This window comes from Amycolatopsis sp. WAC 01376 (assembly GCF_003947415.1).
In the GTDB taxonomy this organism is placed as follows: Bacteria; Actinomycetota; Actinomycetes; order Mycobacteriales; family Pseudonocardiaceae; genus Amycolatopsis.
The window spans coordinates 1-230686 of the sequence record NZ_QHKL01000006.1 but is presented as its reverse complement, the minus strand read 5'-3'; the positions used below and the strand labels follow the sequence as shown (position 1 = coordinate 230686).

Sequence of the window (230686 nt, the reverse complement as noted above, 5' to 3'; positions counted from 1 at the left end):
CGCCGAACTCGAGGAAGAGACCGCGAACGGCGAGACCGCGGCCGCGCAGACCGTCTTGGACGATCTGCGCGGCGAAGCCGAGCGGGTCGATGAAGCGCTTGAGGAGTTCTAGGCCGTGTCTTGTAAGTCTGTTCGATGGGCTTCGTGATCCAGGTGGTCTCTGGCGGTGCGGGCGGATCGGCCTCGTACCGGGTCGTACTCGGCCGCGTCCGCCCGTGCCGTCAGGGACCACCTGGGCGCGGAGACCGCGGACAGACTTACAAGACACGGCCTAAGCCGGCTGACGTTCGCGAACCCGCGCGGCGGCCACCCGGCGTCCGTAGGGTGTCTTGCCTCCGGGCTTGTAGACCGACAGCACGGTCATGGTCACGTACATCGTCGTGGACACGATGATCGGGTAGAACCCGTCCACCCGGCGGCCCGCTTCCACGAACGCACCGTCCATAGTGGACTCGGCTGCCGCCGCCAGTTCCCGGATCCCCGGCAGCAGGGAGAACAGCGTCAGCCCGGCGGCGACCAGGGTCAGCACCAGTTTGATCGCGACCCACTTGTACCGGATCAGTCCCCATTTCGTGCCGACACTGAGCACGATCCCGCTGATCAGGGCGGTCAGGCTGACCGGCAGCAGCAGGTAGCCGCCGATCTGGTCCATCATCAGGATGGCCCCGTGCTGACGGCGGGCGTCTTCGGTGAACACGGAGGTGAAGGTCAGGACCGCGTTCACCATGGTGATCCCGAGCCAGCCGAGTGACGAAACGACATGGACGACGAGGACGAGTTTCCGCCACCGCGGGGTGAGCGTCATCGGCGGTCGCCGCACTGTGGAAGTACTCATGTGCCCAGTGTTTCCGCAGGCTGAGCTCACGTCGTCCGTCGTGGAGCGGCACCTCGACTACGTATCGCGGAGTACGAGCCCTCGGACGTACGCGGCCTGCCCGGCGTGCTGGAGATCGTCGGAAAGCACGCTGACCAGGCGAACCCCGAGGGTCACGGGCGGATCCCACGCGTCGTCGACGATACGGTCGAGGTCGGCTTCGGCCAGTCCGGCTGCCCACGCCGTCGTCGCTTCGTGGACCGCGTCGTAGTACCCGGTCAGCAGCTCGGCGGAGTCGACACGGACCGCCTCGACGTCCTCAGGGCGATGTCCGTATCCGGTGTCCGACGCCGGGAAGGGCAGCGAGAAGCGGCCTACCCAGTCCTGCGCGGTCCAGATCTGTTCGGTGCCCATCAGGTCGGCGAGGTGATCGTCCTGCACCCTGGTCAGATGCCAGACCAGCCAGGCGATCGTGTTCGCGCCCGGAGCCGGGCTCTCGGTCAGCTGGTCGGCGTCCAACCCCTCGACGGCGGCGTGCACGACCTCTTGGACGCGGCCGAACCCGTCGGCCACCACTTCGGCCAGTTTCATCGAATCCCCTTCCTGCGTCTCCCTCCACCATGACACCGCGAGGTGACCCCTGCCTTACAACCTTGACTTATATAAGCCCAGGCCGTGATAGTTGCGGGATGCACGCGTTCGACGTCCTGGGGGATCCGGTGCGCCGCCGGATCCTGGAACTGCTCGCGGGCGGGGAACAGAGCTCCGGTGACGTGACCACGGTGGTGCGCGCCGAGTTCGGGATCTCGCAGCCCGCGGTCTCCCAGCATCTGCGCGTCCTGCGCGAGAACGGCTTCACCACCGTCCGCGCCGAGGGCGCGCGGCGGCTGTACTCGGTGGATCCCGGCCCGCTCAAGGAGATCGACGGCTGGCTGGAGCAGTACCGGCGTTTCTGGACCGGGCCGCTCGACGCGCTCGCCACCGAGATCGCCCGTGGCCGCCGCGAGCGCCGGAAGGCCGCCGAAGACTAGGGTCGGCCCATGCGCAAGGGGTGGGGGCGTGCCGTCGTGATCGCCGTCGCGAGCGTCGTCATCGTGCTGGGGCTCGTCTTCGCGGTCACGGAACGCGGTGGGCGGGACAAGGGAGTGCAGTCGTACCCGGCCCCGCCGGCGACACCTCGCTTGCCGTCCTATTCGACGGCCGCACCCGCGCCCACGACCCGGCCGACGCTCACCGTCGACAGTGGCTGCCGCCTGGGACAGGGCCCTGCCGAACTCGCCCCGGTCCCCGAGGCGACCACCCGGCGGGTGAACGCCGCCTGGGACCGTGTCGAACGGTGGCTCAAGGCCAACGCGCCGACGACGGCGAAGACCCTCCGCCCGCCCGCGACGATCGCGCGGATCGCCGAGGCGCAACGGAAGACCGGCGTCGCCTTCCCTGCCGAACTCGTCGCCTTCCTGCTGCGGCACGACGGTGTCTCGGGCATCGGCGAAAGCTTCGCTTTACCCCCGTTCCACCACCTCGCGTCCACGGAAACCGTCGCGAGCCAAGCGAAGGTCATGTGCGATGTGCTGATCTCGAGCGGGCTGGACGGCAACGTCGGTTCCTGGTGGCACGGACGGTTCGTGCCGGTCGCCGTCGACGGCGGTGGTGACGGGCTGTTGCTCGACCAGCGCACCGGCACCGGGCGGCTCGGCGACTGGAACCACGAGGGGTCGGTGGGCTTCGACCGCTTGCCCGCGACCCTGACCGAACTGCTGGAGCAGACCGCGGCGGCGCTGGAGACCGGCGGGCCGGTCGTCGGCGGCTACCGGCCGGTCGTCACCGCGAACCGGGCGCTGGACTGGGAGTTCCCGCGCTGAGGTGCGCGGGCGCGTGGACTGTCGGACCCCGCCCCTAGAATCGTCCGGGTGGCAGCCCCCGACATCGGTACCTCGGAAGTCTCGGAAGCCCTGGAAACGCTGAACCGCGTCTTCGGCTACGACGACTTCCGCGGCGACCAGCACGCCATCGTCGAACACGTCATCGCAGGCGGTGACGCGCTCGTCCTCATGCCCACCGGCGGCGGGAAGTCACTGTGCTACCAGATCCCCGCGCTGGTCCGGCCGGGCGTCGGGGTGGTGATCTCGCCGCTGATCGCGTTGATGCAGGACCAGGTCGACGCGCTGCGCAACCTCGGCGTGCGCGCGGGTTTCCTGAACTCGACGCAGGACTACGCCGAGCGGAACAGGGTCGAGGCCGCCTTCGTCGCCGGCGAGCTGGACCTGCTGTACCTGGCACCGGAGCGGCTTTCGGTCGAATCCACCGTGCGGCTGCTCGATCGCGGCAAGATCTCGCTGTTCGCGATCGACGAGGCGCACTGTGTCTCCCAGTGGGGGCACGATTTCCGGCCCGACTACCTGATGCTGTCCGCGGTGCACGAGCGCTGGCCGGACGTGCCGAGGATCGCGCTCACCGCCACCGCCACCAAGACGACGCACGCCGAGATCGCGTCCCGGCTCAAGCTGGAGGACGCGCGGCATTTCGTCGCGAGTTTCGACCGGCCGAACATCCAGTACCGGATCGTCGGCAAGAACTCGCCGCAGCGGCAGCTGTTGGAGCTGCTGCGCACCGAGCACCAGGGCGACGCGGGCATCGTCTACTGCCTGTCGCGGAACTCGGTGGAGAAGACCGCGGACTTCCTGGTCGAGAACGGGATTCCGGCGGTGCCCTATCACGCCGGGCTGGACGCGCGGACACGCGCGAAGCACCAGTCGCGGTTCCTGCGCGAGGACGGGCTGATCGTCGTCGCGACGATCGCGTTCGGCATGGGCATCGACAAGCCCGACGTACGATTCGTCGCGCACCTGGACCTGCCGAAGTCCGTCGAGGGTTACTACCAGGAGACCGGTCGCGCCGGTCGTGACGGGCTGCCGTCGACGGCGTGGCTGGCGTACGGCCTCCAGGACGTCGTCCAGCAGCGCAAGATGATCGACATGTCGGAGGGGTCCGAGGCGCACAAGCGGCAGCTGAGCGCCCACCTCAACGCGATGCTGGCGCTGTGCGAGACGGTCGAATGCCGTCGCGTGCAGGTGCTGAACTACTTCGGGCAGCAGAGCGAGCCGTGCGGCAACTGCGACACCTGCCTGGCGCCGCCGGAGACCTGGGACGGCACGATCCCGGCGCAGAAACTCCTCTCCACCATCGTCCGGCTGCAGAACGAGCGGCGGCAGAAGTTCGGCGCGGGGCAGCTCATCGACATCCTGCTCGGCAAGTCGACGCCGAAGGTGACGCAGCATCGGCACGACTCGCTGAAGGTGTTCGGGATCGGCACGGAGCTGAAGGAGCCCGAGTGGCGGGCCGTGGTGCGGCAACTGCTGGCGCAGGGGCTCGCGGCGGTCGAGGGCGACTACGGCTCGCTCGTGCTGACCGAGGGCAGTGCCGAGGTGCTGAGCGGGCAGCGGAAGGTCCAGCTGCGGCGTGAGCCGGAGCGGGCGGCCAAGGCCGCGGCGCGGTCCAGTACGAAGAAGGCCGCGGCCGCCGACATGCCCGCCGAGGCGGCGCCGGTGTTCGAACTGCTGCGGTCGTGGCGAGCCGCGGCGGCGAAGGAGCAGGGAGTGCCCGCGTACGTGATCTTCCACGACGCGACCCTGCGCCAGATCGCCACCAAACGGCCCGCCACGCTGCAGGAGCTGGGTTCGGTCAGCGGCGTCGGCGAGAACAAGCTCGCCAAGTACGGCGAGCAGATCCTCGAAACGCTCGCCGAGGCCTAGCTCAGTGCTCGTGCGGCCGGCGCGGCGGCCGTCCGGTCATCCCGTCGACCTTGCGTACCGCGCCGTCGATCTGGCTGTGGTACTTGCCCTTCGTCTTGTGGTCGACGAAGGTCGCGGCCTTGTTCACGACCTTCGAGACCTTCTCGGGGTTCTTCCGCACGTAGGCACGCACGGCCCCGGCGGTGCCGGCCAGGGCGGTCAACTTCCGCAGTAGAGGCACTGTGGTCCCTTTCCTCGGGGTCGTCTGGTGTCCTGCTCAACGACCGGTAGTGGTCACTGGGTTCCCCGAAGCGCTCCGAATCACTCATTTCGGATACCCGCGCCGGTCGGAGCGGGGAAAACGGGGCGCGCGACGCGGGCCGAGGCCAGTAAGTTCGGGCCCATGCGGGATCTTTCGCTGCTGCCCAAGGCCCATCTGCACGTCCACCTCGAAAGCACGATCCGGCCGGACACGCTCCGTGACCTCGGTGAGGCGAACGGTGTCGCCGTACCCGCGGAACAACCCGTGTTCGACGGGTTCCGCGCGTTCGGTGACTACAACGGGCTGCTGCGGTCCTGCCTGCGGAGACCGGAGGACTTCGAACGGGTGGCGCGCGAGTTCTGCGAGGACCAGGTCGCGGACGGGGTCCGCTACGCCGAAGTCACCTTCACGGCGGCTTCGCACGGCGAACGACTGGGCGAGCCGGACATGCCGCTGGCGTCCGTCCTCAAAGGACTCTCGGCAGGGGCGGCCGAATACGGTCTCCACTGGCGGATGCTCCTGGACCACTCACGCCGCCGGCCGGTCGAACGCGCCCGGCTCACCCTCGACCTGGCGCGCCGGTACGCCCCGGACGGGGTGTTCGCGATCGGCCTCGCCGGGGAGGAGAAGTATCCGCTGGCGCCGTTCGCCGGGATCTGCGACGAGGCAGGCGAGGCCGGGCTGCGCCTGATCCACCACGCGGGCGAGGACGCCGGACCGGCCAGCATCCGCGAGGCCCTCGAGGTCGGCCACAGCGAGCGGATCGGCCACGGCATCCGGATCCTGGAGGACGTCGCACTGGTCGCCGAGGTGCGGGAACGCGGTATCGCGCTGGAGGTCTGCCCGTCGTCGAACGTGACGCTTGGGCTCGTGCCGTCGTTCGAGGAGCACCCGCTCCCCCGGCTGGTCGACGCCGGGCTCGTGGTCACGCTCAGCACCGACGTCCCGTCGATCACGGGGACGACGCTGACCGACGAGTTCCTGCGCACTCGCGAGGCGTTCGCCTACGACGACCTCGCGCTCGCCGGACTCTCCAGGGCGTCCGTCGACGCGTCCTTCGCGCCCGCCGAGCTCAAGCGTTCGATCCACCAAGAGATCGACGCCTGGCTGGCCTGACGCCGCGCACCTGTGCCCCCGCGGCGTCGATGAAGGAATCGAGCGCCCGCTGGCACCGCTCTTCGTGACCGGCCAGTTCGGCATGGTCGGCCGCTTCCCTGATCGCGGCACAGTGTTCGAAGGCGACATCGGCGAGCGCCACCAGCTCCGGATCGCCGGTGAGCAGTGCCACCCGGAAGCGGGCGTGGTCGGCCGCGGCACCGAGAACGTCCGATTCGGTGAAGGCAGCACGCAGATCGTCGTCGTCAGGGGCGGCACGCCGACGCAGAAGCCAGAGACTGACGGCACCACGGCGGAGCCCGGTGATCGCGCCCGCGAAGTCGGCACAGGCTTCCGTCCGGTCCTGGCGGAGTCGTTCTTCCCGGGTGAATCGCTCGGTGCGAGCGGTGTTGAGCCGCTGGAACAAGAAGGTCGACGTCGAGCCGAGCAGGGTCCCGGCCACGGCGATGAGGCTGGTGAGCCACGCGTTCATCCGGCGGAGTCTGCCATGCCGGGGAACGCCTCGTGCCCGGTGAGGACAGCGGGCACGAGGCGTCCTGGCTCAGCCGGTCGGGAAGTCGTCCGGCGTGCGGATGCGGTCCCGCACCCAGACACCGGCGGGCTTCAGCATCGAAGTGCCGGTGAAGGAGTTCCCGGCGCAGGTTCCGGTCTTGAACACGGCACCGGAGCGGAAGTCGTCGGAGAAGTTCCAGTTCGTCCAGCCGATCTTCTTGGCGGCCAGCAGATCAAGGTACTTCTGCGAGTACGTGAAGTCGTTCCCGCCGTCACCCGTGTAGGTCTGGGTGCCGAATTCCGTGACGAACACCGGGATCCGGTCCGCGGTCCGCGCCAGCGCGTCGTAGTGCTCGTCCTGGTGCGATGCCGCGTAGAAGTGGAACGTGTACATGATGTTAGTGGCGTTGACCGGGTTGTTCAGGATGTCGTTCTCGTCGCGGCCGTCGGAGATGCCGAAGGTCGACCATCCGTGCGTCCCGAGGAAGACGACGCTGTCCGGGTCCTGGGCCCGGATCACCGGGATGACCTCTTCGGCGTACCGCTTCACGTCCGCCCAGCTGACCCCGTTGGGCTCGTTCGCGACGTCGTAGATGATGTTGACCTTGTCCTTGTGCCGCTGGGCGATCTCGGTGAAGAACGTCTTCGCGAGGTGGGTGTTCGCGTTCGGGTCACCGGGGTCGAGCTGGTGCCAGTCGACGAGGACGTACATCCCGCGTTTCGTCGCTTCTTCGATGTAGTTGTGCATCATGTCGGTGAACTTGCGCGGGTTGCTCTCGTAGCCGTCGTCCTGGATGTACATGGCGACACGCAGGATGTCGGCCTTCCAGTCGTTGGCCAGCGCGTCCAGCGAAGCGGTCTTCACGCATTGGCTGTACCACTGGATCCCGTGCGTGCTCATCCCTCGCAGCTGGATGGGCTTGCCGTACTGGTTGCACAGTTTGACGCCGCAGACGTGGAGCTTTCCGTTGATCGACACCGGTGTCCCGGTACCGCACGCGGGCGTGGTGACGGAGACGGCGTTGCTCGGCGCGGACGTATTCCCCGCCGCGTCGTAGGCGACCACCGTGAACGAGTACGACGTCGACGCGGCGAGACCGGTCACCGTCGCGGGCGAATTCGCCGTCGTGGCAACGGTTTGACCGCTCCGGAGGACGCGGTACCCGGCGACCCCGACGTTGTCCGCCGACGCCTGCCAGCTGAGGGTCGCGCTGCCGCAGGTCACGTTCGACGTCGTGGGCGAGCCCGGCGCCGTCGGCGCTTCGGTGTCGTTGGAACCACCGCTGCCCTCGACCGAAAGCGAGTCCGCGTTGGGCCCGCCGTTCGACGTGACGGCGGTCGTGCGGATCCTGTTGGTGCCGGCCGCGAGATTCACCGAGGTGGTGACGGTGCGCCAGGTCGTCCACGCGCCGGTGCCGGCGAACCCGAGGTCGTCGACGGCGAGGGCGCCGTTGACGGTGATGTCGAGCGGGCGGTCGGCGGTGGTGCCGTTGGCGTAGCGGAAGGTCAGCGTGTGCTGTCCCGCCTGCGCCGCGTTGACGGTGTACTCGACGTAGCTGCCGGTGACGTTGTCGTAGTTGACGAAGCCGGATCCGGTGAAGCCCTGGTGATTGGATTCGACCACGCCACGGGAGACCGCCGCGTTCTCGGACTCGTAGCGGACGGGAGCCGCGGAAGCGGCCTGGGCGGAGATCGGGACCGAGGCGGCCGCGAGCACCGTGACCAGCGCCGCCCGCCATCTTGGGCGTACCACTTTGTGCCTCCTTCAGAAGCATCGTTGCGTTCCGTGGAGCAGGGGCGCGGCGAGCCCTTGTTAGGAAACCTTCCTAACTCGGCTTCGGGCCCGATGTCAACCGATTCGCGTGTTTCGTCCTCTGAATGCGGTCCGTGCGCGTTCAACTACCGCATCCAGAGGACGAAATGCGCGGGTGGGGGCGGGCCACACAAGTTCTCCACAACAGTCACGTACCGTGGAACCGGTGACCGCTTCGTCCCCTTCGGCACTGGATCTCATGGACCAGTGGCAACCACCGCCCAAGAGGCGCGGCCCGCGCGGCTGCGTGATGCTCGCGCTGCTGGTCGTGGGCGCCTTGGTGGCAGGCGCCGTCTGGGTCGTGGTCAGCCTCACCGACCGCGAGCCGGTGCCGGTCAAACCGGAATTCGTCGTCCCCGCCCTCAAACCCGCCCCTCGTTCGGCGATCCCCGGCGACGCCGGACCGCTGCCCGCGGAGCCCGCGAAGGACGCCTGGATCGCGAAGGTGTCGGAGAACACGGACCTTCCTTCGCGTGCGCTGCGGGCCTACGTGAACGCCGCCGAAAAGACCGCGACGACCACGCCACGCTGCGGAATCACTTGGGCGACCATCGCCGGGATCGGCCGGACCGAGTCCCAGCACGCCCGGCACGACGGCTCCCGCGCCGGCGAGGACGGCGTCGTGACGCCGCCGATCATCGGCATCCCGCTCGACGGCTCCCCCGGCGTGCTGGCGGTCGTCGACACCGACAAGGGCGCCCTCGACGGCGACCCGAAATGGGATCGCGCGGTCGGGCCGATGCAGTTCCTGCCCGCCACCTGGAAGCGGTACGGCGTCCGTGCGAGCGGTGACGGCGTCGCGCCGGATCCGCAGAACATCGACGACGCCGCGATGACGACCGCCCGGTACCTGTGCGCGCGGGGCGGCGACCTCGGCAAACCCGCCGGTTGGTGGACCTCGGTGCTGATCTACAACAACTCCACGGCGTACGGGCAAGAAGTGTTCAGCAACGCCGACGCCTACGGGAAGGCCGCGCTCAAGCCCTAAGCGGGCAGCAGCCTGGTCACCAGCCGCGTCAACTGGTGCACGTTCCGGCATTCGTGCATCTCGACGACCTCCGCGTACGCGTGCGCCTCGGAGTCCCCGGTGGACCACAACGCCGTCCGCTCCGGATTGAGCCAGTACGTATGCCTCGCGGCGGCGGCGATCCCGCGAACCGCCGCCAGGTTCGGGTCACCGCCGTTGGTCCTGGCGTCCCCGAGGATGAGCATGGATGTCTTGGGCCCCACGGCATCCGAGTACCGTTCGACGAACTCGCCGAGCGCGTGCCCGTAGTCGCTGTGCCCGTCCCAGCGGGTCAGTTCCGCGTCGGCGAGGATGCGCGCGCCGAGGTCCTCCGGATCGGCGGCGCCGGTGTCGACGAGGTGGGTGATCTCGTCGCACGCGTCGATGAACGCGAACACCCGCACCTTGCTGAACTGGTCGCGCAAGGCCTGCACCAGCAGCATGGTGAAGTTCGCGAAACCGGCCACCGAGCCCGACATGTCGCACAGCAGCACGATTTCCGGCCTCCCTGGCCGGTGCCGCCGGTACGACGGCCGCATCGGGACGCCGCCGGTGGACAGCGAACGCCGCAGCGTCCGGCGCAGGTCGATCTGCCCGCGCGCGCGCCGCCGTCGCCGGGCGGCCAGCCGGGTGGCGAGCTTGCGGGACAGGGGCTGGACGACACGGCGGAGCTCGGCGAGTTGCGCGCGGCTGGCGAGCAGGAAGTCGACGCGGTCGGCCGCGGGCGGGACGGCGTGCCGCGAAACCCGTTCCCTGCCACGGACTTCCGCCACCCTGCGGCGTGCTTCGGTCCGCACCATTCCACGGAAGCCCTCGACCCGCCGACGGACGTCGTCCCGGTCCAGTCGGTCAGTGAAGTCGTTTAGGGCTCCCGCACGGATCGCTTCGAGCACGCGGACCACGAGGGTCTGCGGCTGGAGCCGTTCCAGGGTCTGGTGCGCCGACCAGCCGCCGGTGCCCGCCGTGCCGCCGTACTCCCCCAGCATGTCGACGGCGAGCCCGGCGAGTTGCGTCAGTTCCGTCTGGTCGTCGGCGGCGAGCGCGGCGGCGAGCCGGTCCCGCAGCGCGGCCAGGTCTTCGACCGGGTCCTGCGAGGGCGCGCCGACGCCGAGCGGGAAGTAGATGTCGAACGTCGCGTCGAACACCGCGCGCTGGCCGCCGCGCCGGACGAGCGCCGCCGCGAGCCCTTCCCGCATCTGCTCGCGGGAAGCCAGGCCCAGCACTTCGAGTGCCGCGGCGGCGTCGACCGTCTCACTGGGACCGGCGGGAATTCCGTGCTCCCGCAACGCTTCCACGAACTCGACGAGCCTTCCCGGCACGCCGCTCACGAGTCGAGGACCTTGCCGAGTTCCAGCCGCGCGTCCGCCTTCACGACGTCTTCCTGGTGTTTGAGGATCACGCCGAGACTCGCGCGGACGACGTCCTCGCCGAGGCTGTCCGCGCCGAGCGCCAGCAGGGTGCGGGCCCAGTCGATGGTCTCCGCGACCGACGGCGCCTTCCGCAGTTCCATCGCCCGCAGCGCGGTGATCACCTTGACCAAGGACGCGGCGAGCGCGTCGTCGACGCCAGGCACCTTGAGCCGCACGATGCGCTGTTCCAGTGCCGCGTCGGGGAAATCGATGTGCAGGAACAGACAGCGCCGCCGAAGCGCCTCGGAAAGTTCGCGCGTCGCGTTGGACGTCAGCACTACGAACGGCCGGCGCCCGGCGACGATCGTGCCGAGTTCCGGGACGGTGATCTGGAAGTCGCCGAGCACCTCCAGCAGCAGCCCCTCGATCTCGACGTCGGCCTTGTCGGTCTCGTCGATGAGCAGGACGGTCGGCTCGTCGCCCTTGATCGCCGTCAGCAGCGGCCTGGCCAGCAGGAACTCTTCACCGAAGATGTCGTTGCGGGCTTCGTCCCACGTCTCGTCCTTGCCGGCGGTGATCCGGAGAAGCTGCTTCGCGTGGTTCCACTCGTAGAGCGCACGCGACTCGTCGACGCCTTCGTAGCACTGCAACCGCACGAGCCGGGAGCCGCTCGCCTGCGCGACCGCCTTCGCCAGTTCGGTCTTGCCGACGCCCGCGGGGCCCTCGATCAGCAACGGCTTGCCGAGGGCGTCCGCGAGGAACACCGTGGTGGCGACGGCCGCGGAGGCCAGGTAGCCGGTGTCGGCGAGCTTCGCCGTCACGTCTTCGACGGATGTGAAGTACCCGGTCCCAGCCACGCGGCCTCCCAGCTCGATCGCCTACCCGGCCGACTCTACGTCGCGGATCCGCTTGGGCAGCAGGAACCCGACCGCGAACGTGAGCATCACCATCACCGCGACCACCCAGAACGTCCGCTGGGCGGCGTCGGTCGGGTCTGCGGTCCCGGCGTCGAAGAACACCGTGCCCAGCAGCGCCATCCCCAGCGCGCCGCCGACCTGCTGGAGCGAGGTCAGCGCGCCCGACGCCGATCCGGCCTCCGACGGTTCCACTCCGGACAGCGCGATCTCGAAGTACGGCCCCATGATCAGCCCGGAGCCGATCCCGACCACCAGCAACGCGGGGGCGATCAGCCACGGACCGGTTTCCGGGCCGAGGAGCAGCAGCAGCGCGACCACGCCCGCGGTCATGATCAACGCACCGGTGTGCAGCACCTTGCGGCCGTGCTTGCGCACCACCTGCACCAGGCCCATCCCGACGATCATCCCCAGCGACATCGGCACCCCGGTCAGCCCGGCCTTGAGCGGCGAGAAACCGAGCCCGAGCTGCAGGTACAGCGTGAAGACGAGACCGAAGCCGGAGAACGCCGCGAAGTAGATCGTCCCGGTCGCCATCCCGGCGAGGAAGCTGCGCTTGCGGAACAGGCTGGGTTCGACCAGCGGGTCACCACCGCGACCGCTCTTGCGCTTCTCGAACCAGGCGAAGACGCCGAACACCACGACCGCGGCGGCCATCATCGCGAACGTCCACAGCGGCCATCCGTACTCGCGGCCCTGCACCAGCGGGAAAACGATCAGCAGCGCACCGGTCGTGGCGAGCAGCGCGCCGGGGATGTCGAGGGTGAGCGAACCGCCGGGCCGGTTGGCAGGCAGGAACTTCACCGCGGCCAGCACGGCGAGCGCGCCGATCGGGAGGTTGATCAGGAAGATCATCCGCCAGCCGGTGCCGAAGAGATCGGCGTCGACCAGCCAGCCGGCGAGGATCGGGCCGCCGACCGCGGCGAGCCCCATCACCGGGCCGAACATGCCGAACGCGGACTGAAGCTCCTTTCCGGTGAACATCTCCTTCATCATGCCGAGGCCCTGCGGGATCATCGCGGCGCCGAACAGGCCCTGCACCACCCTGGCGGTGATGATCATCTCGGGGCTCACCGCGATCGCGCAGAACAGCGAGCCGACGACGAAGCCGGCCGCGCCGATCAGGAACATGCGCTTGCGGCCGAAGATGTCGCCGAGCCGTCCGCCGGTGAGCAGCCCGGACACCATCGCGAGGGTGTACGCGACGCCGAGCCACTGGATCATCGCCGTGCCGCCGCCGAGCGAGGCCCGCATGACCGGACCGGCGATGCTCGTGACCGTCATGTCGAGCAGTTCCATCACCGAACCGGTCAGGATCACGAACAGCGCGGGCCAGCGCCAGCGGTAGGACTTCTCCACGTTTTCCGTGGTCACACCGCTCGCGGTGTCCAGTGTCATCGTCATGGGAACAACGCTAAAGTCAATTCCGGCCACTTTCTGACCGGAATCGGAGCGAACCTGGATTCATGGCGAATACGAGTGCGCGGATGCTGAGGCTGCTGTCGCTGCTGCAGACACACCGCTTCTGGTCGGGGATCGAATTGAGCGACAAGCTCGAGGTGAGCGAGCGGACGCTGCGGCGTGACGTCGAACGGCTGCGCGAGCTGGGCTATCCGGTGAACGCGAGCCGCGGCGTCGCGGGCGGCTACCAGCTGCGGTCGGGCACGGTCATGCCGCCGCTGCTGCTGGACGACGAAGAGGCCGTGGCGATCGCGGTCGGCCTGCGGACGGCGGCGGGCGGTTCGGTGGAGGGCATCGAGGAGACCTCGGTCCGGGCGCTGACGAAGGTCGTCCAGGTGATGCCGCCCCGGCTGCGCAGACGTGTCGACGCACTCCAGGCGTACACGACGCCGGCGGCCGTCACGGGTCCCCGGGTCAACGCGGCCAGCCTGACGGTGATCGCGCAGGCCTGCCGGGACGACGAGCGGCTGAAGTTCGACTACGCGGCGCGCGGCGGCGAGGAGTCCGCGCGGCTGGTCGAGCCGCACCGGCTCGTCTCACTCGGACGGCGCTGGTACCTGGTGGCGTGGGACCTCGACCGGGTGGATTGGCGCACTTTCCGTGTCGACCGGCTCAGTGAGCCGCGCACCACCGGCGCCCGCTACCGGCCACGAGAGATCCCCGGCGGGGACGCGGTCAAGTTCGTCGAGGCCCAGATCAAGGCCAGGCCGACCACGTACGAACTGGTGGTCCGGGTCGAGGCGCCGAAGGCACAGGTCGAGGCGGCCGTGCGCTACATCGGTGGCACGCTCGAAGCGATCGACGAGACGTCTTGCCGTCTGACGATGAACGTCGACACCTTCGACTGGCCCGTTCTGATCCTCGCCGCCATCGGGGCGCCCTTCGAGGTCGAGAGCCCTTCGGCGTTCAAAGATCACCTGGGCGCCGTCGCCACCCTCTTCACACAGGCCTCGGCGGGCTAGCATCGGGCCGGTGAGCACCTATGCCGCGGCCGAGGGCCGATACGAGAGCATCCCCTACCGCCGCACCGGGCGCAGCGGCCTGAAGTTGCCCGCGATCTCGCTGGGCCTGTGGCACAACTTCGGCGACGACAAGCCGCTGGGCGCGCAACGGGACATCGCGCGGCGCGCGTTCGACCTGGGCATCACCCATTTCGATCTCGCCAACAACTACGGCCCGCCCTACGGTTCGGCCGAGGAGAACTTCGGCAGGCTGCTGGCGTCGGACTTCAAGCCGTACCGCGACGAACTGGTCATCTCGACCAAAGCGGGCTACGACATGTGGCCGGGCCCGTACGGCGAATGGGGCTCGCGCAAGTACCTGCTGTCCTCTTTGGACCAGTCGCTCGGCCGGATGGGGCTGGACTACGTCGACATCTTCTACTCGCACCGCTTCGACCCCGAGACCCCGCTCGAAGAGACCGTCGGAGCGCTCGACACCGCCGTCCGCTCCGGGCGCGCGCTGTACGTCGGTATCTCGTCGTACTCGTCGGAGAAGACCGCCGAAGCCGCGCGGCTCCTGCGAGAGCTGGGCACTCCACTGCTGATCCACCAGCCGTCGTACTCGATGTTCAACCGGTGGCTCGAAGGTGACAAACTGCTCGACACGCTCGAAGCCGAAGGCGCGGGCTGCATCGCCTTCTCGCCGCTGGCGCAGGGACTGCTTACCAGCCGCTACCTCGACGGCGTTCCCGAGAATTCCCGTGCGGCGCAAGGGAAGTCGCTCAACCCGGAGACGATCACCGAGAACACCGTCGGCAAGATCCGGGCGCTGAACGAGATCGCCGAGCGGCGCGGGCAGACGCTGGCGCAGCTCGCGCTCGCGTGGGGCCTGCGTGACCCGCGGATGACGTCGGTGCTGATCGGCGCGAGCAGCGTCGCCCAGCTGGAGGACAACGTCGGCGCGCTGAAGAACCTGCACTTCACCAACGAAGAGCTGGCCGAGATCGACCGCTACGCCACCGAAGCCGACATCAACCTCTGGAAGCGCTCGACCGACGCCGGATGACACCCGAAATCGCGTTGCCCCATCCGGCCGGGGAGCCGAAACTGCGGACATGACTTTCGAAGAGCTGCTCGCCGAGGCAGAGGCCGTCCCGGTCGAAGGCTGGGACTTCTCGTGGTTCGAAGGCCGGGCCACGGAGGAACGGCCGCCGTGGGGATACTCGCGGCTGCTCGGTGAGCGGATGGCGGCGGCATCCGCCGGACTCGACCTGCAGACCGGCGGCGGCGAGGTGCTCGCGGGCATCCCGAAACCGCCGCCGGTCCTGGCCGCGACCGAAGGCTGGCCGCCGAACGTCGAGGTCGCCAGGAAGACCCTCGCGCCCTTGGGCGGCGAAGTGGTCGAGGCCGAGTACGACGCGCCGTTGCCCTTCCCCGACGACTCCTTCGACGTGGTGAGCAGCCGCCATCCGATCGCGAACCCGTGGCGGGAGATCGCGCGCGTCCTGCGTCCGGACGGGATCTTCCTGTCGCAACAGATCGGCGCCGGGACCGTCCGCGAACTGAAGGAGTTCTTCCTCGGCCCGCAGGACTACGGCGGCTGGACACCCGACGTGCTGCGCATCGAGGCGGAGGCCGTCGGGCTGCGGGTGGAGCGGCTCGAACCGGCGAAACTGCGGATGGAGTTCTTCGACCTCGCCGCGGTGGTGCACTTCCTGCGGAAGGTGATCTGGATCGTGCCGGGCTTCGAGGTGGCGAAGTACCGCGACAAGCTCGCGGAACTCCATCGGATGATCGAGACCGACGGGAAGTTCGTCGCGCACTCGCGGCGGGTGCTCGTGGAGGCCGTCAAGGCCAGCCACACGTTCGGGTGATCATCGGCTCGATATGGCGATCTTCGATATTGCGGAACACATTTCGCAAGTCGTTAAGTCGTTGTCACGCTATCGCGCGATCTGCACCGGAATACCTTCGCCAGGCTCCATCCACCCAGTAACGTCGGACTACGTGATCAATCGAACGCACTCGATGATTCTCGCGGTTTTCGCTCTCGCCCCGCTCCTTCTCACACCGGGAGCTGCCGCTACCACTACAGAAGCCACTCACGGCATCACCTTCACGAGTCTCATCGGCAACGCGATCCCCGCGCCGCACTGCGAGCTCAAAACCGGAAACACCTACCTACGCACTTCAGGAGCCAAGAAAGTCGTCGGCTTCAAGCCGAAGATAACCTGCGACGAGATCATGGACACCATCTCCCTGACCGGCCAGATGTACGCCGTGATCGGCGGGACGACAACCGCGCACGGTGAGGCTCCGACCTCGACCAACGCCGGCCAGGTCTCCGTCGAAAACAAGCAGATCGGATACAACTGCGACGGCATCGGGAACACGGTCTGGTTCGGCAGGGCCTCAGTGAACGCGGTCTGGCGCGGCATCCCCCAAGCCGCGGTCGTGGACAGCCCGACGGCAACTCTTCCGTGCGGGGTATGACATCCTCACGCAATGAAGGTGGCCGACGGATACACGGGCTCCGGGAATGTCGTCAGCACCGACGCACCCAGCTACCTGGTCGAATTCTGGCGCGTCATCGCCGACGACACCGGGCATGACACGTGGAACGCCGTCGAATACGAACTCACCGAATGCGACGTCCACGACGCACTGCGCTGGGCGCGCGAGAACGCGCCCTCCGGCGCGACGGTCCACACCGTGATCTACGCCTGCTATCGACAACCGGCGGGCTCCGCCGAATCGGACGTCCACATCCTGCTGGCCGGCTCCGATCCGAGCAAGATACCCACGTCGACCACCACGCTCACCTGGCCGACCGCCTGAAGTGCTTCGCGTCGAGGCGACGCCGTCGGCTGGCGGGCCACCGCCCCTGTACTGGCCGTCGGCCGACCGCTGGGCGTGGTCACCATGGCGCGGCTCAGGTCCCCAGCCGCATCAGGTGCTCGTCGGTCAGCTTCACGTCCCCCGCGGCGAAGTTCTCCTCCAGGTGCGCGATGTTCGCCGTCCCCGGGATCGGCACCATCACCGGCGACCGCGCGAGCAGCCACGCGAGCCCGACCTGCGCCGTGGTCACGCCCAGTTCCGAAGCGACGGCCTCGATCGCGGCGGTGGCGGAAGTCGCGGCGCCGAGCACCGGACGCCAAGGCAGGAAAGCGATCCCGGCCGCCTCGCACGCGTCCAGCACCGCTTCGTACTCGCGGTCCAAGAGGCTGTAGCGGTTCTGCACGCTCGCGATGTCCACGATCTCCCGTGCCCGCGCGAGTTCGTCCACGGTGACCTCGGAGAGCCCGATCCGGCCGATCTTGCCCTCGTCACGCAGGTCCCGCAGCGCGCCGAGCTGATCGGCCAGCGGCGTCTCAGGATCGAGACGGTGCAGTTGCAGCAGCTCGATCCGTTCGACGCGCAGCCGTCGCAGCCCTTCGTCGACCTGCACCCGCAGCGATTCAGGCCGTGCGTCGTACTTCCAGTCGTCCCCGCTCCGCAAAACGCCGGCCTTCGTGGTGACCACCAGGCCGTCCGGGTATGGATACAGCGCTTCCGCGAGCAGTTCCTCGTTGGCTCCCCAGCCGTACAGATGCGCGGTGTCGATCAGCGTGATGCCCAGTTCGACCGCCCGCCGGGCGACCGCGATCGCGTCCTCGCGTGCGGGGCCCGCTTCGGTCGGCAGGCGCATGGCGCCGAAACCGAGGCGGTGCACGGGCAGATCTCCGCCGATGGCGAATTCGTTCATGCGGGAAACCTAGCGCAGCGGATCCCTCGGCGAGGGCAGATGAGAGGTGTCCGGGAACATGTGGAGCGCGCGCAGGGCGGCGCCGAGCTCGGCGATGTCGGCCGGGTCGGTCAGCGAACGGCCCAGTTCCTCGGAAATCCGCTTCAGCCGGTGCCGGATCGTGTTGGGGTGACAGAACATCCGCTCCGACGTCAGTTTCGTGGAGCCCTGGCATTCGAACCACGCCCGCAACGTCAGCAGCAGCACGTTCCGGTCGTCACCGGGCAGGTCGAGGATCGGCCGCAGTACGTGATGCGCGAGCTGGACCGACGCCTCCGGCGCGCTGGCGACGAGACCGGCGAGCGGGGATTCGTTGAACTGCACCATTCCCGTCGTGCCCGGCAGCATGCTGGAGAGCGCGACCCTGGCGAGGTGCAGCGCGCGGGAGGTGTTCCCGAGGCCGGTGAACACCGGGCTGACCCCGATCCGGCCGATCTGGTTCTCCCGCAGCAACTCGACGATCAGCTGCGAAGCCGACGGATCCCGCATCGACACGACCCCGACCTGCAGGTCCGGCGTGAGCCGCCAGGCGGACGCGTGATGCCGGTCGCGGAGCCGGTTTTCGATCTGGGGCAACGGTTCGTGCCCGACGCGCGGGGTCTCCGCCGCGACGACCACATAGGTCCCGTCGAGCGAGAGTTCCAGCACCCGCGCGATGTCCCACAGCGTGCCCTCGGTGGCCGCGCCGCCGGCGAACAACGCCTCGACCAACGCGGAGCGTCTGCTTTGGTGCGCCAGCATGACTTCGGCGGTGGTGTCGCGGTACGTCGTCGTCAGCGCCTCGGCGTAGTCGTCGATGAGTGCCCAGATCGCCGACGTCGCGGCGACGAGTCCGCGGAGGTCCTGATGCTCGCCCGAAGCGGTCAGTTCGACGAACCGGTTCCACACCTCGGTGAGCCCGATCCGATAGGCCCGAAGCAGTTCCGGCAGCGGCGCGCCCTGCAACGCCCGTGCGCGCCCGGTCGCCCGCGCCTGCGTGAGGTCGGGTTCCTCGGTGCCGCGCAGGGTCCGCATGACGAACTCGAGGTTGTTCCGCACCGACGTCCGCAGTTCGGCGAGGGTGACGAACTGCGCGTCGCGGTACACCGGCATCTCGGCGCGGATCTGCGCGACGGTGCTCTCGATCAGCTCGGGCAGCTGTTTTTCGACCTCGAAGGCCAATTCGGCGACGACGGCGGCCGAGCCTTCGCGGAGCACAGTTCGGTAGTGCATGGACGTCCTCCGGGGGCAGGGACTCCTCGTCGAATCCCTGGGGACGTCATCTAACACGACTTACCCGGAGGGGGCCTGTCGAAGCCGGAAGGCTCCGCCGGTGCGGCGGAAAATCGGGATTTCCGCCGCACCGGCGGGATTTCACATCTTCGCGGCCGCGCTCTTGATGGCTTCGCGGATCCGGAAGTAGGTGCCGCACCGGCAGACGTTCTGGATCGCGTCGATCTCGGCGTCGGTCGGGTTCTTCGTCTTCTTCAGCAGCGCCACCGCGGCCATGATCTGCCCCGGCTGACAGTAGCCGCACTGCGCGACGTCCTGTTCCAGCCAGGCCTCCTGCACCGGATGCAGGTCATCACCGTCGGCGAGACCTTCGATGGTGGTGACGTCCTTGCCAGAGCAGTCGGACACCGGCGTCACGCACGGATTGAACGCCTCGCCGTCGAGGTGACTCGTACATGCCTTGCAGACGTTGATCCCGCAGCCGTACTTCGGGCCGCGGACGCCGAGTTTGTCCCGCAGCGCCCACAGCATGGGCAGATCCGCGGGCGCGTCGACGGTGACGGTCTTCCCGTTCACCGTGAAGGTGTAGTTGGGCATCGGAACTCCTTGGCGGGGAAGGAAAGTCAGCGGGGGAAGGGTTCGAAGTCGACCGGGAAGTTGATCGGGAAGCTTCGCGGCTTGATGCCGGTCGCCCGCGCGTAGGCGCATCCGATCGCGCCGACCGGTGCCGGCACGCCGAGCTCCCCTGCGCCGCCGATCTCGCCCGTCTCCGGCATGACGAACACCTTGACGTCCATCGGCGAGTTCTTCTGCCGCGCGTAGTGGAACTGCGAGTAGCTGCCCTCGAGCGGCAGGCCCTTGTCGATGTGCAGCCCCGCGGTCAGCGTGGTCGAGATACCGTCGGTCAGGCCGCCGAGCATCTGCGCCTCGAGGCCACGCGGGTTGATCGGCTTGCCGACGTCGACCGCGATGGTCGCCTTGGTGACGCGCGGCTTCTTCGGGTCGCGTCCGTCGAGTTCGACCAGGCAGGCGGTGTACGACTTGTACTCGCCGTGCACGGCGACCCCCTGCGCGAAACCCTTGGGCATCTTCTTGCCCCACTCGCCGAGTTCGGCGACCTTGTCCAGGACGGCACGCTGCCGGTCGTTCTTGATGAACTCCCGCCGGAACGCCACCGGATCCTTGCCGAGCTTCGCGGCGATCTCGTCGACCATGATCTCTTCCGCGCCACGGGTGCTCGACGAGTACACCGACCGCCACGCGCCGGTGTGGAAGTCCACCGGGACCTCGTTGAGCAGCTGGGTGGTGACACCGAAGTTGTACGGCGACTTCACCGTCAACAGGAACACCGTCTGCGCGAAGCTCAGGTTCCCACCGACCGGCAGTTTCGCGGCGAAGGCGGTCAAGACCTCGCCGAGCCCGTGACCCCAGTCGGTCTCCACGCTGGCGACGCGGTGCTCGAAGGTGAGCACCTGTCCGAGCGCGAAGGTGGCGCGGATCTTGTGGTGGCTGGCGGCGCGGGCGCGACCGTGGCGCATGTCGTCGATACGGCTCCACATCAGCCGCACCGGCCGCTTCATCGCCTTCGAGATCCGCGCGGCTTCGATCGCGCCGTCGGAGAACAGGCGGCGGCCGAACGATCCGCCCGCCTGCTGGACGTGCACGGTGACCTTGTTCTCCGGCAGGCCGAGTTCCTGCGCGATGTTCTGCTTCGCGAGGATCGGGACCTTCATCCCGGACCAGATGGTCGCGCTGTCCTCGCGGACGTCGGCGACCGCGGAGTTGGTCTCCAGCGGCGCGTGGCTGGCGAAGGCGAAATCGAATTCGCCGTCGACGTACTGGGTCAGCAGCGGCGGCACGACGAACGGCAGCGCCGCGGCTTGCAGCTTCTTCTTGATCGTCGCGTTGTTCTCACCGTCGACGGTGCCGGCGTTCCAGGTGACGTCGAGGGCGTTCTTACCGTCGAGTGCCTGGCCGAAGGTCTCCGCCAGCACCGCGACCCCGGTCTTGATCACGGCGATGTCGATGATGCCGGGCATCGCGCGCACGGCGGCCTCGTTGTTGACCTTCTCGACCGTGCCGTTGATCGTCGGCGGGCGGCGGACCATCGCCGGTTTCGCGCCGGGGATGTCCAGGTCGAGCGTGTACTTCAGCTGCCCGGTGACCATCGCGCGCGCGTCCTTGCGCGATTGCGGCGTGCCGACGAGCCGGTGCGCGGACTCCGCCTTCGGGGTCGCCGTGAGCTTCCCCAGATCGGCACGGGCGGCGGGCTTGGACAGCGCGCCGTAGTCCGCGCGGCGGCCGTCGGGCGCGATCACCGCACCGTCCCTTGTGGACAGACGATCGGCCTTGGCGCCCCATTGCCGAGCCGCCGTCGCCACCAGCCGGGCGCGCGCGGCGGCCGCCGCGATCCGCACCGGGGTGTAGAGCGAACGCATCGTGTTGGAACCGCCGGTCAGCTGGTTGAACAGCAGTTCGGAGCGGGCGTCGGAGAGCACGACGTCGACGCGGTCGAGCGGCAGGTCCATCTCCTCGGCGACCAGCATCGCGTTCGCCGTGGTGATGCCCTGGCCGACCTCGGTCCGGGGCAGTTCCAGGCGGACGCTGCCGTCTTCGCGGACTTCGAGGACGAGCAGGTTGGCGGTGGGGGCGTTCGAAAGGATGAGGACGTCGCCGAGGTCGAGGATCTCGGCAGGACCGGGCGGAGTCGGGATGACGGCTTCGGCCTCTTCGGGCGCGAAGCCGTCGATGCCGATCTTCGTGGCGATCGTGAGCGTGGGCGCCGCGACGAGGAAGCTCAGGAACCGGCGGCGGCCGAGACCGCCGGGGTCCTGAGTCTCGCCTGGGGTTCCAGTGGTGGGACTGGCCATCGGGAAGATCCCTTCGAGAGCGCGCGGAGAAGGCGGGGACCCTCGCGCGGCCTGGGGTCGGATGGCGACACGCTAGGCATCGGCATTCGGCCTAGTCAACGCGGAGTAGTCGGGTCAGCCCATCTGTGTGACGCGGTGACAGCGAAGCGCCCCGAATGTGTGGCGCGCCACAGCGCACACCGCAATTCGTCAGATGGAGTCGCGCTCCCGGCCAGCTTCGAGCAGGTCCTCGCGGGCACGCGCGATACGCGAGCGCACGGTGCCGACCGGGCAGCCACAGATCTCCGCGGCCTCGGCGTACGAAAGGCCCAGCACCTGGGTGAGGACGAGGACCTCGCGCCGCTCCGGGTCGAGCCCGTCGAGCAGCATCCGCAGCTCCACGAGGTCTTCGAACCCCGCGACACCCTCCGCCTGACGAGCGCCGCGACGCTCGGCGGTGGCTTCCCAGTCGACGTCGGCGAGCTTCGGACGCGCCGAAGCCGCCCGGATGCGGTCGACGACCACCCGGCGCGCGATCGACAGGAGCCAGGTCCGCGAGGACGACCGGCCGGCGAACCGGCGCAAGCTGCCGAACGCGCGCAGATACGTCTCCTGGGTGAGATCGTCGGCGGCGCTGACGTCGGCGAGGTGCGCCACGAAGCGCCAGACGTCCGCCTGGGTGGCACGCACCCAGTCCTCGAGAGCCCGCCGGTCTCCGCGGGCGGCGGCGAGGGCGAGCTCGGTCACCCGCTCGTCGTCGTGGTTGCGCGGCCCGGCCATACGAGAAACGTAGCAGCGTCCCGGGAACCCGGGCAGGCCCGCGCCCGACAAGTGAGACGTGAAGTGCGAGACCTGCCGCGAGGCCCTGTCGGCCCGGCTCGACGGCGAAACCGAACCCGCCCCGCCCGAGGTGGTCGACCGGCACGTGACGGGCTGCGCCGCCTGCCGGTCGTGGCTCTCGCGCGCCGAGCGGCTGCACCGCACGATGCTGCTGCGGCCAGCTCCACCGGTCCCGGACCTCACCGCCGTCATCCTCGAGCGCACCCCCGCCCCGCCGAGGGAGGGCTGGCCCGCCAGGATCGCGCTCGCCATGGTCGCGATCGCGCAGCTCGGTCTCGCCTTCGCCCAGCTGCTGGGCGTCGACGACCACGGCGCGGGACACGGCACGGAATCCCTGGTCGGGCACCTTTCCCACGAAAGCAGCGCGTGGAACCTGGCCGTCGGCGTCGGACTCGGCTGGGCGGCCGTCCGCACGAAGGCGGCGGCCGGGCAACTACCGGCGCTGACCGGTTTCGTCGCGCTCCTCCTGGCGTTGTCGGCGGGCGACCTCGTCACCGGACAGGTCACCGCCGGACGCGTGCTCACCCACGGCCTGGTCGTCGCCGGACTGCTTTTGCTCTTCGTGGTGAACCGCCAGCACCGTCTGCGCAACCGCCCCAGCCCCGCGACGACGGCCGACAGCCCGGGTTCCCACCTCGCGGAAACGGACTACGAAACCGGCGAAGTCCCCGAGCGGCCCCGTCAGCACAGGGGATTCCGGCGGCCCGCGAGCCGCCACGTGGCTTGAGCCTTCTGGTCTAGACCATTACCGGTCACTGGGAGCGCATGCCCGGATACCGGGTGAATCACCGGGTTTTCGCGCGCGGCGTGCGCGATTCGCGGCGCCGGCACGTTTATCGTCACCGGGAACCACCGAATGTAAACCTTCTTGCCCATTTCGGGCCGGACCCGGATAACTTTGGTGGAACACCTTGGTTCGACAGGAGGCGAAGCTCGTGGTTGGCGCAGAAAATCCGCCCGTCGGCACCCCCGCCGGGATGCGGAAGATCAATCAGCGCGCCGTACTGGACCTCCTGCGCCGCAGCGGCCCGGCGACGCGACCCCAAGTCGCCAAGGACACCGGTCTTTCGAAACCCACGGTGAGCCAAGCGTTACTGGCGCTCGAAGCGGCCGGTCTCGCCAGGGCGACCGGGCACACCTCGACCGGCACCGGCCGGTCCGCCGTCCTCTACGAAGCGGATCCCACGGCCGGGTACGTGCTCGGTGTCGACATCGGACGCGAACATCTCCGGGTCGCCGTCTCGGATCTCGGCCACACCGTGGTCGCCCGCCGTGACGAGCGGAACACTTCGCGTTCGGGCACCGCGCTCGTCAGCGCGGTGGGCGCCCTCGCGGCGGCGACAGTGCGCGAGGCAGGGCTGAGCCAGACCGACATCGTCGTGCGGGTCCTCGGCTCACCCGGCGTCGCGGATCCGGCGAAACGCTGCTTCCGGCACGCGCCGAACCTGCCAGGCTGGGGCAAGGCCGGCCTGCTCGACGAACTCGAAGCCGTCCTCGGCCCGGACCTCATGGTCGAGAACGACGCGAACCTCACCGCCGTCGGCGAATGGGAACGCGGTGCCGCGCGCGGGGCGTCGGTGTTCGGCTGCATCACCATCGGCACCGGTGTCGGCATGGGCGTGATGGTCGACGGCCAGGTCTTCCGCGGCGCGACGGGCGCGGCAGGCGAAATCGGCTACCTGCCGTACGGGCAGTCGGACGCGCCGGGCGAAGGCGAGGACGCCCCGCCGGTCCGTGGCCACCTCGAAGAGGCGACGGCGGCACAGTCCGTCGTCCGCGGCGCACGCGAACTCGGCCTCGGCACGGCGAAATCGGCCCGCGAGGTCTTCCGGCTCGCCCGCGACGGCGACGAACTCGCCCTGCGCGCCGTCGAGGCGGAGGCGGACAGGCTCGCGTACACCGTGGCGTCGGTGGCGGCGGTGATCGATCCCGAACTGATCGTGCTCGGCGGTGGGATCGGCACCGCGGCCGATCTGCTGCTCGACCCGATCGACCGCGCGCTGCGCGCGTTCACTCCCCTGGTGCCCGCGGTGGTCCAGGGTGAACTGGGCGACGACGGGGTGCTGACCGGCGCGATCAGCGTCGGGTTGCGCGCCGCCGAGGGCCTGGTCTTCGAACGCAAGGTCGGCGCGGCCTAGGCGGGGCGTTACCTCCGCGGTAATCGACGGCGGCACACCCGCGCGGAACGATGTCCGCATGACCACAGCCAAGAAGATCGTCGTCGACTGTTTCGAGAACCTGTTCGTACGCAAGGACTTCGCCGCCGCGGGCGCGAACGTGCACCTGGATTTCGTCACGCACAGCCCGGGTTTCCCTTCCGGCCGCGACGCTTTCGTCGAAGCGATGCGGAATTCACCGATGGCCGGCGCCGACGTCTCCGTGAAACGCGTGATCGCCGACGAGGATCACGTTGTCGTGCACCTGCACGTGGTCCCGCCGGGCGAAGAGCTCGGCACGGCCGTCGTCGACATCGTGCGCGTGGAGGACGGGCTCATCATGGAGCATTGGGACGTCAAGCAGCCGGTTCCGCCCGCCGCCGCAATGTTCTAGGGCTTGATGATCAGGCAGGTGCTCGACGCGGTCGCGAGCACCTTGCCCTGCCCGTCGCGGATGTCGCCCTCGGCGAACGCGACGCGCGAACCGGCCTTCACGACCCAGCCGTGCGCGCGGATCTCCCCCACCGAACCGGAAATGGCGCGCAGGTAGTTCACCTTCAGCTCGACAGACGTGTACCCGACGCCGGCGGCCAGGGTCGAGTGCACCGCGCACGCCACCGCCGAATCCAGCAGGGTCGCCGCGACGCCGCCGTGCACGGTCCCGATCGGGTTGTACAGCGACTCGTCCGGTGTGGCGGCGAGGACGACGTCGCCTTCGGCCACGCTCACCCAGCGCATGCCGAAATGCGCCGAGATCGGCGGTGGCGGGATCCGGCCCTCGGCGATACCGGTCAGGTAGTCGAGTCCGGACAGCTCCAGGCCGAGCCGGGCGGTGGGCAGCGGATCCTGCCAGGTCACGGTCTTTTGCCTGGTCTGCCCGGTGACGTCGATGGTCATCCTGCCTCCTAAGACGATCGTCCTAGGCTTTCCTAAGACGGTCGTCCTAGTCAAGGGCTATGCTGAGCGACGTGTCCGACACCACCACTCGCGAGCGGATGATCTCGACCGCGATGACGCTCTTCCGCCGCGAGGGCTACCAGGCGACCTCGTGGCGGCGGCTGGTCGAGCAGGCCGGGACGCCGTGGGGGTCGGCGTACCACCATTTCCCCGGCGGCAAGGAACAGCTCGCGGTCGCCGCGATCGAACTCGGCACCACCGTCGTGGCGAAGACGGTCCGCCGCGCCTTCGAGCGCAACGAGACCGTCGAGGACGCCGTGAGCTGGTGGTACCGCAAGGCGGGCGAGGCATTGGCCGCCGACGACTACCGCGGCGGCTGCCCGCTCGCCACGATCACGCTGGAGATGGCGCACGCCTCACCCGCGATCACCAAGGCGTGCCAGGACGCGTTCGCCGCCTGGCACGTGCTGCTGGTCGAATTGCTCGGCGGACGCGGCGTGAAGGACCCCGAAGACGTCGCCGCGGCCGTCATGAACAACCTCGAAGGAGCCCTGCTGGTCAGCCGGGTCCGCCGGTCCCCCGAACCGCTGGACCGGGCCGCGCGGCACGTCGCGCTCGTGGTCCGCGCGGCCTGAGAGAGCCGAGCGGGCGCCGGCGAGCGCGGGTAGCGTTCGGAGGCATGATCGGTCTGCCCGGCTCCATCACGGCCTGCCTCTTCGACCTCGACGGCGTGCTGACCGGCACCGCGGCCCAGCATCGCGCAGCGTGGAAACGCACGTTCGACGAATTCCTGCGCGCCCGCGACGGTGACGCGTTCTCCCCGTTCACCGACGCCGACTACGCGTCCTACGTCGACGGAATGCCGAGGGCCGACGGCGTCCGCACCTTCCTCACTTCGCGCGGTATCGAGCTGCCCGAGGGAAGCCCGGACGACGGAATCGGTGCCGCCACCGTCAACGGCATCGGGAACCGCAAGAACCAGCTGGTCCTGAAGATCATCGACGAAGAGGGGGTCACGCCGTATCCGGGTTCCGTCCGCTACCTGGAGGCGGCGAAGGCGGCCGGCTTGCGCATCGGTGTCGTCACCTCGTCGGCCAATGGCGCGAAGGTGCTCGACGCCGCCGACCTGACCAGGTTCGTCGAAGCGCGGATCGACGGAATCGTGATCACCGAAAGGAATCTGCGCGGCAAGCCCGCCCCCGATTCGTTCCTCGCCGGTGCCGAGGCGTTCGATGTCGCCCCGGAGTACGCGGCCGTCTTCGAGGACGCCCTCGCGGGGGTGCAGGCCGGCAAGGAAGGCGGTTTCGGTTACGTGGTCGGGGTGAATCGCGGGCATCAGGCGGGCGAACTGCTCGCGCACGGTGCCGACGTCGTGGTCGACGACCTCGCCGAACTCCTGGAGGACCGCAAGTGACCGAATCGCTTTTCCGCGGCTACGAGGTCTCGCCATGGGAGCTGCGCTGGCACGGGATGGACGTCGACGCGTTGCAGCGCACCGAATCGGCGTTCGCGTTGTCCAACGGGCACATCGGCCTGCGCGCGACGCTGGAGGAGGCGGAGCCGCGTGGCCTGCCGGGCACCTACCTGAACGGTTTCTACGAACAGCACGGTCTTCCCTACGCGGAGACCGGCTACGGCTACCCCGAAGAAGGACAGACCGTCGTCAACGTGACCGACGGCAAGATCATCCGCCTGCTGGTCGAGGACGAACCGCTCGACATGCGGTACGGACAGGCGACGGAGCACGACCGCGTGCTCGACTTCCGGAAGGGCACCCTCGCGCGCCACACCGTCTGGTCGTCACCGACCGGCCGCCGGGTGCGGGTGAAGACCGAACGCCTGGTCTCCTTCACCCAGCGTGCCGTCGCCGCGATCCGCTACGAGGTCGAACCGCTCGACGACGAGCTCCAGCTGGTGGTGCAGTCGGATCTGCTGGCGAACGAACCGATCGAGTCCGACACGCGTGATCCGCGGGTCGCGGCCGCGCTGGAGTCGCCGCTGATCGGCGAATACCACCACGCCGAGGCGTATCACGCGGTGCTGGTGCACCAGACCCGGAAATCCGGGTTGCGGATGGCCGCCGCGATGGACCACAAGATCGACGTCTCCGACGGCGTGCGCACGCATATCGAGGCCGAAGACGACCTGGCGCGGCTCACCATCGCCGTCGACGTGCCCAAAGGCGGACGGCTGCGGATCACCAAGTACCTCGCCTACGGCTGGTCCGCGCAGCGTTCGGTGCCTGCCGTGCGTGCCCAGGTCGAAGCCGCGCTGGCCGGAGCCCGGCAGACCGGCTGGAAGGGACTACTCGCCGAGCAGAAGGAGTTCCTCGACGACTTCTGGGAAACCTCGGACATCGAAATCGAGGGCGACCCGGAACTGCAGCAAGCCGTGCGGTTCGCGCTCTTCCACCTCCTGCAGGCCGGAGCCCGCGGCGAGACGAGGGCCTTGGCCGGCAAGGGTTTGACCGGCCCGGGCTACGACGGCCACGCGTTCTGGGACACCGAGACCTTCGTGCTGCCCGTGCTCACCTACAGCATCCCGGACGCCGCCCGCGACGCCCTGCGCTGGCGTCACTCCACTTTGGACAAAGCACGGGAAAGGGCCACACAGCTGGGTTTGCGCGGCGCGGCGTTCCCTTGGCGATCCATCAACGGCGCGGAATGTTCGGCGTACTGGCCGGCGGGCACCGCGGCGTTCCACGTCAGCGCGGACATCTCGGACGCCGTCGTGCGCTATCTCAACGCCACCGGCGACGACGAATTCATGCGGACCTGCGGCGCGGAACTGCTCCTCGAAACCGCGCGGATGTGGTCGTCACTGGGGCATTTCGATCGGCGGGGCCGGTTCCGGATCGACGGTGTCACCGGGCCGGACGAATACTCCGCGGTGGCGGACAACAACGTCTACACGAACCTGATGGCCCGCCGGAACCTGTTCTACGCCGCCGAAATCGTCGGCCAGCACGACGACGTCGCGCGGCAGTTCGACGTCAGCGAGGAGGAGGTCGCGTCGTGGCGCAAGGCGGCCGAGGCGATGCTGGTGCCCTACGACGAGGACCTCGGCGTCCATCCGCAGTCCGAAGGGTTCCTCGAACACGACGAGTGGGACTTCGAGGGCACGGACCTGGACTTCTACCCGCTGCTACTGAACTTCCCGTATTTCGACCTGTACCGCAAGCAAGTCGTCAAACAGGCTGATCTGGTACTCGCGCTGCACCTGTGCGGGGATTCCTTCACCCCGGAGCAAAAGGCGCGCGACTTCGCCTACTACGAGGCGCGGACGGTGCGGGACTCCTCGCTGTCGGCGGGAACGCAGGCCGTGGTGGCCGCCGAAGTCGGGCATCTGGAACTGGCGTACGACTACCTCGCCGAAGCGGCGCTCACCGATCTGCACGACGTGCACAACAACGTCCGCAACGGTCTGCACCTGGCCTCGCTGGCGGGCGCGTGGCAGGGCACCGTCGCCGGGTTCGGCGGGCTGCGCGATCACGGCGGACGGCTGACCTTCGCGCCGCGGCTACCGCCGCAACTCCGGCGGATCGCGTTCCGGCTGACCTTCCGCGGCACCCGGTTCCAGGTCGAGATCGACGGCGAGGGCGCAACGTATCACGTGATCACCGGGGAGCCGCTGGAACTGGCGCACCACGGCGAGACGTTCACGGTGACCGCCGAGCCGGTGCGGCTGCCGATCCCGGTGGCCGATCCCGGTCCGGCGCCGGTGCAGCCCGCGGGCCGCGCTCCGGTGCGGAGGCAGCCGAAGGACGGGTGACCGGTCACTCGCGTGCCATGAACGGTCCTTTACTTGCAAAATTTGCCAGGAACGGACCGTTCATAGCACGCGCGACAGCTCAGTCCGGGGGTTCGATCGGCACTTCGCCGCTGCCCGGCACGTCGTCGACCTCCTTCGTACCGTGCGGGCCGACGTCACGGTTGGGTGCGCTCGGCACGTCGGTCTTCGGCTGGATCCCGCGGAGGTCGTCGAGGTCTTCTTCGTCGTCCTGCCCGAAGTTCTTCTTGCTTTCCCTCATGTGTCCGGGGTACCCGCTCGCGGCCGGAAACGCCAGTTTTCAGGCGGCTTTCGCCGGCTTGCCCTCCAGCGTGACGAGCCCGTCGAGCATACCGAGCAGCAGTCCGTCCCTGGTGGACCACGGGCAGATGGCGACCTGACCGCCCGAAAGCGTCAGCAGTGCCTCGGCGACGATCGCGCCCGCGAGCGCCTGATGCGAGCGTTGCCGCGAGATGCCCGGCAGTTCGGCGCGGCGTTTCGCGGGCAGCTTCGCCAGCCTCGGGATCCACGCGCGAAGGTCTTCGAGGTGCAGTTCCCTGGCACGGGACGGCCGGTCACCGGCGAGCCGGGCGAGTTGGCGCAGCACCTTGGAGCAGCCGACGGCGCGATGGTCGCGGATCTGCGGCAGGACGTCCTGCATCGCGTCGCGGACCTCGTCGAGCACGTGCTCCCGCATCGCCCGCACGACCTTGGGCGACGGGCATTCGGTGGCGAACCAGTCCCGCGTCAGCGAACGCGCGCCGAGGGGCAGCGAGTGCGCGAACTCGGCTTCTTCGGCGCTTCCCGCGGCGAGTTCGACGGTCCCGCCGCCGATGTCGAGCACCAGCAGCCCGCCGGCCGAAGCCCCATACCACCGGCGAGCGCCGACGTACGCCAGCTCGGCCTCGCGGCGGCCGGTGAGGAATCGCAGCTCGACTCCGGTGGCCTTCGCGACGTCGCGGACGACCTGCTTCACGTTGGCCGCGTCGCGGATCGAAGAAGTGGCCAGCGGGAACACGTCCCCGACGCCGTGTTTGGCGGCCATGGTCATCCCCGCCTCGACCGCGGACGAGACCGCGTCGATACCGCGCCGGGTCAGGTTCCCGCCGTCGTCGAGTTCCCTGTCGAGCCGCAGTCGCGTCTGGTGGCTCAGCGCGGGATCGAGCGGCGAACCACCCTTGGCCAGGACCACCAGCCGTGCACTGAACGACCCGACGTCCAGGACCGCGGCGGACGGTTCCCCGATCTGCTTGCGCACGCGAGGCACCTCACCTTCGTCGCGAACGTATTCCCCCGAGGTCTCGCTTTCACTCCTGATAATGGCGGATTTTCTCGCCGTTCAGGCGTGGTTTACGTTCTCTTTCCACCGGGAGGCCGCTTTTTGACCACGAAGAAGATATACCGGCGCAGGTCAAGTATACCGTATCGATACAGGTGAGAGGTTCACCTCTCCCCCGCGTGCCTAGTCGATGAGTTCGCGCAGCTTCGAAACCTGCGCCACACGGGCTTCGCGGCCGGGCAACAGCGGGTTGACGACCAGGGTGGTCGCGCCGGCCTCGCGGAAGGCGGCCAGCCGCTCCTTGACGTAACCCTCCGGCCCGATCAGCGAGATCGCCTTGATCAGTTCCTTCGGCACCGCCGCGGCGGCTTCGTCCTTCTTGCCGTCCAGGTACAGGTCCTGGATGAGCTTCGCTTCGGCCTCATAGCCGTACCGCTGAGCGAGACTGTTGTAGAAGTTCTTGCCGCGCGCGCCCATCCCGCCGATGTAGAGCGCCAGCATGCCGCGCAGGTGGTCCAGCATCCCGTCGACGTCGTCGCCGATCGCCAGCGCGGTGCCGACGAAGGTGTCCAGCTCGCCCAGCGACGGGTCGCGCTTCGCCTTGCCCTCGGCCAGAGACGCTCCCCAGACGTCGGCCGCCTTCTCCGGGTGGAAGAAGATCGGCTCCCAGCCCTCGGCGAGTTCGGCCGTGAGCGCGACGTTCTTCGGGCCGATCGAGGCCAGCAGGATCGGGATCCGCTCGCGCACCGGGTGGTTGATCAGCTTCAGTGGTTTGCCGAGGCCCGTGCCCTGCTCGGGTGGCAGCGGGATCGAGTAGTGCGTACCGGAGTGCACCACCTTCTCCCGCCGCCACACCTGACGGCAGATGTCGATGATCTCGCGCGTGCGACCGAGCGGCGCGTCGTACTTCACGCCGTGGAAACCCTCGATGACCTGCGGACCGGACGCGCCGATGCCGAGGGTGAACCGGCCGTCGGAGACGAAGTCCAGTCCGGCGGCGGTCATCGCGGTCAGCGTCGGCGTCCGCGTGTAGATCTGGAAGATGCCGGACGCGATCTGGACCCGCTCGGTCTTCGCCGCGACGTAGCCGAGCTGGCTGACCGCGTCGAACGAATAGGCCTCGGGGACGAAGACGATGTCCAGTCCGGCCTTCTCCAGCTCGACGATGTCCGCCACGCTGTCGGCGAAACCACCGGCGTAGCTGATCGCGGTCCCGATCCTCATCGGCATCTCCTCACAAGTTACTGAGCGTTCGCTTAGCGACAGTATGCGCCGGGACGCCGCCGTCCGCCTGTGTGCCGGCTCACTGCGCGGCCACCCACGCCTTGACGACGTCGTCCAGCACCCGCAGCGGCAGGATGCCGTTGCTCAGCACGACCTCGTGGAAGCCCTTGATGTCGAACCGGTCGCCGAGCGCGGCCTCGACCTCGGCACGGATCCGCTCGATCTCCAGCCGTCCCACCATGTACGACAGCGCCTGCCCGGGAACGGCGGCGTAGCGGTCGATCTCGGCCTCGATCTCCACCCTGGCCATGGGCGTGTTCTCGGCGAGGTAGTCGACGGCCTGCTGACGGCTCCAGCCGAGCGCGTGCATCCCGGTGTCGACGACCAGCCGCCCGGCGCGCATCGAATCCTGGGTGAGCATGCCGAACCTGGTCAGATCGCTGGAGTACAGGCCCATCTCGTCGGCGAGGCGCTCCGAGTAGAGACCCCAGCCTTCGACGTAGGCGTTGACGTCGGCGTGACCGCGCAACATCGGCAGGCCTTCGAGTTCGTGCGCGATGCAGATCTGGAAGTGGTGCCCCGGAACGGCTTCGTGGAAGGCGATCGCCTCGCTCGTGTGCTTCGGGCGCTGCTCGGCCTCGTGGGTGTTCGCGTAGTAGGTGCCCGGCCGCGATCCGTCGAGCGCCGCCTCGATGTAGTAGGCCAGCGTGCCGCCGGGCGCCTCCGCCGGCGGGACCGGCTCGACCTGGCACCGGTGCTCGGGGACGGTCGAGAACCACTGCGGGGCAACGGCTTCGGCGCGGGTGATGGCGTCACGCGCGGCGTCGAGCAGTTCGTCGCCGTCCCGCCAGCGCAGGGCGGGGTCGGTGCGCAGCCGCTCGAAGATCTCGTCGAGATCCTTGGTGCCGAAGATCTTGTCGCCCAGTTCGCGGTACTGGTCGGACAGTTTCGCGATCATGTCGAGCCCGGTGTCGTGCAGGTCCCGCGCGGTGCGCTCGGTGGAGGTGTGCGCCCGGATCAGCGCGGCGTACTTCTCCTGCCCGCCGGGAAGCGCGCACAGCCCCGGCTCCTTCTCGGACTTCGCCACGGGACGCAGCTCGTCGGCGAGGAAGTCGCGATACCGGGCGTAGGCGGGCCGGACGACCTCGGCCAGCAGCCGATCCCGTTCGGTTTCGTAGCCCTCCACGGAAACGGAGGCGGTGAGCGCCAGCGGGTCACCCGCCTCGTCACCGAGATAGCGCTCCACGTAAGCGATCCCGCCTTCGACGAGGAAATCGGGCGGGACCAGACCATCGGCCGCCGCAGCCCGCTGGCGCACGATCAACGCGTCCAGGTAGGCGCCCATGCCGTCCAGCCGCTTCAGGTAACCGCGGACCTTTTCCTCGTCGTTCAGCGACAGCACCGCGAGTTCGTTGAGCATGAACAGCGCGGGCGAGGCCAGCCCATCGCTGACCGAGAACTCGGCGGCACGGGCGTCGATCACGTCGACCATCGCCTTCGCCTGCTGGATCACGACCTCGCGGGTGACCGCCTCGGCCGGGGAAAGTCCTTCGGTGGCAAGGGCTTCGGCGCGCTCGGCGATGGCGACCGCCGACGCGCGCTGTGCGGCGGCGGCCTCCGCGCTCGGATCGGGCAGCGCGCCGTGGTCGCCGGGCAGCCCGAGCAGGGACCGCCACAGCGGGAGCTCTTCGAACTTGAGCTCCATCAGCTCGTCGGCGAGACCGTTCGGGGTGTCGCCGTGCCCGGCGATCCAGTCGCGGACCACCCCGTCCAGCACCGAAAGCGGCAGCGCCCCGCCGCCGAGCACGACGTCGTGGAAGGCCTTGATGTCGAACCGGCTGCCCAGCGTCAGCTCGGCCCGCGCGCGGATGCGCTGGATCTCCAGCCGTCCCACCATGTACGACAGCGCCTGGCCTGGGAACGCGATGTAACGGTCCACTTCGGACTCGATCTCCACCAGCGCCATCGGCGTGTTCTCGGTGAGGAAGTCGATGGCCTGGCGGCGGCTCCAGCCCAGCGCGTGCAGCCCGGTGTCGACGACCAGGCGCCCGGCGCGCATCGAATCCATGGTCAGCATGCCGAGTTTCGCGACGTCGTCGGAGTACAGGCCCATCTCGTCGGCGAGGCGCTCGGTGTACAGGCCCCAGCCCTCGGCGTACGCGGTGAAGTCGCCGATGCGGCGCAGCAGCGGGAGCTCGGTGAGCCCCTGCGCGAGGCTCAGCTGGAAGTGGTGACCCGGGATGGCCTCGTGGAACGCCGTCGCCTCGGCCGCGTGCCGGAACCGCTCCTCCGCCTTGTGGGTGTTGGCGAAGTAGATGCCCGGCCGCGAGCCGTCGACCGCGGGCCACATGTAGTACGCGGCGGGCGCGCCGGGCGCGGATTCGGCGGGGACCGCCTCGACCGTCCACGGCTGCGGCGGGATCCGGCCGAACCACTTCGGCGCCTCGGCCTCGGCCCTGGTGATGGCCGCGCGGGCGGAGTCCAGCATCTCGTCGGCGCTGGACCACCGCAGTGCCGGGTCGCTGCGAAGCTTGGTGAAGATCTCGGCGAGGTCGCTGGTGCCGAAGACCCGGGAGCCGTACTCGCGGTACTCGGCGGCCAGGTTCGCGATCACGTCGAGCCCGGTCTGGTGCAGCTCACGCGGGGTGCGGACGGTCGTCGTGTGCATCTCGGCGAGTAGGGCGTAGATCCGCTCGCCGTCGGGCAGCCAGCAGACGCCGGGCTTGTCCTCGGGACGGCCGTGCGGCGCGATCTCCTTCGCGAGCACCTCGCGGTAGTCGGCGATCGCGGGCCGGACGACGTCGCGCAGCAGGTCGGCGCGGCGGGTCTCGAAGTCTTCGTCGGGCGCGGGCTGGCGCAGCAGCGGATCGGCCGACGGATCGGCGAGGTGCCGGTCGAGGTACGCGACGGCGGCGTCGACGAGGTACGCGACCGGGACCAGGCCGCGGGCGACGCCGTCACGATGCCGCTGCGCGGCCTGCCGCAGGTACTCGGGGATCGCGGCGATCCGCCCGAGATGTGCCTCCGCCTGCGCGCCCGTCCCGACCGACATCATCGGCAGCACGGTGAGCACCTCGGCGGCGGGCGAGATGAACAGGTCGCTGACGGTGAACTCGACGAACCGCGAGTCCAGCAGCGCGATCCTCGCCCGCGCCATCGCGATCAGGACGTCGCGAGTGGTCTTCTCCTCCGCGCTCAGCCCCTCGGTGGCGAGCGCCTCGGCCCGCTCGGCGAGCCCGGCCAGCCGCGCGCGGAAGGCGTCTCCAGCGGCCTCGCTGAGATCGGTGAGCCCGGTCGATTCCGGACGGAACCCCTGCAAAGCGGGCATGACCGGCTCGGCGTCGAAGAGGGCTTCGACGAACTCGTCGGCGAGGGCGGAGACTTCGCTCATGTTTCTTCCCCAGTGATCGGTGGAGGCGGTATCCCCGACCCTAATGGAGACCGCGACCTACCGAAGCCGGGTTTTGCGGCACTCGGACGGCCTCTTCCCGCGGCGCCGGAGGCGAGGCGGTAGCGTTCCCGGACGTGGCCGTGACCGATCCCGTGGACATCCGCCTGCTCGCCGCCCTCGCGGACCTGGGCAAGGCGGCCGTACACGAACTCGCGGCCAAGGTCGGGATGGACCCGCGCGAGGTCGCGTACCGGCTGGTCGCCCTCTCCGGCAGCGGACTACCGCTGCTCGTCGGCGTCGAGAGCGACCCGAACGGGCTACGGGCCGCCATCGCCGGGGCGCCGCCTTCATGGGCCCAGCAGCCTCAACAACCACAGCCGCCCCAACGCCCGCCGGGCCACTCCGGGCCGCACAACATCCAGGGCACGCCCTCAGGGCCGTACAACGTCCAGGGGACGCCGTCAGGCGCGTACAACGTCCACGGCACTCCGTCGGGCGCCTACAACGTCCACGGCACCCCGTCGGGGCGCTATCCCGGCCCGCCGTCGGCCCCGGTACGCCAGCCGATGGCGCCGCCACCGCGGCCACCCGCCCCGCCGCAACAGCAGTTCGCCCCGCCCCCGATGGCGCCCGCCGACCCGGTGATGAGCACGTGGGGTGTGCCGCAGACCGCGTCCTGGGCCCGTGGCGACGAACAGCAGGTCACCCCGCAGGCGGCCCCGGAGGGCAAGAAGGGCCGGACCGGTGACGTGATGGAGACCCACGGCCTGGAGGGCGAACAGCTCACCGTCCAGCTGCTCGAGGTCCAGGACCCGGCGGACTACCTGTTCAGCGCGGCGGGCTACTCGCTGGAAGCCGGCGAACGATCGGTCGTGGTGCACACCGAGATCACCAACCGCGGGAACATCCCGTTCGTGTCGCTTCCGGACAACTACCTCGAACTGCTCACCGCGGACGGCAAGCCGATCGCGAAGGCGCCGGTCTCGCTGACCTCGCGGCCGCCGCACAAGATCGGTGTCCGGCCCGGCGAGACCCTCGGCGGGCACACCGTCTACGTGCTGCCGGACGCCACCCGCGTGGTCGCCGTGCGCTGGTCACCCCGGCCTGAGCCGGACGAGCGCACGCTGACCTGGTCCATCGACGACTGACGCCCGCACTGCGGATGTCCGTGAGGGCCTCCTTCCCTACCCTCAAGGTAGTGAAGGAGGCCCTCACGGACTTCCGACCGCCTCCAACAGTCACAGAAACCCCACACGTCACAACGGCTGCGCGTGAAGGCCCCCTTCACGCGGCTCAGCCGAGGGAACTCGCCCTTCGCGCCGCCCGGATGTCATGAAAGGGTCGTTCAGGACGAAATATGTCCTGAACGACCCTTTCATGACATCCGGTACCGACTCACCGGCCACATCGCGTCTAGTTCTCGTCCTGCAGGATCCGCAGCGCGGTGGCGAGGTCGTCCGGGTACTCCGATTCGAACTCGACCCAGCGCCCGTCGGACGGGTGGGCGAAGCCGAGCGTCTTCGCGTGCAGCCATTGCCGGGAGAGCCCGAGCTTGCGCGCCAGCACCGGGTCGGCGCCGTAGGTCAGGTCTCCGACGCACGGGTGCTTGAGCGCCGAGAAGTGCACGCGGATCTGGTGCGTGCGGCCGGTCTCCAGTTTGATCTGCGCCAGCGAAGCGGCGCGGAAGGCCTCGACGACCTCGTAGTGCGTGACGCTGGGCCGTCCGCCCTGGACGACCGCGAACTTGTAGTCGTGCCGGGGGTGCCGGTCGATCGGCGCGTCGATGGTGCCGCGCGTCGGATCCGGGTGGCCTTGGACGATGGCGTGGTAACCCTTGTCGACGGTGCGTTCCTTGAACGCCCGCTTCAGCACGGTGTACGCGTGCTCGCTCTTCGCCACCACCATCACGCCGGTGGTGCCGGCGTCGAGCCGGTGCACGACGCCCTGGCGTTCGGCCGCACCCGAGGTCGCGATCCGCAGCCCGGCGGCGGCGAGCCCGCCGACGACGGTCGGGCCGGTCCAGCCGGGGCTCGGGTGCACGGCGACGCCGACCGGCTTCGAGATCACCACGATGTCGTCGTCGTCGTGCAGGATCTTCATGCCTTCGACGGGTTCCACGACGACCTCGATGGGCGAGGCCGGATCGGGCAGCGTCACTTCGAGCAGTCCGCCCGCGGTCAGCCGGTCCGACTTCCCGGCCTGCCTGCCGTCGAGCAGGATCTCGCCGGATTCGGCCAGTTCCGCCACGATCGTGCGGGAAAGTCCCAGCAGTTTCGCCAGCCCCGCGTCGACGCGCATGCCGTCGAGCCCGTCGGGAACGGGCAACATCCGCGCGCTCATTCGCTCGCCGCTTTCTTCTTGTCCTTGGTGGATGTTCCGTCGTAGTCCTTGCCCAGCAAGGAAAGGATCACGATGAGCACGCCGCCGACACAGATCGCGGAGTCGGCGGCGTTGAAGATCGCCCAGCCCTGCCCGTTCGGCGCGAACGCGGAGATCATGTCGACCACGTGGCCCTGCAGCGGGCCCGGCGCGCGGAAGATCCGGTCGGTGAGGTTGCCGAGCGCACCGGCCAGCACCAGGCCGAGGCCGATCGCCCAGCCGACCGAGCGCAGCCGCCGGGACAGCCAGACGATGGCGATCACGACGGCGATCGCGACCAGCGCGAGCACCCAGGTCAGCCCGGTCGCCATCGAGAAGGCGGCGCCGGGGTTGCGCACCAGCTGGAAGTACACCAGCCCGCCGAGGAACTCGACCGGCTGCTTGCCCTCGAGCGTGGACACGGCGATCTGCTTGGTGACGAGGTCGATCCCCCACACCACCGCGGCGACGGCGAACACCACGGCGACGCGCTTCTTGGGCAGCGGCGGCGACGGTGGTGCGGTTTCGGGCTCTGTACTCACTCCCCCATTGTCCACTGAGCGTGCTCAGGCCTCCTCGGCGGCTGTCTTCGGCCTGCTCAGCAGGGCCGCGAACGCGCCGGCGAGCGCGACCAGCGACGACAGCACCAACGCGAGCTGTCCTTGCGCGAGCACGACCGCGCAGAGCACGAACGCCGCGGCCACGACGAGCACCAGCACGCTGCGCTCCAGCCAGGCGAGCCCGGCCAGGCCGAGCGTCAGCAGAACCGCGCTCCGCGCGTCGCCGTCCATGTCGAGTTCCCAGTAGCCGACCAGATCCGCCAGCACGATGGCGACCAGCCCGCCGAGCGCGATCCCGGCGACCTTCCACCACCGCACGGTCTTCGCCCGGAAGGCGTAGAACAGCACCGTGCCGAGGTAGACCGCGAGGACGGCGAACAGCCAGTTGTCCATCCTGCCCATGCCGACGACCGAAACCGCGGTCAGGGCCTCACGGCTCATCTCCCCGGCGTGGACGGATCCGAACACGCCGCCGTTCGCGTACGGCGCATACGCGAACCATCCCTCGGACCGGCGCGTGCCGACGGACAGGGCCACCACCGTCAGCTGCGCGAATCCCAGCAACGCCAGCGGAAACCAGTAACGCGGTCGCTCGTTCCCCATGCGGGGAGAGGCTAGTGGGTCAGGCGCAGAACGGGGGCAGTTCCCGCGGATCGTTCTCCGGCACCCAGCGGCCCTCGGGCTTCTCGTACTGCCAGCGGGCGCCGCGGGCGACGATCTGGCGCAGCGCCAGCACGAGCCGGTCCACGTGTTCGGTGGTGCTGCCGAGGCCGAGGCTGACCCGGACGGCCTGCTGCCCGGTCGAACCGGCGGCGGAGATCAGCCGTTTGGTGGCGATGTGCGCGCAGAACGCGCCGTCTCGCACGCCGATGCCGTACTCCGCCGAAAGGACCGCGGCGAGCCAGCCCGGGTCGAAACCGTCGACGACGAAGCTGAGCGTGCCGACCCTGTCGACCGGCGCGTCGAACAGCCGCAGTTCGGCGAATCCGGGAACCGCGGCGAGACCGCGACGCAGCCGCGCCAGCAGTTCGTCCTCGTGGGCGACGATCGCGTCCCAGTTCGCGGCCAGCGTCTGGCAGGCGACACCGAGCGCGTGGACGCCGACGGTGTTGGGGGAACCGGCTTCGTGCCGCTCGGGGCCGGAATTCCAGACCACGCCGAGGTTTTCGGAGTCACGGTTGACGAGCTTCGTCGCGCCGCCACCGGCGAGGTACGGCTGGGCGGCGCGCAGCCAGTCGGCGCGGCCGATCAGCGCGCCCGCACCGAAAGGCGCGTACAGCTTGTGGCCCGACAGCGCGACGTAGTCGACGTCCAGTTCACGCACCGAGATCTTCCGGTGCGGGGCGAGCTGCGCCGCGTCGAGCGCGATCCGGGCGCCGTGCCGCCGCGCGACGGCGGCGATCTCCTTGACCGGCAACAGTTCCCCGGTCACGTTGGACGCGCCGGTGATGACGACCAGCCGCGGGCCCTGCGGGCAGTCCGCGAGCGCTTCGTCCACAGCGGACACCGCGGCGAGGCGAGTGCGCGGCGTCTGCACCCTGCGGACGTTCGGTCCCTTCCACGGCAGCAGCGCGGCGTGGTGCTCGGTGTCGAACACGACGACCGACGTGTGCTTCGGCAGGCTGCGCGCGAGAAGGTTGAAGGAATCGGTGGTGTTGCGGGTGAACACGACGGCGTCGGTCGACCGCGCGTCGACGAAGTCCCGCAGGATTCCGCGCGTGCGCTCGTAAAGCTTGGTGGAGATCTGCGAAGCGAACCCGGCGCCGCGGTGCACGCTGGCGTACCAGGGCAGGAATTCGTCGACCGCGGCCCGCACCTTGTCCAGACAGGGGGCGCTCGCCGCGTGATCGAGGTTCGCGTATCCGATATCGCCGCCGGTCACCAGCGGGACCCTCAGATCGGCGCACGCGACCGTCGGGATTTCGTGCGTGGCAACGGTTTCCGCGACAACAGCGGGGGTGTTCGTGCGTTCGAGAGCGAGAGTCATCGTCATCCTCCGGGCCAGGGGACCCGACGAGGATCCCGCGCTTGCCCGTCGCACCACGCGACGAGCCAGGTCCTCACCCGGGGCACCCCACCGCGGAAGGAGGGTTGCCGGTCAGCTAGCCGGGGCTTGACGCTGACACTCGTGACCTACGGACGAAGTTAGCGGATGGGCGGGCGATCGAGCCACCCCTCGTCCGCATCTTGAGACGCCGCTCACGTGCTCCGCGAGCGGGAAGGACCGCTGCCCGGCGCCGCGCCGCGCCGGGCAACGGCAGGTCAGACGCGAAATCGGCCGGGCAGCGGGACGATCGCGCGGGAGGACACCTCGGTCGCGGTCCCCGAATACTGATCGGTGCCCGCGGTGAACTGCCAGCCGCCGAAGGTCTTGCCGTCGACGGCCTCGCCGTAGGCCGCCGCGACCTTGGTCGAGACCTCGTCGTAGGACATGCCGTTCCAGTTGCCCGCGCCGACGCCGAAGTCGCGCGAATCGCCGCCCTGCGCGGCGGCCATCGGCAGCGTCCACAGGGTGAAGTGCACGTGGGCGCCGGTGCTGCTGCCACCGCAGGGCAGCGCGTTACCGGTCCGGCCGAGGGCGTCGCCAGGGGCGACCTTCTGGCCGTCGGTGACCGCGATTCCTTCCAGGTGGTAGTACCCGGTCCGCCGGCCGCCGTCGTGGTCGACGGTCACCCAGTCGCCGCCGTCGCAGTGCTGGATCCGGACCGTGCCCGCCAGCGGCGCGCGAACGGTCCGGTCGCCGGGGCTGAAGTCGATGGCGTTCTTCACGCCGGAGGTCCCGTTGTCCGAGTGGATCCCCGCCGAGTAGACCGACTGGCCGGTCTCGAAGGGCAGCCCGAACACGGGAAAGGCGCCGGCCGCTGTCGCCGCCGGGGCGGTGAGAACCGCCCCGGCGAGTGCCGCAGCGACCCCCAGACCGGCGAACCGCACAGGAAGTTTCGTCACCTTGCGTACTCCTTACCCCGCGACACTCACCCATTCGATGGAGTCGATTGCCGGGAAAGTAATCCAAAAGGAGTACAAAAGGGAAGACGTTTCTGAGATCAACCGACGAACAGCTGGTGCCGACCGTGACCTACTGGCCGGATTCGCCCTTCCACCTGGCGAGGCGTCCGGCGCGGTCGACGGCCCGCAGGCGCCGCTCGGCCGCGTCACGGACTTCGGCGGTGGTCACGACGAGTAACTGATCCCGTTCCTGGAGCCGGGTGTTCTTGTTGGGCGTGAAGCCGGTGCCGTCGCGGACGAGGAGGCTGATCGTCGCCCCGATGGGCAGCCGCAGTTCGGCCAGGTAGACGCCGTGCATCTTGGAGCCGGCGTTGATCCGGACCTGCAGGAGTTCCGCGCCCATCTCGTCGAGTGGGGCGGAGTCGACGTCGATCTCGTGCGCTTCGGCGTGCTGGGCAAGCCCGAGCACGCGCGCGAGCGGGGTCAGCGTCGCGCCCTGGAGCAGCGTCAGAACGATGACCAGCACGAACACCGCGTCGACCAGTTCCTGCGCGCCGGGCACCCCCGACGACAGGGGGATCAGCGCGAGCACGATCGGGACCGCCCCGCGCAGGCCCGCCCAGGACAGGAACACCTGTTCTCGCCAAGGGATCTTGAACGGCAGCGCCGAGAGCACCACCGACAACGGACGGGCGAGCAACAGCACGACCGCGCCCTCGACCAGGCCCTGGACCAGGCTTTCGAGGATCCTGCTCGGCGAGGCGAACAGGCCGAGCAGCACGAACAGCCCGATCTGCGCGAGCCAGCCGAGCCCCTCGGCGAAGGACAGCGTGTCCGACCGGTGCGGCAGCTTCGAGTTCCCCAGCACCAGTGCCGCGACGTAGGTGGCGAGCAGGCCCGACGCGTGGGCGAGCTGCCCGCTCGAGTACGCCACGACACAGACCGCGACCGTGGCCAGCGGGTACAGACCGGTGGCGGGAAGCGCCGCCCGACGCAGCGCGAACGCCCCGCCCCAGCCGAAAGCGAGGCCGATCACCAGGCCGGCGGCCAGTTCGTAGACCACCAGCAGCGGCAGCGACCAGTCGACGGTCGCGCCCTCGGCCAGCACGACGACGGCGATGTAGGCCGGGGCGTCGTTGATCCCCGACTCGATCTCCAGCGCGCCGACGAGCCGTTTGCCGATCCCCGCCGATCTCAGCACGGAGAAGACCGCGGCGGCGTCGGTCGAGGCCAGCACCGCGCCCCACAGCAACGCCATCCGCCAGTCCAGGCCCAGCAACCAGTGCAGGGCCGCGCCGGTGACCGCGATGCTCACCACGACGGCCACTGTGGACAGTGCGATTCCGATGCCCAGCGACGGTTTCACGGCCGTCCAGCGGGTGGTGAGGCCACCCTCGGAAAGGATCATCACCAGCGCGGCGAGGCCGAGCGACTGGGTGAGCTCGGGGTTGTCGTACTGGATGCCGAACCCGGCTTCGCCGAGCAGGACCCCCATCCCCAGGTACAGCAGCAGCGAGGGAAGGCCGACCCGGATCGACACCCGAACGGCGATCACGGCGACGAGGAGCACCGCGCCACCGGTACCGAGAACGAGCGGGAGCTGCTCCATGTCGCCTCCCGTCCGGCCGCCGTGAGGGCTCCAGAATAGTGAGGCGGTGGTCGTCACTCGTTCGTGTACCGGTCGAAAAGCGTCCGGATAGCCTGTGTTACAGACTGTCCACTAGGGACTGCGCAGGGCCACCAGGTCGACACCGAGGTCCGCGAACGGTTTCTCCGCCGCGGGCAGGACTTTCACCGCGCGGTTACCCTCACGGGACAACCAGCCGGCACTCACTGCGTGAGACAGTAACGCCGCGGGGACCCGGCCCGCCAAATGATCACGCCGGACCGTCCAATCCAGACAGTCGCGCAGCATCGGGCGGCAGCCGTCGGCGATCTCCACCCCGAGCCCGCCGAGCACCTCGCGTCCGCGACCGGTCAGCGTCAGGCCGTCGGCCTCGTCGATCAGCCCGGTGGCGAGCATCCCGTCCCGCAGCGCGACGCCGACCGTCCCGGCGAGGTGGTCGTAGCAGGTCCGGGCGAACTCGAGCCGTTTCACCCGCACCGACGAACGCAATCCCTTCACCGGGCGGTGCTCGGCGTGCTGCGCCAGATGCTCGATCAGCTCCGCCACCCGGGGGTCGGCTATCCGGACGTAACTGTGCCGTCCCTGTTTCACCCGCACGACGAATCCGGCCTCGGCCAGCTTCGTCACGTGCTCGCTCGCCGTCGACGCGGCCACCTCGGCCGCGCCCGCCAGCTCCGTCACCGTCCAGGCGCGCCCGTCGAGCAGCGCGAGGCACATCGACGCGCGGCTCGGATCGGCGAGCACGGCCGCGACCTCGGCCAGTGCGATCGTTTCCATGCGTTCACCGTAGAAGACCCACGCTTCGGCGAGCGCCGAACCGTCAGCCTGCCAGGAACTTCGCCGCCAGCTGCACCGCGGGCTTGGAGTCGTTGGCACCCTCGAGCATGACGGCGAAGGCGACGTCCCCGCGGTAACCGACGAACCAGCCGTTGGCGTCGGCACCCGAACCGAACTGCGCCGTCCCCGTCTTGCCGAAGACCGCGCCGCTGCCCTTCAACGCCTTCGCCGTCCCCGTCGTGCAGACCTCGCGCATCATCGCGCGGACCTGGTTCAGCACCCCGGCGGACGGAGCCTGGTAACCGGCGTTGACCTTGGTCTCCAGCCCCTGCCACAGCTTCGGCACCACCGGTTTCCCCGTGGCGACGGTCGCGGCCATGAGCGCCGCGCCCAGCGGGCTGACCTGCACCCTCCCCTGGCCGATCCCCGCCTCGACCTGCTCGTCGCCGCTGCCCGACGACTCCACCTTCCCGGTCTCGGTGGCCAGCCCCGGGATCTCGAAGTCGGCGTTGAGGCCGAACTGGCTCGCGGCCTTCGCGAGGCCGTCCGCGGGCAGTTGCCCGGCGAGCCGCCCGAAGGTCGTGTTGCACGACGCGGCGAACGCCGTCTTCAGCGACACCGTCCCCAGATCGAACCCGTTGTCGTTCTTGAGCGTGCGGGTGCCGATCTGCTCACTGCCCGGGCAGGCCACCGGCGAGTCGGCGGAAACCCCGCCCTGCTGCAACGCCGCGGTCGCCGTGGCGATCTTGAAGGCCGAACCCGGCGCGTAGAGACCGCTGAGCGCCTTCGGCTGGTTCCCGGCGGCGCCGTTCTGCGCGACCGCCAGGAGTTCCCCCGAAGTCTTCATCGCGACGATGATCGCCGATCCGCCGAAGCCGTCGACGGCTTTCTGCGCGGCGGCCTGTGACGCCACACTCAACGTCGAGACCAGCGGTTTATCGGTCTCGGCCGCCTGCCCGAAGAGCGTTTCGACCGGTTTGCCGGAGGCGTCGACGCGCGACACCGTGACGGTGGCCGGGGTCCCGGTGCCGCCGTTCTGCTCGGCGGCGACCTTGGACAGCGCCCCCTGCAGGATCGGCGAGACACCGGCCGCGTCACCGCCGACGAGGGCCTTGCCGTCCCGGTCGGCCACGACCGGTTTGGCCGAAACGGGCGCGACGGAAAGCCGCTGCCCGGCTTCGAGCTTCGGGTGGATCGCCGACATCGCCCAGCGGACCACCCATTTCCCGCCGTTGCGCACCAGGTCCAGCTTGCCTTCGTACTTCCAGACGCTGGTGCCCGCGAAGGTCCACGCGGCGTGGAAGGTGGCCGACGTCGTGGTCGCATCGCCTTGCGTCGTCGGGACCTCTCCGAGCGTCGTCTTGACCGACGCCCCGTTGAGTGTGTTGCGCGTCCCCGTCAGCGCGGCCGTGGCCACCGCCGGGTCGTCGACCGGGGCCGTGGTCAGGTCACCGAGGTCGAACAGCCGCAGGAACCGGGCGGCGACCTGCGCCGGGCTGTCCTGCACGTTCGCGGCGGACTCCCCTGGCCCGCCGTCGGCCGCGGGCGCCTGGTCCTCCTTGGCCAGCAACACCACCGCGGCCACCACGATGGCGACCACCGCCAGCACGGCGCCGATCAGGATCCCTCTTTTCCGGGCAGGACTCATGGATTCGCTCTCCCCCAGTGCGGCGCACCCCTCGCGCGCCTCGGGCCAGCCTGCCGATTTCCCCGGGGCAAGGCCGCCTTCGGACGGGAAAGCGGCTATTCCGAATCCGATTCGTGATCCCGGCGATCGGGACCTCCCGGATGCAATGAACGGTCCGTTCCTTGCAAAATTTGCAAGGAACGGACCGTCCATGGCGCTCGCGAGGGTCAGGCTTTGGTGACCGCCACGGTCACCTTGGTGCCCTCGCCGACCGTCCCGGCCGAGCCGTCGGCGACGGCGCCGTAGGCCACCGAAGTCGCCAGCGTCTCCGAAGCGATGAACTCCTCGTGCGTCTTCGCGGCCGTGACCACGTCTTCCGGCGCGTCGACCGTCAGCGAGATCCGGTCGGCGACGTCGAGCCCGGCGTCACGGCGGGCCTGCTGCACGACCCGGACCAGGTCACGGGCGAGCCCCTCGGCCGCCAGTTCGCCGGTCACCTCGGTGTCGAGCAGCACCAGCCCGGCGCCACCCGGCAGTTCCGCGGCCGCGCCGCCGCCCTTGGCGACCAGACGCCGGTCGTACTCGCCTTCGACGAGTTCGATCCCGGCGGCCACGACGGCACCGCTCTCCGACGTCGTCCACTCGCCTGCTTTGACGGCCTTGATCACCGTCTGGACGTCCTTGCCCAGCCGCGGTCCGGCGGCACGCGCGTTCACCGCGACCTCGAAACCGCCGTGCGCGGCGACGTCCGTGGTCAGCTCGACGGACTTGACGTTGACCTCGTCGCGCAGGATGTCGGTGAACTCGCGCAGCGAGTCGGCCTCGTGCGCGGCGACGACCAGCTTGGCCAGCGGCAGCCGCACTCGCAGCTTGTTCGACTTCCGCAGCGAAAGAGCCGAGGACGCCACCTGGCGGACCCGGTCCATCGCCGTCACCAGCGCCGCGTCGGCGGGCAGGTCGAGCGCGTTCGGCCAGTCGGTCAGGTGCACCGAACGGCCGCCGGTCAGCCCGCGCCAGACGACCTCGCTGGTCAGCGGCAGCAGCGGCGCCACCACCCGCGACGTCACCTCCAGCACGGTGTGCAGGGTGTCGATCGCGTCCTGCTCGCCTGCCCAGAACCGGTCGCGCGACCGGCGCACGTACCAGTTCGTCAGCACTTCGAGGAAGTCACGGACGGTCGAGCACGCACCGGCGACGTCGTAGGTGTCGAGCGCGTGCTCGACGTCGGTCACCAGTTCGTGCGTCTTCGCCAGCACATACCGGTCGAGGACGTGCTTCGAATCCGTGCGCCACTGGCCTTCCACGCCCTCGGCGTTCGCGTAGAGCGCGAGGAAGTAGTACGAGTTCCACAGCGGCAGCACGGCCTGGCGGACGGCGTCGCGGATGCCCTTGTCGGTGACGACCAGGTTCCCGCCGCGCAGGATCGGGCTCGCCATCAGGTACCAGCGCATCGCGTCGGAGCCGTCGCGGTCGAAGACCTCGTTGACGTCCGGGTAGTTGCGCAGCGACTTGGACATCTTCTGGCCGTCCGAGCCGAGCACGATCCCGTGCGAGACGCAGGTGCGGAACGCCGGCCGGTCGAACAGCGCGGTCGCCAGCACGTGCAGCAGGTAGAACCAGCCGCGGGTCTGGCCGATGTACTCGACGATGAAGTCGCCCGGGTAGTGGTGCTCGAACCACTCGGTGTTCTCGAACGGGTAATGCACCTGCGCGTACGGCATCGAACCCGAGTCGAACCAGACGTCGAACACGTCCTCGATCCGGCGCATGGTGGACTTCCCGCTCGGGTCGTCCGGGTTGGGCCGGGTCAGCTCGTCGATGAACGGCCGGTGCAGGTTCTCCAGCCGCACGCCGAAGTCGCGTTCGAGTTCGTCGAGCGAGCCGTAGACGTCCGTACGCGGGTACGCCGGGTCGTCCGACTGCCACACCGGGATCGGCGTGCCGAAGTACCGGTTGCGGGAGACCGACCAGTCGCGGGCGTTCTCCAGCCACTTGCCGAACTGGCCGTCCTTGACGTTCTCCGGGTACCAGGTGATCTGCTGGTTCAGCTCGATCATCCGGTCCTTGAACTCGGTCACCGCGACGAACCACGACGAGACGGCGCGGTAGATCAACGGGTTGCGGCAGCGCCAGCAGTGCGGGTACGGGTGCTCGTAGGTCTCGTGGCGCAGCAGCACCGCGCCCTGACGGCCGGCGGATCCGGTGCCGTTCTTGAGATCCTTGATGATGTTCGGGTTGGCGTCGAACACCTGCTGGCCCGCGTAGTCCGAAACGGTGGCGTCGAACTTGCCCTGCGCGTCGACCGGGGTGACCGGCACGATGCCTACCGCGTCGGTGACGACCTTGTCCTCTTCACCGTAGGCGGGCGCGATGTGGACGACACCGGTGCCGTCCTCGGTGGTGACGTAGTCCGCGGACAGCACGCGGTGCGCGTTCTCGTGTCCGGTGAAGTACGGGAACGGTGGGGCGTAACGGGTTCCGAGCAGCTCGGTGCCGGTGTAGTGCCCGACGACGGCCGGCTCTTCACCGAGCTCGCGAGCATACGAAGCGACACGCGCCTCGGCGAGCAGGAACCGCTTGCCGTCGGACTCCACCACGACGTAGCGCACGTCGGGGTGCACCGCGGTCGCGAGGTTGGACGGCAGCGTCCACGGGGTCGTCGTCCAGATCAGGAGATACGTGCCGTCGAGCTCGTTGTCGTTGCCCTCCAGGCGGAAACCGACCGTGACGGCCGGGTCCTGGCGGCTGGCGTAGACGTCGTCGTCCATGCGCAGCTCGTGGTTGGACAGCGGCGTCTCGTCGCGCCAGCAGTAGGGCAGGACCCGGTAGCCCTCGTAGACCAGGCCCTTGTCCCACAGCTGCTTGAACGCCCAGATGACCGACTCCATGTAGGACAGGTCGAGCGTCTTGTAGTCGTTCTCGAAGTCGACCCAGCGGGCCTGGCGGGTGACGTAGTCCTGCCATTCGCCGGTGTAGCGCAGCACGGACTCGCGGCAGGCCTCGTTGAAGACGTCGATGCCCATCGCGTCGATCTCGGACTTCTCGGTGATCCCGAGCTGGCGCATGGCCTCGAGTTCGGCTGGCAGGCCGTGGGTGTCCCAGCCGAAGCGGCGCTCGACGCGCTTGCCCTTCATGGTCTGGTAACGCGGCACCAGGTCCTTCACGTACCCGGTGAGCAGGTGACCGTAGTGCGGGAGACCGTTGGCGAACGGCGGGCCGTCGTAGAAGACGTACTCGTTCGAACCGTTGACGCCGGGGTCGCGGGCGTCGATCGAAGCCTGGAAGGTCCGATCGGATTCCCAGTACGCGAGGACGCGCTTTTCCGACTCGGGGAACGAAGGCTGGGACGGGACGCCGGTCTCGCCGTCCATCTGTGCCTTGGGATACATCTTCGGTGCTCCTCGCGGTTCGTCTCTCTCGTACGGGCTCACGCCCACACGGGGACGAGACGGCCGTTTCCGGCGCGTTCCGCGGTACCACCCCGCTTGCCCGGCCGGTGGTGTTCCGGCTGGGCCGCTCATTCGACGGCTGTGACGGGCCGTACCCGTCCGGTTCTACTGAGGGCTCGTTCTGCTGAGACGCGGGCCCTGTTCTTCCGGAGGCTCCCCGGTGATGGCCGGATCGGTGCCAGTTGATTCAAGGGTAGCGCGCGGGGGCAACCGGGTTGTCCGGGGTGGGCTTATCGATACTGCGGACATGACGCGAGACGACTGGCTGGCCGGACAGACACGGACCTTCACCGCACTGCACGGCAAGCGGGTCGACAAGTGGACCGGCGTGGAGATGGCACTGCGGGAGGATGTGGCGGGAACCGGCCCGCAATTCGCCGACCCCGACGTTCCCTGCCTTCAGCTGTACTGGCTTCAAGCTTGGCTGGACGACGGCAGCGCGCTGGAGATCGGCACCTATCAGGACGACGATGGCTTCGGCCTCCACGGCCACGCGTCGGACAAAGCGTCCGACGACGGCCATTGGAACGGGATCTATCGCTGGAGGTCCCTTCCCGAGTTGCCGATCGGCCCGGTCGAACACATCTCCGTCTTCCACGAGCGGCATTTCCTGGCCGAAGTTCACTTCCGGATCGGAGCACGGCCACTGGCGCTGGTCGCGGGTGAACTGGAGGAGACGCACGAGGGCGGGCTGATCTTCCAACGACTCGACGAATCGGTCCTCGCCTTCACCGATCTTGTCGCGGTCGACCGCGTCCCTTGGAACACGGCGCGACAAGTCCATCCCGCTGCGTTCTGAGAGCGCGGACGTGTAGGTCGTTATACGGTCAGGTCGGCCTAGATCCTGAGGTGCATGGTGTTTCTCCTTGGTGTTCCGGTGGGGTCGAGGTAGGTGGGGGCGGTGAATTCGGGGAGTCCGTCTTGGGCGATCCGGACTTTCCATTCGCTGCGATGGATCAGCCGATGGTGCCGGGTGCAGAGCAGTACGAGGTTGTCGATCTTGGTTTCGCCGTGGTGTCGCCAGAAGACGATGTGGTGTGCGGTGCAGCGGGGTACGGGCATGTCGCAGCCGGGGAACGCGCAGCCACCGTCGCGGATGGTTAACGCATACTTCTGCGCCAGGGAGACGGTGCGTTTCGACCGGCCGATGTCCAAGGGTTCGCCTGCGGTGCCGAGAACTCCTGGTCGCACACGGGCGTCGCAGGCGAGGATGCGGGCGTCGGTGGCGCTGATCGGCCCGACGAGGTCGAGGTGGGCTTCGCCGATGTCGCGGATGAGGTCGTCGTAGGACATGGTGACGAGGATGTGGGTGGCTTCGCCGGCTTGGCCGGGGAGGTTACGACTGGTGGTCTTCAACCGCACGTAGTCGGTGAAGGCATCCCCGTAGCGTTCGTCCTGAGTCCGGGAGTCACGAACACCACCGATGGCTTTATGGGGTTTGGCCATCGGATCCAGGTCGGATTTCAGGCGGGCATACGTTTCCAGGTCAAGCCTGGCCTTGAGGCCGAGGGTGCCGTCGCGGTGTTTGACGAACCGCAGCTCCGGCCGCGTGTCTTTGGGGTCTTCGTTGCGGGGTTCTTTGCCGTCGGGGTCGAGTTCGTCCAGCAGGCGGCGTCCGGCGCGGACGATCTGTCGCGGCCCGGCGTGCCGGGCCAGGTCGACGAGGATCTTCTCCCCGGCTCGCACGTCCTCTTCGGGCACAGTCGACGGGATGCGGGCGAGGGTGCGGATGATGGCGTCAATCTGCGAGCCCCCGATCGCGCCCTCCGCCGCGGCCCGAGCGGTTAAGGGCGCGAGTGGCGACACGGTGCCGCCGCCGACTTCGACGCCGGGGTGCAGGGCGAGGACGCGGTCGGCGCGGGCGCTGGCTTCCTTGTCCGTCACGTGGAAGTCCTCGAAAATCAGCGCCGCCAACGTCGAATGACCGCTGCATCCGCGCACGCCACGGGAATTGATTTCCGCGAGGATCGCGTTCTGTTCCGCATCCGCCTGTCGCTTGATGACTTCCAGTTCCTGTTTGCGGGCATGCAGCGTCGCGGTGTCGACGCGCCACCACTCGGCGGACGTTCCCGGAGCTGCATCGTTGCTGGCCACAACCCCAAGCTACTCCGAATCGAACACCTGCGCTAGCTCAAATGGCCCAACATGGAAGATTCGCAAAGAATGGTAGCCGCGAAGGAAGTTTTAAAGCGGCGAAGCGCTTTAAGGACGCGAAGGCGCCATAAACACTAGATAGCCGCATAACACGAATTGCACTCACGACCACCCACCCCGACACCCAGGGCCCGAGTTGTCATCCCCGCCGTCGCCTCTAGGTTGACGGGTATGTCGATCTGCGAGGCCCCGTGAAAGGGCCCGGACTCCTCGTCGTCCTGTTGGTGGTCCTCGGCGGCGTCAGCGGGCTGGGGTTCCTGCTGGGGCTGGGTAACGCGGCCGTTCTGGCGGCCCTCACCGCGCTCTTCTGTCTCATGGCGGCGGTCGGCGGGCCGCTTTGGGCGGATCTGCGGCTGCTGGCGTGGTTCGCGCCCGCGTTGATCCTCGCGGTCGGCGTGCCGCGGTTGCTGGGGGCGGTGTCGCAGTGGGCGGCGATCGGGCTGCTGGTGGTGATCGTGGTCGTCGCCGGGCTGTTGCCGGTGCTCGGGGCGCGGTTCGTGACGGTCGGCTTGGGGCTCGGGATGGCGTCGCTGTTCGGGTACGGCTTCCAGTTGACGGGGACGGCGTCGGCGGGGCAGATCCTGGGCGCGCCGGCGCTCGCGGTGGGGGTCGTGATCTTGTTGCGGGTCTTGATGGGCGCGACGGATCCGGCCAAACCGACCCGTGACGCGCTGGCCGACGCGCTCGCGACAGGTTCGTCCGAAACGCAGGAGCGCGCGGCGAGGCTCTGGCTCGCGGATCGGCCCCGTCGCTGGACCGGCCGGGTTCTCGGCGGTATGTTCCGGTATCGCGCGGCGACCGGGTTGCTGGAGATCCGGCGGAAACGACTGAACAGCGAAGAAATCGGCGAAACACTCGACGCCGCAAAGGAAGAAGCTGCCAGACTCGCCGAGGCCGTCCGGAGCACGACGGCACCGGACGAGGTCGAACCGGTGCGGCGCAAGGAACCCGTCGGACTTCCCGGCGCCACGGCGAGGCTCGTCGACGGGCTCTGGGACGCACTCGAAACCATCCGGGCCGCGGCGATCGAACGCGACGAGTCGCGTGTGGACGTTCCGAAAGGACTTCGGAAAGAATTGCGCCGCATCGAGCTGAGCGGCGCGTTTTCCTGGCAGTCGGCGCAGTTCCGGCACGCGCTCCGCTGCGGGCTCGGTGTCGGGCTGGCACTGGTGGTCGCGAGTTTCCGGCCCGGCGACCCGCTCACCGTGTCGTTCCTGCTCGGCACTTTCGCCATCATGCAGCCGGAATGGCGGGACAGTCTCGGCAAGGCCTGGCAGCGGATCGGCGGCTCTCTCGGCGGCGCCGTCGTGCTCACACTCGTTCTTTGGCTTCTGCCGCAAGGGTTTCTGCTACCGATCGGGCTGGTCGCACTGCTCGGCGGGTTCTCGTTCATGCAGACGCGGCCGGCGGTGTTCAACGGCTGCATGGTCCTGATGTCGGTCGGCATGAACGCGACCACCAGACATCTCGACCCGCGTTACGTCCTCGTCGAGTACTTGCTTCTGATGGTCCTCGCCGGCGCCATCGCCCTGCTGTTCGGTTTCGCCGCGATCCCCGGCGTGCCGAAACCCGGGCCGGTGGAACGATTCGAGAGCGCGGTCGGCGCCACTCGTGCGCTGCTCGGCTCGGTGGGGCGGAAACTGCGCGGCGAGGACGTCGACCCGCGGACGCTCGGCCGCGAGTTCCGTGCCGCCGCCGTCGCGCACCACGGCCTGCGCGCGGCGGAGCCGGGCACGAAGGAACCCGCGCCCGGCCAGCGGGACGCGCTGGAGAACGCCGCCGAAGCCTTGCGCGGCCTGTCCGTCACCGCGTCGTCGCTCTTGCTGCGGCCGGAATCAGCCAGCGCGGCGGACGCTGTCGACGAAGCGGCCCGCACGCTCGGGACGGAAGAGGCTGCGGAGATCCCGGTGCCACGGGACGCGGACGAGGAACTGCGGCTGGTGCTCGACACGATCGCCGCCGACGTGGTGACGGTCGGCGAAGCGGCTCAGAAGCTCTAAGCCTTCTCGCGGTGCTGCCCGGCGATCTCTGCGTCGGGCGTGCACAGCGCGCACGGGGTGAACCCGAGCTGCCGCGCCTCGCCGATACCGAGCGGGATCGTGTCCCGGGTTTCGAGCCACGTGCACGACGTCACGTGATAGCGCGGGTACTCGTCGACGACGACGACCTCGGTCTCGAGTTCGGAGACGACCGCCACATCCTCGGGGTCGCTGTCCTCCTCGCCGGGGTCGCCGGTGCGCTGCGGCTCTTCCGCTTCTTCAGCGTCGCCCAGCTCACCGGCGGCCGGCATCAAGACGGTCTGCTCGACGTCCTCGGGTTTCTTTTCCTCACCCTCGGCGGACTCGTCGTCGGAGGCGTCTTCGGCCGAGTCTTCCGCCGCTTCTTCGACGGGGACCTCCGCCGCGCGCTTCTTCCGGCGGCGCAGGAGGTCGAAGAGAAGCAGCAACCCCGCGACGACGGAGAGACCGATGGAGATCCAAGCCCACAGGGAGTTCGCGGTGATGAGCGCCGCGACGAGCAGCCCCAGAGCCGCCAGTACCAGTACCAGGACGATGTAGAGCACGGTGAATTACAACACGAGAGCCAAGCGAAACGGCCCCGACCCTCCGGAGAGTGCCGAGGCCGTTCCACTGTGTAGAAACAAACCGTGTAGAAACAAACCGCTTAGAACAACCGGGCAGAGATCAGCCCGCTTCGGCCCGAGGACCGAACGAGTAACCCTGTCCGCCACCGGAGGACGACGACTGCCCCGAGTTCGACGAGGACGCCGAGGCGGGAGCGGCCGAACCGCGGTCGTCGAGCTCACGCAGCTGGGACTCGAGGAATCCGCGCAGCCTCGTGCGGTACTCCCGCTCGATCGTGCGCAGCTCTTCGATCTTCTTGCCCAGCGAGCCCTTCTCCGCGTTCATGTTGTTCATGGTCTCGGTGTACTTGCGCTGAGCTTCGCGCTCCATGGTCGTCGCCTTGTCGCGCGCCTGGCGCTCCAAGGTCTCGGCACGGGTTCGCGCGTCGTTCAGCATGGTCTCGGCACGCGTGCGTGCCTCGTTCACCATCGAGTCCGACTTGGATCGCGCGTCCGACAGCAGCTGCTCGGACTTGGTCCGGGCTTCGGCGAGCATGCCGTCCGACTCGGTCTTGGCCTCGGCGGTGAGCCGGTCGGCCATTTCCTGAGCCAGCCCGAGCACCTTCGCGGCCTGGACGTTGGGCTCCCCGTTGTCCGGCACCATCGAATGGGCCTGGGTCTGCTCCATCGCCGACTGCGGCGGCGGCACCGGCGCCAGGCGGCGCGACGGCTCGTCGCGTACCTGTGGCGGCGGGCCGACGGCACCGGCCTTGGCGTTCTCGAGCTCACCACGGGTGGTCTCGAGCTCGTTGTCGAGCTGCTCGACCTGCTGCCGCAGTTCGTTGTTGTCCTCGATCAACCGGGCAAGCTCGGTCTCCACCAGGTCGAGGAACGCGTCCACCTCGTCCTCGTTGTAGCCCCTTTTGCCAATGGGCGGCTTGCTGAACGCGACGTTGTGCACGTCAGCGGGGGTCAACGACATCAGATCACCTCACGCACTCCATGGCCTGCAGGTCCACCGGGGCTTCCCCGAAAATCACCCTGGCGTTGCCAGCTGCATCGCGAAGAACACAACCAACAGCAGCACCATAATCGATAAGTCCAGTCCGACGCCGCCGATTCGTACGGTCGGGATGATTCGTCTGAACAGACGAACCGGTGGGTCGGTCACTGTGTAGATGGTCTCGAGCGTTACCGCAACCCCTCCGGCAGGACGCCACTCGCGAGCGAAAGCACGCACGAGCTCGACGACGATCCGTGCCGTCAGCAGGAGCCAGAAAGCGAACAGCACGTACCAGACGACCAGCAACACAGCATTCACGTAACCACTCTGCCATGCCTCGCGTCAAAACACGCAGTTGACGGGCTCCGGATGCCGATGAGTCGACAAAATCACATCCGGCTGCGTTCAGCGGTCACCGGGTGATCAGCCGCGCAGGAATAATCCGCCTTCGGCAATCCGCCGACGGTCCTCCGCGGTGACGTCCACATCGGGCGGTGAGAGAAGGAACACCTTGTTGGTGACCTTGTCCATCGATCCGCGCAACGCGAAAGCGAGCCCCGCGGCGAAGTCGACGAGACGCTTCGCGTCCGCGTTCTCCATCTCCGTGAGGTTCATGATCACCGGGATGCCCTCCCGGTAGTGCTCCCCGATCGCCCGCGCTTCGGCGTAGCTCGTCGGGTGCAGCGTCGTGATCCGGCTCAACGGGTCACGCACCGCGGCCCGGACCGGCTCGGTGACCGGCCGCAGCCGCGCGACCGGCTCCGGCTGGCGGTCGATCGCCAATGCCCCGTGGACCGCAGGCTCCGGGCTGGGCACGGAGCGTGACCGAGGCCGCGGCGCGGGCTCGTCATAAGTGTCATCGGCGTCCCGGTAACGTCCACCCCGTGACCGGGCCGGCGGCTCATCGTCGTAGTCGTACTCGTCGTCGACGTATTCCTTTGAGGCGTAGCCTCGCCGGTAGTCATCCTCGACGTCGTAGCCATCTTCGTCCGCGGGCACCATCCCGAAGTAGGCCTTCAGCTTCTGCAGCGCGCTCATGCCTCTCCCTAGCCTTAGCCGCGTCCCGCACCGTACTCCCCCGCCCTCGCCGCCACTCCCCGTAACGACGAGACGGTATTCCCTAGGGCGAGGCTAAACCGCGTCCACCGAGCAACGCGGTTCCGACACGCACACAGGTCGAGCCGTGCGCGATAGCCTGCTCGAGATCATTGCTCATTCCGGCGGAGATCTCACGGGCTTTTGGGTGTTCTTCCCGAAGACTCTCCGACGCGCGAGCGAGTTCCTCGAACGCCTCAGCGGGGTCAGTACCCAGCGGGGCCACGGCCATAAGCCCTCGGAGGCGAAGATCACCCACATGGGCTATCCGCTCCGCCAACCGGCGTAATTCGCTCAACCGAATGCCCCCGCGGTTCGGATCGTCATCGAGACTTACTTGAATGAGGACGTCCAACGGGTGCTCGCGTTGCCCGGAATCGAGGGCCGACCTGGTCGCCTTCGCGAGCGCGTCGGCGAGGCGCTCGGAGTCGACGGACTGGATCTCGTCCGCCCAGCGCACGACCGATTTGGCCTTGTTCCGCTGCAGGCTGCCGACCATATGCCAGCGGATCCGGGCGTCGGGACGGAGACCGGCGACCTCTTCGGCCTTCGCGCCCGCCTCCTGATCGCGGTTCTCGGCGAGGTCGAGCGCGCCAAGGTCGGCGAGCAACGCGGCGTCGAGGGCCGGGAAGGTCTTGGTGACCGCGAGCAGCTTGACCTCGTCGCGCGTCCGGCCGGCGGCCTTGCACGCGGCGCCGATCCGCTCTTCCACTTCGGCGAGGGACGCGGCGAGTTCCGCCTTTCGTGCGTCACTCACGACGCGTCCAGCCAGGTGATCCCCGCGATCCGGCCGGTGGTGCCGTCGCGGCGGAAGCTGAAGAGTGTCCTGTCTTCGTTGGTGCAGCGCGGATCCACGCCGATCTTGCCGACGCCGAGGTTGGCCAGCTGCCGCCAGAGACCGGCGCGCAGGTCGAGCCCCGGCGTGCCCTTGCGGGTTTTGCAGGCACTGCCCGGCACGTGTTCTTCGACGTCGGCGGCCATGGCGGCGGGGACTTCGTAGCAGTCGCCGCAAATAGCGGGGCCGAGCAGCCCTTCGATCCTGGCCGGTTCGGCGCCGAGCGAACGCATCGCCTCGATCGCGGCGGGGACGACGCCGACCCTGGCGCCGACGCGGCCCGCGTGGACGGCGGCGACGACACCGGCTTCGACGTCGGCGAGCATCACGGGAACACAATCGGCGACGAGCACCACGAGCGCGAGACCGGGCTCGGCCGTCACGAGCGCGTCGGTCGCTTCGGCGGCGGAGGTTTCGGAACCGTCGACGACGGTGGCGGTGCGGCCGTGGACCTGTTCCATCCACGCCAGCCTGTCCTCGGCGAGGCCGAGTTCGGTGGCGAGACGTTTGCGGTTGGCGTAGACGTCGCCCGCGTCGTCACCGACGTGATCACCGAGGTTGAAGGTGTCGAAAGGCGGCCGGGAGGCCCCGCCCGCCCTTGTCGTGACAATCCGCCGTACCCGCACGCGTTTCCTCCTAGACCTGAGTGAAGGCCCCCTCGACTGTAGTCAAGGAGGCCTTCACGGAACGTACTGGCGAACTACCGCCGCATGAACGGCGGCACGTCGACCTCGTCGTCCGAAGGGTCGTCGTGCACCGGGGTGGCACGGCCGGGCAGGCTGCCGTGGGTCGAGTTCGACCCGATCGGCGAGTAGCCGCGCGAGCCGCCGCCGGGCTGCGGAAGTCCGCCGCTCAGCGAGCCGTTGCCTTCGTTGCGGGAAGACGGCATCGGCGTGTGCGTGCGCGGCGGCGCGACCGGGTAGCCGTTCGAACCGGTCGACGGCACCGGCGTGGCACCCGAAGGCGGGCTCTGCACCGGAGTCGCCCCGCCGCCGTTGACCTGGCCCGCCTGCGCGGACGCGGTCGACGAGTTGGAGCGGGAGCCGAAGGTCGACGGGTCGAGCTTCTTGTGGGTCGGGGTGCCGGCGTCGAAACCGGCCGCGATCACGGTGACCCGGACCTCGTCGCCGAGCGAGTCGTCGATGATCGTCCCGAAGATGATGTTGGCGTCGGGGTGCGCGGATTCCTGCACCAGCGACGCGGCTTCGTTGATCTCGAACAGGCCGAGGTCCGACCCGCCCGCGATCGACAGCAGCGCGCCGTGCGCCCCGTCCATCGACGCTTCCAGCAGCGGCGAGTTGATCGCCTTCTCCGCGGCCTGGATCGCCCGGCCTTCACCGCGTGCCGAGCCGATGCCCATCAGCGCGGAACCCGCACCGGACATGACGCTCTTGACGTCGGCGAAGTCCAGGTTGATCAGACCCGGCGTGGTGATCAGGTCGGTGATGCCCTGGACACCCGAAAGCAGCACCTCGTCCGCCGAGCGGAAGGCGTCCATCAGCGAGACGCCGATGTCGCCCAGCTGGAGGAGCCGGTCGTTCGGGATGACGATGAGGGTGTCGCATTCGTTGCGCAGCTGCTGGATGCCGTCTTCGGCCTGCTTGCTGCGGCGCTTGCCCTCGAAGGTGAACGGGCGGGTGACGACGCCGATGGTCAGCGCGCCGAGTTTGCGGGCGATCTGGGCGACGACGGGCGCGCCACCGGTGCCGGTGCCACCGCCTTCACCCGCGGTCACGAACACCATGTCGGCGCCCTTGATGACCTCTTCGATCTCTTCGCGGTGGTCCTCGGCGGCCTTCTGCCCCACTTCGGGGGCGGCGCCGGCACCGAGGCCGCGGGTCAGTTCCCGGCCGATGTCGAGCTTGACGTCGGCGTCGGACATGAGCAGTGCCTGAGCGTCGGTGTTCACCGCGATGAACTCGACGCCCTTGAGGCCGACCTCGATCATGCGGTTCACGGCGTTCACTCCGCCGCCGCCGATACCGACGACCTTGATCACCGCAAGGTAGTTGTGCGGGGGCGTCATCGGAGCCGCCTTCCTGATCGTGTGTGCTCGTGCTGCCCGCCGGTCGCTGAGCCTGGGCCGAACCCTCGAGCTGAAGTTCAGATTGAGAGTTATGTCAACTGCCGACGTTGAAGCAGGACGGTATGCACCAGGCTGGCTCGAATCCAGTAGCCACGCCGTGTGTCGCAAAGGTGTTTTGCCACAACATGTTCGCGGGCGCAAGAGCGAGACCCGGTCGCGGCGGCGAACGGCGGCCTGGTAAGAGCGGAGATCAGGTGGGCATGGACATGACCATGACGACGTCCTTCGACGGCGTTCCGGTCGGTGATCCGCCTGCCTGTTCGACGCTGAGCGCGAACTTCTCGGCCCCGCCGAGTCCGTCGGCGACCAGCAGCGCACCGTCCTGACCACCGGGAATGAGCCCGGCGGGCTTGGGCGCGGCGCCCGGGAACATCAGCCACGCCTGATACGTCCGGCCCGGTTCGTTCTTCGGCAGCTGTGCCGCCATGAAGACGAGCTTGTCCTTCGAGCGCGACATCATCACGGTCCCGCCGCCCCCGCCGGAAGCTTCGGCGTGCCCGGTCCGGAGATCGGCCGCCGAAAGCACCTCGGCGACGGGCGCGTACCGCGCCGCGTATTGCGCGGCTTGTTCGCGCGCGGCGGTCAGCTGGGTGTGGTTGTCGTAGGCGATGCCGCCGAACACGGCGGTGCCCGCCAGCCCGACGATCGCCGCCGCGGCGGCCGCGATCGCCCAGCGCGGGACGCGGCGGCGGTCCTTGACGCGCTCCCCGGTCTCGAAGCGCGTCTTCGGCGGCTGCTGCCTGGTCGCCATCGCCTCCGCGAGCACCCGGCGCTTGAGTTCGGGCGGCGGGTCTTCGGCCAGCGCGGCACCGAGACGGGTCGCGGTCATCTGCAGTTCGAGAACCTCTTGAGCGCACGAAGCGCACTCCCCGAGGTGCCGCTGGAACTGGGCACGCTCCACTTCGGACAGCGCGTCGACGGCGTAGGCCCCGGTGAGCGTGTGCATTTCGGGCATGGTCATGCCGTCACCCCCATACAGTCCCGGAGCCTGATCAGGCCGTCCCGGAGCCGGGTCTTGATGGTCCCGTGCGGAGTCTGGAGCACTTCCGAGACCTCGCGATAGGTGTAGCCCTGGTAGTAGGCGAGCAGCACGGATTCCCGTTGCAGCTCGGTCAAGGTGGTGAGACAGCGGCGCACCTGCGACCGTTCCCAGCGGGCCGCGACGGCCTCGGCCACCTCGTCGAAGGGCCGGGCGCGGGCGGCCTCGAAGGTCGCCTTGACCTCGCGATCCGAACTGGCGCGTGCCGAGCGGACGCGGTCGACGGCACGGCGGTGCGCGAGCGTCATGGCCCAGTTCAGCGCGCTCCCCCGCTCCGGGGAGTAGCGCGTGGCCGTGCGCCACAGCTCCACCATGACCTCCTGGGTGACCTCTTCCGACTGCGCGGAGTCACGCAGGATCCGCCGCACCAGTCCGAGGACCGGTCCGGCGAGCTTGTCGTACAAGGCGTCGAAGGCCCGCTCGTCGCCCTTCGCGACCCGGACGAGCAGATCCTCGGCCGTCGGACCGGCCGGTTCGCCGTCCCCGGGGACGGGCGCCATCCGGCGCGGGCGTGCCGATTCATCCATCAAGCGTGCCTCCGGCCGTCTGCGGCGTCCGCCGGGCGATCGGCGCCTTCTTCCACCACAGTGTGATCCCGTGCCGCCGGATCAGCGCGGAGACCCGGTGCGGCATGAGCGGACGGGTGAGCAGCATATGCGCCAGCCACTTGGCGGTGGCCGGTCGCCGCACCCCGCGCAGCGACGCCGTCAACGGCGTCTTCCCGCCCTGCCGGAGGGCGATCTTGACCGAGAGCAGCGATTCCGGCCTTGGCACCTCCATCCGGTACTCGCCGTCCATCGACTGGAACGGCGAGACGTAGAACTCCTTGTCCGCGAAGGCGTTCCCGGACTCGTCGGGGCGTAGGAGGTACGCGTGCCGACCGCCGTAGGTGTTGTGGACCTCGGCGACAACGCATTCGAGTTCCCCGTCCGGCCGGTGGCACCAGTACAAGGTGACGGGGTTGAAGTTGTGGCCGAACATCCGCGCGCCGGCGAGCATCAGCACCCGGCCGCCGTGGAGGTCGACGTCGCGAGCCGCGAGCCAACGGTCCAATTTGGACCGGATGCTGGAGGCGTCCTCGGGCGCGAAGTGGTCTCGTGAGTCGAAGCGGGCGAAGGGGCGCAACCACCACGGTAGCTTCGGCGGCACGTCGAGATCGACGAACCACAGATAGACGCGATGGGCGAACGAGAGCGGCGGATCGAGGCGCCGGACATGCGCCACCGTGGAGTCGTAGAGCACGGCCATGACGGTCACCAGCGCACCCCGAAATTCTCGGCCGCGCGGACACCGGAAGCGCAGCCGTCCTCGTGGAATCCCCAGCCGTGATACGCCCCGGCGAAGGCGACCACGTCGTCGCCGAGTTCGGGAAGCCGACGCTGGGCGGCCACGGATTCCGGCGTGTAGACGGGGTGTTCGTAGGTCATCTTGGCCAGCACCGAACCGGTGTCGGGGGCGGTGCTGGGGTTGAGGGTGACGACGTACCCGGTGGGCTCGTCGAGCCGCATCAGGCGGTTCATGTCGTAGGACACCTGGACCGCGCCGTGGCCGGCGCCGCAGAACGGGGTGGCGTAGTTCCAGCCCGCCCGCGCCGATTCCGCCGTCGGGAGCACGCCGGTGTCGGTGTGCAGCCACGCCTCGTTGCTGGAGTACCGGAACGAGCCGAGGACGGCACGTTCGGCCTCGGTCGGCGACGTGAGCAGCTTCAGCGCCTGGTCCGCGTGCGTGGCCAGGACGACCTTGTCGAGCTTGTGCCGCGTGTCGGCGTCGTCGCGGACCTCGATCCCTCGCGCGGTGCGCTTGACCGAGCGGACCGGCGTCGACAAGTGGACCGCGGTCAGCTGCTTGGCGGCCCGCTCGACGTACTCGCGGGAGCCGCCGTCGACGGTGCGCCAGCGCGGGGACCCGCCGACCGACAGCATCCCGTGGTTGCGCAGGAACTCGAACAGATAGCGCGCCGGGTAGCGGAGCGTGTCGGTCCGGTCGGCCGACCAGACGGTCGAGACGACCGGGAGCATGAAGTGGTCGACGAAGTACTTCGAGTACCCGCCGATCGCGAGGAACGCGCCGAGCGTGACGTCTCCGGCCTCGGGCGCTTCGAGGACGCGCTTCGCGTGCCGATGGAAGCGTTTGACGTCGGCGAGCATCCGCAGATAACGCCCTCGGGTGACGTTGCGCGGCTGGGCGAAGAGGCCCTTCATGCCCTTCGCCCCGGCGTATTGGAGGCCGCAGCCGTCGCAGCGGATGCTCATCGACATCTCCGCGTCGCGGGTGGCGACGCCCAGTTCGGCGAACAGGCGCAGCAGGTTCGGATACGTGCGCTCGTTGTGCACGATGAATCCGGAGTCGACGCCGACGGTGCCGCCGTGCGCGCTCGGGACGTCGTGGGTGTGCGCGTGCCCGCCCAGCCTGTCGTCGGCTTCGAACAGCAGCACTTCGTAGCGGCGTTGGAGCAGATAGGCCGCAGTGAGACCGGCGACGCCGCTGCCGATGACTCCGATGCGTTGACCCTTGGTGTGCACATGAGGCATTCGGAGCCGGCTCGGGCGAGGATTGGATCGCGTGAACCGGTGCCACATCCGACCCATCCCTTTCCGGTCCGGGAGCGAATGACGACTATGCCGAACAGTCCCGCGTCCCGCCTAGCCCCGTTCGTCGAGCGGCTCCTCGGTTGCTCCCTGCCGGTCGGTCTCCGTACCTGGGATGGCGTACGCGCCGGTCCGCCGGATGCCCCGACAGTGGTACTCCGGAACCGGCGCGCGCTGCGCCGTCTCCTCTACGCCCCCGGCGAATTGGGGCTGGCGAGGGCCTACGTCTCCGGTGATCTCGATGTCGAAGGCGACCTCGCCGACGGATTCCGCCGGATCTGGGCACTGACCCGATCGGGTGCCCTGCGCGGCGCCAGGCTGGGCCCGCGCGAATGGGCCGAAGCGCTGCGGATCGCGGTGCGCCTCGGCGTCGTCGGGCCGCCGCCCAAGCCGCCCGCCGAGGAGGCCCGGCTGTCCGGCAAACTGCACACGCTGCTCCGCGACAAGTCCGCGATCGCGCATCACTACGACCTGGGCAACGCCTTCTACCAGCTGCTGCTCGACGAATCGATGGCCTACTCGTCCGGCTACTGGACCTCCGACGAGGACGGCTACGACGTCGAGCAGGCCCAATGGGACAAACTCGAGCTGGTCTGCCGGAAGCTCGGCCTGCGGCCCGGCATGCGGCTGCTCGACGTCGGCTGCGGCTGGGGCTCGCTCCTGGTGCACGCCGCGAAACACCACGGCGTGCACGCCGTCGGGATCACGCTTTCGGCGGAGCAGCGGCAACACGTCCGCGGCCGGCTCGCCCAGCACGACCTGGAGGAACGGGTCGAGGTCCGGCGGCAGGACTATCGCGAGCTGTGCACACGGACCCTCGGCGGGAAAACGTACCTCGGGTCGGCCGACCAGCCGTTCGACGCCGTCGCGTCCATCGAGATGGGTGAACACGTCGGCGAGGAGAACTACCCCGAGTACACGCGGACGCTGTTCCGGATGCTCAAGCCCACCGGACGGCTGGTCCTGCAGCAGATGTCCCGCGGCACGGTGGCCCCCGGCGGCGGCGCGTTCATCGAGCGCTACATCGCCCCCGACATGACGATGCGGCCGTTGAGCCGCACGCTCGGGCAGCTGGAGACCGCCGGGTTCGAGATCCGCGACGTCCACGCCCTGCGCGAGCACTACGTGCGTACGGTCCGGGCATGGGAGAAGACCCTGGAAGGCAACTGGGACGACGTCGTCGCGCTGATCGGTGAGTCCGGTGCGCGGGTCTGGCGGCTGTACCTGGTCGGCGGGGCGCTCGCGTTCGAGGAGAACCGGATGGGCGTCGACCAGATCCTCGCGGTCCGCCCGTCCGGCGAAGGCCTGAGCGGCCTGCCCGCCACCCGGGAGTGGTCCTGATGCCCCTCGGCGGGACCCTCGCGGTGACGGCGGGAGCGACTCTCGTGGCCTTCGTCGTCACCTTCGCCGTCGCGCGGTGGCGCAAGCGGTACGACACTGTCGACACGTTCTGGGGGCCGGGCTTCGCGCTCGTGGCGCTGGTGGCGGCCCCGCTCGGGGACGGCTCGGTGGCGCTGCGCGTGGTCGCCGCGCTGCTGACCACGATCTGGGGTGTGCGCCTCGGCGTCCACCTCCACCTGCGCAACCACGAACTGCCCGAAGACCCGCGTTACGTGCGAATGGCGGAAAACGCCGGCCCGAATCCGGCGCTCAAGCTCTTCGTCCGCGTGTACCTGCTCCAGGCCGTGGTGCTCTGGTTCGTCTCGCTACCGGTCCAGTTCGCGATGTACGGCGACTCGTTCGGGCCGGCGGCGTGGCTCGGTGTCGCGGTGTGGCTGGTCGGCTTCGGATTCGAGGCGATCGGCGACGAGCAGTTGCGCCGCTTCAAGGCCGACCCGGACAACAAGGGGAAGGTGCTCGACAGCGGGCTGTGGCGCTACACGCGGCATCCCAACTACTTCGGTGACGCTTGCGTGTGGTGGGGCCTGTACCTGTTGGCGTGTTCGAGCTGGGTGGGGGCGGCGACGATCCTGTCGCCGATCGCGATGACGTACACCCTGGCCAAGGGCACCGGAAAACCTTTGCTGGAGAAGGGTTTGCGGCGTTCCCGGCCGGGATACGCGACGTACGTCGAGCGGACCAGCGGGTTCTTCCCGCTGCCCCCTCGCCGCGTCACTCCCCGGTGAGACCGTCGGTCAGCTCGCGCAACAGGTCGAGGTGGCCGGCGTGCCTGCCGGTCTCCTCGATCATGTGCGCGACCACGAACCGGACGTTGACCTGGCGATCGTCGCGGAAGGGGACCACGTCGTCCAGCCCCATCCCGGCGACGACCTTGCGGCTGCGTTCGCACTCGGCCTCGTAGGCGGCGATCAGCTGGTCGATCGGGGTCTGCATGGCGACCCGGAATTCGGCGTCCGGATCGACCTCCAGTGCCTCCTTCCAGACGTCTTCCTGCCCGTTGAGCACGACGGTGAACCAGTACTGCTCGACGAGGGTCAGGTGGCCGAGCAGACCGGCGACGGTGGTCAGTTCGCTGGGGACGAGCGGCCGCCGGGCCTGCTCGTCGGTGAGGCCCGAGCACTTCCACACGACCGTCGCGCGGAGGAAGTCGAGGAAGCCGTTCAGCTGGGTGCGCTCGTCGCCGGTGAGCGGCGGTTCGGGGCGCTTGGGTTCGTCGGTCATGGTGGTGCAGTCTGCCGGTTTCCTCCGATGATCCGCTAACGAGTTACCCCGGGACGCACTGTCCACCATCTGCCGCAGAGCCGTGGTCCATGTCCGAACGCGATCCCATCGTTCGAGTGAAACCGACGGTAATTAGCGCCGAGGAAACATGACGACCACCCGCCCGTCATGTCAGGCTGATGCAGTTGTGCCCATCGCCGGAGAACCGAGAAAGGTCACTGATGTCAGGCCCTCAGCTGAGCGCACTCGATGTCGCTTTCCTTTGCCTGGAAAGCGAAACGACACCTATGCACATGGGCGCGGTGGCCACGTTCCGCCCGCACGGGCAGGTGCACGCGCGTAAGCTGACCACGCTGCTCGCCGAGCGGGCGGAACGGCTCCCGAAGCTGCGTCAGCGCCCTCGCGCCGCGCTGTTCCCGCCCGGCGCCGCGACCTGGGCCGAGGACCCGGATTTCGTTGCCAGTGAACATATTTCACATCACCACCTGAGTTCCCTGTACGAACCGGACCCGCTCTCCGCCTACGCGTCGCGCTGGATGGGACGGCCGCTCGACACCGGAAAACCCTTGTGGGACTTGCATCTCGTCACCGGCCTGCCGGACGGCGAGTTCGCGTTGCTGCTGAAACTGCACCACGCGCTCACCGACGGGGCCGGCGCGTACGGCGTCGCCGCGGGCCTGCTCGACGAGGTCCCACGCGCGACGAGGCGTCCGCACAGCGGCTCCGCACCGCCCACGCGTCGCTCCCCTGTGGACGCTGTCAAGGAAGCCGTCGGCTCGACACTGGCCCAGGCCGGGATCGCCTCTTCGGTCGTCCGCGCGACTCGTTCGCCGCTGTCGCCGATCAGCGCTCCGCCGTCGACCGAACGACGGCTCGGCCTCGTCCGGCTGGACACCACCGAGATCCGGCGGATCCGCCGGGCCCACGGCGGGACGGCCAACGACGTCGTGCTGGCGATCCTCAGCGGCGCGCTGCGCGAATGGATGATCAACCTCGGCCAGCGCGCCGACGACCGGACGCTGCGGGCGCTCATCCCGGTCAGCGTGCGCGGGCGGTCCGCCGAGCAACTCGGCGGGAACAAGCTGTCCGGCTACCTCTGCGACCTGCCGGTCGGCCTGGACGACCCGCTGGAGCGGCTGCTGGCCGTCCAGCGCGAGATGAGCCGGAACAAGGCCGCGGGCCCGGCCCGCGGCCCCGGCGCGTTCCCGCTGCTCGCCGACCGGATGCCGCCGATGCTGCACCGGCTCGGCAGCAAGGCCGCCGGACTGGCCGCGCCGCTGCTGTTCGACCTCGTGATCACCACGGTGCCGGTGCCGCCCAACCGGCTCACCCTCGACGGCACGAAACTCCACGGCGTGTACCCGTTCGTGCCGCTGGCGCCGCGGCAGGCGATCGGGATCGCGGTGGCGACCTACCGCGACTCCGTCCACATCGGACTTCAGGCGAACGGGGCGGCGGTTTCGGACGTGGGTTCGCTGCGGGACGGGGTGCTCAAGTCGGCTGCGAGGCTGCTGGACACTGCCTAGCGCCAAGTGTCATGAAAGGGTCGTTCAGGACATCTTTTGTCCTGAACGACCCTTTCATGACATCCGGTGGATCGGTCAGCCGCGCAGCATCTCCGCGACCAGGAACGCCAGCTCCAGCGACTGCTGCGTGTTCAGGCGCGGGTCGCACGCGGTCTCGTACCGGCCCGAGAGGTCCAGATCCGAGATCTCCTGCGCGCCGCCGAGGCATTCGGTGACGTCCTCGCCGGTGAGCTCGACGTGGATGCCGCCCGGGTAGGTGCCGAGCTTGCGGTGCACCTCGAAGAAGCCCTGCACCTCGTCCACGATCCGGTCGAAGTGCCGGGTCTTGTAGCCCGTCGAAGCCTCGTGCGTGTTGCCGTGCATCGGGTCGCACTGCCAGATGACCTTGTGCCCGGACGCCTCGACCTTCTCGACGATCGCGGGCAGCACCTCGCGGACCTTGCCGTTGCCCATCCGGGCGATCAGCGTCAGGCGGCCGGGCTCGTTGCGCGGGTCGAGGCGGCGGACGTATTCGACGGCCTGTTCGGGCGTGGTCGTCGGGCCGATCTTGAGGCCGATCGGGTTGGCCAGCAGTTCGGCGAAGGCGATGTGCGCGCCGTCGAGCTGCCTGGTCCGCTCGCCGACCCACAGGAAGTGCGAGGACAGGTTGTACAGCTTGGGGTTCGCCGCGTCCGCGCGGTCCATCCGCAGCATGGAGCGCTCGTAGTCCAGCAGGAGCGCCTCGTGGCTGGCGAAGATCTCGGTGGACTGGAGCGAGGAGTCGGTCACGCCGCAGGCCGACATGAACCGCAGGCCGCGGTCGATCTCCGCGGCCAGGGCCTCGTAGCGTTCGCTGGCGGGCGAGGACTTCACGAAGTCCTTGTTCCAGTCGTGCACCTGGTGCAGATCCGCCATGCCGGCGCCGGTGAGGGCGCGGACGAGGTTCATCGCGGCGCCCGCGTTGGCGTAGGCGCGGATCATCCGGCCCGGGTCGGGCACGCGGAGTTCGGGCTTGGCGACGAGCGAGTTGATGATGTCGCCGCGGTACACCGGCAGGCCGAGCGCGTCGGTGGACGCCGAACGCGGCTTCGCGTACTGGCCCGCGATCCGGCCGACCTTCACCACCGGCAGGCTCGCGCCGTAGGTGAGGACGACGGCCATCTGCAGCAGGGTGCGCAGGTTGGCGCGGATGTGCGGCTCGGTGTTCGACTCGAAGGTCTCCGCGCAGTCACCGCCCTGCAGCAGGAACGCCTCGCCGCGGGCGACCATGGCGAGCCGGTCGGAGAGCCGGTCGATCTCGGCGGGGACGGTGATCGGCGGCACACTCTCCAGCACGCCGCGGACGCGTTTCGTCAGCTCGGCGTCCGGCCATTCGGGCTGCTGCGCGGCGGGCCGGGAAAGCGCGTCGTCGAGCCGGTCACGCAGCTCGGGAGGCAGAGGAGGCAGTTCGGGGAGCGTGTCGACGGGAACGTCCACTGTCCAGTTCACCGGACCAGGATATGCCGCGCCGAAAGCCGCCCGCCCACCGGGACGAAAGTCCCAAAAGGTGGACGGGCGGCGGGTTGATCAGGCGGCCTGCGCCTTGTTGTAGAGGTTCTGCGCGTCCGTGCCGAAGTACGGGCCGAACATGTAGCCGGGCAGGAAGTTGTAGCCGAAGCTGTTCACCGAGGCCTGGACGCCCGCGCCGGTCGCCTCGCTGAAGTTGAGGAACCACGGGCCGCCGCTCGAACCACCGGTCATGTTGCAGTTCATCCCGTGGTCCTTGGTGAGCAGGAAGTCGGTGAACGTGCTCCCGCTGCAGTAGATCAGCTTCGAGCCGTCGTACGGCGCCGCCGCCGGGTAGCCGAAGGTGTACATCGACTGGTTGCGCGCCTGGTTGAACGCGATCCCCTGCGCGCCGACGACGTCGGTCAGCTTCTGCCCGTTGAGCGGGTTGACCACGGCCGCGCCGATGTCGTAGTTCATGTCCTCGCTCGCTTCCCACTGGGGAGTGGTCAGCGTGCTCTTCGCCGCCCAGGTGCCGTAGGGCGTGTTGCCGTTGTTGTAGCCGGGCGCGAAGGTCCAGTTGGTGTGCCAGGCGCCCTGGTACTTCACGCAGTGCCCGGCGGTGATCACGACGCTGCCGTTCGCGCTGGTGACCGCGTCACCGGAGCACGACGCGTTCCGCCCGCCCATGGTGAAGAACACCCGGCCGGCGGTCTGCACGACCTTGCCCGCCCCCGCCCACGCGCCACCGCCGTTGGGGATGCTCTGGATGATCGTGCTCTCCCCCTTCGCCACGTCCTTGAGCGAAAGGGGCGGGGCCTGGACCAGTTGCTCGATCGGCACCGCCGACCGCATCCGCTCGGGCGTCCAGTAGGCCGCCACCGCCTGCGCGCCGGCCGCTGCCTGATGATGGACCGGTCCGGCGTGAGCGGGACTCGCGACCGCGGTCAGCGCCGTCACCGCGAGCCCCATGAGCGCCGCCAGGATCCCCGTCCGGGAAGCCGTCCTCTGCATGGCGTACCACCTTTCGCCACCGGTGAATTGCCGTATGACTTGCACGACATTTCGAAAGTATTTGTCCTGCTACCGGGCGTACAAGCGGCCGTTCGGCCGCATCCGTGGCGACATATCGGCCGATCGGCCTAGCGGCAGTGCGCATCGGTGGCCGGGAGGACGCCGTCCCGCAGATAGCGGACGACGGTGTCGTTGCCGCAGGCGTTCTCCTTGGTGAAGACGCCGTGCCCGCCGGCGTCGACCGTGACGAACTTCGCCCGCGCGCCCAGCGCCGACCGCATTTCGCGGGCGCCGACGAGCGGCGTCGCCGTGTCGCGGAGGTTCTGCACCAGCAGGATGTTCGACGGTCCGCGGTCGTGGATCCGCACCGGAGGCTCGCGGCGCTCCACCGGCCAGAACGCGCAGGGCGTGATGTTCGCGGCGGCCGGGCCGAACATCGGATGCGTCACGCGGGCCCGTTCGACCGCCTTTTGGTAATAGCGCACGCTTTCCGGCCAGTCCGAGTCGTTGCACAGCACCTGGAGCTGGAGCGCGGCGTGGTTGTCTCCGTCGAGCGGACCACCCTGGGCCTTCACTGTGGGTGTGGACCATTGCTCGGCGAGACCGGGGAAGTTCGCGTCGTCGTACAGGGCTCCCCAAGTGTCGCTCCGGATTCCCGGGCGCTTTTCCACCAGCTCGAAGAACTTCGCCGTCACCTCGGCCTGTGTCCGCCCGAGGTGGTAGACGTCGTCCCGCGCCGCCGCCCAAGCCGTGAAGTCGCCGAAGCGGTCGTCGAAACCTTCCGCGAAGCGTTGGTGCGCCCGGACGTCCAGGCCGTTCGGCCCGGTAAGGCTGTCCAGCACGATCCGGTCCGTGCGCGCCGGGAACATCGAGGCGTAGGCGGCACCGAGGTAGCTCCCGTACGAGACGCCGTAATAGGAGATCTTCCGCTCACCCAGCGCCTCGCGGATCCGGTCCATATCGCGCGCGGTGTTGGCGGTGGTCATCTGCGGCAGGAGATCCGCCGTCTTCGACTCGGCGCATTGCTTCGCCACCACACGGGACTTCGCCGCCTTCTCGGCGACGTCACGCGGGCCGTCCGCGTACGGGCCGGTGAGGATGAACCGCTGTTCCTCGGTCAGATCGCACGTCACCGGCGTGCTGTAGGTGGTGCCGCGCGGATCGAAACCGATGACGTCGTAACTGTCGAGCAGACCGGACTGGCCCTGTCGCTGCGCGAGTTGCGCGGGCATCGCCAGGCCGGGGCTCCCCGGGCCGCCGGGATTCATCAGCAGCACGCCCCGGCGTTTCGGCGAGGTGCTCGCCTTACGGGAGACGGTGAGCTCGATGGTGCGCCCGCCGGGGTCGGCGTGGTCCAGCGGCACCTTGAGTTTCGCGCATTCGAGGCCCGCGGTCGGTGAGGGCGTCATACCGTAGTCCGGGCACGGTGACGTCCACTTCAGTGCCGGAGCCGCTTCGGCGGTCACCGGGATGGCCATAGTCAGTGGCAGGAAAGCCAGTATCGCCAACGTTTTTCTCATGCGGCAGAGCTTGGCGGGCGAAACGGCTCTACCGCGTCGGACCGCGGCCTGATCCCGGACCTCCACCTTGGGTGGGGTCTCCCCCCTGCCGTTCGTCGACCCAGAGTGTCAGGAAAGGGTCGTTCAGGACGAAAAACGTCCTGAACGACCCTTTCCTGACATCTCTACGGGGCTCAGACCACTGCGAGCGGCAGCGCCGTCGGGTGCACCGGAGCGGGCAGGTCCGAAGCGCCGGTGAGGTAGGCGTCCACCGCGCTCGCCACCGAACGTCCCTCGGCGATCGCCCACACCACCAGCGAGGCACCGCGGTGCGCGTCGCCGCAGACGAACACGCCGGGCGAGGAGGTCTGCCAGTCCGCGCCGCACGAGAGCGTGCCGCGTTTGGTCAGCGACAGGCCGAGCCCGTCGAGCAGCGGCATGTGCTCGACACCCTCGAACCCGATCGCGAGCAGCACGAGGTCGGCGGGCAGTTCCTCGACCTCGTCGTTGACCGGGGTCACCATGCGCTTGCCGGTCTCGGGGTCCTTGACCACGCGGACCTGCCGGATCTCGACCGCGCGTACGGTGCCGTCGTCGTCTCCGATGAACCGGGTGACCGCGACGGCGAACTTGCGCTCGCCCGCCTCTTCGTGCGCCGGGTAGGTGCGCAGGATGTACGGCCAGGTCGGCCACGGCGATCGCTCGTCGTCCCTTGTGGACGGTGGCGTCGGGTACTGGTCCAGCTGTGTCACCGAAAGCGCGCCCTGACGGGTCGCGGTGCCGTACGAGTCGGCCCCGGTGTCACCGCCGCCGATGATGACCACGTGCTTGCCGGCCGCGTCCACCGCCGACGGGCCGTCGCCCTCGACGTACTTGTTGGCCGGGACCAGATGTTCCATCGCCAGGTGGATCCCGGACAGCTCGCGACCGGGCGTGGTCGTGTCGTCACGGCCGCGCAGCGCGCCAACGGCGAGCACCACCGCGTCGTAGCCCGCGCGGAGTTCCTCGACGGTCAGATCGACGCCGACCTCACAGCCGGTGACGAACTTCGTGCCCTCCTTGCGGAGTTGCGCGAGCCGCCGGTCGAGGACCTTCTTCTCCATTTTGAACTCGGGGATGCCGTAGCGCAGCAGGCCGCCGAGCCGGTCGTCCCGTTCGTAGACGGTCACTTCGTGGCCGGCGCGGGTCAGCTGCTGCGCGGCGGCGAGCCCGGCCGGGCCGGAGCCGACGACCGCGACCCGCTGCCCCGACGAGACCTCGGAGATCTGCGGCTGCACGTAGCCCGCTTCCCAGGACTGGTCGGCGATCGTCTGCTCGACGCGTTTGATCGCCACCGGGCCGCCGGACAGCGGCGAGACCGACAGGACACAGCCCGCCTCGCACGGCGCGGGGCACAGCTTCCCGGTGAACTCGGGGAAGTTGTTGGTCGCGTGGAGCCGGTCGCTCGCCGCGGCCCAGTCGCCGCGGCGCACCAGATCGTTCCACTCCGGGATCAGGTTGCCCAGCGGGCAGCCGGAACCACTGGAATGACAGAACGGGATGCCGCAGTCCATGCACCGTGTCGCCTGTTCGCGCACCTGTTCGTTGCGCTCGGCGGGTTCCACGTCGGCGTACACCTCGCCCCAGGTGGCGAGACGGTCCTCTTTGGACTTCTTCTTCGGCTCTTCGCGTTCGTACTTCAGGAAACCCGTCGGATCAGCCACGAGCGGCCTCCATGATCGCTTCGTCGACGTCGCGGCCCGCGGCACGCGCCGCCTTCGCCGCGTCAAGGACACGCTGGTAGTCGCGGGGCATCACCTTGGTGAACGCCGCCGAGCGACGCGGCCAGTCGCCGAGCAGCGACGCGGCCACGGCCGAGCGTGTGAGGTCGTAGTGCTTCTGCACGGTCTTCTTGAGCCAGACGAGGTCTTCCGACGACGGGGGCAGCAGGTTGACCATTTCCTCGTTGACCTTGCCCCGGTCGAGGTCGAGCACGTAGGCCTCGCCGCCGGACATCCCCGCCGCGAGGTTGCGCCCGGTCGGGCCGAGCACCACGGCCTGCCCGCCGGTCATGTACTCGAAGGCGTGGTCGCCGACGCCCTCGGCGACGACCACGGCACCGGAGTTGCGCACGCAGAACCGTTCGCCGACCTGGCCGCGCAGGAACATCTCGCCGCCGGTGGCGCCGTAAGCGAGGGTGTTCCCGGCGATGGTCTGGCCTTCGGCGGCGAACTTCGCGTCCGGATGCGGGCGCACGATGATCCGCCCGCCGGAAAGACCCTTGCCGACGTAGTCGTTCGCGTCGCCGACCATGTCGAGCGTGATGCCGCGCGGCAGGAACGCCCCGAGCGACTGTCCGGCGGAACCGGTCAGCATCACGTGGATCGTGTCCTCCGGCAGGCCCTCACCGCCGTAGCGGCGGGTGATCTCGGAGCCGAGCAGCGTGCCGACGGTCCGGTTCACGTTCCGCACCGGCAGTTCGAGCCGCACCGGATGCGCGTCCTCCAGCGCCGCCTCGGCGAGCTGGATCAGCGTCCGGTCGAGCGCGTGCTCCAGGCCGTGGTCCTGCGTCCGCGTGCGCCGCTTCGCCCCGCCGTAAGGAGTCTCGGTCGGCATCTCGAAGATCGGCGAGAGGTCGAGACCGGAGGCCTTCCAGTGCTCGATCGCGTTGTCGGTGTTCAGCATCTCGGCGTGCCCGATCGCCTCGTCGAGAGTGCGGAAACCCAGTGCCGCCAACGTTTCCCGGACCTCTTCGGCGACGAAGCGGAAGTAGTTGACGACGTGGTCTGCCTGGCCGGTGTACCGCTTGCGCAACTCCGGGCTCTGGGTCGCGACGCCGACCGGGCAGGTGTCGAGGTGGCAGACGCGCATCATGACGCAGCCTTCGACGATCAGCGGCGCCGTCGCGAAGCCGTACTCCTCCGCGCCGAGCAGCGCGGCGATGACGACGTCCTTGCCGGTCTTCATCGCGCCGTCGACCTGCACGGTGATCCGGTCGCGCAAACCGTTGAGCAGCAACGTCTGCTGTGTCTCGGCGAGCCCGATCTCCCACGGCGTCCCCGCGTGTTTGAGCGAGTTCATCGGGGAGGCGCCGGTGCCCCCGTCGTGGCCGGAGATCAGCACGACGTCGGCGTGCGCCTTCGACACGCCCGCCGCGACCGTGCCGACGCCGAGCGAGGACACCAGCTTCACGTGGATGCGGGCGTTTTCGTTGGCGTTCTTGAGATCGTGGATCAGCTGGGCGAGATCCTCGATCGAGTAGATGTCGTGGTGCGGCGGCGGCGAGATCAGCCCGACGCCGGGCGTCGAGTGCCGCGTGCGCGCGATCCACGGGTAGACCTTGTTCGGCGGCAACTGCCCGCCCTCGCCCGGCTTCGCGCCCTGCGCCATCTTGATCTGGATGTCGTCGGCGTTGACAAGGTACTCGCTCGTGACGCCGAACCGGCCGCTCGCGACCTGCTTGATCGCACTGCGCCGTGCCGGATCGTAGAGCCGCTCGGGGTCTTCCCCGCCCTCACCGGTGTTGGAGCGGCCGCCGATGCGGTTCATCGCGATGGCGAGCGTTTCGTGTGCCTCGGCCGAAATCGAGCCGTAGGACATCGCGCCGGTGTTGAAGCGTTTGAAGATCGTCTCGACGGGCTCGACCTCGTCCAGCGGGACGGGTTCGCGGGTGCCTTCGCGGAAGGAGAACAGCCCGCGCAGCGCGCCACCCTCGCGGTAGAGGCGGTGCACCTCGTCGGAGTACTTCTTGTACACCTCTTCCCGGCCGGTCTTCGTCGCGTGCTGCAACAGGAAGACGGTCTCCGGGGTGAACAGGTGCAGTTCGCCCTCGCGGCGGTACGCGTACTCGCCGCCGGTCTCGAGGCCGCGGTGGACCCGGTCGGTCGGGTTGTCCGGGTACGCGCGGCGATGACGGACGGCGACCTCTTCGGCGAGCACGCTCAGGCCGACACCGCCGAGCTTCGACGACGTCCCGGTGAAGTACTCGTCGAGGAGATCCTGGGCGAGGCCGAAGGATTCGAAGACCTGCGCCGCGGTGTACGCGCCGACGGTCGAGATGCCCATCTTGGACATGATCTTCAGGACGCCCTTCACGAGCGCCTTGACGTAGTTGCGGATCGCGGTGACCGGCTCGATCCCGGTGATGCCGCCGGTCGAGATCATGTCCTCGATGGTCTCGAAGGCCAGATACGGGTTCACCGCGGCGGCGCCGTATCCGAGCAGCAGCGCGATGTGGTGGACCTCGCGGGCGTCGCCGGTCTCGACGACCAGCGCGACGCGAAGCCTTTCCTTGGTGCGCACCAGATGATGGTGGACCGCGGAGACCAGCAGCAGCGACGGGATCGGCGCCATGCGGTGGTCGGAGTCGCGGTCGGACAGCACGAGCGTGCGCGCGCCCGCCGCGATCGCTTCGGAGGCCTCGCGCCGGACCCGCTCGATCGCGGACGCCAGCGCGTCGGCGCCACCGTCCACTTCGTACAGTCCGGAAAGGACACTACACGCGAAACCGGGAAGGTCGCCGTCGTCGTTGATGTGGATCAGCTTGGCGAGTTCGTCGTTGTCGATCACCGGATACGGCAGCTGCACGTGACGGCAGGAGGCCGGACCGGGGGCGAGCAGGTTCCGCTCGGGGCCCATGATCCGGCTCATCGAGGTGACGAGCTCTTCGCGGATCGCGTCCAGCGGCGGGTTGGTGACCTGCGCGAAGTTCTGCTTGAAGTAGTCGTAGAGCAGCCGCGAACGCTGCGACAGCACGGCGGGCGGGGTGTCGGACCCCATCGAACCGATCGGCTCGGCCGCCTTGACCACCATCGGCGCGAGCAGGATCTTCAGCTCTTCTTCGGTGTAGCCGAAGGAAAGCTGGCGCCGCAGCACGGAATCGTGGCTCTGCACGATGTGGTCACGGTCGGGCAGGTCGGCGATCTGCAGCAGACCGGCGTGCAGCCAGCCCTCGTACGGGAGTTGCTTCGCCAGCTCCGACTTGACCTCTTCGTCGTCGACGATCCGGCCCGCCTCGGTGTCCACCAGGAACATGCGGCCGGGCTTGAGGCGCCCCTTGGCCACGACGTCCTCGGGGGCCACGTCGAGCACCCCGGCCTCACTGGCCAGGACGACACGGTCGTCGGCGGTGCGCCACCAGCGGGCGGGACGCAGGCCGTTGCGGTCCAGCACCGCGCCGACGAGCGTGCCGTCGGTGAAGGTGACGCAGGCCGGGCCGTCCCACGGTTCCATGAGGCTGGCGTGGAACCGGTAGAACGCACGACGCTGTGCGTCCATCCCGGTGTGGTTCTCCCACGCCTCGGGGATCATCATCAGCACCGCGTGCGGCAGCGACCGCCCGCCGAGGTGCAGCAGCTCCAGCACCTCGTCGAACGAGGCGGAGTCCGACGCGTCGGCCGAGCAGATCGGGTACAGCCTGGTCAGGTCGCCGGGGATGAGGTCCGATTCGAGCAGCGCCTCACGGGCGCGCATGCGGTTGCGGTTGCCCCGGATGGTGTTGATCTCGCCGTTGTGCGCGACGAACCGGAACGGATGCGCCAGCGGCCACGACGGGAAGGTGTTGGTGGAGAACCGGGAGTGCACGAGCGCGATCGCGCTGGTGAGCCGGGTGTCGGTCAGGTCGGCGAAGAAGAGCGGGAGCTGCTCGGGGGTCAGCATTCCCTTGTAGACGATGGTCCGCGAGGACAGCGACGGGAAGTAGGTGCCGCAGTCCGCGGTCACGCTCTCGTTCTCGACACGCTTGCGGAGACAGAAGGCGAGGCGGTCCAGTTCGAGCCCGCCGGGACGCCGGCCGCCGGTCTCGTGGGCGGCGACGAACAGCATCGTGAAATGCGGCATCACCGAACGCGCCGTCGGGCCGATGTCGGCGCGATCGGCGTCCACCGGGACCTCGCGCCAGCCGAGGACGTCGAGGCCCTCTTCGGTGGCGATCCGCTCGATCAGGGCGACGGCCTTGTTCCGCTCCTCGCCGTCCGAGGGCAGGAAACCGATCCCGGTCGCGTAGGTCTGGTGACCGTCGGCGTCCGCCTCGGGCAGCGTGAAGTCCACTTCCGCGCGCAGCAGCTCGTCGGGGAGCTGCACCAGGATGCCCGCGCCGTCGCCACTGGTCGGCTCCGCGCCGGCGGCACCACGGTGGTCGAGGTTCGTCAGCGCGGACAGGCCGTCGGTGACGATGCCGTGCGAGCGCCGCCCGCGGACGTCGGCCACCATGGCCACACCGCAGGAGTCCTGTTCGGATTCAGGATCGTAAAGGCCCTGTTTGCCTGGAATGGCGGAGAAGATCATGAAGGGACCTCCTTCGTCGTCTGTGCTCAGCGGCGCGGACGGGGCCGGCCGGGGGAATGCGCACGGGACGACGATGGCCCGTTCGTTAGCGCGACTTTAACACCTGTGAAACACGTCGGCATCAGTTCGGCGGGCGTGAAAGCCCGCCGATGGGTAACGATATGGACGCCCGGAACGACACAGTTCCTGATGAGGTCACAGTAGTTCGTTCCGCTAAGTATATGTCTTGTTCCGGGAAGTCACGAGACGCGGTGACGCGACCCTAGTCACTCCGGGCGGCTTCCGCATCCTGGAGCCGTTCTAACTAGAACGTGTTACAGTTCCGCGCATGATCCTGGACCGTTTCCGGCTCACCGACCAGGTCGCCGTGGTCACCGGCGCCGGCCGCGGGATCGGCGCGGCGACGGCCGTGGCGCTCGCCGACGCCGGCGCCGACGTGGTGATCTCGTCCCGCACCGAAACCCAGCTCGACGACGTGGCGGCCATGGTCGCCGCCACCGGCAGACGCGCCCACGTGGTGCCCGCCGATCTGAGCGACCCGGCCGCGGCGGGCGAACTGGCGCGGATCGCGACGGCGGAGTTCGGACGGCTCGACCTGGTGGTCAACAACGTCGGCGGCACCTATCCCCGGCCACTGCTGGAAACCACCGCCGACTTCCTCGAAGAAGCCTTTCGCTTCAACGTCTCCACCGCGCACGCGCTGACCGTCGCGGCGGCACCGTCCTTACTGGAGTCGGGCGGATCGGTCGTCAACATCTCGTCGGTCATGGGCCGCGTGACCGGCCGGGGCTTCGCCGCGTACGGGACGGCGAAGGCCGCCCTGGCGCACTACACCCGGCTCGCGGCGGCCGACCTCGCGCCGAAGGTGCGGGTGAACGCGATCTCGGTCGGCTCGGTGGCGACCTCCGCACTCGAAGTCGTGGTGGGCAACGACGAACTCCGCGGCCGGATGGAGGCCGCCACTCCCCTGCGCCGGATCGGCGAGGCCGAGGACATCGCGGCCACCGTCGTGTTCCTGGCGTCGCGAGCAGGCCGGTACGTCACCGGCAAGATCATCGAAGTCGACGGTGGATTGCAGGCCCCGAACCTCGAACTGGGCTTGCCCGATCTGTAGGAGGCGACGCCGTGCGCGTGGTCCAGTGGAGTACCGGGAACGTCGGCCGCCACGCGCTGGCCGGGATCGACGCCCGCCCCGACCTCGAACTCGCCGGGGTCTGGGTCTCGAGTGAGGCCAAGGCGGGCGTGGACGCCGGGGAGTTGGCCGGACTCGGCCGCCCGCTCGGCGTCTCCGCGACGACCGACGCGGACGCGCTCATCGCGCTGAAGCCGGACTGCGTCGTCTACACGGCGATGGCGGACGATCGGCTCGTGGAGGCCGTCGAGGACCTGAAGCGGTTCCTGCGCGCGGGGATCAACGTGGTGTCCAGCAGCCCGGTGTTCCTCCAATACCCCGAAGGCGTCGTCCCGCCGGAGATGATCGAGCCGATCCGGGAGGCTGCCCGCGAAGGCGGCGCTTCGCTGTGGGTCAACGGTGTCGACCCGGGTTTCGCCAACGACTGGCTACCGCTCGTGCTCACCGGCGTGTGCGAACGGATCGACGAGGTGCGCTGCCTGGAGATCCTCGACTACTCGACGTACGACAACGGCAAGGTTTTGTTCGACATCATGGGCTTCGGCCGTGAGATGGACGACCTGCCACTGTTGTTGCAGCCCGGCGTGCTGTCGCTGGCCTGGGGCAGCGTCGTGCGGCAGCTCGCGGCGGGACTCGACGTCGAACTCGACTCCGTCGAGGAGGTCTACGAACGGCTTCCGGCCCCGGAGACGTTCGAGATCGCTTCGGGGACGATCAAAGAGGGGACGGCGGCAGCGCTGCGGTTCGAAGTGCGCGGCATGCGCGGCGGGCGGGCGGTGTGCGTGCTGGAACACGTCACGCGCCTGCGGGGCGACCTCGGGCCGGACTGGCCGCAGCCGACCGGGCAGGGCTGCTACCGCGTCCAGGTGACCGGGGAGCCGCGGTATGAACTGGACCTGCGGCTGGTCGGCACCGACGGCGACCACAACACGGCCGGGCTGAAGGCGACCGCGATGCGGCTGGTCAACGCGATCCCGGCGGTGGTGGCGGCTCCGCCGGGGCTGCTGACGGCGCTGGACCTGCCCTTGGTGACGGGACGGGGCCTGGTCTCCCCCTGACTTGCTGGGCCGTTCCGTGAGGGCCTCCTTGCCTACCTTGAGGGTAGGGAAGGAGGCCCTCACGGACGGGCCGCTGTGAAAGCTGGGGCTGCTGGGGCACTTGGGGTGACCGTGAGGTCCGTGAAGGCCTCCTTGAGGGACTCAGGGTCCCTCAAGGATGCCTTCACGGACTTGAGAGGGTTCCGGATGCCATGAAAGAGCCTTTCCTTGCAAATTTTGCAAGGAAAGGCTCTTTCATGGCGCTTGAGACAGGTCTGAGAAGCGAGGGCGGAGCGCTACTTCTCCGCCTCGGGCTTCGGTTCCTCGGTCGCCTTGTCGGCGGCCGAGTCCCGGACGGTGTCCGGAGCCGCGGCCACCTCGGCGTGCTCCGAAGAAGGCTCCGCAGAAGCCGAAGCGTCGTCCTCCCGCGGCACGTCCTTGCTCCACAGCGTTTCCGGCGCCTCCCTCGGCCCCCGCTTGGCGGCCAGGACGAAGTACGCGACCGCCGCGACGAACAGCAGGATCGAGGTCCACACGTTCACCCGCAGGCCGAGGATGTGGTTCGCGGTGTCGGTCCGCATCATCTCGATCCAGAACCGGCCCGCGGTGTACCCGGCGACGTACAGCGCGAACACGCGGCCGTGGCCGAGGCGGAACTTCTTGTCCGCCCAGATGATCAGCAGCGCGACGCCGAGGTTCCAGATCAGTTCGTAGAGGAACGTCGGGTGCACCGGGCTGTCCGGCAGCGGGACGTGCCCGATCGCGATGCCGTTCAGGAAGTCGTCCGGGTTGGTCGGGTTGTAGCGCTGGTAGATCTCCAGTCCCCACGGCAGAGTCGTGTGCGCGCCGTAGAGTTCCTGGTTGAAGTAGTTGCCGAGCCGCCCGATCGCCTGTGCGATCACGATCCCGGGTGCGAGCGCGTCGGCCATCGCGGGCAGCGGGATGCCCCGGCGGCGGCAGGCGATCAGCGCGCCGACGGCGCCGAGCGCGATGGCGCCCCAGATGCCGAGGCCGCCGTCCCAGATCTTCAGCGCGTTGATCGGGTTCTTGCCCTCGCCGAAGTAGAGCTGGTTGTCGGTGATGACGTGGTACAACCGCCCGCCGACCAGGCCGAACGGCACCGCGAAGACGGCGACGTCGATGACGGTGCCCTTCGTGCCGCCGCGGTTCACCCAGCGCCGTTCGCCCAGCCAGATCGCCACGATGATGCCGGCGATGATGCAGAGCGCGTAGGCACGGATCGGGACCGGCCCGATATGCCAGACGCCCTGGTCGGGACTGGGGATGGTCGCGAGGAACGCTGCCGAGGCGGTATTCACGTCGGCCACCGTAGCGCTTCGCCGGCTTCTTGGGGGCGTCAGCCCTCGACGGCGGCCAAATAGCCCGCGATCAGCGCGGACGCGACGTGTCCGACGGCGGTGTCCGGCGGCAGGAACAGTTCGTCGTGCAGGCTCGGCGCGCCCGCGGTGTCGCCGAGGCCGACGAACATCATCAGCCCGCGCGTCGTCCCGCAGTAGTGCGCGAAGTCGTCGGCGCCGAACGACCGGAATTCGGTGTCGACGCCCGCCCCTGCCCGGACGAGCCGCCGGTGCGCGCGCTGGGTGAGCCCGGCGTCGTTGTGCAGCACGGGTTCGCACGGGCTGATCTCGAGGTCCGCCCGGCAGCCGTGTGCCTTCGCGGTGCCGTGGACGACTTCGGCGAGCCCCTCCAGCGCGAGATCGCGGTCGTCGGCGCGCATCAGCCGCAGCGAACCGGACAGGCGGGCCTCGTTCGGCACGACGTTCGCGGTCGCCCCCGCCGCGATCCGGCCGACCGAGCAGACCGCGCCGAACACCGGGTCGACCCGGCGGCTCGCGAGCTGCTGCAGGCTCACCACGATCTGGCTGAGCGCGAGGATCGGGTCCCGCAGGAGGTGCGGGTATCCGGCGTGCCCGCCCTGGCCGCGGACGACGACCTCGAACTCGTCGGTGGAGGCGTTGACCGGTCCCGGCACCGCCGACACCACCCCCGCCGCGAGCCGGGGCTGGACGTGGGCGCCGATGACGGCCTCGACGCCGTACTCGGTGAGCACGCCGGATTCGACGATGTCCAGCGCGCCGGACGGCGACGTCTCCTCACGCGGCTGCAGGAGCGCGAGCAGCGGCCGCGGTACCCCGACGACGGCCGCCGCGCGGCAGGTGGCGACAAGCGCGGCCATGTGCACGTCGTGCCCGCACGCGTGCATCAACGGCGTCTCCGAAGCCCATGGGATCCCAGTGCGCTCGGTGACCGGCAGCGCGTCCAGTTCCGAACGCAGCGCCACGGCCGGTCCCGGCCCGGTGCCCGGGAACAGCACCGCGCGTCCGGTCTTGGCGACCCGGACTCCTTCGTCGGCGCCGAGCGCCTCGACGAGCATCCGCGCGGTGTCCTCTTCGTCCCCCGACGCGCGGGGATCGGCGTGCACCCGGTGCCGCAGCTCGATCGCGGAGGGCAGCTCCGCCTCGACGGCGGCCTCCCAGCGGTCCTGTAGTTCGTCCAGTTCCGTCATGTCCCCTCCAGCCCGTAAACCCGTTCGGCGTTGCGGTGCCCCACCAGCGCCGCTATCCGGTGCGCGTCCACTTCGGACAGTACGTCCGCGGTGAGCCCCGCGTACAGGAAGTCCGACAATCCTTGCCGGAACAGCGCGGTGCCGAGGTGGTACAGCTCGGCCAGCCCGAACGCGTCCGTGGAGAACAGCAGCTTCCCGAACGGCACGATCTCCATTGTCTCCGCGATGATCGCGGGCGCACGATGACCGGCGTTGTGCGTCGCGAGTCCCACGTCGATGAACACGTGCTCGAACACCTGCGCCAGATACGCGGCGTTCCGGTGGAAGGGATAGTTGTGCAGCAGCATGATCGGCACACCGCGTGACCGGGTGGCCCGCAACAGCCCGGTGAGCAGCAGCGGATCGCAGCGGTGCAGGTCGATGTCGGAGTCGCCGAAGCCCACGTGGAACTGGATCGGCAGGGCCAGGTCGACGCCGGTCCAGATCAGGAACCGGTGCAGCACCTCGTCCGCGAGCCGGACCGGTTCGCCCGCCTCGATCCGCGCGAGCCAGCGGCCCGCCGCTTCGGTGACTTCGGTGTCCGTCGGCCGCTCCCCTGCCAGGTCGAGGCCGACCCGGTAGGCGGCGATGGACTTGAACCCGACGGCCGTCGTGGCGCGTTTCGCCAGTTCCCCGGCGAAGGCCGAGGCGAATCCGGCCGCGGTGGTGGATCCGATCACCGCTTCGGCGACCTGTTCGAGCCGGACGATGTCCCGCGCGCGGGCGCCGGACAGGGCCGCGAACTGCTCGGTCGTGGTCAGCGTGTCCGGCAGGAAGCCGCCGTCGAGCAGGAATTCGGTCGTGCCGGTGGCGCGCAGGAACCGCGCGTTGACGTCGGCGGCACCCAGTTCGGCGCGGCGGGCCAGGTAGACCTCGGCCGGGACGTGCGGCGGCAGGTCGAGCACGGGCGCGCAGCGGGCCCGGACCGCGAGCCCGATCAGCGAGTCGAACAACGTCGTGCCCAGCGACGAGACGGTGTCGGCCTCGGTGAGCAGTTGTTCGAACTCGATCCGGCCGAGATCGCCGGTGGCGACGCCGTGGCAGTGGTGGTCCACCAGCCTGGTCCGGGCGACGAACGGCAGGATCGGGGTTCCCGGCATGAGCGCGTCCCTTCTCGTGGTCGACGAGTGCGGCCCCACCCTATGACCGGATCCGGGCGTGGCAAGGGGCCCGGAATGGGGCCAGGATGAGGAACCATGGTGAACCGGGAAGCACTGACCGCCCGCGCGACCGCCCTCACCGCGGAGCTGCGGTCGCGGGGTGTCGAGCTCGTGGCGCTGACCTTCGTGGACAACGCCGGGATCGCGCGGGTCAAGGCGATCCCGCTGCGGAAGCTGCCGTCGGCGGCCGCGTGGGGTGTCGGTGCTTCGAAGTCCTTCGACTTCTTCGGCTCGGACGACGTCATCACCGGCGGTGAGCATTCCCTCGGCCCGGTCGGTGACCTGCGGCTGCATCCGGACCTCGACGCGCTGACCGTGCTCGCCGGGCAGCCCGGCTGGGCATGGGCGCCGGTGACGAAACTCGACCAGGAGGGCGAGCCGCATCCGCAGGATCCGCGTGCCCTGCTGGCGACGGCGGTGGACCGGCTCGCCGCGCGCGGATATCGGGCACGGATGAGTTTCGAGATCGAATGGGTGATCACCGGCGCCGACGCCCCGGCCGATCCGACGTCGGCCACCGCGGGCCCGGCGTACGGCTACGCGAGGCTTTCCGAGCACGCGGACTATCTCCGCGCCCTGGTGTCCACTTTGGACCAACAGGGCGCCGGGGTGGAACAGATCCACCCCGAATACGCCGACGGCCAGTTCGAACTGTCCGTCGCCGCGGCCGATCCGGTGCGCGCGGCCGACATCGCCGTCCTGACGAAGGAAACGATCCGCGCGCTCAGCCACCGGCACGGGCTGAAGGCGTCCTTCACCCCGAAGTTCGCGCCCGCCGGCGTCGGCAACGGCGGCCACGTGCATCTGAGCGTCTTGGACGGCGCACGGAACCTTTTCTCCGGCGGGGAAAGGGTTTTCGGGCTGACGCCGGTCGCGGAGTCGTTCAGCGCGGGCATCCTGCGGCGGCTGCCCGCGCTGCTCGCGATCGGGGCGCCGTCGGTCGTCAGCTATCTGCGGCTGGAGCCGCACCACTGGGCGGGCGTGTACACCGCGTGGGGACTGGAGAACCGGGAGACGCCGCTGCGGCTGGTGCGCGGGGTCGCCGGGAACCGGGACACGGCGGCGAACCTCGAGATCAAATGCTTCGATCTGACCGCGAATCCGTATCTGCTGGCGGCCGCCCTGCTGTTCGCCGGGCTGGCGGGCGTCGACGAGGAGGCGGCACTGCCGGAGCCGGTGGACGTCGATCCGGGAACGCTGACCGAGGCCGAACGCGCCGCGCGCGGGATCGAGCGGCTGCCTCAGCGGTTGGAGGAGGCCGTCATGGCCTTCGAGGCGGACAAGGAGCTGGCGGCCGCGTTCGGCGCGCCGCTCGCGACGACGATCGTGGACGTGCGGCGGGCGGAGATCGAGCGGTTCGCGCTCGCGACCCCGGAGGAGATCACCTCAGCCCAGCGGTGGCGGCACTGAGCCTGTAGCGCGTGAAGGCCCCCTTCCCTCGGCTGAGCCGAGGGAAGGGGGCCTTCACGCGCAAAGAGACTTAAGCGGGGGCGACGGTCTTCCGTACACCCGCGGCCAGTTCGGCCGAAAGGTCGCGAACCGCGTCCAGTCCGCTCGCGGCGGCGGTCACCAGCGCCGAGCCGACGATGACACCGTCGGCGAAACCGGCGACCTGCGCGGCCTGCTCGCCGGAACGGACGCCGAGCCCGACACCGATCGGCAGGTCGGTGTGCGCGCGGGTCCGCGCGACCAGGTCCTCGGCGTGCACGCCGACCTGGTCACGGGCGCCTGTCACGCCCATCACCGCGGTGGCGTACACGAAGCCCGAAGAGGCCTCGACGGTCTTCGCGATCCGCTCCTCCGAGGAGGACGGCGCGACCAGGAAGATGCGGTCCAGACCATGCTGCTCGGAGGCGGCCATCCACTCGTCGGCCTCGTCCGGGATCAGGTCCGGGGTGATCATGCCGAGCCCGCCCGCGGCGGCGAGGTCCCGCGCGAAGCGGTCGACGCCGTAGCGGTGCACCGGGTTCCAGTACGTCATCACGACGGCCTTGCCGCCACGCGACGACACCGACTCGACGACCTCGAACAGGTGCTTGAGCTTGAAGCCGCCGGAGAGCGCGCTCACCGAAGCGGCCTGGATGGTCGGGCCGTCCATGACCGGATCCGAGTAGGGCACGCCCACCTCGACCAGGTCGGCGCCGCCGTCGACCACCGCGGCCAGCAGGTCCTTGGACCCGTCGACCGTCGGGAAGCCTGCCGGAAGGTACCCGATCAGCGCTCCACGGCCCTCCGCGCGCGTCGCCGCGAAGAGCTCCTGCAACCCGCTCATGCGTTCTCCACCAGGCCGAAGTACTTCGCGGCCGTGTCCATGTCTTTGTCGCCACGACCGGACAGGTTCACGATGATCAAGCCCTCGGGGCCGAGTTCGCGGCCGAGCACCAGCGCGCCAGCCAGCGCGTGCGCCGACTCGATCGCCGGGATGATGCCTTCGGTGCGCGAGAGCAGCTTGAACGCGTCCATCGCCTCGGCGTCGGTCACCGGCCGGTACTCGGCGCGGCCGCTGTCCTTGAGCCACGAGTGCTCCGGGCCGACGCCCGGGTAGTCGAGGCCCGCGGAGATCGAGTGCGACTCGACGGTCTGGCCGTCTTCGTCCTGCAGCAGGTACGTCATCGCGCCGTGCAGGTTGCCAGGGGTGCCCTTGGTCAGCGTGGCTCCGTGGCGGTTGCCCTCGATGCCCTCGCCGCCCGGCTCGAGACCGACGAGCCGGACTTCCGGGTCGTCGATGAAGCCGTGGAAGATGCCGATCGCGTTGGATCCGCCGCCGACGCAGGCCGCGACGGCGTCCGGCAGGCGTCCGGCCTGCTCCAGGATCTGGACGCGGGCCTCCTCGCCGATGATCTTGTGGAAGTTCCGCACCATCATCGGGAACGGGTACGGGCCCGCCGCCGTGCCGAACAGGTAATGCGTGGTGTCGGCGTTGGTGACCCAGTCGCGCAGGGCCTCGTTGATCGCGTCCTTGAGCGTGCGCGAACCGGTCTTCACCGGGATGACCTCGGCGCCGAGCAGCTTCATGCGGGCGACGTTCAGCGCCTGCCGCTCGGTGTCGACCTCGCCCATGTAGACGATGCATTCCAGGTCCAGCAGCGCGCAGGCGGTGGCGGTGGCCACGCCGTGCTGACCGGCCCCGGTCTCGGCGATGACCCGCTTCTTGCCCATCCGCTTGGTGAGCAACGCCTGGCCCAGCACGTTGTTGATCTTGTGCGAACCGGTGTGGTTCAGATCCTCGCGCTTGAGGAAGATCCGGGCGCCGCCGGCGTGCTCACCGAAGCGCTTGGCCTCGGTGAGCAGCGACGGACGACCGGCGTAGTCACGCAGAAGCCGCCGGAACTCGTTGACGAAGTCCGGGTCGTTCCGCGCCTTGTCGTACTCGGCCGCGACCTCGTCGACGACGCCGATGAGAGCCTCGGGCATGAACCGGCCGCCGTACGGGCCGTAGTAGCCCCGGTCGTCCGGATCGTGCTTGCCGTGGGGTTCTTCGTGGTACTCAGTGGTCATCGAGAAGGCCTCGGACAGGCAGGGTGCGATCCGGCGGTGACGAGCTTGACCAGCGCGCCCTTCGGGTCGCCCGAAGCGACGAGCCCTTCGCCCACGAGGACGGCGTCGGCGCCGTGACCCGCGTAGGACATCAGGTCACCGGGACCGCGGACACCCGACTCGGCGATCTTGAAGACGTCCATCGGCAGGCCGGGGGCCAGCCGCGAGAAGACGTCACGATCGACCTCGAGGGTGTGCAGGTTGCGGGCGTTGACGCCGATCACCTTCGCACCGGCTTCGAGGGCCTTGTCGGCCTCTTCGGCGTTGTGGATCTCGACCAGCGCGGTCATCCCGAGGGATTCGACCCGGTCCAGCAACGCGATCAGGGCGTTCTGCTCCAGCGCCGCCACGATCAGCAGGACCATGTCCGCGCCGTGCAGCCGCGCCTCGTGGACCTGGTACGGGCTGACGATGAAGTCCTTGCGCAGCACCGGGATGTCCACCGCCGCGCGGACCGCGTCGAGGTCGGCGAGCGAACCGCCGAACCGCCGCTGCTCGGTCAGCACGCTGATCACCCTGGCGCCGCCGTCGGCGTAGTCCTTCGCCAGCGCGGCCGGATCCGGGATCTCGGCCAGATCGCCCTTGGACGGGCTGCGCCGCTTCACCTCGGCGATGACGCCGATACCGGACTCGCGCAGGGCCGCGAGCACGTCTCGAGGGGGCGCGACCTGGGTCGCGCGCTTCTTCAGTTCGTCGAACGGCAGAACCGCCTCGCGCTCGGCGAGATCGGCACGGACGCCGGCGACGATGTCTTCGAGCACGCTCACCGGAGTCCCTCACCGGCTGTCGTACTCACGGATTCCTTCGCAAGGTCGCTCACAAAAACCTTCCCCTTCCCGCCGAAACGATGCTAACCCCCGCACGGATACGGCCTGGTTCCGGGTATGTCCGTTGCTCCGAATGCCAACCGTGTCATCTTTCGCGGTGTAGATCTCGAAAACGCGCGTTTTCCGCGGCCATCACCGGCTCGCGGTGGGATCTTCGCCTTCGGACAGCGCCTCCCACAGTTCGGTCTCCGGATCCTTCGCGGCCCGCTTCTTCGCTCCCGGCGCCGAGTACTTCGCGCCGAGACGCGGCATCCGGCCCGCGCCCTTGATGGCTGCCAACCCCCCGGCTGTCACGAGAATTCCCCCGAGGATCGCGAGGCCGCGGGCTCCCAGCATCTGGGCGACCGGGAGGCCGTCGGCGAACCCGCTCAACGAGCCGCCCGCCACGCCGATCCACACCGCGGCGACCCCGGCCACGGCGAGTACCACGCCGAGTACCCGGCGTGGCCAGCCGCCGGTGGCGATCAGCCCCGCCGTGCCGGCGAGCGCCAGCAACGCGAGCGGAATCAGCGCGACCGCACGCTGTGAACCGATTTCCGTGTACAGCACCGTGCCGCGCACGCCTCCGTCGCGGAACTCCGCGAACCACACGAGCCGCGAAGACCCCCACAGCGCGACCGCGCCGAGGAGCAGGCCCACCACGGCGATCCACAGTGGACGCTTGGCCTTCTTCGACGGCGGGGCGGCGTCTTCCGGGGCCTCAGACACGAGTGCTGTCACCCGCCGGGTCGAGTTCGTCCGCCGCGATCATCGTCTGGGCCGCCGCCACGGCGGACAGCACGGTGCGGGCCTTGTTGAGCGACTCGTTGTCCTCGTAGTCGGCCACCGAATCGGCGACGACTCCCCCGCCCGCCTGGACGTACGCGGTGCCGTCCTTCATCAGCGCGGTGCGGATCGCGATCGCGGTGTCGGCGTCCCCGGCGAAGTCGAGATATCCGACGACGCCGCCGTAGAGCGCCCTCCGGGTCGGCTCCAGCTCCTCGATCAGCTGCATCGCGCGGACCTTCGGCGCGCCCGAGAGCGTCCCGGCCGGGAAACACGCGGTGACGGCGTCGAAAGCCGTCTTGTCGTCGAGGAGCTCGCCGGTGACCGTGGAGACGATGTGCATGACGTGGCTGTAGCGCTCGACGTCGAAGAAGTCGACGACGCGCACGGTGCCGGGCTTGCAGACCTTGCCGAGGTCGTTGCGGCCGAGGTCGACGAGCATCAGGTGCTCGGCGCGTTCCTTCTCGTCCGCAAGCAGGTCCTTGGCCAGCTGCGCGTCCTCTTCCGGATCGGCGCCGCGCCAGCGGGTGCCGGCGATCGGATGCGTGGTCGCCCGGCCGTCCCGGACGGTGACCAGCGACTCCGGGCTGGACCCGACGATGTCGAAACCGTCCAGGCGCAGCAGGTACATGTACGGGCTCGGATTGGACGTGCGCAGGACGCGGTAGACGTCGAGCGCGTCGGCCTGGGTCTCGATCTCGAATCGTTGCGACGGCACGATTTGGAACGCTTCGCCAGCCTTGATCGCCTCGACGGCCTTCTCGACGGCAGCGTGGAAGTCCGGCTTGGAGCGGCGGCGCGTGAATTCGGGTGCGGGGCGGTCGAAGACGGCCGCCGTGGCCGGGGCCGCGACGTGCAGCTGCTTGGTCATCGCGTTCAGGCGCGCGACGGCGTCGTCGTACGCCGCGTCGACCCGCTCGGGCGAGTCGTCCCAGTTGACCGCGTTGGCGATCAGCGTGACGGTGCCCTCGTGATGGTCGAAGGCGGCCAGGTCGGTCGCCAGGAGCATGGTGAGCTCGGGGATGTCGAGGTCGCGTTCGGCGAGTTCGGGGAGCCGTTCGAGCCAGCGGACGGCGTCGTAGCCGATGTAGCCGACCATGCCGCCGGTGAGCGGCGGCATCCCGGGCAACTGCTCGGTGTGGAGCGCGGCGACGGTCTCCCGCAGCACGGTGAGCGGGTCGCCCTCGGTCGGCAGGCCGACCGGCGGGGTGCCGGTCCACACGGCCTTGCCGTCACGCACGGTCAACGCGGCGGGGCTGTCGACGCCGATGAACGACCATCGGCTCCAGGAGGCGCCGTTCTCCGCCGATTCGAAGAGGAACGTCCCCGGCCGGTCGGCGGCGAGCTTCCGGTAGACCCCGATGGGGGTCTCACCGTCGGCGAGCACGCGGCGGACAACGGGGATGACGCGACGGCCCTCGGCGAGTGCGCGGAACTCGTCGCGCGAAGGGCTGACCGAGCCGAGCCCCGACGGGCTGGCGTTTGCGGCGCTGACCATGCCGCTCATTGTGCTGCAACGGCCGGCGGGTCCGGGACCGGGGGCAAAATTCAAGTATTGTTGAATTTTGCGCCGGGCCCGTTCATGATGACGCCATGGCTGGAGAAGACACTACCGCTCGACGCCGGGGACGGCGGCCCGGCGGACAGGACACCCGCACCGCGCTGATCGAGGCGGCGCGCGTGGTGTTCGGGGAGAGCGGCTTCGACGGCGCGACCGTGCGTGCGATCGCGACGCGGGCCGGAGTGGACGCGGCGATGGTCAACCACTGGTTCGGCAGCAAGGAAGGCCTCTTCGGACAAGCCATCCTGGAGCTTCCCTTCGACCCGCGCGAACTCCTCGCCGAACTGACCGACGGCCCCGACGACGAGTTCGGGCAGCGGATCGTGCGGACCTTCCTCACCCGATGGGACGGCGCGGGCGGCGACGTGTTCCAGGCCCTCGTCCGCAGCGTCGCCGGCCACGAACAGGCGGCACAGGTCTTGCGTGGGTTCTTCCAGAACTTCTTCACCAAGGTGATCGGCGACATCGGCTCGGACGCCATCGAACTGCGGACGACCCTGTGCGCGTCCCAGCTGGTCGGCATGGGCATGGTCCGGTACGTCGCGAAGTTCGAGCCGATGGCTTCGAGCGAGATCGAGCCGCTGGTGACCGCGATCGCGCCGACGATGCAGCGCTACCTGACCGGGAAGATCGACTGACTCAGTCGTGTTCGCCCTTTGATCACGTGAGTTCCGCCCTCAATCACGCGAGTTCCGTCTCAGAGCACGTGAGTTCCGCCTTCGATCACGCGAGCGAAGGGATGCCTTCGCTACCCGCCGTCGAATGGCGACGACTTCCGTGATCGGACGCGCGACACGCGTGATTGGAGGCGTAACTCGCGTGATCGGAGGCGTAACTCGCGGGCCGGGTGTCGTCCGATCAGTCGGTGTCCGGCTCGATCTCCTTGGCTGGGACGGTGTGGAGCCGGTCCTTGAGGAACCGTCCGCGCGGGAAGATCACGATCATGTCCGTTTCCTCGCCGCCGATGAAGACGGGCACCTTCTCGAGCCCCTTGAATCGAGGCGCGATCCGCAACGACCGTCGTGTCTGGAGCAGCTTGTAGTCGTGCTCGAGGTAGACGTCGATCTTGGGGAACAGCCAGCCGGGCCGCACGGTCGCCGTGGCCTCGCGCAAGCCGGTCTTCAGGGCCGAGCGATACCGGCTCCGCCAGAGCCAGGCGGCGTACACGCAAGTCGGAATGCCCAAAAAGGCGGAGAAAGACAGCGGCGTCAGCAATTCGAACTGATTGTTGAAGACGACCCGCCCTTCGAACACGACGAGCTTCTTGGGCTCCCCTGACGCGTAGGCCAGAGAGATCTTGTCCCCGATCTTGTACCCGTGCTTCGCCGAAACAGGCATCGCGATCGTGCGCGGCTCCGAACCGGCGGGATAGGTGAGCGTGATCTTGACGCTGTCCGGTTCGGTGTACCCCTCTACCTTTTGTACCGTGCCCTTCACGTGGATGCCGGTGTTCGCCAGCTTCACGGACTCCTGCCTCAGCTGGTCGGTACCCATCTGACAGGCGACGAAGAAAGCCAGCCACAGCACGGTGAACGCCAGCGCGCGCACCTTGAAGTGCGACAGTTTCCCGATCAGGGGGACGGCCACGTCGTCGTGGATCGTCGGCGCCACGAAGTCTTCGACGACACCATCGTCCGAAGTGGACCGTGGTCGCCCGGCGACGCGTGGACGTCTTCTCGGGCGGTCGCCCTTGACCGATCTTCTCTTCCCTGCCCCCGGTTTCATCCGGTGAGAATAGCCGGGAACAGCGGCTCTCCCGGATAACGAGTTCACCGTCGCACCGAGGCAACCGCGAACCCCGGCCGGGCGTGCAAGTGAGCAGGCGTCAGCCCGCCAGCAGTACCGCGATCAGCGCCAGCGTGCCGGGAACCACCTGCACGAAGAAGATCTTCTTGCTCGCCGTCGCCGTCCCGTAGAGCCCGGCCACGATCACGCAGGCGAGGCCGAAGATCTTGAACTGCCAGGCGGTGCTGCCGGTCGCGATCAGCCCCCAGATCAGCGCGGCGGCGAGGAAACCGTTGTACAGCCCCTGATTCGCCGCGAGCGCGGAGCTTTCCTTCGCGAACTCCTCGGTGGTGCCGAAGGACGCGCGGGCGCGCGGCGTGGTCCACAGGAACATCTCGAGTACGACGATGTACAGGTGGATCAGGGCGACGATGCCGACCAGCACAGTGGCGACGACATTCACGGGCTACTCGCTCTCGTCGGCCAGCAGCAGCCGTTCGTCGGTGTCGAAGCAGGTGTGCGTGCCGGTGTGACAGGCCGGGCCGGTCTGGTCGACGCGCAGGAGGACCGTATCGCCGTCGCAGTCGATCCGCACCTCGCGCACGTGCTGGACGTGGCCGGAGGTCTCGCCCTTGACCCACAGTTCCTTGCGGCTGCGGGAGTAGTACGTCCCGCGCCGCGTCGTGAGGGTGCGTTCCAGTGCCTCGTCGTTCATCCACGCCATCATCAGCACGTCCGATGTGGAGTGTTCGACGACGACCAGGGCGATCAGCCCGTCGGCGTTGCGCTTCAAGCGGTCGGAGAGGGCGGGGTCAAGCGTCATTCGTGGCTCCGAGAAGGTGCCGTTTCACCGGCATCGAGTTGAGCAGGACCGCCGCGTAGACGTACCCGGCGAAGAGGAGCCCGGACACGATCTTCACCCAGAAGAGTTCCGCCGCCAGCAGGGAAAGCGCGTGCAGCAAGGCGAACAGGAAGCTGACGCCGAAACCGGCGAACCGCGCCGAAGACATCCTCAGCACGAGCCCCGCCACGACGAGCCCGCCGAGGACCAGCGACGTCCCCGGCAGGAGGAACGTCCGCGCGGACGAGTACGGCGCGAACATGAGGATCCCGGCCATCGCGAGATACGCGAGGGCGAGCCCGATCAGCAGCGCGCAGACGACCTTGACCTCGGTGGCGGCCTTCCACTTGGACGGCATCACCGGACCACGACTCCCCCGGCGCGCAGCGCGCCCTTGACCTCGCCGATCTTCAACTGCCCGAAGTGGAACACGCTGGCCGCGAGCACCGCGTCCGCACCGGCCTCGACGGCGGGCAGGAAGTGCTCGAGCGCGCCGGCGCCGCCGCTGGCGATCACCGGGACGCGGACCGCGCGGCGCACCTGGCGCAGGAGTTCGAGGTCGAAACCGTTCTTGGTGCCGTCGGCGTCCATCGAGTTGAGCAGGATCTCGCCGACGCCCAGTTCTTCCCCGCGCGCGGCCCACTCGACGGCGTCGATCCCGGTGCCGCGGCGCCCGCCGTGCGTGGTCACCTCGAATCCGGACGGTGTCGGCTCGGTGCCCTCTGGCACCCGGCGCGCGTCCACCGACAGCACGACGCACTGCGCGCCGAACCGGCGGGACGCCTCGCGCAGGAACTCCGGCCGCGCGATGGCGGCGGTGTTGATGCTCACCTTGTCCGCGCCGGTGCGCAGCAGCCGGTTGACGTCGTCGTTCGTGCGCACGCCGCCACCGACGGTGAGCGGGATGAACACCTGCTCCGCGGTCCGGCGGACGACGTCGAAGGTGGTCTCGCGGTCCCCGGAGGACGCCGTGACGTCGAGGAACGTGAGCTCGTCCGCGCCCTCGGCGTCGTACAGACGGGCGAGTTCGACGGGGTCGCCGGCGTCGCGCAGGTCGGCGAAGTTGACGCCCTTCACCACACGGCCCGCGTCGACGTCGAGACACGGGATGACCCTGACTGCGACTGACATGGGGACAAGCGTAGTCAAGCGCCGTTCTAAGCTCGCGGGATGGCACAAGCGGGGCGGCGGCCGGGGCAGACCGAGACGCGGGAGGAGATCCTCGACGCGGCACGGCGCAGGTTCGCCGAACTGGGCTACGACGGGGCGACCGTCCGCGGCATCGCGGCCGACGCCGGGGTGAACGCGGCGCTGCTGCACCACTTCTTCGGCACCAAGCAACGGCTCTTCGCCGCGTCGATGAACCTGCCGGTCGACCCCGGCGAACTGGTCCCCCGGATCCTCGAAGGCCCCGAAGACGAGATCGGTGAACGTCTCGTCCGCGCGTTCCTCGGCCTCTGGCAAGCGCCGGAGGGCCGCGCGCCGTTCCTGGCGATGATCCGGTCCGCGACCACCAACGAACAGGTCGCGACCATGATGCGGCAGTTCCTGGAACGCGCGGTGCTGGCGCGGGTCGCCGAGGCGCGCGGGGTGCCGAAGGCCCGGGTGGCCGGGATCGCCGCGCAGATGATCGGGTTCGCGCTGCTGCGCTACGTCATCGGGCTCCCGCCGCTGGCCGCCGCCTCGGAGGACGAGGTCGTCGCGATGCTGGCGCCGGTCGCGCAGTACTACCTGACCCCCGGCGCCGAGAAAGTCCGGCTCCCGATGCATCAGCCGGGTGGTCTCGCGCGTCACTAGAGGGAGACCACCGGCTGAGGGGGACACGTGCCTGCGACCTTCGACGAGTTCGTCGCGGATCGCCTGGACGGGCTCCTGCGCTACGCGACCGTCCTGACCGACGATCCGTACCTGGCGCAGGACATCGTCCAGGAGGTACTGCTGCGCGCTCAGCAACGCTGGCCGAGGATCGACTCGCCGCCGACGTACGTCCGCCGGATGGTGACCAACGAGTACCTCTCGTGGCGGAGGCGGCTGGCGGTCCGCCGGGTCGTGCCGTCGTCACCCGAGGTCCTCGACCTCGTCAGCCCGCCGGTCTCCGATCACGCCGTCGAGTACGACGAACGCGACGCGATGCTGGACAGGCTCGCGAAGCTCCCGCGCAAACAACGCGCCGCGATCGTGCTCCGCTACTACGAGAACTACTCCGACGAGGAGATCGGCGCGGTACTCCGCTGCGCGACGTCGACCGTGCGCAGCCAGATTTCGCGCGCGCTCGCGACGCTGCGGGAAACCGGTCCGTCCTCGTCCGTTCAGCCCACGGGAGCCCGCAAATGACCCGACTGAGTGAAGAACGCACCGAGGATCTGCTCCGGGAGAGCCTCGAACAGCTGGCGACGCGGGCGCCCGACGGGGCCGAGATCCGCGAGGTGCTGGCCCAACGGTCGCGAAGCAGGCCGAAGATGGCTTTGGCACTGGTCGCGGCGGCGGTCGCGATCATCGCGCTCGGCGTGCCGCTCGGCCTGCGGGCCTTCACCGCGGTCACGCCCGCCTCACCGCGCGACGCGGACTGGTCGGTGCTGCCGTACAAACCGGGCTGGCTGCCCGACGGTTTCACGGAGATGAGCCGCTCCGCAAAGCCCTACCCCGCGCCTCAGACCAGGATGTGGAACGGCGGCGAGGCAGGCCGGATCAAGCTGACCACCACTCCGCTGGACGAGCGGCGCGGGCCGTGGACGATCGCCCCCGCCCCGAACCAGATCATCGTGCACGGCCGGGTCGGCATGGTCTCGGAGGTCGACCGCGACGCGACGATGCTGACCTGGTCACCCGACGACACGTACGTGCTGAACCTGACCCTGCACGATGTGCGGGACCCGCGCGGCGTGGGTCAGCGGATCGCGGACGAGATGGTCAGGGACGGCCGTGCCCGGGTTTCGGGCGAACTGCGGTTCGGCAGGTTGCCCGCCGATCTGGAGCTGTCCGGGGTGCGCCTGCCCATGGCGGTCGGTGGGGGCACGACCGAGCTCGAAGCCACCCGTGCCGGGCAGCCCACCGCTCCGGCGGTCGTCACGGCGACGCTCGGCGGCCAACGGCCGGACGCGGGCGACGCCGCGGCCGTGCCGCTCAAGATCCGGGGCCTCGACGGGTTCGCCCTCCCCGCGCGGAACGGACGGCTCGGGCAGCTGGACGAAACGGTCGCCGTCCAGGTCGAAGGCGGGCGCTGGCTCACCGTGTCGGGTGAACGGGACCGCGCCACGCTGACCGACATCGCCGAGGGCCTGCAGATCATCCCCGGCGACTACAGCTGGTTCGGGAAACCGCCGGAATAGTGACGGGCGGGCGGAGGTTGTCGACGACATGACGGACACCTACCGCTCCATCGCGTTCACCGAATACGGCGACTCCGGGGTCCTGCGTGTCCTCGAGCGGGAGCTTCCCGAACCCGGCCCCGGCCAGGTCAGGGTCGCCGTCCGGGCCGCGGGGGTGAACCCGATCGACTGGAAGATCCGCGCCGGGCTGCTGGCCGAGGTGTACCCGGCGATGTTCCCCGCCGTTCCCGGTGGGGACATCGCCGGCGTGATCGACGCCGTCGGTGAAGGCGTGTCCGGCTTCGCGGCCGGTGACGAGGTCCTCGGCAGGGGTATCGGCGGATACGCGGAGTACGTCCTCGCGGATCCGGCGGGCCTGACCCGCAAGCCGGAGGCGCTGTCCTGGGAACTCGCCGCGGCGTTGCCCGTGGTCGTCAGTACCGCTTATCGTGCCCTCAACCTGCTGGATCTCCACGAGGGCGAGACGCTGCTCATCGACGGCGCGGCGGGCGGTGTCGGCACCATCGCCGTCCAGCTCGCGGTCGCGCGCGGGCTCACTGTCGTCGGCACCGCGAGCGAAGCGAACCACGACTACCTGCGTTCACTGGGCGCCGTCCCGGTGCAGTACGGCGAAGGACTGGCCGAACGCGTACGCGACGTCGCGCCGCAGGGCATCGACGCGTCCTTCGACACCTCCGGACGCGGTTCGCTCGCCACCCTCGTCGAACTGACCGGCGGCCCGAAGCGCGTCGTCACCATCGCCGCGCCGGACGCGGCCGACCACGGCGTCCGCTTCACCTCCGGTTCCCCGGCCGAGCAGGTCCCCGGCGCGCTGGACGAAGGCGTCGCGCTGGCCGCCGAAGGCAAGCTCGACCTGCCGATCGCCAGGGTCTACCCGCTCACCGAAGCGGCCGCGGCCCAGGACGAGAGCGAAGCGGGGCACGTCCGGGGCAAGCTCGTCCTGGTGCCGTGAGCCTTCCCGCGGCGGCGAGCTGGCTGCACCGGGATTCGAGGACCGGCTTCGAGGTCTCGTTCTTCCAGGGACACGAAGGCGGCTGGAAGATCAGCGGGGCGACGACGGCGGTCGAGGACGGGGAATCCTGGTTCGTCGAGTACTCGATAGCCGTCGACGCCGCTTGGCACACCCGGCGGGCCGAGATCTCGGGACGGTCGGCGACCGGCATCCGGCGCACGGTGCTCGAATCCGGCGGCGACGGGCGATGGCGGGTGGACGGCGTCCCGGACCCCCGCCTCGACGGCTGTTTCGACGTGGACCTCGAGTCCTCGTCGATGACGAACACGCTGCCGGTGCACCGGCTCGGCCTCGCTCCGCACGCCGCCGCCGAGGCGCCCGCCGTGTACGTCCGGGCGGGCGACCTCGCCGTGGAACGGCTCGAACAGCGCTACGAGCGGGTCGCCGACCGCGAATTCGCCTATACGGCACCGGTTTTCGATTTCTCCTGCGTGCTGCGCTACGACGAACACCTGCTCGTCGTCGACTACCCGGGCATCGCCGTCCGGCAGTCCTGAAATACGCACCCTTGACGCACGCTTCTCAACGGGCGCAGAATTAAACGCATGGCTAATTCAGCGATCTCCGTGACGGGGCTGAGGGTCGTCCGCGGCGGCCGCGAGGTCGTCAAGGACATCGCGTTCCAGACGCCGCGTGGCCGCATCACCGGCTTGCTCGGGCCGAGCGGCTGCGGCAAGACGACGCTGATGCGCTCGATCGTCGGCGTGCAGATCGTCGGCGGCGGCGAGGTCACCGTCCTCGGCCATCCCGCGGGCAGCCCGCCGCTGCGGCGGCTCATCGGCTACGCCACCCAGAACCCGGCCATCTACGCCGACCTCACCATCGCGGAAGCGTTGCGCTACTTCGCATCCGTCCTTCGCGCGCCGGTGTCCGATGTGGACAGGGTGATCGCCGAAGTCGGACTGGCCGACCACGCGGGCAAGCTGGTCGGCTCACTGTCGGGCGGCCAGCACAACCGCGCCAACCTCGCCGTCGCGCTGCTCGGGAAACCCGAACTGCTCGTCCTCGACGAACCCACCGTCGGCCTCGATCCCGTGCTCCGCGACGAACTCTGGGCGCTCTTCCGCCGTCTCGCCGACGGCGGGGCGACGCTGCTCGTGTCCAGCCACGTCATGGACGAGGCGGCGCGATGTGACCGCCTGCTGCTCATGCGCGAAGGCCGGATCCTCGCCGACGACACCCCGGCCGGGCTGCGCGACCGCACCGGGACGACCGATCTGGAGCAGGCGTTCCTGCGGCTCGTCCGGGAGACGGAGATGACCTCGTGAACCCCACGCTGACGCTCGCCACGGCCCGCCGCATCCTCCTGCAGTTACGGCACGATCCGCGCACCGTCGCGATGTTGATCGTCGTCCCGTCGCTGCTGATGGTGCTGCTTCGGTTCGTCTTCAACTCCGAAGCGGTGTTCAGCCGCGTCGCCCCGGCGCTGCTCGGCGTCTTCCCGTTCTTGATCATGTTCCTGATCACCTCGATCACCACGCTGCGCGAACGCACCACGGCCACCCTGGAACGGCTGATGACCCTGCCGATCGGCAGGCTCGACCTGCTTTTCGGCTACGCGATCGCGTTCGGTTCGATCGCGATCGTGCAGGTCGGCCTCGCCGCCGGGATCTCGCTCGCCTGGCTGGGCCTCGACATCGCGGGGTCGATCGGGATGCTGCTGCTCATCGCCGTCCTCGACGCGCTTCTCGGGATGGCACTCGGCCTGTTCGTGAGCGCGTTCGCGCGGACGGAATTCCAGGCGGTGCAGTTCATGCCGCTGTTCGTCCTGCCGCAGATCCTGCTGTGCGGACTGTTCGTGCCGCGCGGCCAGATGGGCTGGCTGCTGAACTGGCTCTCGGACGTCATGCCGCTTTCGTACGCCGTCGAGGCGCTGACGAGGGTCACCACCTCGGGAACCGTGGACGCGACACTGATCCGGAACCTGATCATCGTCGGGGCGTGCGCCCTGGCCGCGCTGGTCCTCGGCGCGGCGACGTTGCGACGCCGGACGCCCTAGACTCTCCACATGGGATCGGAGTTCGAGCGGATCGCCGCCGAGAAGTACGTCGTCCTGACCACCTTCCGCAAGAACGGCACCCCGGTGCCGACCCCGGTCTGGGCGGCGGGCGACGGCGGCGAACTGGTGCTCTGGTCCGAGCGCAAGGCGGGCAAGGTCAAGCGCATCCGCAACAGTGGCCGGGTCGAGGTCCAGGCCTGCGACTTCCGCGGCAACAACACCCATGGCGACGTCGTTCCGGGCGAGGCGCGGCTGCTGGACCTCGACGGAACCGAACGCGTGCGCAAGGTGATCGCGCGCAAGTACGGGATCACCGGGCGGGTGACGATGTTCTTCAGCAGGCTGCGGGGGCCGAAGGACCGGACCGTGGGAATCGCGATCAAGCTGGCGGGCTAGCTCGCGAGTGGCTGCGTACGCGTTCTCCTGGTAGTGAGGGCCTCTTTGCCTACTCTGACGGTAGTGAAGGAGGCTTTCGCTACCGTCGGATGTGATCCCTGGTGACCGTGGGACGGCGTGACTCGTGTGCTTGGATGCCGCACTCGGGAGTGCGGAGAAGGACTTCAGTCAGGCGCTCACGTGAGATTCGCGGTCGTGGTGATGTCGTGAAAGGGCCCTTTGAGACGATGATCGTCTCAAAGGGGCCCTTCACGACATAAGAGCTAGACGCCGGGGTCACGAGGCCTGCAACGCCCGCAGCCCCGCCGCCATCGCCGCCGAGTCGTGGTCCGGCCCGCAGCCTTCCACCAGGATCAGGTCGCCGGGGATGTGGTCCGCCCGCAGGTGCAGGATCTCCCGGTACGCGGGCGAGTCGTACCACTCGCGAGCGGCGTCGAGGCTCGGGAACTCGATCATCACCAGCGAACCGGGCCACTCCCCCTCGACGACCTGCACCTCGGCTCCGTGCACGAGGAACCGGCCGCCGAAAGGATCGAGCGTCGCCTGGATCCGTTCCAGGTACTCGAAGACCTCTTCGGCGAGCACGGCGGCGGGGCGCAGGTGGGCGAGTCCGTAGGCGGTCATGATTCCCTCCAGGTTTCGGTGTCCTGGAAGGAATCCTGACCGAACGAGCGGGTGGCGTCGATTACCCGGGAGGTAAAGCTCAGAACTCCGCGACGGCGGCGAGCGCCTCGGGCAGCGTGAACGCGCCGGCGTAGAGCGCCTTGCCGACGATGGAGCCCTCGACACCGTCGCGGGCCACCTCGGCCAGCGCGCGGAGATCGTCCACACTGGACACGCCGCCGGAGGCGATGACCGGCGCGTCGGTGCGGGCGGCGACTTCGCGGAGCAGGTCGATGTTCGGGCCCTGGAGGGTGCCGTCCTTGCTCACGTCGGTGACGACGTAGCGCTGCGCGCCGTCGCGGTCGAGCCGGTCGAGGACCTCCCAGAGGTCGCCGCCGTCCTGCGTCCAGCCGCGGGCGGACAGCCGGTGCCCGGCCTCGGTGATCCGCACGTCCAGCCCGATGGCGACGCGGTCGCCGTAGGAGGAGACGACCTTCGCGGTCCACTCCGGGTCCTCGAGCGCCGCGGTGCCGAGGTTGACCCGGCGGGCGCCGGTGGCCAGCGCGGCCTCCAGCGAGGCGTCGTCGCGGATGCCCCCGGACAGCTCCACCTGGACGTCCAGCTTCGCCACGACGTCGGCGAGCAGTTCACGGTTGGAGCCCTTGCCGAAGGCGGCGTCGAGGTCCACTAGATGGATCCACTCCGCACCGTCACGCTGCCAGGCGAGCGCCGCCTCCAGCGGGCTGCCATAGGAGGTTTCGGTGCCGGCCTCGCCCTGGACGAGTCGCACGGCCTGGCCATCGGCCACATCAACGGCGGGAAGGAGCGTGAAAGTCACGCGCCCACTCTAAGCGAGGGTGTTCAGCCAGTTGCGCAGCAGGTGCGCCCCGGCGTCCCCGGACTTCTCCGGGTGGAACTGCGTCGCCCACAGCGGCCCGTTCTCGACGGCGGCGACGAAGTCCTGACCGTGGTTCGCCCAGGTCACCTTGGGTTGCTGGCCGGCGAGGCCGGAGTCCAGTTCCCAGGTCCGCGCGGCATAGGAGTGCACGAAGTAGAAGCGCGTGTCCGCGTCGAGGCCGGCGAACAGTTGCGAGTCCTCCGGGGCGCGGACGGTGTTCCAGCCCATGTGCGGCAGGACGTCGGCCTCCAGTTTGTCCACCGTGCCCGGCCACTCAGCGGCACCCTCGGCCTCCACGCCGTGCTCGACCCCGCGTTCGAACAGGATCTGCATGCCGACGCAGATGCCCAGCACCGGACGGCCGCCGGCGAGGCGCTTGCCGATGAGCTTCTCGCCCGACACCGAGCGAAGCCCCTCCATGCAGGCGGAGAAGGCGCCGACACCGGGAACGACCAGGCCGTCGGCCTCGAGCGCGACATGGGGGTCGGCGGTGACCTCGACGTCGGCGCCGGCGCGCTGGACGGCGCGTTCGGCGGACCGGAGGTTGCCGGACCCGTAGTCCAGGATCACCACGCGAGGATTAGCCACCCGTCCAGGTTAGCGGACCGGGTTTTCCGCGGATTCCCCGTTTCGACCTTCACTCTTCTGGGTAATAGCGACTCCGAGTGAAGGGTCGGCGCTGGACCGCCCTGCACGGATGGAGGAACGATGCAGGACGCCGACGACCTGACCTGCCTGCTACGCGCTTGGCGCGAAGACATCGAGAGTGTGCCTTTCCCTACCTTCGCGGAGCTGCTGATTCCGGCGCAGAAGCGACGCTCCGCCCCCGATCGGACGGCCACCGCATCGGTTCAGGTGACGAAGACCACCGGATGGCGGGATCGCTGACACTCGACTCCGGTCAGGTGTGTGGTTTTCTTCTTGGGAAGATGCCCCACCGAGCCGACCAGGAGTGACCGCATGAGCAGCAGCCCGGATCCGCGCGACTTCCTCGATCTCGACGCCGAGCTCTCCGCCGAGGACCGGGCCATGCGTGACGCCGTGCGCGCCTACGCGCAGGACCAGCTTCTGCCGAACGTCGCCGAGTGGTACGAGACGGGCGCCCTGCCCGCCGCCGACCTCGCCAAGGGATTCGGGCAGCTCGGGCTGCTCGGCATGCACCTGGAGGGTTACGGCTGCGCCGGCACCAGCGCCGTCGCCTACGGCATCGCCTGCCGCGAACTGGAGGCCGTCGACTCCGGGCTGCGCAGCTTCGTCTCGGTGCAGGGTTCGCTGGCGATGTACGCGATCCACAAATGGGGCACCGAGGAGCACAAGCAGGAGTGGCTGCCGCGGATGGCCGCGGGCGAGGCGCTCGGCTGCTTCGGCCTGACCGAGCCGGACGCCGGCAGCGACCCCGGCAGCATGCGGACGCGCGCGGTGCGCGACGGCTCGGACTGGGTGCTGAGCGGTACGAAGATGTGGATCACCAACGGGACCGTGGCCGACGTCGCGGTCGTCTGGGCGCAGACCGACGAAGGCGTGCGCGGTTTCGTCGTCCCCACGGACACGCCGGGCTTCACCGCGAACGAGGTCAAGCACAAGCTGTCGTTGCGGGCCTCGCTGACCGCGGAGCTCGTGCTCGACGGCGTCCGCCTGCCGGAGTCGGCGGCGTTCCCCGAGGTCCGGGGGCTGCGCGGGCCGCTGTCCTGCCTGAACGAAGCGCGCTACGGGATCCTGTTCGGTGTCGTCGGCGCCGCTCGTTCCTGCTACGAATCCGCGCTGGAGTACACGCTGAGCCGGGAACAGTTCGGCAAGCCGCTGGCCGGGTTCCAGCTCACCCAGCGCAAGCTCGCCGACCTCGTCGTCGAGGTCAACCGCGCCGGGCTGGTCGCGCTGCGGATCGGGCGGCTCAAGGACGCCGGCACGCTGCACCACAACCACGTCAGCTTCGGCAAGCTCGCCAACGTCCGCTCCGCGCTGGAGGTCGCGAGGACCGCGCGCGGCATGCTCGGCGCCAACGGGATCTCGCTGGAGTACCCGGTGATGCGGCATATGTCGAACCTCGAAACCGTGCTGACCTACGAGGGCACCGAAGAGATGCACGCGCTCTCGCTCGGCCAGTCGGTCACCGGGCTCGCCGCCTTCCGCTGACCTCCGCGCCTGTTCAGAGGAGTTCCGCGAGTCCGGCCGGGTACAGGATCGCCTTGCCGCTCGCCACGTCGGCCATCGGCAGCCAGTGCACGCGCGCTCCGTCGTCGAGCACCACGCCGACTTCGTCGCGCTCGTAGAACGCCTTGTCCGTCAGGTCGGCGGTGAACAGGAACACGATCTCGTGTCCTGGCCTGCCTTCGTAGACGTGCACGTTCTCCAGCACGGCGATCTGCTCGACCGAGGTCAGCTCCGCCGCGAGTTCCTCCTGGAATTCGCGGTGCAGCGCCTCGGCGGCGGTCTCCCCGAACTCGATGCCGCCGCCGAGCGGGCGGTGGTAGGTCTCACCTTTGGCGTGGTCGCGGCCTTCGAACACGAGAAGGTCTTCGCCGCGGCGGATCACCCCGAGCGCCAGCGCGCGGATCTTCGTCATCCTGCTGACGCTAGCGGAGGAATTCCTTGACGGACAAGGTGATCGAGCCGGCGTCGAGGCCATGCGCGAGGTCGTGATCGGCCATTTCGCCGTAGATCCGCACTTCCGCGTCGCGCCGGACGCCGAGTGAGAGCAGCCGATGCGGCGTTTCGGGCAAGGCGTCCGACACCGCGTGCGCCGATGTGCCCGCGAGGTACGGCTCGATCAGCACGATGTCGGTGCTCCCCGTGGCCTCGACGGCCGAGCGCAGCGCGGCGGCGTCGAACGGCCGGACGGTCGAGGTGTAGAGCACGGTCAGGTCGAGATCGGCGGTCGCTTCCAGTGCCCTGTCGAGCATCGGCCCGACGGCCACCACCACCCCCCGGCCGCCTTCCCGCAGCGTCTGCATTCCCGCGCCCAGATGCGGTTTCTCGTTCTCCTGCGCGGAAAGCCGGAGGTACACCCGTCCGTTGCCGGGGATGGACTCGAGCAGCAGCCGCCGGGCTTCCTCGGGATGCCCCGGCACGTGCACGGTCCAGCCGGGCAGCGTGTCGATGAGGGCGACGTCGCCGGGCGCCTGATGCGTCCGCCCGGCGGTCGGCATGTCGTACGACGCGCCCGAGGACACCAGCACGGCACCGACGTCCTGATGCCCGAGGTCGAGTTTGACCTGTTCGAACGCCCGCTCGACGAGGAAGGACGAGAAGGTGTGGACGATCGGCCGCATCCCGGCCAGCGCCAGCCCGCCCGCGGTGCTCATCATCAGCTGTTCGCGGATGCCGACGTTGAGCACCCGGTCGGGATGTTTCCGGGCGGCGAAGGCGAGTTGTGCCGCGGAGATGTCGGCGAGCACGACGGCGACGTTCGGATCGGCGTCGAGGACCTCGGCGGTGGCGTGGAGGAACGTTTCGCGCATGTTCACGGGTTCAGGCCTTTCGCTCGACGGTCGCGACCACGGCGAGCGGCCGGTCCGGATGGGGTGTGGTGAAGGCTTCGTAGAGCGCTTCGTGATCACGGCCGTCGACGGTGCGGGTGGTCCAGCCCTCGACCTCGAACCGGCGCGCGAGCCCGCCGGGCCAGCCGTGCGTGGCCGAGGAGTTGTCGATGACGACGGCGGTCAGCTGCGGCATGCCGATGCGGCCCGCGATCGCGATGGCCTCGGCGTTGGAGCCCTCGTCGAGTTCCGCGTCGCCGACGAGGGTGACGACCTTGGCGTCGCGGAACCCCTTGGCGCGCAGGCCGAACACGGTGCCGATGGCCAGCGGGAGCCCGTGCCCGAGCGAACCGCTGGAGATCTCGGCGCCGGGAAGCCGCGCCCGATCGGGATGGTGCCCGAGCCGGGACTCGGCCGAAGTCCAGTCGGCGAGTTCTTCCTCCCGGATGAAGCCCTTCTTCGTCAGCACGGCGTAGTAGGCCATCGGACCGTGCCCTTTCGACAGCAGGAAGCGATCCCGGCCCGGATCACGGAGGTTCTCCGGGGTGATGTCGAGCACACGGTCGTAGAGCACCCACAAGACGTCCACAGTGGACTCCGCGGCGGCCTGGTGCTTCTCGTCCCCGGTCATCAACGAGATCAGCCTCGGCAGATCCTCGTAGCCGGTCTTGGTGTCAGTGGTCATGAACCGAGGTTGCAACCTCGACTTAGGTCGAAGTCAAGGCTAACCTGGCGACGTGACGAGACTGGCTGAACACTTGAGCATCGGGCAGGTCGCCGACCGCAGCGGCGTGCCCCATACGGCTTTGCGTTTCTACGAGGACAAAGGGCTGATCAGCTCGGAGCGTTCGGCGGGCAACCAACGGCGGTATTCGCGTTCGGTGCTGCGCCGGATCGCCTTCATCCGTGCCGCGCAGCGGGTCGGCCTCAGCCTGGACGACATCAGCTCGGCACTGGAGACCCTGCCCAGGGACCACGCCCCCACCAAAGCCGACTGGGCCCGCCTCTCGCGGGGATGGCAGGACGAACTCGACGCGCGGATCGACGCGTTGCAGCGCTTGCGCGACAGGCTGACCGGTTGCGTCGGCTGCGGGTGCCTTTCCCTGCGCAGCTGCGGGCTGTACAACGCCGACGACCAGATGTCCCGATTCGGCCCCGGCGCGGGGAAACTGCGCCCGGCCTCCGAGGGCGGCATCTGAATTCCGTTGCCACGCGAGTGCCGGATGTGCGTCACTGGGACGCGAAATGGACAAGAAACACCTCATCCGAGCCTCGAAACGGCTCTCACGGCATCTTCGGCACGCTCCCGGCGACATCGGGATCACCCTGACCCCCGACGGCTGGGTCGAAGTCGACACGCTCTTGGCCGCCTTGCGGCGCAACGGCTTGACCCTCACCCGCGCCGAGCTCGACGAAGTGGTCGAGGGCAACGACAAAAGACGCTTCGCCTTCGATGACGACGGCCTGCGGATCCGCGCCAGCCAGGGACACAGCGTCGCCGTCGACCTCGCGCTGCCCGCCGCCATCCCGCCGGACGTGCTCTATCACGGCACGGTTTCCCGGTTCCTCGACGCGATCATGTACGAGGGACTCCGGCCGATGAAGCGGCATGCCGTGCACCTCTCGGCGACCGTGGACACGGCGCGGACCGTCGGGGCGCGCCGCGGCGCCCCGGTCCTGCTCGCCGTGGACGCACGGCGGATGTCCGCCGCCGGACACGAATTCCAGGTGAGCGCGAACGGCGTCTGGCTCACCGCCACCGTTCCGCCGGAGTTCCTGCGCCGTCTGCCCTGATCAGACGAGACCGTTGCGCCGCAGCAGCGACAACATGCTCACGGTGAACAGCCCGTTCCACTCCAGCGCGGCGGCGGGCGAATAGCTCGTGTAGTCGACCCGCCAGCCGCCGTCGTCGTGCTGTCCGTCGGCCACCCGCCGCAGATCCGCCTCGACGACCTCCGGCCGGAAGAGCTTCCGCGCCGGGCCGCCGGGTTCCGGCGCGAAGTCGAGCGGGCGCATGGCCTCGCCCTCGATCCCGCCGCCGACGGCGACCACCCCGTCGTCCGGGACGAACCGGCCGAGTTTCTCGACCAGTCGCGTGTCGCCGAGCGCGTCCACCAGCTTCATCGCGAAGGCGAGCACGAGCGCGTGCGGCGCCTCGTCGAGCTTCTCGATCTCGTCGAGGCAGTAGCGCGTGGCCTTCGCGAGCCAGGGATGCGCGGCGACCGCGGGATCGTGCGCGGCCACGCGGTGCGCGGTGACCGCGACGATCGCGGTGATCTGCAGCGAGGAGACGGAAGAGTCCGCACTGGCCCAGAAAGGCGCGCTGCCCGCCGGGTCCGGCATCGGCAGAGCGAACGGGATACCGCCGTCCGGCAAGGAGATCGAGGTGAGCCAGTCGCACAGTTCGGCCGCCCGCGGGCTGGTCGCCGGGCCGGCGTCGGCGAAGACCTCGAAAGCGTGCAGCGCGCCGCCGGGCTGGCTGGTCGCCGAGCGGCAGTCGGGTTCGAGCCCGTGGCCGTAACCGCCGTCAGGGTTGCGGTATCCCTCCAGCGCGGCGAGCACCGCCGCCGGGTCGCCGTCGCGGTAAAGGACCTCGAAGCGCCGCTTGTCGAGCAGCCGGGCCTGGGTGGCCATGAAGGTGGCCACGCCGTTCAGATCGATGTTCATGCCTACAGGGTCGCGCGGATCGCGACGCCTGTCTTGAACACATCGGTCACGAGCGGCGGCGCGGACGGTTGTAGAGCTTGCGGCCGACGCTGAGGAGCGTTTCGCGCAGCGTCTCGTCGTCGAGCGAGGCGACCTCGGGCGAGCCGCCGGCGAGGGCGATACCGGCGAGGAGCACCTGCGCCGTGACCATCCCCAGCACGTCCGGCTCCGGGCCGACCAGGATCTCCAGCAGCCGGTTCTTGAAGCTTTCCGAGCGGTGGACGGATTTTTCGACCGCCCGCGCGATGCCGGGGTCGCTGGAGAACAGGGCGACCAGCGCCCGGTGGCGCACCACGAGGTCGACGAAGCCGTCCAGGAGATGGTCGATCTGCGCGCCGCGGGTGCGCTGGGCGCGGGCGTCGTCGACGATGCCCTCCAGCTCGCGCAGGACGGGTTCGGCGACGGACTCGGTGATCTCCGCCTTCGTCTTGAAGTGGTAGTAGACGGCCGCCTTGGTGACCCCCAGGGCGTCCGCGATCATCTGCAGCGAGGTGCCTTCCACGCCGTGTTCGGTGAACAACCCCAACGCCGTGCGCAGTAGCCGCGTGCGGGTGTCCTCCGCCTGGACGACGTCCATGTTCCCTCCTCGTTCAGCCGTCGGAGGTTACGTCAAGCGAGCCCGCCGAGCCAAACGAGTACTAGCCGTGCGGCTAGTCACACACTTGCCGATCGGCTTGTAGCACCCTAGCCGATCGGCTAGCTTGGAATGAACCTGAACGAGTGAACGGGAGACTTTCGTGGCCAGCTTCCTGTACCGACTGGGCCGGTTCTCGTTCCGGCGCCGGGCACTGGTGACGGCGGTGTGGGCCGTCCTCCTGGTGGCCCTCGGCGCGGGTGCGCTGACTCTGTCCGGCCAGCTTTCGAACTCGGTGACCATCCCCGGCACCGAGTCGCAGAAGGCGATCGACCAGCTCGCCGACCGATTCCCCGAAGCCGCCGCCGGCGGCGCGACCGCGCGTGTCGTCATCTCGACGCCCGGTGACATCACCGACGCCGGCGGACAGGCGGCGATCGCGCGCCTCGTCACGGGGCTCAAGGACGCGCCGAAGGTCGCCGGCGTGGTCGACCCGCTGCAGGCGCAGGCGATCTCGCCCGACAAGCACGTGGCGCTGGCCCAGGTCAGCTACCGCGTGCAGGGCTTCGAGCTCACCGACGCCGACCGTGACGGCCTGATGGCCGCGGCGGATTCCGCCAAGGCCGCCGGGTACACGGTGGAGTTCGGCGGTGACGCCGTCCAGGCGATGCCCGCCACGAACGCCACCGAAGGCCTCGGTGTCGCCGTCGCCGCCGTCGTCCTGATCATCACCTTCGGCTCGCTGCTCGCGGCCGGGATCCCGCTGCTGACCGCGCTCATCGGCGTCGGCATCGGCATGGCGGGCATCACGACGGCGTCCGGTTTCCTCGAACTGAACACGAACACGCCGGTGCTCGCGCTGATGATCGGCCTCGCCGTCGGCATCGACTACGCGCTCTTCATCGTCTCCCGCTATCGGCACGAACTGACGATCGGCCGAGATCCGGAGGAAGCCGCCGGACGCGCCACCGGCACGGCGGGCTCCGCCGTGGTGTTCGCCGGGCTGACCGTGATCATCGCGCTGGCCGGCCTGACCGTCGTCGGCATCCCGTTCCTCGGCGAGATGGGCGTCGCCGCGGCGATCACCGTCGCCATCGCGGTCGTCATCGCGCTGACCCTGCTGCCCGCCATCCTCGGGTTCGCGGGCGGCAAACTGGCGGGTGGCAAGATCCGCCTGCGCCGCAAGGAAAACGCGACGACGCACGGCGAGCGCTGGGCACGTTTCGTGGCCCGGCACCGGATCCCGGTGCTGATCGCCGCGATCGCCGGGCTCGCGATCGTCGCCGTGCCCGCCGCGAGCATGCAGCTCGGCCTGCCGAACGACAGCACCGCCGCGCCGGACACCACCCAGCGCAAGGCCTACGACACCGTCGCCCGCAGCTTCGGCGAAGGCGCGAACGGACCGCTCGTGATCGTCGTCGACCTCGCGGGCAGCACCGACCGCCAGGCCGCGCTCCAGCAGGCGGCCACGGATATCGGCGGCCTCCCCGAACGCCCGATCGTCACGCCGCCGAAGGTCAACCGGGCCGGTGACCTGGCGCTGCTGACCGTCATCCCGAAGAGCGGCCCGAGCAGCACCGCGACCGAAGACCTCGTCAGCGACATCCGCGGCCTGAACGCGAAACTGGGCACGGCCACCGGCGCCTCGCTGGCGGTGACCGGCCAGACCGCGGCCAACATCGACGTCTCGGAGAAACTCGCCGACGCGATGCTGCCCTATCTCGCGCTGATCGTCGGGCTCGCGTTCCTGTTGCTGATGCTGGTGTTCCGGTCGATCGTGGTCCCGCTGAAGGCGACGCTGGGCTTCCTCGGCTCCGTGGTCGCGACGTTCGGCGCCGTGGTGGCGGTGTTCCAGTGGGGCTGGCTCACCGACCTGCTCGGGGTGAAGACGACCGGGCCGATCATGAGCATGCTGCCGATCCTGCTGATCGGTGTACTGTTCGGGCTCGCGATGGACTACCAGGTGTTCCTGGTGACGCGGATGCGGGAGGAATACGTCCACGGCGCCGACCCGCAGCAGGCGATGGTCACCGGCTTCCGGCACGGCTCCCGCGTCGTGGTCGCCGCCGCGTTGATCATGATCAGCGTGTTCGCCGGATTCGTCCTCGCGGAGTCCTCACTGATCCAGTCGATCGGGTTCGCGCTGGCCTTCGGCGTGCTCGTCGACGCGTTCGTGATCCGGATGACCATCGTGCCGGCACTGATGTCCCTGCTCGGACGCGGTGCCTGGTGGCTGCCGAAGTGGCTGGACCGGGTACTGCCGGACGTCGACGTCGAAGGCGAGAAGCTCGCGAAGCAGCTGGACGCTCCTGACGAGCGGGAGCTGGTCGACGCCTCGAAGTAGCGCCGTTGAAGGTTGCGAAAGCCACTTTCGCAACATGCCACGTTTGCCTTACCCCTCAATGAGTACGGGCCCCCTTCACTGCGCTGGACGCCAGGGTGGACGCCGGCGGGGCTTCAGTGTCCACAAGGGACACCGCCGGGCGATTGAGTGTCCGATTGCTTCCGCTATGTACGTTTCTGCGGGGGGTCGTGAGTGATAATGAGGGTTAGAACAACCCAAATCACCCACGACCCCCTCGCGAAACCGTGCAAGTCACCCAAATCGGGCGCAGTCAAGAGTCAGGTGAGGCTCCTTGCCCGGGTCCACCACGTACTCAGGCGAGCGCCGCGCGGGCCTCTCCCAGTGCGAAGCCGAGCAGGTTCAGGCCGCGCCAGCGTTCCGCGTTCTCGACCTGCGGGTGGTCGGCGGCGATCCCGATCCCCCAGATGGCGTCGAGCGGGCTGGCCTCGACCAGCACACGGTTCTTGGTTCCGAGCAGGAAGTCGCGCAGTTCCGGGTGCTGCCCGAACTTCGCGATCGTTCCGTCGACGACGATGCCGTAGCGCTCGTCTTCCCAGCGGCCCTGCTCGAATCCCCGCACTTCGCGGCCCAGCGCCTTGGCCTCACGCGGATGCCGGGAGCCGAGGATTCGCGCCGCGCTCTCGGCGTCGTCGAACAGAACGGCTTTGCGCCACATCATGTAGTGCTCGGCCGTCGAGAAGGTTTCGCCGTCGGCGGCGAACCGGGCGGGCCACCACTGGCTGAAGCATTCCGGCCCGATCGTGCCGTCACGCCGGGGCTGATGGCCCCAGAAGAACAGGAACTTGACGCGGCTCCCCGATCGCTGGAGCCGGACGACCTCGGCGACCGAGCGCGGGTTTCCGGACATGCCGGACAGCATGCTCGCCGTCGTCGCGGCGCGCAGCCGAATTACCGGACAGCGCTCAGGCGAGCCAGGCGATGGCGCCGCCGATGGCCAGCACCGCGCCGATCCCCAGCACGACGGCCATGAACTTGACGCTCTTCCAGGTCGCGTAGACGCCGCCGATCAGGAAGCCGCCGAGCGCGAACAGCAGCACAGCGATGGTCGTGTTACTCACGACCGCCACCCTGCCACACGTCCGCCACCGCAACCGCGCCGGGCCGGGCCTTGCCCTCGCGACCGGGCACGGCTAACGTACAACCACATGGTTGTACTTCTGGAGGAGAGCGAGGAGTCGCTCAACCAGCTGTTCCGCGCCTTGGCCGACGGCACGCGCCGCGACATCCTGGCGCGGGCGATCGCGGAAGCGCCGTCGGTGTCCGACCTCGCCGCGCGGTACGAGATGAGTTTCGCCGCCGTGCAAAAGCACGTCGCAGTGCTGGAGCGCGCGGGTCTCGTGCGCAAACGTGCCAACGGCCGTGAGCAGCTGGTCTCGACCGACCGCGCGCGGCTCCAGCGCGCCGGCGAACTTCTCGACTCCTACGAAGTCCTTTGGCGCCAACGTGTGGCGCAGCTCGACGATGTCCTGCGGGAAGGAAACTGACGATGCCGATCACCTCGGTCACCAAAGACCCCGAACAGCTCAGCCTCACCCTCGTGGCGGACTTCCCCGTTCCCCGAAAACGCCTTTGGGAGGCTTGGGCCGATCCACGGCAACTCGAGCGCTTTTGGGGGCCACCTTTCGCGCCCGCCACCTTCACCCATCACGATTTCCGGGTCGGCGGCCGCGCCGAGTACTTCCTGTCCGGGCCGAACGGGGAGAAATGGGCCAACTCGTGGAAGTTCACCGCGGTGAACCCCATCGACTCGTTCGAGGCGGAAGACGGTGAAGACAACGCCGCGGACGAGGACATGCCTTCCTCGATGACGTTCTCCTTCGAGACGACACCGACGGGGTCGCGCCTGATCCACGTCACGCGGTTTTCCAGTGTCGAAGCCATGGAGAAGACGATTCCGGGGATGGAAGAGGGATTCCGCGCGGCGTTGCCCCAACTCGACGCACTGCTGGAGGCGTAATGAGAAAACTCAAGATCATCGAACACGTCTCGCTCGACGGCGTGATCCAGCACTCCACCGATGAGAATGGCTTCCCTTACAGCGGCTGGAACATGCCCTATCGGACACCCGAAGGCCGGGACGCCGTCACGGCCGCGCACGGTGAAGCCTTCGACCTGCTGCTCGGCCGCCGCACCTACGACATCTGGTCGGACTACTGGCCGGACGCACCGAGCGATCCGCTCGCCGACCGGCTCAAGGCGGCGACGAAGTATGTCGTCACCCACCGGCCGGAAAGCCTGAAATGGGGCCCGTTCGAAGGGCTCGGCCCGAACGTCGCCGAGGACGTCCGCCGGATCAAGGCTCAAGACGGCCCCGACCTCGTTCTCTCGGGCAGCTCCACCCTGACCTCGACGCTGCTCGAAAACGGCCTCGCGGACGAGGTCCTGCTGGCCGTCTACCCGCTCCTTTTGGGCACAGGCAAGCGTTTCTTCGCGGACGGAACCCCGGCACAGTCCTTGGAGTTCACCGGCACCACCGCGACCCCCTCCGGCGTGCTCCTCAACACCTACAAGCCCGCCGGACGCATTTAGTCCTCTGGATGCGGTAGTTGCACACGCAAGGAACGCATCCAGAGGACTAAATGCGGGGGTTAGAGGACGCCCTTCGTGGACGGGATGCCGCCCGCCCGCGGGTCCGGCTCGGTCGCGGCACGCAGCGCACGCGCGACGGCCTTGTACTCGGCCTCCGCGATGTGGTGCGGGTCGCGGCCGTGCAGCACCCGCACGTGCAGCGCGATCTGCGCGTGGAACGACAGCGAGTCGAACACGTGCCGCGTCAGCACGAACGGGTAGTTCCCGCCGATGGTGAAGCTGTTGAACTGCTCTGGCTCGCCTAGGTGCACGCAATACGGGCGCCCGGAGACGTCGATCGCGGCGTGCGCGAGGGTTTCGTCCATCGGGATCCACGCGTCGCCGAACCGGCGGATCCCGCTCTTGTCGCCGAGCGCCTGCCGCAGCGCCTGGCCGAGCACGATCGCGGTGTCCTCGACGGTGTGGTGCGCGTCGATGTGCACGTCACCGGTCGCCTGCACCTTGAGGTCGAGCGAGCCGTGCACGCCGAACGCGGTGAGCATGTGGTCGTAGAACGGGACACCGGTGTCGATCTCCACCTGTCCCGTGCCGTCCAGGTCGAGCTGGACCGAAATGGACGATTCCTTGGTGGTGCGATCCACCTTGCCGACGCGACTCATCGCGGCACCTCCTTGCTGGCCTCGAGAAAGGCGTCGTTCTCTTCCGGCGTCCCGATGGTCACCCGCAGGTGCCCTTCGATGCCGACGTCCCTGATCAGCACGCCGTTGTCCAAATAGGACTTCCAGGTCGCGGGCGCGTCCGCGAACCGTCCGAAGAGGACGAAGTTCGCGTCGCTCGGGACCGGCGTGAATCCCAAGCCCAGCAACGCTTCCACCACCCGGTCGCGTTCGGCCGCGAGTTTGGCGACCGAGGCGAGGGTGGCGTCCGCGTGCCGCAGCGCGGCCCGTGCGGCGGCCTGTGTGAGCTTCGAGAGGTGGTACGGCAGCCGCACCAGTTGCAGCGCGTCGACGATCGCGGGCGCGGCCGCGAGATACCCGAGCCGTCCGCCCGCGAAGGCGAACGCCTTGCTCATCGTGCGCGACACGATCAGCTTCGCGGGGTACTCCTCGAGAAGCTCGATGGCGCTCGGCTGCGGCGAGAACTCCGCGTACGCCTCGTCGACGACCACGATGCCCGGCGCCGCTTCGAGCAGGCCGCGCAGCTCGCCGAACGGGATCGACCCGCCGGTCGGGTTGTTCGGGCTGGTCACGAAGACGATGTCCGGACGGCGTTCGCGCACCAGCGCGGCCGCCTTCTCGGTGTCGAGCGTGAAATCGTCGCGGCGCGGCACCGGCAGCCAGTCGGTGCGGGTGCCCGCCGAGATGATCGGGTGCATCGAGTACGACGGTTCGAAGCCCAGCGCCGAGCGGCCGGGGCCGCCGAAGGCCTGCAAGATCTGCTGCAGGACCTCGTTGGACCCGTTGGCGGCCCACACGTTCGACTCCGACACCAGCACGCCGGTGGACACCGCGAGGTAGTCCGCGAGGTCCTGGCGCAGCGCCACGGCGTCGCGATCCGGGTAGCGGTGCAGCGAAGCGGCTTCGGCGCGGACGGCCTCGGCGACGTCGGCCACCAGCGCGTCCGGCGGCGGGTACGGGTTTTCGTTGGTGTTGAGCCGGATCGGCACGTCGAGCTGCGGCGCGCCGTACGGGGTCTTGCCCCGCAGGTCCTCCCGCAGCGGGAGCGCGTCGAGCGTGATCTCCTCGCCGATGCTCATGCTCGCTCCCCTTCGAACCGCGCCGTGATGGCCTCGCCGTGCGCGGGCAGATCTTCGGCGTTGGCCAGCGCGACGACGCGGCCGGCGATCTCACGCAGCGCGTCCTGGCTGTAGTCGACGACGTGCACGCCCTTGAGGAAGCTCTGCACCGAAAGGCCGGACGAGTGCCGCGCGAACCCGCCGGTGGGCAGGACGTGGTTCGACCCGGCGCAGTAGTCGCCGAGCGAGACGGGCGCGTACGCACCGACGAAGATCGCGCCCGCGTTGCGCACGCGGGCCGCCACCGAACGCGCGTCCGCGGTCTGGATCTCCAGGTGTTCCGCGGCATACGCGTCGACGACGCGTATGCCGTCGTCCATGGTGGACACGAGGATGATGCCGGACTGCTTGCCGCTCAAGGCCTCCGTCACCCGCTCGGAGTGCTTGGTCGCGGCCACGCGGCCGGTCAGTTCCTTGTCGACGGCGTCCGCGAGCGCCTCGGACGTGGTGACCAGCACGCTCGCGGCGAGCGGGTCGTGCTCGGCCTGGCTGATCAGGTCGGCGGCGACGTGCACCGGGTCGGCGGTCTCGTCGGCGAGGATCGCGATCTCGGTCGGGCCCGCCTCGGAGTCGATGCCGATGATGCCGCGCAGCATGCGCTTCGCCGCGGTGAGGTAGATGTTGCCCGGCCCGGTCACGATGTCGACCGGCTCCAGTGTCGTGCCGTCGGTGTCGGTTCCGCCGTAAGCGAGCAGCGCGACGGCCTGCGCGCCGCCGACGGCCCACACCTCGTCGACGCCGAGCAGTTCGGCCGCGGCCAGGATCGTCGGGTGCGGGAGGCCGCCGAACGCGGCTTGCGGCGGCGAGCACAGCACGAGCGTGCCGACGCCGGCGATCTGCGCCGGGACGACGTTCATCACCACGGTCGAGGGGTACACCGCGAGCCCGCCCGGCGCGTACAGCCCGACGCGCTCCACCGGGATCCAGCGCTCGGTGACGGTGCCGCCGTCGACGACCTCGGTCGTGACGTCCTGACGGCGCTGATCACCGTGGACCTTCCGTGCGCGGACGATCGACTCCTCCAGCGCCTCGCGGACCGCCGGATCCAGGTTCTCGAGCGCGCTGGTGAGCTCGGCGGCGGCGACACGCACACCGCCGGGGCGGACCTTGTCGAACTTCTCGGTGTACTCGAGAACCGCGTCGACGCCGCGATCGCGGACCGCCTCGACCACCGGCCGTACGTGATGCAGCGCCGCGTCCACGTCGTACTCGGCACGCGGGAGCGTGCTCCTGAGTTCGGCAACGGACGGGACCTGTCCACGCAGGTCGGTACGGTTCAGCATGGGTCAAGGGTACGAGGTGGCCCGATCGCCCCGAGCAGGCACACTGGGGTGGTGACCAGCGATCCCACGATGAGGGAGGCGGCCGTGCCGCGAATCGGGTTGTGCCAGCTCACGGCCGCCGAGGATCCCGAAACGAACCTGAAGCCGATTCGCGAAGGCGTGGCGGCCGCGGCGGCCGACGGCGCGCGGATCGTGGTGTTCCCCGAAGCGGCGATGGCGCGCTTCGGCATCCCGCTCGGACCCGTGGCGCAACCTTTGGACGGACCGTGGGCGTCCGCTGTGGCGTCCATCGCGGAAGAACACGGTGTGGTGGTCGTCGCGGGCATGTTCACGCCGTCGCCGGACGGCCGCGTGAGCAACACCCTGCTCGTCACCGGCGCCGGACACCACTTCGGTTACGACAAGATCCATCTGTACGACGCCTTCGGGTTCGCCGAATCCGACACGGTCGCCCCCGGCACCACGTCCGCGACCTTCGAGGTCGACGGGGTCACGTTCGGCCTCGCGACCTGTTACGACATCCGCTTCCCGGAGCTGTTCCGGAAGCTGGCCGACGACGGCGCCGACATCGTCCTCGTGCCGACGTCCTGGGGCGCGGGCGAGGGCAAACGCGAGCAGTGGGAGGTACTCGTGCGCGCCCGCGCGCTCGACTCCGGCTGCTGGGTCCTCGGCTGCGGGCAGGCCGATCCGGCCACGACCTCGACCCCGGTGAACCCGAAGGCGCCGACCGGGATCGGCTACTCCACGGTGTCCGACGGTTTCGGCCGCGTCCACACGCAGCTGGGCCCCGGGCCGGAACTGGTGGTCGTCGACCTGGATCCCGCGGTCAGCGGGAAGGCGCGGGCGGCGACGGGCGTTCTGGTGAACCGTCGCCTGTAGCGTTCACGGAGCGTTCGAAGAAGGATTCGAGCACGACGATCGTCTGCGTCCCGGTGACGCCCTCGATGGCGTACAGCCTGCGCAGTGACGCCTGGAGTTCCTCGGTGGTCGGCGTGCGCACCTTCACCAGCAGCGAGGCCGGGCCCGCGATGATGTGTGCCTCCACGACCTCCGGCAGCGCCTCCAGCGCGGCCTTGGTCGGCGAGTCGCCCATCCACGAGCCCGCCTCGATCAGCACGAACGCCATCACCCCGCGACCGACCGCCGCCGGATCGACGTCGACGGTCGTGCGCCGGATGACGCCCTGTTCGCGTAGTTTGCGGACCCGCTCGTGCGCGGCGCCCGCCGACAGCCCGACCGCCTTGCCGAGCGCGGCGTACGCCTGAGTCGCGTCCTGCTGCAACTCCGTGAGCAATATGCGATCCACGTCATCCACGGGTTGACCATATCATGTTCAGCGGTTCATGATGATCGCAATATCTCATTCGGAACACTGGGGTTTCCATGGACATGGTCAAGGCACACTTCGAAGTCCTCGACGAGCGGTTCGCCCGCGTCAACGGGGACGAGTGGATGCGGCGCCTGCACACGGGCTGCCGGTGGACCGAGGGGCCCGCCTACTTCCCGGCAGGCCGGTACCTCGTGTTCAGCGACATCCCGAACGACCGCGTCCTGCGGTGGGACGAGACCACGGGCGCGGTCGGCGTGTTCCGGGAGCCCGCCGGATTCCACAACGGGCACACCGTCGACCGTCAGGGCAGGCTCGTCAGCTGCGAGCAGGGCAACCGCCGGGTGACGCGTACCGAACACGACGGTACGACCACCGTCCTCGCGGAGACCTATCAGGGCAAGAGGTTCAACAGCCCCAACGACGTCGTCGAATCCTCGGACGGCGCGATCTGGTTCACCGACCCCAGTTACGGGATCGACAGCGACTACGAAGGCCATCAGGCGGAAAGCGAGATCGGCGCCTGCCACGTCTACCGCGCAGACCCGGTGGACGGTTCCGTGCGGATCGTCGCGGACGATTTCTCGCGTCCGAACGGGCTCGCGTTCTCGGTGGACGAAGCACGGCTCTACATCGTGGACACGCGCCAGAACCCCAGCCACATCAGGGTTTTCTCGGTGGCAGACGGGCTGCTTTCCGGGGGCGAGGTCTTCGCGACCTCCGACGCCGGCGGTTTCGACGGCGTGCGCCTGGACGCCGCGGGCCGGGTCTGGGCCGCCGCGCACGACGGTCTGCACTGCTTCGCGCCCGACGGCACGCGGATCGGGAAGCTGCGGGTGCCGAAGGTCTGTTCGAACCTGACCTTCGGCGGGCCGCGGCGGAACGATCTGTTCATCACCGCGTCCAGTTCGGTGTACACGCTGCGGGTGAACTTCTCGGGACCCCGCGTTTAGCGCGGTGACGGCGACGCGAAAGGGACCTTCGCCGCTTCCCATGCGGTGAAGGCGTCCTTCACGTACTCCCCGGCCGGGGCCCCGCACCAGGCTTGGGAAGCGTGCAATGAAGGGGCCTTTCATAGCAAATTTTGCTATGAAAGGCCCCTTCATTGCAGTCTTTCAGCCCCGACTGACGGGTTATTGAGGGGAAGGGCAAACGTGTCGTGGTGCGGGGCCGGTGTCGCTGCTGCGTACGCGTTCTCCTGGTAGTGAGGGCCTCCTTGCCTACTCTGAGGGTAGTGAAGGAGGCTTTCGCTACCGTCAGATGTGATCCCTGGTGACGGTGGGGCGGCTGTGGCCTCGGCGGTTGGTCGTGAAGTACATGAAGGCCCCCTTCCTTGCGTCTAGCGCAAGGAAGGGGGCCTTCATGTACTTTGGCAAGGCGTAGCTCGCGTGACTGGATGCCACACTCAGGCCCGAGCCACGACACGTTTGCCCTACCCTTCAATAAGCGCACAACCGAGCCGAGCCGAGCCCGAAGCGGCTACCGCAGCAGCCCTTCCCGGATCGCCACCCGCACGAATCCGGCCCGCCGCCGTTCCCCGGTCTTGTCCCGGATCCGGTCGAGGTAGGACCGCACCGTCCGCACGCTGATGTTCAGGATCTCCGCCACGTCGACGTCGCGTTCGCCTGCCGCGACCAGCCGCAGGACCTGCTTTTCCCGTTCGGACAGGACGATCTTGGGCCCGGCGTGGCGGTCCTCGCTGTCCTGGATGATCATTCCGGCCAGCGTCGGGGACACGTACGCGTTGTCGTCGGCGATGGTGCGGATGGCGCGCAGGAGTTCGTCGCCGTCGACGTCCTTGGACAGGAAGCCCTTCGCCCCGGCCTGCATCGCGCCCAGTACCTCGGGCTGCTCGGCGTGCGCGGACACCACGAGCACCTTGTGCCCCATCTGTCCCACTTCGAGGACCGCGGCGGCGTCCTGGACCCCGCGCAGCTTGAGGTCGAGGACGACGACGCTGCCGGGAGGCTGCTCCTGGACGGCGAACCGCGCGACGGAGTCGGCGACGGCGCCCAGCTCGATGTCGGGCGCTTCGGTGAGGACACGCGCGACGGCGTCCCGGTACAGCGGATGATCTTCGATCACCCCGACATTGATCGGCATGATGCGTTTCGGCTGCTGCTCGTCTGCGTTCACCGGCGTCCTTCGAATCCGCCCGCGTCGGCGCGGGGTACGACCGGCCGAGATGGGCCGGGCACCTCCGGCGGAGACGCGAGCCCGAGCTGGATGGCCTTGCGGACCAGACCGGCCCGCCTTCTCTCTCCGAGTTTGTCACGGATCCGGTCCAGATAACCGCGAACGGTCCGGACTCCGATACCGAGGATGCGGGCGATGTCGACGTCGCGTTCGCCTGCCGCGACGAGCCGCAGGACCTGCTTCTCGCGCGCGGAAAGCGCGACGTCCGGAGCAGGCACGGGACGGTCGGCGTTGTCCTTGATGATCATTCCGGCCACCACCGCGGAAACATAGGCCCGGCCCTGCGCGACCGTCCTGATCGCGATCAGCAGCTCGTCGACGTCGACGTCCTTGGACAGGAATCCCTTGGCACCGGCGGCGATCGCGCCGAGCACCTGCTCGGGTTCCGCCTGCGCGGACACCACGAGCACGTGATGCCCCAGTTCGCACACCTGGAGCACGGCCGCCGCTCCGGCGATCCCCGGCAGACCGAGGTCGAGCAGCACCACGCTGCCGGGCGGCTGCGGATGGACGTGGAACCTGGCGACCGAATCGACCACCGCGCCCAGTTCGATCCCTTCGGCCTCGGTGAGGACCCGGACCACGGCGTGCCGGTACAACGGATGATCTTCGATCACCGCGACGTCGACCCGGTCGGTCTCCGGCCTGTCTTCAGTCATCTGCACGTTTCCGCTCACCCCGTCCCACCCGCGGACACCGCACGGCCCGCCTGCGCCGGATCCAGCGCGGGTCCGCGTGGCACCAGCGCCAGTAATCCATTCGGAACCGGTTGCCGTTCGGCTTGGCCGTATCCGAGGGAAGCGAGTGCCTCACTGCTCGCCACCGGGTACTTCAAGCCCGTGTCGGTCACGACGTAAACCGTGCCGGAACCGGATTCCGCCACCACCGCGCCTCCCGACGGAGGCACGAAAACCGCGTCGGCGACCAACGCGTCCGTCCGCGCCGTCACCGGGATCGCCTTCGCACCTTGCGGCAACGGGACCTGTGCGGAGATAACGATTCGAGAACCCTGCGCGCATAACGTCACGGACTGTCCGGTAACGGGTGCTTTTCGCGGGATCCGGTCCGGATACTCCGCGGGATCGGCCCCGCCCGCCCTCGCGGTGCCGACCTTCGGCACCGCGGCGACGTCGGCCGCGCGCACCGCGACGGGCGCCGGGACACCGGTGTAGGCGTCCGCGTTCTGCGGCGTGTTGATCAGCAGGCTCGCCTCGGTCTGGCCGATCGGTTCGAGCCCTTCGGCGTGGACGAGGTAGTACGACGTCGCGTTGCCCGGTGTCGCCATCGCGTCGACGACGCCGAGCACCGAACCGACCTTCGTCGCGGTGCCGCCGACCTTCGGGCCGGGCCGTCCGGCGTCTTCGACCGCGCGGTAGGCCAGATCGCGTCCGGCGGCGACGGTGCCGATCCACCGGGACGACACCGCGATCGCCGGATAGGTGTCGAACTGCAACGCCGTGGCGGCTTCCGGGGTGAGCTTGTAGCGGCGCCCCGCCGTCACGAGATAGCGCTCTCCCTCGGGGACGCGGACCACGACGGCCTGGTCCCTCGGCAGGTCGACCCCGGCGGCGGGTGCGCCGAGGAGCACCGTCGTCTCCGGTTCGGCCGACGCGGGCGCGTCCTGGGTGGTCCGCGTGCAGCTCGTCCACGGGGTGTTCACCAGCGCGGCCGCCGCGGGCAGCGAATCGGGCGCGCCGGGAATGCCGATCTGCGAACCGCGCGGCGCCTTCGCGAGCTTGTCGGAAGGGACGGTCACGGTGGCCTCGCCGTTGCCGCCCGCCATCAACCGCGCGGAGGCGTAATTGAGCACCGGGTGCAGCGCGCCGTCCTGGCCGAGGATGTAGCGCGCGCCGGTGCCCTCCTCGACGATCACCTTGCCGCCCGCCAGCCAATCCTTGCCGCCGGAAGGGTTCAGCAGGCCGATCACGCCGAACACCGCGGTGACCAGCAGTGCGACGCCGAGGCCGCACAAGGTTCCGATGACCAGCCTGCGGCTCGGGGCGACCGGATGGTTGGCGTCAGCCGAGACCAGTGCCGAAACCAGTCTCCTGCGGAGGAATTGGTAGGCCTGGATCTGGTCCCGCTGCGTCCACACGCTCCCGTCCCCCGCCGTTCGTGCCCACCCGTTCGAGGGTGCTCACGTTAGGTCTGGGCCCGGTTCGCGGTGAGGGTATTTTTTACGCCCCTCCCCCGCGCGGGGCGCGGCTACCGTCGGGCGCGTGCACGGAGGAGGGGAATTCCTTGTCGGTTGAAGCCCCGGCCCGCCCGGTCCAGGACCGGGCTCCAGCGCGCGGTGTCGCGGGCGCGGCGCCGCTGCCCTGGCTGCTGCCGATCCGCCCGCTGCAGGCGGCGCTCTGGGAGATCGCCGGGATCGCGATCCTCCTGGCCTTCACCGTGGACGGGATCCCCCTCGCCGCGCAGATCAGCATCACCGCCGTCGCCGGCGTCCTCGTGCTGACGACGTCGGTCCGCTTCGCCGGCCGTCACCTCGCGGGCTGGCTGCTCACCTGGGCCGGTTACCGGCTGAAACGCCGCGACAAGAACAAGGTCCCCGATCCGCTGCACCGGCTCGCCGGTCCCGCCCGGGTACGCCAGCACGTCGACCGCGCGGGCAACCGCTTCGGTGTCGCCGAGGTCAGCGACGGCTGGAGCGCCATCGTGCGGCTCACCCCCGGCGCCATGGCACCCGGGCCGGACACCCTCGTCGCCATTCTGCGCGAGGCCTTCGCGGGCACCGGGATCCCTTTGTCCAGCGCGCAACTGCTGACCTGGACCGTCCCCAATGGACAGTCCGTGCTCCGCGTCCGCTGGCTCACCGTCCGGTACCGGCCCGAGAACGCGCCGATCGCGGCGCTCGCCCGCGGCGGCGGGGAACTCGGCGCACTGCGGAGCACCGCCTGCGCGGCGCTGAGACTGATGGGCACGCTGGCCGAGGCCGGATTCGAGAGCACCGTGCTCGAAGCCGGTGAAGTGGCGGAAGAACTGCGCGTCGCGCTCGGGCACGGCCAGGGCGCGCCGGTGAACGGCTGGCGCTCCTGGGACTGGGGCGGCGCGTCGCAGGTCTGCTACCGGCCACGGTCCGAACGGGATCTCGCGCGGACGCTGGATCTTCACGTCCCCGGATCTGCGTTCACCGCGACTTCGTACACGCTGCACCGGACGCCTGGCGGACGGGAGAAGTCCGAAGTGACCATCCGGGTCGGCGGGCGGCCTGGGGCGGAGACCGTGCGGCCGAGCGGGGTCGCGGTGATCCCGCTGCACGGACGGCACGCGGCGGCGGTCCGGCGGACCCTGCCGCTGGCGCTGGAGAACTGAGGGGACGGTCCGTGGAGGACTCCTTTCTTCTCTGAGGGTAGGGAAGGAGTCCTCCACGGACGTAACGCGTGATGAGCGTCAGCCGCGTACGGCTTCGTAGACGCCCGCGATCATGCCGACGAACGGGATCAGCGAGAGCAGCACCAGGAACTCCACGATGTCGAGAGTCCTTGCCCAGTACGGAGAACGACGTCCCTTCGCGACACGCGTCGCGTAGGTGAGACAGACGCCCGCCGCGACGACGACGGCACAGCCCGCGGCGAAGACGAACGAACGCGGCCCGCTCGCGGCGAGCCAGAAACCGGCCGCCGCCAAGGCCGCCGCGCCGAAACCGATGAGCACGACCCGCTGCGAGCGGCCCGCGAAGGCGCGCGAGCGCAGCATCAGCGCCAGACCCAGCAGCGCGCACAAGCCCGCTTCCCAAGCCCCGCCGGAAGACGACAGGACCACCGAAGCCGAGACCACGACGAGTCCGAGCGCGACGAGCAGCCCGGTCAGCAACGCCTGCGCGTAAGTCGTCCCGCCGACCATGTCCTCGCCGAGCGAGGGGTCCTCGTCGGCACGGAACGCGTCCATGTCGTCGGGCACCCTGGGCAACGGGAGCCTGCCGAGCCGCAGCGCCATCATCGGCGCGACCGCGGCCAGCGCCGTCGCCACGACGGCGACCACGGCGGCCGCCGAAACCGGGCGGACGTCGGCCAGCAGGACGATGGCGGTGGTGATCGCGCCGAGCCCGGCCGACACCGTCACCGCGACGAACCACGGCAGCCGGTCCGCCACCGAAACGGCCGCGATCACGCCGTAGACGGTCACCACCGCGAGCCCGGCGGCCAGCGGTCCTGCCGACAGCGAGAACAGCGGATGCGGCGGCAGGATCGACATCCCGGCCAGCAGTGCCGCGCCGACCCCGGCGAGCGCGCCGGCCGCGCCTGCCTCCGCGTCGCCGTACGCGCGGCTCAGCGCGCCGCCGCCCAGCACCAGTACCAGCGCGAGAAGTCCGGTGCCGATCGGCGCCAGCACACTCCCGGACGCCGCCGCCTGCACCAGCAGTCCACCGGCGAGCAGCAGGACCACGGACGCGACGATGCCCGCCTTGCGCGCCACCGACGGTCCCCACCGCCCGGTGCCCGACTCGGCGACGCTCGCGATCGAATCGACGACGTCGTCGAACAGCAGCGGACCCCGCGGGCGTTCCCGCGGGGTCAGATGGAGGACTTCGCCGTCGCGCACCTGCGCCGCGGCGACCGTGAGCCCGAGCGCGAGCGGAGCGCCGCCGAGCCGGGACAGCACCCAGCCGGGATGCTCGGCCGACGCCTGCCCCGAAGCACCCGCGAGCCGCACGAGCTGCGGGACGAGTTCGGCGAACGTGCTCTGCTGCGGCAGCGCCACGTCGACACGCGCCCGCGGTGTCACCACCGTGACGCGCCGGGTGGAGCCCGCGATCGCGGCCGTCATGCTTCGATCGACTTGGCGGACTCGATGACGGGCGCGAATTTGGCGTTGCTGGCCTCGGCCAGCTTCTGGAGCCCGTTGTTGACCGCCTCCAGCACGATCTCCGAGATGTTGCGCGCGTCGTACTGACGCAGTGCGCGCGGGTCGATGTCGATCGAGGTGAAGCGGCCGTCTCCGCGCAGCACGACAGTGACTTCGTTCTGCCGCGAGTGCGCCTTGACCTCCATCGCCTCGACCGAACGCTGGATGCGCTGCACCTCTTCGGTCTGCTTACGGACCTGGTCCAGCAGCTCGTCCATGTCCGGCATGGCGTAGGGGTCGGTGGTCACGAGTCTTCTCCTTCATCTGCGGTGGCATCCCGCCGGACGTGGACGCTGCCCACGAACCGCCGGAAGTCGTCGCCGAGGCCACGGGCCGCCTCGGGTGTCGCGGTGCAGGCGATCTGGAGGATCAGCCGGTCGGCCGGGCTCGCCCCCGGCACGGTCAGCTGCACCTGCGTCTGTACGAGATCCTGTCCTTCGCCGGTGCGGATGCGCAGCACCTGCGTCACCCCCGGCGCGACCGGAGTGCCGATCTCCTTGCGCCGCACCAGTTCGAGGGCAGCCATCGACCGGCCGAGGCGTTCGACGGCCTCGTCGGCGATGTCGGTGATCCGCGCCCGGTCCGGCCGTTGCCCGACGCTCAGGGTGATGTTGGGGGTGAACTCGCCGTCCGGCGCGGAGTGCACCGCCACGAAGACCGCGCCGTCGGCGCCGACGGACGACGGCTCGACGGGCACCCAGCCCTCGGGGATGTCGAAGCCCAGCGGGAGGGAGACCCGGTCCTCCGTGCTCATCCCGCTCACCACGTGCCCACGTAGGTGATCGCGTCGTCCCATGCCTCGCCGACGGCGTCCGCCGCCTCGCCCGCCGCGCCGCTCACCGCGTCGACGGCCGCGCCGCCGTACTCGCCGACGGTGTCCGCGATCTTCGGCAGGTCGATGTCGATCTTCGCGCCGATCCCGGCGCCGAGGCCGAGCGCGACACCGGCCTTGAAGTCGACCTTGATGTGTCCCGCGTCGTAAACGGCCTGGCCGTCGAGCTGCGCGCCGAGTCCATATTGGAGGGTTCCGCTCGCGCCGACGCCCACCCCGGCCACGTCGGCCGCGAGTTCGCCTTCGATCTTGCCGCCGACGAAGGCGTTGGCGTGCACGCCGACACCGTGCGCGCCCGCCTGGAGCGAGCCGTTCACCTCACCGCCGACGAACGCGGTCCCCTTGGCGCTGCCCGAAGCGACGCCCCATTCGCCCTTGCGTTCGAGTTCTTCCTTGAACGCGGCCAATTCGGCGTGCCCGGACGCCTTGAGGTCCCAGCCCTGCGAGGAGACCTTGGCGTCCCAGCCCGGGGTGAAGCCGTCTTGTTCCTGCTTCCATTTCGCGTAGGTGATCTCGGTGCTGTTCCAGGCCTTGTCACGCAGGCCTTCCGGCTTCGGCCTGCCGAACGGCGTGTCACCCGCACGCGGGGCGCGCGTGCCTTCGAGACCGTCCCAGGTGAGCTTCTTCCAGCCGGAATTGCCGAACCACGACGGATGCGAGCGCGGCCGCCTGCGGCCGTCGAGCGCTTCTCCGTTGAGCCAGTACAACGGTCCGCGGCCCCATTTGCCCAGTTCGTGCTCGATCCGGCCGGTGCCCTCCGGCGGGAACAGCCGCGCGAGTTCCTCGCTCAGTTCGTCCGCGATCTCCTGTGCCGCCTGCGCGGCGCGTTCGCCGAGCTGCCGGGCGGCGGAGATGAAAGCGTTGACCGCGTTCGCGTTCGCCGTCCGCGCCTGACTGGTGAGCTGCGCGGCGTACTGGTCGAACTGGGCGAGGATCGAGTCCACACAGGACTTCGCGCCCTGCAGGGCCTGCGCGCCTCCCCGTAGCCGGTTCGACTGGTCGCCCAGTTTCGTGCCGAGCTCGCCGAGTTCTTGGCTCAGTTTCGCGGCGGAGGTGGAGAATGCGACGTACGCGTCGCCTTCCCAGGACGCGTTGAGCGCCTTGGCCGCCTTGCCGATCTCCTCCGCGCGACCTGAAACCGTCGACGCCCGCTCGCCGCACCGCTGGCTCGCCGCGTTCAGCGCGGCGGGATCACCGGTGACCCGCCGCTGGTACTCGACCACGAGCCGCCGGTAATTCGACAGAATCGAACTGACGACGCCCGACGCGTCGACCACACCGCTCCCCCACACGGCTACCTGCCCTTCGCCGGTGAATCCGCACCCGCGTCAATGTCGATGTGCTGCTCGAAGTGCTTGCCGCCGTAGTTCATGTCGATGTCGATATCGATGTCCTGCCCGCCCGGCGCCTGCACGGTGGACTTGCCGGTGCTCAGGTCGGTGGTGATGGTGACCGTGTTCCCGTTGCCCGCGCTCGGCAGCGCACCGCCGCCGGAGCCGGAACCCGCGCCACCGCCCGAAGGTCTGTCCACCGGGATCCAGGCGTCCGCGCCACCCGGCCAGTTGCCCTGGGAACCGTTGCCGCCCAGCGCGGGCGGCCGGTACTGGGTGAACGGCGGCGTCTCGCCCGGCGTCGTGCCACCGCCGGAAGCGCCTCCGCCGGAGCCACCGACGGCGGCCTGTCCCGAACCGCTGGCGACCGAGCCCGGCGCCTGCGGATTGGTGATCGGGGTGCCCGAGACCGCCGAGTTGCCCGCGGCGCCGTTGTCACCGGCGTCGTTGTGCCCGAACAGTTTCTGGACTTCGCCGATGATGGTGGCGATCTGGGTGATCTGGTTGGCGAGGTCGACCACGCCGAGCGCCTTCAGCAACGCGCCGATCGCGGTGATGAACGCGCGCAGCGAAGCACTGGTGGCGGTGGAAAGCGCGACAGCGGCGCCGTAGGTCCACGGATTCGACATCAGGCCGGCGACCGTCGGGTTCACCGCCGACACCACCGCTTTGTAGGCGGCCTGGGCGGTCTTGATCAGCGTCCCGGCGACGCCGAGCAGTTCGGCACCCTTCTGCACGACCTGGATGATCTTGTTCAGCGAGTTCAGGGAGTCGGTGATCTTCTTCAGCGCGGAGTCCGACGCGGCGCCGGACCAGATCTTGCCCAGCTGCTCGGCGGCCTTCGTCACCTCGTTGTACATGGTGAGGAACTCGTTGGCCTTCTTGAGCACCTCGAGCACGTGCTTGGCGATCTGCTCCGGCTGCCCGGTGAGGATCTGCGGCAGGATGGTGATCGGCCCGCCCGAGGACGCCGTGGCGTCCATCGCGCTGGAATTCGGATAAGTCAGCATGGTCGCTCCTCAGGCCGGAAGTCAGACGGAAGCCGGGCGGTAGACACTGACCTTCGCCAGGCCGTTGATGTCCGCGTCGACGATTCCGTGGTTGTAGAGCAGCCCGCCCTCTCCGGCGATGGCGATGACCGGCTTGCGGTCGGAGAACAGGAGCGGTTCGACCACGACGACGTCACCGCTGTGCACCCCGCCGGGTACGTCGCCGAAGTTGCGCGCCGTGCCGGCGTAGACCTCGATGACCCCGACCCGCGCCTGGTTGTCGGCGTCACCGGCCAGCCAGTCGTTGAAGTCCGAGACGCCGTGGAACCGCGTGTCGGTGATCGGGTGGTCGCCGAGCTGTCCCAGCCGCGCGTCCCCCAGGTAGCGCAGCACATTGCCGACCGAAGACGGCTCGCCCTCGCCGCCGGCGCTGTCGTTGATGGCCAGCGTCGCCAGTTCGGAGGCGTGCGAATTCCCCCAGATCGACGACGACGTCGATCCGGCGCCGCCGCCGGGACGGCCGCCGTAGCCACCCGCGACCGCCTCGTCCGCGGCCTGGTAGGCGTCGGCGCTGCTCTTGATGAAGCCGTTGATCTGCTGCAGAAGTTGCAGGAGGGTGCGGACCGCGACCACCTGCTGGCTCTGCATGGCCGTGTTGGCCGCGGCCACCGCGCTGCCGAAGGTGGCGAACGACATCGGCTGCAGGACGGTGCGTTCGAGGTCGCCGACGACATTGATGCCCTGCATGATGATGCCGCCGAGGTTTCCGACCGCCGAGCGCATGGCCTCGGGCTCCGCCCGGTACTCGCCCGTGCCGACCATGGCTCTCCTTCTCTCGTTTCCCCCACGCCTGCGACTGTTCGAGCAGCGTAAGTTCGCCACCAGACGCGAGCGGACGGCAAAAGTACCCACCGCAGGGGCGGCACGAGTGGCCAGAATGATCGGCAGGATTACCCACAAGCGGCCAGAAAGACCCTGATGAGCGCCACTCGCGACCGCCTGCCGGCCCTGGGCGAGCAGCCCGGTGAAATCGTCCTGCAGTCCCCGCCGATGCTGCCGAAGGGCTCGTCCGGCGGAGCCATGCAGCTGCTGATGTTCATGCCGATGATGCTGGGCATGGGCGCCATGTCGTTCGTCTACATCGGACGCGACGGCGGGGTGATGACCTACATCTTCGGCGCGTTGTTCCTCACCGCGATGGTGGGCATGGTCGTGATGTCGCTCGGGCGCGGTGGCGCGGCGAAGAAGGCGCAGATCAACGAGGAACGCCGGGACTACCAGCGGTATCTGACCGGTCTTCGCGGCCAGGTGCGGGAGATCGCGGACAACCAGCGCGCGGCGATGGCGGCGTTGCAGCCCGACCCCGCCGATCTGTGGGCGTACATCGAGACGGGGAAGCTGTGGGATCGCCGCCGGTCCGACCCGCAGTTCGGGCAGGTGCGCGTCGGGACGGGCCCGCAGCGGCTCGCGACGCCGTTGAAGGCGCCGCAGACCGTGCCGCTGGAAGACCTCGACCCGGTGTGCTCGACGAACCTCAAGCACTTCATCCGGACCTATTCGACGGTCGACGGACTTCCGGTCGCGGTCTCGCTGCGGTCGTTCGCGCAGGTCAGCCTGTCCGGCCGCCGCCCGGACACGCTCGGGACCGCGCGGGCGCTGCTGACCCAGCTCGCGACCTTCCACTCACCCGGCGACCTGCGGATCGCGCTCTGCGTCAACGACGACCGGCTGCACGACTGGGAATGGGCGAAGTGGCTGCCGCATGTGGCCTCCACCGCCGCCGACGCCGCCGGTCCGCGACGGCTCGTCGACGCCGACTCCGGGAAACTCGCCGACCTCCTCGGCCCCGACCTCGGCGACCGGCCCGCGTTCACCCGGCGGCCGGATGCCCGGCTGGACCTGCCCCAGATCGTCGTCATCGTGGACGGCGGGCACACCCTCGGCGACTCGCGGCTCGTCGCCGAAGAGGGCAGGCTCGGCGTCACCGTGGTGGAGATCGGCACGGAGCAGCCGCGATCCGTGTCGTCGGAACGGCTGCTGAGCCTGCACATGAGCCCGGAGCAGCTCGGGATGGTCGTCGGCGACGCGACGGAGCAGCGGCTCGGTTTCCTCGGCATGCCGGACACCTTGGACCGCGGGGCCGCCGAGGCGCTCTCGCGGATGCTGACGCCCCTGTTCCAAGGGTCGGCGGTGGTCAGCGAGGCGCCGATGTCGGCGACCTTCGGGCTGGCCGGGCTGCTCGGCATCGGCGACCCGCGCGACACCGACACGGCCGTCACCTGGGCGCCGCGGTCCGCGCGCGACCGGCTGCGGATCCCGCTGGGCGTCAACCCCGATGGCAGGCCGGTCGACCTCGACCTGAAGGAATCGGCCGAAGGCGGGATGGGGCCGCACGGGCTGGTCATCGGCGCGACCGGATCCGGCAAGAGCGAGCTGCTGCGGACGCTGGTCACCGCGCTCGCCGTCACGCATTCGTCGGAGAAGCTGAACCTCGCGCTGATCGACTTCAAGGGTGGGGCGACCTTCGCCGGGATGACCGGGCTGCCGCACACCTGCGCCGTCATCACCAACCTGTCCGACGATCTCGCGCTGGTCGACCGCATGGCGGACGCGCTGAACGGCGAACTGTTGCGGCGTCAGGAACTCCTGCACGCCGCCGGGAACTACGCGTCGGTGCGGGACTACGAAAAGGCCAGGGAATCCGGTGCCAACCTGCGGCCGCTGCCGTCGCTGCTGGTGATCATCGACGAATTCAGCGAGCTGCTGTCGTCGCGGCCGGAGTTCATCGACCTGTTCGTCGCGATCGGGCGGCTGGGGCGGAGTCTCGGGATCCACCTTCTGCTGGCTTCGCAGCGGCTGGAGGAGGGACGGCTGCGCGGGCTGGATTCGCATCTGTCGTACCGGATCGGCCTGCGGACCTTCTCCGCGTCGGAAAGCCGCGCCGTGCTGGGCGTCGCGGACGCCTATCAGCTGCCGCCCGTGCCGGGTTCGGCGTATCTGAAGTCCGACAACGACACCCTCATCCGGCTCAAGGCCGCGTACGTCTCGGGGGAACTGCCGCCGCGCAGCAAGATCGTGCGCAAGGACGGCCAGAGCCTCGGCCTGATGCCGTTCACGCTGGCGCCGGTGGAGATCCCGGTGACCGTCGAGGCCGAAGAGCCGGTCGAAAAGGGCACCGGCGAGACGATCATCGGCGCGATGATCTCGCGGCTCGAAGGCCAAGGCCCGGAGGCGCACCAGATCTGGCTTCCGCCGCTGGCCGAACCGCCGACCCTTGACCAGCTGCTGCCGCCGCTCGGCGAAGATCCCGAACGCGGTCTGTGCCCGCTGGGCTGGGGCGGCAACGGCAAGCTGATGATCCCCGTCGCCTTGGTGGACAAGCCCTTCGAGCAGCGGCGCGACATGCTGTGGGCCGATTTCTCCGGTGCCGCCGGGCACGCGCTGATCGTCGGGGCGCCGCAGAGCGGCAAGAGCACACTGATGCGTGACATCGCCGCGATGCTCGCGCTCACCCACACTCCGGAAGAGGTCCAGCTGTTCGTGCTGGACATGGGCGGTGGCGCGCTGGCGCCGATCGCCGGGCTGCCCCACGTGTCCGGCTACGCGACCAGGCGCGACGCCCAGCGCTGCCGCCGCGTGGTGGCGGAACTGACGACCCTGCTCGAACAGCGTGAGGAATTCTTCTCCGCCAACGGGATCGAGTCGATCACGACGTTCCGCCAGCGGCGTTCGGAGTTCCGGGAGAGCACGGAGGGCCGCGAATTCGGCGACGTCTTCCTGTTCGTGGACAACTGGACCACGATCCGCCAGGAATACGAACAGCTGGAGGAACAGATCACCAGTCTGGCGTCGCGCGGGCTCGGTTTCGGCATCCACGTCGTCGTCTCGATCAACCAGTGGATGGGCATGCGGGCGCCGCTGCGCGACGCGATCGGCACCAAATTCGAACTGCGGCTCGGTGAACCGGCGGACTCGCTGATCGACCGCAAGATCGCGCAGAACGTCCCCGCCGACCGGCCGGGACGCGGGCTGACCGCGGACAAACTGCATTTCCTCGCGGCACTGCCGCGGATCGACTCGGATCAGCGGCCGGATACCGTCGGCGCCGGTGGCCTGGATCTGAACCGCCGGATTTCGGCGGCCTGGAATCGTGCGGCGGCTCCGCAGGTTCGGCTGCTTCCTCCCGAGGTCCCGCTGGACTCGCTGGAAGCCGGGCCGCGCAAACAGGTCACGCTCGGCATCGCGGAATCGAACCTGCGGCCGGTGTACCTCGACTTCGCCACCGAACCGCACTTCCTGGCCTTCGGTGACGTGGAATCCGGCAAGAGCTCGCTCCTGCGCGCGATCGCGCAAGGCATCGTGTCGAAGTACTCGGCGGAAGAGGCCGCGATCGTCGTCGCCGACTATCGGCGAGGGATGCTGGGTGCGGTGCCGGATTCGCACCTGCTCGGTTACGCGGGTTCCGAAACCGTGCTGACCGGGCTGATCGACCAATGCCAGCAGGCCATGCGGAACCGGCTCCCCGGCGCGGACGTCAAGCCGGAACAGCTGCGGAACCGGTCTTGGTGGCGGGGCCCGGAACTGTTCGTGCTCGTCGACGACTACGAAATGGTCGCGACCGTTGGCCGGAACCCGTTGCTGCCGCTGCTGGAATTCCTGCCGCAGGCGAGGGACATCGGGCTCCACCTCGTCATCGCGCGCGGGAGCGGCGGGGCCGGGCGCTCGCTGTTCGAGCCTGTGCTGCAACGGATCCGCGAGCTGGGTTCTCCGGGCTTGGTGATGTCCGGGTCGCGCGACGAAGGGGCGCTGCTCGGGGAGGTCAAGCCGGGGCCGCAGCCTGCGGGGCGGGGTGTGCTGGTCTCGCGGCGGCACGGGACGGGGCTGGTGCAGGTGGCCTGGACGAAGCCTGTGGAGGACTAATACCGTGGGGTCCGCCTGTCGGGAGGGTTGGGCCCATGGCACTGGATCTGTCCGCTGTTCACGCCACGAATGCGCCAGATCTCTTTGATAGCCCCAGGCCCGACCCCAATGCCACGTAGCTTAAGTTGATCTTGAGCGGCGGCCGCCTGCTCGATCAAGCCGGACAAGTAACCGGCAGTGGACCCGAGGCGCGACTGTCCACACGGGACGACAGTCCGGATCCGAGTGCCCGATTTGGATGCTTTGCGCAGCTGCGAGAGGGGGTCGTGAGCGGCAATGAGGGTTAGAACGACCTTTGCCACTCACGACCCCTTGGCAAAACCGACCATTTCATCATCAATAGGACATTCAGTCATCGAAATTTGTCCACAGTGGACACTACGGGCGCGCCAGGTCCCGCTGGCCAGGGCAACCGAGCGCTTGACCTGCGGCGACCGTCGCCACTTGCGATAAAAGCGCCGTCCAAGATCAACTTAAGCTACATGGCATAGGATCCGGCCCTTCCCCGCCACATTTCCCTTATCCCTCAAGGGAATCTCGCTGCGCACTAGGCGACCGAACGAAAGGCGTCGATTCAGTGGCGGTCGAACATCAGTTCGAGTATGATCTTGGTCATGACCACATCTTTTGCTTTCAATTCGAAATCCGCTCGTCTTCTGGATACCGCTTGTGGCGAGGAGCTGGTGCTTCGTCGGGCGCAGGGGCGTCAGGTGCGTGCGATAGCCGGTTTCGCCGCGGTGGGTGGTTCCCGAAGATCGGTGACCGAGGAGGTCGCTTTGGCCTTCTCGGTCTCCCGTAATCAGGCGTATCTGCTGGTCGAAACCTCATGTGCCTTAGTGGGGCGGTTGCCGAACACGTTGGCGGCACTGGAAAGAGGCGACATCGATCTGTTCAAGGCGTCGAAGGTCAGTCAGCTGACCCGTGAGATCGCCGCCCAGGTGGACGCCTGGATGGCCGGTCGTCTCGCCGACCGTGACCCTGGGGCGATCCGGAAATCGGTGGATCACGCGGTACAGAAATTCGATCCCGACGGTCACCGGGAACGCGCCGCGAACAAACGCGCCCTACGGCACATCGCCCTGGAACACGAAGACGACACCATGTCGAAACTGTCGGGGTGGCTCCCCGCCGAGGTCGCCAGCTCGATCTACGCGTCACTGAGCCACGCCGCCAAAACCCGCCGCAGAAACGACCCATCCCGCACCCTCGATCAACACCGCGCCGACCTCTTCGCCGAACGACTCCTCGCCGAAGACGGCCACGGCACACCCCGCGCGCACGTCCACGTCTACGTCGACCTGCTCACCCTGGCCGGTGCCCGCGAGGACCCCGCCACCCTCGCCGGCTACGGCCCCATCCCCGGCTGGCTCGTCCGCGAAATCGCCGCCGACCCCGGCTCCACCTGGTCCCGGCTGATCACCGACCCCACCACCGGCCAACTCCTCGAAGCCAGCCCCGGCACCTACCGATCCCCCGCCTCACTCGCCCGCCTGATCAAAGCCCGAGACCGCGAATGCACCCACCCCGGCTGCCACCGGCCCGCCGAATTCTCCGAGATCGACCACATCACCACCTGGGCCCGCAACGGCACCACCGACCACCACAACTGCCACGCCGCCTGCACAACCCACAACCTCCTCAAAGAAGAACCCGGCTGGACAGCAACCCCCACCGGCAACGGCGGCATGACCATCACCACCCCCACCCGCCGCACCTACACCACCACCCCCGAACCACTCCACGACCCACGACCCCAACCAGAAGACGACACCCCACCCTTCTGAAGCGTGCCGCCCGACTTCGACGAAGGCTCCTCAGGAGGCGCCTCCGTGGCTCAGCCATGGCCGTAACGGCTACGTCCACTTTGGAGCGTGCTCGCGAGTGTGGATCACCCGACCCGTGCGGCGATCTCCCGCGCGCAGGCCAAGGCTTCGTTCACCCCCGTGTCCACTTCGAAGTCGTAAACCACGCCTCGATGCACGATTTCGGCCTGCGCCTCCGCCATCCCCGTGACCCGATCCCCGCGCGCCATTTCCCGCCCGGCGGCCACGACGCCGTCACACCGGACCCCGACCCACAGGACGTCGAGTCCGTCCAACGCGTCACGCCACCGCAGCTGCGACGCGGCCCCACCCAGGAAGGCGTCGTCGATGATGACCCGGGCCCCGGCCCGGACCATCGCCGCGACACCGGCCATCCACGCGTTTTCGAGCCGCTGGAAACCGGATCCGACACTCACTCCACCGTCCGCCGCGAAGTCGATCCCGTCGTCCACCGTGGACGGCATGGCGTCGATCAAGGTGTCCACGCCGAGGGTGAGCCATGGATCCGGCAGCACCGCCTGCAGGCACCTGGCGATCCCCGACTTACCCGAACTGGAGCCGCCGTTCAACACGATCACTGTCGTCACGCGAACACCCTAGACACCGGCAGGCAAGCAACGCCCGGGGGAATTCGGATACAACGGACGTCCACGGCAAAGGGCCGTATCCACCCAATTCTGAAATTCGCGCAGAACTCGCTTTCCTCAAGGAGACCCACTCGGACGGCCCACTACTTTCCTCGCATCGTCTACCGACTTCGGTAGGTTACTAAAACCCTTACCGCCGCCTAACTTGGTGAAACCGTTTCAACTCGAAGCGAACTCCCCGACGCAGGCCGAAGGGCGTATTCATGCGTATGTCCAAAATCGTCGCAACGGTGGCGAGCGCCGCCGCTGCGCTGACCCTCGCCGCCACCCCCGCCGCGAACGCGGGCCAGGACATCATCGGCGGCGGCACCGTGAGTTCCGCGCCGTGGGGCGCCCAGATCTACTGGGACGACGCCACCGCGTTCGGCGGCTTCAACTGCTCCGGCACGATCATCGCCCCGCAGTGGGTCCTCACCGCGAAGCACTGCCTCAACAAGCCCGGCATGCACGTCAAGGTCGGTAACGTCAACCTGAACCAGGGCACCGAGGCCGACGTCGACCAGCAGAAAGCGGCCCCGAGCGGCGACATCGCCCTGCTGCATCTCACGACCGCGGTCAGCACGACGTACATGAAGCTCGGCACCGCGAACCCGGCCAACGGCACCACGAACCAGATCTACGGCTGGGGCCGCACGCAGGGCAACAACCCGCCGTCGAGCGTCCTGAAGACGGCCAACGTCCGCATCACCGGAACCAGCAGCGACGCGTACGGCGGCCAGGCCATCGCCAGCGTCGGCGTCAACGGTTCGGCTTGGCACGGCGACTCGGGCGGCCCGCAGCTTTCGAACGGCGTCCAGGTCGGCGTCTGCTCGACCGGCAGCAACTCCGGCACGAACCCGCAGGGCACCCAGAACTACGCCAGCGTCGCGGCGAGCCGCGACTGGATCCGCACCACCGCGGGAGTCTGAGAAGACGGGCGAAGGGCCGTTCGGAAACGAACGGCCCTTCGCCCTGCCCGAGAACCGGATAGCTCAGGCACACTTCGACTTCGGGTCGATCATCGACACCGAGCCGACCTTCTCCCCGTCGACGGTGAACTCGTAGACCCAGCCAGGCTTTCCGTCGACAGAAACCTGGAACCGGCCGTTGTCGCCGACCTTCAACCCCTTGGCGTCGTAGGCCGCCTTGAGTTCGGCCAGTGACGAACCGGCACCGATCCCTTCCGCCGTCTTCGCGTCCGCAGGAGCGGCGAGTTCACGCAGCCCGTCCTTGCCGAACGAGGCACCACCGGCGGCCACGAAGGCCTTGTCACGTTCCTCCCGCTTGCCCGCCAGATCAGCGGACGCCTGAGCGGCGTCGGCGAACAACCGGGTGTCGTTGGCGGACTTCTCCGCCGCCTTGGCGCTCTCCTCGGCGGAGGCGCCCGGCTTCGGATCGGCCTGGAGTTCGTCGGCCTTCTTGTTCAGCTCCTTGGCCTTGGTCTCGGCGTCCGCCTCCGCCTTCATCCGTGCCGGGTCGGGTGCCGGGCCGCCCGCGTAGGAAAAATCGGCGCAACCATCCAAAGTGGACGTCGGTGCCGTGGCGAGCTTCCCGTCCGCCAACGCGGCACCCTTGGCCATCCCCGGCGTCAGCCCGCGATATCCCGCCGGGCCGAAGGACTCCGGTGCCGCCGAAGCCCCCGCGTCCGGCGAAGCCGACGAACAAGCCGTCCCGCCGATCAGCACTACCGCGGCGGTGAACGCCACGCCCGAAAACCGCCGAAATGTACGTGTCTTGTGCACGCCTACCCCCTTCATCAACCGGAAACTATCCGATCCCGAAGGAAGTCCCGACTGGATTTCGCGGCGGCTCACCGCAGCTGATGCATCGGCCGCCTCGTCCGGAGCGAAAGCGCCGAGCCGGCGGCCACGACGGCGATGATCCCGGCGCCCGCGACCAGCGTCCAGAAATCGGGGTGCACGATGGACTGCCCGCGCTGAGCCTGCCAGGTGAGCAGCACCAGCAGCCCCGCGAAGCCCACCGAAGCGGTCCGGACCAGATTCCGCCGCACGAACTCCGATTCCAGCACCGGATACCGCCTGGCGAGCTTGAGCAGCCCGAAAGCGAGCAGCGGCAGCACCTGGATCGCGTGGATGCCGAAGAAGTGCGGGATCCGCATGTCCCCGCCCACGGTGCTCCAGCCCAGCACCGGCAGCCCCGGGCCGCCGTCGGGCACGCCGACCGCGTGGGCACCGACGATCGACGGCCGTTCGCCGGAGCGGAACTGGGCTTTCTGCTGTTCGTTCGCCCCGAACATCAGCAGCGCGATCCCGATGCCGGCGACGGACAACGCGGCACCCGCGCGCAACGCGGAGTTCATCGCCCGGTCGGGAAGACGTTGGAACAGCAGGAGAACCGCGATGGCCACCGTCGCCGCCCATCCGGTGAAGGCACCGTTCGCGACCATGTTGTTGATCCACTGATCGGCCGGGGTCGCCTGGTTGAAGTGGAGTGTCCTGCCGCGGACGATGACCTGCCAGAACAGCAGCGCCATGTCCAGGCCGAGGCCGGCCGCGAACACCGTCCCGAGCCACCAGCCGAGCCGTTTGCCCCGCGTGAGCTGCCCGATCAGCCAGGCAAGGGTCACCGCGTAGAGCCCCACGGAAATCGTGAATTTGAGCGGTTTGAGCCAGATGGGTGCGTTGACGAGGCTGCGATCGTCGAAAACGAGACCGCCGAGCGCGATCACCCCGAGCACCGCCATCGCCGCCGCCAAGATCATCAGCGGCCGATGCAGTACTGTCCTGGAACCCTTGTCCACCATGGGTTCGAGGGTGCCGGGAGGCGCCGGTCCGGACACTGGAGTACTCCCCCTGATCGATGGTGGGGAAGGCCCTACCGACGACCTGTGGGTAATAGTGCCGTCACTGCGACCGGCAGTTGTGCCGTTTGACCGGACTCCCCTGTTTTCTAGCGTGTCCTTCACAAGAGCAGACAGGGCGTCCCCTGGTGCTCACCGGGATTTCCAGCGAGATGAGAGGAGGTGGCCATCAATGACCGGTACGGGATATCAGGCAGACGCAGCTGCGATGGCGCGCGCCGTCCAGGGGTTCGAGGAAACCGCGTCGAACGCCAAGACCACGATGGCCAGCTTGGAGAGCGAGCTGACCCAGACCCTGCACAACTACAAGGGTGACCAGGCGGTCGCGTTCTGGGATCTGCAGCGCCGTCTGCAGGAGAAGATGACCATCGCCGTGAACGAGCTCAACACGATGTCGCGCCTCGTGCACGAGAGCAACCGGAACTACAACTCGGGTGACGAGCAGGTCCGGGAAAGCCTGACCGGGGTCAGCGGAACCGTCGACCAGACCGTGTTCCACCGGCTCAACCCTTGATCCGCGAGAGGACCACCAATCATGGCTGACGTCGTCGAAATCAACTTCGCCGCGCTGCAGCACAGCTCGGCCTCGCTGGCCGCCAAGGCCAAGGCGCTCACGTCCCAGCTCGAACAGCTGCACACGAACCTGCAGCCGATCACCCAGACCTGGTACGCCTCCGGCAGCTCCGCCGGTGAAGCGGCCCGTGCGTCTGAAACCCGCCTGCGCCAGGCCACCGCGGACATCGTGGCGATCATCGCGCAGTTCGGTGGCAAGGTCGGCGACGCCCACGATCTCCAGCACAGCCTGGAGAATCGTAACCAGGGCCTGTTCGCCGGCTGATCCCCCATCCGTCGGCCGGCCGGTGCTTTCACCCCCTCGGCACCGGCCGGCCGGCTTTGCGCGTTGTCGTCCCCTTGTCGGCGTGGCCGTTCACGAGAGAGCCGGGATCAATGCAAGACCACTCGTACTACGTCCATCTGGAATCACTGAAGGACTTCGTGCGGGAACTGGAGACCCAGATCCACGCGATGTCCAAGCCGAACGACTTCCTGCTGACCCTGAGCGAACAACCGCTGCTGTTCGGCGAGTTCGGGGAGGCGGGTTCACTCAACAAGGCGCACCAGGCGGCCGTCGCCGAGATGCAGGGGCTGCTGGACCAGGTCAAGGGCGCGATCACCTTCGCGCAGGACGTCACCACGACCGTCGCCGACGGCTACGCGGCGGCCGACGATTCGGTGGCGGGCGACATGAACCACTCGAGTCAGCAGACCGGGCTGCTCGATCCGCTGCTCAACGCCCTCGGGGGCGTGCTGGGCGGTAACAGCGGCTCGAACGGCGGGGGGAACAAGGGATGACCGAGACCGCGCACACGAACTTCGCCGCGTACTCGCACCAGCAGCTCTACGCGATGCTGCAGTCGGGCGACCCGAACACGGCGCGTCACGCGGCCCACAAATGGCAGTCCACCGGCTCCGGCCTGTTCGAACAGGCCGAGAACCTGACCGGTGAGCTGAAGGACTTCTCCGGCAGCTGGACCGGCGGCGCCGCCGACAAGTACCACACGATGATCACCGACCTGGTCGGTGGCATCCGCAAGGTCGCCCAGACCGCGCACGCGATGAACAACCTCCTCGAGGACGCGGCGGACGCGCTGGTGAAGGCCAAGAAGGAGATGCCCCCGCCGGTCGCGGTGCCCGACGTCGCCCCCGCCGACCTCGCGCTGGCCGTCAATCCGCCGCTGCTGCCGCCGGATTCGTCGCAGGCGACGATCATCAACGCCGCGCAGCAACGGCAGCAGGCCATCGCGAACGTCGAAGCGCAGCAACAGGCCGCGGGCGCGGCCAGCGCGGCGCACAGCAAGGCGATCGTGGTGATGACCCAGCTCGCGGGCGAGTACTCGACGGCGGAAGAGTCCATTCCGGCCTCGCCGAACGCCGTCACCCCGCCGCCGGTCACCGGTGGCGGCACCGCCCCGGGTGGCTCGGTCGGCAACAACATCGGCGGAACACCCGGTGTGGGTGTGGTGCCGGGTGACAACACGCATCCGCTGCCTTCGGACGGCTCCACGCCGCCCACCACCGGGCAGCCGGGCCAGGTCCCCAAGTCGAACCCGTTGTTCGGCGACATGTTCACCGCCGGTCTCGCCGCGGCCTCGGCCGCCGCGTTCGGCCGGTTCGGCTCGATCATGCCGCGGGTGCCGGGCTGGGCCAACGGCAAGAACCCCAAGGACGAGAAGAAGGACGGCGAGATCGGCGGTGGCGGCGCCGGTGGGGCGGGCGCGACCGCGGGCGGGGCCGGTGGCGGTATCCCGATCGGCGGTGGTGGCGCGCCTTCGCTGGACGGCGGCGCGATCGGTGGCGGCGGGGTCTCCGGTCCCGGCGAGGTGCCTGCCGCGTTCTCCGGTCTGGCGGGCGACGGCGGCTCGGGCAGCGCGATGAGCGGGCTCGCGGGCGGGGCCGCCGGTGCGGCGGGCGCGGCGGCGGCCAAGGGCGCGATGCCGATGATGCCCATGATGCCGATGGGCATGGGCGCGGGCGGCGACATGGGTTCCGGACGGCGCATCCCGCCGTGGCTCGTGGAGACCGAGAACGTCTGGGGTCAGTCGTCCCCGGTCGCTCCCGCCGTGCTCGGCGAAGAGCCCGAACAGTACTGATCTTTTCCGACCAGGAGAGGCGGCTCGGTGATGGCATCCAGTGCGGGCGGTTACCGAGTCGCCCCCACCAGGCTCGAAGCGGCGGCGGCGGAACTCGAACAGCGTGCCGGCGTGCTCAAGACCGCGCAGACCGCGCTGGCGGGTGAAAACGTCCCCGCCGCCGCGTTCGGCCAGGTTTCCGCTTCCGGCGCGGCATCGGCGACGTACACCAAGACGATCAAGGACGTCGCGGGCAAACTCGACGGCCGGATCACCAAGGCGACGGTGATCCATCAGGGACTCACCTCCGCGGCGGGCGGTTACCGGCGCGCCGACGTCCAGGTCGCCGCTTCGTACCGGGCGCTCATGCCGGAGAACCCGTTGCCCAAGGCCGGGAATCCGGCGGGCGTCGGCGGCGCGGCCGACACCGGATCCTGGGCGACCGCGATCGCCCAGAACCGCACGAAGGTCGCCGACGCGCTGACCTCCGAACGCGAGCGGCTCGCGAACCTCCTTGCACACGGCGGAAAAGCCGACGACATCGCGAACGCGCGCACCCGGATCGCGTTGTACGAGGACATTCTCGCCAACGACCGGCAGATCCTGCGGTTCGATCCGTCCGGTAACGGGCGGATCGCCGAACTGGTCGGCCGGATCGAACCGGGCACCCGCAACGTCGGGTTGTTCGTCCCCGGCGTCAACACCTCGTTCGACAACTTCCAGAGCTACGCCGACCTCGGCAAGAGCCTGGTCGCCGCGGACGCCACCGGGCGGACCGCGATGGTGGTCTGGGCCGACGGGGTCTTCCCGCAGAACGTCATCACCGAAGGGCCCGCCGCGCATTACGCGCAGACCATGGCGCCCGATCTCAAGGCGTTCGGCGACGAACTACGCGGCCAGATCGACAGCCACGCCGGCCCGGGTGTCGTGGTCACCGCCGTCGGGCACAGCTACGGCGGCGCGACCGTGGGGCTCGCGGAGCAGCTCGGGCTCAGGGCCGATCAGGTTCTGCACGTCGAGTCCGCGGGGATGGGCCACGGGATCTGGAGCCCGGACGACCTCCCGGTCAGCCAGGCCGGTGTGCAGCGCTACTCCATGACGGCCCCCTTCGACCCGATCGTGGTCGCGCAGGGCAACGCGGGCCTCTTCGAATGGCTCGGCGCCGGGCACGGAGCGGACCCCGACCGCTTCCCCGGCGTCGTCGAACTGGAAACCGGCCGCGACGCGGACGGCGACCTGCAGTGGGGCTTCGATTCCCACAGCGGTGTGCTGAAGCCGGGTTCCGATTCGTGGAACAACATCTACGGTGTGATCACCGGCGGCGCGGTCACGCACGAAGGCTTCACCGGCGGCTCGCTGCGCGAGATGGCCATCGAAGGCGTCGGACGAGGCTTGTGATGGATGAGTGGCGGAGCAGAGGAGTACAGCGGGAGTCGGCCACACGCGTGAACCCGCTGTGTCGATTCCAATAGCGGGTTCACCGACAGAGACTGAAGGTTTGTCATGATCACCACGAACACCGCGCTCGACCCGCTGGCCGAAGACCTGGCAGCGGTCATCGACGGCGTCGCGGGCACCTTCGGCACCGCCGCGGAGCGCACCGTGGAAGGCGAACTGGACTGCGACCCGGCTCAGCCGGGCCGGTCGCTCTGCTGGCAGTACGGCCTCCGCGTGGACGACGCGTCCGACGCGGTCCGCACCCTCGTCGACGTCGTCCTGCCCCTGATGGAAAACCAGGGCTGGCGCACACGCGACCGCAGCAACCAGCGTGAGCTGATCGCGCAGTTCAGCCGCGACGGCGCCGACTTCAATGTGCACGTCTCCCGCGTCGGCGACGGCGTGGCCATCGTGGGCTCGACTGCCTGCGTACCCGTCCCCTAAACCCAGGGGGTCGCGAAAAGACCTCGTGAGCGGTGGCGGTGTCCCCCAGTACACCGCTGCCGCTCACGAGGCGCGGAACCGTGACGGCTTCCAGCCCCGGCGTTTGCCTCGCCGGACCGCGGCCACCACCACGCCCGCCGCGATGGCGGCGGCCACCCCGGCGATGGCGAGTACGCCGGAAACCTTGTCCGCGTTGGCTCGGGCGGGCGCGGCGGCGGGGACGACGAAGGTGTCCGGAGCGACGCTCGGCGGTCCTCCCGGGCCGGGTGTACCGGCCGGGATCGAGGCGGAAACGGCGGCGTAGGCGTCGATCGCGCCCCAGCCCCGCCGGGGATCGTGACCGCCGCCCGGACCACGGTGCGCGGTCAGCGTCAGCCGGGCGACGACCTGCTCCGGCGACAGCTCCGGGTGATACGCGCGCACGAGCGCGGCGACACCGGCGACATGCGCGGCGGCCAGGCTCGGGTCGCTCACCGGCCACCGATGCGCCACCGTCCCGCCCGCGCCGGCGGAGGTGCTGACCAGTTCGGCGCCGGGCGCGGAAATCCCCACGTACGAACCGGATTCCGTCTGCACCGCCGCACCGGTCTGGTTCGTCGACCCCACGGCGAGCACCCCTGGCGTCGCGGTCGGGTAGGACGTCTGGCCCTGCTGCGTCCCCGCGGCGGGAGAGACGATCAGCGCGCCCTTCTCCCTCGCACGCGAGACGGCGCCGGTCAGCGCGGGACTGTCGGCGGCCGCGGGGACGGCGATCAGGATGATCCCGGCGCCGCGGCTCAGCGCGGTTTCGATGGCGGACGCGAGCTGCCCGGGATCGCCGCCGCCGTTCACCTGCGTGTACCGGATCGGCAGGATCTTGGCACCGGGCGCGATCCCGGTGAACGTCGTGGACGGATCCGGTTGCGCGCCGACGATCCCGGCGGCGATCGTGCCCCGGCCGTCGCAGTCGTCGGCCGTGGTGCCCTGGCCGCCGACGAGCTGACCGGCCGCGAACTGGCCGTTGCCGCCGTCGACCCCGGTGCCGATCACCGCGACCAGCTGGCCGGTGCCGCGCGACAGCGGCCAGATCCGCACGGGGTCGATCAGCCGCTGTCCCCACGGAACGGCGGCGGTGTAGGTACCCGTCGGATTCGCGCACTGCTCGGCGACCGCCGTCGCCGGGACTCCGATGCCGAGCGATGCCATGAAAGCGACGCATCCCGCGACGGCAGTTTTACCGGCAAAGCCCACCATTCCTCCAGAATCCCCTTGTCACACAAGGGAATCCTACTGTCGGAGGTCAGCGGAGGTCCATCCCGAGGTCGAGCGCGGGTGAGGAATGCGTGAGTGCTCCGACGGCGAGGAAATCCACACCGGACTCCGCGTACGCCCGCGCCACGTCCAGCCGCAGGCCGCCCGAGGATTCCAGCCGGGTCTTCGGCGAGACCTCGTCACGCCTGTCGACGGCCTTTGCGCATTCGTCGGGCGTGAAGTTGTCCAGCAGCACCTCGTCGGCTCCCGCGGCGAGCGCCTCCTCCAACTGGTCGAGGTCGTCGACCTCGACCTCGCAGTGCAGTTCGGGCGCGTGCTCGCGGGCGGCGGCGAGCGCCGCGGTCACCGAACCGGCCGCGACCACGTGGTTGTCCTTGATCAGCACGGCGTCACCGAGGCCGAGCCGGTGGTTCACCCCGCCGCCCGCGCGGACCGCGTACTTCTCCAGCAACCGCAGTCCGGGCAGGGTCTTGCGCGAATCCCTGACCCGGCAACCGGTCCCCTCCAGGGCGCTCACCCAGGCGGCGGTCGCGGAGGCGATGCCGGACAGATGGCACAGCAGGTTCAGCGCGGTGCGTTCGGCGGTGAGCAGGCCACGCACCGGACCGCGGAGCACCAGCGCGGGTTCGCCGGCGGTCAGCCGGTCGCCGTCGGCGCGGGCGGCCAGGATCTCCAGCTCCGAACCGAGCACGAGGTCGAACACCGCCAGCGCCACCGGGATCCCGGCGACCACCCCGGCCGTCCTCGGCGTGAGTTCGGCCAGCGCGGTCGCGGACTCGGGCACGGTGGCGTTCGTCGTCGCGTCGGGCCCGTACCGCAGATCCTCGGCCAAAGCCGTGGTGACCACACGGTGCACATCGGGGACGTCGAGACCGTGATCGGCCAGCGCCTTGGTGACCCACGGGGAGAATTCGCTCATGCCACACCCTCCAAAGCGATCGGATCGGCCAGTACCGGCTGCCCGGACGGGCTGAGCCGGATGAGCTGGCCGCGTTGCCAGACGTTGTCGTCACGTTCGGGGAAATCGGTCCGCACGTGGCAGCCGCGGGATTCCGTCCGGCGTGCGGCCGCCGCGACCAAGGCCTCCGCCACCAAGGTGAGCGCCGCGTCCTCCACGATCCGAGGCGTCCACAAAGGACTCTCGATCACCGAAAGATCCAGCACCGAACCGACGACCGAAAGTCCTTCGGCGTCCCGGCCGATCGCGGCGTAGCGGCTCATCGCACGCTGCAGCGCGTCACGGTCGGCCACCGCGACTTTCGCCGGAGGCAAGAGCACACCGCGGCGCGGGTCGGCCAGCAAACCGGCGGCGAGATCGATGGCGACCGCCTCCGCCACCCGCTGCCCGACGACGAGTCCTTCGAGCAAACTGTTGGAGGCCAGGCGATTCGCGCCGTGCAGGCCGGTCCTCGCGACCTCGCCCGCCGCGTAGAGACCGCGAACGCCGGAGCGTCCGTCCACAGTGGTCACCACACCGCCGCAGGCGAAATGCGCCGCCGGTGTGACCGGGATCGGGTCCTTCGCCGGATCCAGCCCGATCGCCGAGCACGCCGCGTGCACGGTCGGGAATCGCTTGGCGAACCCGGAGATCCCTGTCGCATCGAGGAAAACGTGGTCGTCGATACCGCCGGGCGCCCGCACCATCCGGCGCGTGATCGCCGCCGACACGACGTCGCGGGGCGCGAGATCACCGAGCGGATGCACCCCGCGCATGACCGAGGCGCCCGTCGCGTCGTGCAGGGTCGCGCCCTCGCCGCGCACCGCCTCGGTGACCAGCGGGAGGCGGCCGCGCGCGCCGGGCGTGAACAGGACCGTCGGGTGGAACTGGACGAACTCGACGTCCGCGACCTGCGCCCCCGCGCGCAACGCGAGCGCGAGCCCGTCCCCCGTGGCGATCTCCGGATTCGACGTCGCCTGATAGAGCTGCCCCAGCCCGCCGCTGGCCAGCAGCACCGCCTGCGCCCGGACGGCACCGGGCACACCGTTGTGGTCCAGGACGGTCACGCCGACGACCTCGCCCGCGGGCGTGCGGATCGCGTCGACGGCGATGTGGTGCTCCAGCACCGGGATCCGCCGGTCACCGGCCTTCGCGACCAGCGTCCGCTCGACCTCCGCGCCGGTTGCGTCGCCACCGGCGTGGATGACACGGAAAGCGCTGTGGCCACCTTCGCGAGTGCGCGCCAGTTCGTCGCGGCCTTCGACGGCCGGGTCGAAGCGGGCGCCCTCCGCCCGCAACCTGGCCACCGCGGCCGGGCCACCGGCGATGATCGATCGGACCGCGTCCTCGTCGCAGAGGCCGGCGCCCGCGGTGAGCGTGTCGGCCGCGTGCTTGCCGACCGAGTCGCCTCGCTCGTGCTCACCCTCCAGCACGACCGCGACCTCGCCCTGCGCCCAGCGGGTGTTCCCGTCGGAGACCGCCGCCTTGGTGACCACCAGGACGTGCAGTCCGAGCTCCCGCGCGCGCAGCGCGGCGGTGAGCCCGGCGACCCCGCTGCCGATCACCACGAGATCGGCGGCGGCCTCCCACACCGGATGGGTTTTCGCCTGAAGGGCGGTAACCGGGTCGGTCATTCTCCGCCGCCAGGCTGCCCGATCTCGATCATGCGCCGCACGGAAGCGCGGGCACGGGCGGCGGTCTCGACGTCGACGTGGACCTCGTCGGCACCCTCGCGCAGCGACCGCAACAGGGCGGCGGGCGTGATCATCTTCATGTACCGGCAGGACGCCCGGTCGTTCACGGCGCGGAAGTCGATCTCCGGCGCGGCCTTGCGCAGCTGGTGGATCATCCCGATCTCGGTGGCGACGAGCACCGACTTCGCCTTGGTGTCACGGGCGGCGTGGACCATGTCGCCGGTCGAGAGGATCTTGACCCGCTCGGGGGCGACCGCGCCCTCGCCCGCCAGATACAGCGCCGACGTCGCGCAGCCGCATTCCGGGTGGATGAACAGGTCTGCGTCCGGGTTCTCCGCGGCCCGCTCGGCCAGCTCCGCGCCGTTGATCCCGGCGTGCACGTGGCACTCGCCCGCCCAGATGTGCATGTTCCCCCGGCCGGTCACCCGCTTCACGTGTGCGCCGAGGAACTGGTCCGGCAGGAACAGAACCTCCTGGTCAGCGGGGATGGAGGCGACCACGTCGATGGCGTTCGACGAGGTGCAGCAGATGTCGGTCTCCGCCTTGACCTCGGCCGTGGTGTTCACGTACGAGACGACGACGGCGCCGGGATGCTCGGCCTTCCAGGCGCGCAGCTGGTCGCCGGTGATCGAGTCCGCGAGCGAGCAGCCCGCTCGCGCGTCCGGGATCAGGACCGTCTTCTCCGGCGCCAGGATCTTCGCCGTCTCGGCCATGAAGTGCACGCCGCAGAAGACGATGGTGGACGCGTCGCTGCTCGCCGCGATGCGGCTGAGCGCGAGGGAATCGCCGGTGAAATCGGCGATGTCCTGGATCTCGGGGACCTGGTAGTTGTGCGCGAGCAGGACGGCGTCGCGCTTGCGAGCGAGGCTCCGCACCTCCTCCGCCCAAGCGGCGTCGGCGACAACTCCGCCGTACGGGGTCAGATCGTTCTCACACGTGCTCGTCATCGTCTGGCCCTCCTGGACCTGTCTCCGGTTTTCGCCTTATAATCGAAAACCGTGCGAAGTCATCTTAACACCCAGACCCCCCTCGCCCACGAGGTTTTGGGAGCGGTCCTGCAAGTGCGCTCGGACACACTCCGGGTCCTGCTGTGGCGGCGCGCGCTCGATCCCCATCTGGGCCGCTGGTCTCTTCCCGGCGGAAGGCTTCGCCCGGATGAAGACGTCGAGGCGTCCATCCGGCGGCAGCTCGCGGAGAAGGTCGACGTACGCCAGTTGAAGCATGTGGAGCAACTGGCGGTCTTCAGCGCGCCGGACCGGGTGCCGGGCCCACGCGTCGTCGCGACGGCGTTCCTCGGCCTCGTACCGTCCGATGTGGACCCCGAGATCCCGGAAGACACCGAATGGCACGACGTCTCCGCGCTGCCGCGGACGGCGTTCGACCACGAGTCCATCGTGCTGCGCGCGCGGGACCGGCTCCGCTCGAAGCTCTGCTACACGAATCTCGGGTTCGCGCTCGCCCCGGAAGAGTTCACCGTATCGGCGTTGCGGGGGCTGTACTCGGCTGCGCTGGGTTACCGGGTGTCCGCGACGAACCTGCAGCGTGTGCTGTCCCGGCGCGGACTGCTCCTGCCCACCGGGCACACCGCCCCGCCGGGCCGCAGCGGCGGCCGTCCGGCGGCGCTCTTCTCCTTCGCGGGCAAGGGGATGCAGATCACCGACCCGTTCGCGGTGTTCCGCCCGCCCGCCCGGAAGTGACCGTCCTGCGAAGTCCTCGCGGTCCCCGTACCTTGAACGGGTGACCGAGCCGAGCGAGGAGTCCACCGGGAAGGCGATCTTGCCGCTGTTCCCGCTACAGACCGTGCTTCTGCCCGGAACACACCTTCCGTTGCACATCTTCGAACCGCGGTACCGGCAGCTGATGGCGGACCTCGTCGGCGAGGTCATCCCGGACCGCGAGTTCGGGGTGATCGCGCTGCGTTCGGCGATGGTCAGGGAGGTCAGCGGGCCGGAGCACGTCCACGAAGTCGGCTGCAGCACGGTGCTGCGCGAGGCGAAACGGCTGCCGGACGGCAGATTCGACGTCGTCACCACCGCGCGGCGCCGGTTCCGGCTGCTCGAGATCGACCGCGTTTCCGCGCCGTACCTGATCGGCTCGGTCGAGTGGGTGCCCGACGACCAGGTCGCCACGGTGCCCGGCGACACCGTGAACAGGCTCGCCGACGTCGCGAAGGCCGCGCACCGGCGCTACTGCGAATCCGCCTGGGACGCCGACGACTGGACCACCCCGCCCGAGGACGGCGACATCGCGGCCCTCGCCTACCGGCTCACCGCGGACTGCCTGCTCCCGCTGGAGGACCGGCAGCGCCTGCTGGAGGAGACCAATCCGCTGCGGCGGCTGCGGATCGCGTGCCGGTTGCTGACGCGGGAGGCCGGGTTCCTCAGCACTCTCGGCGCGGTCCCGATGCCGCCGGGGGAACTCGGCGAGTTCACCCGCCCCTCGAACCTGAACTGAGCGCCGCTCAAGCGCTATGAACGGACCGTTCCTTGCAAAATTTGCAAGGAACGGACCGTTCATGGCACGCGCGAGGTTCTGCCCCGTGTCATGAAAGGGTCGTTCAGGACAAGAAACGTCCTGAACGACCCTTTCATGACACTTGCGAGACGCTACTTACCCGACTCCGGCGCCGGCTCCTCGTCCGAACCGTTGCCCCCGCCGAACTTGCTCCACACCTTGCCCGCCGCCCCGGACACCGCCTCGCCGACGTCGCTGAACACCTTCGTCAGCGGGTCGGCCGAGCTGTTCCAGGAATCCTTGTACGACTTCGCGGCCGACTTCAGGTCGTCGGTCCAGGTGGACGACGGCGCGTCCGCGTCCCGGCGCGGGTACTCGCCCGCCAGGATCGCCCGGTAGTCCTCCGACGCGGCCCACTTCTGCAGTTGCGCGGCGCGCACGACGGCCAGCGGATGCGACATCGTCTCGACGTAGCGCAGCTTCAGGTAGCTGTCGCGGATGTCCTCGACCGACTCGTATTCCGCCGCCTGCTTCAGGAACGCCGGGATGTCGATCTTCGACGGGTCGATCCCGCCCGCGACCAGGATCTGCGAGCGCAGCGCCGCCGTCGGATCCTGCGAGCACAGCAGCCCGGCGCGGTCGCAGGACAGTTCGGCCTTGCGGTACCACTCGCGCAGCGCGGCGATGACGACGCGGATGCCGATCGCGCTCACCGGCGTCCACGACATCGACATCTGCAGGCCGATCAGCCGCAGCAGGATCGTGCGGTACACCGCGTGCCCGGACAGCACGTGCCCCATCTCGTGCCCGATCACGAACCGCAGCGACGCGAGGTCCATCGCCTCGACGGCCGCGGTGTTGAGCACGATGAACGGCTCGTCCATGCCGATCGTCTGCGCGTTGACCTCGGGGCTGCGGGCGACGAACAGGTTCGGCACGCGGTCGAGGTCGAGTGTCTCGGCGCATTCGTTGCGCAGCTTGTCGAGCTCCGGATACTGCGTCGGGCCGACCCGGATTCCGGACGCGAGCGCCATGAGCCGCTCGCCGCGTTCGGCGTAGAAACCGGAAACCGCCTTCACGACCTGCGCGAATCCGGGAACCGCGCGCAAGGTGGCCAAGGCGCCGCGGTCGACGGGGTGTTCGTAGGCGCGCGGGCTGATGCCCGGGAACCGGACGGCGTTGTGCCGGGAAACCTCGATGTCGTCGGTCAAGAGAGAGCCCCCTAGAGAAGTTGCCGGCCACCCTAGAGGAAATTCGTCAGCCGAGGCGGCGACCCAGGTCTTCCCGTCCGTTCCACGCGGTCAGCAGCGTGTAGGCCAGCGTGGTCATCAGCGGCGCGGCGAGCATGATCCACGGGGATTCGATCTGCGGCGCCTTCGCGATGACGTCGCCGACGGCGGGCGTCGAGGCGATCTCGTAGCGGCCGTTGGCGAACGCGACCCCCATCGTCGTCCCCAGCCAGCCCGCGAGGGTCGCGCCGCCGGTCGCGGCGATCAGCACGACCGGGCCGCGGCGTTCCCGCAGCAGCCAGGTCACGATGCCGATCAGCAGCCCGGCGCCGAGCGCGAGGAAACCGTAGACGGCCAGGTCGTCGAAGCGATGCCAGCTCTCCAGTTCCAGCGGGGCGAGGCCGCCGCGGTCGTTGATCACCCGCATCCGCTGTGGCGGCGCGAGCCGCGCCCACAGCCAGGCCAGCGGGAAGCCGAGCAGTCCCGCTGTGGACAGGACGCTCACCGCCGGCAGCAGGTCGGCCTTGACGACGACCTTGGGGAACGGACGGCGCGGCCTCGGCAGCACGGGCACCGACCAGGGGTCGGGCACGCTGGAAGACAGGTGCGCCGGTTTACCGGTCGTCTCGCCCAACCCCGGACTCCTCCCTCGAGCTGCTTGTGCAGAGCGTAACCAATGACGCCCCCAGCGCACGCGCCTCCACCGCGTTTCGTCCTCTGAATGCGGTAGTTGCGCGCGCAACTACCGCATTCAGAGGACGAATTGCGGGAAGTCAGCCGTCGAGCGAGCCGTGGCGGCTGCACTTGGCCGTCCAGCCCACCGGGGTGATCTGGACGACCATCCGCCGCGCGCAGTACGTGCAGTAGCGCGGCGGTTCGAGTGCCGTTCTCGGGTTGTGACAAGCGGGATGTTCCGCGCCGGCGTCGGACGGCTGTCCACAGTGGACGCAGAACGCGGGCCGGTCAGAGGACGTCACTGATCGCCTTCACCGGCATCTTCAGCTCGTCGAGCATCTCCAGGTCCGCGGTGGCCGGGCGGCCGAGGTTGGTCAGGTAGTTGCCGACGATGATCGCGTTGATGCCGCCGAGCATGCCCTGTTTGGTGCCGAGGTCGCCGAAGGTCAGCTCACGGCCGCCGGAGAAGCGGAGCAGCGGACGGGGCATCGCCAGCCGGAACGCGGCCACGGTGCGCAGCGCGTCCTTGCCCTCGACGATCTCGTATCCCTCGTACGGCGTACCCGGCTGCGGGATGAGGAAGTTCATCGTGCACTCGTCGGGGTTCAGCTCGGCCAGCTGCGCGGCGAACTCGGCGCGCTGCTCGATGCTCTCCCCCATGCCGATGATGCCGCCGCAGCAGACCTCCATGCCCGCCTCGCGGATCATGCGCAGGGTCTCCCAGCGCTCTTCCCACGTGTGCGTGGTGACGACGTTCGCGAAATGCGACCGCGCGGTCTCCAGGTTGTGGTTGTAGCGGTGCACGCCCATCTCGACGAGTTCGTCGACCTGCTCCTGGGTGAGCATGCCGAGCGAGCAGGCGATCTGGATGTCGTTGCCGTCCTCGCGGATGGCCTTGATCCCCTCGCGGACCTGCGAGAGCAGCCGCTTGTCGGGGCCGCGGACGGCGGCGACGATGCAGAACTCGGTCGCACCGGTCTCCGCGGTCTGGCGGGCGGCCTTGACCAGGCCGGGGATGTCCAGCCACGCCGAACGCACCGGCGTCGGGAACCGACCGGACTGCGAGCAGAAGTGGCAGTCCTCGGGGCAGCCGCCGGTCTTGAGGCTGATGATGCCCTCGACCTCGACCTCGGGGCCGCACCAGCGCATCCGGACCTCGTGGGCCAGCGCCAGCAGGTCGGTCAGGTGGTCGTCGTCGAGCCGCAGGACTTCGAGGATCTGCTCTTCGGCGAGTCCGACACCACGCTCGAGGACCTGGTCGCGCGCCACGGCGAGGATGTCGACGGTCTCCGGGGCTGTGGTCACGGGGCGGCTCCTGTTCGGGGTGGGGCGGTGAAGCAAAGGCACATCATCGTGCACGACCGGGCGGCTCGGCCACAGCGACGCAGGTCACTTCTTGGCCGACGCCTGGCCGACGAAGCATTCCGGGTCGAACTCCCCGCCGAACCACGGCGAGAGGCCGGCCCTGGCCCGGTCCGCGAACTCCTCGGGAGTGGCGTTGCCCAGCCCGGCGGGCAGCACGCCCAGCAACGGGGCGCCGGCGGCGACCGTCAGGTCACGCAGGTTCGACACGGCCGCCAGATCCGGCTCCTCCGGCCACGAGCCGATGATCACCCCGGCCACGGTGAGCCCGCGTTTGGTCGCGACCTCGGCGGTCAGCGCGGTCGCGTTGAGCGTGCCCAGCCCGGCCTCGGCCACGAGGATGACCAGCGCGCCGAGCGACCACGCGACGTCGGCCAGCGTGGCCCCGTCGGCGTCGAACCGGACCAGCAGGCCGCCCGCGCCCTCGATCAGGGTGAGGTCGTGTTCGCCGTTGAGGTCGCTCGCCGCGGCGGCGATCTCACTCGGCCCGAGCGTCGGCAGTCCCGAGAGCCTGGCCGCCGCCTCCGGCGACAGCGGATCCGGGTATCGCCGCAGCTCACGGGTGGTGACCGGACCGGCGAGCCGGAGCACGTCGGCGAGATCACCCGGCTCGTCCGGGCCGACCCCGGTCTGCGCCGGTTTCAGCACGGCGACGCGTTGGCCCTGACCGGCGGCCAGCGCGGCGATGGCGGCGGTGGAGATCGTCTTGCCGACACCCGTACCGGTGCCGGTCATGACCAGCATGCTCACGTGCGTTGAACTTAGTGGGTCGGGGTGGAGGACGGCTGAACGGGACCGTCAGCTCCCCTGTTCGGGCACAGCGGCAACGACGCCGACCGGGGCGAACGCCGGGCTCTCGTCGTCCGACAGGTAGACCTGCGCCGCCCCGACGTCGAAGTACATCCCGGTCAGATGCAGTTCGCCGCGTGCCTCCGCCTCGGCGATCAGCGGATAGTGGCGCAGGTGCTCCAGCTGCTGAAGCACGTTCTGGAGCGCCAGCCGATCGACGTGCCTCTCCGGGCGTTCGCCGTCGAGGGTCACCGGGACGTCGCGATGCGCGCTCGGCTCGGCGTGCCGCAGCCACGAAGCCAGCATCGGCGCGCCGTCGGGGGCGCCGGTGGACAGCGCCTGCATCGCGCCGCAGCCGGAATGCCCGCAGACCACGATCTCTCGCACCTTCAGCACGCCGACGGCGAACTCGACGGTGGCACCCATCGACGGGTCGGCCCGCCGGGCGGGCACCAGGTTGCCGATGTTGCGGACGGTGAACAGGTCACCGGGGCCGCTCGTGGTGATCATGTTCGGCACGATCCGCGCGTCGCCGCAGGTGATGAACAGGGTGTGCGGCGACTGGCCGCCCGCCAGCTTGCTGAGCGCTGGTTGCATGAGCGCGGCCGTGCGCCGCTGGAACTCGGTCGCCCCGCGCCGGGTGGGTCCGCCGCGCTGTCCTGGCACCTCGACGTCCTTGGCCTGCCAGTCGGACCACGGCGCGAGGAACCGCGGCACCGAACGCATCGCGGCCGTCCTGGTCAGCGTGGGATCGCCGGATTTGCCGTTGGCGAACCACGGATGCCCGACCTCGTCGACGGTCACCTGCCCGCCGGAGCGTTCGTGCGCCTGCTGCCAGTTCGAAAGGCTCTCGAAAGCGGCGTGGTCGAGGTAGTCGACGACCAGCTCCAGGGTCACCTTCGCGCCGTCGGGCACGGTCGCGAGCACCCGGCTGAGCCTCGGCACCGAGAGGAACGTCAGGACACCTTCGACGACGACGCGCCATTCGTCACCGTCGCGTTCGGCGTGGATCCCGGACCACACGGTGCGCCGCAGCATCAGCAACACCGAAAGCGCGATACCGAGCAGGACGCCGGTGAGCAGGTCGAAGACGACGACACCGGCGAGTGTCACCAGGTACAGCCCCAGATCACCGTGTTTGAGGACCTGCTTCATATGGCCGGGGTTGACCAGTTTCGCGCCGACGTGGACGAGCAGTCCCGCCAGCGCCGCGAGCGGGATGTTCTGGATCAGCCCGGCGAACGCGGCGACGAACACCAAAATCCAGACGCCGTGCAGGATCGCGGACACCCGGGTGCGGGCGCCGGCGGCGACGTTGGTGGAGCTTCGGACGATCACACCGGTGACCGGGAGCCCGCCCAACGCGCCGGAGGTCATGTTCGCGGCGCCCTGCCCGATCAGTTCTCGGTCGAGGTTCGACCGCGGTCCGGTGTGCATCTTGTCGACGGCGACGGCCGACAGCAGGCTTTCCACGCTGGCGATCAGCGCGATGGTGATGACCGCGACGGCGAACGCGCCCCAGCCCGCGTCCGGGAATTCGGGCGCGAAGCGGATGTTGAGCAGGTCACCCGGCAGGTTGACGCGGGGCAGGGTCATCCCGGTGGCGACGGACAGCACGGTCACCAGCGCGATCGCGGCGAGCGGGCCGGGCACCTTGCGGACGGACCGCGGAAGCCGCGGCCACAGCAGCAGGATGCCGATGGTGAGCACGCCGATCAACGCGGCGGTGTCGTGGTGGCCGACGATCTGCGCGGGCAGTTCGGCGATGTTCTTGAGCGCCGAACTCTGTGCCGTTCCGCCCAGTACGACATGGAGCTGGCCGAGGACGATCGTGACGCCGATACCGGCGAGCATGCCGTGGACGATGGCGGGCGAGATCGCGAGCGCCGCGCGGGCGATACGGCTCAGCCCGAGCAGGATCTGGAGCGCGCCCGCGACGACGGTGATCGCACAAGTGGTCGCCCAGCCGAAGGTCGCGATGGTTTCGGCCATGATCACCGTCAACCCGGCGGCCGGACCGCTGACCTGAAGCGGGGAGCCGCCGAGGGCTCCGGCGACCACACCTCCCACCACGGCGGCGATCAACCCCGCGACGATCGGCGCCCCCGACGCGAGAGCGATCCCGAGTGAGAGCGGGACGGCGACGAGGAACACCACCAGCGAGGCGGGCAGGTCGTGCCGGAGCACGGCGAGAGGTTTTTTGATGATCACCATCATGATCACCAGGTAACTGGTGAATTGTCCGATATGCACCACCCTATCGAGTGAATATCACCCTACTGTCAGGTGGCGTGGCCCACTTTCGGCTCAGTTTGTTGCCCGAAGATGTCCTCCGTGTTGCGAAAAGCCTTACGGGCTCCCGAATCCTGGGATGTATCGGTCGGCCGCCCGGTCAGCTCGGCCGGTCGTGAGTGGCGATTCGGGTGACCTGCGGCGCTTCCTGCGTGCTGCCTGAAGTACATGAAGGCCCCCTTCCTGTACCTAGGCGCAAGGATGGGGGCCTTCATATACTCGGGCTGGCGTGAAGGTCGAGTTTCCTCGGCTGAGCCGAGGGAAGGGGGCCTTCACGCGCGGGTCTGCCTTGGCTCGGGCCGAGCTCAGCCCGGCATGACGCGAGGGGCCCCTTCCTACCCTCAAGGTAGGCAAGGAGTCCTTCACGACCTGCGATCCCGACCCTCGAAGCCCGGTCCTGCCAGGCAAGGACGTTGCGAAAGCCACTTTCGCAACGTTGATGGTTGCGAAAGTGGCTTTCGCAACCATCCCCAACCCGTTACGCGCTCAGGACTTCACCGGCGTCGCGGCCGAGGTGAACGACCGCGGCACCTCGTCGAGCAGGGACACGTTCGCCTCGCCGACGTCGAAGTACATCCCCGTGAGCCGGAGTTCGCCACGCGCCAGCGCCGCGTCGACGACCGGATACGAGCGCAGGTTTTCCAGTTGCTGCACCACGTTGTGCAGGGCGAGCTGATCGCTTTCGTGCGCGGGACGGGCACCGTCGAGCAGCACCGGTCCCTCCCTTTCCCTGCGCCGCAAGGTTTCCTCGGCGTGGCGCAGCCAGCCCCTCAGTTGCGTGAGCCCGGCGGGCGCGTCCCCGAGCAGCGCCTTCATCGCACCGCAGCCGGAATGCCCGCACACCACCACTTCCCGCACCCGCAGCAACCCGACGGCGTACTCGATCGCCGCCCCCACGGAGAAATCCGCGTCGGCACCGGCGTGCGGGACGAGGTTTCCGATGTTCCGCACGGTGAACAGGTCTCCCGGACCGCTGGTGGTGATGAGGTTCGGCACGATCCGCGCGTCGCCGCAGGTGATGAACAAGGTATGCGGCCGCTGCCCGTTCGCCAGCCCGTCCCAGGTGCTCCGCAGCAGCGGAGCCGTCCGCCGCTGGAACTCCGAAGCACCACGGCACAACGGGACGCTGCCGCCGCGCTGGCTCGGCAGTTCGAGGTGTTCGGCCTGCCATTGCGACCACGGCGCGAGCCAGCGCGGCACCACCCGGGACGCGACGCCGCGGCGCACGGTCGGCACGCCCGCCTTGCCGCGTCCGAACCACGGATGCCCGATCTCGTCGACGACGACGGTGCCCCCGGCGCGTTCGTACGCACGCTGCCAGCCGCGCAGGCAGTCGAAAGCGGCGTGGTCGAGGTAGTCGACGAACAGTTCCAGCGTCACCTCTGAACGCCCGGGGACTGCGGCCAGAACGCTCGTGAGCCTTGGCACGGAAAGGAAAGTGAGCGCGCCTTCGATGACGACACGGGTCCGCGGGCCGTCCGGTTCGACGTGGATCCCGGAGAACAGCATCCGCCGCAGCATCAGCGCGAGCGCCACCACGATCCCCGCGGCGACGCCGGTGAGCAGGTTGACGGCGACCGCGCCGAGCAGGGTCGCGAGGTAGACCGGCAGGTCGCCGTGGCGGCGGACCTCACGCAGATTGGTGAGGTTGACCAGTTTGGCGCCGACGTAGACGAGGAGACCGGCGAGCGCGGCGAGCGGGATCAGCCGCAGCGCGCCTGCCAGGAACAGGCAGCAGCCGAGGATCCAGGCGCTGTGCAGGATCGCCGACATCCTGGTCCGGGCGCCCGCTTCGAAGTTGGTCATGGTGCGCACGACGACGCCGGTGACCGGGAATCCGCCGAGCGAACCGGCCGCGGCGTTCGCCAGGCCCTGTCCGATCAGTTCGCGGTTGAGGTCGGTGCGCGGGCCTTCGCGCAGTTTGTCGATGGCGACGGCGGAAAGCAGGCTCTCCAGGCTGGCGATGAGCGCGATGGAGAGGACGGCGGCGATGATCGCCGCGATGGACCCGGACGGCACCTCGGGGATGAAACCCAGCCCCGGCAAGCCGTTCGGGAGGTCGACGCGCGGCAGGTCCATCCCCGCCGCGACGGAAAGGCCGGTCGCGAGCGCGACGGCGGCGAGCGGACCGGGGACGCGGCGCACGGAAGCCGGCATCCTGGTCCACGCCAGCAGGACGCCGACGGTGACGACGCCGATCAGCGCGGCCTGGTCGTGGTGGCCGACGATCCGGCCCGGCAGCGCGAGGATGTTCGCGATCGTGGAGCCTTGCGCCGCTCCGCCGAGTACGACGTGCAGCTGGCCGAGGACGAGGATCAGCCCGATCCCGGCGAGCAGGCCGTGCACGATGGCGGGCGAGATCACCAGCGTGGCGCGGGCGACGCGGCAGACGCCGAAGACGATCTGGACCACGCCCGCCGCGGCGGTGATCGCGCAGGTGGCGGCCCAGCCGAAGGTCGAGATGGTCTCCGCGATGACGATGGTCAGCGCGGCGGAGGGACCGCTGACTTGCAGGGCGGAGGCGCCGAAGAGGCTCGCGACGACTCCGCCGACGACGGCGGAGATGAGTCCGGCGAGCAAGGGGGCTCCGGCGGCGTGTGCGACGCCGAGCGAGAGCGGGACCGCCACGAGGAAGACGACTACCGAAGCCGGGAGGTCGTGGCGAAGGTTCTTCAGGAGGGTCTTTGCGGGATTGCGGCGGCCCGGGGGCCCGGTGTCGTGCTCGTCACCAACGAAGTCGATCATGGGGGCAGGAAACCCGATCGGCGCCCAAAAGTCCGCTACGCAAAGGTTTCTCAGGTTTGCTTGTGCGCCGAGGAACTAGGACGAACCACGCTTTTGCGACAAACCACCTGAGATGGACCTCGATCGGACTCGCCCGTTCGCTTGACCAAGATCAACACGCGACCACGCTCTGTACCCAGCGTGGCCTCTCCGGTTTGCTGTGGCCGTAGTCACACTCTTTGTGCTGAATTTCGCCGTTTTTACGCTTTCCGTGCGGCCGAGACCATTGCGGAAGTGATCGCGGCGAGGTCGTCCGCCTCGGAGATGTAGGGCGGCATCGTGTAGATCAGGTTCCGGAACGGACGCAGCCAGACCCCGTTCTCCGTGAGGACCTCGGTCGCCACCGCCATGTCCACGGGATGGTCCAGTTCCACCACGCCGATGGCGCCGAGCACCCGCACGTCGGCGACCGAAGACAGCGCACGAGCCGGTTCGAGCCCGGCCTTCAGCGCGGCCTCGATCCGTGGGACGTCGGACTTCCAGCCGCCTTCGGCCAGGATCCCCAGCGACGCGTTGGCGACGGCCGAGGACAGCGGGTTCGCCATGAAAGTCGGGCCGTGCGCCAGCACCGGCAGTTCACCGCGCGAGATCCCGTCGGCGATCTCCGGCGTGCACAGCGCCGCCGCCATCGTGAGGTAACCACCGGTCAGCGCCTTGCCGAGGCACAGGACGTCCGGCGTGACACCGGCGTGTTCGGCGGCGAACATCGTGCCGGTGCGGCCGAAACCGGTGGCGATCTCATCGAAGATGAGCAGGACGTCGTTGGCCTCGGTGAGCTCGCGCAGCGCGCGCAGGTACGCGGGCGGGTGGAACCGCATGCCGCCAGCGCCCTGCACGACGGGCTCGACGATGATCGCGGCCAGTTCGCCCGCGTGCCGTTCGATCTCGGTCGCGAGCAGGTCGAGGTACGCCGGATCCGGCTCGTCGGCGAAACCACCCGGCGGCTTGGGCAGGAACAGCTGGTCCGGCAGGATCCCGCGCCACAGCGCGTGCATCCCGCCCTCGGGATCGCAGACGCTCATCGGCGTGAACGTGTCACCGTGGTAGCCGCCGCGCCAGGTCATCAGGCGCCGCTTTTCCTTGCGCCCCACCGACTGCCAGTACTGCAGGCACATCTTGACGGCGACCTCGACCGACACCGACCCCGAATCGCACAGGAACACGTGCCGCAGCCCGTCCGGGGCGAGGTCGACCAGCGTCTTCGCCAGCATGATGGCGGGTTCGTGGGTGAGCCCGCCGAACATCACGTGACTCATCCGGCCCGCCTGCTCGGCCAGCGCCGCGTCCAGCACCGGGTTCCGGTAGCCGTGGATCGCCGCCCACCACGAAGACATGCCGTCGATCAACTCGCGACCGTCGTCGAGGGTGAGCCGGACCCCGCTCGCCTCGCGCACGAGCAGGGAATCGATCGTGCTCGGCATCGGCCCGTACGGGTGCCAGACGTGTTCCGCGTCGAGCGCGAGGAGTTCGGCGGCGTCCATCCGGCGACCCTACGACACGTCCTCCTCAGCGCAGGCGCACAGGGAGGGTTTCCAGGCCGTGGACGAGGGAGCTTTCCCTCCACCGCAAGGTTTCCGGTTCGGCGCCCATGGCGAGGGCGGGGAACCTCTCCAGCAGCCCGCGCAGGGCGATCTCGGCTTCCAGGCGGGCCAGCGGGGCGCCGACGCAGTAGTGGATCCCGTGCCCGAACGCGAGATGCCCCGAGGCCGGCCGCGTGACGTCCAGCCGGTGCGGGTCCTCGAACCGCGCGGCGTCCCGGTTCGCGCCGAGCAGGGAGACGAGCACGAATTCGCCCGCCGGGATCTCGACGTCACCGACCGGCACGGGTTCCTTGGTGAACCGGATGGTCGCCAGGTGGATCGCGCCGTCGTAGCGCAGGAACTCCTCGACCGCGCCGGGCAGCAGGGCGGGATTCCCGCGGAGGGCGGCCAGCTGGTCCGGCTCCCGGAGCAGCGCCAGGACACTGTTCGCGATCAGGTTGACCGTCGTCTCGAACCCCGCCACCAGCAGCAGGAACGCCATGGCCAGCAATTCGTCCGCGGCGAGCGAATCGCCTTCGTCACTGGCGTGGATCAGGCCCGAAAGCAGGTCGCCGGCGGGCTCGGCGCGCTTTTCTTCGATGAGGTCGACGAGGTACGCGTGCATCTTCGCGGCCGCGGCTTGGAGCTCTTCGGGCGTCGACCAGGCGAGCATCGTGTTCGACCACGTCGCGAACGCCGGCTGGTCGCCCGCGTGGACGCCGAGCAGTTCGCAGATCACCCGGATCGGCAACGGGACGGCGAAGGACGGCAGGAGGTCGACGCGTTCGGCGTCGCCGATACCGTCCAGCAGTTCCGCGGTGATCTGCTCGATCCTCGGCCGCAGCCGGGAAACGGTGCGCGAGGTGAAGGCCTGGTTGACCAGTTTGCGCAGCCGCGTGTGGTCCGGCGGATCCGTGTTGAGCATGTGCGCGCCGAGCGCGCGTACGGCGCTGTCGGCCGCGGATTCGAAGCCGTCGCGTTCGAAGAGCCGCCGGATGGCCACCGGATCCTTGCCGACGCGGGAATCCGCGAGGATCGCGCGGGCTTCGGCGTATCCGGTGACGATCCAGACGTCGAGGCCACGCGGCATCCGGACCTTGCGGGCCGGGCCCTCTTCGCGCAGCAGCGCCGAGACCCGGTGTGGTTCCTGGACGAGATCCCAGGCCAGGTTCTTCGGTTCCCCCATCGGTACGCCTCCCCCGGCGCGCCGGTCAGCGTTCGGCCAGCGCGGCCACCACTCGCTCGGTCACTTCGGTCCAGTATGCCCGCTGTTCTTCGCGCTCGTCGGCGCCCGCGAGCCATTCCTGGTGGAAACGGAGCGTGGTCTTCTGCTCGGTGCCGCTCACCGTGATCTGCAGGGTCGAGTCGTGGTCCCAGTCCTTCGGCCGCCAGGTCAGGCGGAGCTTGTCGCCCTCGGAGCGACGGCGGATCTCGCCGGTCGTCCCGTTGGCCGTCTCGTACCCCGCGCCCGGCTCGTGGCCGAGTTCGGCACCGGGGCCGAGCCAGATGCCCACGCCTTCACGTCCGACCAGGAAGTCCCACACCTGCGTGCTGTTGTACGGCACCGTCTGGGAAACGCCTACCTGCCAACCACTTCCGGCTGTTTTGGCCGTTGCTTTTGCCACCGGGCCATCATCCCATCGGGTGTACCGTGCGACGGTCACCGGTCCGGGTGGAGGATCTCTTTCCGTGCGCTACCGTCCGATTTCTCCCGCTCTGCTGGTCTCGGAACTGACCGAACGCATCACGGCGATCACCGACCGCCGCCGGATCGCGGTCGCCGTCGACGGCGCGGCCGGTGCGACCAACACCACAGAACTCGCCGACGCCCTGGTCGATCCCCTGCGGATCGCCGGTCACGCGGCGTTGCGGATCTCGGCGAACGACTTCCTCCGTCCCGCCTCGCTGCGTTTCGAACGCGGCAAACAGGATCCGGACTCGCGCTACAGCGACTGGCTCGACCTCGGCGCCCTGCGCCGCGAGGTGCTCGACCCGCTCGCCGAGGACGGCAGCGGACTGGTCCTCCCGTCGCTGTGGGATCCGGTCCGCGATCGCGCCACCCGCGCCGAACGCGTCGAGCTGCCCGAAGGCGGCGTCGTCCTGCTGGACGGCGAGTTCCTCTTCGGCGCGGGGCTCGCTTTCGACCTGAGCGTGCACCTGTGGCTCTCGCCCGCCGCTCTCAAGCGGCGGGTGCCGGACGCATGGGCGCTCCCCGCCTACGAGCGCTACGAACGGGAAGTCGACCCGGCGGCGCTGTCCGACGTGGTGGTCCGCGTCGACGACCCGAAGCACCCGGCGCGCTACGAACCCTGACCGCTCAGCGCACGGCCGCGACGGGATCGCCGTCGAGCAGCCCGGAAAGCCTGCCCGCCATGGTGTCCCACCGCCAGTTCTCGCCGACCCATTCGCGACCGGCGGCCCCCATGCGCCGCGCCCGCACCGGATCCGCCAGCAACGCGGCCAGCGTCTCTCGCAGCTGCTGCTCGTCGCGGCCGTCGACGACGTGCCCGGTGACCTCGTCCAGCACCGTTTCCGGCGCGCCCCCGGAATTCCCGGCGACGACCGGCAGCCCGGACGCCGAAGCCTCCAGGTACACGATGCCAAGGCCCTCGACGTCGAGTCCCTTCCCGCGCGTCCGCGCCGGCATCGCGAAGACGTCACCGGCGTTGTAGTGCGCGGGCAACTCCTTCCACGGCACCGATCCGGTGATGACGACGCTGTCCTCGACCCCCATCGCCTCGACCAGCCCGGTGAGCGTCTTGCGGTACGGGCCACCGCCGACGAGCAGCAGCGCCACGTCCGGGATCCGTTTGCGGAGCTCGGGCAGGATCTTGATCAGCATGTCCTGGCCCTTGCGCGGCACCAGGCGCGAAACGCACACGATCGTCGGACGATCGCCGAGACCGTGCCGCTCGCGGATTTCCTTGCCCGCCGCCGGGTCCGGCCGGTAAAGCGCGGTGTCGACACCACACGGGAGCATCTCCAGCCCCGCCATCGGGCCGAAGGCGGCCGAAAACCGGGAGCGCGTGTACTTGCTGACGTAGGTGATCACGTCGACGGTGTCGCCGATCCGGCGCAACGCCTGCCGCGAACCCGGAAGCATCGACCAGCCGACCTCGTGGCCGTGCGTCGACGCCAGCACCCGGCGGGCGCCCGCGGCCCGCAGCGGCTGCCCGAGCAACGCCAGCGGCGCGGCCGCGCCGAACCAGACGGCCTCGCAGTCGCGGGCGCGCATGATCTCCTTGGCCCGCTTGAGAACGTCCGGTGTCGGCAGCATGAGCGACGTCGGATGGCGCACCACCTCGAAGGGGGCGGCGGCGTCGAACTCGCCGTGCGAACCGGTGCTCGATTCCCAGGAGGGCGCGTAGACGACGAGGTCGTCCGCGGGCAGGCGGGTGGCCAGCGAGTTCAGGTAGTTCTGGATGCCGCCTGGCCTGGGCGGGAAGTCGTTGGTCACCAGCAGGGTCCTCAGCACCTCTGCAGGCTACTTGGCCCTCCGCAGGCGAAAGGGGCGGCACCGCTCGCGCGGTACCGCCCCTTTTCGGGTGTTCGATCAAGCGGTCGGGCGACGGGCTCCGACGTAGTTGTTCTGCAGCGGCGACACCTTGACGACGTCACCGGTGGTCGGCGCGTGCACCATCATGCCGTTGCCGACGTACATGCCTACGTGCGAAACCGGCGAGTTGTAGAACACCAGGTCGCCCGGCTGGAGCTGCGACCTCTGCACCGGAGCGCCGAAGGTCGACTGCTGACGGCTCGACCGCGGCAGGGTGAGACCGGCCTGCTTGTACGCCCACAGCATCAGACCCGAGCAGTCGAACGACGAGGGGCCGACGTCGCCCCAGCCGTACGGGCTGCCGAGCTTGCTCTTGGCGGCCGACAGGGCCGCCGCCGCGGCGGGACCCGGAGCGGGCAGGTTGGGGAACGCGCCGCCCTTGTCCTTCTGGGCATTGCGGTCCGCGGTGCTCAGGTTGCCGCTGGCCCGCTGAATCTCCTTCAGCTGGTCGTTCAGCGTCTTCTGGCGCGCCTCGATGTCCGTGGTCAGCTTGGCGGCCGTGTCACGGGCGGCGGTCGCCGTGCTCTGGGCGTCAGCCGCCTGCTTCGCCGCGACAGCCGCCTGGGCGACGGCACCGCTCAGGTTGGTCAGGGCGGTGTTCTTGTTCGCGGCCAGGACCTCGAGCGCCGAGGAGCGCTCCAGGAAGTCCTGGGTCGACGCGCCCGACAGCAGCGACGACAGCTTGTTCAGCTGCACACCGCTGGTGAAGGAGGCACCGGCGAACTTGTTCACCTCGGCCTGGAACGTCTTCTCGTCACCGGCCGCCTTGACACCGAGGTCCTTGGCGGCGGCGGCGTCCGCCGTGGCCTTGTCGAGTTCTGCCTGCTTCGCGGCGAGATCGTCCTTCGCCTTGAGGAGGTCTTCGTTCGCCTTCTCCGCCTGTGCCGCGAGGTCGCGGTACTTGGCGAGAGCGTCCGAACCGGACGGGGGCTGTTGGAGGGCGGGGGCTGGGGCAGCAGTGGCAGCAGGCTGGGCGACCGTTACGGCGGTGATCACCGCGGCCGCGGCCAAAGCTCCTGACACCACGCGCTTGACTGGATGCGACTGCACGGTCGCGCGTGTCTCCTTTGCTGTCGGCCACCGACTCAGAACCCGGGACGAAGAGGTCGGGGGCCCTCTTCCGCGAAGCCGCGACGCCGACCGTGAGGCCCGCGCGGTTCCCCGCGTTCCCGCCGTGCGCCTGGCCGAGTGCTATCGCAACAGGTTTGGCGTACGGCTGGTTCTGGCGCAACTCCCCGACAAAGCTGCTTCAGTGGCGATCCCGTGTCGCCGTCTGGCGACGACTTCCGGCCACGAGATCTCGGACAGGTTACGAAACCACAGGCACCACGTCCACCATGGCAGGCGCAAAAACTCTCCGTGATGCGCCGAAACACCTTCGGACCAGCATGAGCGGAAAGGTGTGACAGGCGTTACATCCTGGGGCTGGTCACGACTACCTACCGTTCACCCGATCGGATCGACCACTCGTCGAATGCCCCGGTCGTGGCGTGTCTCAGGCGGATTTCCGGCGCTCCTGCCCCACGATTTCGACCATCCGGAGGCGCGGGATCATCCCGGCTTCCGCGAGCGCGTCGACCGCCCTCCGCTCGTCGACGTCCCATTCGAGCGCGGGCGGCGCACCGAGAAGGACGCTGACGACACAGTCATGACATGCGTCACCGCGGACCGCGCACCGGTCGCAATCGATGACGAAGGTCTCTATATCCGCTATATCGGCGATGGCCTTGCCGTCCATCTCGACTCCTCACTTTCAGTGGTGAGGTGCACATTAAGAGCGACCACCGACAGTTTCGGCCTCGTGAGCGGCAAGGACGGTCATCGAGAGGTAAGGCAAAGGTGTCGTGTCGAGCGACATGATCGCCGGGCGAGGAACGCTCACTAGTCCGTGAAGGCCTCCTTGAGGGACTCTGGGTCCCTCAAGGAGGCCTTCACGGACCGACCACCTGACACGAGACTGACTTTCAGCCCAACAGAGTCAAGGGTGGCTTAGGTACCTACTGCCGGTGTGCGGGTGGCGGTTTCGCGTGACTGACCGGACGGCACACGTGTTGGGCGGGACGACACGCGTGATTGGACGGACGACTCGTGGCGGAACACCCCGGTCGCGGTCATGTCGTCCGGTCAGTCACGTGACATCGCCGGTACTGGACCTCGCCCTACCGCACTTCAGACCCGGCTGAGCCGCGACACCAGTACCGCGGACGGCACCGGATGCGCGCCCTTGCGCCGCACCGAGTCCGCCACCGCGCGGTCCGTGCTCGCGACCACCATCGGCCGCCCCGGCGGCTCGGCCGCGACCAGGGAGCGGATGACGTCGTCCGCGAGGACGCCGCGTTCGGAGAACAGCACCCGCACCCCGCGCGGCACGGCTGCGGGCACGGAGAGCACACCGGCGCCGTCGAACACGACGGTGACCTCGGCCGAAGTCCGCGCGGCGAGCGCGGAAAGCTGGTGGATCAGCCGGTCGCGCTGATCGGAAAGCGCCAGTTCCGGGTAACCGGTCTTCGTGACGTTGTAGCCGTCGACGATCAGGTGCACGTTGGGCAGCGCGAGATGCCGGTCGAGCGCGGTGACGTCCTGGATCTTGCCGCCCGCCCCGAGGCCCGACGTCGCGCCGCGGACCATGTCCGCCGGGCGCTGGCCCCGCGCGCTCACCGAAAGCTCCCGGCGGAGCCCGCCGACGGCGCCTTCGATGGTGTCCAGCAGCAGCCCGAGCCTGACCTCGTCGGCCTGACGCGCCTCGCGGGCGGACTGACGGGCGATCTCGGCGTCGGTGACAGCCTTCTCCGCTCGCGTCCGCTCGGCCGCGACTCGCTGCCTCTCACGGTCCAGCTGGGCCTTCAGCGCCTTGATCTCCGCGGCGCTCTCGGCGCCGCCGCTCTCCACTTCGGCGCGAGCCTCGGCGACCGCGTCCTTGGCCTGACGCAGCTGGACGCCTTGCTCTCGCAAGCGCTTCAACAGTTTTTCGACCTCGGCCTCGCGTTCACCCCGCGCGCCACCGGCGATCTCCTTGGCCTCGCGCAACTCTTCGCGCAGCTGGGCCAGTTCGGTCTCGAGCCGCTGGTTGCGGGCCAGCGCGGCATCTCGTTCGGCGCGCAACGCCGTCTCCTCGGCGTTCTTCGCCACCAGCCGGACCCGTCCTGCCGCGCCGGCCTCGCCGAGGAGCACGGAGGCGGCCGCGGCGGCGACGGAATCGGGGGCGTTCGGGTCGAGAGCGTCCTTGCGGTGGTCGCGCAGCCATTCGGTGACCGCGACCCGGAACTGCGAAGACTCCCCCAGCGCGGCGAGCAACGCCGCCCCGCCGAGTTTCGCGCGTTTCGCCGGGGCGAACTTCGCGACCGGGCGGAGCTGCCTCGGCACGTCGGCGACCGGCAGTTTGCCGACGGCTGCGGCCGCCAGCTCGGCGATCCGCTCCCGCACGGTCTCCGGCAAGGACGTCCAGCCTTCGGCCGGTACCTCGTCGGACGGCTCATCCGCGCCCGCCGACGCCACGACACCCGAGGGACCACCGGTGGCGTCCTCGGGTGATTCGGGCTCTGCGGGCTGCGGTTGCATCGCTCCAGCGTAGGCCCCATGGCCTCGGGGCGCGCTGGATGGGACGGCGTGCGCCGTTCCCGGGATTGTCGGTGCCCACCCCTACTGTGCCCGACCATGGACACCGGACGGCGGCCCGGCGCGGCGCAACTCGCCTTCGACGAGCTCGGAACCCCTTTGCGCGACACCACTTTCGTCGTATTCGATCTGGAGACCACCGGGACGAAACCCGGTCCGGACGGGATCACCGAGATCGGCGCCGTCAAGGTCCACGCGGGCGAGATCGTCGGCGAGTTCGCCACCTTCGTCAATCCGGGGATGCCGATCCCGCCGCAGATCGTCGAGCTCACCGGCATCACGAGCGCGATGGTCTACGACGCTCCCCGCATCGAGCGAGTGCTGCCCGCGTTCCTCGAGTTCATCTCCGGTGCCGTGCTGGTGGCGCACAACGCGCCCTTCGACACCGGTTTCATGCGCGCGGCCTGCGAGGGCCACGGCTACCGCTGGCCCAAGACGGCCGTCGTGTGCACCGTCCGGCTCGCCCGCCGGGTCATCTCCCGCGACGAGACCCCCAGCTACCGGCTTTCCGCGCTGGCCGCGTTGTTCGGGGCGCGCACGACACCGAACCACCGTGCGCTCGCGGACGCGCGCGCCACCGTCGACGTGCTGCACGCACTGCTCGAACGCGTGGGCAACCTCGGCGTCCACACCCTCGAGGAGCTGCTGGACTACCTGCCCGAGGTGACGGCGGCCCAGCGCCGCAAACGGTCGCTGGCCGAGCACCTGCCGTCGAGGCCCGGTGTCTACCTGTTCCGCGGCCCGAGCGACGAGGTCCTCTACGTCGGGACGTCGTCCGACCTGCGCCGCCGGGTCCGGCAGTACTTCACCGGATCGGAGAGCCGAGGACGGATCCGGGAGATGGTCGCGCTGGCCGAGCGGGTCGACGCGGTCGAATGCGCGCACGCGCTGGAAGCCGCGGTCCGGGAACTCCGGCTGATCGCCGCCCACCGGCCCATGTACAACCGCCGTTCCAAGAACCCACGGCACGCCTGGTGGGTCGCGCTGACCGAGGAGGCGTTCCCCCGCCTCTCGGTGGTCCGCATGCCGCGAGACGGGATGCTGGGGCCCTTTCGCACCCAGACCGACGCCCGCTCGGCCGCGGACACCCTCGCCGGCGCCTCGGGGCTGCGGACGTGCACCCAGCGGATCTCGGCAACCGCGCCGAACGGAACGCCCTGTGTCCTAGCCGAACTCGGGCGCTGCGGAGCACCGTGCGCCGGGCAGCAGACGATCGAGGCGTACCGGCCGAGTGTGCTGGCGGTGTCCGGGCTCATCGCCGGGACGGACGGACGTCCGCTGCGAGCCGCCGCCGAGCAACTCGCCCGGCTCTCCGAGGCGGAGCACTACGAACAGGCCGCCCAGCATCGCGACCAGCTGGCCGGGCTGATCCGCGCGGTCGGCCGGGCGCACCGTCAGTCGGCGCTGGCCGGAATCCCGGAACTGATCGCCGCCGGGCCGGACGGGAAAGGCGGCTGGGAACTGGCCGTGATCCGGTACGGCAGGCTCGCGTCGGCGGGTGTCGCACGACGCGGGGTACCGCCGATGCCGGTGGTCGAGATGCTCGTGGCCTCCGCGGAGACGGTCATCCCCGGCCCCGGTCCGCTCTTCGGCGCGATCCCGGAGGAGATCCAGATCCTCCTGCGCTGGCTGACCCGCCCGGGTGTCCGGCTCGTGCGCACGACGCAGCCCTGGGCGGAGCCCGCCGCCGTGGCGGGCGGCTGGCAGGAATGGCTCGACCTGGCGTCGAGCGCGACGGCACTCGAACGCGTGGCGGGCTAGGATTTCGGCACCGGATTCATTGACGTAGGAGGCGCTGTAGTGATCACCGCGATCGTGCTGATCCAGGTCGAGGCCGATGCCATCCCCGAGGCGGCACAGGCGATCGCGGACATCGAGGGGGTCCGCGAGGTCTACTCCTGCGCGGGCGACGTCGATCTGATCGCCTCGGTCCGCGTCGCCGCGCATGAGGACCTCGCGGATCTGATCCCGGCGAAAATCGGCAAGGTGCCCGGCGTGCTGAGCACGGTCACGCACATCGCGTTCCGCTCGTACTCGAAGGCCGACAGCGAGTCGGCGTTCGACATCGGCGTCGAAGGCGCCTGAACCTCTTTTCCCTGACGCGCGTGCAATGAACGGTCCTTTCCTTGCAAAATTTGCAAGGAAAGGACCGTTCATTGCATCCGGAGGCGCCCTCCGAACCCCTAAGCCCTGAAGCCCGTGAAGGCCCCCTTCCCTCGGCTGAACCGAGGGAAGGGGGCCTTCACGCGTTGTCTATCGGGCTAGTGCCCGGAGGTGATCTCCTTGCGCTCCTCCGAAGGCTCGCCACCGATGTCGTCGACCTTGCCGTTGCCGTGCCCGTTGGACCGGGCGCGCTCCAGCGCGATCGTCTCCTCGACCGGGTCCGGGGACCAGGTCGAACCGGCGACGGCGTGCCCCGCCGAGCCGAGCTTGTTCATCTTCTTCGGCACCGACGCGCCCTGGTACTCGAGCGGGATCGCGTGGCCGTGGTCGTCCACCGGGCCGAGCGGCTGGTGGATCTCGATGAACTCACCGTGCGGCAGGCGCTTGATGATGCCGGTTTCGACACCGTGCTCGAGCACCTCGCGGTCGGCCCGCTGGAGGCCGAGGCAGATCCGGTAGGTGATGTAGTACGCGATCGGCGGCAGCAGCAGGACACCGATCCGGCCCGCCCATGTCGTCGCGTTCAGCGAGATGTCGAAGGCGAACGCGATGATGTCGTTGAAGCCCGACAGCATGATGACCGCGAAGAACGTCAGGGCCATGATGCCCAGCGAGGTCCGCACCGGGACGTCGCGCGGACGCTGCAGCAGGTTGTGGTGCGCGGTGTCCTTGGACAGCTTTCGCTCGATCCAGGGATACATCACCAGCAGGCCGATCAGCAGTGGCATGCCGACCGCGCCGGGGAAGAACACCGCCGGGACCGTGTAGTTCCCGAGGTAGAGCTCCCACGCGGGCCAGATCCGCAGCATGCCGTCGGCCCAGGCCATGTACCAGTCCGGCTGCGAACCCGCCGAGACCTGCGCCGCGTTGTACGGGCCGATGTTCCAGATCGGGTTGATCTGGAAAAGGCCCGACATCAGCGCGATGACACCGGTGACCAGCGCGAAGAACGCACCGCCCTTGAGCGCGAAGACCGGCATGATGCGGACGCCGACGACGTTGGTCTCCTTGCGGCGCACGCCGGGGAACTGCGTGTGCTTCTGGTACCAGACCAGCGCAAGGTGCGCGGCCACCAGGCCGAGCATGATGCCCGGCAGCAGCAGGATGTGGATCGTGTACAGGCGCGGGATGATCTCGTTGCCGGGGAACTCCCCGCCGAACAGCGCCCAGTGGATCCAGGTGCCCATGACCGGCACGGAGAGCACGATGCCCGACAGGGTCGCGCGGATACCGGTACCGGAGAGCAGGTCGTCCGGGAGCGAGTAGCCGAAGAAGCCTTCGAACATGCCCAGGACCAGCAGCAGCGCACCGATGACCCAGTTCGCTTCACGCGGGCGACGGAACGCGCCGGTGAAGAAGATCCGGAACATGTGCACCATCATCGAAGCCACGAAGATCAGCGCGGCCCAGTGGTGCAGCTGGCGGACGAACAGACCGCCGCGGACGTCGAACGAGATGTCCAGCGTGGTCGCGAAGGCCCGCGACATCTCGACGCCCTGCAGGCCGGTGTAGCTGCCGTTGTAGACGACCTCCTCCATGGAGGGGTCGAAGAACAGCGTGAGATAGACACCCGACAGCAACAGGATGATGAAGCTGTAGAGCGCGATCTCGCCGAGCAGGAACGACCAGTGCGTCGGGAACACCTTGTTGAGCTGGTGCCGCATGCCCTTGGCCAGGTGATACCGGTCGTCGGCCCACTTCGCACCAGCGCCCGCGGCCTTCTCGACCGGGTTCGTCCCCTTCGTCGGGGTGGTGAGTGAACTCATGACTTACGCTCCCAAAAGGCCGGTCCGACGGCCTCGTTGAAGTCTCCGCGCGCGATCAGGTAGCCCTCAGAGTCCACTGTAATCGGAAGCTGGGCCAAAGGCCGGGTCGCCGGCCCGAAAATCGGCTTGGCGTAGTGGAGCGCGTCGAACTGGGACTGGTGGCAGGGGCAGAGGATGCGGTTGGTCCGCTGCTCGTACAGGGAGGTCGGGCAGCCCACGTGGCTGCAGATCTTCGTGTACGCGTAGTAGTCGCCGAAGTTGTAGTCCTCCTGGCCCTGACGCTTGACGACCTTGGCGGCGTCGGTCGGGCGAAGGCGGATCAGCATGACCGGGTTGTCGACGCGTTTGAAGGCGGCCGACAGGGCGTGCTCGTCGTGCTCTTCGGACTTGCGGTACGGGAACACCGTCTCCATCGCGCCCGCGTCGAGGTCCTCGGCCTTCACCAGGGAGATCTCGTGCGGACGGCCGGTGTTGCGGCGCAGGTAGACGACCTCGTCCGGGAAGTTCTTCTTCCAGCCCGAGTGCCACAGGGAGTCGCGGTTCTCGGTGTCCTTCCACGGGTCCTTGATGAAGGACGCGACCGGCAGCACCGCGACGGCGAGGCCGAGCACACCGGCACCGGCACCGGCGGACCGCTTGATCATCGAACGGCGCGCGATGGTGCTGCGGCTGCCCGAGTCGGCCAGCTGGGCGAGGATCGTGGCCTTGTCGACCTCTTTCGACCCGCCGTCCCCGCGCTGCTGGATCGAGACCTCGGCCGGGATGAACTTCTTGGTGTAGAGGATGGCGCCGACGCCGATGGCGAGCACGGCGACGCCGAGCGTGACACCGAGCAGCGGCGTGTACAGCGTGTACATGGTGTAGCCGGTCTTGCCCGGCTCCTTGTACTCGAACCAGTGCGGCCACGCGAGGAGGACCACGAACGCGAGGCCGGACAGTGCGGCCAGCACGAACCAGAGGGCGACAGCGCGCTCGGCGCGCTTCTCCGCCTTCGTCCCCTCGACCGGCCAGGGCGTCGGGTATTCGATGATCTCGACCCCGTCGAGCGCGGTACCCAGCTTGACCAGCTGGTCGCGATCCATGTCCGCCAATTCCGCCTCTGTCGGCGGCTTCGGCCCTTCGGCGCTCATGCCTTCGATCCAATCCACAACGTCACGCCGATCAGCGCGGCGATCCCGACGATCCACGCGATCGCGCCCTCCGAGGCCGGGCCAAGACCGCCGAGCGAGCTACCGCCAGGGGAGTTCTTCCCGTCACTAACGGATTTCACGAACGCGATGATGTCCTTCTTCTCCTCCGGCGAGAGCTGCCGGTCGGAGAACTTGGGCATGTTCTGCGGCCCGGTGAGCATCGCGGTGTAGATCTGCTCTTCCGTGGCCGGGTCCAGGTTCGGGGCGAACTTGCCCGAGGAGAGCGCGCCGCCGCGGCCGGTGAAGCCGTGGCAGGAGGCGCAGTTGAGGCGGAAGAGTTCGCTGCCGCGCGCGACGTCCTCGCCGCGCAGCGCGTCACCCTTCTCGGTGGGGCGCTGCGCGCCACCGCCGTTGGCCTGGATGTAGGCGCCCAGTGCGTTGATCTCGGCCTCGGACAGCTTCGGCGGCTTCCGCTGCGCCTGGGCTTCCTGGCGGACCGCCGGCATACGGCCGGTGGAGGTCTGGAAGTACACGGCCGCGTCGCCGATGCCGATGAGGCTCGGGCCACGGTCGGTGACACCCTCGAGCTTCGGCCCGTGACATTCGATACACGTGTTGTTGTAGAGCTTCTCGCCCTCGCGCAGGAGGGCGGATTCACCCTGCGCCTGCGCGGTCTGCGGCTCCGGGGCGAAAACGGCGTACAACCCGCCCACGCTCAGCAGCGCGATCCCGAGCGCCAGCGCGCCGGCGAACCGCCTGCGTGCCTTCGACCGCTTGCGGAAGCGGCGCTCCGTGTTGTCCTTGCTGGAGGTCATCTTGCGGCAACCCTTGCTGTCAGTTCAGGCCGATAGGTCGTGGTGGCGGCTTCGTTCACGGAAGGATGTAGATCACCGCGAACAGGCCCACCCACACGATGTCGACGAAGTGCCAGTAGTACGACACGACGATCGCCGAGGTGGCCTGAGCCGGGGTGAACTTGCTCAGCTTGGTGCGGATGAGCAAGTACACGAACGCGATGAGCCCGCCGATGACGTGCAGGCCGTGGAACCCGGTCGCGAGGTAGAAGACCGTGCCGTACGCGCCGGACGGGATCGTCAGCCCCTCGTGGATCAGGTTGATGTATTCGTAACCCTGGCCGCCGACGAAGATCGCGCCCATGATCAACGTGATGATGTACCAGCGGCGGAGGCCGAACACGTCACCCTTTTCGGCGGCGAACACACCGAACTGGCAGGTGAACGACGACGCCACGAGGATCACGGTGAACGGGATCGCCAGCGCGATGTTCAGGTGGAAGGGCTCACCGTGCAGCGGCGGCGGCCATTGGCCGGACGCGTTCTGCGCCTTCACGGTGAAGAACATGGCGAACAGTCCGGCGAAGAACATCAGTTCGCTGGACAGCCACACGATGGTGCCGACACTGACCATGTTCGGCCGGTTCAGCGAGTGGACCCGCTGGCTGATGGTGGGAGCTGCCGTTGTCACGCGTCGCATTATGTCCTCTCACGCACGGGGCCCGCCGGGTGGGTCCACGGCAAGTCGCGTGCGTGTCGGGTCACATCTGAACGAAAGTGGGAACAGGGCTACTCATGGGTTTACTAGATCGGCTTCGTGACCTGGTCAAGAAGCCGAAGCTCCCAGGTCTGACCGTCGACACGCCCGGTGTGGAGATCGTCGCGGAGGCTTTCGATCCTGCTGAGGCGGATTCTTCGGTGCTGGCGAGATCACCCGCTTGGGTCGCCGAAGCGCCCGCGATCCTGCGCCACCACTTGAAACTGCCGCCCGAAAAGGTGGCGGAGGCGACATCGATCCTCGCCCAGGACGGCTGGGAGCTGCGGGAACAGGGCTCCGACGGCGGTTTCACCCTGACGCACGCGGTGCGCGTCCAGACCCTCGACGCGCTGCACTGCGCGCAGGAACGGTCACGGATGGCGGGCCTCGCGCAGCGGCTCGGCGGCGACTCGCTGGGCTGGGACGCGCTCCAGCCGTCGGGTGCGTCCACGTGATGTCGGTCATGGCGGATAACATCGCGGGGTCGACATGACTAGACGAGGCGGAGGCGCGCTCATGGGCGAGCAGGCGATGCGGATCCTGGTGTTCAGCCACAAGGCGGAGGTGCGCGAGGCGATCATCAACGCCGTCGGCCGCAGGCCCGCCGCCGACCTCGGCCGGGTGGACTACACCGAGGCCTCCGGCATCTCCGAGGTCCTCGTCGAGATGGACGCGGGCAACGTGGACCTGGCCATCCTCGACGGCGAGGCGCAGCCGACGGGCGGCATCGGGCTGACCCGCCAGCTGAAGAACGAGATCGAGGACTGCCCTCCGATCGTGGTTTCGGTCCGGCGCAAGGACGACCGCTGGCTCGCGACCTGGTCGCAGGCCGACGCGGTGCTCGTCCACCCGCTCGACCCGCTGACGGCCGCCGAGACCGTCGCCGACGTGCTGCGCGCCCGGCGGGTGCCGGCCGTGCACGGCTGAGCCGATGAGCGCGGCCGCCAAGACCTGGCCGTCCCTGCTCAATCAGCTCATCGCGCGCGCGGATCTGTCCGAAGAGGACACCGCTTGGGCGATGGACCAGATCATGAGCGGGGCGGCGACGCCCTCCCAGATCGCCGGGTTCGCCGTCGCGCTGCGCGCGAAGGGCGAGACACCGGCGGAGATCTCCGGCATGGCCGACGCCATGCTGGCGCACGCCAAACGGGTGACGATCGACAGGCCGTCGGTGGACATCGTCGGCACCGGCGGCGACCGGTCCAATTCGGTCAACATCTCCACCATGGCCACGGTGGTGACGGCCGCGGCCGGTGCCCCGGTGGCCAAACACGGCAACCGGAGCGCCTCGTCGAAGTCCGGCGCGGCCGACGTGCTGGAGGAACTGGGCGTCACCATCGACCTGCCGCCAGAGACCGTCCAGCGCAGCGTGAACGAACTGGGCATCGGCTTCTGCTTCGCGCCGAAGTTCCACCCCGCCCTGCGCCACGCCGGCCCGACGCGCGGCGAACTCGGCGTGCCGACGACGTTCAACCTGCTGGGCCCGCTCACCAACCCCGCGCAACCGCGCAGTTCGCTGATCGGCTGCGCGTACGCGGACAAGACCCGCGTGCTCGCCGAGGTGTTCGCGCGGCGCGGGATGACCGTGCTGCTCGTGCGCGGCGACGACGGGCTGGACGAGATCACCACCACGACCACGAGTTCGGTGTGGGTGGTCTCCGGCGGCGAGATCACCGAGCGGAGCTTCGACCCCGCGTCGCTGGGCATCGCCCGCGCGACCGCGGAAGACCTGCGCGGTGGCGACGCGGCGCACAACGCCGAGGTGTTCCGGCAGGTGATGGCCGGGAAGACCGGACCGGTACGGGACGCGGTGCTGCTCAACTCGGCGGCCGCGCTGGCGGCTTTCGCCGGGTTCTCGGGATCGCTGGAAGACGACCTGGCCGCCGGGCTCGCGCGGGCGGCCTCGGCCGTCGATTCGGGTGCGGCGGCCGACCTGCTGAACCGGTGGATCGCCTTCGCCTGACGGGTCTCTCGCGCGTAAGTGTCCTGAACGACCCTTTCATGACACTTGTGGCCCGCCGAGAACCTCCGCGCTCACTCCTCCTGGCGTGCCATGAACGGTCCGTTACTTGCAAATTTTGCAAGTAACGGACCGTTCATGGCACCGGCGTCCGACTACGAAGCAGTACTGAACCGCGCCCGGTAAGCCGTAGGCGTCAGTCCCGTAGCCCGCCGAAGCTGCGTACGCAGGTTCGCAGCGGTACCGAAACCCGACGCCCGCGCCACCCGGTCCAGCCGCTGTTCCCCGCGCTCGATGAGCCGGCACGCCAGCGCGATCCGTTCCGTGGTGAGCCACGCCAGCGGCGTCGTCCCCAGTTCGGCGCGGAACCGCCGGTGCAGCGTCGCCTGGCTGGCGGCCGCGCGGGCGGCGAGGTCGGCGACGGTGAGCGGGCGGTCCAGCCGTTCGCGCGCCCAGGCGAGCACCGGCGCGAGCGAGGTGTCCGGCACCGGCGGCAGCGGACGTTCGACGAACTGCCGCTGGCCGCCGTCGCGGTGCCCGGCGAACACCAGCCGCCTGCTCACCGCGTTGGCGATCTCGGCGCCGTGGTCGCGGCTGATCAGGTGCAGGCCCAGGTCGAGCGCGGCCGCGCTGCCCGCCGCGGTCAGGACGTCGCCGTCGTCGACGAAGAGGACGTCCGGCTCCAGCAGGACTTCGGGATACAGCTCGCGGAAGAGTCCCGCCCACTTCCAGTGGGTCGTCGCGCGCCGTCCGTCCAGCACGCCCGCCCGAGCGAGGGTGAAGGCACCGGTGCAGAAGCTCACCAGCCGAGCTCCCCGCGCGGCCGCGTCGCGGATGGCCGTCAGCACCTCGTCCCGGACCGGGCTCTCCGGATCGGGCCGGTTCGGCACGATCACGGTGTCGGCGGTCTCCATGGCTTCGAGCCCGGCGATGCCGGTCAGCGTGAACATCCCCAGGTGCATGCGCACGGACGGCTCGGCGGCGCACAGCGTGAGGCCGTACCAGGGGCGATCCAGTTCTGGCCGCCGCAGGCCGAAGAGCTCGGTCGCGACCCCCATTTCGAACGGGTTGGACCCCTCATCCACCAGGACGGCGACCTCGTGCGAGAAATCATGCGACATATGCGATTCCTAGCACTCACCGCTCCGGCGGTCCAGCGGCCAGGATCGGATCATGAGCAAGCAACCGATCGATCTGAAGACCGCGCTGGCCGGCTTCGACGAGATCTGGAGCCCGCGGATCGTCGCGCACGTCAACGACTACGACGTCCGCCTCGCCAAGGTCGCCGGCGAGCACGTCTGGCACGTCCACGAGAACACCGACGAGTTCTTCCTCGTCCTCGACGGCACTTTGGACATCGCGCTGCGCGAAAACACGGGTGAGCGGGTCGTCACGCTCTCCCGCGGCTCCGTTTTCGTCGTCCCGCGCGGGACGTATCACAAACCGTCCTCAGTGGACGGTGCGTCGCTGTTGCTGTTCGAGCCGACCGGAACGCTCACCGTCGGCGACAAGCACGACGAGGTCCCCGACCACGTCCATGTCACCGTGGGGCAGGAAATCTAGCCAGGGGAAAACGTCCGGCGGTAAGCACTCGGGCTGGTCCCGCGCAGCTTGCCGAACTGATGCCGCAGTGCCGCGGCGGAGGCGTATCCGCAGGCGACCGCGACGTCCTCAATGGACAGGCGACCCTCCTCGAGAAGCGACTGCGCCCGATCGAGGCGGCGTTCGGTGAGCCACCGGTGCGGCGTCGTACCGGTGGCCGCCGAGAACCGGCGCAGGAACGTGCGCTCCCCCAAACCGCTGCGCCGGGCGAGTTCCGCGACGGTGAACGGCCGGTCCAGCCGCCGCTCGATCCATTCGAGCGCTTCGGCGAGCACGGTGTCGTCCGGCGCGGCGGTCTCGGGCACCGGCGCCTGCACGAACTGCGCCTGCCCACCGACCCGGTGCGGCGCCGCGACCATCCGCCGCGCCAGCGTGGTGGCCGCGGCGACCCCGCGCAGTTCCCGCACCAGATGCAGGCACAGATCGACGGCGGCGACGGTCCCCGCGCTGGTGAGGACGCCACCGTCGTCGACGTACAACGCCTTCGGGTCGACCTTCGCGGTCGGGAAGCGCGACCGGAACTCCTGCTCGTAGACCCAATGGACGGTGCAGTTGCGCCCGTCGAGAAGCCCCGCGTAGCCGAGCGAGAAGACGCCCGCGCAGAAGCCCGCGACCCAGGCGCCCCGGCTAGCCGCGTCGCGGAGGACCTCGAGCACCGGTTCCGGCGGGCTCGCGCTGCGTGGGGCGCAGGTCGGCACGATCAGCAGGTCGGCCGAAGCCGCGAAGTCCAGGCTCTCCAAACCATCGAGCCCGAATCCGGACCAGCTCAGGACGTTCTCGCCGCCGGGCGAACAGACCGCGAAGTCCCAGCCCTCGATGCCGTCGGCGCTGCGATCGGTGCCGAAGACCTCACACGCGACGCCGAGTTCGAACGGCGAGACCTGGTCGGCGAGCACCACCGCGACCTTCTTCACATCCATCGACGCAGTGTGTCATAAGTTTTGCGGTCGATGTCATCTCTGACACTGGTTGAACGCGGACGCGAGGGCGAAAGTGGTCGCCATGAACAAGAACAACCCCCTGCTGCAGTGGACGGCCGCGATGGCGCTGTCCGGCACGATCGGCGCCGTCGTCCTCGAAAGCGGCGCCGACGCGCCCGCCGTCGCGTTCGCCAGGAGCCTCGTCGGCGGCCTGCTGCTCCTGGTGTGGAGCGCGGCTCGTGGCTGGCTCCGCCCGTGGACGCTCACCCGCCGCGACCTGCTGCTCGCCGTCCTCGGTGGACTGTTCCTGGTCGGGAACTGGGTGCTGTTGTTCGCCTCGTACGCGCTGTCGTCGATCTCGGTCAGCACCGTCGTTTACCACACGCAGCCGCTGATGCTGGTCGGTCTCGCCGCCGCGTTCCTCGGCGAGAAGATGGCGAAGAGCCAGCTGGTCCGAGCGCTGATCGCGTTCGGCGGGGTGGCCCTCATCTCACTTTCCGCGCACGGCGCCGACGGCGAACCGGTACGGCTGGCGGGGATCGCGCTCGCCCTCGGCGCCGCCGCGCTCTACGCCGGCGCCTCGTTCATCGCGAAGCAGCTCAAGCATCTGCGCCCGCACGTCCTGGCGGCCGTCCAGCTGGTGACCGGGACGATCGTGCTCGCCCCCGCGCTGCTGGTCACGCCGCTGCCCACGGACACCTCGGGGCTGCTGTGGCTGGTCCTGCTCGGAACCGTGCACACCGCGCTGATGTACGTCCTGATGTACGCGAGCATCGGCAAGCTGCCGACCACGACGGTAGCGCTGCTGTCCTACGTCTATCCCGTGGTCGCGGTGGTGGTGGACGTCCTCGCCTACGGGCACCGGCCGACGTGGCCGGAGGTCGCGGGGATGCTGGCCGTCCTGGCGGCGGCGCTGGCGCCGAAGCGAGCGGCCAAGCCCGAAGCGACGCTCCCCGCCCGCGTTTAGTCCTCTGAATGCGAAAACGGCGCCCTGCTCCCATAAGGGAACGGGGCGCCGCTTCGGCGTCAGAACGTCACTCGTGGTTCGGACCGGTGTGGTACTCGAACACCAGCCCGCCGATGGCGACGATCACCAGGGCCAGCGCGATGATGAGCAGCCAGATGTGGAAGAACGCGAGCGCGACACCGCTCAGCGCGGCGGCCGCCGCGAGAGCGATCGGCCAGTAGCTGCCCGGGCTGAAGAAGCCCAGCTCGCCGGCACCGTCGCTGATCTCGGCGTCTTCCCGGTCCTCCGGGCGCGGCTCGATGCGCCGCGCCACGAACTGCAGGTAGCTCCCGGCCAGGAAGGCCAGGCCACCGGTGAGGATCAGGGCCACCACACCGACCGGCTCGACGCCGTCCCGGGTCATCGTTCCGGTCATGTACGCGTAGATACCCGCCACGACGACGGAGAAGACCGCGACGAGGAAGAAAATCCGTCCTTCGACCTTCATGGACGTTGCCTCACTCCTGTTTCGGGCTCGAACAGCCGGGTCAGTTGGACGCGACCCGCGCGGTGCGGTCGGTGTTGAACGGGGTGGTGGTGACGGCGTAGGGCGAGCACAGGTCGCCGCAGTTCATCGCCGTCAGCGCCTCGGAAGCCGTGTTCGGCTTGCCGCTCTTCGGGTTCACCGTGCCACGGAGCTGGATGTACTGCGCGTACTTGTCCGGCGACAGCGCCCTGACCTCGAAGTTCATCCCCGAGTGGTAGGTGCCGCACAGTTCCGCGCAGCGGCCGACGAACGAACCTTCCTTGTCGATCGAGTTCTGGAAGGTGAAGTCCTGGTTGTTCTTCTCCGGATCCGGCATGACGTCCCGCTTGAAGTGGAACTCCGGCACCCAGAAGGAGTGGATGACGTCGGCCGACCGCAGGTTGTACTGGATCGTCTTGTTCGTCGGCAGGACGAGCAGCGGGATCTCGGTCGAGCTGCCGACCGTGGTGATCTCGGGGTCGTCGTGGTTCTTGGAGTCGCTCTTGTACTTGAACTCCCAGTTCCACTGGAACGCGACGATGTCGACCGTGACGTCCGGGTTGTCCGTCTCGGCGAGCACGCGGTTCTCGGTGGTCGCGGTGAAGAAGAACAGCACGCAGACCATGATCGTCGGGACGACGACCGTGAAGATCTCCAGCGGGATGTTGTACTGGAACTGACGGGGCAGTTCCTCTTCCGCGCCGTCGGCGGTCTTCTTCTTGCGGTGGAAGATCGCGGTCCAGAAGATCAGCGCCCAGACGATGACACCGACGACCAGCGCGGCGACGACCGTCCATGTCCACAGGGTGCGCATGTCGTGCGCCTGCGGGGTCACCCCGACAGGCCAGCCGAAGCGGAGGATCTCGTCCCCGGAACAGCCCGTCGCGGTCAGCATCACCAGCGCGGCCAGCGCTGCGACGCGACCAGCCCGCTTAACCGGGATGCGCTCTGGATTTCCCACTGCGCCTTGCCCTTTCACCCAGAGCCTCCTCGACCGATCTTCTTGTTCACGCGGAGCCTAGCCGAGTTACGGGGCCGCGCTGACCAAGGGGTGACCCCAACACGCGTATCCCCCACCACATCCGGGGGTACACGCCCACCGGCATACTGGGCCCTTCTCCCCGCTCGGCCAACAAGAGGTGTGTGAACTAGACGTGTGCGGCCTGCTTGGACTGATCTGTTCGACCGAAGCCGACGCTGCGAGCGCCCGTGACGCCGTCGACGCGGCCATGCGCTGCCAGCGGCACCGCGGCCCAGACGAGCACGACACCTGGGCCGACGCCGAGGTGGTCTACGGCTTCAACCGGCTTGCCTTCATCGACGTCGACCACGCCCACCAGCCGCTGATCTGGGGCCCGCCGGAGGCTCCCGAGCGCTACACGCTGAACTTCAACGGCGAGATCTACAACTACAAAGAGCTGCGCGACGAGCTGGCCGCCGGGCACGGTGCGAAGTTCGCCACAGAGGGTGACGGCGAGGCGATCGTCGCGGCGTACCACTACCTCGGCGACGACGCGGTGAAGAAGCTGCGCGGCATGTTCGCCTTCATGATCTGGGACTCCCAGGAGAAGGTCGTCTTCGGCGCGCGCGACCCGTTCGGCATCAAGCCGCTGTTCTACTCCGCCGGCCCCGGCAAGGTCGCCTTCTCGAGTGAGAAGAAGAGCCTGCTGGAGCTTTCGAGCGTGCTCGGCGTCGAGGAGAAGCTGGACAAGACGGCCCTGCAGCACTATCTGGTGCTGCAGTACGTGCCGGAGCCCGAGACGCTGCACACCGGGATCCGCCGCGTCGAGTCCGGCACGTCCTTCCGGCTGGTACCGGGCGGCGACGTCGAGTTCACCCGCTACTTCCACCCGCAGTTCACCGCGAAGCCGGTCAACGGCCAGGCGGAGGCGGACGCGCTGTACGAGCGGATCGCCGACGTGATGCGCGACTCGGTCGGCAAGCACATGATCTCCGACCCGGACGTCACGGTCGGCGCGTTCCTCTCCGGCGGTATCGACTCCACCGCGACCGCGACGCTGGCGAAGGAGCACAACCCGAACCTCATCGCGTTCACCAGCGGATTCGACCGCCAGGGCTACTCCGAGGTCGACGTCGCCGCCGAGACGGCCGCCGCGATCGGGGTGAAGCACGTGGTCCGGGTGGTGTCGGCCGAAGAGATGATGGAGGCGATGCCGCTGATCGTCTGGTACCTGGACGATCCGGTGGCCGACCCGGCGCTCGTACCGCTGTGGTTCATCGCCCGCGAAGCACGTAAGCACGTCAAGGCCGTGCTGTCCGGTGAAGGCGCCGACGAGCTCTTCGGCGGCTACACCGTCTACAACGAGCCGATCTCGCTGGCGCCGTTCGAGAAGATCCCCGGCGGGGTGCGCAAGATCCTCGGGAAGGTCTCCACGAAGATCCCGGAGGGCACCCGCGGGAAGGACCTGCTGCGGCGGGGCGCGCTGTCGCTGGAGGACCGCTACTACGGCAACGCCCGCAACTTCCGCGACGAGCAGCTCCGCGCCGTGCTGCGCACCTACCAGGAGGGCGTCGGTTTCAAGGACGTCACCGCTCCCTGGTACCGGGTTTCCGAAGGCTGGGACCCGGTCGCACGGATGCAGCACGTCGACCTGTTCACCTGGCTGCGCGGCGACATCCTGGTCAAGGCCGACAAGGTGACCATGGCGAACTCGCTGGAACTGCGCGTGCCGTTCCTCGACCCCGAGGTGTTCAAGGTCGCGGCGACCATCCCCGTCGACCAGAAGCTCACGCACGGGACCAGCAAGTACGCGCTGCGCCAGGCGCTGGCGAAGATCATTCCCGGGCACGTGCTCAACCGGCGCAAGCTCGGCTTCCCGGTGCCGATCCGGCTGTGGCTGCGCGACGAGATGTACGACTGGGCCAAGGGCATCATCTCCGACTCCCGGACCGACGAGCTGATCGACAAGAAGGCCGCACTGGCGCTGCTCGACGAGCACAAAGAGGGCCAGCACGACCGCAGCCGCCAGCTCTGGGCACTGCTGATGTTCATGCTGTGGCACGGCATCTTCGTGGAGAACCGCATCAAGCCCGAGGTGCCGGAACCCGTCTACCCGGTGAAGCTCTAGTCACGACTCCCTTCGACGGCCTTCACCGTTCACGCGGTGAAGGCCAGCATGGAGGGATGGACTTCGTCCTCGTGCACGGCACGACGCAGGGCCCGTCGGGCTGGGACCGGGTGGCCAAGCTGCTCACCGCCGCCGGGCACCGGGCGATCGCCGTGGATCTGCTGACCCCGGCGGATCTGCCGATCGAGGGCTACGCGCAGCACGCGCGGGAGCAGTACGACGGCGGACGGCCGGTCGTCGTGGCCCATTCCGGATCCGGCGTGCTGCTTCCCGCGATCGCCGAAGCGCTCGACGCGCGGGCGATGGTGTGGGTCGCCGCCTACATCCCCGATTTCGCGGGCGGGAAGAGCCTGCGGGACGAGGCCAGGACCGTGCTCGAACCGGACTGGATCGGCGTGGACCCGACGGCCGACCCCGCGAAGGCGGCCGAATTCCTCTTCCACGACTGCGATCCCGAGACCGAACGACTGGCGTTGGAGAGCCTGCGGCTGTTCAGCCCCGCGGTTCTCGCGACGCATCCCGCCGGGCCCGCGCCGGAGATCCCCTCGACGGTGATCGTCCCGACCCGGGACCGCACTTTGAAACCGGAGTGGATGCGCCGGGCCGCCCGGGACCGGCTCGGCGTGACCGCGATCGAGATCGACGCCGGGCACTGCCCCCACGTTTCGCGGCCCGCGGAAATCGCCGCCATCCTGACCCGGCGCACGTGAAGCGGCTCCGCGTATGTCCGTGAAGGCCTCCTTGAGGGACTCTGGGTCCCTCAAGGAGGCCTTCACGGAACTTCAAGCAAGGCTGCTCAAGCTCACTCCGGCAGGATCGCCGCGATCTCCTCGGCGGACTCCGGGCCGAAGGCGTCCTTGAGGCGGCCCAGGACGTCAGCGCGGTCGAAGGCCCATTCCTGCGTGCCCACGGTTTCCAGCACCAGCACGGCGATCAGCGAGCCCAGCTGCGCCGAACGCTCCAGGGTGAGGCCGCCGTCGATACCGGCGATGAACCCGGCGCGGAAGCCGTCGCCGACGTCGGTCGGGTCGACCTTGCCGCGTTCCGGGACGGCGCCGATCTGCAGCGCGAGGCCGTCCTTGCCGATGATCTCGACGCCCTTCTCGCCGAGCGTCGTGATCCGCATGCCGACGCGGTCGAGGACGTCGGCCTCGGACCAGCCGGTCTTCTGGAGCAGCAGTTCCCATTCGTAGTCGTTGCTGAACAGGTACTTCGCGCCCTCGACGAAGGAACGCACCTGCGCGCCGTCCATCCGTGCCAGCTGCTGCGAGGGGTCGACGGCGAAGGTGTAGCCGCGCTGGCGGCATTCCTCGGCGTGCCGGACCATGCCGTCGGGGTCGTCCGGGCTGATCAGCACGAGCGACAGTTCACCGACGTGCGCGGCGACGGGTTCCAGTTCGATGTTGCGGGATTCGGACATCGCACCGGCGTAGAAGGTGGCGATCTGGCAGAGGTCCTCGTCGGTGGTGCAGACGAAGCGGGCGGTGTGCGCGACCTCGGAGACCAGCACGCCGGCGGTGTCGACGCCGTGCCGTTCGAGCCACGAGCGGTAGTCGGCGAAGTCGGAGCCCACCGCGCCGACCAGGATGGGGCGCTTGCCGAGCACGCCGAGACCGAAGGCGATGTTCGCGCCGATCCCGCCCCGCCGGACGACGAGGTCATCGGCCAGGAAGCTCAGGGACACCCGGTGCAGCTGCTCGGCGACGAGCTGCTCGGCGAACCTGCCCGGGAAGTGCATGAGGTGGTCGGTTGCGATACTGCCGGATACTGCGATCCTGGCGCTGTCTGCCACCGGTTCTCCTTGATCGGTCGGCCTCGCCGAGACGAGGACGGCTAAGTTACCCGCAGGTCATGCCCCATACGGGTTGCTTCGAGCACGGCCATCAACACTACCGGTTGGTAGTGGTGTCCTACTCCACCATGAGTCATTAACTTGTCGTTCGTGACCACTTCCGCGTATCACCTCGAGCCGGAATCGATCGGCGAACTCATCGCCGACTGTGCCGGTATCCCGTCGTCCCTCCAGGCCGAGAACATGCCGCTGCCCCGGCAGATCGCGCCGCCGTGGACCGTGGACGAGCGGTGCCTCGCCCAGGTCGCCGATCTGGACGCCTACGTCTGATCCCGCCGCGGCATGAAGAGCTGCGGGTATGAAGAAGGGCCGCGACCTGGGTGAGGTTCGCGGCCCTTCTTCATGCCCGGCGTGCGTCAGTGGAAGCTGTCGCCGCAGGCGCAGCTGCCCGTCGCGTTGGGGTTGTCGATCGTGAAGCCCTGCTTCTCGATCGAGTCGACGAAGTCGATCACGGCGCTCGTCACGTACGGCGCGCTCATCCGGTCGACGGCGACGCGGAGCCCGTCGAAGTCACGGAACAGGTCGCCGTCGAGCGTGCGCTCGTCGAAGAACAGCTGGTAACGGAGGCCGGCGCACCCACCGGGCTGGACGGCGATGCGCAGGTGCATGTCGTCACGGCCCTCCTGCTCGAGCAGGGCCTTCGCCTTGACGGCGGCGGCGTCGGTCAACGTGACGCCGTGGGTCTCCTCGGCGGTTTCGGCCTGAGCTGCGGCTGCCTGCTCAGCGGTCGTCATGGTTCTCCCTCTGGTCGAACTCGCTGCGGGTACTCGTCTTGCACATGGTCCAACACGTCGGAGTCCCGATCTGTTCCCCTCCATGGTGACATATCGCTCGGCCTGGTGCGTGGCACCGTGACGCCCGCGACTACCCTGGTGGGGTGAGGTTCCTGCGCCGTAGCACCACAGACTCCGCCACGACGGACACCGAGACGCCCGGTAACGAGGCCGTCGAGGTCCAGGCCAAGGCGTACACGCCCGGAAAGGGCAAGGCCACGCCCAAGCGGCGTGAGGCCGAGGCCAAGCGCCGCGGCCCGGTGGCGCCCCCGCCGACCACCATGCGGGAGGCGATGAAGCGGAACAAGGAACTCCGCAAGTCCGCGAAGGCCGACCCGGAGTACAAGGCGAAGCAGCGCAACGCCGCCAAGGAACGCCGCGAGCGGATGATGGCGGGCGAGGACAAGTACCTGCTCCCCCGCGACCGCGGCCCGGTCAAGGCGTACATCCGTGACCTGGTCGACTCGCGGCGCAACCTGCTCGGCCTGTTCATGCCGCTGGCGATCCTGGTGTTCGTCGCGCTGATCCTGCCGTACCCCGACGTGCAGCGGTACGCGACGCTGCTGTGCACCGTGATGCTGCTCGGCATGATCGTCGAGGGTTTCCTGAGCGGGCGCCGGATCGCGAAGATGGTCCGCCTGAAGTTCCCGAACGAGACGGTCAAGGGCACCTCCGTCGGCTGGTACTCGTTCATCCGGGCCAGCCAGATCCGCAAGCTGCGGGTCCCCAAGCCTCGCGTGAAGCCCGGCGACAAGGTCTGAGCAGGCGAAACCCAGGTCGTTAGCCTGCCTAACGGCCTGGGGTAGAGTCGTGCCCATGGAGTTTCGACGACTGGGCCGCAGCGGCCTCAATGTCAGTGAGATCTCGTACGGCAACTGGCTCACCCACGGGTCCCAGGTGGAAGAGGACCAGGCCCAGTCCTGCATCAAGGCGGCGCTCGACGTCGGCATCACGACCTTCGACACGGCCGACGCGTATGCGAACACGGCCGCCGAATCGGTGCTCGGCCGCGGTCTGAAGGGCCTGCGCCGCGAAAGCCTGGAGATCTTCACCAAGGTCTACTGGCCGACCGGGCCGAAGGGCCCCAACGACCAGGGGCTCGGCCGCAAGCACATCATCGAGTCGGCGAACGCTTCACTGAAGCGGCTCGGCACCGACTACGTCGACCTCTACCAGGCGCACCGGTTCGACCGGACCGTCCCGCTCGAAGAGACCTTCCTCGCCTTCGCCGACCTGGTCCGCCAGGGCAAGGTGCTCTACGTCGGCGTCTCGGAGTGGACCGCCGAGCAGATCACCCAGGGCGCGGCGATCGCCCGCGAGCTCAAGGTGCCCCTCATCTCGAACCAGCCGCAGTACAACGCGCTGTGGCGGGTCATCGAGGCGCAGGTCGTCCCGGCTTCCGAGCGTGAGGGCCTCAGCCAGATCGTCTGGTCGCCGATCGCGCAGGGCGTGCTCACCGGCAAGTACAAGCCCGGTCAGGCGCTGCCCGAGGGCTCCCGCGCGACCGACGACAAGGGCGGCGCCAACATGGTCGCCCGCTTCCTCAACGACGACGTCCTCGAGCGCGTCCAGCGGCTCCAGCCGATCGCGGACAAGGCGGGCCTGACGATGGCCCAGCTGTCCGTGGCGTGGGTGCTGCAGAACCCGAACGTCGCCTCGGCGATCATCGGCGCTTCGCGGCCGGAGCAGGTGCACGAGAACGTCAAGGCGGCCGGCGTGAAGCTGGACGCGGATCTGCTCGCCGCGATCGACGAGGCCCTCGACGGCGTCACCGAGACCGACCCGACGCTGACCCGCTCGCCCTGATCCCCCGCGTTTAGTCGACTAAGTGCGGATGCTTTCCGCACTTAGTCGACTAAACGCGTCAGTCGCCGTGCACCCGGGACTGATACGCGATCTGACCGTCGAGGTCGAGGGCGTCGCCGGGGGCGCGTAAGGGATCGATTCCCAAGCCCCGCAACAACCTGCTCGCGCCGGCGACCCGGTCACCGGTCCGGCCGTCGAGCCGCTCCGGCCGGTGGCCGCGCTGGATCAGCAGGCCCTCGACGTCGTCGATCAGCCGGTACGGGTCGTAGACCTGCTGTTCAGGCATGACCACCACCGGGAATCCAGGTCTTCCCGGTGATCCGTTCGTATACCTCGGTGTAGCGCTTGCGGGTCGCCTCGACGATCTCGTCCGGGATGGCGGGGCCGGGCGGCGTCTTGTCCCAGCCGGTGGTCGTGGACCAGTCGCGGACGAACTGCTTGTCGAACGCGTGCTGCGTACGGCCGGGCTCGTAGTCGTCGGCGGGCCAGAAACGCGACGAGTCCGAGGTGAGGACCTCGTCCCCGAGCGTCAGCACGCCGTCGGCGTCGAAGCCGAATTCGATCTTGGTGTCGGCGATGATGATGCCGTTCTTCGCCGCGTGCTCCGCGCCCTTGGTATAGACCTCGAGTGTCAGGTCGCGGATGCGGTCCGCGGTCTCCTTGCCGATGTCGTTCACGACGTCGGCGAAGGTCATGAACTCGTCGTGGCCGGTGTCGGAGATCTTCGTGGTGGGCGTGAAGATCGGCTCGGGCAGCTTGTCGGCCTCGACGAGACCGGCGGGCAGTTCGACCCCGGAGACCTTGCCGTCACGCTGGTATTCGCGCATTCCGAGACCGGTGAGATAGCCGCGCGCGATGCATTCGACCTGGATCATCTTCAGCGGCTTGCAGCGCGTGGCGCGCCCGGCGAATTCGGCGGGGACGTCGGTCGTGGAGAGGACGTGGTTCGGCACCACGTCGGCCATCTTTTCGAACCACCAGGCGGAAAGCTGGTTCAGCAGCGCGCCCTTGTCCGGGATCGGGGTCGGCAGCGAGACGTCGTAGACCGAAACGCGATCCGACGCGACGAGCAGAATGTCGCCGTCGATTTCGTAAAGGTCCCGGACCTTACCCGCGTGAATGTGCTTCATGCCCCGTCCTCGATGTTGTATTCGTAAAAAATCCAGTGGTCCGGCAAGGCCGCCGATTCGCCGTACTCGAGTACGTCACCCTCGGCGGACAAGAACCTGTTGCGACTCAACAGAATCGCCGAACCTTCGGCCACGCCGAGTTCCGCCGCCTCCTCGGCACCCGCCAGCCCCGCGGCGTGCTGAGAATGAGTCGACGCCAGAACACGACCTGTCCGGTCCGCCACGTATTTGACCGTGCCTTCGACGATCCGCACCGGCTCGAACAGCAAAGGAGCCTTCGCCGCGACAGCGCCGTCGAACCACGAGACCGACGTCGACACCGGCCGGCCTTCGCCCGCATACGTGGTCCGTCGCCGACGGATCACCGGAGTACCTTCATCGATTCCGAGCGCGCCCGCCACCCGGTCCGGTGCGGGCAGAAGGCCTGCTTCGCGGATTTTCGCGTAGTGGCCCGGTGGATAGACCTTGCCGGTTCGCGCGATCGAGATCGTCCGATCGTGCGCGGAGCGGTGCAGCGTCCTGGTCTGCACCACTGTCCCGATGCCACGTACCGCGCGGACCAGACCTTCGGCGCGGAGCGTCGAGAGCACCTTCATCGCCGTCGCCATCGCGACGTTCCAGTTCCTGGCGATCTCCCGCGCGGACGGGACCGCGTCGCCTTCCTTGAGCCTGCCCGAAACGATGTCGTCGCGAATGCTTCCCGCGATCTGGAGATACGGCGGTTCGGGTCGATCGACGGCGGGCAAGGTGACTCCTCACAAGGTCGCGCGGTGCGCACAAGCGTTCTAGCACACCAATGGGCGAGCACCAAGGATCCTGCTCACACCCCATTATTACGTACTAGTACACATTCTGGACGGTGCTCTAGTACACCTGTTACTCTCCGCAGAGTTCCCGAAACCCGTTAGGGGGCTCGATGAACCACCTGAGCATCGACGAACTGCTCGAAGAGCTTCGAAGACGCCGGTGGGTCGTCTACATCTTCGGTCCCCGGGAGGAACCGGAGGTCTGTGCCGCGGTGTTCCAGTGGGACACCTGCGCCGACGTCCTCATCCTCCGCGGCGAGGAACGGGCGAGCGCCTTCCGCGTCACCACCCTCGCCGACACGGACGTCTTCCAGCCGGCACTCGTCTCGTGGCAGTACCACTCGACGGCCGACTGGACCCTGCGCGCGGTGCTCACGATCCCGCCTCCCGGGGACGCCGCCGCGCCGATCCAGTTGCTGCAACCACATCCGGACTGCGTCATCCCGATGGAGGCGCGCCAGCCGGTCACCATCCTGCCCGCCATACCGACCAAGGCCGACCAGGGAGATCCCTAACCTCGGCCGATCACCTGCTCGGCGACAACGAGGTCGTGCGGGTAGGTGATCTTGAGGTTCTCCGCGCTGCCCGGAACCCACCGCACCGGCAGCGCGGAGAACCTTTCCATGCACGAAGACGTGTCCGTGCCGACGAAACCCTCACGCTCGGCCGTTTCATACGCCTCGAGCAACGGGGCGGCGCGGAAACCCTGCGGTGTCTGGACGCGGATCGCGCCGGGCAGCGCGTCGGAAACGGTGTCGCCGTCCACGCGCACGACGTCGTCGGCCGCGACCCCGGGCACCGCTCCCCCGTACCGCCGTGTGTCGGCGAGGACGTCCGCGATCAGTTCCGGGGTGACGAGCGGACGGGCCGCGTCGTGCAGCAGTACCGCGTCGATCTCGCCGCTTTCGATACGGGAAGTCAAGTGCCGCAAGGCGTTCAGCTCCGAACCCTGGCGCGTCGCGCCGCCGTGGACGAGTTCGACCTCGCCCGGATGCGCGGCGAGCACCTCCCGCGCGAGTCCGGTGTCCTGTGGCCGGATGACCAGCACGAGCACGTCGATACCGGGCACGCGGGCGAAGGCGTCGAGCGACCACGCGACGACCCGTTTGCCCGCAACCGGCAGGTACACCTTGTTGAGCTTGGCGCCGACTCGGGTGCCCGCTCCGCTCGCGAGCACCACCCCGGCGGCCTTCGTCTGAGCCACAGGCAACTCTGGCACAGGCGGGTGGGTAGGTTGGGCCCGGCCACCGAAGCGATCCGAAGGGGCAGGGCGTTGGACGACGAAATCCTCGAGTTCGCCGAAGTCGAGCAGCCTGATGAACACGCGCGCTCGGCGGCGATCGCCCTGCACTCGAAACTGATCAAGCCTGCCGGGTCACTGGGCAGGCTCGAAGAACTGGGCGTGTGGGTCGCGGCCTGCCAGGGCCAGTCGCCGCCGCGTCCGTTCACCCGGCCGCGGGTCGTGGTGTTCGCCGGAGACCACGGCATCGCCGCGAAGGGCGTCTCGGCGTATCCGAGCGAGGTCACCGCGCAACTCGTCGGCAGCATGCTGACCGGAGGCGCGGCCATCAACGTGCTGGCCGCCTCGGCGGGCGCGAGCGTCCGCGTCGTCGACATGGCCGTCGACAGCGACGCCCCCGCCACGCGGTCGATCGGTGAGTTCAAGGTGCGGCGCGGGTCCGGCTCGATCGACGTCGAGGACGCGCTGACCGACGAGGAGGCGCGTGCCGCCGTCCGCGCGGGCCGGGCGATCGCCGACGCCGAGGTCGACGGCGGGGCCGACCTGCTCATCGCGGGCGACCTCGGGATCGGGAACAGCACCCCGGCCTCGGTACTGGTCGCGGCGCTGACCGGCAGCGAACCGGTGGCCGTCGTCGGCCGCGGCTCGGGTATCGACGACAACGCCTGGATGCGCAAAGCCGCGGCCGTCCGTGACGCGCTGCGGCGGGCGCGGACCGTGCTTGCCGACCCGGTCGCGCTGCTGCGCACCGCCGCCGGCGCCGACATCGCCGCGATGGCGGGATTCCTCGCGCAGGCCTCGCTCCGGAAGACGCCGGTGATCCTGGACGGCCTGGTGGCCTCCGCGGCCGCGCTGGTCGCCGAGGAACTCGTCCCCGGCGCGCGGCAATGGTGGGCCGCCGGTCAGCGCGGCGGCGAACCCGCGCACGCGCTGGCGCTGGAGCACCTCGACCTTGAGCCGATCCTCGATCTGGACGTGCGCCTCGGCGAGGGGACGGGCGCGGTCGCGGCGCTGCCGCTGGTGTTCATGGCGACGCGGGTGCTCGCGGAGATGGCCACGCACGAGCAGGCCGGGGTGAGCGGGCCGTTGATCGAGGCTCCCGCCACCTGACGCGTCTCCGACTTCCGGATGCAATGAAAGGCTCTTTCCTTGCAAATTTTGCAAGGAAAGAGCCTTTCATTGCATCCCGGGCACTCCGACCACCGAAGTCCGTGAAGGCCTCCTTCCTTACGCTCAAGGTAGGGAAGGAGGCCTTCACGGACTTGCTGGCCGGGGATCAGCCCAGCGGGTACATCCAGCCTTCCGGAGCGGGCCGGGTGCCCTCCTGGATCCCGGTCAGGGCGCCGCGCAGCTTCATCGTCAGCTCGCCGGGCTGCCCGCCCGCGACGGAGAACTCGCCGCCCGCGTGCTTCACGTGCCCGACCGGCGTGATGACCGCCGCGGTCCCGCAGGCGAACACCTCGGTCAGCTCGCCGGAAGCCGCCGCCTTCTCCCATTCGTCGGTGGAGATGCGCCGCTCCTCGACCTGGTGCCCGAAGGACTTCGCCAGCTCCAGCAGCGACTTGCGGGTCACGCCCGGCAGCAGCGAGCCGGTCAGTTCCGGGGTCACGACGCGAGCCTCGTCGCCGGAGCCGAAGACGAAGAACAGGTTCATCCCGCCCATCTCCTCGACCCAGCGCCGCTCGACGGCGTCGAGCCACACGACCTGGTCACAGCCCTTCTCCACGGCCTGCGCCTGCGCGACGAAGGACGCCGCGTAGTTGCCGGCGCACTTCGCCTCACCGGTGCCGCCGGGGACGGCGCGCACGTACTCGGTGGAGAGCCACACGCTCACCGGCTTCACGCCACCGGAGAAGTACGAACCCGCGGGCGAGCCGATCAGCGCGTAGAGGTACTCGTTCGCGGGCCGGTTGACGCCGAGCCCGGCTTCGGTGGAGATCATGAACGGCCGCAGGTACAGCGACTCGCCCGGCTTCGTCGGGACCCAGCGGGAGTCGACCGCGATGAGCTCGCGGATCGAGTCGAGGAAGACCTCCACCGGCAGCTGCGGCATGGCGAGGCGCTCGGCCGAGTTGCGGAACCGGATCGCGTTCGCGTCGGGGCGGAACGCGGCGATCGTGCCGTCCGGCTGGCGGTAGGCTTTGAGGCCCTCGAAGATGGCCTGGCCGTAGTGCAGCACGGAGGTCGCCGGGTCGAGAGTCAAGGGCGCGTACGGCCCGACGGTGGCGTCGTGCCAGCCCTGCTCGGCACTCCATTTCACGGTCACCATGTGATCGGTGAAGTGCAGGCCGAAGCCGGGTGCGGCCAATACGTCCGCGACGCGTTCCGGGCTCGCGGGGCTCGGGTGCGGGAGGTGGGTGAACTGCGTCGAGGTCGTCATGACTAAGACGATAACGCTTGGTCGGACCCACGTTAGTCGGACGTCCGCATATCTTTACCTTCCGCGATCTGTCCGTCGGGACGAACACGCGGGGCCTCGCGCCCCTAGGATGGCGGCGTGACGCTAAACCCCATGCAGCCCGCCCAGCCTGCCAAACCTGCCACCGCCGGCGCGGGGCCCGACATCAAGACGTTCGCGACCGCGGTACTGCTGACCTTCGGCACCGGCGTGCTGATGATGGACGGCTGGGCCCTGCTCGACAGCGGCTTCGGCGCGTTCCTCGGCCTGGTCGCCGGCGGTTTCGGCATCTTCTGGTGGAAGAGCATCCACGGCAAGGTGTTCCCGCGCGAGCTGTCCACCAAGGCGGTGGTCATCCTCACGGTGATCAACGTCGTGCTGGTGCTGCTCCTGCTCCTCCAGGTGAGCTAGAGCAACCCCTCGGGGAGGGCGGGCGCGGGCCAGTCCGGCTCCGGCCGGAAGTCGGTCCACGTCCCATCGAAGGGGAAGCGCCCGGCGTCCGCCAGTGCCCCGATCCGTTCGCCCTCGGCGCGCAGCCGTTCCAGCTGACCGGCGGTGATGCGGCCGGCGAGGACGGCCTCTTCCGCCTCGTCCTCGTCCTTCCACTGCCAGCGTCCGCCGGGCTGGACGGCGACGTCGAGGATGCCGTCGATCCGGTCGGGTCCGGACGGTGTGCGCCCCAGCGGGACCTCGAGGTTGACGTACCAGTTCAGGAAGCGGCCCTCGGCGTCGAAGAACCACCAGACCGACGACCATTCGTCGTCGGAGATACGGCGCAGCGTCGAGGTGTCGCGCCAGAAGTCGGCCACCCGCACCCTCGGCACCCGGAACCGCTCCGCCAAGGGCGCCTCGCGGAAGAGCCGCCCGTCGGCGAGCCTGCTGCCGATGATCGGGGTGTCCGCGGGCAGCCAGCCGACGAACGCCGCGCCGTCGTCGGCGAGGACGCGCAGCGGGTGATGCTGGCCGATCGAGCCGTCCGGTCGCAGGAAGCGTTCGACGACCGTGTCGCCCGGGGTCCAGAGAGGATCACGCACGCCTTGCACGGTACCGACGGGCGCGGACCCGCAGAACCAGTTCGGCGAGCGTTCCCACTCCCGCGAGCCCGAGGGCCACGACCGGCCCAGTGAAGGCGGCCGCGACGGCCACGATCAGTCCACAAGCGAGTGTCGCCTTCGGACGTTCCGGGGAAAGCCGCTCCCGGCCGTCGGTGAAGGCGTCCACCGCGACGGGCACGGTCGCCACGGCGACCACCACGGTCAGGACCGGCAGCAGCGAGACCGCGTCGGCCGCGGCGAGGAGCTCGCGGAACGACGTCGCGGAGAGCCCCAGCCGGACCGGCCCGAGCTGGTAGAGGGCGACGGCGGTGATCGCCACGGCCACGGCGCCCACCGCGGCCGCGCGACCCGCGCCGGGGCGGCGGGGCAGCAGGAACGGCAGCAGCACCAGCACGGCGAGGGCGAGCCCTGGCACGGACGGCGGATCCGGCGCGATGAACTGCGCCAGCGGCGGGATGCCGACGCAGATCGCGATCAGGGACACGGCCGCGGCCAGCGACAGGCCGGTGACCCAGCGGGCGGCGTAGTCACCGAGGCGGACACCGGCCAGGTCGGCGACGGTCACGACGACGGCGAACACCGCGGCGGCGGCTCCCGGCGCGGACGGGAAGAGGTACTGACCGAACGTCGTCGCGAAGACCAAGACCAGACCCAGCCGCGAAACGGAGCTCGCGATCCGCTCGGGCCGGGTGTCGCCCACCGGCGGCAGCAGCGCCTCGGCCGCGACGGCGACCACGGCCGCGAACACGGCGGCGGCGAGTACCCAGTAGTCCGCTCCGGACGTGCCCACCGCCAGTGCGATGAGCAGCCCGCCAGCCAGCCGCACGCCGTCTCCCTTCTGGTGTCCTGCGTCGGAAATGCGGCGCGTAGATCGATGGATCCAGGTTTCTGCTGGCAAGGCGCCGGTTCGTCCTCGTACCGGGTTGTACTCGGGCGGACCGGCGACGCTGGCAGCGGGAAGCTGGGCCACCGAGATACGTGCCGGATTTCCGACGCAGGACACTAGTGCACCGAGTGACCCGGTCGGCCCCGCTGTTACCCCAGGTCCTGCTGTCATTAGCATGGCTCACGATCCAACCGGGCGGCCGCCCGGTACCACCGCGAACGCGCGAGGAGCCAGAAGTGACCGTGCCGAAGCTTGCCCTGACCGAGAACGCCGAAGCGGCGCTTGCCAAGACGCGCGCCGACGTCGTCGTCATCGGAACCCTGCAGGGTGAGGACGGCCTGGCGCTCGCCGCCGGCTCCTCCGTCGCCGATGCCGCCTTCGACGGCAAGCTGGCCGAAGTCCTCGGCAGCCTCGGCGCGTCCGGCAAGGCCGACGAGGTCGTCAAGGTACCGACGCTGGGCAAGCTGCCCGCTGGTGTCGTACTGGCCGTCGGCCTCGGCAAGGCGGGCGCGGACGGCGTCACCGCCGAGCAGGTCCGCCGAGGCGCCGGTGCCGCCGCGCGGGCGCTGAGCGGAACCGACCGCGCGTTCGTCACGCTGTCGGCGATCGACCTGCAGGCCGCCGTCGAGGGCACCACGCTCGGCGCGTACTCCTTCACCGAGTACCGCTCCGAGAAGGGCGACGGCCCGCTCGCCAAGGCGGACTTCGTGAGCCCCGAAGCGGGCACCGCCAAGGATCACAAGGCGACGCTGAAGGCCGCCGGCCTGATCGCGGAGTCGGTGATCATCGCCCGCGACCTGATCAACACCCCGCCGAACGACCTGTTCCCGGCCTCCTTCGCCGACCGCGCGAAGACGCTGGCCGAGGCGAACAACCTCGACTTCGAGGTCCTCGACGAGAAGGCCCTCAAGCGCAAGGGCTTCGGCGGCATCCTCGGCGTCGGCGGCGGCTCGGCCCGCCAGCCGCGCCTGCTGCGCCTCGCCTACAAGCCCGCGAAGGCGTCGAAGAAGGTCGCGCTGGTCGGCAAGGGCATCACCTTCGACTCGGGCGGCATCTCGATCAAGCCCGCCGCGAACATGGACCACATGACCTCGGACATGTCGGGCGCGGCCGCCGTGCTCGCCTCCGTGGTGCTGGCCGCGAAGCTGAAGTACCCGCTCGAGGTCGTCGCGCACATCCCGCTCGCGGAGAACCTGCCCTCGGCCACCTCGTACCGGCCGGGCGACGTGCTCAGCATGTACGGCGGCAAGACCGTCGAGGTGCTCAACACCGACGCCGAAGGCCGTCTCGTGCTGGCCGACGCGATCGTGCGCGCGGGCGAGGAGAACCCCGACTACCTGATCGAGACCTCGACCCTGACCGGCGCGCAGGTCGTCGCGCTCGGCAACCGCACCGCAGGCGTCATGGGCTCGGACGACTTCCGCGACCGGATCGCTTCGATCGCGCAGGCGACCGGTGAGGGCGGCTGGGCGATGCCGCTGCCGGAGGAACTGCGCGCCGACCTCGACTCGCGCCTCGCCGACCTGGCCAACGTCACCGGGCACCGCTGGGGCGGCATGCTCGCCGCGGGCATCTTCCTGCGCGAGTTCGTCACCGAGGGCTTGCCCTGGGCGCACATCGACATCGCGGGCCCGTCGTTCAACACCGCCGGGCCGTGGGGCTACACCGGCAAGGGCGGCACCGGCGTCCCGGTCCGCACCATCGCCGCGGTCCTCGCGGACATCGCCGCGAACGGCTGACCCCTTCCTGAACGCGCGTGAAGGCCCCCTTCCCTCGGCTGAGCCGAGGGAAGGGGGCCTTCACGCGCTTCACGGGGTCTGGGGTGGGGGTGGGAGCGGACAGGCTCCCTCGAAGTGAAGTGGGTGGCGAGTGACGATTCGAGTTCTGGCGACGGGTGGGGGCCCGTCACAGTGGCCTGACACCTTCTCGACTGTCCACAGGGGACCCTTTCCAGGTAACAGTGCCCGATTCGGGCGTTTTATGAAGGGGTCGTGAGTGGCAATGATCGTTCTAACGATCATTGCCACTCACGACCCCCATCGAGAACCGCCTATATAGCCATCAATCGGACATTTCACCGCTCGAAAGTATCCTTTGCGGACACTCAGGGGCTTGACGTATACCTCGAGTAGCTCACGACCCTGAACCGAACAGCGGTTATGCGGCTTTGCCCGGACCCTTGCGCCTAGGTACAGGAAGGGGTCCTTCACTCGCGTTGAGGGGCTGAGGCTGCGGAGCCAGTGTCATGAAAGGGTCGTTCAGGACATTTTTTGTCCTGAACGACCCTTTCATGACACTCGGGACAGGGCTGACCGGCTCACGGTGCGGGCGGAACCGGCGTGTCCACCACCAGGTCGAACGCCAGCCCGCTGGAGCCCTCTCCCCGGCCGACACCTCGCCGCGCGCTGAGCCAGACGACGGCGCGCCCGTCGTGCCAGCGTGTCCGGTTGTAGGCCAGGGTGACTCGCGTGCCCGCGCGGGTCACCTCCTCCTCGTGGACGAAGTACTGCGGTTTCCCACCGGCCGGGAGTTCGTCGAGTCCCACCCGGAGCAGGCTCGTGCGCGGCCGCACGGGTGTCGCGTCGACGACGCTCGGCATGGCCGCCCGCTGCAACCGGACCTCGCGGTTGTCTCCCGGTTCGTGCACCGCGATGAACGGGATCCAGTGCCCCGGCACGGAGTTCATCGCGACGTACGAGTTCGGCGCGCGCGGCGGGTCTTCGGCGGCCGCGGCGGGGGCGGCGTCGTGCAGCCGCTGCCGGAACGTGGTGACCTCCGCGGCCGCCTCGCTTCCCCTGCGCGGTTCGCCGGCGGGCGTGCTCACGGTCTGTTCGATGCCCCAGACGAGGTTCGCGTTCTCGTCGCGGATCAGCAGGACCTCTTCCAGCGCGGGCCCTTCGGTCACCTTCGGCACGCTCGGCGGGAGGAAGAGATCGGTGTCCGCCCGGACGTCCTCGGGGCCGAGAGTGTCCAGGGTGAACATCGACCAGCGCTTCCACTCTTCGTCGCGCCCGTCGCCCGCCGGGGTGATCCACTGCTTCTCCCCGAACACGTCGGTGACGAACAGTCCCTGGATCCTGGACAACGTGCCCGCCGGGAGGTCGCACGGCACTTGGTACCAGTCGTTGGAGAACACCAGGGCGAATTCGAGGAAGACCAGCCGCGCCAGGTCGGTGCTGTCCGGGCGGACGGCGGCGAAGTTGGTCTTCCCGTCCTCCTGCGCCCACCAGCGCGGCAACGGCATCCCGGAATAGCGGACCGGGGCGGGGAACACCGTCCGCGTGAGCGTCGGCTCCGGCGGCTTCGTCCCGCCGAGCGGATTCTTCGGGTCGACCGAGAAGGCGTGCCACTCCAGGGTTCCGCCGGGATATTCGGGGGCGGCCAGCTTCTTCTCCCCGCCCGGTGTCGAAGCGGCCACCGAGAACCGGTGCTCGAGCCTGCCCGGATCCCAGGTCGCGTCGGCCGCCGACGGCTGGTCGATCAGCTTCTCGTACCAGGTCACCAGGCGCTTTCCGAGTTTCCGCAGCGTCTGGCGGTGCAGGATCGCGCCGAGACCGAGCCCTTCGTCGGCGTCCCGTCCGGCTTTGAGGTGCTGGTAGAACAGGTAGCCGTCCATCCGGCGCCCGGAGATCGCCTGCATGGTGGCCCAGACTTCGGGATGCGCCAGCTTCGCGACGTCGTCGGCCCGCGCGGCATCGGGCAGCGCGATGGGATACCGCTCGACGTAGAACTTCTTGAACCCCAGCACCTGGCCGAGCAGGCCCCCGGCGGAGTCCAGCAGCTTCAGCCAGTGGCGGCCGATCGCGAGCCGCAGATCGAACGCGACCTTCTCGCTCCCGGGGGTGCCGTACGCGAGTGGCAGCCGTCGCCGCTCCGCGACTGTCTCAAGTGGACGGTCGCCGGTCAGGTCCTGTGGTTGCCCCTGCGGCGACCGGAACCGCGTGGGACGTGACGGCGAGACGGCGTAGGTCACGGTGACCGGGCTCCCCGCGTTCGCGCCGCGGAACTCGCCGAGCTGCCACTGCCGCGTGAGCATCCACAACGGATCCCGGACCTCCGCGCGCAACGCCCGGTCGAAGCCGACGGTGCGGGGCCTGCCCTCCAGCCTGGTGAACGACGACGGTTCGGTCATGACGTGGCCTTCCGGTGCGCGACGGCTGGGAGCAGCTGCCCCAGTTCGGTGTCCGCAAGGTGATCCGGTTCGACCGCGCGGATCTTCGCCAGGCCGAAGGTTTCGGTGATCGCCTCGAGGAGCAGTTCCGGGGTCCAGTTCCCGCCCGGCTCCGGTACCGGCGGGACGACGAGCAGCATGGTCTGCGGCGGTTCGGAATCCGGGCCGTCGTAGTGCAGCGCGATCCCGGTGGTCTCGCGGACGGCGGGGATCACTTCGGTCCATTCGTCGAGCAGGAGCCCGCATTGGCTGTCGTTGCCCAGCGAAGCCTTGTAGTGCGCGGTGTACAGCAGCCTGTCCTGGTCGAGTTGCTCGTCCACCTTGGCGGGGTCGAAGAATTCCATGGCCAGCCAGTGGTCGTCCTCGACGTACGGGAGCTGGACCGGGGTGAGTACCGGTTCCTCCCAGCCGAGGATCTCGGTGCCGAGCAGCCCGCCCGGGGCGAGCAACGCGCCTGCCAGCTGCACCGTTTTCTCCCACAGCCGCGGCTTTTCGCGGACCCGCGCCATTCCGTGCAGCCAGTCGTCCACCGGGAAGTCGCGGCCGTTCGGGTCGTCGATGTCGTCGGGCTTCAGGTGAGCGACCAGCTCCCGGCTGTCGGCGCGCGCGTCACGCCAGCGGTCGAGAACCTCTTCGGACGGCGTGAATTCGGGGACGACCAGGACGTCCTCGCCGAGCAACGCCTTGAGGACGTCGATGCCGGCCCGCACCCGGTCCGGCCCGGTCACGGCCTTGTCGCGGACCACCAGCAGCTTCTCGGCGACCTGCTTCCGGCCACCCTCGCCGATGAGCTCGGTCTCGAGCTTTCCCGCTCGTGCCAGCAGTTCCCGGCCGTAGGCCACGACCTGGTCTTCGAACGGCTTCAGCGAAAGGCCTGCCGGGTCGATGTCGGTGAGCGGCAGCTGCCGCGCCACGGCGGCGAGCAGTCCGCTCAGGGTCGGTTCCGACGTCTCCTTGAGCTCGGCCAAGCGGTCGAGACGGATCTCGAACCTCGTCCGCGCCGCACGCACCCGCACCCGCATCCGGAACGGCGTCGGCTCACGCGGCTCCGGCTTGGTCACGAACAACCGCTCCGCCTGTTCGAGGATCCTGAACCGTTCACCGTCCGATGTGGACGAAGGCAGGGCTTCGTACTGGTCGAGGAGGAGGTTCGCGGCCGTGAGCGCGCGGCCCATCCTGGCCGCCACCTCGGCGACCGCGTCGAGAACGGCGGCGAAGACACCACCACGCCACAGCGAAAGCTCACCCCAGCCGCTGACCACGACACCGAAGTCGCCCGCGGCCTTGGCCAGTTTCGCGTATCTGGCTAGGAAGTCGTCGATCTGGTCGAGGATTTCACCGCCATCCGGATAGTGCGCGCCGAGGTCGGTCAGGAATTCGGTGACGTCGGCGCCGAGGTCCGTCAGGGACTCCAGCACCGCGACCTGGCGTTCCCGGCTCAGCGACACGGCCTCGTCCGCGATGCTCTCGACCTTCGCGGTACCGGCCGCGGGGACGAGGTCGGTCGGCCGCAGCGGCCTGGCCGTCGTCAGCAGCGACCGCAGGGCGCCGATGAGCGGGGACAGCTCGAAGAAGCTGACCTTGCGGGGAACCCTTCGCGTGTAGTGGATTTCGAGTTTCGCGTCCGGCCGCGGCCGGGACTTCTCGATGACCACGCCGAGGATCCGGTCGTCGAGGTCGGTCGCCTCCGCTTTCTCCGCCGGGGGAACCGCCCACAGCAGGTCGAGCCGCTGCAATCCGGCCTCGGCCTGGGTCACCACGCGGCTCTCCGGCTCGGCCTCGTCCGGGCGGGCGGGATCCTTCCAGGTGACCAGCGCGGCCACTTCGGACGGCGACGGCAGCACGTCGCCGAGCCATTGGTTGACCGCCGGTTCCGCCCTGGCCCGCGGGTTGTTCCGCCCCAGCAGCGGCGCGCCGTGGTCGGGACCGAGGCCGGGGGTGAACTGCACCCCGAGCCGGTGGGTGAGCGTGGTCCCGCTGCGCGGCGTTTCGACCACCGCGGGCTCGGGCAGGACACCGCCCTTCGCGTAGGAATCCAGCGTGGCGGCCGCGCGTTCGGTGTTGCCTTGCAGCACCTGGTGCGCGCCCTCGGCGACGACGAGGTCCGCCAGCGCGTCGTGCGCGTTCATCAGGGCGTCGACCTCGATGCCGATGTCCGCGAGTTCGCCGGGGTCGACGACCTCGGGCAGGCCTTTGATCTTGTACGGGTAGACCCGTTCGTCCTTCGTCAGGGTCTCCAGGTGGCGGATCAGGGCGAGACCGTCGACGACGTTGCCCGCGTCGACCTGTTCGATGCTCGTCGGCGCTTCCGGCCCCTCCGGCGGCGGAGCCGTTTCGGTGATCTTGTTCGCCATCAACGGGAAGTTCAGCCGAAGCCCCGCGATGATCTTGTCGAGCCCGATCCGCCGGTCGTGCAGCCCGCGCTCGAAGCGGTACCCCAGCAACGCGCCGGGCGACTGGCCTTGCCGCATTCCGTCCAGCAGCGACACCGCGACGCGGACCCGGTCCGAGCTCAGGTTCACCGCGAACGTACTGTCCACGCGCTGCTTGCCGTTGGCGAGAAAACCCGCCCGCAGCACCGCCGCCGTCCGGGCGTGGGCGGGCGACGGCGCATGGACGTAGCCGCCGTTGTTCTCGTCGTAGGGCAACGGTTCCGTGCCGAAGATCGCGGGCAGGCCAGGGGGAAGCGGCTTCGTGGCCGGAGCCGGGCCGCGCGTGATGTTCTCCAGCCAGCCGTACGCCCCGAGGTGCAGGCCTCGTTTCGGCGCGCCACCGGCGGGGTCGCGGCGCAACTCCGCCAGCCGCTCGTTGACCAGCCCGAGTCGCCAGGCGTCGAGCCGGTAGGTGGCGCAGTCGAGGTGCTCGGCGAAAACCCGTTCCAGTCTGGCTGTCGGCAGGTCCGCGAGCAGGTCGACGGCGGCGAGTTGCTCGGCCCGGTCGGCGGCGTCGCCCAGGAGCACGGCGTGCCGCGCGAGCAGGTACAGCAACGCGGCCGGCAGGACGTTGTCGGTGAAGCCCTCCTGGTCACGCACCGTCTCGAGGTCGGTTCCGCCGTAGTGGGCCAGCCAGTCCAGGTAGTTTCCTTCAGGCGCGTACGCCCGGATTTTGTCCACTTCGGACAGTGGCCGGTCGTCGACGACCGGGAGCCCAAGGAGCTCCGCTTCCTCCTCGAACACCTGCTTCAGGAGGTCGGGGTCACCTTCGTGATGCCCGAACCGGGCCAGCGTCGTGGTCAGTTCGGCGACCCATCGCGGATCTTCGAAGCTCTGGGTGTCGCGGCTGTGGTACTCGGCCGACGTCGGGTGCAGCGCGAGGATGTCGAGGAGCTTCTGGTGCGGGTCGCCGCCGGGCGAGTCGAGGTACTGGACCCGTCCTAGCGCGGCCTCCCAGTGCGCCGACACCTGCTTCAGCACCTCGTTCAGCGCGGCACGATGCGGGGCGGTGGCGGGAAAGGCGAGTTTGGTGAACACCGTCGTGGGCAGGATTCCGTACGGCTGCCTGCCGATCTTCACCACGGGCAGCGGGCCGCGTGCGGAAACGTGTTCCAGGAAGAACTTCCGTGTCTGCGCGAGCTGTTCCTCGGTGAGCACGCCGTTGAGCAGCGCCGTGAGGTAGTGACCCCAGGTGGCGGGCCACAGCGCGGTGTGCGCCGCCCGGGCGTCACGGCGGTCGGCGCCCTCGGCGTTCGGCACTCCGGCCAGTACCGCCGGGTCGATGCCGAGCAGTTCGGCGAACCACTCGCCGTCGGTCTTGGTGGTCCAGTCCTCGGCGGCCGCCGCGAACCCGGACGCCGTGGCGAGCGCGGATTCGGCCTCGGTCTTCGGATCCTGACCCGCCGACGATTGTTCGGAGTTGTTCGTCGGCGTGCCCTGCGGGAGGAAGGCGAACCCGGCTGGTGTGCGGATCTGGTCGGCGAGCAGCCCACCCCAGTCCGACGCCGACTTCTCCGGGGTCGCCTGCTCACGGAGGCCGAGCACGACGAGCCTGTCGAGGCCTTGTTCGAAGGACGTTTCCAGGCCGATCCGGATACCCATCCCGACGTCTTCCGCCGCCTTGAAGTCGGTCAGCCAGGCCAGCGCGTCCGGGATCCGCAGCGTGCCGGTCTCCTCGGTGACCTTGAGCTGCTTGTCCTTGTCGGTTCCCGGATCGGGGCTGACCGCGAGTTCGGGTTTCACCGGCCCGCCGCTCTCGACGAACACGCGGGTGCCGCCGACGTAGCCGTACGCGGTGAACTTGTCCGGCAGCAGTTTCGCCGTCGCGGCCACGGTCCAGGACTCCTCCGCGATCTCGCCCGGTGGCAGCGGGGTGAGTTCCAGGAACGACACCACCACCTTGTTGCCCGTCGCCGACGGCGCACTGTCCATACCGGACGGACGACGGTCGCGGATCGCTTTCGCCCGCGCGGACCCGACGGCGGCGATCAGCGCGATGTCGGCGTCCCGGACCTTCTCCTGGTCGCCGTGCGCACTCCAGACAGCGGTCCAGTACGTCACCGTCGGCGGGCGGTCTTCCGCCACGACAGGCCGCGGCGTGACGACCACGAGCACCGCCGTGTCGAGGGGGACCCCGGTCGGCCGGTCGGCCGGATTGGCGGGTTCGTAGGTCCGCGCCAGCCAGGCCGCCCGTCCGGCCGGCACACGCGCGACGAAGTGCCGCCACGCCGCCTGCTCGCCGGCCGGGGCGCCGCCGGAAGCCCAGAGGGTGGTCCGGTACGCGTCCAGCGCGGCCAGTTCGGCGCGGGTCGGTTTGGGCTCGAACTTGTCCACGGACCACTCGTCGGGGAACACCCGCACGAGCAGTTCTCGCCCCACGTACCGGGTTTCGACCCGCACCGGTCCGAGCAGCACCGGGAAATCAAGCTTGAGGTCGGGCATCCCGCAACATCTCCTGTGCGTGCACGGCCACCAGGACCGGTGCCTGGAAAAGGATGTAGGCGACGTCGGCGGCACTGACGCCGGGCGCCCACTCGGTGATGAACTCGTCGTCCTCTCGCTGCCGGATCTTTTCCTGGTCCTCTGTTTCGAGGAGCTCGTCGAGGTGGACCACGACCCCGCGATCGAACCGCACGAAGCCGCTGCCGGGGGTCCCCGGATCGAGGTGTCCCCAGGTGGCGTCGTTCCAGACCTCGATTTCGGGCAGTTCGCCGGGCGGTGGTTCGTCCAGGCCGAATCGCGGGTCGCCGGGCCGTTCCTTGAGCACGAAGAACCAGCCGAGCCCGTCCGGCCCGCCGGAACGGGCGTCTTTCTCGCTCAGCGGGAAGCCGAGCAGGTAGAGATCCGGGGAGACTTTGGCTTCGTAGACCGGAAGGCGTACCAGGTCGTCGCTCAGCGGGACATTCGCCGGGACGGGTGCGATGGTGCGCTCGCCGGACATGTCCGGAGTGCCGTCCGGCTTCAGCGGCCAGACGGCCTTGTGCGCGTAGATCGAGACGTTCGGGTACTTCTTGAGCAGCTCGCCGCGGATCACCAGGACGAGGTCCTTCTCCTGCTTCTCACCCGGCTTCGGCGGCAGACGGCGGTGGTTGTTCTCGCCGAGCTTCGCGGTCTTGCCCCAGCGATGCAGCGGCGGGATGTCGTAGAGCCTTTCCCGCCATGCCTCCCGTGACTCACCTGGCTGCAGCACCACCGGCCGCGGGTCCCAGAACTGCCGGAACGGTGTCCCGCGCTGGTCGGTCGGGAACTCGCGCCAGAGCATTTCGCGCGCCATTTCGTGGTTGAGCCCGATCAGGTAGGACTCGATGAACTGGCGGTTGTTCTCCAGCAGGGTGATCGAGTTCTCCGGCAGCAGCCCGATGTTTGGCACGAAGGTCTCGACGGAGAACTTCAGCAGTTCCTCGTACATCGGCATGTCGAACACCGGGTAGGCGAGGATCTCGACCAGGTCCTTGCCGGTGTCCGCGCCGATGGCGAGCCTCAGCCGCTCCGGCAGGTTCATCGACGCCACCAGGTTCTCCAGCACGGTCTTCTCCGCACGCAGACCGTCGAGCATGTCGTCGATCGTCTCGATCACGCCGAGCGCTTCGTCGACGGGTTCGGCGGCCACGCGCCGGGCCATGCCGAACGAAGCGGTGGTGACCGGCGGCGCGACCTTGGGCCGCGCGGCGAAGACCTCCTTGCGGTCGATCCGGTCCACCAGCAGGTCGAACCGGTTCCCGTCGGTCAGCAACCGTTTGCGCAGCCTCGAACCCGGCCGGGTGATCCGGCGCATCGGCGCGGACATCGGCGCGGCGGTGACTCTGCTTCTGTCCACTTTGTACCCGACGGCGAACAGCTCCGGCTCGGCGTCCTCGGCCGCGGCCCTGGCGAACGCGGTCGTGGCTCGTTCGAGCACCCGCCCGTGCGCCGGTGCCGTCAGCGTCAGCGCCTTCGCCGGCACGGGACCGTCGTCAAGTGCCGCCGTGCTGTTGGCGTACGGCTCGACATGCTTGCCGTGCAACGCGTTCCCGATCTGACGACCCAGCTGCGCGGCCCGGATGAGCGCGTTCGCCCGCTGGATGTCGCCGAGCTGGTTCCACGCGGCCGCCATGAACTCCTCTTGCCTGGCTTGGACGACCTTCGTGCCGAACTGGGCGGCGACGCGGTGGCGCGGGTCGAGATTGAGCCGGTGCACCCAGTTGCGCAGCCGCTCGGCCTCCACCGGCCGCCCGTTCTCGGTCAGCAGGGTCTGGGTCAGCGCGGGCCAGCAGCCGTACAACGGCGGGGTGATCACCGGATCGGGCTCGTTCTCCACCGCGGAGACCCCGGCATCAGCGGCTTCCGAGTTCGCCTCCTGCGGCGGTTTCTTCCGGTACGCGTCGGCCAGATCGATGAACCCGGCCATCGCCCGCTGCCACTGGTTCGGGTACGGCGAGGCCTGTTCGGTGTGGTAGCCGTCCCAGTTCTCGTAGTCGTCGGGATGGCCGTCGGTCTTGGGGAGCTGGAGTGCTCCACCGAGTTTCAGCACCCCGCTCGGCTTGGTCGATGTGGTGAGCTCGGGAAGGTCGTAGATCTTGCGGTGCGCGTCGAGGTCACGCCTGCCGACCGGGTCGTCGGCCTCGTAGGGCTTCAGCAGCCGCACGAGGAACTCGAAGTCTCCGACGGTGCTCGTCGTGAAGGACCAGCGGTGGTAGTACGGCAGCACGACGTCGCCGGATCCGGTACCCCAGCTCGGTTTCGTCGCGGAAAGGTCGACGGGGACGGGTTCGCCGAGCCCGGCGAGCCTGCCCGCTTCCAGCGCGGGCACCAGGAAGGCGTGGTAAGTCGTGCTGGGCTTCAGATGCCGCGGGCAGAGCACCCGCGAGCAGGCGCTGTCCGGTGCCTCGCGCAGTACCCGGGCCAGGTTTCCCAGCGTCCGCGCCATGTCCTCGCCTTCGACGGCGATCCTGCCGTCGAGTTCCCCGTTGACGTGGACGTGCGCCCACGCGCCGAGTTCGCCCGGTGGTTGGAGCGCCTGCGGGTTCTTCACGGTGATGAACGGCAACGGCTTGTCCGGGACGAGGCCGTCCTCGAATTCGGCCGGGTTCTCGGACAGCACGACCAGCGCGAGCCACGGTGCCAGCCGTTTCGTCGTGTCGACCGGTTTCGCGGGGCTGTACCGCCAGGGGAAGTCTTCGTCGTAGAACTCGATGTGGGCCAGGAAGTTCGGCTCGAAATTGGTGATGCCCGGCCTCGGCTCGGTACGGGAAACGGCCCGCGGATCGACGCCGACGACGTCGCCCGGGCCGTAGAGCTGCAGCGGCTGGGTGAATTCGCTGACCAGCGCGGGCTTTCCGTCCTCGATCGCGTCGCCGGTCAGTCTCAGTCCGATCGGGATGGTCGCGCGCGGCCCGACGGTGTCACCCGAGATCCGGGTGGTCAGCCCGGTCCGCAACCACGGTAGGAAGGAGTAGGCGTTCGCGCTCACGAACCGCCTCCGAACTTCTCGGAACTCTTCGTCAGCTCGGTCTTCTGCCCGGCCGCCGCCTGCCCGGACCGCGCGACGCCGCCGACGACGAGGACGGTGTTCCCGGCGGCGACGGCGGCGAAGCCCCACCGTCCTTCGACCAGCCCTGGCAACGGTTTCCACTCACCCGCCGCGTAGCGCAGGGCACTGCGGTATCCGGCCTCGTTCGCGAGGTCGTCGGCGCCCCCGATGACGACGACGGCTCCCCCGTCGACCGCGACGGCCCTATGGAAGGCCCGGCCACCCGGCAGGGGTTTGGCGTCCTTCCACGAACCCCCCGCGCCGATCAGATCGAACACTTCGGCGGTAGCACGCGCGAACGGGTCGAACGCGCCGTCTCCGGTCACTCCCGGCGCCTTGCCACCGGTGACCAGCACGGAGGTGGCGGACAACGCCGTCGCCGTATGGCCGCTACGGGGATGGCGCATGGTCGCCGCGGGCGACCATGGCGAAGTGCCCGGCGCGGCTTCGGAGTCGTAGAGCTCGCAGAAGGCCAGCGCCGGGTCTTCCGCCGTGCCGACCGGCACACTTCCGCCGCACACCAGGACTTTCTTGCCGAGGACCACCGCGATGTGCCCCGTGCGCGCGTCGGTCATCTCCCCCGCCGTCGCCCAGGATCCCGTGCCCGCCGGGTCGAACAGTTCGGCCGAGCGCAGCGCCACGGCCTTCCCGTCGGGCCGGAGCGTGCTGCCCCCGGCCACCAGTACCTTCCCGCCGACGAGTACCGCGCTGTGTCCCCAGCGCGCCGTTTTCATCGGGGTCGCGACCGGCGTCCATTTGCCCGTCTCCGGGTCGAACAGCTCGGCCGTCGCGAGCGCGGGACCGCCCTCGGCGCTGATCCCACCCGTGGCGAGCGCCTTCCCGCCGGGCAACGGGGTCAGCGCGTGCAGTTGCCGCGCGGTGCCGAGGGTGAGGGGATCCGACCACTTGGTGGTGTCGAAGTCGAAGACGGCGCTTTGTTTGACCCCTGCCGACAGCGCGTCCGAGCCTCCGGCGAAGAGCGCTTTCTTTCCGCCTTCGAGAAGAATCGGGCCGTCATGCTGACCCGCCCAGGTCACGGCCGCGAGATATTCGGGCGCGGTCGGTTCGGCCGCGAGCGTCGGACTGGTCATGGAAGCGGTCCCTTCGCTGGTCATGACAGGTAGATCTCGGCGGTCGCGGAGAGTTCGGCGGGATCCGGCCCCGGCGCGGAGGCCCCGGTGCGGGTCAGGCCGCCCGCGACGAACACGCGGCCATCGGCCAGGTCGACGGCCGCGAAGTCCCGGCGGCCGTCGGCGGGTGCGCCGGTCGCCCGCCAGGTGCCGGAGCCGGGATCGAAGGCCACCGTGGCCCGGTAGCCCGCGGTCGCGCCGGGACGGCCGACGCCCCCGATCACGACCGCGCCGATCGGTGTGACGACGCAGCGGTGCCCGCTCCGGCCGCCGCCGGGCAGCTCGGCGACCCTGGCCCAGGTTCGGTCGGCCGGGCAGTAGATCTCCGCCGTGGCAACGCTTTCCGGCCGGTACGGGAGCCCTCCGACGGCGTCGCCGCCGGTGACGAGCACGCGCCCGTCCGGCAACACGGTCGCCTGGTGTCCCTTGCGGGGAACGGCGAGGCCGCCGGTCGGGAGCCATTCCTTGGTGGCGAGGTCGTAGATCTCGCAGGTGGCCAATGCCCGCTCGCCCTGTCCCGTCGGCACCGCGCCACCGACGACGAGCACGCCCGTCACCTTCTTGGTCTTCTCGTCGGTGAGCAGGACGGCCTGATGGCCGGTGCGGGCGTCGGTCATCGGCAGGATCGGCGTCCACTGGAGGGTCCGGGGGTCCAGCAGCTCGGCGGAGGCCAGCGCCGCGCCCCGCGCCGATACGCCCCCGGTGACGAGCACCTGGGCGCCGACCGGCGTCGCGGTGTGGCCGGACCGGGCGGTGGTCAGGTTCCCCGCGTCCGCCCAGGCCTTGGTGGCCGGGTCGAACACCTCGGCCGACGCCAGCGGTGTGCCGTCCGCGCCTTGTCCGCCCGCCGCCACGACCCTTCCGTCGGCGAATCGCGCGGTGCCGTGCCGCACCCTGGCCGACTTCAACTGCGAGACCCCGGCTTCCCAGCTCACCGAGACCGGGTCGAACAACGCCGTGGTGGTCACCGGTTTCCCGGACGCGCCCGCGCCGGCGACGACGAGCACCTTGCCCGCGACGAGGCGAACCGCGTCGGCCCCGGAAGCCGAAGACGGCGGCTCACCCGCGGACGACCACGTGCCCGGCTCGGTCACGCCCGCGCCTCCGGCCTCGGTGCGGCGCAGGACGTGCAGCTGCCCGGCGAGGCTCGCGTCGGCGACGATCCAGTCCGCCATCGCGTCGGCCGCGCTCGCCTCGCTCCGGAAGTTCGCCAGCGTCGACCCGGCCTTCGACGGCGGGAACGCCTGCAGGTTGTTACGGCGGTACGCGACGACGAAACGATCACCGGTGACGAGCACCGTCTCGTCCGGGGTGAACGGCTGACGCAACCGCGTTTCGTGCTGGGACAACGGCGAACGCGCGGTGCTGCTGCCGTCGAGCAGCGTCCGGAACACCGCGGGCGGCGGGCTGTACAGCTTCGGCGCGGCGGGCGCCTTGACCGCCATCCGGACCCGGCGACGGCGCATCCCCAGCGTGGTCACCGCTTCCGGCCGCTCATTGTCCACTATGTACAGTTCGTACCTGGCGCTGCGGCGTACCGCCCTCGGCGAGGCGATGGCGCCCTTTTCCGCGACCAGCTCCAGTCCGGCGTTCTGATCCTCGTAGGCGGCGCGGGAAAGCTTCGCCGCGTCGTCGGAATCCTGGAACTGCCCCATGGCGAACTTGTCACCGGTGATCGACGCCCGTTCCATCCCGCTGCCGGGAATCGGGACGACACCGAACCGTTTGCCGTCACTGGGCCGCTGCGCGCCGACGCGATCGATCCGGACGTCGAGCGGGATCGCGCGCTGATGGATGAACAGCGAGCCCAGCGGGTGCAGTACCGGATCTCCGGTCCCCGGCAGCTGCCGCAGGGTCACCAGTGGGTTGAACCCGCCGGCGGGCAGCCGGGTCCGCCAGCCCTCGGTCTTGCGGACCTCGTTCTCCAGCAGCCCGAGCACCGCCACCGGCGGCAGCGCCGTGTCGCGTTCCTCGCCCCAGGTGATGTCGAAGTCCGCCGAGATCTCGAAGAACAGCAACGAGATCGACCCGCGGCCGTGTGCACGCCACGGCGTCGGCCCTTCCAGCTGGAAGTCGAGATCGATGCCGAACACACCGACCCCGAACGCCTTCAGCGAGACACCCGCGGAGATCTGGATGATGAACGAGAACGGCGAGAACCGGAACAGCGCGTCGAAGGCGAGATGCCCCTCGATGCCGAACCCGCCGAAACCCAGGCGGAGTTCGGCCTTGGCGCCGAACTGGGCGGTGTTGCTGGTGACCGCGAAATAGCCGGAGACGCGGATCAGCCGTCCCGGCGAGTTCAGGATGTCGATGGACAGCCTCGGCGGCACCGGGAACGGCAGCGGCGGTGGCTTGAACGACGGGTGGAAACCGCCGACGCTGAGCACGAAGTCCGGGTTGTCGCTCCAGTCGACGAGCAGGCCCATCCCGCCCTCGATGGTCATCCACAAGATGCGCGAGTCGAAGAGCTGGGCATAGAACCACAGTCTCGACTTGTCGACCTGGAGTGCGCCGATGAAGTTGACCTGCAGTTTCAGCAGGGCGACGTCTTCACTGGGCAGCACGCATTTCAGCACCCCGAGGATCGCGACGTTACCCGGCGGGATCTCCACGATCACCCCGAGCGAGACGGTGACCAGCGCCGGTGTCCCCCAGCCGATCTTCGCCATCGGGCCGATCAGGAACCGGCCCTCCTCCGGCGGGAAGAACCGCCTGAGGTCGCTGATGATCCGCGGCGCGTTCGCGATGACGTCCTTGGGGAACATCACCGATTCGATGCCGCCGTTGACCACGCCGTCGAGCAGCGCGGCGAAGTCCATCCGGCGGTTCAGCCCGAGCACCCCACCGACGCCGAGCAGCGTGAACCCGAACCCGAGCTGGATCCCGCCGCCCCCGAACTCGGTGGCGATCACGATCAGCAGCGAGAATCCCTCGGAACCGTCCGGCATCCGCGTGGTGATCAGCCCGATGGCCTTGAGCTCGACCAGTCCGGCGAACTCCAGCTCCAGCGCGCCCGCGTACTCCCCGCGATCCGGGTCGAAGTAGAGGTATCCGCCGCCGGACACGATGCCGGCGTCGACCGACAGCCCGACCCCCTTGGGCGGTTTGAACCCGAGCGACAGGTCGACCGGCCCGAGGTTGCCGTCGTTGCCGGGTTTGAAGGCGAGGTCGGCGGTGAGCCCGATCTGCTCCACCACCGCCGTGATCGGGCCGAGTTCGGCCTTGAACGTCGTCCCGAGACCGATCGGGATCCCGTCCCCCGACGGCGACGCGGAGATCGTGAACCCCTGGATCTCGAGCGGACCCAGCTTGAGGTGCGCCGCGAAGTTCGCCTCGAGATTCGCCGAACCCCGGAAGTAGAACCCGTGCGCGTGCGAGATCCCGACGACAAGGTCGCCGCCGACGGTGAATCCGTCGCCCGGCAGGAGCTTCGCGATGAAGCCGTCGGCCCCGCCCGGTTTGAAGACGAACTCGAGCCCCTTGATCTCGAACTCGGCGAAGACGTCGACACCGTCCGCGATCCGCACGCCCCCGGTCGCGGCGATCTTGTGGAACTGCAGCCTCGTGCCGTCCTTCGAGCCGATCAGGAGCGTGGGCTCGGCCGCCTTCCCCCCGCGCACGACGGTCACCTCGATGGTGCCGTCGATCTCCGCGGGTGAGCCTTTCTCGAAGCCGACGATGGTTTCGATCCCTTGGCCGGGACGGATCCTGAGGGCGATCCCACCTTCGAAATCGAGGTCGCTCCGAATGAGAAGGGTGAGGTCGTCGGTCAAGGGCAGGTTGGCGCCGAGGGAACCGGTGAAGTACGGCAGCAGCGCCAGACCCACCGGCGCACCGTTCACCGAAGGCAGTTCGACAAGCCTGATTTCGGCCGCCGAACGCTTGTCCTTGGTGAGAAATCGTTCGAACACGGTGCCGCGGACGGCTTTCACCACGGGAGCCGTCGAATCTTCGGGTGTCCCCTGTACGGCCGCCGCGCCCTTCGACGGCAAGGACTTCAGGTCGACGTCGACGCCGACGCTCATCAGCAGGTTGTCGAGCTGGGAGGCCAGTGATGCGAAGTCGAAATCCGGCCCGCCCCAGCCGAAGGCCTTCTTGAGCACCTGCCCGGGGTCGCCGAGCAGCCGCGGGATGTCCGTGAGGTCGAGCGTGAGCTGCAGGTACGAGGGGCGATTCCCAGACCGCGGCGCGTACTTCCCTTTGATGACGCCGAGCGTGCGCAACCCGAAACCGACGGCCGGATGGTGTCGCTGGAGGTAGGTGACGATCAGGAAGTCGAGCAGTTGACGGGGGAACTTTTCGCGGAACCCGTCCACTCGCAAGGCTTCCGGAATGGCGGAGTCCGGCGCGGCGGCGATGCCTTCGACCCCGTCGATGAGGGCTTGCAGCGCGCTGAGCACGCGGGCCGCGTCGTCGACCGAGAACTCGACTTCGACTCCACCGGCGGAACCACCGCCCACGTTCAGGCCGCCGTCCCCGAGCAATCGGCGAAGGGAATCCGTCAGCGTGTCGAGTGCCCCACCCAACGCCGACAAGGCGGGCGGGACGGCGTCCACCCGCCAGCCCAGTTTCTGCAGGAGGGCGACACAGGCACCGGGTGAACGCACCGCTTCGTGCAGCGGGAGCGTCGCCTGCCCGACCCCGGCGAGCACCTTTTCGAACAGACCCGTCCCGGCCATCTCACAGCTCCCCTGGATAGAAGGCGGCGCTGAGGATCGCGTGGTAACCAGGGTCGACCCGGTTGACGATCAGCCATTTGCAGACGTAGCAGAAGGCACCGGCGTCCTGGCCGACCTCGGTCCACAGGTTCGCCGTGCCGTAGTGATTCCGCATCTTGCACGATCCGGCTGGACGATAATGGCCACCGGAGAACGCACCGCCGCCTTCGAATACGCCGACGGTCTTGCTGGCGTTGCACGGCGGCGCGAACCCGGTGACGTCCACCGGTTCGTCGTCTTCCTTGCGCACCTTGTCGGTGACGGTGTCCCGGTTCAACGGCGTCTTCGTGAGGAACAGGAATTCCTTGACCTTCTTGTCCACCACCGAAACCAGGCTGCCGTCCGGGCTCTTGAACGGGACGTGGAGTACGGAACCGGTCCGGTACTCCGGCAAGGGAGAAACGACTCCGGACAGGGTGATCTTGCCCGCGGCGGCGTCGATGGTCCCGATCTTGAGCCCGGTGAGCAATTCACCCGGCCCCTTGGCCAGCGGCAACTGGACACCGTCGGAGGTGATGGAGAAGTTGCGCAGCCAGACCTCGGTACCGTCCTTCTGTGCCTGGACCCATTTTCCGGCGTACCGGGGATCGATCATCACGGTGATGGCGCCTCCGGCGGGCCGAGCGGGCACTTTGATCTTCGCCGAGAGGACCATCCGGGGCAGATCCAGCCATTTGACCTTCGCCGGATCGATCAGCCTTCCCGGTGCCGGTGAACCCGGGTCACGCAGGAATCCCAGCACCGAAAGGTTGTCGGCCGGAAGATCCTTGGTCGCGGCGGCCGCGGTGCCGTCACCCGCGAAGTCCTCGTACTCGTCGCCGAGGTTGAAACTGTGCCCGAACTCGTGGGCCACCGTGTTGGCGATCTCGAGAACGGCGGCGGCGGTGACCGGGACCCCGGCCAGCGGGTCACGCCGTCGCATCTCCCGTTTGTCGACCACGTCGGCGTAGGTGAACGCGACCGTGCGCACGCTGTCCATGGTCTGCGCGGTGGCGGATCCGTCGAAATTGGCACCGCCGTCGAGATCGTCGTAACAGATCATCGCGACCAGCCCCCGGCTCCGGGTGAACTTCGCCGGGTCGGGCACCCAGTTCTTTCCGATCGGATGGAACGGCGCGAAGGCGTACTGCGATCCGTCGAAGAACCGTGACAGGGCCGCGCCCGGGTTCGCCCGCCCCGGCACGTACCGTTCCGGCGGGTGCCGTCGAGGGTCGGGAGTGAGGAGCCTGGTCACGCCCGGGCTGTAGAATTCGTACAGCCGCGCGATGAAGGCGCTCAGATCGACATGGGTCGTGTCACCCAGCGGAGGCGGTTTCACCGGCGGCTCCGAGGTTCCGTACGGCCGGTCGCCGATCCGCCGTCCCAGGTACATGCCGAACACCGAGTCACGCGCGTGCAGGATCCCGACGGCTTCGTGCGCCCGCCATTCGGCGATCAGCTTCGGATCCACGCGTGACGGATCGAAGCCCTTGAGGCTCTGCCCTTGCCAGATCGTCACCAGATCGAACCGGCTCTCGTTGTGCATCGGCAGGCCGACCGTCGAGACGAGCTCCTGCATGGTGTAGCTGGTCTTCTCGCTCCCCAGTTTCCCGTTGAAGGGAATGGGTTTCGCGTTGTTGAAGTCGTCGTCGGTGACCCTGAACCCGCAGGTGAGGTAGTGATCACGCGAAGGCAGGTATGCCTTGAAGATGTTGAACCCGGCTTCCAGCATCGCGTACGGCTGATGCCTCGGTTTGTCGAACAGATCCCGCACGACGCCGGCGACGATGAGATCGAAGGCCGCCCTGTCCTCATCGGTGTCCTGGAACCCCTCGGGGATGAACAGGATGTCGACCATCTCGTCGGCACCGGCCACGTCGGGCGTCTGCACCGGCTCGAGGTTCTGGCGCGTCTTCCCGTAATCGACCACCCTGACCGGCAAAGGATTGGTGACGCCGAGGAAGGTCCCCTTGATCCCGGTGGGCACGGCCGTCTCGGCCAGTCCCTGCACCCTGCCCTGCGGCGTGATCTTGAGCTTCGCCGGATCGTCCGGCGTCAAGGTCACGTACCCGTGCCCGGTGATGTCGCCGATCCGGTCGGCACCCGTGGCGTCGCCGGTGAATTTCGCGTAGAGGGACGGCTGGGCGTGGCCGAATTCGGTGTCGAGCGCCGTCGTGATCGAGTCGTTCCCGAACCACCACGCGGTGATCCCCTCGTGCACTTGCAGACGGCCGACCAGATAGACGGTTCCCCAGCGGACCTGGAACAGGAATACGCCCGGATCGCCGGGAGTGACGATTCCCGTCGCCGGATTGATCGACGGCAGCCCGTCGAAGCGGTGGCCGACCGGTTTGTGCGGCGCGAAGAAGTCGAACACGCAATCCTTGGTGACTTCCGAGAGCTGATAGCGGTCGGGTTTCGTGTCGTCGAACACCTGCGCGTGGAAGGAAACCTTGAGCGGCGGTGTTCCGGTGCGCGCGACATGCAGGTCACCGTGCGGAAAAAAGACCATACCGGCGGTCGTGACGGCCATTCCCCACCCCTTTGTCGCCCACTGTCATCCGCGCGCGGACAACCGCCCGGCGACCGCGGTGCGGGCCGGCGAATGCGTTTCGATGCGAATGTTCATCAGCGTGGCCGCCGAACGGAGCAGCCGTCAACGCATGGCCCGATGAACTGCCCCATGAGGCGGCGGGCAGGGCGAACCTCGTTGTGGCAAGGTCGTTTCCGTGGACAGGGACGCGTATCTCGAAGGTGCGATAAAGGATGTGCTGAGCGGTGAAGACGCGACGCTCGACGACCGGATCGCGCACGCGGCGCTGTTGTTCGCCGCGTCCGGGGCGATGGCGGAAGCCGACAGGCTGATCACGCATTGGCACGCGCTCACCGAACGTCCCGTCACCGCGCTCGTCCCCGGCATCGTGCAGGCCCGCGCGTGGGCGATGCTCTTCGAGGCGTATGGCGCGCGGCCGGAATGGGCGGCCGCGCTGACTCCGCTCGATCTCGACGCCGAGGAACTTGCCCACGAGGAGTACCTCGCCCGGCGAGTGTCCGATCTCGACGGTCTGTTCGGCGGCTCTCCGATCGGCGAGGCCGTCTCGCATCTCGGGTCGTCGCGGCCGGATCGGTTGCGTGAGGCCGTCTCGCGCGGCGACCTCGACGCCTGGGCCGAGATCGCCTCACGCCAGGGCCGCCCGGACGTCGCCGTCCTCGCCGCGACACGACGGCTCGCGCCGCGTCTCGCCGCCGGAGCCGACCCGCTCGGACTCGGCGAGTGGACGGGGCTCTGCGCCGGGGCGCTGGTCGCGGCGCTGTACGAGCGCTACCCGCCGGACACCGGTTCGTGGCGCGAGATGATCGCGGGCATCCTCCGGCTGCGCGGCGGCGGCACCGCGCCCCCGGCGGCCTCGGCCAGGAACATCGACTCGGCCGAAGCACGCCTCGGACTCCGGCTGCCCGCCGACTACAGAGAGTTCCTCCAGACCTGCGACGGCCTGCCCGCCGACGTCGTCTTCCCGCGCCTGCTCGGCACGGCGGAACTCCGCGCGGAAGGCGGCGTCGTCGTGATCGCGGACCCGGCGGTCGTGTTGCTCACCGCCGCCGGGGAGCAGTGGCGGACGGTCGAGATCGACCCGGCTTTGGGCACGACCGTGCACCCGACGTTCCGGGCGCTGCTCGAACGGCACCTGCTGTTGCTGGCACAGGCCTCGTGAGTGGCGATGTCACGTGACCAGCCGGACGACACGCGTGACGGGACGGACGACACGACCGCGGCCGGGTTTCCACCACGAGTCGTCCGTCCAATCACGCGTGCCGTCCCTCCCGACACGTGTGCCGTCCGTTCAATCACGAACGAGGCCTCAGGCTTCGCCGCGCTTCTTACGCTCGGTGTACTCCCGCATCCGCTTCGGGTAGCCGACCCGGGCGACCTCGTACACGGGGATGGACCGTTTGCGGCCGAACTGCTGCGCCGCGTCCAGGCTCTCGATCCGGCGCCTGGTCCACTCGCCGTCATGGGCGATGAGGACGACGGTGGTCTCCGTGACGTTGGTCTTGGGCTCCACATAGGCCTCGACACCGGTCCTCGAAGAGGCCCACTCTTCGAGGTGCTTGAAGTCGTTTGAAGAGGCTTTCCGCAGCGTACCGGGCTTTTGCCCGCCTTTGGAGCGCCGGCGCAGCGAGTCGAACAGACCCACTCCGACCACCTCACTTCCCACTCGTGTCCGATGTCCATTATCCCGACTCGGGCGTGTGCTCCCCGTGGTGACCCGCGCGGGCCGTGTCCCGTGGGTCACAGGACGCGGCCTAGGTCGCAGGCTCTCCACACGTAGTGACAAGATGGCAAGTGTCCGCGCGCGCGTATACCGCGCGAAGCGGGCGCCAGAGCTCCACCCCTACCGCTTGCCGAGGAGTTATTGAAGTGACCGACACCTCCGCCGACCTTGTGATCCTGGGTGGCGGATCGGGCGGCTACGCCGCCGCGTTCCGCGCGGCCGAGCTGGGCCTTTCCGTCACCCTGATCGAAAAGGACAAGCTTGGCGGGACGTGCCTCCACCGAGGCTGCATCCCGACCAAGGCCCTCCTGCACGCGGCGGAGGTCGCCGACGAGACCCGCGACGCCGAGACCTTCGGTGTGAAGGCCGTGCTGGAAGGCATCGACATCGCCGGGGTCAACAAGTACAAGGACGGGATCGTCTCCCGCCTGTACAAGGGCCTCCAGGGCCTGGCCAAGGCGCACAAGGTGAACCTCGTCGAGGGCACCGGAACGTTCGTCGGCGGCACGACCGTCGAGGTCGAAGGCACCCGCTACACCGGCAAGAACGTCATCCTCGCCACCGGCTCGTACTCGAAGACGCTGCCCGGCCTGGAACTGGGCGGCCGCATCATCGCGAGCGAGCAGGCGCTTTCGCTGGACTACATCCCGAAGAAGGTCATCGTCCTCGGCGGTGGTGTCATCGGTGTCGAATTCGCGTCCGTCTGGGCGTCCTTCGGCGTCGACGTCACCATCGTGGAGGCGCTGCCCCGCCTGGTCCCGAACGAGGACGAGTACGCGTCCAAGCAGCTCGAGCGCGCTTTCCGTCGTCGCAAGATCGGCTTCAAGACCGGTGTCCGGTTCACCGGTGCCAAGCAGGACGACAACGGTGTGAGCGTGTCGCTGGAGTCCGGCGAGACGCTGGAAGCCGATCTGCTGCTGGTCGCCGTGGGCCGCGGCCCGAACTCGGCCGGGCACGGGTACGAGGAGGCCGGCGTCAAGATGGAGCGCGGCTTCGTCCTCACCGACGACCGCCTGCGCACCAACCTGCCGAACGTCTACGCCGTCGGTGACATCGTCCCCGGCCTGCAGCTCGCGCACCGCGGGTTCCAGCAGGGCATTTTCGTCGCGGAAGAGATCGCCGGCCAGGAGCCGCGCGTGATCGACGAGAGCGGCATCCCGCGCGTCACCTACTCGCACCCCGAGGTCGCTTCGGTCGGGCTCACCGAGTCTCAGGCGAAGGAGAAGTACGGCTCCGACGTCACCACCTTCACCTACGACCTCGGCGGCAACGGCAAGAGCCAGATCCTCAAGACCTCCGGTGGGGTCAAGCTGATCAAGGCTCCGGAAGGGCCGGTCGTCGGCGTGCACATGGTGGGCGACCGCGTCGGCGAGCTGATCGGCGAAGCACAGCTGATCTACAGCTGGGAGGCGTTCCCCGAGGACGTGGCTCCCCTCATCCACGCGCACCCCACCCAGACCGAGGCCCTCGGTGAAGCGTTCCTCGCCCTCGCGGGCAAGCCGCTGCACGTCCACAGCTGACGTCTCACCGTCGAAGAAACAGACCAAGCAAGACATATCAAGGGAGTCAGCGAACGATGGCCTACTCCGTCACGTTGCCGGAGCTCGGTGAGAGCGTCACCGAGGGCACCGTCACCCGGTGGTTGAAGCAGGAGGGCGACACCGTCGAGGTCGACGAGCCGTTGCTCGAGATCTCCACGGACAAGGTCGACACCGAGGTCCCGTCCCCGGTCGCCGGCAAGGTCGTGAAGATCAGCGCGCAGGAAGACGAGACCGTCGAGGTCGGCGGCGAGCTCGCCGTCATCGACGACGGGACCGGCGGGGTGCCGGAGTCCTCCGGTTCCGCCGAGCCCGCCGCCGAAGAGGCGCAGCCCGAGCCCGAGCCGGAGCCCGCGCAGGAGGAGGCTTCCGCGCCGTCCCAGCCGGACACCGCGCCGGCTTCGGGTGGTGAAGGCACCGAGGTGAAGCTGCCCGAGCTGGGCGAGAGCGTCACCGAGGGCACCGTCACCCGGTGGCTCAAGCAGGTCGGCGAGAGCGTCGAGGTCGACGAGCCGCTGCTCGAGATCTCCACGGACAAGGTCGACACCGAGGTTCCGTCCCCGGTCGCCGGCACCGTGCTGGAGATCCGCGCCGGTGAGGACGAGACCGTCGAGGTCGGCGGGGTGCTCGCGGTGATCGGTGCCGCCGGTTCCTCCCCTGCGCCGAAGGCCGAGCCCAAGCCGGAACCCAAGCCCGAGCCGAAGCCGGAGCCCAAGCCGGAACCGAAGCCCGAGCCCAAGGCCGAAGCGGCTCCCGCGCCGAAGCCCGCCCCGGCTCCTCAGGCCGCCCCGGCTCCCAAGGCCGAGGCCCCGAAGCCGGCGGCGAGCAGCGACAACGGTTCGGACAACGCGCCGTACGTGACGCCGCTGGTCCGCAAGCTCGCTTCGGAGCACGGCATCGACCTGTCGTCGCTGACCGGCAGCGGTGTCGGTGGCCGCATCCGCAAGCAGGACGTGCTCGCGGCCGCCGAGGCCAAGCAGAAGGCCGCCCAGGCTCCCGCCGCGCAGCCCGCTGCCGCCGCCCCGGCTCCCGCCGCCGCCCCGTCGGCTCCGCGCAAGGCCGCGGTTTCGCCGGAGCTCGCCGCTCTGCGCGGCACCGTGCAGAAGGCCAGCCGGATCCGTCAGATCACCGCCACGAAGACCCGCGAGTCGCTGCAGATCTCCGCGCAGCTCACGCAGGTCCACGAGGTGGACGTCACGAAGGTCGCCAAGCTGCGTCAGCGGGCGAAGGCGGCTTTCAAGGAGCGCGAGGGCGTCAACCTGACGTTCCTGCCGTTCTTCGCGAAGGCCACCGTCGAGGCGCTCAAGCAGCACCCGAACGTCAACGCGTCCTACAACGAGGACACGAAGGAGATCACCTACCACGGTGCGGTGCACCTGGGGATCGCGGTGGACACCGAAAAGGGTCTGCTGTCGGTGGTCATCCACGACGCGGGTGAGCTCAGCCTCGCCGGTCTCGCGCACCGCATCGCCGACCTGGCGGGCCGCGCGCGTTCGGGCCAGATCAAGCCGGACGAGCTTTCGGGCGGCACGTTCACGATCACGAACATCGGCTCCAACGGCGCCCTGTTCGACACGCCGATCATCGTGCAGCCGCAGTCCGGCATGCTCGGTACCGGCGCGGTCGTGAAGCGCCCGGTCGTGATCGCGGACGCCGACGGCAACGACACGATCGCCGTCCGGTCGATGGCGTTCCTGCCGCTGACTTACGACCACCGCCTGGTGGACGGGGCCGACGCGGGCCGCTTCGTCACGACGATCAAGCAGCGTCTGGAAGAGGGCAACTTCGAGGACGAGCTCGGTCTCTGATCCTCGGGTAGTCGATCAAGGCCCTCGTCCCGCTTCGGCGGGGCGGGGGCCTTCTTCTTTCTCTCCCGCATTTAGTCCTCTCGATGCGGTAGTTGGCATCACGAACCACCGCATCCAGAGGACTGAATGCGGGGTTTGACAGGCACTCTGGACTCTAGTATTCCGGAATTACGGAAAACGAGAGGGAGGATGTCACCCATGCTGACTAGACGCCATCTGCTGGCCGGTGCCGCCGCGGGATCGGCGGCGTTGCTGCTGCCGGGAACCGCGAGGGCGGCCCAGCCGGACACGACGACCGAACAGGGCTGGCTCGACTGGATCACCGCCCACCGCGGCGATGTCTCGGTCCTGATCGACGACGGCGCGGGACGCCGTGCCGCGCGCAACGCCGACGTCCGGCGCGTGCTGGCTTCGTCGATCAAGGTCGTGCATCTCAGCGCGTACGCCGTCGCGGTCACCGAGGGCAGGCTCGACCCGGAGGAACAGATCCGCGTGGGCGACTGGGACGCTCACCACCCCTTCGTCGCCGACGGCCGCGCGCATTTCCAGGCGCTCAACTGGCTGGGCGTCCCCTGCGACGACTTCGGCATCGCCAAGGACCCCGGACAGCGTGTCCCCCTGGCCAGGCTCGCCGAAGCGATGATCCTCTTCAGCGACAACGCCGCGACGGACTATCTCCGCACTCGCCTCGGCGATCCCGCGCTCCAGCGGGCGGCGGCGCGGGGCGGCTGGTTCCGGCCGGACACCCGATCGCTCGGCGGCGAGGTCCTGATGCTGATGATGCCGGAGTACGCGCCCCCGCCCGGCAGCCCGGTCGCCGTCCGGCGGGCGATGGGCGACGCGGTCGCACGCCGGTTCGTCCGCGATCCGCGGTTCCGCGCCGAAGCCTTCAAGCGCTGGCCGCATATGCCGGGTACGTCCGACGCTCAATGGCCGTGGATCAAGGGGCACGGCCAAGGCTCGGCGTCGGATCTGTTCTCGCTTCACCGCAGTATCGCGAAGGGCCTCTACACACCCGCGCGCGAGATCCTCGCGAAGCCGCTGGCAGACCGCGTACCGCCCGGAGCGAGCGAAGTGCTCTTCAAAGGCGGAAGCCTGCCGCGTTCGCTGACCATCGGGCTTTCCGTCCGTTGGCCTGGCGGACGATCGGGTACGGCCGCCGTCCTGCTCACCGGCGTGAGCGACCAGGACATGCAAAACGCCCTGCCGCTCATCGATCTCGTGCTCGCGGCGCTGTCCGACCCGGCGCGGTTCACCGCCCTGGAACGAGCACTCCGCTGAGGCGACGGTATAGATAACCGGTATGAACGCTGAGTTCGCCGACCGGATCGCCGCGCTCGAAGCACGGGTCGCCGCGCTCGAAAGCCGGCACAGCGAGCAGCAGGCCGAACCGGCGGCGAGCCCCGGTGGCCTGGTCGGCTACCACGGCGAACTGACCGAGCCCCTCGAACTGAGCTGGGCGATCAACGTCACGCCCGGCCCGATGCTGGCGTTCGCGGACGGGCCGCGGGTCGAAGTGCTCGCGGCCCTGTCCAGCACCGCGCGGGTGGCGCTCGTGCGGACGCTGGCCGAGAAGGGCGCGCAGACCGCGCCCGCCCTGCAGGAAGCCGCCGAACTCGGGTCTCCCGGCCAGCTGTACCACCACCTCAAGGCGCTGACCGGCGCCGGAATCGTCGAGCAGGACAAACGCGGCAGTTACCGGCTCCGCCCCGCCGCGACGATCCCGGTGCTGGTGCTGCTCACCGCCGCCTCCGACGTCGCCGGGCAACTGAAGAACCTGAGCGTGCGACCGGATCGCGGATAGGACACGATCGGATCATGCGAGTTCTGATCGCGGGCGCGAGCGGACTGATCGGCACCTCCCTGACGACCCGGTTACGCCGGTCCGGGCACGAAGTGGTCCGCCTGGTGCGCCGGGAGGAGCGGGCGGCCGACGAGCGCCGCTGGGATCCCCCGGCCGGGGAGATCGCCGACGGCGCGCTCGACGGGGTCGACGCCGTGGTGAACCTCGCGGGCGCGCCACTGCTGCCGGGGCGCTGGAGCGCGGCCCGCAAACAGGTACTCCTCGACAGCCGGGTCGAACCGACCGAGGTACTCGCGGAAGCCGTCGCAGAGCACGGGATTCCCGTGCTGGTCAACGCCTCCGCCGTCGGCTACTACGGCGATCCCGGTCCCTCCACTGTGGACGAATCGAGCCCGGTGGGACGCGGTTTCCTCGCCGGGCTCTGCACCGCGTGGGAGGGCGCCACCGAGAGTGCGGCCACCGCGGGTGCCCGGGTCGTCCGCGTCCGCACCGGGCTGGTGCTCGCGCGCGAAGGCGGGCTCCTGGACGTCCTGCGGCCTCTGTTCCGCTTGGGGCTCGGCGGGAAACTCGGCGGCGGCAAGCAGTACATGCCCTGGATCTCGCTCGACGACGAGGTCGGCGCGCTCGTTTTCGCGCTGGAGAACGAAGCTCTGTCCGGTCCGGTGAACCTCTGCGGACCGCAGCCCGCCACGAACGCCGCCTTCACGAAGGCGTTGGGCCGAGCCGTGCACCGGCCGGCGATCTGGCAGGTGCCGGGTTTCGCCATGAAGTTCGCCCTCGGGCAGGCGGCCGAGGAGATGGCGCTGTTCGGGCAGCGCGCCCTGCCCCGGGTACTGGAGGAGGCGGGTTACGCGTTCCGCCATCCGACCCTCGAAGACGCGCTGGCCGCCGCGACATGACCGTGCGGCGCGGCCTGTACACCCTCGCCGGAACGCTGCTGCTGATCGGTTTCGTCACCCTCGGGTCATACGTCGACCAGCGGCCGCCGCCGGTGGACGTCGCCCTCGCCGACGCGTTCCGCGGCCAGCACACCCAGGCCGCTGGGCAGGTGGCGGGCCTGGTCACGAACGTCCTCGGCCCGGTCCTCCCGTTCGCGCTGGGCGCGGTGCTGGCGGTGCTCGCCTGGCGGCGCCGGGACCTGACCGTGTTGTGCGTCAAACTGGCCGTCGTCCTGTTGTTGTGCCGGATGACCAGTTTGATCGCGAAACCGCTCTTCTACCGGGAACGGCCTCGCGAATTCCCCGATCTGAGCTATCCGAGCGGACACGTGGTCGCCGTCGCGTGCACCGGGTTCGTCGCGGTGCTGCTGTGCGCGTGGACCCGTCCGCACCTCGCGCGGCTCGCGGTGACGATCGCCGCCGCGGCGACGGTGCTCGGTGCACTCTGCCGCATCGTGCTGGGCGTGCACTGGCTGACCGACACCGCGGGATCCGTACTCGCCGTGGGTGGCGTGGGCCTGATTTCGGCGGCCGCGCTGGGCCTGCTCCCCCTGCCGGAAGACCCGGCGTAGTGTCGCTGACGTGAGCTCTTCGACCACGTCATGCCGCGCCTCCGCCGAGCCCGTCGACGTCCGCGAGATCGGGACGATCGACTACACCGAAGCCTGGGAACTCCAGCGAAAGCACGTGACAGCCCGTGCCGACGGTGACGGCCCGGACACCATGCTGCTGCTGGAGCACCCGTCGGTGTACACGGCGGGCAAGCGCACCGAAGCCGAGGACAGGCCGACCGACGGCACCCCGGTGATCGACGTCGACCGCGGCGGCAAGATCACCTGGCACGGGCCCGGTCAGCTGGTCGGGTACCCGATCGTCAAACTCGCCGACCCGATCGACGTCGTGCACTACGTCCGGCGTCTCGAAGAGGCCCTGATCACCGTCTGCGATCAGCTCGGCGTGCACACCGGCCGGGTCGAGGGCCGCAGCGGCGTCTGGATCCCGGCCGACGACCGCGGCGTCGAGCGGAAGATCGCCGCGATCGGCATCCGCGTCCAGCGCGGCGTGACCATGCACGGTTTCGAGCTGAACTGCAATCCCGACCTCGGCGCCTTCGACAAGATCGTCCCGTGCGGCATCCGGGACGCGGGCGTCACTTCGCTTTCCTACGAGCTCGACCGCGAGGTCACCGTGGCTTCCGTGCTGCCGATGGCGCGCGAAGCCGTGCTCGCCGCGCTGGAAGGCGACCTCCCGGTGAACGACGAGCGCTGGCTGCCGCGTCCCGAGGCACCCGCCGCCCCCGGCGTCACCTTCGCCCTGCAGAACTGAGAAGCGCGTGAAGGCCCCCTTACCTCGGCTGAGCCGAGGTAAGGGGGCCTTCACGCGCGAAAACGTCAGTCCAGCTGAGGGGCGACCTCGGAAGCGATCAGCTCGATCTGGTCCAGATCCGAAAGGTCCAGCAGCTGCAGGTAGAGCCGGGTGATCCCGGTCTTCTCCCGCCACTGCCCGATCTTCTCGACGGCCTCCGACGGCGTCCCCGCGAGCCCGTTCTCCCGCAGCTCCGGAACCTCACGGCCGATCACGCCGGCGCGCTTGGCGACCTCGGCGTCGTCACCGCCGACGGCGACGACGAGCGCGGCCGAGCGGAGGATCTCCTTGGGATCGCGGCCGATCTCGCGTGCGGCGGCGTCGACGCGGCCGAACTGCTCGGCGGCGAAGTCGGGCCCCACGAACGGCAGGTTGAACTCGTCGGCGTAGCGGGCGGCGAGCGCCGGGGTGCGCTTCTTGCCGCCACCGCCGATGATCACCGGCGGCCGAGGCCGCTGCGCGGGCTTCGGCAGGCCCGGCGAGTCGACGAGCTTGTAGTGCTCGCCGTCGAAGGAGAACGTCTCCCCTTCCGGCGTCTCCCACAGCCCGGTGACGACGGCGAGCTGCTCGGCGTAGCGGTCGAAGCGCTCCTTGATCGGCGGCAGGTCGAGGCCGTACGCGGTGTGCTCGTCGTCGTACCAGCCGGAACCGAGGCCGAGTTCGACGCGGCCGCCCGACATCTGGTCCACCTGCGCGACCGAGATCGCGAGTACCGACGGATGCCGGAAGGTGGCGGCGGTGACCAGGGTGCCCAGCCGCACACGGCGGGTCTCACGGGCGAGACCCGCGAGGGTGATCCACGCGTCGGTCGGCCCGGGCAGGCCGGTCGCCGAACCCATCTTGAGGTAGTGATCGCTGCGGAAGAAGGCGTCGTAGCCCGCGTCCTCGGTGGCCTTGGCCACCCGGAGCAGGTCGTCGTAACTGGCCCCCTGCTGGGGCTCGGTAAAGATCCTGAGGTCCACGAAGCCACCATATAGACGGCTTCGTCAGCTCGCTTTCCCGTGCTCGGCGGGTGGAACCCGGCGGAATCCGACGAGCAGCCGCACCAGGACCTCCTCGACCTGGGCGCTGACCTTCTTCGGCTCCGGCGACGAAGCGATCTCGATGGCCGCGCTCGACAGCGCGCCGAACAGCAGCCGCGCGGTGACGTCCACCGGGACGTCGTCGACCTCGCCGACCTCGATGAGCGCCTGGATCCCGGTGCGGACCAGGCCGAAACTGCACCGTTCCTCCGCCTCGCGCCAGCGCTCCCAGCCCATCACGACCGGCGCCTCGTGGATCGCGATGCGCTGGTACGCCGGGTCGAGGCAGCTCTGCAGGAAGCCGCGCAACCCCGACAGCGCCCGCTCCCACGGCGAGGCCGGGCCGTTCATGATCTTTTCGAGCCGGTCGAAGACCTGGCTCTCGACCGTGTCGAAGGCAGCCTCGAACAGCGCCTGCTTCCCACTGAAGTGGTGGTAGAGCGCGCCCTTCGTCACCCTGGCCCGCTTGGCGATCTCGTCGAGAGACGTGCCGGCGTATCCGCGTTTGGTGAACAGCTCCACGGCACTCTCGACGAGTGCCGACCGGGTGGACTCGGAATAGTCCAGCCGCCTTGACCTCATTGTCGCCACCTTCACAACTTTACGCCGCCGGTCTCACTCCATACCCATGGTATGTTGGCTCCTGTCAGGTCCGTACCGGGAGTATGCCGCAAACCTGCGGTATGAACCGCGTCACGGAGGGGAGCCATGATCATGAGCTGGAACGACTTCTACCAGCGGCGCGACATCCTCGAAGCCGCACTGCGCCAGGCGGGTCACCACCCGTCCGACGCGATCTCACTCGAAGCGATCCCTGGTGCCACCAAGTACTTCGCCACCGAGGAAGAGCTTCTGCTCGCGCTTCGGTACAAGTGGAACCAGGTGTTCGCCGGTCACCTCCGCGCCGAGATGACCGATCCGGACTACGCCGACCAGGACCTCGCGCTCGACAGGGTCGAAGCCGTCACCCGCGCCTGGAACAGCGCCACCGCCGAGCACGAGACCCTCCGCGCCGTTCTCGACGCGGCCCTCGAACGGTGCCCCGCGCTGATCCCGTCGCACGAAGCCGAACTGCGCACCCTCGCGCTGACGGCGGGACTGGCCGACGGCAACGAACCGGCCGGAGAGATCACCAAGGTCGGCAGCGCGTTCGCCACCCTGCTCCGGCACGGACGGCACGCGAAACCCGCCCGCCGCCGCAGCCCCATGGGTCACCTGCTCCGGTTGCTCGCGCCGAGTGCCTGATCCGGCGTAGCGACGCTGCCGACGATGTAGTTAGGTACCGACATGGCTGCTCACGCGCGCTGGACCGAGGCCGACATCCCAGATCAGACCGGCCGGACCGTGTTCGTCACGGGGGCGAACTCCGGGCTCGGGCTGCGCATGTCCGAGGTGCTCGCGGGCAAGGGGGCCCGCGTGCTGCTCGGCTGCCGGTCGCCGGAGCGCGGCGCCAAGGCGCTGGAGCAGGTTCGCGCGGCCGCGACCGGGGAAGCGCCCGAACTCGTCCGGCTGGACCTCGCCGATCTCGACTCGGTCCGCGAAGCCGTGAAGAAGGTCCAGGAACTGACGGGCGGCAAGCTCGACGTCCTGGTCAACAACGCGGGCGTGATGGCGACGCCGCGCGGTCACACCAAGGACGGCTTCGAGACCCAGTTCGGCACGAACCATCTCGGACACGCGGTGCTGACCTGGCTGCTGATGCCGTCCCTGCGCAACGGCTCCGCGGCGCGTGTCGTCACCCTGTCGAGTGTCGCGGCGACGGGCGCGCGCATCGACGTCGCCGACCCGAACTTCGAGCGGCGGATGTACAACCCCGGCTCGGCCTACGGCCAGTCGAAACTCGCCAATCAGGTGTTCGCGCTCGAACTGGACCGCAGGCTGCGCGCCGCGGGCGACGACGTCGTCAGCGTGGCGGCCCACCCGGGCTACACGTGGACCGGGCTCGGTTCCGGGATGGCCCGCTCCTACCGCAACCCCGTGGTGCGCGCGCTGGTCGCCGGCGGCAACCGGATCGGCGAGATCTTCATCGCGCAGAACGCCCGCCAGGGCACGCTCCCGCAACTGTTCGCGGCAACGGCTCCCGAGGTCGAAGGCGGCGACTACATCGGCCCTCGCGGGCTCGGCGGACTTCGCGGCGCCCCGGTCAAGGTGCGCCCCCTGACGGCCGCGAAGAGCGAATCGCTCGGCGCCGCGTTGTGGGACGTGACCACCAAGTTGACGGGCGTCACCCCCGACCCCGCGTGAGCGGCGACCACTGCTCCGGCGGGCGTAGGGTGACGGGGTGAGTGCTGCCCCAGATGGCCGCAAGATGTTGCGGCTCGAGGTCCGGAATTCCCAGACTCCCATCGAGAAGAAGCCGCCGTGGATCAAGACGCGCGCGCGGATGGGTCCGGAGTTCACCGAACTCAAAGGCCTGGTGCGCCGCGAAGGCCTCCACACCGTCTGCGAAGAAGCCGGCTGCCCCAACATCTACGAATGCTGGGAAGACCGTGAGGCGACGTTCCTGATCGGTGGCGATCAGTGCACCCGGCGCTGTGACTTCTGCCAGATCGACACCGGCAAGCCTGCCGAGCTGGACCGCACCGAGCCGCGCAAGGTCGCCGAAAGCGTCCAGGCGATGGGCCTGCGCTACTCGACCGTCACCGGTGTCGCGCGTGACGACCTCGAAGACGGCGGCGCGTGGCTGTACGCGGAGACCGTGCGCCAGATCCACGCGCTGAACCCGGGCACCGGTGTCGAGCTGCTGATCCCGGATTTCAACGCCGACCCCGACCAGCTGGCCGAAGTCTTCGGCTCCCGCCCCGAGGTGCTCGCGCACAACGTCGAGACGGTGCCGCGCATCTTCAAGCGGATCCGGCCCGGTTTTCGGTACGCGCGGTCGCTGGAGATCATCACTCGCGCTCGCGAGGCGGGTCTGGTGACGAAGTCGAACCTGATCCTCGGCATGGGCGAGACCCCCGACGAGGTCGCGCCCGCGATGAAGGACCTGGTCGACGCCGGCTGCGAAATCCTGACGATCACCCAGTACCTGCGCCCGTCGCCCCGGCATCACCCGGTGGACCGGTGGGTCAAGCCCGAAGAGTTCGTCGAGCACTCGAACGCCGCCGAGGCGATGGGCTTCGCCGGCGTCATGGCCGGTCCGCTGGTCCGCTCCTCGTACCGCGCCGGGCGGCTGTTCGCGCAGACGAAGGCCCACCGCGGCGAAGCGCTGTCGGAGAACCTGGCCCACCTCGCCGCCGAAGGACCCGCCGCGCAGGAAGCCAGCTCGCTGCTGGCACGGTGACTCCGGTCACCCTCTCCGCGACATCGCCACCCACCAGGTCACGAATCAGTAAAGTGACCTGGTGGCGTTGGTAACTGATCTTCTCAATTGGCTGCAGAGTCTCCCGGAACCGGGACTGGTCGCGGCGACCGGCGGACTGGTGTTCGCCGAATGCACCATCGGGCTCGGCTTCATCGCGCCCGGTGAATCGGGGCTGCTGGTCGCGGCCACGACGGCGACGTCGGTCTCCCGGTTCCTGACCCTGTGGGCCGTCGTGACGGTCTGCGCCGCACTCGGTGACTCACTCGGCTACGCGATCGGCAAACGCTTCGGCCCGCGCCTGCGCGAGACGAAGCTGATCCGCAAGTACGGCCTCGACGCCTGGGACAAGGCCACCGGCGTGCTCGAACGGCGAGGCGCGTGGGCGGTGTTCTTCGCACGGTTCCTCCCGGTGATCCGCACGCTGACCCCGGCGGCGTCCGGGACGTCGGGCCTGCCGTTCCGCAAGTTCCTGCCGGCCGCCGCGGCGGGCGCGGCCTGCTGGTCGGCCATCCACATCGGCATCGGCGCCGCCCTCGGCGAGGCCGCCAAGAAGGTCGAAGGCGTGCTCAACACCGGCGGTCTGGTGATCGTCGGGGTGCTGGTGGGCGTCGCCGTGTTCTTCCTTCTGCGCTACAAGAAGAAGAAGGCGCTCGCCGTGACGGTCGAAGACGCCACTCCGGCGAAGGTCGGCGCGGAGGACTAGATTCCGGGCATGGCCGCCTTGAACCTGCCCCAGCCGATCGGTTTCGTCCTCGGCGGCGGAGGCAGTCTCGGCGCCATGCAGGTCGGGATGCTGCGGGCCCTCACCGAAAGCGGCATCGCGCCCGACCTCGTCGTCGGCACCTCGGTGGGTTCGCTGAACGCCGCCGTCCTCGCTCTCGAGGGTGAGGCAGGCGCCCGGCTCGACCGGATCTGGTCGCGGATGACGCGGCACGAGGCGTTCCCCGGCGGCGTGCTCAGCCAGGTGCGGACCCTGCGGCACAGCAAGACCAACCTGTTCCCCAACACCGGGCTCGCCGCGATCATCGACGAGCACATCGGCGAGGGCGTCCGGTTCGAGGATCTCGCGCTGCCGCTGGGCGTCGTCGCGACCGACGTCGACACCGCCGAACCGCTGCTCATCCGTTCCGGGCCCGTTCTGGCGCCCCTGCTGGCCAGCTGCGCGATCCCGGGGATCTATCCGCCGGTGCCGTTCGGGGAGCGCATGCTCTACGACGGCGGCCTGGTCGCCAACGTGCCGATGCGCCAGGCACTCGCCATGGGCGCGAAGTCGCTCGTCGTCCTCGACTGCGCCTTCCCCGGCAAAATGCCCGGCACCCCGCAGACCTTCGCCGAGGTGATGATGTTCACCGCGATGATCAGCATGCGGAACCAGGCCGTGCTGGAGGCGCCCATCGCCGCCGCCGAGGTGCCCGTGGTCTACGTGCCGGGGCCGAAGCCGGTGCGGGTCAGCCCGCTGGACTTCAGTCACACCACGACACTCACCGCCGAGGCTTATGCGGCCGCGAAGACCTATTTGGGCGAATTGAGCGTCGACGGCCCCGGACTTTATGGTGCGCCCGGTCTCGTCGTGGCCTGACAGGCAACCATCCGGCATCGATCACGTCTTCTTCGTCGCGTAGTTTTGAAAGAGAACTTTCCGCTGTTAGAGCGACGTAAAAAGAGAACTATATGTTTCCCAAGAAGACATTACTTTCGACGGCCGGAATACTCGCCGCGGTAGTGGTGATCGCGGCCTGTTCGCCCTCGGGCGGCACCAATTCACCCGACACCGGCACCGAGTCGGACACGAACCCGGTTTCGGTGACCATCGACCCGGCAGGCGGGACGAACGTCAATCCGGCGACCCCGGTGACGGTCAAGGCCGAGCACGGCAAGCTGATCGACGTCACCGTCAGCAACGCCGACAAGGGCAACCAGGTGAAGGGCGAACTGGCGGGCGACGGGCTCAGCTGGAAGACCACCGAGCCGCTCGGCTACGGCAGCACCTACAAGATCGTGGCACACGCCCAGGGCACCGACGGGAAGCCCGTCGAGCAGCAGAGCAGGGTCTCCACGCTGAGCCCGAAGCAGCAGGCGAACCCGAACCTGATCCCGGCACCCGCCGCGGTCACGTCCGGTGGTGTCGGCGTCGGGCAGCCGATCGTGTTCGCCTTCGGCCAGCCGGTGAAGAATAAGGCCGAGGTGGAGAAGAAGCTGTCGGTGGAGTCCACCCCGAAGCAGGAGGGCTCCTGGTACTGGATCGACGACAAGAACGTCCACTACCGCCCCAAGGTGTACTGGCAGCCGGGGACGACGCTCAAGGTTTCCGCGATGATCTACGGCGTCGATTTCGGCAATGGCGTCTACGGCGCGACCGACCGCACGGAAACGTACAAAGTGCACGATTCCTGGGTCGCGAAAGCCGACGGCAACACCGAGCAGATGCAGATCTTCCACAACGGCACGCTGGCGAAATCGATGCCCATTTCCATGGGCAAGGACGCAACGCCGACGCATTTGGGCGCCCACGTCATTTCGGACAAACACGAGAACTACACGATGGACTCGTGCACGTACGGCGTCTGCCAGGGCCAGCCGGGGTACTACAAGGCGAACGAGAAGTGGTCGCTGCGGATCTCCAACGACGGCGAGTTCGTCCACGAGAACCCGAACAGCGTCGGCGCGCAGGGCAGCTCGAACGTGTCGCACGGCTGCATCAACCTCAACGCCGCGAACGCCCAGTGGTTCTACCAGAACATGGGGCTCGGCGACGTCGTCGAGGTGACCAACTCCGGCGGTCCGCAGCTGCCGGTCTGGGACCTCTACGGCGACTGGTCGAAGTCGTGGGCGGACTGGCAAGCGGGCAGCGCACTCAAGTAGAGGCATGATGGGCGGGTGACCAGCACCCTGAGCACCGCCCGCTCACTCGTGGCCGGCGCCGGCCGGGTCGTCGCACTGACCGGCGCCGGGATCTCCACGGATTCGGGGATCCCCGACTTCCGCGGCCCGCAAGGCCTGTGGACCCGCGATCCGACCGCGGAGAAGATGTCGAACCTCCAGGCGTACCGAGAAAGTCGCGAGGTACGCGAACGGACTTGGCAGGCGCGGCTGGTGCACCCCGGCTGGGACGCGGCACCGAACGCCGCGCACTACGCGCTCGTGCGCCTGGCGCCGACGCATGTCGTCACCCAGAACATCGACCGGCTGCACCAGAAGGCGGGCTTCGCGCCGGAGCGGGTGCTGGAACTGCACGGCACGATGTTCGAGTCCGTCTGCCTGTCCTGTGACAATCACCGGGACATGCGCTTGACGCTGCAGCGGGTGCGAGCGGGCGAGACCGATCCGCCTTGCCTGCTGTGCGGCGGCATCCTGAAGTCGGCCACCGTGTCGTTCGGCCAGCACCTGGACCAGAACCTGCTCCGAGCCGCTCGAACCGCCATCTCCGAGAGCGACCTCCTGCTGGTGGCCGGCTCCTCCCTGAGCGTGCAGCCGGCCGCCTCACTGGTGAGCGTCGCTTCGCGGGCCGGCGCCGACGTGGTGATCTGCAACGGCTCCGAAACGCCCTACGACTCCATGGCCTCCGCCGTCGTCCGCGGCCCCCTCAGCGAAACCCTCCCCGCCCTAATCCCTTAACCCCCGGGCCGCACCCTCCACTCCCGCCCCATCCCCGTGACGCCTCCGATCACGTGAGTGACGGCTTCAATCACGGGAGTTGCGTCTCTGATCACGTGAGTGGCGGGTTCAGTCACGTGGGTTCCGGGTTTGGTCGCCTGTGCCAGTCGCGTGACTCGCGTGTTCAGGGGCGTATCTCGCGTGTGTGGACCCGGAACTCGCGTGTTCAGGGGCGTAACTCTCGTGATCCGGTGGATGACACGCGTGTTTGTGTGGACGACACGTGTGATCAGGGGGACGACACGGCGCAGATTCCCCGCAACGACGTGTCGTCCGTCTGATCACGCGTGTCGTCCACCGGATCACACGTGTCGTCCGTCTGGTCACGGGTGCCGCGGGTTTCGGGCATGAAAAAACGGGCCCGGGTCGGGAGAACTCGGGGTTCTCAACCGGCCTGGGCCCGTTTCTTTTTTCAATGTTAGTCCGGCGGTGTCCTACTCTCCCACAACCCTTCGGTTGCAGTACCATCGGCGCTGTCAGGCTTAGCTTCCGGGTTCGGAATGGGACCGGGCGTTTCCCTGACGCTATGACCACCGAAACACTGT

General features: G+C 69.1%; 217 protein-coding genes, 1 rRNA gene and 1 riboswitch (1 of these 219 cut by a window edge). Of the genes, 89 read left to right on the top strand and 129 right to left on the bottom strand.

The genetic code is table 11. The annotated features are described in order from the left end of the window. On the top strand, positions 1–112 hold the 3' end of the coding sequence (locus tag DMH03_RS27975) for a hypothetical protein (protein ID WP_125795440.1). The gene continues 758 nt to the left of window position 1, outside the view; 112 of the gene's 870 nt are visible here — the last part of the coding sequence; the start codon falls outside the window, past its left edge; its stop codon occupies positions 110–112. Between the two features lie 159 nt (positions 113–271). On the opposite strand, the gene DMH03_RS27970 is transcribed toward DMH03_RS27975, so the two are convergent. After that, positions 272–835: a hypothetical protein gene (locus DMH03_RS27970; RefSeq protein ID WP_233611680.1), complete on the bottom strand. Its 564-nt coding sequence runs from the start codon at positions 833–835 to the stop codon at positions 272–274. Between the two features lie 57 nt (positions 836–892). Beyond that, positions 893–1405, bottom strand: coding sequence for a DUF664 domain-containing protein (locus DMH03_RS27965; RefSeq protein ID WP_125794976.1), 513 nt, complete (start codon positions 1403–1405; stop codon positions 893–895). 98 nt (positions 1406–1503) lie between these two features. On the opposite strand from DMH03_RS27965, the gene DMH03_RS27960 reads away from it, so the two are divergent. The 3 genes from DMH03_RS27960 to recQ are packed head-to-tail and all read left to right on the top strand — an operon-like array spanning position 1504 to position 4566. Then, positions 1504–1845, top strand: coding sequence for a helix-turn-helix transcriptional regulator (locus tag DMH03_RS27960; protein ID WP_016335887.1), 342 nt, complete (start codon positions 1504–1506; stop codon positions 1843–1845). A 9-nt stretch (positions 1846–1854) separates the two neighbouring features. Next, positions 1855–2676 (top strand): SMI1/KNR4 family protein, encoded by an 822-nt coding sequence (locus tag DMH03_RS27955; protein ID WP_125794975.1) that lies wholly within the window; start codon positions 1855–1857, stop codon positions 2674–2676. 48 nt (positions 2677–2724) lie between these two features. After that, positions 2725–4566 carry a DNA helicase RecQ gene (recQ, locus tag DMH03_RS27950; RefSeq protein WP_199749050.1) on the top strand — a complete coding sequence of 614 codons (1842 nt, stop codon included), beginning with the start codon at positions 2725–2727 and terminating at the stop codon, positions 4564–4566. A gap of 1 nt (position 4567) precedes the next feature. On the opposite strand, the gene DMH03_RS27945 is transcribed toward recQ, so the two are convergent. Beyond that, positions 4568–4786, bottom strand: coding sequence for an antitoxin (locus DMH03_RS27945; protein ID WP_125794974.1), 219 nt, complete (start codon positions 4784–4786; stop codon positions 4568–4570). 162 nt (positions 4787–4948) lie between these two features. On the opposite strand from DMH03_RS27945, the gene add reads away from it, so the two are divergent. After that, entirely contained in the window at positions 4949–5923 is a 975-nt protein-coding gene (add, locus tag DMH03_RS27940) for an adenosine deaminase (protein WP_125794973.1), read from the top strand. Here add and DMH03_RS27935 read toward each other — a convergent pair. Together DMH03_RS27935 and DMH03_RS42635 are read right to left on the bottom strand one after the other, a co-directional pair. Then, entirely contained in the window at positions 5880–6395 is a 516-nt protein-coding gene (locus DMH03_RS27935) for a hypothetical protein (RefSeq protein ID WP_125794972.1), read from the bottom strand. The genes add and DMH03_RS27935 overlap by 44 nt on opposite strands. A 69-nt stretch (positions 6396–6464) precedes the next feature. Continuing rightward, positions 6465–8168, bottom strand: coding sequence for a cellulase family glycosylhydrolase (locus tag DMH03_RS42635; protein WP_233611679.1), 1704 nt, complete (start codon positions 8166–8168; stop codon positions 6465–6467). Between the two features lie 226 nt (positions 8169–8394). Between DMH03_RS42635 and DMH03_RS27925 the strand changes: the two genes are divergently transcribed. Beyond that, positions 8395–9216, top strand: a complete 822-nt coding sequence (locus DMH03_RS27925) for a lytic murein transglycosylase (protein WP_233611678.1) — start codon at positions 8395–8397, stop codon at positions 9214–9216. Here DMH03_RS27925 and DMH03_RS27920 read toward each other — a convergent pair. The 3 genes from DMH03_RS27920 to DMH03_RS27910 are packed head-to-tail and all read right to left on the bottom strand — an operon-like array spanning position 9213 to position 12901. Beyond that, the gene (locus DMH03_RS27920) at positions 9213–10562 is read right to left on the bottom strand and encodes a VWA domain-containing protein (RefSeq protein ID WP_125794970.1); all 1350 of its coding nucleotides are present in this window, start codon (positions 10560–10562) and stop codon (positions 9213–9215) included. The two genes, DMH03_RS27925 and DMH03_RS27920, sit on opposite strands and share 4 nt — an antisense overlap. Beyond that, positions 10559–11440 (bottom strand): MoxR family ATPase, encoded by an 882-nt coding sequence (locus DMH03_RS27915; RefSeq protein ID WP_125794969.1) that lies wholly within the window; start codon positions 11438–11440, stop codon positions 10559–10561. The genes DMH03_RS27920 and DMH03_RS27915 overlap by 4 nt, the downstream gene beginning before the upstream one ends. 21 nt (positions 11441–11461) lie before the next feature. Beyond that, positions 11462–12901, bottom strand: a complete 1440-nt coding sequence (locus DMH03_RS27910) for an MFS transporter (RefSeq protein WP_125794968.1) — start codon at positions 12899–12901, stop codon at positions 11462–11464. A gap of 62 nt (positions 12902–12963) precedes the next feature. Between DMH03_RS27910 and DMH03_RS27905 the strand changes: the two genes are divergently transcribed. From DMH03_RS27905 to DMH03_RS27885, 5 genes are read left to right on the top strand one after another with little or no spacing between them, the layout of a single operon-like run. Then, complete coding sequence (locus DMH03_RS27905) at positions 12964–13920, top strand: YafY family protein (protein WP_233611677.1); 957 nt, start codon at positions 12964–12966, stop codon at positions 13918–13920. Between the two features lie 10 nt (positions 13921–13930). Beyond that, positions 13931–14965 carry an L-glyceraldehyde 3-phosphate reductase gene (gene mgrA / locus DMH03_RS27900; RefSeq protein ID WP_125794967.1) on the top strand — a complete coding sequence of 345 codons (1035 nt, stop codon included), beginning with the start codon at positions 13931–13933 and terminating at the stop codon, positions 14963–14965. Positions 14966–15014: 49 nt separating this feature from the next. Beyond that, the gene (locus DMH03_RS27895) at positions 15015–15773 is read left to right on the top strand and encodes a class I SAM-dependent methyltransferase (RefSeq protein WP_125794966.1); all 759 of its coding nucleotides are present in this window, start codon (positions 15015–15017) and stop codon (positions 15771–15773) included. 13 nt (positions 15774–15786) lie between these two features. Further along, the gene (locus tag DMH03_RS27890) at positions 15787–16392 is read left to right on the top strand and encodes a hypothetical protein (protein ID WP_125794965.1); all 606 of its coding nucleotides are present in this window, start codon (positions 15787–15789) and stop codon (positions 16390–16392) included. A 12-nt stretch (positions 16393–16404) separates the two neighbouring features. After that, complete coding sequence (locus DMH03_RS27885; protein WP_125794964.1) at positions 16405–16737, top strand: hypothetical protein; 333 nt, start codon at positions 16405–16407, stop codon at positions 16735–16737. A 94-nt stretch (positions 16738–16831) separates the two neighbouring features. Here the strand turns inward: DMH03_RS27885 and DMH03_RS27880 are convergent, their stop codons facing one another. The 5 genes from DMH03_RS27880 to sigC all read right to left on the bottom strand — a co-directional run bounded on the left by DMH03_RS27880 (position 16832) and on the right by sigC (position 22524). After that, a complete protein-coding gene (locus DMH03_RS27880; RefSeq protein ID WP_125794963.1) occupies positions 16832–17644 on the bottom strand; it encodes an aldo/keto reductase in 813 nt (270 codons plus the stop codon). 9 nt (positions 17645–17653) lie between these two features. Beyond that, positions 17654–18895: a CdaR family transcriptional regulator gene (locus DMH03_RS27875; protein WP_125794962.1), complete on the bottom strand. Its 1242-nt coding sequence runs from the start codon at positions 18893–18895 to the stop codon at positions 17654–17656. 141 nt (positions 18896–19036) lie between these two features. Next, complete coding sequence (locus DMH03_RS27870) at positions 19037–19492, bottom strand: (2Fe-2S)-binding protein (RefSeq protein WP_073848534.1); 456 nt, start codon at positions 19490–19492, stop codon at positions 19037–19039. A gap of 26 nt (positions 19493–19518) precedes the next feature. Then, positions 19519–21765, bottom strand: coding sequence for a xanthine dehydrogenase family protein molybdopterin-binding subunit (locus DMH03_RS27865; RefSeq protein WP_125794961.1), 2247 nt, complete (start codon positions 21763–21765; stop codon positions 19519–19521). Positions 21766–21954: 189 nt separating this feature from the next. Next, the gene (gene sigC, locus DMH03_RS27860) at positions 21955–22524 is read right to left on the bottom strand and encodes an RNA polymerase sigma factor SigC (protein WP_125794960.1); all 570 of its coding nucleotides are present in this window, start codon (positions 22522–22524) and stop codon (positions 21955–21957) included. A gap of 58 nt (positions 22525–22582) precedes the next feature. On the opposite strand from sigC, the gene DMH03_RS27855 reads away from it, so the two are divergent. The 3 genes from DMH03_RS27855 to DMH03_RS27845 all read left to right on the top strand — a co-directional run bounded on the left by DMH03_RS27855 (position 22583) and on the right by DMH03_RS27845 (position 25134). Further along, positions 22583–23311 carry a zf-HC2 domain-containing protein gene (locus DMH03_RS27855; protein WP_125794959.1) on the top strand — a complete coding sequence of 243 codons (729 nt, stop codon included), beginning with the start codon at positions 22583–22585 and terminating at the stop codon, positions 23309–23311. Positions 23312–23519: 208 nt separating this feature from the next. Beyond that, complete coding sequence (locus DMH03_RS27850) at positions 23520–24722, top strand: ROK family protein (RefSeq protein ID WP_125794958.1); 1203 nt, start codon at positions 23520–23522, stop codon at positions 24720–24722. A 58-nt stretch (positions 24723–24780) separates the two neighbouring features. Further along, complete coding sequence (locus DMH03_RS27845; RefSeq protein ID WP_125794957.1) at positions 24781–25134, top strand: nuclear transport factor 2 family protein; 354 nt, start codon at positions 24781–24783, stop codon at positions 25132–25134. On the opposite strand, the gene DMH03_RS27840 is transcribed toward DMH03_RS27845, so the two are convergent. Beyond that, positions 25131–25637: a PaaI family thioesterase gene (locus DMH03_RS27840; RefSeq protein ID WP_125794956.1), complete on the bottom strand. Its 507-nt coding sequence runs from the start codon at positions 25635–25637 to the stop codon at positions 25131–25133. The genes DMH03_RS27845 and DMH03_RS27840 overlap by 4 nt on opposite strands. A gap of 71 nt (positions 25638–25708) precedes the next feature. On the opposite strand from DMH03_RS27840, the gene DMH03_RS27835 reads away from it, so the two are divergent. From DMH03_RS27835 to DMH03_RS27825, 3 genes are read left to right on the top strand one after another with little or no spacing between them, the layout of a single operon-like run. Continuing rightward, positions 25709–26272, top strand: a complete 564-nt coding sequence (locus tag DMH03_RS27835) for a TetR/AcrR family transcriptional regulator (protein WP_233611676.1) — start codon at positions 25709–25711, stop codon at positions 26270–26272. A 44-nt stretch (positions 26273–26316) separates the two neighbouring features. Beyond that, positions 26317–27051, top strand: a complete 735-nt coding sequence (locus DMH03_RS27830; protein ID WP_125794954.1) for an HAD family phosphatase — start codon at positions 26317–26319, stop codon at positions 27049–27051. Next, positions 27048–29408: a glycoside hydrolase family 65 protein gene (locus DMH03_RS27825; RefSeq protein ID WP_199749049.1), complete on the top strand. Its 2361-nt coding sequence runs from the start codon at positions 27048–27050 to the stop codon at positions 29406–29408. The genes DMH03_RS27830 and DMH03_RS27825 overlap by 4 nt, the downstream gene beginning before the upstream one ends. 79 nt (positions 29409–29487) lie before the next feature. Here DMH03_RS27825 and DMH03_RS27820 read toward each other — a convergent pair whose 3' ends face one another. From DMH03_RS27820 to DMH03_RS27805, 4 genes are all read right to left on the bottom strand, one after another. After that, complete coding sequence (locus tag DMH03_RS27820; RefSeq protein WP_125794953.1) at positions 29488–29667, bottom strand: hypothetical protein; 180 nt, start codon at positions 29665–29667, stop codon at positions 29488–29490. 39 nt (positions 29668–29706) lie between these two features. Continuing rightward, positions 29707–30663, bottom strand: coding sequence for a Ppx/GppA phosphatase family protein (locus DMH03_RS27815; protein ID WP_125794952.1), 957 nt, complete (start codon positions 30661–30663; stop codon positions 29707–29709). Between the two features lie 204 nt (positions 30664–30867). Beyond that, positions 30868–31908 (bottom strand): LLM class F420-dependent oxidoreductase, encoded by a 1041-nt coding sequence (locus DMH03_RS27810; protein ID WP_125794951.1) that lies wholly within the window; start codon positions 31906–31908, stop codon positions 30868–30870. 79 nt (positions 31909–31987) lie between these two features. Continuing rightward, on the bottom strand, positions 31988–35299 hold the full coding sequence (locus DMH03_RS27805; RefSeq protein ID WP_125794950.1) for a DUF885 family protein: 3312 nt from the start codon (positions 35297–35299) through the stop codon (positions 31988–31990). A gap of 134 nt (positions 35300–35433) precedes the next feature. Between DMH03_RS27805 and DMH03_RS27800 the strand changes: the two genes are divergently transcribed. After that, complete coding sequence (locus DMH03_RS27800; protein ID WP_125794949.1) at positions 35434–36447, top strand: AsnC family protein; 1014 nt, start codon at positions 35434–35436, stop codon at positions 36445–36447. 265 nt (positions 36448–36712) lie between these two features. Here the strand turns inward: DMH03_RS27800 and DMH03_RS27795 are convergent, their stop codons facing one another. The 9 genes from DMH03_RS27795 to ileS all read right to left on the bottom strand — a co-directional run bounded on the left by DMH03_RS27795 (position 36713) and on the right by ileS (position 48583). After that, a complete protein-coding gene (locus DMH03_RS27795; protein ID WP_125788613.1) occupies positions 36713–37639 on the bottom strand; it encodes an RluA family pseudouridine synthase in 927 nt (308 codons plus the stop codon). Continuing rightward, entirely contained in the window at positions 37636–38199 is a 564-nt protein-coding gene (lspA, locus tag DMH03_RS27790; RefSeq protein ID WP_125794948.1) for a signal peptidase II, read from the bottom strand. Before lspA ends, DMH03_RS27795 begins: the two co-directional genes overlap by 4 nt. A 24-nt stretch (positions 38200–38223) precedes the next feature. After that, positions 38224–38820 (bottom strand): hypothetical protein, encoded by a 597-nt coding sequence (locus DMH03_RS27785; protein ID WP_125794947.1) that lies wholly within the window; start codon positions 38818–38820, stop codon positions 38224–38226. A gap of 19 nt (positions 38821–38839) precedes the next feature. Continuing rightward, positions 38840–40204, bottom strand: a complete 1365-nt coding sequence (locus DMH03_RS27780; protein WP_125794946.1) for an aminotransferase class V-fold PLP-dependent enzyme — start codon at positions 40202–40204, stop codon at positions 38840–38842. Positions 40205–40236: 32 nt separating this feature from the next. Next, positions 40237–40351: riboswitch (SAM riboswitch) on the bottom strand. 128 nt (positions 40352–40479) lie between these two features. After that, a complete protein-coding gene (locus tag DMH03_RS27775) occupies positions 40480–41163 on the bottom strand; it encodes a M23 family metallopeptidase (protein WP_125794945.1) in 684 nt (227 codons plus the stop codon). Positions 41164–41293: 130 nt separating this feature from the next. Beyond that, a complete protein-coding gene (locus DMH03_RS27770) occupies positions 41294–42772 on the bottom strand; it encodes a potassium/proton antiporter (protein ID WP_125794944.1) in 1479 nt (492 codons plus the stop codon). Positions 42773–42883: 111 nt separating this feature from the next. Then, positions 42884–43567: a helix-turn-helix transcriptional regulator gene (locus DMH03_RS27765; RefSeq protein WP_125794943.1), complete on the bottom strand. Its 684-nt coding sequence runs from the start codon at positions 43565–43567 to the stop codon at positions 42884–42886. Positions 43568–43610: 43 nt separating this feature from the next. After that, a complete protein-coding gene (locus DMH03_RS27760) occupies positions 43611–45215 on the bottom strand; it encodes a penicillin-binding transpeptidase domain-containing protein (RefSeq protein ID WP_125794942.1) in 1605 nt (534 codons plus the stop codon). 206 nt (positions 45216–45421) lie between these two features. Continuing rightward, positions 45422–48583, bottom strand: coding sequence for an isoleucine--tRNA ligase (gene ileS / locus DMH03_RS27755; protein WP_125794941.1), 3162 nt, complete (start codon positions 48581–48583; stop codon positions 45422–45424). Positions 48584–48890: 307 nt separating this feature from the next. On the opposite strand from ileS, the gene DMH03_RS27750 reads away from it, so the two are divergent. Continuing rightward, the gene (locus tag DMH03_RS27750) at positions 48891–49442 is read left to right on the top strand and encodes a hypothetical protein (protein ID WP_199749048.1); all 552 of its coding nucleotides are present in this window, start codon (positions 48891–48893) and stop codon (positions 49440–49442) included. Positions 49443–49480: 38 nt separating this feature from the next. Here DMH03_RS27750 and DMH03_RS27745 read toward each other — a convergent pair whose 3' ends face one another. After that, positions 49481–50737: an HNH endonuclease signature motif containing protein gene (locus DMH03_RS27745; RefSeq protein WP_125794940.1), complete on the bottom strand. Its 1257-nt coding sequence runs from the start codon at positions 50735–50737 to the stop codon at positions 49481–49483. Positions 50738–50988: 251 nt separating this feature from the next. Here DMH03_RS27745 and DMH03_RS27740 point away from each other — a divergent pair, with 251 nt between their 5' ends. Next, a complete protein-coding gene (locus tag DMH03_RS27740) occupies positions 50989–52797 on the top strand; it encodes an FUSC family protein (protein WP_125794939.1) in 1809 nt (602 codons plus the stop codon). Here the strand turns inward: DMH03_RS27740 and DMH03_RS27735 are convergent. The 11 genes from DMH03_RS27735 to DMH03_RS27685 form a co-directional block, all read right to left on the bottom strand. Then, on the bottom strand, positions 52794–53360 hold the full coding sequence (locus DMH03_RS27735; protein ID WP_125794938.1) for a hypothetical protein: 567 nt from the start codon (positions 53358–53360) through the stop codon (positions 52794–52796). The two genes, DMH03_RS27740 and DMH03_RS27735, sit on opposite strands and share 4 nt — an antisense overlap. Before the next feature lie 121 nt (positions 53361–53481). Then, a complete protein-coding gene (locus DMH03_RS27730; protein WP_034319194.1) occupies positions 53482–54342 on the bottom strand; it encodes a DivIVA domain-containing protein in 861 nt (286 codons plus the stop codon). A 54-nt stretch (positions 54343–54396) separates the two neighbouring features. Further along, complete coding sequence (locus DMH03_RS27725) at positions 54397–54672, bottom strand: YggT family protein (protein WP_005155180.1); 276 nt, start codon at positions 54670–54672, stop codon at positions 54397–54399. A gap of 114 nt (positions 54673–54786) precedes the next feature. Then, positions 54787–55401 carry a cell division protein SepF gene (locus DMH03_RS27720; RefSeq protein ID WP_125794937.1) on the bottom strand — a complete coding sequence of 205 codons (615 nt, stop codon included), beginning with the start codon at positions 55399–55401 and terminating at the stop codon, positions 54787–54789. An 82-nt stretch (positions 55402–55483) separates the two neighbouring features. Next, positions 55484–56215, bottom strand: coding sequence for a YggS family pyridoxal phosphate-dependent enzyme (locus DMH03_RS27715; RefSeq protein ID WP_125794936.1), 732 nt, complete (start codon positions 56213–56215; stop codon positions 55484–55486). Next, positions 56212–56919, bottom strand: a complete 708-nt coding sequence (gene pgeF, locus DMH03_RS27710; RefSeq protein WP_125794935.1) for a peptidoglycan editing factor PgeF — start codon at positions 56917–56919, stop codon at positions 56212–56214. The genes DMH03_RS27715 and pgeF overlap by 4 nt, the downstream gene beginning before the upstream one ends. Positions 56920–56993: 74 nt before the next feature. Next, a complete protein-coding gene (ftsZ, locus tag DMH03_RS27705; RefSeq protein ID WP_125789611.1) occupies positions 56994–58319 on the bottom strand; it encodes a cell division protein FtsZ in 1326 nt (441 codons plus the stop codon). Between the two features lie 250 nt (positions 58320–58569). Continuing rightward, on the bottom strand, positions 58570–59340 hold the full coding sequence (locus DMH03_RS27700; protein ID WP_125794934.1) for an anti-sigma factor domain-containing protein: 771 nt from the start codon (positions 59338–59340) through the stop codon (positions 58570–58572). Beyond that, positions 59337–59945 carry an ECF RNA polymerase sigma factor SigK gene (sigK, locus tag DMH03_RS27695; RefSeq protein WP_125794933.1) on the bottom strand — a complete coding sequence of 203 codons (609 nt, stop codon included), beginning with the start codon at positions 59943–59945 and terminating at the stop codon, positions 59337–59339. Before sigK ends, DMH03_RS27700 begins: the two co-directional genes overlap by 4 nt. Next, positions 59938–60666 carry a DUF1365 domain-containing protein gene (locus DMH03_RS27690; RefSeq protein WP_199749073.1) on the bottom strand — a complete coding sequence of 243 codons (729 nt, stop codon included), beginning with the start codon at positions 60664–60666 and terminating at the stop codon, positions 59938–59940. Before DMH03_RS27690 ends, sigK begins: the two co-directional genes overlap by 8 nt. A 5-nt stretch (positions 60667–60671) precedes the next feature. Next, positions 60672–61949 carry an NAD(P)/FAD-dependent oxidoreductase gene (locus DMH03_RS27685; protein WP_233611675.1) on the bottom strand — a complete coding sequence of 426 codons (1278 nt, stop codon included), beginning with the start codon at positions 61947–61949 and terminating at the stop codon, positions 60672–60674. Positions 61950–62036: 87 nt separating this feature from the next. Here DMH03_RS27685 and DMH03_RS27680 point away from each other — a divergent pair, with 87 nt between their 5' ends. Both DMH03_RS27680 and DMH03_RS27675 read left to right on the top strand, forming a co-directional pair. Next, entirely contained in the window at positions 62037–63347 is a 1311-nt protein-coding gene (locus tag DMH03_RS27680) for a cyclopropane-fatty-acyl-phospholipid synthase family protein (protein WP_125794931.1), read from the top strand. After that, positions 63347–64132 carry a DUF1295 domain-containing protein gene (locus DMH03_RS27675; RefSeq protein ID WP_125794930.1) on the top strand — a complete coding sequence of 262 codons (786 nt, stop codon included), beginning with the start codon at positions 63347–63349 and terminating at the stop codon, positions 64130–64132. Before DMH03_RS27680 ends, DMH03_RS27675 begins: the two co-directional genes overlap by 1 nt. On the opposite strand, the gene DMH03_RS27670 is transcribed toward DMH03_RS27675, so the two are convergent. Then, positions 64119–64628 carry a DinB family protein gene (locus DMH03_RS27670; protein WP_125794929.1) on the bottom strand — a complete coding sequence of 170 codons (510 nt, stop codon included), beginning with the start codon at positions 64626–64628 and terminating at the stop codon, positions 64119–64121. The genes DMH03_RS27675 and DMH03_RS27670 overlap by 14 nt on opposite strands. 287 nt (positions 64629–64915) lie before the next feature. Between DMH03_RS27670 and DMH03_RS27665 the strand changes: the two genes are divergently transcribed. Next, positions 64916–66154, top strand: a complete 1239-nt coding sequence (locus DMH03_RS27665) for a wax ester/triacylglycerol synthase family O-acyltransferase (RefSeq protein ID WP_233611721.1) — start codon at positions 64916–64918, stop codon at positions 66152–66154. 75 nt (positions 66155–66229) lie between these two features. Here DMH03_RS27665 and DMH03_RS27660 read toward each other — a convergent pair whose 3' ends face one another. The 5 genes from DMH03_RS27660 to gltB all read right to left on the bottom strand — a co-directional run bounded on the left by DMH03_RS27660 (position 66230) and on the right by gltB (position 76395). Beyond that, the gene (locus DMH03_RS27660; RefSeq protein ID WP_038522829.1) at positions 66230–67621 is read right to left on the bottom strand and encodes a class II 3-deoxy-7-phosphoheptulonate synthase; all 1392 of its coding nucleotides are present in this window, start codon (positions 67619–67621) and stop codon (positions 66230–66232) included. Positions 67622–67699: 78 nt separating this feature from the next. Further along, a complete protein-coding gene (locus DMH03_RS27655; RefSeq protein WP_125794928.1) occupies positions 67700–68632 on the bottom strand; it encodes a serine protease in 933 nt (310 codons plus the stop codon). A 128-nt stretch (positions 68633–68760) separates the two neighbouring features. Next, positions 68761–70152: an alpha/beta hydrolase gene (locus DMH03_RS27650; protein ID WP_199749045.1), complete on the bottom strand. Its 1392-nt coding sequence runs from the start codon at positions 70150–70152 to the stop codon at positions 68761–68763. Between the two features lie 173 nt (positions 70153–70325). Continuing rightward, positions 70326–71834, bottom strand: coding sequence for a glutamate synthase subunit beta (locus tag DMH03_RS27645; RefSeq protein ID WP_125794927.1), 1509 nt, complete (start codon positions 71832–71834; stop codon positions 70326–70328). Next, on the bottom strand, positions 71827–76395 hold the full coding sequence (gltB, locus tag DMH03_RS27640) for a glutamate synthase large subunit (RefSeq protein ID WP_125794926.1): 4569 nt from the start codon (positions 76393–76395) through the stop codon (positions 71827–71829). The genes DMH03_RS27645 and gltB overlap by 8 nt, the downstream gene beginning before the upstream one ends. A gap of 328 nt (positions 76396–76723) precedes the next feature. Between gltB and DMH03_RS27635 the strand changes: the two genes are divergently transcribed. Continuing rightward, on the top strand, positions 76724–77509 hold the full coding sequence (locus tag DMH03_RS27635) for an SDR family oxidoreductase (RefSeq protein ID WP_125794925.1): 786 nt from the start codon (positions 76724–76726) through the stop codon (positions 77507–77509). Between the two features lie 11 nt (positions 77510–77520). After that, the gene (locus DMH03_RS27630; protein WP_125794924.1) at positions 77521–78585 is read left to right on the top strand and encodes a diacylglycerol kinase; all 1065 of its coding nucleotides are present in this window, start codon (positions 77521–77523) and stop codon (positions 78583–78585) included. Between the two features lie 275 nt (positions 78586–78860). Here DMH03_RS27630 and lgt read toward each other — a convergent pair whose 3' ends face one another. From lgt to DMH03_RS27615, 3 genes are read right to left on the bottom strand one after another with little or no spacing between them, the layout of a single operon-like run. Further along, a complete protein-coding gene (lgt, locus tag DMH03_RS27625; RefSeq protein ID WP_199749044.1) occupies positions 78861–79892 on the bottom strand; it encodes a prolipoprotein diacylglyceryl transferase in 1032 nt (343 codons plus the stop codon). Between the two features lie 29 nt (positions 79893–79921). Further along, positions 79922–81091, bottom strand: coding sequence for a M20 family metallopeptidase (locus DMH03_RS27620; RefSeq protein ID WP_199749043.1), 1170 nt, complete (start codon positions 81089–81091; stop codon positions 79922–79924). After that, the gene (locus DMH03_RS27615; RefSeq protein ID WP_125794922.1) at positions 81088–82230 is read right to left on the bottom strand and encodes an amidohydrolase family protein; all 1143 of its coding nucleotides are present in this window, start codon (positions 82228–82230) and stop codon (positions 81088–81090) included. The genes DMH03_RS27620 and DMH03_RS27615 overlap by 4 nt, the downstream gene beginning before the upstream one ends. A gap of 96 nt (positions 82231–82326) precedes the next feature. Here DMH03_RS27615 and DMH03_RS27610 point away from each other — a divergent pair, with 96 nt between their 5' ends. Then, on the top strand, positions 82327–83700 hold the full coding sequence (locus tag DMH03_RS27610; protein ID WP_125794921.1) for a glutamine synthetase family protein: 1374 nt from the start codon (positions 82327–82329) through the stop codon (positions 83698–83700). A gap of 70 nt (positions 83701–83770) precedes the next feature. Here DMH03_RS27610 and trpA read toward each other — a convergent pair whose 3' ends face one another. From trpA to DMH03_RS27585, 5 genes are all read right to left on the bottom strand, one after another. Continuing rightward, complete coding sequence (gene trpA / locus DMH03_RS27605) at positions 83771–84562, bottom strand: tryptophan synthase subunit alpha (RefSeq protein ID WP_125794920.1); 792 nt, start codon at positions 84560–84562, stop codon at positions 83771–83773. Further along, positions 84559–85788, bottom strand: coding sequence for a tryptophan synthase subunit beta (trpB, locus tag DMH03_RS27600; RefSeq protein WP_125794919.1), 1230 nt, complete (start codon positions 85786–85788; stop codon positions 84559–84561). The genes trpA and trpB overlap by 4 nt, the downstream gene beginning before the upstream one ends. Next, positions 85785–86594, bottom strand: a complete 810-nt coding sequence (gene trpC / locus DMH03_RS27595; RefSeq protein ID WP_020630310.1) for an indole-3-glycerol phosphate synthase TrpC — start codon at positions 86592–86594, stop codon at positions 85785–85787. The genes trpB and trpC overlap by 4 nt, the downstream gene beginning before the upstream one ends. Before the next feature lie 192 nt (positions 86595–86786). Further along, positions 86787–87362: a Trp biosynthesis-associated membrane protein gene (locus tag DMH03_RS27590; protein ID WP_125794918.1), complete on the bottom strand. Its 576-nt coding sequence runs from the start codon at positions 87360–87362 to the stop codon at positions 86787–86789. Further along, entirely contained in the window at positions 87355–88917 is a 1563-nt protein-coding gene (locus DMH03_RS27585; protein WP_125789630.1) for an anthranilate synthase component I, read from the bottom strand. Before DMH03_RS27585 ends, DMH03_RS27590 begins: the two co-directional genes overlap by 8 nt. A 95-nt stretch (positions 88918–89012) precedes the next feature. Here DMH03_RS27585 and DMH03_RS27580 point away from each other — a divergent pair, with 95 nt between their 5' ends. Continuing rightward, complete coding sequence (locus DMH03_RS27580) at positions 89013–89618, top strand: TetR/AcrR family transcriptional regulator (RefSeq protein ID WP_125794917.1); 606 nt, start codon at positions 89013–89015, stop codon at positions 89616–89618. A 220-nt stretch (positions 89619–89838) separates the two neighbouring features. Here DMH03_RS27580 and DMH03_RS27575 read toward each other — a convergent pair whose 3' ends face one another. From DMH03_RS27575 to hisF, 5 genes are all read right to left on the bottom strand, one after another. Next, positions 89839–90705, bottom strand: a complete 867-nt coding sequence (locus DMH03_RS27575) for a hypothetical protein (RefSeq protein ID WP_125794916.1) — start codon at positions 90703–90705, stop codon at positions 89839–89841. Positions 90706–90805: 100 nt separating this feature from the next. Next, positions 90806–91168: a DUF1304 domain-containing protein gene (locus tag DMH03_RS27570; protein WP_125794915.1), complete on the bottom strand. Its 363-nt coding sequence runs from the start codon at positions 91166–91168 to the stop codon at positions 90806–90808. A 3-nt stretch (positions 91169–91171) separates the two neighbouring features. Continuing rightward, positions 91172–91528, bottom strand: coding sequence for a phosphoribosyl-AMP cyclohydrolase (gene hisI, locus DMH03_RS27565; RefSeq protein WP_125794914.1), 357 nt, complete (start codon positions 91526–91528; stop codon positions 91172–91174). After that, positions 91518–91907, bottom strand: a complete 390-nt coding sequence (locus DMH03_RS27560) for a hypothetical protein (RefSeq protein WP_125794913.1) — start codon at positions 91905–91907, stop codon at positions 91518–91520. The genes hisI and DMH03_RS27560 overlap by 11 nt, the downstream gene beginning before the upstream one ends. Beyond that, positions 91904–92677 (bottom strand): imidazole glycerol phosphate synthase subunit HisF, encoded by a 774-nt coding sequence (gene hisF / locus DMH03_RS27555; RefSeq protein WP_125789636.1) that lies wholly within the window; start codon positions 92675–92677, stop codon positions 91904–91906. The genes DMH03_RS27560 and hisF overlap by 4 nt, the downstream gene beginning before the upstream one ends. A 39-nt stretch (positions 92678–92716) precedes the next feature. On the opposite strand from hisF, the gene DMH03_RS27550 reads away from it, so the two are divergent. From DMH03_RS27550 to DMH03_RS27515, 8 genes are read left to right on the top strand one after another with little or no spacing between them, the layout of a single operon-like run. Further along, entirely contained in the window at positions 92717–93343 is a 627-nt protein-coding gene (locus tag DMH03_RS27550) for a TetR family transcriptional regulator (RefSeq protein WP_125794912.1), read from the top strand. Between the two features lie 27 nt (positions 93344–93370). Beyond that, positions 93371–93880: a SigE family RNA polymerase sigma factor gene (locus DMH03_RS27545; RefSeq protein WP_125794911.1), complete on the top strand. Its 510-nt coding sequence runs from the start codon at positions 93371–93373 to the stop codon at positions 93878–93880. Beyond that, entirely contained in the window at positions 93877–94875 is a 999-nt protein-coding gene (locus DMH03_RS27540) for a hypothetical protein (protein WP_125794910.1), read from the top strand. Before DMH03_RS27545 ends, DMH03_RS27540 begins: the two co-directional genes overlap by 4 nt. A gap of 28 nt (positions 94876–94903) precedes the next feature. After that, entirely contained in the window at positions 94904–95827 is a 924-nt protein-coding gene (locus tag DMH03_RS27535; RefSeq protein WP_125794909.1) for an NADP-dependent oxidoreductase, read from the top strand. Further along, entirely contained in the window at positions 95824–96384 is a 561-nt protein-coding gene (locus tag DMH03_RS27530) for a putative glycolipid-binding domain-containing protein (protein WP_125794908.1), read from the top strand. Before DMH03_RS27535 ends, DMH03_RS27530 begins: the two co-directional genes overlap by 4 nt. 48 nt (positions 96385–96432) lie before the next feature. Then, positions 96433–97155: an ABC transporter ATP-binding protein gene (locus DMH03_RS27525; protein WP_125794907.1), complete on the top strand. Its 723-nt coding sequence runs from the start codon at positions 96433–96435 to the stop codon at positions 97153–97155. Next, positions 97152–97886: an ABC transporter permease gene (locus DMH03_RS27520; protein WP_125794906.1), complete on the top strand. Its 735-nt coding sequence runs from the start codon at positions 97152–97154 to the stop codon at positions 97884–97886. Before DMH03_RS27525 ends, DMH03_RS27520 begins: the two co-directional genes overlap by 4 nt. 9 nt (positions 97887–97895) lie before the next feature. Next, complete coding sequence (locus DMH03_RS27515; RefSeq protein ID WP_125794905.1) at positions 97896–98282, top strand: PPOX class F420-dependent oxidoreductase; 387 nt, start codon at positions 97896–97898, stop codon at positions 98280–98282. Between the two features lie 276 nt (positions 98283–98558). On the opposite strand, the gene DMH03_RS27510 is transcribed toward DMH03_RS27515, so the two are convergent. The 3 genes from DMH03_RS27510 to hisH form a co-directional block, all read right to left on the bottom strand. Continuing rightward, on the bottom strand, positions 98559–98906 hold the full coding sequence (locus DMH03_RS27510; RefSeq protein ID WP_125794904.1) for a DUF1330 domain-containing protein: 348 nt from the start codon (positions 98904–98906) through the stop codon (positions 98559–98561). A gap of 79 nt (positions 98907–98985) precedes the next feature. Further along, entirely contained in the window at positions 98986–99723 is a 738-nt protein-coding gene (gene priA / locus DMH03_RS27505; protein ID WP_125794903.1) for a bifunctional 1-(5-phosphoribosyl)-5-((5-phosphoribosylamino)methylideneamino)imidazole-4-carboxamide isomerase/phosphoribosylanthranilate isomerase PriA, read from the bottom strand. Between the two features lie 9 nt (positions 99724–99732). After that, positions 99733–100356 carry an imidazole glycerol phosphate synthase subunit HisH gene (gene hisH, locus DMH03_RS27500; protein ID WP_125795429.1) on the bottom strand — a complete coding sequence of 208 codons (624 nt, stop codon included), beginning with the start codon at positions 100354–100356 and terminating at the stop codon, positions 99733–99735. A gap of 135 nt (positions 100357–100491) precedes the next feature. On the opposite strand from hisH, the gene DMH03_RS27495 reads away from it, so the two are divergent. Both DMH03_RS27495 and DMH03_RS27490 read left to right on the top strand, forming a co-directional pair. Beyond that, the gene (locus tag DMH03_RS27495) at positions 100492–100671 is read left to right on the top strand and encodes a hypothetical protein (protein WP_125794902.1); all 180 of its coding nucleotides are present in this window, start codon (positions 100492–100494) and stop codon (positions 100669–100671) included. A gap of 72 nt (positions 100672–100743) precedes the next feature. After that, positions 100744–101916 carry an acyl-CoA dehydrogenase family protein gene (locus DMH03_RS27490; protein WP_125794901.1) on the top strand — a complete coding sequence of 391 codons (1173 nt, stop codon included), beginning with the start codon at positions 100744–100746 and terminating at the stop codon, positions 101914–101916. A 13-nt stretch (positions 101917–101929) separates the two neighbouring features. Here the strand turns inward: DMH03_RS27490 and DMH03_RS27485 are convergent, their stop codons facing one another. Genes DMH03_RS27485 through DMH03_RS27475 form a run of 3 tightly spaced genes read right to left on the bottom strand, consistent with a single transcriptional unit; the run spans position 101930 to position 103944 of the window. After that, the gene (locus DMH03_RS27485) at positions 101930–102346 is read right to left on the bottom strand and encodes an NUDIX hydrolase (RefSeq protein WP_125789648.1); all 417 of its coding nucleotides are present in this window, start codon (positions 102344–102346) and stop codon (positions 101930–101932) included. Positions 102347–102356: 10 nt separating this feature from the next. Further along, a complete protein-coding gene (locus DMH03_RS27480; protein WP_125794900.1) occupies positions 102357–103247 on the bottom strand; it encodes a transketolase family protein in 891 nt (296 codons plus the stop codon). 4 nt (positions 103248–103251) lie between these two features. Next, positions 103252–103944 carry a transketolase gene (locus DMH03_RS27475; RefSeq protein WP_125794899.1) on the bottom strand — a complete coding sequence of 231 codons (693 nt, stop codon included), beginning with the start codon at positions 103942–103944 and terminating at the stop codon, positions 103252–103254. Positions 103945–103996: 52 nt separating this feature from the next. Here DMH03_RS27475 and soxR point away from each other — a divergent pair, with 52 nt between their 5' ends. After that, positions 103997–104458 carry a redox-sensitive transcriptional activator SoxR gene (gene soxR / locus DMH03_RS27470; protein WP_125794898.1) on the top strand — a complete coding sequence of 154 codons (462 nt, stop codon included), beginning with the start codon at positions 103997–103999 and terminating at the stop codon, positions 104456–104458. Positions 104459–104504: 46 nt separating this feature from the next. Further along, positions 104505–105053, top strand: a complete 549-nt coding sequence (locus DMH03_RS27465) for an RNA 2'-phosphotransferase (protein WP_125794897.1) — start codon at positions 104505–104507, stop codon at positions 105051–105053. On the opposite strand, the gene DMH03_RS27460 is transcribed toward DMH03_RS27465, so the two are convergent. Both DMH03_RS27460 and DMH03_RS27455 read right to left on the bottom strand, forming a co-directional pair. After that, positions 105054–105926 carry a hypothetical protein gene (locus DMH03_RS27460; protein WP_125794896.1) on the bottom strand — a complete coding sequence of 291 codons (873 nt, stop codon included), beginning with the start codon at positions 105924–105926 and terminating at the stop codon, positions 105054–105056. Positions 105927–105972: 46 nt separating this feature from the next. Beyond that, positions 105973–106542, bottom strand: a complete 570-nt coding sequence (locus DMH03_RS27455; protein ID WP_125794895.1) for a TetR/AcrR family transcriptional regulator — start codon at positions 106540–106542, stop codon at positions 105973–105975. Between the two features lie 160 nt (positions 106543–106702). Between DMH03_RS27455 and DMH03_RS27450 the strand changes: the two genes are divergently transcribed. Beyond that, on the top strand, positions 106703–108883 hold the full coding sequence (locus DMH03_RS27450; RefSeq protein ID WP_125794894.1) for an MMPL family transporter: 2181 nt from the start codon (positions 106703–106705) through the stop codon (positions 108881–108883). 313 nt (positions 108884–109196) lie between these two features. On the opposite strand, the gene DMH03_RS27445 is transcribed toward DMH03_RS27450, so the two are convergent. Continuing rightward, positions 109197–109751, bottom strand: coding sequence for an NADAR family protein (locus DMH03_RS27445; RefSeq protein ID WP_233611674.1), 555 nt, complete (start codon positions 109749–109751; stop codon positions 109197–109199). A gap of 55 nt (positions 109752–109806) precedes the next feature. Next, positions 109807–109962 (bottom strand): hypothetical protein, encoded by a 156-nt coding sequence (locus DMH03_RS42395; protein WP_167373564.1) that lies wholly within the window; start codon positions 109960–109962, stop codon positions 109807–109809. Positions 109963–110049: 87 nt separating this feature from the next. Here DMH03_RS42395 and DMH03_RS27440 point away from each other — a divergent pair, with 87 nt between their 5' ends. The 3 genes from DMH03_RS27440 to DMH03_RS27430 are packed head-to-tail and all read left to right on the top strand — an operon-like array spanning position 110050 to position 111433. Beyond that, entirely contained in the window at positions 110050–110388 is a 339-nt protein-coding gene (locus DMH03_RS27440) for a helix-turn-helix transcriptional regulator (protein ID WP_125794892.1), read from the top strand. A 2-nt stretch (positions 110389–110390) separates the two neighbouring features. Continuing rightward, positions 110391–110861 carry an SRPBCC domain-containing protein gene (locus tag DMH03_RS27435; RefSeq protein ID WP_233611673.1) on the top strand — a complete coding sequence of 157 codons (471 nt, stop codon included), beginning with the start codon at positions 110391–110393 and terminating at the stop codon, positions 110859–110861. Next, a complete protein-coding gene (locus DMH03_RS27430) occupies positions 110861–111433 on the top strand; it encodes a dihydrofolate reductase family protein (RefSeq protein ID WP_125794891.1) in 573 nt (190 codons plus the stop codon). Before DMH03_RS27435 ends, DMH03_RS27430 begins: the two co-directional genes overlap by 1 nt. A gap of 59 nt (positions 111434–111492) precedes the next feature. Here the strand turns inward: DMH03_RS27430 and hisB are convergent, their stop codons facing one another. Genes hisB through hisD form a run of 3 tightly spaced genes read right to left on the bottom strand, consistent with a single transcriptional unit; the run spans position 111493 to position 114511 of the window. Then, complete coding sequence (gene hisB / locus DMH03_RS27425) at positions 111493–112092, bottom strand: imidazoleglycerol-phosphate dehydratase HisB (protein ID WP_007029930.1); 600 nt, start codon at positions 112090–112092, stop codon at positions 111493–111495. After that, complete coding sequence (locus DMH03_RS27420) at positions 112089–113189, bottom strand: histidinol-phosphate transaminase (protein WP_125794890.1); 1101 nt, start codon at positions 113187–113189, stop codon at positions 112089–112091. Before DMH03_RS27420 ends, hisB begins: the two co-directional genes overlap by 4 nt. After that, positions 113186–114511 (bottom strand): histidinol dehydrogenase, encoded by a 1326-nt coding sequence (gene hisD, locus DMH03_RS27415; protein ID WP_125794889.1) that lies wholly within the window; start codon positions 114509–114511, stop codon positions 113186–113188. The genes DMH03_RS27420 and hisD overlap by 4 nt, the downstream gene beginning before the upstream one ends. 84 nt (positions 114512–114595) lie before the next feature. Here hisD and DMH03_RS27410 point away from each other — a divergent pair, with 84 nt between their 5' ends. Next, a complete protein-coding gene (locus DMH03_RS27410) occupies positions 114596–115390 on the top strand; it encodes a carbon-nitrogen hydrolase family protein (RefSeq protein WP_125795427.1) in 795 nt (264 codons plus the stop codon). Here DMH03_RS27410 and DMH03_RS27405 read toward each other — a convergent pair. Then, a complete protein-coding gene (locus tag DMH03_RS27405) occupies positions 115338–115826 on the bottom strand; it encodes an Lrp/AsnC family transcriptional regulator (protein WP_125794888.1) in 489 nt (162 codons plus the stop codon). The two genes, DMH03_RS27410 and DMH03_RS27405, sit on opposite strands and share 53 nt — an antisense overlap. A gap of 68 nt (positions 115827–115894) precedes the next feature. Between DMH03_RS27405 and DMH03_RS27400 the strand changes: the two genes are divergently transcribed. Next, entirely contained in the window at positions 115895–116791 is an 897-nt protein-coding gene (locus DMH03_RS27400; RefSeq protein WP_125794887.1) for an SMP-30/gluconolactonase/LRE family protein, read from the top strand. A 526-nt stretch (positions 116792–117317) separates the two neighbouring features. Here the strand turns inward: DMH03_RS27400 and DMH03_RS27395 are convergent. The 3 genes from DMH03_RS27395 to eccB are packed head-to-tail and all read right to left on the bottom strand — an operon-like array spanning position 117318 to position 120129. Next, the gene (locus DMH03_RS27395; RefSeq protein WP_125795426.1) at positions 117318–117941 is read right to left on the bottom strand and encodes a response regulator transcription factor; all 624 of its coding nucleotides are present in this window, start codon (positions 117939–117941) and stop codon (positions 117318–117320) included. A gap of 29 nt (positions 117942–117970) precedes the next feature. Beyond that, on the bottom strand, positions 117971–118693 hold the full coding sequence (locus DMH03_RS27390) for a response regulator transcription factor (RefSeq protein WP_233611672.1): 723 nt from the start codon (positions 118691–118693) through the stop codon (positions 117971–117973). A gap of 14 nt (positions 118694–118707) precedes the next feature. Beyond that, a complete protein-coding gene (gene eccB / locus DMH03_RS27385) occupies positions 118708–120129 on the bottom strand; it encodes a type VII secretion protein EccB (protein WP_125794885.1) in 1422 nt (473 codons plus the stop codon). 146 nt (positions 120130–120275) lie between these two features. Here eccB and DMH03_RS27380 point away from each other — a divergent pair, with 146 nt between their 5' ends. Continuing rightward, positions 120276–121349: a type VII secretion protein EccE gene (locus DMH03_RS27380; protein WP_125794884.1), complete on the top strand. Its 1074-nt coding sequence runs from the start codon at positions 120276–120278 to the stop codon at positions 121347–121349. Positions 121350–121427: 78 nt separating this feature from the next. Here the strand turns inward: DMH03_RS27380 and eccD are convergent, their stop codons facing one another. Genes eccD through DMH03_RS27350 form a run of 6 tightly spaced genes read right to left on the bottom strand, consistent with a single transcriptional unit; the run spans position 121428 to position 126856 of the window. Continuing rightward, on the bottom strand, positions 121428–122804 hold the full coding sequence (eccD, locus tag DMH03_RS27375) for a type VII secretion integral membrane protein EccD (RefSeq protein ID WP_125794883.1): 1377 nt from the start codon (positions 122802–122804) through the stop codon (positions 121428–121430). Beyond that, positions 122801–123130: a YbaB/EbfC family nucleoid-associated protein gene (locus tag DMH03_RS27370; RefSeq protein WP_199746568.1), complete on the bottom strand. Its 330-nt coding sequence runs from the start codon at positions 123128–123130 to the stop codon at positions 122801–122803. Before DMH03_RS27370 ends, eccD begins: the two co-directional genes overlap by 4 nt. Next, entirely contained in the window at positions 123127–123636 is a 510-nt protein-coding gene (locus DMH03_RS27365; RefSeq protein ID WP_125794882.1) for a hypothetical protein, read from the bottom strand. The genes DMH03_RS27370 and DMH03_RS27365 overlap by 4 nt, the downstream gene beginning before the upstream one ends. Positions 123637–123641: 5 nt before the next feature. After that, positions 123642–124991 (bottom strand): WXG100 family type VII secretion target, encoded by a 1350-nt coding sequence (locus DMH03_RS27360; protein WP_125794881.1) that lies wholly within the window; start codon positions 124989–124991, stop codon positions 123642–123644. A gap of 17 nt (positions 124992–125008) precedes the next feature. Beyond that, entirely contained in the window at positions 125009–126055 is a 1047-nt protein-coding gene (locus DMH03_RS27355) for a hypothetical protein (RefSeq protein ID WP_125794880.1), read from the bottom strand. 21 nt (positions 126056–126076) lie between these two features. After that, the gene (locus DMH03_RS27350) at positions 126077–126856 is read right to left on the bottom strand and encodes a WXG100 family type VII secretion target (RefSeq protein WP_125794879.1); all 780 of its coding nucleotides are present in this window, start codon (positions 126854–126856) and stop codon (positions 126077–126079) included. Positions 126857–127012: 156 nt separating this feature from the next. Here DMH03_RS27350 and eccCa point away from each other — a divergent pair, with 156 nt between their 5' ends. Together eccCa and DMH03_RS27340 are read left to right on the top strand one after the other, a co-directional pair. Beyond that, entirely contained in the window at positions 127013–130954 is a 3942-nt protein-coding gene (eccCa, locus tag DMH03_RS27345) for a type VII secretion protein EccCa (RefSeq protein ID WP_125794878.1), read from the top strand. 758 nt (positions 130955–131712) lie between these two features. Then, positions 131713–132738 (top strand): DUF222 domain-containing protein, encoded by a 1026-nt coding sequence (locus DMH03_RS27340; RefSeq protein ID WP_370310965.1) that lies wholly within the window; start codon positions 131713–131715, stop codon positions 132736–132738. A gap of 104 nt (positions 132739–132842) precedes the next feature. Here DMH03_RS27340 and cpt read toward each other — a convergent pair whose 3' ends face one another. Further along, positions 132843–133364 (bottom strand): chloramphenicol phosphotransferase CPT, encoded by a 522-nt coding sequence (gene cpt / locus DMH03_RS27335; protein ID WP_233611670.1) that lies wholly within the window; start codon positions 133362–133364, stop codon positions 132843–132845. Positions 133365–133633: 269 nt separating this feature from the next. On the opposite strand from cpt, the gene DMH03_RS27330 reads away from it, so the two are divergent. Continuing rightward, complete coding sequence (locus DMH03_RS27330) at positions 133634–134332, top strand: trypsin-like serine protease (RefSeq protein WP_199749071.1); 699 nt, start codon at positions 133634–133636, stop codon at positions 134330–134332. 63 nt (positions 134333–134395) lie between these two features. Here the strand turns inward: DMH03_RS27330 and DMH03_RS27325 are convergent, their stop codons facing one another. Next, positions 134396–135145 (bottom strand): hypothetical protein, encoded by a 750-nt coding sequence (locus DMH03_RS27325; RefSeq protein ID WP_233611668.1) that lies wholly within the window; start codon positions 135143–135145, stop codon positions 134396–134398. 68 nt (positions 135146–135213) lie between these two features. Continuing rightward, a complete protein-coding gene (locus tag DMH03_RS27320; protein ID WP_125794877.1) occupies positions 135214–136167 on the bottom strand; it encodes a hypothetical protein in 954 nt (317 codons plus the stop codon). Between the two features lie 229 nt (positions 136168–136396). Here DMH03_RS27320 and DMH03_RS27315 point away from each other — a divergent pair, with 229 nt between their 5' ends. From DMH03_RS27315 to DMH03_RS27290, 6 genes are all read left to right on the top strand, one after another. Continuing rightward, complete coding sequence (locus tag DMH03_RS27315) at positions 136397–136738, top strand: WXG100 family type VII secretion target (protein WP_125787887.1); 342 nt, start codon at positions 136397–136399, stop codon at positions 136736–136738. A 21-nt stretch (positions 136739–136759) separates the two neighbouring features. After that, entirely contained in the window at positions 136760–137062 is a 303-nt protein-coding gene (locus tag DMH03_RS27310) for a hypothetical protein (RefSeq protein ID WP_005155348.1), read from the top strand. 110 nt (positions 137063–137172) lie between these two features. After that, the gene (locus DMH03_RS27305; RefSeq protein ID WP_125794876.1) at positions 137173–137577 is read left to right on the top strand and encodes a hypothetical protein; all 405 of its coding nucleotides are present in this window, start codon (positions 137173–137175) and stop codon (positions 137575–137577) included. Further along, the gene (locus DMH03_RS27300; RefSeq protein ID WP_125794875.1) at positions 137574–138875 is read left to right on the top strand and encodes a WXG100 family type VII secretion target; all 1302 of its coding nucleotides are present in this window, start codon (positions 137574–137576) and stop codon (positions 138873–138875) included. The genes DMH03_RS27305 and DMH03_RS27300 overlap by 4 nt, the downstream gene beginning before the upstream one ends. 30 nt (positions 138876–138905) lie before the next feature. After that, positions 138906–140252, top strand: a complete 1347-nt coding sequence (locus tag DMH03_RS27295) for an alpha/beta hydrolase (RefSeq protein WP_125795421.1) — start codon at positions 138906–138908, stop codon at positions 140250–140252. A 105-nt stretch (positions 140253–140357) separates the two neighbouring features. After that, positions 140358–140735, top strand: coding sequence for a hypothetical protein (locus DMH03_RS27290; RefSeq protein ID WP_125794874.1), 378 nt, complete (start codon positions 140358–140360; stop codon positions 140733–140735). A 63-nt stretch (positions 140736–140798) separates the two neighbouring features. Here the strand turns inward: DMH03_RS27290 and DMH03_RS27285 are convergent, their stop codons facing one another. Genes DMH03_RS27285 through nadA form a run of 4 tightly spaced genes read right to left on the bottom strand, consistent with a single transcriptional unit; the run spans position 140799 to position 145564 of the window. After that, positions 140799–141968 (bottom strand): S8 family serine peptidase, encoded by a 1170-nt coding sequence (locus DMH03_RS27285; RefSeq protein ID WP_125794873.1) that lies wholly within the window; start codon positions 141966–141968, stop codon positions 140799–140801. 46 nt (positions 141969–142014) lie between these two features. Further along, positions 142015–142905 carry a carboxylating nicotinate-nucleotide diphosphorylase gene (nadC, locus tag DMH03_RS27280; protein WP_125794872.1) on the bottom strand — a complete coding sequence of 297 codons (891 nt, stop codon included), beginning with the start codon at positions 142903–142905 and terminating at the stop codon, positions 142015–142017. Beyond that, complete coding sequence (locus tag DMH03_RS27275) at positions 142902–144557, bottom strand: L-aspartate oxidase (protein WP_125794871.1); 1656 nt, start codon at positions 144555–144557, stop codon at positions 142902–142904. The genes nadC and DMH03_RS27275 overlap by 4 nt, the downstream gene beginning before the upstream one ends. Beyond that, on the bottom strand, positions 144554–145564 hold the full coding sequence (gene nadA / locus DMH03_RS27270) for a quinolinate synthase NadA (protein ID WP_125794870.1): 1011 nt from the start codon (positions 145562–145564) through the stop codon (positions 144554–144556). Before nadA ends, DMH03_RS27275 begins: the two co-directional genes overlap by 4 nt. A 114-nt stretch (positions 145565–145678) precedes the next feature. On the opposite strand from nadA, the gene DMH03_RS27265 reads away from it, so the two are divergent. Together DMH03_RS27265 and DMH03_RS27260 are read left to right on the top strand one after the other, a co-directional pair. After that, positions 145679–146314, top strand: a complete 636-nt coding sequence (locus DMH03_RS27265; protein ID WP_125787895.1) for an NUDIX domain-containing protein — start codon at positions 145679–145681, stop codon at positions 146312–146314. 40 nt (positions 146315–146354) lie between these two features. Next, positions 146355–147071, top strand: coding sequence for an LON peptidase substrate-binding domain-containing protein (locus tag DMH03_RS27260; RefSeq protein ID WP_125794869.1), 717 nt, complete (start codon positions 146355–146357; stop codon positions 147069–147071). A 152-nt stretch (positions 147072–147223) separates the two neighbouring features. Here DMH03_RS27260 and DMH03_RS27255 read toward each other — a convergent pair whose 3' ends face one another. The 10 genes from DMH03_RS27255 to DMH03_RS27210 all read right to left on the bottom strand — a co-directional run bounded on the left by DMH03_RS27255 (position 147224) and on the right by DMH03_RS27210 (position 159287). After that, complete coding sequence (locus DMH03_RS27255) at positions 147224–148282, bottom strand: M48 family metallopeptidase (protein ID WP_125794868.1); 1059 nt, start codon at positions 148280–148282, stop codon at positions 147224–147226. A 46-nt stretch (positions 148283–148328) separates the two neighbouring features. Next, on the bottom strand, positions 148329–148934 hold the full coding sequence (locus DMH03_RS27250; protein ID WP_125794867.1) for a DUF2567 domain-containing protein: 606 nt from the start codon (positions 148932–148934) through the stop codon (positions 148329–148331). A gap of 139 nt (positions 148935–149073) precedes the next feature. Beyond that, positions 149074–149277 (bottom strand): hypothetical protein, encoded by a 204-nt coding sequence (locus DMH03_RS27245; protein ID WP_125794866.1) that lies wholly within the window; start codon positions 149275–149277, stop codon positions 149074–149076. Next, the gene (gene bioB, locus DMH03_RS27240; RefSeq protein WP_125787900.1) at positions 149264–150280 is read right to left on the bottom strand and encodes a biotin synthase BioB; all 1017 of its coding nucleotides are present in this window, start codon (positions 150278–150280) and stop codon (positions 149264–149266) included. Before bioB ends, DMH03_RS27245 begins: the two co-directional genes overlap by 14 nt. Positions 150281–150364: 84 nt before the next feature. Beyond that, complete coding sequence (gene bioD / locus DMH03_RS27235) at positions 150365–151087, bottom strand: dethiobiotin synthase (protein ID WP_125794865.1); 723 nt, start codon at positions 151085–151087, stop codon at positions 150365–150367. A 48-nt stretch (positions 151088–151135) separates the two neighbouring features. Continuing rightward, the gene (locus tag DMH03_RS27230; RefSeq protein WP_125795420.1) at positions 151136–153340 is read right to left on the bottom strand and encodes a bifunctional SulP family inorganic anion transporter/carbonic anhydrase; all 2205 of its coding nucleotides are present in this window, start codon (positions 153338–153340) and stop codon (positions 151136–151138) included. Between the two features lie 564 nt (positions 153341–153904). Next, positions 153905–156163, bottom strand: coding sequence for a bifunctional SulP family inorganic anion transporter/carbonic anhydrase (locus tag DMH03_RS27225; protein WP_125794864.1), 2259 nt, complete (start codon positions 156161–156163; stop codon positions 153905–153907). A 239-nt stretch (positions 156164–156402) separates the two neighbouring features. Then, positions 156403–157683, bottom strand: a complete 1281-nt coding sequence (locus DMH03_RS27220; RefSeq protein ID WP_125794863.1) for an adenosylmethionine--8-amino-7-oxononanoate transaminase — start codon at positions 157681–157683, stop codon at positions 156403–156405. 25 nt (positions 157684–157708) lie between these two features. Next, on the bottom strand, positions 157709–158908 hold the full coding sequence (locus tag DMH03_RS27215) for a cytochrome P450 (protein ID WP_125794862.1): 1200 nt from the start codon (positions 158906–158908) through the stop codon (positions 157709–157711). A 25-nt stretch (positions 158909–158933) separates the two neighbouring features. Next, positions 158934–159287, bottom strand: a complete 354-nt coding sequence (locus tag DMH03_RS27210; protein ID WP_125795419.1) for an SRPBCC domain-containing protein — start codon at positions 159285–159287, stop codon at positions 158934–158936. Between the two features lie 124 nt (positions 159288–159411). Between DMH03_RS27210 and DMH03_RS27205 the strand changes: the two genes are divergently transcribed. After that, positions 159412–160035, top strand: a complete 624-nt coding sequence (locus tag DMH03_RS27205; protein WP_125794861.1) for a uridine kinase — start codon at positions 159412–159414, stop codon at positions 160033–160035. A gap of 4 nt (positions 160036–160039) precedes the next feature. On the opposite strand, the gene DMH03_RS27200 is transcribed toward DMH03_RS27205, so the two are convergent. The 4 genes from DMH03_RS27200 to DMH03_RS27185 form a co-directional block, all read right to left on the bottom strand. Then, positions 160040–161197 (bottom strand): glycosyltransferase family 4 protein, encoded by a 1158-nt coding sequence (locus DMH03_RS27200; RefSeq protein ID WP_199746802.1) that lies wholly within the window; start codon positions 161195–161197, stop codon positions 160040–160042. Positions 161198–161275: 78 nt separating this feature from the next. Further along, positions 161276–162328, bottom strand: coding sequence for an NlpC/P60 family protein (locus DMH03_RS27195; protein ID WP_199749041.1), 1053 nt, complete (start codon positions 162326–162328; stop codon positions 161276–161278). A 445-nt stretch (positions 162329–162773) separates the two neighbouring features. After that, positions 162774–163016, bottom strand: coding sequence for a hypothetical protein (locus tag DMH03_RS27190; protein WP_125794860.1), 243 nt, complete (start codon positions 163014–163016; stop codon positions 162774–162776). A 431-nt stretch (positions 163017–163447) separates the two neighbouring features. After that, positions 163448–164836: an NYN domain-containing protein gene (locus DMH03_RS27185; protein ID WP_125794859.1), complete on the bottom strand. Its 1389-nt coding sequence runs from the start codon at positions 164834–164836 to the stop codon at positions 163448–163450. A gap of 96 nt (positions 164837–164932) precedes the next feature. Between DMH03_RS27185 and DMH03_RS27180 the strand changes: the two genes are divergently transcribed. Together DMH03_RS27180 and DMH03_RS27175 are read left to right on the top strand one after the other, a co-directional pair. After that, positions 164933–166654 (top strand): DEDD exonuclease domain-containing protein, encoded by a 1722-nt coding sequence (locus DMH03_RS27180; protein ID WP_125794858.1) that lies wholly within the window; start codon positions 164933–164935, stop codon positions 166652–166654. Between the two features lie 39 nt (positions 166655–166693). Continuing rightward, positions 166694–166978, top strand: coding sequence for an Lrp/AsnC family transcriptional regulator (locus tag DMH03_RS27175; protein ID WP_005154220.1), 285 nt, complete (start codon positions 166694–166696; stop codon positions 166976–166978). Between the two features lie 176 nt (positions 166979–167154). On the opposite strand, the gene DMH03_RS27170 is transcribed toward DMH03_RS27175, so the two are convergent. The 4 genes from DMH03_RS27170 to DMH03_RS27155 are packed head-to-tail and all read right to left on the bottom strand — an operon-like array spanning position 167155 to position 171446. Further along, positions 167155–168822, bottom strand: a complete 1668-nt coding sequence (locus tag DMH03_RS27170; protein WP_125794857.1) for a cytochrome bc complex cytochrome b subunit — start codon at positions 168820–168822, stop codon at positions 167155–167157. Continuing rightward, on the bottom strand, positions 168819–169952 hold the full coding sequence (locus DMH03_RS27165; protein WP_125794856.1) for a ubiquinol-cytochrome c reductase iron-sulfur subunit: 1134 nt from the start codon (positions 169950–169952) through the stop codon (positions 168819–168821). Before DMH03_RS27165 ends, DMH03_RS27170 begins: the two co-directional genes overlap by 4 nt. After that, positions 169949–170767: a c-type cytochrome gene (locus DMH03_RS27160; RefSeq protein ID WP_125794855.1), complete on the bottom strand. Its 819-nt coding sequence runs from the start codon at positions 170765–170767 to the stop codon at positions 169949–169951. The genes DMH03_RS27165 and DMH03_RS27160 overlap by 4 nt, the downstream gene beginning before the upstream one ends. A gap of 55 nt (positions 170768–170822) precedes the next feature. Next, a complete protein-coding gene (locus DMH03_RS27155; RefSeq protein ID WP_125787912.1) occupies positions 170823–171446 on the bottom strand; it encodes a heme-copper oxidase subunit III in 624 nt (207 codons plus the stop codon). Positions 171447–171541: 95 nt separating this feature from the next. Here DMH03_RS27155 and DMH03_RS27150 point away from each other — a divergent pair, with 95 nt between their 5' ends. From DMH03_RS27150 to trpD, 3 genes are all read left to right on the top strand, one after another. Then, the gene (locus tag DMH03_RS27150) at positions 171542–171958 is read left to right on the top strand and encodes a hypothetical protein (protein ID WP_125794854.1); all 417 of its coding nucleotides are present in this window, start codon (positions 171542–171544) and stop codon (positions 171956–171958) included. A 61-nt stretch (positions 171959–172019) separates the two neighbouring features. Next, positions 172020–172430 (top strand): hypothetical protein, encoded by a 411-nt coding sequence (locus DMH03_RS27145; RefSeq protein WP_016336048.1) that lies wholly within the window; start codon positions 172020–172022, stop codon positions 172428–172430. Positions 172431–172434: 4 nt separating this feature from the next. Next, positions 172435–173466: an anthranilate phosphoribosyltransferase gene (gene trpD / locus DMH03_RS27140; protein ID WP_125794853.1), complete on the top strand. Its 1032-nt coding sequence runs from the start codon at positions 172435–172437 to the stop codon at positions 173464–173466. A gap of 152 nt (positions 173467–173618) precedes the next feature. On the opposite strand, the gene DMH03_RS27135 is transcribed toward trpD, so the two are convergent. After that, a complete protein-coding gene (locus DMH03_RS27135; RefSeq protein WP_125794852.1) occupies positions 173619–174584 on the bottom strand; it encodes a helix-turn-helix domain-containing protein in 966 nt (321 codons plus the stop codon). A gap of 52 nt (positions 174585–174636) precedes the next feature. On the opposite strand from DMH03_RS27135, the gene DMH03_RS27130 reads away from it, so the two are divergent. After that, a complete protein-coding gene (locus DMH03_RS27130; RefSeq protein ID WP_125794851.1) occupies positions 174637–175026 on the top strand; it encodes a cupin domain-containing protein in 390 nt (129 codons plus the stop codon). On the opposite strand, the gene DMH03_RS27125 is transcribed toward DMH03_RS27130, so the two are convergent. Further along, a complete protein-coding gene (locus DMH03_RS27125; RefSeq protein ID WP_125794850.1) occupies positions 175023–175985 on the bottom strand; it encodes a GlxA family transcriptional regulator in 963 nt (320 codons plus the stop codon). The genes DMH03_RS27130 and DMH03_RS27125 overlap by 4 nt on opposite strands. A gap of 82 nt (positions 175986–176067) precedes the next feature. On the opposite strand from DMH03_RS27125, the gene DMH03_RS27120 reads away from it, so the two are divergent. After that, the gene (locus DMH03_RS27120) at positions 176068–176952 is read left to right on the top strand and encodes a DMT family transporter (protein WP_125794849.1); all 885 of its coding nucleotides are present in this window, start codon (positions 176068–176070) and stop codon (positions 176950–176952) included. A gap of 67 nt (positions 176953–177019) precedes the next feature. On the opposite strand, the gene DMH03_RS27115 is transcribed toward DMH03_RS27120, so the two are convergent. Together DMH03_RS27115 and DMH03_RS27110 are read right to left on the bottom strand one after the other, a co-directional pair. Next, positions 177020–177439: a cytochrome c oxidase subunit 4 gene (locus DMH03_RS27115; protein ID WP_125794848.1), complete on the bottom strand. Its 420-nt coding sequence runs from the start codon at positions 177437–177439 to the stop codon at positions 177020–177022. A gap of 40 nt (positions 177440–177479) precedes the next feature. Next, positions 177480–178418 carry a cytochrome c oxidase subunit II gene (locus DMH03_RS27110; RefSeq protein WP_199749040.1) on the bottom strand — a complete coding sequence of 313 codons (939 nt, stop codon included), beginning with the start codon at positions 178416–178418 and terminating at the stop codon, positions 177480–177482. A 193-nt stretch (positions 178419–178611) separates the two neighbouring features. Between DMH03_RS27110 and asnB the strand changes: the two genes are divergently transcribed. Both asnB and DMH03_RS27100 read left to right on the top strand, forming a co-directional pair. Next, complete coding sequence (asnB, locus tag DMH03_RS27105) at positions 178612–180546, top strand: asparagine synthase (glutamine-hydrolyzing) (RefSeq protein WP_125794847.1); 1935 nt, start codon at positions 178612–178614, stop codon at positions 180544–180546. A gap of 56 nt (positions 180547–180602) precedes the next feature. Next, positions 180603–181256 carry an alpha/beta fold hydrolase gene (locus DMH03_RS27100; protein WP_125794846.1) on the top strand — a complete coding sequence of 218 codons (654 nt, stop codon included), beginning with the start codon at positions 180603–180605 and terminating at the stop codon, positions 181254–181256. Between the two features lie 92 nt (positions 181257–181348). On the opposite strand, the gene DMH03_RS27095 is transcribed toward DMH03_RS27100, so the two are convergent. Further along, positions 181349–182338 (bottom strand): carbohydrate kinase family protein, encoded by a 990-nt coding sequence (locus DMH03_RS27095; RefSeq protein WP_125794845.1) that lies wholly within the window; start codon positions 182336–182338, stop codon positions 181349–181351. 141 nt (positions 182339–182479) lie between these two features. Between DMH03_RS27095 and DMH03_RS27090 the strand changes: the two genes are divergently transcribed. Next, positions 182480–182668, top strand: a complete 189-nt coding sequence (locus DMH03_RS27090; RefSeq protein ID WP_125794844.1) for a hypothetical protein — start codon at positions 182480–182482, stop codon at positions 182666–182668. A gap of 86 nt (positions 182669–182754) precedes the next feature. Here DMH03_RS27090 and DMH03_RS27085 read toward each other — a convergent pair whose 3' ends face one another. Beyond that, a complete protein-coding gene (locus tag DMH03_RS27085; protein ID WP_125794843.1) occupies positions 182755–183132 on the bottom strand; it encodes an iron-sulfur cluster assembly accessory protein in 378 nt (125 codons plus the stop codon). Positions 183133–183275: 143 nt separating this feature from the next. On the opposite strand from DMH03_RS27085, the gene DMH03_RS27080 reads away from it, so the two are divergent. Both DMH03_RS27080 and DMH03_RS27075 read left to right on the top strand, forming a co-directional pair. Next, positions 183276–183932, top strand: a complete 657-nt coding sequence (locus tag DMH03_RS27080; protein WP_125794842.1) for a DUF3043 domain-containing protein — start codon at positions 183276–183278, stop codon at positions 183930–183932. Between the two features lie 55 nt (positions 183933–183987). Continuing rightward, on the top strand, positions 183988–184977 hold the full coding sequence (locus tag DMH03_RS27075) for an aldo/keto reductase family protein (RefSeq protein WP_125794841.1): 990 nt from the start codon (positions 183988–183990) through the stop codon (positions 184975–184977). Positions 184978–185035: 58 nt separating this feature from the next. Here DMH03_RS27075 and DMH03_RS27070 read toward each other — a convergent pair whose 3' ends face one another. Genes DMH03_RS27070 through DMH03_RS27060 form a run of 3 tightly spaced genes read right to left on the bottom strand, consistent with a single transcriptional unit; the run spans position 185036 to position 186853 of the window. Next, positions 185036–185263, bottom strand: coding sequence for a hypothetical protein (locus tag DMH03_RS27070; protein WP_039795309.1), 228 nt, complete (start codon positions 185261–185263; stop codon positions 185036–185038). After that, the gene (locus DMH03_RS27065; RefSeq protein WP_125794840.1) at positions 185256–186107 is read right to left on the bottom strand and encodes a phosphoribosylaminoimidazolesuccinocarboxamide synthase; all 852 of its coding nucleotides are present in this window, start codon (positions 186105–186107) and stop codon (positions 185256–185258) included. Before DMH03_RS27065 ends, DMH03_RS27070 begins: the two co-directional genes overlap by 8 nt. Further along, entirely contained in the window at positions 186104–186853 is a 750-nt protein-coding gene (locus DMH03_RS27060) for a GntR family transcriptional regulator (RefSeq protein WP_125794839.1), read from the bottom strand. The genes DMH03_RS27065 and DMH03_RS27060 overlap by 4 nt, the downstream gene beginning before the upstream one ends. Before the next feature lie 170 nt (positions 186854–187023). On the opposite strand from DMH03_RS27060, the gene DMH03_RS27055 reads away from it, so the two are divergent. Next, positions 187024–187428 (top strand): hypothetical protein, encoded by a 405-nt coding sequence (locus DMH03_RS27055; protein WP_125794838.1) that lies wholly within the window; start codon positions 187024–187026, stop codon positions 187426–187428. On the opposite strand, the gene DMH03_RS27050 is transcribed toward DMH03_RS27055, so the two are convergent. Continuing rightward, on the bottom strand, positions 187425–188093 hold the full coding sequence (locus DMH03_RS27050) for a 2-C-methyl-D-erythritol 4-phosphate cytidylyltransferase (RefSeq protein WP_125795416.1): 669 nt from the start codon (positions 188091–188093) through the stop codon (positions 187425–187427). The two genes, DMH03_RS27055 and DMH03_RS27050, sit on opposite strands and share 4 nt — an antisense overlap. A 93-nt stretch (positions 188094–188186) precedes the next feature. Here DMH03_RS27050 and cobT point away from each other — a divergent pair, with 93 nt between their 5' ends. After that, positions 188187–189263, top strand: coding sequence for a nicotinate-nucleotide--dimethylbenzimidazole phosphoribosyltransferase (gene cobT, locus DMH03_RS27045; RefSeq protein ID WP_125794837.1), 1077 nt, complete (start codon positions 188187–188189; stop codon positions 189261–189263). 166 nt (positions 189264–189429) lie between these two features. Here the strand turns inward: cobT and DMH03_RS27040 are convergent, their stop codons facing one another. Further along, a complete protein-coding gene (locus tag DMH03_RS27040; protein ID WP_061983126.1) occupies positions 189430–190533 on the bottom strand; it encodes a branched-chain amino acid aminotransferase in 1104 nt (367 codons plus the stop codon). A gap of 117 nt (positions 190534–190650) precedes the next feature. On the opposite strand from DMH03_RS27040, the gene DMH03_RS27035 reads away from it, so the two are divergent. Beyond that, a complete protein-coding gene (locus tag DMH03_RS27035) occupies positions 190651–190962 on the top strand; it encodes a hypothetical protein (RefSeq protein WP_125794836.1) in 312 nt (103 codons plus the stop codon). On the opposite strand, the gene DMH03_RS27030 is transcribed toward DMH03_RS27035, so the two are convergent. After that, positions 190959–191585, bottom strand: coding sequence for a DUF402 domain-containing protein (locus DMH03_RS27030; RefSeq protein ID WP_125794835.1), 627 nt, complete (start codon positions 191583–191585; stop codon positions 190959–190961). The genes DMH03_RS27035 and DMH03_RS27030 overlap by 4 nt on opposite strands. After that, positions 191578–192432: a hypothetical protein gene (locus DMH03_RS27025; protein WP_125794834.1), complete on the bottom strand. Its 855-nt coding sequence runs from the start codon at positions 192430–192432 to the stop codon at positions 191578–191580. The genes DMH03_RS27030 and DMH03_RS27025 overlap by 8 nt, the downstream gene beginning before the upstream one ends. A 296-nt stretch (positions 192433–192728) precedes the next feature. Between DMH03_RS27025 and DMH03_RS27020 the strand changes: the two genes are divergently transcribed. Further along, the gene (locus DMH03_RS27020; protein ID WP_125794833.1) at positions 192729–194231 is read left to right on the top strand and encodes a leucyl aminopeptidase; all 1503 of its coding nucleotides are present in this window, start codon (positions 192729–192731) and stop codon (positions 194229–194231) included. Positions 194232–194809: 578 nt separating this feature from the next. Here the strand turns inward: DMH03_RS27020 and DMH03_RS27015 are convergent. From DMH03_RS27015 to DMH03_RS26990, 6 genes are read right to left on the bottom strand one after another with little or no spacing between them, the layout of a single operon-like run. Further along, positions 194810–196624, bottom strand: a complete 1815-nt coding sequence (locus DMH03_RS27015; RefSeq protein ID WP_125794832.1) for a hypothetical protein — start codon at positions 196622–196624, stop codon at positions 194810–194812. Further along, positions 196621–201537, bottom strand: coding sequence for a hypothetical protein (locus tag DMH03_RS27010; protein ID WP_125794831.1), 4917 nt, complete (start codon positions 201535–201537; stop codon positions 196621–196623). Before DMH03_RS27010 ends, DMH03_RS27015 begins: the two co-directional genes overlap by 4 nt. After that, positions 201518–204544, bottom strand: a complete 3027-nt coding sequence (locus DMH03_RS27005) for a hypothetical protein (protein WP_125794830.1) — start codon at positions 204542–204544, stop codon at positions 201518–201520. Before DMH03_RS27005 ends, DMH03_RS27010 begins: the two co-directional genes overlap by 20 nt. Further along, positions 204541–205695: a kelch repeat-containing protein gene (locus tag DMH03_RS27000; RefSeq protein ID WP_125794829.1), complete on the bottom strand. Its 1155-nt coding sequence runs from the start codon at positions 205693–205695 to the stop codon at positions 204541–204543. Before DMH03_RS27000 ends, DMH03_RS27005 begins: the two co-directional genes overlap by 4 nt. Before the next feature lie 20 nt (positions 205696–205715). After that, positions 205716–210416 carry a DUF6603 domain-containing protein gene (locus DMH03_RS26995; RefSeq protein WP_125794828.1) on the bottom strand — a complete coding sequence of 1567 codons (4701 nt, stop codon included), beginning with the start codon at positions 210414–210416 and terminating at the stop codon, positions 205716–205718. A gap of 1 nt (position 210417) precedes the next feature. Beyond that, entirely contained in the window at positions 210418–212967 is a 2550-nt protein-coding gene (locus DMH03_RS26990; protein WP_125794827.1) for a M64 family metallopeptidase, read from the bottom strand. A 196-nt stretch (positions 212968–213163) separates the two neighbouring features. On the opposite strand from DMH03_RS26990, the gene DMH03_RS26985 reads away from it, so the two are divergent. Next, positions 213164–214147 (top strand): SMI1/KNR4 family protein, encoded by a 984-nt coding sequence (locus DMH03_RS26985; protein WP_125794826.1) that lies wholly within the window; start codon positions 213164–213166, stop codon positions 214145–214147. Between the two features lie 147 nt (positions 214148–214294). Here DMH03_RS26985 and DMH03_RS26980 read toward each other — a convergent pair whose 3' ends face one another. Beyond that, positions 214295–214639, bottom strand: a complete 345-nt coding sequence (locus DMH03_RS26980) for an oxidoreductase (RefSeq protein ID WP_125787941.1) — start codon at positions 214637–214639, stop codon at positions 214295–214297. A gap of 215 nt (positions 214640–214854) precedes the next feature. On the opposite strand from DMH03_RS26980, the gene lpdA reads away from it, so the two are divergent. The 7 genes from lpdA (at position 214855) to lipB (ending at position 222122) form a co-directional block, all read left to right on the top strand. Beyond that, entirely contained in the window at positions 214855–216228 is a 1374-nt protein-coding gene (gene lpdA, locus DMH03_RS26975) for a dihydrolipoyl dehydrogenase (protein WP_125794825.1), read from the top strand. A 56-nt stretch (positions 216229–216284) separates the two neighbouring features. Next, the gene (gene sucB, locus DMH03_RS26970; protein ID WP_125794824.1) at positions 216285–218054 is read left to right on the top strand and encodes a 2-oxoglutarate dehydrogenase, E2 component, dihydrolipoamide succinyltransferase; all 1770 of its coding nucleotides are present in this window, start codon (positions 216285–216287) and stop codon (positions 218052–218054) included. A gap of 198 nt (positions 218055–218252) precedes the next feature. Then, complete coding sequence (locus DMH03_RS26965) at positions 218253–219335, top strand: serine hydrolase (RefSeq protein WP_125794823.1); 1083 nt, start codon at positions 218253–218255, stop codon at positions 219333–219335. 22 nt (positions 219336–219357) lie between these two features. Beyond that, positions 219358–219858, top strand: a complete 501-nt coding sequence (locus DMH03_RS26960; RefSeq protein WP_125794822.1) for a helix-turn-helix transcriptional regulator — start codon at positions 219358–219360, stop codon at positions 219856–219858. Positions 219859–219872: 14 nt separating this feature from the next. Further along, the gene (locus DMH03_RS26955) at positions 219873–220757 is read left to right on the top strand and encodes a TIGR01777 family oxidoreductase (protein ID WP_125794821.1); all 885 of its coding nucleotides are present in this window, start codon (positions 219873–219875) and stop codon (positions 220755–220757) included. Further along, positions 220754–221368, top strand: a complete 615-nt coding sequence (locus DMH03_RS26950) for a phosphatase PAP2 family protein (protein ID WP_125794820.1) — start codon at positions 220754–220756, stop codon at positions 221366–221368. Before DMH03_RS26955 ends, DMH03_RS26950 begins: the two co-directional genes overlap by 4 nt. A 10-nt stretch (positions 221369–221378) precedes the next feature. After that, positions 221379–222122, top strand: coding sequence for a lipoyl(octanoyl) transferase LipB (gene lipB, locus DMH03_RS26945; protein ID WP_125794819.1), 744 nt, complete (start codon positions 221379–221381; stop codon positions 222120–222122). A gap of 65 nt (positions 222123–222187) precedes the next feature. Here lipB and DMH03_RS26940 read toward each other — a convergent pair whose 3' ends face one another. Together DMH03_RS26940 and DMH03_RS26935 are read right to left on the bottom strand one after the other, a co-directional pair. Continuing rightward, entirely contained in the window at positions 222188–223123 is a 936-nt protein-coding gene (locus DMH03_RS26940) for an LLM class F420-dependent oxidoreductase (protein WP_125794818.1), read from the bottom strand. Between the two features lie 24 nt (positions 223124–223147). Next, positions 223148–223765, bottom strand: a complete 618-nt coding sequence (locus tag DMH03_RS26935; RefSeq protein WP_125787950.1) for a TetR/AcrR family transcriptional regulator — start codon at positions 223763–223765, stop codon at positions 223148–223150. A 132-nt stretch (positions 223766–223897) separates the two neighbouring features. Here DMH03_RS26935 and DMH03_RS26930 point away from each other — a divergent pair, with 132 nt between their 5' ends. The 7 genes from DMH03_RS26930 to DMH03_RS26900 all read left to right on the top strand — a co-directional run bounded on the left by DMH03_RS26930 (position 223898) and on the right by DMH03_RS26900 (position 230102). After that, positions 223898–224428 (top strand): hypothetical protein, encoded by a 531-nt coding sequence (locus tag DMH03_RS26930; protein ID WP_125794817.1) that lies wholly within the window; start codon positions 223898–223900, stop codon positions 224426–224428. Between the two features lie 42 nt (positions 224429–224470). Then, complete coding sequence (locus DMH03_RS26925; RefSeq protein WP_125794816.1) at positions 224471–225427, top strand: oxidoreductase; 957 nt, start codon at positions 224471–224473, stop codon at positions 225425–225427. Positions 225428–225464: 37 nt separating this feature from the next. After that, entirely contained in the window at positions 225465–226466 is a 1002-nt protein-coding gene (lipA, locus tag DMH03_RS26920) for a lipoyl synthase (protein WP_125794815.1), read from the top strand. A 61-nt stretch (positions 226467–226527) separates the two neighbouring features. Continuing rightward, positions 226528–227190, top strand: coding sequence for a DedA family protein (locus tag DMH03_RS26915; RefSeq protein ID WP_125794814.1), 663 nt, complete (start codon positions 226528–226530; stop codon positions 227188–227190). Between the two features lie 9 nt (positions 227191–227199). Next, complete coding sequence (locus DMH03_RS26910) at positions 227200–228066, top strand: patatin-like phospholipase family protein (RefSeq protein WP_125794813.1); 867 nt, start codon at positions 227200–227202, stop codon at positions 228064–228066. A gap of 92 nt (positions 228067–228158) precedes the next feature. Further along, positions 228159–229349: an Ig-like domain-containing protein gene (locus DMH03_RS26905; RefSeq protein ID WP_125794812.1), complete on the top strand. Its 1191-nt coding sequence runs from the start codon at positions 228159–228161 to the stop codon at positions 229347–229349. A gap of 15 nt (positions 229350–229364) precedes the next feature. Next, a complete protein-coding gene (locus DMH03_RS26900; RefSeq protein WP_125794811.1) occupies positions 229365–230102 on the top strand; it encodes a Sir2 family NAD-dependent protein deacetylase in 738 nt (245 codons plus the stop codon). A gap of 460 nt (positions 230103–230562) precedes the next feature. Here the strand turns inward: DMH03_RS26900 and rrf are convergent. Next, a 5S ribosomal RNA gene (rrf, locus tag DMH03_RS26895) occupies positions 230563–230679 on the bottom strand. Positions 230680–230686: the final 7 nt, after the last annotated feature.

Coding starts and splice junctions, on each gene's coding strand:
- DMH03_RS27055 (WP_125794838.1), top strand. CDS start 187,024: ATGAACCACCTGAGCATCGACGAACTGCTCGAAGAGCTTCGAAGACGC.
- sigK (WP_125794933.1), bottom strand. CDS start 59,945: ATGGATGAATCGGCACGCCCGCGCCGGATGGCGCCCGTCCCCGGGGAC.
- DMH03_RS27805 (WP_125794950.1), bottom strand. CDS start 35,299: ATGAGCGAAGTCTCCGCCCTCGCCGACGAGTTCGTCGAAGCCCTCTTC.
- nadC (WP_125794872.1), bottom strand. CDS start 142,905: ATGAGCGAATTCTCCCCGTGGGTCACCAAGGCGCTGGCCGATCACGGT.
- ftsZ (WP_125789611.1), bottom strand. CDS start 58,319: ATGACGCCCCCGCACAACTACCTTGCGGTGATCAAGGTCGTCGGTATC.
- DMH03_RS27310 (WP_005155348.1), top strand. CDS start 136,760: ATGGCTGACGTCGTCGAAATCAACTTCGCCGCGCTGCAGCACAGCTCG.
- DMH03_RS27220 (WP_125794863.1), bottom strand. CDS start 157,683: ATGGACGCCGCCGAACTCCTCGCGCTCGACGCGGAACACGTCTGGCAC.
- DMH03_RS27400 (WP_125794887.1), top strand. CDS start 115,895: ATGGACATGGTCAAGGCACACTTCGAAGTCCTCGACGAGCGGTTCGCC.
- DMH03_RS27635 (WP_125794925.1), top strand. CDS start 76,724: ATGATCCTGGACCGTTTCCGGCTCACCGACCAGGTCGCCGTGGTCACC.
- DMH03_RS27890 (WP_125794965.1), top strand. CDS start 15,787: ATGGCGATCTTCGATATTGCGGAACACATTTCGCAAGTCGTTAAGTCG.
- DMH03_RS27690 (WP_199749073.1), bottom strand. CDS start 60,666: ATGGCCGTGCTCTACGACTCCACGGTGGCGCATGTCCGGCGCCTCGAT.
- DMH03_RS27795 (WP_125788613.1), bottom strand. CDS start 37,639: ATGAGCGCGCGGATGTTGCCCGTTCCCGACGGGCTCGACGGCATGCGC.
- DMH03_RS26910 (WP_125794813.1), top strand. CDS start 227,200: ATGGCCGCCTTGAACCTGCCCCAGCCGATCGGTTTCGTCCTCGGCGGC.
- DMH03_RS27525 (WP_125794907.1), top strand. CDS start 96,433: ATGGCTAATTCAGCGATCTCCGTGACGGGGCTGAGGGTCGTCCGCGGC.
- DMH03_RS27275 (WP_125794871.1), bottom strand. CDS start 144,557: ATGACCGACCCGGTTACCGCCCTTCAGGCGAAAACCCATCCGGTGTGG.
- eccD (WP_125794883.1), bottom strand. CDS start 122,804: ATGACGGCCGCGATCGCGGGCTCCACCCGGCGCGTCACGGTGGTGACA.
- DMH03_RS27700 (WP_125794934.1), bottom strand. CDS start 59,340: ATGACCATGCCCGAAATGCACACGCTCACCGGGGCCTACGCCGTCGAC.
- DMH03_RS27350 (WP_125794879.1), bottom strand. CDS start 126,856: ATGGTCGGCACGGGCGAGTACCGGGCGGAGCCCGAGGCCATGCGCTCG.
- hisF (WP_125789636.1), bottom strand. CDS start 92,677: ATGTCAGTCGCAGTCAGGGTCATCCCGTGTCTCGACGTCGACGCGGGC.
- DMH03_RS27485 (WP_125789648.1), bottom strand. CDS start 102,346: ATGACGAAGATCCGCGCGCTGGCGCTCGGGGTGATCCGCCGCGGCGAA.
- DMH03_RS27665 (WP_233611721.1), top strand. CDS start 64,916: ATGCACATGGGCGCGGTGGCCACGTTCCGCCCGCACGGGCAGGTGCAC.
- DMH03_RS27895 (WP_125794966.1), top strand. CDS start 15,015: ATGACTTTCGAAGAGCTGCTCGCCGAGGCAGAGGCCGTCCCGGTCGAA.
- gltB (WP_125794926.1), bottom strand. CDS start 76,395: ATGATCTTCTCCGCCATTCCAGGCAAACAGGGCCTTTACGATCCTGAA.
- DMH03_RS27840 (WP_125794956.1), bottom strand. CDS start 25,637: ATGACCATCGACGTCACCGGGCAGACCAGGCAAAAGACCGTGACCTGG.
- DMH03_RS27170 (WP_125794857.1), bottom strand. CDS start 168,822: ATGAGTTCACTCACCACCCCGACGAAGGGGACGAACCCGGTCGAGAAG.
- DMH03_RS27730 (WP_034319194.1), bottom strand. CDS start 54,342: ATGTCGTTGACCCCCGCTGACGTGCACAACGTCGCGTTCAGCAAGCCG.
- DMH03_RS27515 (WP_125794905.1), top strand. CDS start 97,896: ATGGGATCGGAGTTCGAGCGGATCGCCGCCGAGAAGTACGTCGTCCTG.
- DMH03_RS27675 (WP_125794930.1), top strand. CDS start 63,347: ATGCCCCTCGGCGGGACCCTCGCGGTGACGGCGGGAGCGACTCTCGTG.
- DMH03_RS27070 (WP_039795309.1), bottom strand. CDS start 185,263: ATGCCTGAACAGCAGGTCTACGACCCGTACCGGCTGATCGACGACGTC.
- DMH03_RS27315 (WP_125787887.1), top strand. CDS start 136,397: ATGACCGGTACGGGATATCAGGCAGACGCAGCTGCGATGGCGCGCGCC.
- add (WP_125794973.1), top strand. CDS start 4,949: ATGCGGGATCTTTCGCTGCTGCCCAAGGCCCATCTGCACGTCCACCTC.
- DMH03_RS27955 (WP_125794975.1), top strand. CDS start 1,855: ATGCGCAAGGGGTGGGGGCGTGCCGTCGTGATCGCCGTCGCGAGCGTC.
- DMH03_RS27750 (WP_199749048.1), top strand. CDS start 48,891: ATGACGCGAGACGACTGGCTGGCCGGACAGACACGGACCTTCACCGCA.
- DMH03_RS27720 (WP_125794937.1), bottom strand. CDS start 55,401: ATGAGCGCGCTGCAGAAGCTGAAGGCCTACTTCGGGATGGTGCCCGCG.
- DMH03_RS26955 (WP_125794821.1), top strand. CDS start 219,873: ATGCGAGTTCTGATCGCGGGCGCGAGCGGACTGATCGGCACCTCCCTG.
- DMH03_RS27300 (WP_125794875.1), top strand. CDS start 137,574: ATGACCGAGACCGCGCACACGAACTTCGCCGCGTACTCGCACCAGCAG.
- DMH03_RS27285 (WP_125794873.1), bottom strand. CDS start 141,968: ATGGTGGGCTTTGCCGGTAAAACTGCCGTCGCGGGATGCGTCGCTTTC.
- DMH03_RS27010 (WP_125794831.1), bottom strand. CDS start 201,537: ATGCCCGACCTCAAGCTTGATTTCCCGGTGCTGCTCGGACCGGTGCGG.
- DMH03_RS27445 (WP_233611674.1), bottom strand. CDS start 109,751: ATGTCCGGAAACCCGCGCTCGGTCGCCGAGGTCGTCCGGCTCCAGCGA.
- DMH03_RS27875 (WP_125794962.1), bottom strand. CDS start 18,895: ATGCACTACCGAACTGTGCTCCGCGAAGGCTCGGCCGCCGTCGTCGCC.
- trpA (WP_125794920.1), bottom strand. CDS start 84,562: ATGAGCGGGTTGCAGGAGCTCTTCGCGGCGACGCGCGCGGAGGGCCGT.
- DMH03_RS27075 (WP_125794841.1), top strand. CDS start 183,988: ATGGAGTTTCGACGACTGGGCCGCAGCGGCCTCAATGTCAGTGAGATC.
- DMH03_RS27125 (WP_125794850.1), bottom strand. CDS start 175,985: ATGGATGTGAAGAAGGTCGCGGTGGTGCTCGCCGACCAGGTCTCGCCG.
- DMH03_RS27120 (WP_125794849.1), top strand. CDS start 176,068: ATGAACAAGAACAACCCCCTGCTGCAGTGGACGGCCGCGATGGCGCTG.
- DMH03_RS27160 (WP_125794855.1), bottom strand. CDS start 170,767: ATGACCTCCAGCAAGGACAACACGGAGCGCCGCTTCCGCAAGCGGTCG.
- DMH03_RS27365 (WP_125794882.1), bottom strand. CDS start 123,636: ATGAGCACGGAGGACCGGGTCTCCCTCCCGCTGGGCTTCGACATCCCC.
- DMH03_RS27185 (WP_125794859.1), bottom strand. CDS start 164,836: ATGCAACCGCAGCCCGCAGAGCCCGAATCACCCGAGGACGCCACCGGT.
- DMH03_RS27130 (WP_125794851.1), top strand. CDS start 174,637: ATGAGCAAGCAACCGATCGATCTGAAGACCGCGCTGGCCGGCTTCGAC.
- DMH03_RS27820 (WP_125794953.1), bottom strand. CDS start 29,667: ATGAGGGAAAGCAAGAAGAACTTCGGGCAGGACGACGAAGAAGACCTC.
- DMH03_RS27065 (WP_125794840.1), bottom strand. CDS start 186,107: ATGAAGCACATTCACGCGGGTAAGGTCCGGGACCTTTACGAAATCGAC.
- DMH03_RS27115 (WP_125794848.1), bottom strand. CDS start 177,439: ATGAAGGTCGAAGGACGGATTTTCTTCCTCGTCGCGGTCTTCTCCGTC.
- DMH03_RS27000 (WP_125794829.1), bottom strand. CDS start 205,695: ATGACCAGTCCGACGCTCGCGGCCGAACCGACCGCGCCCGAATATCTC.
- DMH03_RS26995 (WP_125794828.1), bottom strand. CDS start 210,416: ATGGCCGGGACGGGTCTGTTCGAAAAGGTGCTCGCCGGGGTCGGGCAG.
- DMH03_RS27935 (WP_125794972.1), bottom strand. CDS start 6,395: ATGAACGCGTGGCTCACCAGCCTCATCGCCGTGGCCGGGACCCTGCTC.
- DMH03_RS27225 (WP_125794864.1), bottom strand. CDS start 156,163: ATGATCGACTTCGTTGGTGACGAGCACGACACCGGGCCCCCGGGCCGC.
- DMH03_RS27430 (WP_125794891.1), top strand. CDS start 110,861: ATGAGAAAACTCAAGATCATCGAACACGTCTCGCTCGACGGCGTGATC.
- eccCa (WP_125794878.1), top strand. CDS start 127,013: ATGAGCGCCACTCGCGACCGCCTGCCGGCCCTGGGCGAGCAGCCCGGT.
- DMH03_RS27085 (WP_125794843.1), bottom strand. CDS start 183,132: ATGACGACCGCTGAGCAGGCAGCCGCAGCTCAGGCCGAAACCGCCGAG.
- DMH03_RS27870 (WP_073848534.1), bottom strand. CDS start 19,492: ATGCCCAACTACACCTTCACGGTGAACGGGAAGACCGTCACCGTCGAC.
- DMH03_RS27040 (WP_061983126.1), bottom strand. CDS start 190,533: ATGACGACCTCGACGCAGTTCACCCACCTCCCGCACCCGAGCCCCGCG.
- DMH03_RS27475 (WP_125794899.1), bottom strand. CDS start 103,944: ATGACCACTGACACCAAGACCGGCTACGAGGATCTGCCGAGGCTGATC.
- hisI (WP_125794914.1), bottom strand. CDS start 91,528: ATGACGCTTGACCCCGCCCTCTCCGACCGCTTGAAGCGCAACGCCGAC.
- hisD (WP_125794889.1), bottom strand. CDS start 114,511: ATGCTGAACCGTACCGACCTGCGTGGACAGGTCCCGTCCGTTGCCGAA.
- DMH03_RS27910 (WP_125794968.1), bottom strand. CDS start 12,901: ATGACGATGACACTGGACACCGCGAGCGGTGTGACCACGGAAAACGTG.
- DMH03_RS27100 (WP_125794846.1), top strand. CDS start 180,603: ATGGACTTCGTCCTCGTGCACGGCACGACGCAGGGCCCGTCGGGCTGG.
- sigC (WP_125794960.1), bottom strand. CDS start 22,524: ATGGCCGGGCCGCGCAACCACGACGACGAGCGGGTGACCGAGCTCGCC.
- DMH03_RS27510 (WP_125794904.1), bottom strand. CDS start 98,906: ATGACCGCCTACGGACTCGCCCACCTGCGCCCCGCCGCCGTGCTCGCC.
- DMH03_RS27685 (WP_233611675.1), bottom strand. CDS start 61,949: ATGCCTCATGTGCACACCAAGGGTCAACGCATCGGAGTCATCGGCAGC.
- DMH03_RS27540 (WP_125794910.1), top strand. CDS start 93,877: ATGACCCGACTGAGTGAAGAACGCACCGAGGATCTGCTCCGGGAGAGC.
- DMH03_RS27970 (WP_233611680.1), bottom strand. CDS start 835: ATGAGTACTTCCACAGTGCGGCGACCGCCGATGACGCTCACCCCGCGG.
- DMH03_RS27615 (WP_125794922.1), bottom strand. CDS start 82,230: ATGCCGGGAACCCCGATCCTGCCGTTCGTCGCCCGGACCAGGCTGGTG.
- ileS (WP_125794941.1), bottom strand. CDS start 48,583: ATGTATCCCAAGGCACAGATGGACGGCGAGACCGGCGTCCCGTCCCAG.
- DMH03_RS27650 (WP_199749045.1), bottom strand. CDS start 70,152: ATGAGAAAAACGTTGGCGATACTGGCTTTCCTGCCACTGACTATGGCC.
- DMH03_RS27150 (WP_125794854.1), top strand. CDS start 171,542: ATGGGTTTACTAGATCGGCTTCGTGACCTGGTCAAGAAGCCGAAGCTC.
- DMH03_RS27670 (WP_125794929.1), bottom strand. CDS start 64,628: ATGACCGACGAACCCAAGCGCCCCGAACCGCCGCTCACCGGCGACGAG.
- DMH03_RS27155 (WP_125787912.1), bottom strand. CDS start 171,446: ATGCGACGCGTGACAACGGCAGCTCCCACCATCAGCCAGCGGGTCCAC.
- DMH03_RS27165 (WP_125794856.1), bottom strand. CDS start 169,952: ATGAGCGCCGAAGGGCCGAAGCCGCCGACAGAGGCGGAATTGGCGGAC.
- DMH03_RS27230 (WP_125795420.1), bottom strand. CDS start 153,340: ATGGTGATCATCAAAAAACCTCTCGCCGTGCTCCGGCACGACCTGCCC.
- DMH03_RS27785 (WP_125794947.1), bottom strand. CDS start 38,820: ATGGGGAACGAGCGACCGCGTTACTGGTTTCCGCTGGCGTTGCTGGGA.
- DMH03_RS26905 (WP_125794812.1), top strand. CDS start 228,159: ATGTTTCCCAAGAAGACATTACTTTCGACGGCCGGAATACTCGCCGCG.
- DMH03_RS27295 (WP_125795421.1), top strand. CDS start 138,906: ATGGCATCCAGTGCGGGCGGTTACCGAGTCGCCCCCACCAGGCTCGAA.
- DMH03_RS27135 (WP_125794852.1), bottom strand. CDS start 174,584: ATGTCGCATGATTTCTCGCACGAGGTCGCCGTCCTGGTGGATGAGGGG.
- DMH03_RS27580 (WP_125794917.1), top strand. CDS start 89,013: ATGGCTGGAGAAGACACTACCGCTCGACGCCGGGGACGGCGGCCCGGC.
- DMH03_RS27865 (WP_125794961.1), bottom strand. CDS start 21,765: ATGGCCAGTCCCACCACTGGAACCCCAGGCGAGACTCAGGACCCCGGC.
- DMH03_RS27455 (WP_125794895.1), bottom strand. CDS start 106,542: ATGGACGTCGTCCAGGCGGAGGACACCCGCACGCGGCTACTGCGCACG.
- DMH03_RS27905 (WP_233611677.1), top strand. CDS start 12,964: ATGGCGAATACGAGTGCGCGGATGCTGAGGCTGCTGTCGCTGCTGCAG.
- DMH03_RS27015 (WP_125794832.1), bottom strand. CDS start 196,624: ATGACCGAACCGTCGTCGTTCACCAGGCTGGAGGGCAGGCCCCGCACC.
- DMH03_RS27585 (WP_125789630.1), bottom strand. CDS start 88,917: ATGGTCAGCGCCGCAAACGCCAGCCCGTCGGGGCTCGGCTCGGTCAGC.
- trpD (WP_125794853.1), top strand. CDS start 172,435: ATGAGCGCGGCCGCCAAGACCTGGCCGTCCCTGCTCAATCAGCTCATC.
- DMH03_RS26935 (WP_125787950.1), bottom strand. CDS start 223,765: ATGAGGTCAAGGCGGCTGGACTATTCCGAGTCCACCCGGTCGGCACTC.
- DMH03_RS27390 (WP_233611672.1), bottom strand. CDS start 118,693: ATGACTGAAGACAGGCCGGAGACCGACCGGGTCGACGTCGCGGTGATC.
- DMH03_RS27355 (WP_125794880.1), bottom strand. CDS start 126,055: ATGCTGACTTATCCGAATTCCAGCGCGATGGACGCCACGGCGTCCTCG.
- DMH03_RS26990 (WP_125794827.1), bottom strand. CDS start 212,967: ATGGCCGTCACGACCGCCGGTATGGTCTTTTTTCCGCACGGTGACCTG.
- DMH03_RS27960 (WP_016335887.1), top strand. CDS start 1,504: ATGCACGCGTTCGACGTCCTGGGGGATCCGGTGCGCCGCCGGATCCTG.
- DMH03_RS27770 (WP_125794944.1), bottom strand. CDS start 42,772: ATGGAGCAGCTCCCGCTCGTTCTCGGTACCGGTGGCGCGGTGCTCCTC.
- DMH03_RS27395 (WP_125795426.1), bottom strand. CDS start 117,941: ATGCCGATCAATGTCGGGGTGATCGAAGATCATCCGCTGTACCGGGAC.
- DMH03_RS27180 (WP_125794858.1), top strand. CDS start 164,933: ATGGACACCGGACGGCGGCCCGGCGCGGCGCAACTCGCCTTCGACGAG.
- DMH03_RS27145 (WP_016336048.1), top strand. CDS start 172,020: ATGGGCGAGCAGGCGATGCGGATCCTGGTGTTCAGCCACAAGGCGGAG.
- DMH03_RS27765 (WP_125794943.1), bottom strand. CDS start 43,567: ATGGAAACGATCGCACTGGCCGAGGTCGCGGCCGTGCTCGCCGATCCG.
- DMH03_RS27465 (WP_125794897.1), top strand. CDS start 104,505: ATGGACAAGAAACACCTCATCCGAGCCTCGAAACGGCTCTCACGGCAT.
- DMH03_RS26965 (WP_125794823.1), top strand. CDS start 218,253: ATGCTGACTAGACGCCATCTGCTGGCCGGTGCCGCCGCGGGATCGGCG.
- DMH03_RS27320 (WP_125794877.1), bottom strand. CDS start 136,167: ATGGTGGACAAGGGTTCCAGGACAGTACTGCATCGGCCGCTGATGATC.
- trpB (WP_125794919.1), bottom strand. CDS start 85,788: ATGACCACTGAGTACCACGAAGAACCCCACGGCAAGCACGATCCGGAC.
- DMH03_RS27550 (WP_125794912.1), top strand. CDS start 92,717: ATGGCACAAGCGGGGCGGCGGCCGGGGCAGACCGAGACGCGGGAGGAG.
- DMH03_RS27610 (WP_125794921.1), top strand. CDS start 82,327: ATGGTGAACCGGGAAGCACTGACCGCCCGCGCGACCGCCCTCACCGCG.
- DMH03_RS27290 (WP_125794874.1), top strand. CDS start 140,358: ATGATCACCACGAACACCGCGCTCGACCCGCTGGCCGAAGACCTGGCA.
- DMH03_RS27535 (WP_125794909.1), top strand. CDS start 94,904: ATGACGGACACCTACCGCTCCATCGCGTTCACCGAATACGGCGACTCC.
- DMH03_RS27830 (WP_125794954.1), top strand. CDS start 26,317: ATGATCGGTCTGCCCGGCTCCATCACGGCCTGCCTCTTCGACCTCGAC.
- DMH03_RS27780 (WP_125794946.1), bottom strand. CDS start 40,204: ATGACTCTCGCTCTCGAACGCACGAACACCCCCGCTGTTGTCGCGGAA.
- DMH03_RS27620 (WP_199749043.1), bottom strand. CDS start 81,091: ATGACGGAACTGGACGAACTACAGGACCGCTGGGAGGCCGCCGTCGAG.
- DMH03_RS26960 (WP_125794822.1), top strand. CDS start 219,358: ATGAACGCTGAGTTCGCCGACCGGATCGCCGCGCTCGAAGCACGGGTC.
- DMH03_RS26925 (WP_125794816.1), top strand. CDS start 224,471: ATGGCTGCTCACGCGCGCTGGACCGAGGCCGACATCCCAGATCAGACC.
- DMH03_RS27885 (WP_125794964.1), top strand. CDS start 16,405: ATGAAGGTGGCCGACGGATACACGGGCTCCGGGAATGTCGTCAGCACC.
- DMH03_RS27330 (WP_199749071.1), top strand. CDS start 133,634: ATGTCCAAAATCGTCGCAACGGTGGCGAGCGCCGCCGCTGCGCTGACC.
- DMH03_RS27420 (WP_125794890.1), bottom strand. CDS start 113,189: ATGAGCATCGGCGAGGAGATCACGCTCGACGCGCTCCCGCTGCGGGAG.
- DMH03_RS27575 (WP_125794916.1), bottom strand. CDS start 90,705: ATGAAACCGGGGGCAGGGAAGAGAAGATCGGTCAAGGGCGACCGCCCG.
- DMH03_RS27655 (WP_125794928.1), bottom strand. CDS start 68,632: ATGCAGAGGACGGCTTCCCGGACGGGGATCCTGGCGGCGCTCATGGGG.
- DMH03_RS26930 (WP_125794817.1), top strand. CDS start 223,898: ATGAGCTGGAACGACTTCTACCAGCGGCGCGACATCCTCGAAGCCGCA.
- DMH03_RS27305 (WP_125794876.1), top strand. CDS start 137,173: ATGCAAGACCACTCGTACTACGTCCATCTGGAATCACTGAAGGACTTC.
- DMH03_RS27440 (WP_125794892.1), top strand. CDS start 110,050: ATGGTTGTACTTCTGGAGGAGAGCGAGGAGTCGCTCAACCAGCTGTTC.
- DMH03_RS27845 (WP_125794957.1), top strand. CDS start 24,781: ATGACCACAGCCAAGAAGATCGTCGTCGACTGTTTCGAGAACCTGTTC.
- DMH03_RS27965 (WP_125794976.1), bottom strand. CDS start 1,405: ATGAAACTGGCCGAAGTGGTGGCCGACGGGTTCGGCCGCGTCCAAGAG.
- DMH03_RS27435 (WP_233611673.1), top strand. CDS start 110,391: ATGCCGATCACCTCGGTCACCAAAGACCCCGAACAGCTCAGCCTCACC.
- DMH03_RS26950 (WP_125794820.1), top strand. CDS start 220,754: ATGACCGTGCGGCGCGGCCTGTACACCCTCGCCGGAACGCTGCTGCTG.
- DMH03_RS27490 (WP_125794901.1), top strand. CDS start 100,744: ATGAGCAGCAGCCCGGATCCGCGCGACTTCCTCGATCTCGACGCCGAG.
- DMH03_RS27190 (WP_125794860.1), bottom strand. CDS start 163,016: ATGGACGGCAAGGCCATCGCCGATATAGCGGATATAGAGACCTTCGTC.
- DMH03_RS27760 (WP_125794942.1), bottom strand. CDS start 45,215: ATGAGTCCTGCCCGGAAAAGAGGGATCCTGATCGGCGCCGTGCTGGCG.
- DMH03_RS27495 (WP_125794902.1), top strand. CDS start 100,492: ATGCAGGACGCCGACGACCTGACCTGCCTGCTACGCGCTTGGCGCGAA.
- hisB (WP_007029930.1), bottom strand. CDS start 112,092: ATGAGTCGCGTCGGCAAGGTGGATCGCACCACCAAGGAATCGTCCATT.
- DMH03_RS27880 (WP_125794963.1), bottom strand. CDS start 17,644: ATGAACGAATTCGCCATCGGCGGAGATCTGCCCGTGCACCGCCTCGGT.
- DMH03_RS27215 (WP_125794862.1), bottom strand. CDS start 158,908: ATGGGGGAACCGAAGAACCTGGCCTGGGATCTCGTCCAGGAACCACAC.
- DMH03_RS27810 (WP_125794951.1), bottom strand. CDS start 31,908: ATGAGGATCGGGACCGCGATCAGCTACGCCGGTGGTTTCGCCGACAGC.
- DMH03_RS27680 (WP_125794931.1), top strand. CDS start 62,037: ATGCCGAACAGTCCCGCGTCCCGCCTAGCCCCGTTCGTCGAGCGGCTC.
- nadA (WP_125794870.1), bottom strand. CDS start 145,564: ATGACGAGCACGTGTGAGAACGATCTGACCCCGTACGGCGGAGTTGTC.
- DMH03_RS27460 (WP_125794896.1), bottom strand. CDS start 105,926: ATGAACATCGATCTGAACGGCGTGGCCACCTTCATGGCCACCCAGGCC.
- sucB (WP_125794824.1), top strand. CDS start 216,285: ATGGCCTACTCCGTCACGTTGCCGGAGCTCGGTGAGAGCGTCACCGAG.